This window comes from Pedobacter kyungheensis (assembly GCF_000812965.1).
Classification (GTDB): domain Bacteria; phylum Bacteroidota; class Bacteroidia; order Sphingobacteriales; family Sphingobacteriaceae; genus Pedobacter; species Pedobacter kyungheensis.
In genome coordinates, this window is the sequence record NZ_JSYN01000001.1 from 57,672 (window position 1) to 231,500 (window position 173,829).

General features: G+C 40.5%; 120 protein-coding genes and 3 tRNA genes (1 of these 123 cut by a window edge). 45 read left to right on the forward strand and 78 right to left on the reverse strand.

What is annotated here, in order from left to right; translation table 11 throughout:
* The 4 genes from OC25_RS00205 to OC25_RS00220 form a co-directional block, all read right to left on the reverse strand.
* Positions 1-3,955 carry the 5' portion of a hybrid sensor histidine kinase/response regulator gene (locus OC25_RS00205; RefSeq protein ID WP_082018458.1) on the reverse strand. It extends 92 nt beyond the left edge of the window, so 3,955 of the gene's 4,047 nt are visible here — the first part of the coding sequence; it begins with the start codon at positions 3,953-3,955; its stop codon lies off the left edge, out of view.
* Between the two features lie 130 nt (positions 3,956-4,085).
* A complete protein-coding gene (locus tag OC25_RS00210; protein ID WP_052265841.1) occupies positions 4,086-5,738 on the reverse strand; it encodes an arylsulfatase in 1,653 nt (550 codons plus the stop codon).
* A 167-nt stretch (positions 5,739-5,905) separates the two neighbouring features.
* Positions 5,906-5,976: transfer RNA gene (locus OC25_RS00215), tRNA-Cys, on the reverse strand.
* Between the two features lie 173 nt (positions 5,977-6,149).
* On the reverse strand, positions 6,150-6,431 hold the full coding sequence (locus OC25_RS00220; RefSeq protein WP_039470502.1) for an Rdx family protein: 282 nt from the start codon (positions 6,429-6,431) through the stop codon (positions 6,150-6,152).
* Positions 6,432-7,116: 685 nt separating this feature from the next.
* Here OC25_RS00220 and OC25_RS00225 point away from each other — a divergent pair.
* Positions 7,117-7,527: an SRPBCC domain-containing protein gene (locus tag OC25_RS00225; protein ID WP_039470503.1), complete on the forward strand. Its 411-nt coding sequence runs from the start codon at positions 7,117-7,119 to the stop codon at positions 7,525-7,527.
* On the opposite strand, the gene OC25_RS00230 is transcribed toward OC25_RS00225, so the two are convergent.
* Together OC25_RS00230 and OC25_RS00235 are read right to left on the reverse strand one after the other, a co-directional pair.
* Entirely contained in the window at positions 7,502-8,605 is a 1,104-nt protein-coding gene (locus tag OC25_RS00230) for a PepSY-associated TM helix domain-containing protein (protein ID WP_052265842.1), read from the reverse strand. The genes OC25_RS00225 and OC25_RS00230 overlap by 26 nt on opposite strands.
* A 3-nt stretch (positions 8,606-8,608) precedes the next feature.
* Complete coding sequence (locus tag OC25_RS00235) at positions 8,609-10,960, reverse strand: TonB-dependent receptor (protein ID WP_039470717.1); 2,352 nt, start codon at positions 10,958-10,960, stop codon at positions 8,609-8,611.
* 131 nt (positions 10,961-11,091) lie between these two features.
* Here OC25_RS00235 and OC25_RS00240 point away from each other — a divergent pair, with 131 nt between their 5' ends.
* From OC25_RS00240 to OC25_RS00255, 4 genes are all read left to right on the forward strand, one after another.
* The gene (locus OC25_RS00240) at positions 11,092-11,880 is read left to right on the forward strand and encodes an SDR family NAD(P)-dependent oxidoreductase (RefSeq protein WP_039470506.1); all 789 of its coding nucleotides are present in this window, start codon (positions 11,092-11,094) and stop codon (positions 11,878-11,880) included.
* Positions 11,881-12,476: 596 nt separating this feature from the next.
* Positions 12,477-13,283, forward strand: a complete 807-nt coding sequence (locus OC25_RS00245) for a phytanoyl-CoA dioxygenase family protein (protein ID WP_039470508.1) — start codon at positions 12,477-12,479, stop codon at positions 13,281-13,283.
* A gap of 156 nt (positions 13,284-13,439) precedes the next feature.
* Positions 13,440-14,129 (forward strand): CDP-alcohol phosphatidyltransferase family protein, encoded by a 690-nt coding sequence (locus tag OC25_RS00250; protein WP_052265843.1) that lies wholly within the window; start codon positions 13,440-13,442, stop codon positions 14,127-14,129.
* Positions 14,129-14,569 (forward strand): GtrA family protein, encoded by a 441-nt coding sequence (locus OC25_RS00255; RefSeq protein ID WP_052265844.1) that lies wholly within the window; start codon positions 14,129-14,131, stop codon positions 14,567-14,569. Before OC25_RS00250 ends, OC25_RS00255 begins: the two co-directional genes overlap by 1 nt.
* 167 nt (positions 14,570-14,736) lie before the next feature.
* On the opposite strand, the gene OC25_RS00260 is transcribed toward OC25_RS00255, so the two are convergent.
* The 3 genes from OC25_RS00260 to OC25_RS00270 all read right to left on the reverse strand — a co-directional run bounded on the left by OC25_RS00260 (position 14,737) and on the right by OC25_RS00270 (position 19,743).
* On the reverse strand, positions 14,737-15,828 hold the full coding sequence (locus OC25_RS00260) for a phosphotransferase enzyme family protein (protein ID WP_039470511.1): 1,092 nt from the start codon (positions 15,826-15,828) through the stop codon (positions 14,737-14,739).
* A 111-nt stretch (positions 15,829-15,939) separates the two neighbouring features.
* On the reverse strand, positions 15,940-17,292 hold the full coding sequence (locus OC25_RS00265; protein WP_039470513.1) for a Gfo/Idh/MocA family protein: 1,353 nt from the start codon (positions 17,290-17,292) through the stop codon (positions 15,940-15,942).
* A gap of 123 nt (positions 17,293-17,415) precedes the next feature.
* Positions 17,416-19,743, reverse strand: coding sequence for a beta-galactosidase (locus tag OC25_RS00270; protein ID WP_039470516.1), 2,328 nt, complete (start codon positions 19,741-19,743; stop codon positions 17,416-17,418).
* A 499-nt stretch (positions 19,744-20,242) separates the two neighbouring features.
* On the opposite strand from OC25_RS00270, the gene OC25_RS00275 reads away from it, so the two are divergent.
* The 10 genes from OC25_RS00275 to OC25_RS00320 all read left to right on the forward strand — a co-directional run bounded on the left by OC25_RS00275 (position 20,243) and on the right by OC25_RS00320 (position 34,372).
* Positions 20,243-22,057 (forward strand): type VI secretion system Vgr family protein, encoded by a 1,815-nt coding sequence (locus OC25_RS00275; protein ID WP_156131346.1) that lies wholly within the window; start codon positions 20,243-20,245, stop codon positions 22,055-22,057.
* A 3-nt stretch (positions 22,058-22,060) separates the two neighbouring features.
* Positions 22,061-22,246, forward strand: a complete 186-nt coding sequence (locus OC25_RS27760; protein ID WP_156131347.1) for a hypothetical protein — start codon at positions 22,061-22,063, stop codon at positions 22,244-22,246.
* Between the two features lie 63 nt (positions 22,247-22,309).
* On the forward strand, positions 22,310-23,128 hold the full coding sequence (locus OC25_RS00285; protein ID WP_039470521.1) for a hypothetical protein: 819 nt from the start codon (positions 22,310-22,312) through the stop codon (positions 23,126-23,128).
* Positions 23,129-23,140: 12 nt separating this feature from the next.
* On the forward strand, positions 23,141-26,752 hold the full coding sequence (locus OC25_RS00290; protein WP_039470526.1) for a PAAR-like protein: 3,612 nt from the start codon (positions 23,141-23,143) through the stop codon (positions 26,750-26,752).
* Between the two features lie 17 nt (positions 26,753-26,769).
* Complete coding sequence (locus tag OC25_RS00295; protein WP_039470528.1) at positions 26,770-27,954, forward strand: hypothetical protein; 1,185 nt, start codon at positions 26,770-26,772, stop codon at positions 27,952-27,954.
* Between the two features lie 89 nt (positions 27,955-28,043).
* Positions 28,044-28,751 (forward strand): hypothetical protein, encoded by a 708-nt coding sequence (locus OC25_RS00300; protein WP_039470532.1) that lies wholly within the window; start codon positions 28,044-28,046, stop codon positions 28,749-28,751.
* Positions 28,752-29,009: 258 nt separating this feature from the next.
* Entirely contained in the window at positions 29,010-30,335 is a 1,326-nt protein-coding gene (locus OC25_RS00305) for a hypothetical protein (protein WP_039470534.1), read from the forward strand.
* On the forward strand, positions 30,329-30,850 hold the full coding sequence (locus OC25_RS00310) for a hypothetical protein (protein ID WP_156131348.1): 522 nt from the start codon (positions 30,329-30,331) through the stop codon (positions 30,848-30,850). Before OC25_RS00305 ends, OC25_RS00310 begins: the two co-directional genes overlap by 7 nt.
* Positions 30,851-31,259: 409 nt before the next feature.
* Entirely contained in the window at positions 31,260-32,639 is a 1,380-nt protein-coding gene (locus tag OC25_RS00315; protein WP_052265847.1) for an SIR2 family protein, read from the forward strand.
* Positions 32,636-34,372 carry an ATP-binding protein gene (locus OC25_RS00320; protein ID WP_052265848.1) on the forward strand — a complete coding sequence of 579 codons (1,737 nt, stop codon included), beginning with the start codon at positions 32,636-32,638 and terminating at the stop codon, positions 34,370-34,372. The genes OC25_RS00315 and OC25_RS00320 overlap by 4 nt, the downstream gene beginning before the upstream one ends.
* A 135-nt stretch (positions 34,373-34,507) precedes the next feature.
* Here OC25_RS00320 and OC25_RS00325 read toward each other — a convergent pair whose 3' ends face one another.
* Entirely contained in the window at positions 34,508-34,831 is a 324-nt protein-coding gene (locus OC25_RS00325) for a hypothetical protein (protein ID WP_209435546.1), read from the reverse strand.
* Positions 34,832-34,977: 146 nt separating this feature from the next.
* Here OC25_RS00325 and OC25_RS28190 point away from each other — a divergent pair, with 146 nt between their 5' ends.
* Positions 34,978-35,316: a hypothetical protein gene (locus OC25_RS28190; RefSeq protein WP_039470541.1), complete on the forward strand. Its 339-nt coding sequence runs from the start codon at positions 34,978-34,980 to the stop codon at positions 35,314-35,316.
* A 58-nt stretch (positions 35,317-35,374) separates the two neighbouring features.
* Here the strand turns inward: OC25_RS28190 and OC25_RS00335 are convergent, their stop codons facing one another.
* On the reverse strand, positions 35,375-37,774 hold the full coding sequence (locus OC25_RS00335) for a TonB-dependent receptor (RefSeq protein WP_039470543.1): 2,400 nt from the start codon (positions 37,772-37,774) through the stop codon (positions 35,375-35,377).
* A 125-nt stretch (positions 37,775-37,899) separates the two neighbouring features.
* On the opposite strand from OC25_RS00335, the gene OC25_RS00340 reads away from it, so the two are divergent.
* From OC25_RS00340 to OC25_RS00355, 4 genes are all read left to right on the forward strand, one after another.
* Positions 37,900-40,323 carry a TonB-dependent receptor gene (locus OC25_RS00340; RefSeq protein ID WP_039470546.1) on the forward strand — a complete coding sequence of 808 codons (2,424 nt, stop codon included), beginning with the start codon at positions 37,900-37,902 and terminating at the stop codon, positions 40,321-40,323.
* 218 nt (positions 40,324-40,541) lie between these two features.
* On the forward strand, positions 40,542-41,249 hold the full coding sequence (locus tag OC25_RS00345; RefSeq protein ID WP_039470547.1) for a hypothetical protein: 708 nt from the start codon (positions 40,542-40,544) through the stop codon (positions 41,247-41,249).
* 170 nt (positions 41,250-41,419) lie between these two features.
* Entirely contained in the window at positions 41,420-43,354 is a 1,935-nt protein-coding gene (locus OC25_RS00350) for an LTA synthase family protein (protein ID WP_039470549.1), read from the forward strand.
* A gap of 40 nt (positions 43,355-43,394) precedes the next feature.
* Entirely contained in the window at positions 43,395-43,760 is a 366-nt protein-coding gene (locus OC25_RS00355) for a helix-turn-helix domain-containing protein (RefSeq protein ID WP_039470551.1), read from the forward strand.
* Positions 43,761-43,839: 79 nt separating this feature from the next.
* Here the strand turns inward: OC25_RS00355 and OC25_RS00360 are convergent, their stop codons facing one another.
* Positions 43,840-44,334, reverse strand: a complete 495-nt coding sequence (locus OC25_RS00360; protein WP_039470553.1) for an SRPBCC family protein — start codon at positions 44,332-44,334, stop codon at positions 43,840-43,842.
* A 105-nt stretch (positions 44,335-44,439) separates the two neighbouring features.
* On the opposite strand from OC25_RS00360, the gene OC25_RS00365 reads away from it, so the two are divergent.
* Positions 44,440-45,474, forward strand: coding sequence for a GlxA family transcriptional regulator (locus tag OC25_RS00365; RefSeq protein WP_342418087.1), 1,035 nt, complete (start codon positions 44,440-44,442; stop codon positions 45,472-45,474).
* Here the strand turns inward: OC25_RS00365 and OC25_RS00370 are convergent.
* Positions 45,471-46,649: a glycoside hydrolase family 27 protein gene (locus OC25_RS00370; protein WP_039470729.1), complete on the reverse strand. Its 1,179-nt coding sequence runs from the start codon at positions 46,647-46,649 to the stop codon at positions 45,471-45,473. The genes OC25_RS00365 and OC25_RS00370 overlap by 4 nt on opposite strands.
* Positions 46,650-46,837: 188 nt before the next feature.
* Between OC25_RS00370 and OC25_RS00375 the strand changes: the two genes are divergently transcribed.
* From OC25_RS00375 to OC25_RS00390, 4 genes are all read left to right on the forward strand, one after another.
* Entirely contained in the window at positions 46,838-48,193 is a 1,356-nt protein-coding gene (locus OC25_RS00375) for a sulfatase (protein ID WP_209435547.1), read from the forward strand.
* Between the two features lie 63 nt (positions 48,194-48,256).
* A complete protein-coding gene (locus tag OC25_RS00380; RefSeq protein WP_039470558.1) occupies positions 48,257-48,682 on the forward strand; it encodes a VOC family protein in 426 nt (141 codons plus the stop codon).
* 83 nt (positions 48,683-48,765) lie between these two features.
* Entirely contained in the window at positions 48,766-48,996 is a 231-nt protein-coding gene (locus OC25_RS00385; RefSeq protein ID WP_039470560.1) for a hypothetical protein, read from the forward strand.
* A gap of 2 nt (positions 48,997-48,998) precedes the next feature.
* Positions 48,999-49,367, forward strand: coding sequence for a type II toxin-antitoxin system VapC family toxin (locus tag OC25_RS00390; RefSeq protein WP_039470562.1), 369 nt, complete (start codon positions 48,999-49,001; stop codon positions 49,365-49,367).
* Between the two features lie 388 nt (positions 49,368-49,755).
* Here the strand turns inward: OC25_RS00390 and OC25_RS00400 are convergent, their stop codons facing one another.
* The 7 genes from OC25_RS00400 to OC25_RS00430 all read right to left on the reverse strand — a co-directional run bounded on the left by OC25_RS00400 (position 49,756) and on the right by OC25_RS00430 (position 59,543).
* A complete protein-coding gene (locus OC25_RS00400) occupies positions 49,756-51,339 on the reverse strand; it encodes a hypothetical protein (RefSeq protein WP_039470565.1) in 1,584 nt (527 codons plus the stop codon).
* Positions 51,340-51,635: 296 nt separating this feature from the next.
* Complete coding sequence (locus OC25_RS00405; RefSeq protein ID WP_039470569.1) at positions 51,636-52,916, reverse strand: beta-barrel domain-containing protein; 1,281 nt, start codon at positions 52,914-52,916, stop codon at positions 51,636-51,638.
* Positions 52,917-52,927: 11 nt separating this feature from the next.
* Positions 52,928-55,114, reverse strand: coding sequence for a peptidase domain-containing ABC transporter (locus OC25_RS00410; RefSeq protein ID WP_082018459.1), 2,187 nt, complete (start codon positions 55,112-55,114; stop codon positions 52,928-52,930).
* Positions 55,115-55,201: 87 nt separating this feature from the next.
* Positions 55,202-56,221 (reverse strand): hypothetical protein, encoded by a 1,020-nt coding sequence (locus OC25_RS00415; RefSeq protein WP_039470573.1) that lies wholly within the window; start codon positions 56,219-56,221, stop codon positions 55,202-55,204.
* A 25-nt stretch (positions 56,222-56,246) separates the two neighbouring features.
* Positions 56,247-57,533: a thioredoxin family protein gene (locus OC25_RS26620; RefSeq protein WP_052265849.1), complete on the reverse strand. Its 1,287-nt coding sequence runs from the start codon at positions 57,531-57,533 to the stop codon at positions 56,247-56,249.
* A gap of 76 nt (positions 57,534-57,609) precedes the next feature.
* Positions 57,610-57,822, reverse strand: coding sequence for a hypothetical protein (locus tag OC25_RS00425; protein WP_039470576.1), 213 nt, complete (start codon positions 57,820-57,822; stop codon positions 57,610-57,612).
* A gap of 146 nt (positions 57,823-57,968) precedes the next feature.
* Positions 57,969-59,543, reverse strand: a complete 1,575-nt coding sequence (locus tag OC25_RS00430) for a cysteine peptidase family C39 domain-containing protein (protein ID WP_039470578.1) — start codon at positions 59,541-59,543, stop codon at positions 57,969-57,971.
* Between the two features lie 580 nt (positions 59,544-60,123).
* On the opposite strand from OC25_RS00430, the gene OC25_RS00435 reads away from it, so the two are divergent.
* From OC25_RS00435 to OC25_RS00450, 4 genes are all read left to right on the forward strand, one after another.
* A complete protein-coding gene (locus tag OC25_RS00435; protein ID WP_039470581.1) occupies positions 60,124-60,306 on the forward strand; it encodes a hypothetical protein in 183 nt (60 codons plus the stop codon).
* A gap of 126 nt (positions 60,307-60,432) precedes the next feature.
* Positions 60,433-61,767, forward strand: a complete 1,335-nt coding sequence (locus OC25_RS00440; RefSeq protein ID WP_167335344.1) for a S41 family peptidase — start codon at positions 60,433-60,435, stop codon at positions 61,765-61,767.
* Positions 61,768-61,835: 68 nt separating this feature from the next.
* Positions 61,836-62,819, forward strand: a complete 984-nt coding sequence (locus tag OC25_RS00445) for a sensor histidine kinase (RefSeq protein WP_039470586.1) — start codon at positions 61,836-61,838, stop codon at positions 62,817-62,819.
* A 59-nt stretch (positions 62,820-62,878) separates the two neighbouring features.
* Positions 62,879-63,604, forward strand: a complete 726-nt coding sequence (locus tag OC25_RS00450; protein WP_039470589.1) for a LytR/AlgR family response regulator transcription factor — start codon at positions 62,879-62,881, stop codon at positions 63,602-63,604.
* Between the two features lie 138 nt (positions 63,605-63,742).
* On the opposite strand, the gene OC25_RS00455 is transcribed toward OC25_RS00450, so the two are convergent.
* Positions 63,743-63,815 (reverse strand) — tRNA-Lys (locus OC25_RS00455).
* Between the two features lie 273 nt (positions 63,816-64,088).
* On the opposite strand from OC25_RS00455, the gene OC25_RS00460 reads away from it, so the two are divergent.
* Entirely contained in the window at positions 64,089-64,709 is a 621-nt protein-coding gene (locus OC25_RS00460) for a Crp/Fnr family transcriptional regulator (RefSeq protein ID WP_039470591.1), read from the forward strand.
* A 15-nt stretch (positions 64,710-64,724) separates the two neighbouring features.
* Here the strand turns inward: OC25_RS00460 and OC25_RS00465 are convergent, their stop codons facing one another.
* Both OC25_RS00465 and OC25_RS00470 read right to left on the reverse strand, forming a co-directional pair.
* Positions 64,725-66,245 carry a glycoside hydrolase gene (locus OC25_RS00465; protein ID WP_039470592.1) on the reverse strand — a complete coding sequence of 507 codons (1,521 nt, stop codon included), beginning with the start codon at positions 66,243-66,245 and terminating at the stop codon, positions 64,725-64,727.
* Between the two features lie 116 nt (positions 66,246-66,361).
* Positions 66,362-70,267 carry a TIM-barrel domain-containing protein gene (locus tag OC25_RS00470; RefSeq protein ID WP_039470595.1) on the reverse strand — a complete coding sequence of 1,302 codons (3,906 nt, stop codon included), beginning with the start codon at positions 70,265-70,267 and terminating at the stop codon, positions 66,362-66,364.
* A gap of 633 nt (positions 70,268-70,900) precedes the next feature.
* Between OC25_RS00470 and OC25_RS00480 the strand changes: the two genes are divergently transcribed.
* A complete protein-coding gene (locus OC25_RS00480; RefSeq protein WP_039470601.1) occupies positions 70,901-71,107 on the forward strand; it encodes a response regulator in 207 nt (68 codons plus the stop codon).
* Here OC25_RS00480 and OC25_RS00485 read toward each other — a convergent pair whose 3' ends face one another.
* The 9 genes from OC25_RS00485 to OC25_RS00525 form a co-directional block, all read right to left on the reverse strand.
* Positions 71,108-71,896, reverse strand: coding sequence for an NIPSNAP family protein (locus tag OC25_RS00485; protein WP_039470603.1), 789 nt, complete (start codon positions 71,894-71,896; stop codon positions 71,108-71,110).
* 57 nt (positions 71,897-71,953) lie between these two features.
* Positions 71,954-74,248: a S9 family peptidase gene (locus OC25_RS00490; RefSeq protein WP_245221824.1), complete on the reverse strand. Its 2,295-nt coding sequence runs from the start codon at positions 74,246-74,248 to the stop codon at positions 71,954-71,956.
* An 82-nt stretch (positions 74,249-74,330) separates the two neighbouring features.
* A complete protein-coding gene (locus OC25_RS00495) occupies positions 74,331-75,770 on the reverse strand; it encodes an APC family permease (protein ID WP_039470608.1) in 1,440 nt (479 codons plus the stop codon).
* A 38-nt stretch (positions 75,771-75,808) separates the two neighbouring features.
* Positions 75,809-77,584 carry a DUF885 family protein gene (locus OC25_RS00500; protein ID WP_156131349.1) on the reverse strand — a complete coding sequence of 592 codons (1,776 nt, stop codon included), beginning with the start codon at positions 77,582-77,584 and terminating at the stop codon, positions 75,809-75,811.
* 88 nt (positions 77,585-77,672) lie between these two features.
* Positions 77,673-78,575 (reverse strand): AraC family transcriptional regulator, encoded by a 903-nt coding sequence (locus OC25_RS00505; RefSeq protein ID WP_039470613.1) that lies wholly within the window; start codon positions 78,573-78,575, stop codon positions 77,673-77,675.
* A gap of 407 nt (positions 78,576-78,982) precedes the next feature.
* Complete coding sequence (locus tag OC25_RS00510; RefSeq protein WP_039470615.1) at positions 78,983-80,224, reverse strand: NAD(P)/FAD-dependent oxidoreductase; 1,242 nt, start codon at positions 80,222-80,224, stop codon at positions 78,983-78,985.
* 18 nt (positions 80,225-80,242) lie between these two features.
* On the reverse strand, positions 80,243-81,244 hold the full coding sequence (locus tag OC25_RS00515) for a 4-hydroxyproline epimerase (protein WP_039470617.1): 1,002 nt from the start codon (positions 81,242-81,244) through the stop codon (positions 80,243-80,245).
* Entirely contained in the window at positions 81,237-82,823 is a 1,587-nt protein-coding gene (locus OC25_RS00520) for an aldehyde dehydrogenase (NADP(+)) (RefSeq protein WP_039470620.1), read from the reverse strand. The genes OC25_RS00515 and OC25_RS00520 overlap by 8 nt, the downstream gene beginning before the upstream one ends.
* Before the next feature lie 14 nt (positions 82,824-82,837).
* Positions 82,838-83,755 (reverse strand): dihydrodipicolinate synthase family protein, encoded by a 918-nt coding sequence (locus OC25_RS00525; protein WP_039470622.1) that lies wholly within the window; start codon positions 83,753-83,755, stop codon positions 82,838-82,840.
* A gap of 266 nt (positions 83,756-84,021) precedes the next feature.
* Between OC25_RS00525 and OC25_RS00530 the strand changes: the two genes are divergently transcribed.
* Positions 84,022-84,270, forward strand: a complete 249-nt coding sequence (locus tag OC25_RS00530) for a hypothetical protein (RefSeq protein WP_039470624.1) — start codon at positions 84,022-84,024, stop codon at positions 84,268-84,270.
* A gap of 76 nt (positions 84,271-84,346) precedes the next feature.
* On the opposite strand, the gene OC25_RS00535 is transcribed toward OC25_RS00530, so the two are convergent.
* The 4 genes from OC25_RS00535 to OC25_RS00550 all read right to left on the reverse strand — a co-directional run bounded on the left by OC25_RS00535 (position 84,347) and on the right by OC25_RS00550 (position 92,900).
* On the reverse strand, positions 84,347-86,023 hold the full coding sequence (locus tag OC25_RS00535; RefSeq protein WP_039470734.1) for a M1 family metallopeptidase: 1,677 nt from the start codon (positions 86,021-86,023) through the stop codon (positions 84,347-84,349).
* A 156-nt stretch (positions 86,024-86,179) separates the two neighbouring features.
* Positions 86,180-87,577 (reverse strand): aminopeptidase P family protein, encoded by a 1,398-nt coding sequence (locus tag OC25_RS00540; RefSeq protein ID WP_039470626.1) that lies wholly within the window; start codon positions 87,575-87,577, stop codon positions 86,180-86,182.
* 505 nt (positions 87,578-88,082) lie between these two features.
* Complete coding sequence (locus OC25_RS00545) at positions 88,083-90,845, reverse strand: DUF5695 domain-containing protein (protein WP_209435548.1); 2,763 nt, start codon at positions 90,843-90,845, stop codon at positions 88,083-88,085.
* A 279-nt stretch (positions 90,846-91,124) separates the two neighbouring features.
* Positions 91,125-92,900, reverse strand: a complete 1,776-nt coding sequence (locus tag OC25_RS00550; RefSeq protein ID WP_039470629.1) for an aminopeptidase P family protein — start codon at positions 92,898-92,900, stop codon at positions 91,125-91,127.
* Between the two features lie 941 nt (positions 92,901-93,841).
* Between OC25_RS00550 and OC25_RS00560 the strand changes: the two genes are divergently transcribed.
* From OC25_RS00560 to OC25_RS00585, 6 genes are all read left to right on the forward strand, one after another.
* A complete protein-coding gene (locus OC25_RS00560; RefSeq protein WP_052265851.1) occupies positions 93,842-97,006 on the forward strand; it encodes a SusC/RagA family TonB-linked outer membrane protein in 3,165 nt (1,054 codons plus the stop codon).
* A gap of 10 nt (positions 97,007-97,016) precedes the next feature.
* A complete protein-coding gene (locus OC25_RS00565; RefSeq protein ID WP_039470635.1) occupies positions 97,017-98,540 on the forward strand; it encodes a RagB/SusD family nutrient uptake outer membrane protein in 1,524 nt (507 codons plus the stop codon).
* Positions 98,541-98,562: 22 nt separating this feature from the next.
* Positions 98,563-99,249 (forward strand): hypothetical protein, encoded by a 687-nt coding sequence (locus OC25_RS26625; protein ID WP_156131350.1) that lies wholly within the window; start codon positions 98,563-98,565, stop codon positions 99,247-99,249.
* Between the two features lie 76 nt (positions 99,250-99,325).
* Positions 99,326-100,303: a DUF5007 domain-containing protein gene (locus tag OC25_RS00575; protein ID WP_167335345.1), complete on the forward strand. Its 978-nt coding sequence runs from the start codon at positions 99,326-99,328 to the stop codon at positions 100,301-100,303.
* A 276-nt stretch (positions 100,304-100,579) separates the two neighbouring features.
* Positions 100,580-102,766 carry an alpha-galactosidase gene (locus OC25_RS00580; RefSeq protein WP_039470740.1) on the forward strand — a complete coding sequence of 729 codons (2,187 nt, stop codon included), beginning with the start codon at positions 100,580-100,582 and terminating at the stop codon, positions 102,764-102,766.
* 54 nt (positions 102,767-102,820) lie between these two features.
* Entirely contained in the window at positions 102,821-103,813 is a 993-nt protein-coding gene (locus OC25_RS00585; RefSeq protein WP_039470637.1) for an FAD:protein FMN transferase, read from the forward strand.
* Positions 103,814-103,880: 67 nt separating this feature from the next.
* On the opposite strand, the gene OC25_RS00590 is transcribed toward OC25_RS00585, so the two are convergent.
* The 15 genes from OC25_RS00590 to OC25_RS26630 all read right to left on the reverse strand — a co-directional run bounded on the left by OC25_RS00590 (position 103,881) and on the right by OC25_RS26630 (position 124,119).
* Positions 103,881-106,076 (reverse strand): PepSY domain-containing protein, encoded by a 2,196-nt coding sequence (locus tag OC25_RS00590; RefSeq protein ID WP_039470638.1) that lies wholly within the window; start codon positions 106,074-106,076, stop codon positions 103,881-103,883.
* Positions 106,077-106,091: 15 nt separating this feature from the next.
* Entirely contained in the window at positions 106,092-106,586 is a 495-nt protein-coding gene (locus OC25_RS00595; RefSeq protein WP_039470639.1) for a DUF2271 domain-containing protein, read from the reverse strand.
* A 3-nt stretch (positions 106,587-106,589) separates the two neighbouring features.
* Positions 106,590-108,098, reverse strand: a complete 1,509-nt coding sequence (locus tag OC25_RS00600; RefSeq protein ID WP_039470642.1) for an ankyrin repeat domain-containing protein — start codon at positions 108,096-108,098, stop codon at positions 106,590-106,592.
* Positions 108,099-108,291: 193 nt separating this feature from the next.
* Complete coding sequence (locus OC25_RS00605) at positions 108,292-108,762, reverse strand: hypothetical protein (RefSeq protein ID WP_039470644.1); 471 nt, start codon at positions 108,760-108,762, stop codon at positions 108,292-108,294.
* Between the two features lie 5 nt (positions 108,763-108,767).
* Entirely contained in the window at positions 108,768-109,148 is a 381-nt protein-coding gene (locus OC25_RS00610) for a LytR/AlgR family response regulator transcription factor (protein WP_052265853.1), read from the reverse strand.
* A gap of 207 nt (positions 109,149-109,355) precedes the next feature.
* The gene (locus tag OC25_RS00615) at positions 109,356-110,651 is read right to left on the reverse strand and encodes an esterase-like activity of phytase family protein (RefSeq protein WP_039470646.1); all 1,296 of its coding nucleotides are present in this window, start codon (positions 110,649-110,651) and stop codon (positions 109,356-109,358) included.
* A gap of 89 nt (positions 110,652-110,740) precedes the next feature.
* The gene (locus OC25_RS00620; protein WP_039470647.1) at positions 110,741-112,420 is read right to left on the reverse strand and encodes a S1C family serine protease; all 1,680 of its coding nucleotides are present in this window, start codon (positions 112,418-112,420) and stop codon (positions 110,741-110,743) included.
* Positions 112,421-112,503: 83 nt separating this feature from the next.
* Positions 112,504-113,655 (reverse strand): TlpA disulfide reductase family protein, encoded by a 1,152-nt coding sequence (locus OC25_RS00625; RefSeq protein ID WP_245221827.1) that lies wholly within the window; start codon positions 113,653-113,655, stop codon positions 112,504-112,506.
* Between the two features lie 18 nt (positions 113,656-113,673).
* Positions 113,674-115,095 (reverse strand): PKD-like family lipoprotein, encoded by a 1,422-nt coding sequence (locus OC25_RS00630; protein WP_167335346.1) that lies wholly within the window; start codon positions 115,093-115,095, stop codon positions 113,674-113,676.
* 10 nt (positions 115,096-115,105) lie between these two features.
* On the reverse strand, positions 115,106-115,915 hold the full coding sequence (locus OC25_RS00635) for a DUF4843 domain-containing protein (protein ID WP_082018462.1): 810 nt from the start codon (positions 115,913-115,915) through the stop codon (positions 115,106-115,108).
* Positions 115,916-115,944: 29 nt separating this feature from the next.
* Positions 115,945-117,435, reverse strand: coding sequence for a RagB/SusD family nutrient uptake outer membrane protein (locus OC25_RS00640; protein ID WP_039470652.1), 1,491 nt, complete (start codon positions 117,433-117,435; stop codon positions 115,945-115,947).
* A 31-nt stretch (positions 117,436-117,466) separates the two neighbouring features.
* Positions 117,467-120,868, reverse strand: a complete 3,402-nt coding sequence (locus tag OC25_RS00645; protein ID WP_245221829.1) for a SusC/RagA family TonB-linked outer membrane protein — start codon at positions 120,866-120,868, stop codon at positions 117,467-117,469.
* A gap of 206 nt (positions 120,869-121,074) precedes the next feature.
* Complete coding sequence (locus OC25_RS00650; RefSeq protein WP_039470655.1) at positions 121,075-122,208, reverse strand: FecR family protein; 1,134 nt, start codon at positions 122,206-122,208, stop codon at positions 121,075-121,077.
* Between the two features lie 187 nt (positions 122,209-122,395).
* A complete protein-coding gene (locus tag OC25_RS00655) occupies positions 122,396-122,980 on the reverse strand; it encodes an RNA polymerase sigma factor (protein WP_039470656.1) in 585 nt (194 codons plus the stop codon).
* Between the two features lie 266 nt (positions 122,981-123,246).
* Complete coding sequence (locus tag OC25_RS26630; protein ID WP_052265854.1) at positions 123,247-124,119, reverse strand: sugar phosphate isomerase/epimerase family protein; 873 nt, start codon at positions 124,117-124,119, stop codon at positions 123,247-123,249.
* 144 nt (positions 124,120-124,263) lie between these two features.
* Here OC25_RS26630 and OC25_RS00665 point away from each other — a divergent pair, with 144 nt between their 5' ends.
* From OC25_RS00665 to OC25_RS00675, 3 genes are all read left to right on the forward strand, one after another.
* Entirely contained in the window at positions 124,264-124,854 is a 591-nt protein-coding gene (locus OC25_RS00665; RefSeq protein WP_039470657.1) for a hypothetical protein, read from the forward strand.
* A gap of 312 nt (positions 124,855-125,166) precedes the next feature.
* Positions 125,167-126,756: an ABC-F family ATP-binding cassette domain-containing protein gene (locus OC25_RS00670; RefSeq protein WP_039470658.1), complete on the forward strand. Its 1,590-nt coding sequence runs from the start codon at positions 125,167-125,169 to the stop codon at positions 126,754-126,756.
* Between the two features lie 16 nt (positions 126,757-126,772).
* Positions 126,773-127,369 carry a TetR/AcrR family transcriptional regulator gene (locus OC25_RS00675; RefSeq protein WP_039470660.1) on the forward strand — a complete coding sequence of 199 codons (597 nt, stop codon included), beginning with the start codon at positions 126,773-126,775 and terminating at the stop codon, positions 127,367-127,369.
* Here the strand turns inward: OC25_RS00675 and OC25_RS00680 are convergent, their stop codons facing one another.
* Positions 127,370-128,413, reverse strand: a complete 1,044-nt coding sequence (locus OC25_RS00680) for an alpha/beta fold hydrolase (RefSeq protein ID WP_039470665.1) — start codon at positions 128,411-128,413, stop codon at positions 127,370-127,372.
* Positions 128,414-128,688: 275 nt separating this feature from the next.
* The gene (locus OC25_RS00685) at positions 128,689-131,043 is read right to left on the reverse strand and encodes a hypothetical protein (RefSeq protein ID WP_052265855.1); all 2,355 of its coding nucleotides are present in this window, start codon (positions 131,041-131,043) and stop codon (positions 128,689-128,691) included.
* Positions 131,044-131,498: 455 nt separating this feature from the next.
* On the opposite strand from OC25_RS00685, the gene OC25_RS00690 reads away from it, so the two are divergent.
* Positions 131,499-132,359 carry an AraC family transcriptional regulator gene (locus OC25_RS00690; protein WP_039470667.1) on the forward strand — a complete coding sequence of 287 codons (861 nt, stop codon included), beginning with the start codon at positions 131,499-131,501 and terminating at the stop codon, positions 132,357-132,359.
* A 21-nt stretch (positions 132,360-132,380) separates the two neighbouring features.
* Here the strand turns inward: OC25_RS00690 and OC25_RS00695 are convergent, their stop codons facing one another.
* The 19 genes from OC25_RS00695 to OC25_RS00785 form a co-directional block, all read right to left on the reverse strand.
* On the reverse strand, positions 132,381-132,836 hold the full coding sequence (locus OC25_RS00695; RefSeq protein WP_039470668.1) for an L-rhamnose mutarotase: 456 nt from the start codon (positions 132,834-132,836) through the stop codon (positions 132,381-132,383).
* 9 nt (positions 132,837-132,845) lie between these two features.
* On the reverse strand, positions 132,846-134,405 hold the full coding sequence (locus OC25_RS00700; protein ID WP_039470670.1) for a sodium:solute symporter family transporter: 1,560 nt from the start codon (positions 134,403-134,405) through the stop codon (positions 132,846-132,848).
* 13 nt (positions 134,406-134,418) lie between these two features.
* On the reverse strand, positions 134,419-135,591 hold the full coding sequence (locus tag OC25_RS00705) for an enolase C-terminal domain-like protein (protein ID WP_039470673.1): 1,173 nt from the start codon (positions 135,589-135,591) through the stop codon (positions 134,419-134,421).
* Positions 135,591-136,481 carry an aldo/keto reductase gene (locus OC25_RS00710; protein WP_167335347.1) on the reverse strand — a complete coding sequence of 297 codons (891 nt, stop codon included), beginning with the start codon at positions 136,479-136,481 and terminating at the stop codon, positions 135,591-135,593. Before OC25_RS00710 ends, OC25_RS00705 begins: the two co-directional genes overlap by 1 nt.
* Before the next feature lie 147 nt (positions 136,482-136,628).
* A complete protein-coding gene (locus OC25_RS00715; protein ID WP_156131351.1) occupies positions 136,629-138,977 on the reverse strand; it encodes a hypothetical protein in 2,349 nt (782 codons plus the stop codon).
* A 169-nt stretch (positions 138,978-139,146) separates the two neighbouring features.
* Complete coding sequence (locus OC25_RS00720) at positions 139,147-140,955, reverse strand: RagB/SusD family nutrient uptake outer membrane protein (protein ID WP_052265857.1); 1,809 nt, start codon at positions 140,953-140,955, stop codon at positions 139,147-139,149.
* A 15-nt stretch (positions 140,956-140,970) separates the two neighbouring features.
* Positions 140,971-144,093, reverse strand: a complete 3,123-nt coding sequence (locus OC25_RS00725) for a SusC/RagA family TonB-linked outer membrane protein (RefSeq protein WP_052265858.1) — start codon at positions 144,091-144,093, stop codon at positions 140,971-140,973.
* A gap of 471 nt (positions 144,094-144,564) precedes the next feature.
* Positions 144,565-146,505 carry a right-handed parallel beta-helix repeat-containing protein gene (locus OC25_RS00730; protein ID WP_052265859.1) on the reverse strand — a complete coding sequence of 647 codons (1,941 nt, stop codon included), beginning with the start codon at positions 146,503-146,505 and terminating at the stop codon, positions 144,565-144,567.
* Between the two features lie 163 nt (positions 146,506-146,668).
* The gene (locus OC25_RS00735; RefSeq protein WP_209435549.1) at positions 146,669-149,035 is read right to left on the reverse strand and encodes a hypothetical protein; all 2,367 of its coding nucleotides are present in this window, start codon (positions 149,033-149,035) and stop codon (positions 146,669-146,671) included.
* A gap of 220 nt (positions 149,036-149,255) precedes the next feature.
* The gene (locus OC25_RS00740; protein ID WP_039470677.1) at positions 149,256-150,221 is read right to left on the reverse strand and encodes a tryptophan 2,3-dioxygenase family protein; all 966 of its coding nucleotides are present in this window, start codon (positions 150,219-150,221) and stop codon (positions 149,256-149,258) included.
* A gap of 36 nt (positions 150,222-150,257) precedes the next feature.
* Positions 150,258-151,544 (reverse strand): kynureninase, encoded by a 1,287-nt coding sequence (gene kynU / locus OC25_RS00745; RefSeq protein WP_039470679.1) that lies wholly within the window; start codon positions 151,542-151,544, stop codon positions 150,258-150,260.
* A gap of 313 nt (positions 151,545-151,857) precedes the next feature.
* Positions 151,858-152,982, reverse strand: coding sequence for a glycoside hydrolase family 88/105 protein (locus OC25_RS00750; RefSeq protein ID WP_039470680.1), 1,125 nt, complete (start codon positions 152,980-152,982; stop codon positions 151,858-151,860).
* A gap of 211 nt (positions 152,983-153,193) precedes the next feature.
* Complete coding sequence (locus OC25_RS26635) at positions 153,194-154,276, reverse strand: TlpA disulfide reductase family protein (RefSeq protein ID WP_052265860.1); 1,083 nt, start codon at positions 154,274-154,276, stop codon at positions 153,194-153,196.
* 3 nt (positions 154,277-154,279) lie between these two features.
* A complete protein-coding gene (locus OC25_RS00760) occupies positions 154,280-155,356 on the reverse strand; it encodes a TlpA disulfide reductase family protein (protein ID WP_052265861.1) in 1,077 nt (358 codons plus the stop codon).
* Between the two features lie 29 nt (positions 155,357-155,385).
* Positions 155,386-156,585, reverse strand: a complete 1,200-nt coding sequence (locus tag OC25_RS00765) for a TlpA disulfide reductase family protein (protein ID WP_039470683.1) — start codon at positions 156,583-156,585, stop codon at positions 155,386-155,388.
* Between the two features lie 47 nt (positions 156,586-156,632).
* The gene (locus OC25_RS00770; protein ID WP_039470684.1) at positions 156,633-158,066 is read right to left on the reverse strand and encodes a RagB/SusD family nutrient uptake outer membrane protein; all 1,434 of its coding nucleotides are present in this window, start codon (positions 158,064-158,066) and stop codon (positions 156,633-156,635) included.
* Between the two features lie 40 nt (positions 158,067-158,106).
* Entirely contained in the window at positions 158,107-161,547 is a 3,441-nt protein-coding gene (locus OC25_RS00775; protein ID WP_039470763.1) for a TonB-dependent receptor, read from the reverse strand.
* A gap of 269 nt (positions 161,548-161,816) precedes the next feature.
* Positions 161,817-162,965 (reverse strand): FecR family protein, encoded by a 1,149-nt coding sequence (locus OC25_RS00780; RefSeq protein WP_156131352.1) that lies wholly within the window; start codon positions 162,963-162,965, stop codon positions 161,817-161,819.
* Positions 162,966-163,068: 103 nt separating this feature from the next.
* A complete protein-coding gene (locus tag OC25_RS00785; protein WP_039470685.1) occupies positions 163,069-163,659 on the reverse strand; it encodes an RNA polymerase sigma factor in 591 nt (196 codons plus the stop codon).
* Between the two features lie 256 nt (positions 163,660-163,915).
* Here OC25_RS00785 and OC25_RS00790 point away from each other — a divergent pair, with 256 nt between their 5' ends.
* Positions 163,916-165,463 carry a sulfatase family protein gene (locus tag OC25_RS00790; protein ID WP_082018464.1) on the forward strand — a complete coding sequence of 516 codons (1,548 nt, stop codon included), beginning with the start codon at positions 163,916-163,918 and terminating at the stop codon, positions 165,461-165,463.
* Between the two features lie 186 nt (positions 165,464-165,649).
* Here the strand turns inward: OC25_RS00790 and OC25_RS00795 are convergent.
* A tRNA-His gene (locus OC25_RS00795) sits at positions 165,650-165,723 on the reverse strand.
* 178 nt (positions 165,724-165,901) lie between these two features.
* Between OC25_RS00795 and rnhA the strand changes: the two genes are divergently transcribed.
* Positions 165,902-166,369 (forward strand): ribonuclease HI, encoded by a 468-nt coding sequence (gene rnhA, locus OC25_RS00800; protein ID WP_039470686.1) that lies wholly within the window; start codon positions 165,902-165,904, stop codon positions 166,367-166,369.
* Here rnhA and fbp read toward each other — a convergent pair.
* The 5 genes from fbp to gloA2 form a co-directional block, all read right to left on the reverse strand.
* Positions 166,366-167,445, reverse strand: coding sequence for a class 1 fructose-bisphosphatase (gene fbp / locus OC25_RS00805; RefSeq protein WP_039470688.1), 1,080 nt, complete (start codon positions 167,443-167,445; stop codon positions 166,366-166,368). The genes rnhA and fbp overlap by 4 nt on opposite strands.
* A 19-nt stretch (positions 167,446-167,464) precedes the next feature.
* The gene (locus OC25_RS00810) at positions 167,465-167,956 is read right to left on the reverse strand and encodes a metallophosphoesterase family protein (RefSeq protein WP_039470690.1); all 492 of its coding nucleotides are present in this window, start codon (positions 167,954-167,956) and stop codon (positions 167,465-167,467) included.
* A 170-nt stretch (positions 167,957-168,126) separates the two neighbouring features.
* On the reverse strand, positions 168,127-168,828 hold the full coding sequence (locus OC25_RS00815) for a tRNA1(Val) (adenine(37)-N6)-methyltransferase (protein WP_039470692.1): 702 nt from the start codon (positions 168,826-168,828) through the stop codon (positions 168,127-168,129).
* Between the two features lie 6 nt (positions 168,829-168,834).
* A complete protein-coding gene (locus OC25_RS00820) occupies positions 168,835-169,353 on the reverse strand; it encodes a hypothetical protein (RefSeq protein ID WP_039470696.1) in 519 nt (172 codons plus the stop codon).
* A gap of 27 nt (positions 169,354-169,380) precedes the next feature.
* Positions 169,381-169,761, reverse strand: a complete 381-nt coding sequence (gene gloA2 / locus OC25_RS00825) for an SMU1112c/YaeR family gloxylase I-like metalloprotein (protein WP_039470697.1) — start codon at positions 169,759-169,761, stop codon at positions 169,381-169,383.
* Positions 169,762-169,944: 183 nt separating this feature from the next.
* Here gloA2 and purL point away from each other — a divergent pair, with 183 nt between their 5' ends.
* Positions 169,945-173,607, forward strand: coding sequence for a phosphoribosylformylglycinamidine synthase (gene purL, locus OC25_RS00830; RefSeq protein WP_039470698.1), 3,663 nt, complete (start codon positions 169,945-169,947; stop codon positions 173,605-173,607).
* Positions 173,608-173,829 lie beyond the last annotated feature (222 nt).

The window sequence follows — 173,829 nt, forward strand, 5'->3', positions numbered from 1 at the left end:
ACTGTTCTCTAAAGTATTTGCTATCGTTGATCCCCACCCTGAAAGCGGCTTCGTTAATATTTAAATTGGTGTTAATTAAAAGTTCGGCTGCCTTACGCAAACGGATAAACCTGATAAAACCATTAATGCTTTGCCCTGAGGTAGTTTTAATCTTTTTGTAGAGATTAGAGTGGCTCATCCCCAGATCGGAAGCCAGCGTTTTCACATTAAAGCTATCTTCCATTAAATTTTCTTCAATAATCGTGATACATTTCTGCAAAAAGCCCTTATCCTCCTGCGATACCTTATGGGTATCAGATTTCAGCGTGATTTCGTTATAAAAATACGACTGTAAATTGGTATGATTCTTAATGATACTGTTGATTTTAGCGGTAAACAACTCTTTATCAAAAGGCTTACTGATAAAATCGTAGGCGCCCACCTCAATTCCTTTGAGCTTAATTTCCGGGCTCGGATCGCCGGTTAGCAAAATTACGGGAATGTGGTTCAATGCCGAGTCATCTTTAATGGCCTTACAGAGCTCAATTCCGTTAAGTCCATCCATGTTTACATCAGAAATAACAATATCAGGCAGGTATTCTTTGCATAAACGCAAACCATCAAAACCATTTTCGGCCCTGTAAACCTTAAAGCTATCCTGAAAAATATGTTTGATGTAATCGATAATCTCCGGATTATCATCAATAATCAGAATAGAATGCAGATCTGAGATCAATAATTCGAGGTTGCCTACATTTTCGGTTTCGCTATTTTCAATTTCTTCTTCCTGGGCAATCAGCTCGTTTACATAGGTAAGTTCGTTCTGTAAAGTACTGCTGTGTTGTGGTAAATGCGCCTCGCCAACAGGAATATCGACCAGAAAGGTAGTACCCATGCCCGGATTTGCACTGAAAGAGATTTTCCCCTTGTGCAGCTCGACAAAGTTTTTGGCCAAATAAAGCCCAATACCAAATCCCATTTTTAGCGATTCGTTGGTCATTACCTTATAAAACTTATCAAAAAGCTTCTCGCCTACATCAGCCGGAATACCCGGACCACTGTCGCGCACCTCAATTTGCACCCGCGTGCCATCGGTTTTAACGCTAAATTTAACGTAACCACCTTTAGGGGTAAACTTAAGTGCGTTAGACAGGAGATTAAACAATACGATTTCGAGTTTATCCTTATCTGCGTAAATATCCTGCTCCTCGTCTTCGCATTCAAAAATATAATTGATGTGGTTATTCTTGGCCAGATAGTTAAAGCATAAGAAAATTTCGTTGGTAAATTTATACAGGTTAATCCGAACAACTTTAAGGATATCGTTTTCACTTTCTGTTTTCCTGAAAAGCAACAACTGATCGACCAGGCTCAGCAAACGCCTCGAATTGCGGTAAACCACGTTGAGATCGTTTTTTTCCTGTCCGGCTTCTTTTTTGTACAGGATATCTTTAATCGGGTTAACAATCAGGGTTAATGGCGTTCTCAACTCGTGCGAAATGTTGGTAAAGAAACTGAGTTTTTTCTCGTTCAGGTCTTTTTCGCGCTCCATTTTCAGGTTGGTAATTTCTACCTCATGTTTCAATCTACGCTGGCGGTTACGGTAGGTCTGGAAAAGGTAAAATAACGATGATCCAATGATTAAATAAATGGTATAAGCCCACCAGGTGCGGTACCAGGGCGGCAAAATGGTAATGATTACTATTTTTTCGTTGTTGCTCCAGGCGCCTTCGGTATCGGTACTTTTAATGTGCAGCTTGTACTTTCCTTCATTTAAGCGCGAATAGTAGGCTGTACTTAGCTTATTTACGTAGTTCCAGTCACGATCCCAACCTTCCAGGTAATAAGCGTAAGAAATCTGATCCTGAAAAGAAAACTCTACCGCAGCATAATCAACCGAAATTACGGCTGAATTGAATGGAATAGAAATGCGCTCAAGGTTAACGACCGAAACATTTCTATAGTTGGAATCCTGATCGAGCGGCACGTTGTTGATCCGGAAATCGGTAAGCACTATTTTCGGAATCCGCTTATTCTTTTTAATGCTATCTGGCGAAAACAGGTTAAAACCACCAATACCACCAAACAAAAGGTTTCCGTTTGATAATTTTAAGGCTGCATTGTAATTAAATTGATTGCTCTGCAAACCATCTGTTGCATAATAGTTTTTAAAAGTATTGTTTTTAGTATCAAATTTAGAAAGGCCATTGTAGGTACTGCACCATAAATTGCCTTGCTTATCTTCCAGAATATTTAATACCGAATTGCCCGGAAGGCCATCGCGCTGAATGTAGCGTTTTATTTTTTGCGTTGCGGGATCAAAAAGCAGCAGTCCTCCACCCTCTGTACCAATCCATAACTGATGGCTGGCGTCTTCATGAATGGCCCTGATGGCAAAATTGATTTTAAAATATTCGTGTTTTTTATTTACCGGGTCGATTTTAATCAGCTCCGTGTAGTTACCCCCCCAAAGCCTGCCTTTCGAATCTTGCAAAAGTGTATGAATGTCTTTAAGACGGTTATCAAAAAGGTCAAATTTATCGGTTGCTTTATTGTAACGATACAATGCCCCGCCTTTGGTTGTACCGGCCCAAAGGTTTTGCTGTTTATCCTGGTACAATTTCCAAAGGTTAACTTCCTCAACACCTTTTACTGTGTTGTAGCAGGTGTAATGGATAAATTTACCCCTGGCCTTGTCAAAACGATCAATTCCGCCACTAAAAGTCGCTACCCAGGTATTGTGATTGGCATCATTTAAAATACTGGTTACAAAATTACTGGTTAACGAACCCGGATCAGCAGTTTTTGCATAGTTGGTAAAGGTATTCTGCTTTTGGTTCCACACACTTAAACCTCCCCCATCGGTACCAATCCAGATGTTTTTATTTTCGTCTTCACTAAAAGAAAGCACGAAATTATTGATGAGCGAATTGCTTTTTAAAGGATCGTGTTTGATGGTTTTAAACTGCTCGTTTTCCTGATCGATAATATTTACTCCACCCCGTAAAGTAGCAATCCATTTGCGCGATTCGTGATCTTCGTAAACCTGCGCAACCGAATTACTGCTCAGCACGTCTTTTTCTTTTCCAGCTGCCAGGTAGCTCGTTTTCTGGCTCCTGGTATCGTAAATGGTTATGCCGCCACCATCTGTCGAAATCCAAAGCTTTTGTTGCTTATCAAGCAACAATCCCATAATATTTTCGTTGGCCAAATGCTGATTAAACCGGCTTAAACTGTTGGTAGCTTTATTAAACTGAAAAAGCCCGCGTTCAGTTCCTATCCACAAAGTCTGGTTAGCCCCTTCGGCAATACTGGTTACTGAACGCAGTGTGGAATTAACTAAACTAATCGCATTTTTAGCGGCATCAAACCGGCATAACCCCACATCTTTAATAAAAAGCCACAGGGTTTCCTGATTATCCACATATAATGCTTTTACGGTATAATTCCTGTTTTTACCAAAAGGAATTTGTTCGGCCAGCTGACTATCCTTTTTAAGTACAAAAAGCCCTTTTTCATCGGTAGCAATATAAACAGATGTGGTTTTGCTTACCGCAATGGCATTAATAGAATAGCCAACCTCGTTTCTTTTGCCTTGCTCCTGATAAAATAGCTGATGAAATTTTGAATCAGCATAATCATAATAAGATATTCCTTTTTGCGTGCCCACCCAAATGCGGTTTTTCTTATCACCATTAAGTACGGTAATGTGGTTGTTAACCAGCGAATGCTCATCGCCCCAGCCATTTCTAAAGATCTTAAAATGGTAACCATCGTAACGGTTCAGGCCATCATAAGTGCCCATCCACATAAAACCAAAACCATCAAGGTATAAAGAGTTTACTACGTTGTTCGATAGCCCGTTTTCTACCCCTAAATATTTAATGGTAAAAGCAGGTGTCTGCGAAAAGCAAACACTGATATTTAGCCATAAGCAAAATATGGAACATACAATCGTTTTATGGATAGGGAACATAGAAAAATCAGTACCTGGATATACTTGGCAGGAAACGAATATACATATTTTCCTAAAAAGCCCAGTATTTGCCCCTATTTTGCGCTGTATGTTAATCCATACACAGGCTACTTACAAATAGGTGTCCAGGTTAAATTCCTGTCTTTGGTGCTTTCCGCTTTCCTTCCCTGATTTTAATGACTTCGCTATAAGGAATCACCCCGACGTATCTCGCCCAGTTTTGGTAAGCTGTGCTTAATTCGGCAACTTTTTGAGGCATGGCCGCTGCCAGATTGTTCAGTTCTGAGCGGTCTTTACTGATATCGTACAGCTCCCATTTAACTGGTTGCCCGGCGTGGTACTCACTTACCAGTTTCAGGTTGCCCTGCCTGACAGCTGCATTTCCTTCGTGTTCCCAGAAAACAGGCGCTGTATGTACGGGTAATTCCTTTCCATAAATGATGGGCAGCAAACTTTTTCCCTGCAAAGGAACAATCTCATTACCTTTATAGGTTGAAGGATATTGAGCTTTACTTACGTCAACAATGGTAGCCATAATATCGGGTAAAAAGCCATACTGATCGGTAAATTTACCCAAACGGCCCTGAGGAATGGCCTTAGGCCAGTGTACAATAAGCGGCGTGCTGATTCCACCTTCGTGAACCCAGTGCTTAAATTTTTTGAAAGGTGTGTTGGAAACATTGGCCCACGATTGACCATAACTGAGCAAATACCCCAGTTTCGTACCAAGGTTTTCGGGTAAACCGCCACCAAGCAGGCCACCTTCTGCACATGCACCATTATCAGAAAGGAAAAAGATAAGTGTATTGTCTAACTCGCCCGAAGCTTCAAGTTGCTTAATTACACGGCCAATGTTCTGGTCCATCCGATCAATCTGAGCAGCATAAAGTGCCATGCGGTGATCCATTTCGTCTTGTTTGGCTGGCGATAACTCATCCCAATCGGCACCATCAGCATCGCTAAGCCCCGCGTTTTGATCAATTACCCCTAAAGCTTTCATCTTTTCGTAGCGGGCCTGACGAAGCGCTTTCCAGCCCTTTTTATATTGGCCACGGTATTTCTTCACATCAGCTTCCAAAGCATTTAAAGGCCAATGCGGACTGGTATAAGCCAGGTACATGAAGAAAGGTGCTTTACTTTCCTTTTTATTTTCGTCCAGAAATTTAACCGCATAATCGGTAATGGCATCGGTTAGGTAGAAATTTTCTCCCTGAGGCTTTACTTTTTCATTCATCAGCATCAATCCACGTCCGCCCGCAGGATTAAAGTAATTGGTTGCCCCAGCCAACAGTCCATAATATTTATCGAAACCTCTTTGCATTGGCCACCGCTGTTCGCCATGATAGCCCACATGCCATTTACCACTCATTAAAGTTTGATAACCTTTTGTTTTCAGCACTTCGGCAATGGTTACGCATTTATTGTTTAAGCTGCCCTGATAACCCGGCAGGTTATAATTAAAACTGGTACTGTCTTCCGGATCGTTAGACATGTGCCCGATGCCCGCCTGGTGTGGATATACGCCGGTAAGCAAAGATGCCCGCGTTGGGCAACACCGTGCATTATTGTAAAATTGCCTGAAACGGATACCATTTGCAGCAAGTCGATCTAAATTTGGGGTGGCTACCTCGCTACCATAACAACCAATATCGGCAAAGCCCATATCATCGGCCATAATGAGCAAAATATTTGGTGCTTTTGCAGGTGCAGAAAAATGGGGTTTGGTTCCACTAAAAAATAACAGTAAAGCGAAGCAGCTAAAAACGGAAATCAACTTATTCATAATCAATGGTTAGCATAGGGCAGCAGAAGCAATTCTGCGGGTTAGGTATTTTTTCTGATTTAAATTTGAGGATTTATTTCTTAGCAAATCATAAAACTCTTGTTACCAAAACACTAATAAACAAAAAACTCAATTGTACATTGAGCTTTTTGTAAATCTAAAACCTGACGTCATGAACGGGTTCGAACCGCTGTAAAAGGTTTTGCAGACCTCTGCCTAACCACTCGGCCACATGACTTTCTATTGTCGGGATGCATTAAATAACATCGACAATTCAAATATATACAAAATCTATAGAATTACTATACTTTTTTATCGAAAATATTTTTATGCTTATAGAGAGATCATTTTTTAATCTAGTTCTGCTATAAAGAAAGGCTTAACTTATATTCGGTTATTTCTGATAAACAACTACTTAACATCCGAATGACCTAAACTCATTTCGGGATTTACCTCATCGCGGATTAACTGTTTCAGTTCTTTAATTTCCGGAAAACGCTGCATCTGCTTTCTATCAAAGATCAGCTTTTCGCCAACATATACTGTAAAAACACCCGATGTTTCACTCGGTAACAACGTTACTCCCTTTACCTCATCAACAAAAGTGGTTAAAATTTCTTGCGCCATGTAAGCCGAACGCAACATCCAGCCACATTTAGGGCAATAAGTGATATGTATGAGTGGTTTGTCCATTTTATTTTTTTACAAGGGTAATAAAAAATATGCTTGAACAATAATGCTACCGTCTTTTTTCCCGGTCGGGTTTGAAAATGAAATAAAAAACAATTACTCCTCCCAATAAAAATACTATGCCTAAAATAAAGTTCAACCGATCATCCATCCTTAAACAACAGCCATTATAACAAATGGTTGGCAAAAACATACAACCTGTACAGCTATAAAAAACATGGATTGAACAAAATGAACTAAACAAATTAAATCCCTGATCGTTAATTTTAAAAAGAAAAGGATAACTACATCCATAGCTATCCCTTTCCAATTACTCCCGTGTTAGAGGAATTAGTATTACAACATTTAAGCACTTTTTGTTTGCAAAGTCTTGATTATCATACAAGAAAAAAGCGTAGTTAGTCAAAAAGTCGGACGTCAGGGGTCGGAGGTCGGAAGACAGCATGCATAAAACCTATTCTGCGGTTATCTGCGGGCAACAGCTCGACTTCTTTTCTTTGCGGTTAAAAATTAGAAGAGATCCTGAAACAAGTTCAGGATGACGATCATCTTTAGTGATTAGCCTATGCGTCGGTCGGCGTCTTCTCTTTGCGGTTAAAAAATCCTGAATCCCCACTTTATTTGTCTGTAATGCCCCTGTACGAAGTACAATCTCCGGTTTAACTTTACTTTTATTAAACTCCTAAAGATGAAAAACACCTTAAGTGCAACCGTTACCATTAACCTGCCTATATCGCAAGTCTGGAATTTGTGGACAAGCCCAGCCCATATTGCTGTATGGAATTGCCCAAATGACGAATGGACCAATACCCGTGTAGAAAATGATCTCCTTAAAGGTAAAAGTTTTCTATTTGCCATGGCCAAAAAGGATGGCAGTGAAAGTTTTGATTTTCAAGGCACTTATGATGAAATACGCACCTATCAGTTTATAGCCTATACTTTAACAGATGGCCGGAAAACCCAACTTACTTTTACGGGCGACGGTCCTGTTACCATCACCGAAAACTTTGAACCAGTTGCCAATCTTGATTTAGGCATGCAGCAGGCTTTCTGTCAATCCGTGCTGGAGCGATTTAAGCAATACGCACTGTCTGTTTAGGCTTCTTTTTTCTTTTCTTCCACCAGATGATAAAACCGGTAATGGGCAGACTGGCCGCTATCAGGGCAGCGAAAAAAGATACAATTTTATGTGGCAAACCAAACAATCGCCCGGTATGCAAATCGTAATTGGTGGCTTCAATCAAATCGGCTCCGTTAAAATCAGCATAAAGTTTCGACCTTAACATCGCTCCTGTAGCCTCATCATAGAAAAAAGTATTCTGTTTGCGCGCCCAGCGGTAAGGATAAATCATCCGTAAACGCAACTCGCCTTTGCCACGAACAGAAAAACTACTCGAAATGGCACCAGGATATTGTTTTTGGGCAGCGATATAAATTTTATTGTAACGCACAGCTAAAGGCTCAATCTGTGTAGGTTTTTGCGCAACTACTGCTTTCCCTTGACTAAGTTTGCTCCCCGTAAAGAAACTCGCCGCATTTTTTACTCCCTTAAAAGCAAAGTATAAGCCGGTTAGTACCGTTACCAACAGTACTAGCGAGGCATAGAATCCCAAAACATTATGCAAATCGTAGTTTAGGCGCTTAAAAGAAGCTTTGTGTTTAATGGTGAGCGATTGCTTTAATAAACGCATCTGCCCCGGAAACCAAAGTACAAGACCGCTTATGAGCATGATCACAAAAATCACTACCGACCATTGCATGATAAATTCGCCGGTTTTACCAAGCAAAAGCGAGGTATGGATATGTTCTACCACTGCCAGCCAATCTTCCCTACCTTTTTTTACCAGTTCTGCGGTATAGGGATTAAAGTAGTAGGCAGCCCCTTTTTTGGTGGTAATTTCGACTGTGGCATTTGGGAAAGCTTCTTCCATACGGATCAGCCTGATGGGATCTTTAGGTGAAAGCTTTTCAAAAGCAGTAATCACCCTATCTAAACCCACAAAGGGCTTCTGTTGAAGCCCTACATAACGAAAATCTTTTTGTGTAAATTCCCTGATCTCTTCTTCAAATACGTAAATCGACCCGGTAATAGCAATTATAAATACCACCAGGCCAGTCGCCAGGCCAAGCCATAAGTGAATGTTCCTGATGGTATTTTTAAAATTCTTTTTCTTCATCAATTAAAATGCGTAACCAGCTGAAAGGTTAAACCTGCGTCCATTTCCCCTTACATAATTTACGTTACTACCATAAAACTGCGATATGGCCGGGTAATATACCTTGTTTAACAGGTTCTCTACACCAAGTGATAACCTTAGTGGTTGAGTAACCTGATAAGCAGCAGCTAAGTTAAATAAGTTAAACGCTTTTACCGGCCCTTCGCCGATTAAATATTTACCTGCAGCATTGGTTTTAAAGCGATCGCGGTTCCCCACTCGCATCCAGTTTACATCTAAAGTCAGGTTTTTAACGCCCGAATATTTGAAGTAAACCGTTGTTTTAGAAGGCGGGATCCGGGTAGTATTCAGGTACACATCTACGTTTCCGTTAAAAGTGCCATCATTATCTACATCTCCTTTTCCTTCTACCTGTGCATAGTTACCACCAACGCTTAAATCGCGCAAAATCTGGTAATCGGCCTGGATTTCGAAGCCATATACACGCTCAGGAATACGCTGAGAAATGTATGTACCATTCACTTCAAGCAGGTTGGCTCCAAGCTTAGAGGTACTGTAATAATAAGCTGCACTGAAGTTTAATTTACCCACTGTACTACTAAAACCTGCTTCGTAATTGTTTACAATAATTGGCTTGGTTTCCAGCTGCGATAAAGTATTGCTTTTAGCTGCCCTTAAAACCCTGCCCAGCTCGAAAACCGAAAACGATTGTGCATAGCTGATAAAAGGGTTAAAAAATTTAAATTTAGAATACCTGGCCCCGGCATTAAATACAAAGGCATTGTAGTTTAAGGTTCCACCCTGTACGGCAATACTACCGGCACCGTTTGCACCAGTTGCCAGCGTGTTAAAATCATCAACATCAATATTGATATTTTCGGTCCTTAAACCTCCTTTAATGGTTAAATCGTTAAACAAAGTAGTCGATGCCTGTAAATATGGGGCAAAGTTAACCATGTTCATGTTAGGCACCCATAAACGTCCGTCGGTTAAACTCTGGGCCGTTTTATCGTTCATTAAATCCAAACCATAATTTAAAGTTACCGGCACATTTGCAGTAAGGTTAAATGGGGTGTTTAAGTTTACCCTTGCACCTTTTTTGGTTGAGGTAATGGCCGATTGACCTCCACCGAAAAATGAAGCTGAATTAGAATAAATGGTATAAAAATCCTGGTAATACAAATTGGCTGTTAAATCGGTTTTACCAAAAATCTGCTGACTGGTATATTGTAAATTGGCATTGTGATTAAAACGGGTACCTTCATCCACACCTAAACGCGTGCCGTAAACACCAATGGCTGGCGATTGGCCATAAACCCCATCTTTGGTGGTATAAAGCGAATGCTGGCGCGAGCTGAAATAATTGTACATCAACTGCAGGCGTTGTTTTGCGGTGAAATTATAACCCAGTTTTACAAAACCATTGTACGATTTGGTTTCGCCTAGACCATATTCAGGCGAAATAACCAAACCTTCCGCATCGCGGTATACGCCGGTTTTCTCGTACATGCCGCTTACCAGATAGTCGAATTTGGCTACTTTACCATAAAACTGTTGCGAAAAGCGGTAACCAATGGTACTGTCGCCTTTCAGGTTGCCGGTTAAGCCAGCCTGTGTATAACCACCAAAAGCTTTTCCTTTATCTCCGTTTTTGGTAATGTAGTTAATTAAACCGCCTTCGGCACCATTACCATAAATGGCTGTTGCTCCCTTAATTACTTCAACGCGTTCCACAACTGAAGGATCGATACTGCGGATATCTCTTCCACCTGCCCTTAGTGGCGTAGATTGCGGAATACCATCAATTAATACGAGTACATTACGTCCGCGTAAAGTTTGACCTGAGTTACCGGTCTGATTGGTCGAAAAACCCAATCCAGGTACGCTGTAAGAAAGTATATTGGCTAAATTAGGACTAATGGTTGATTGGGTAGACAGCTCCTTCGCAGTTAATACCGTTACCGACGAAGGTGTTTGCGATAAAGATTCAGGTCTTCTGCTGGCCGAAACAATCACGTCGGTTAGATCTGATTGCTGCTCCTTTAAAGTAAAAGTAACAGTGGCTGTATCATTTGCCTTAACCACCACGCTTTGCTCCAACTGGTTATAACCCGTAATCGAAATCCTGATTTGCTGATTCCCTGCAGGTACTGCGTTGAGTTTAAATACACCAAACTTATCGGAAGTAGTTTTAAGGTTTTGTTTTTTAACCTGGATGTTGGCAAAGGGAATATTGTTGCCTAACGAATCGACTACTTTACCCCGAATGCTCCCCTTTTCGGTTTGCGCAAAAAGTGGTAAGGCAGATAAAACAGAGAGTGTTAGTACAAGTAATCTGAAGTATGTGTGTTTCATTAAAATTAAAATTTCGGCAAAGCTAACATTATTTAGACTTGTTAAAAATAATAAAACAAAAAAGATGGTTTTGAACTTCATTTGTTCGCCGCGAATTATAGATATTAGCCAAAAACTACCTGTTATACAATATGGCTGAAACACAACCAACTTACGCACTCATTACTGGTGCGAGTAAAGGAATAGGAAAAGCAATGGCTATTGCGCTGGCCAAAAGAAAAGTTAACCTCTTGCTTGTTGCCCGAGATGCTACTGCACTTAATGATTTGCAGAATGAAATTCAGCATACTTACGACGTAACGGTACATTATTTAGCTATCGATTTAACCATCACAAATGCGGCTTCCGAGCTTTATGAATGGGTGGCAAAAGAACAGCTTAATATTTCGATACTCATTAACAATGCAGGTTACGGTTTGTGGGGTAAATTCAGCGAACTAAAGCTTACTGAACAGCTTGAAATGTGCCAGCTCAACATAAACGTATTGACCTCGCTGTGTCATTATTTTATTCCAATGCTGCAAAAAGAGAAACAGGCTTATATACTCAATGTGTGCAGTACGGCAGCATACCAGGCTGTGCCCACCATGGCCGTTTATTCGGCTACCAAAGCCTATGTACTTTCGTTTACAAGGGCACTAAGGTTCGAGCTGAAAGACAGTCCGGTTTCAGTAACCTGCTTTAGTCCAGGGCCTGTTGACACCGGATTTGCGGCACGTGCCGGATTGGATGCCTTTAGCAAAATGGCCGAAAAATTTAACATGAAACCCGATGAAGTTGCTGAAATTGCACTCAAAGGCATGTTTGCAAAAAAATCAGAAATCATTCCAGGTTTTACCAATATCATCAGCGTTTACGCCAACAGGGTTCTGCCAAAAGCATTTATCGAGAAAATAGCTGCAGGGATTTATAAGGTTTAACAGTTTTCAGTTGGCAGTTTTCAGTTCTCAGTTGGCAATTTACAGTAAACAATTACCAGTTATCAATTTCGAAGTACAAGATGCTGGTTGCACTGATACACAATCTAATGAGTAGACCTTTTTTTTGTGCAATCTCTTTAGCACTAACCGTCATTGCCAGCTTGACTGGCAATCTTAATGCAATAGAAGAATAAATGAGTCATTTTCACAGTCCCTTTAGCACTAACCGTCTTGCCAGCTCGATCCGATAGCTACCGGATGGCAATGCTAATGCTATAAAAGGGTCAATGAACCATATTTGGAAAATTTATAATTAGCGTCATTGAACATACGGCGGCTCCAGCTTTTCACTGCGCCTTCCGCATTAAATTCCGAATCAGCATAAAAAAAATAAAAAAATGAAATAAAATTCTTTGGAATGTTAAAAAAAGATTACGTTTGCATTAAATACTACTAAATCTATAGATTATGTCGAATAAAACATTTTTGTTTTATTTCCTTTCAGTACCGAACCACTCGCCCATGCGAATGTGCTGTTGTTGCGCATAATTCTAAATCCAATTTATCTTTTTCCTAAACCTTTAATTTTTTGTCACATGGCAACATCGTATCCAACCTTTACCCTATCCGACCAATTAACAAGCCGACAGCTCGATTTTTTTAATACCCATGGGTTTATCCACTTTAAAAATTTTATTGAACCCGAAACAGTTTCTGCCATTATTGAGGCCGCTAAACAGGTAGAACAAAAATGGTTGCTGCAAGATATCAAGAAAATTAATGGCGTGCCCATTAAATATGGCAAAGACCTTGATGGCTCATCCATCGTGCAACGCTTTGCTTTTATTAATCAGCACCACCAAACTTTAAGTGGTTTACTGCTCGATCCGCGTTTTAATGCACTGCTTCAACTGGCTGGTGATGGCGCGCGTTTAGGTACCGAAGAAAAAGACGGCATGGTATTTAACCACTACATTAACGGGCCCGAAAGTAAGTTTAGCAAAATGGGCTGGCATACTGATGGTTTAAGAGATATATTTTATGGCACCAAACTAAACCCAATGCTGAATGTAGGCATACACCTCAGCACCTTGCAACCCGAAAATGGAGGTTTAAAAATTATTCCGGGTACCCATAAACAAAGTATTTACCAGATGCTTTTCCGCAAGAAATACTTTTTAGATAACAAACCCGATGCACAGGAAGTATCGATATTACCACAGGCAGGCGATTTGACCATACACGATGGCCGGCTTTGGCACCGAGTGGCCGAATCATCAGTTCGGGGCGAAGCGAGCAGACGACGCGTAATTTATGTGCCGATTATCGCCGGAAAATACGCCCCTAAAAACGAGAACAGCCCGACTGTATTTTATCAACGCTTTGCCGGAATCGTAAAATAGATTATGCTGTTTGTTTTATTGTTCAGCTATCTGGTCAGATCGGGGAAGCTAAAGCGCGCCGGCCTGTTTTTAAAAACTGCGCCAAAAAGAATAAGTTTAAAATTATACCGCCCGGAAACAGCGCTAATATTCGGGTTTATTATAGCAGGTGCTTAAATGGAGTGTAATACTAAAAGAGAAAAAGTGGCTGTTGTGCACCAAAAGCTTTTTACCGACAGAGAAAGGACGAACATTTTACGCGGTGGAGAGCAAAAACTAATTCTTTTTCTACTGAAAAAGGTTCCCGGTTGGGTTACACCGAATTTTATGACAGGTATTGGCATGCTTGGCTCAGTAGTGGTTTTCGTTGCATTTATACTGGCGTACCATTACGGCAATACCCATTTATTAATTGGTATTGGGGGCTTACTCATTAACTGGCTCGGCGATTCGTTAGATGGCAGGTTGGCTTATTACCGACACATTCCGCGCAAGTGGTATGGTTTTACGCTCGATATTGTTATGGATTGGCTAAGCATTGTACTCATTGGCTTGGGTTATTATTTTTATGCTTCCGGCCCATACCAGGTACTGGCCTTCTTATTTGTGGTATTGTATGGCTGGTCGATGATTATTGCTTTGCTGAGGTATAAAATTACAGGAAACTACCGTATTGATACGGGGCACCTGGGCCCTACTGAACTACGTGTAATCATTTCGCTAATTTTACTGGCTGAAAGCCTGATAACCGGCATTATTGGCTATTTTGCCATGGCCATTAGTGCTTTGCTTTTGATTATCAATACGGTTGATACACAAAAACTACTGAAAGAAGGCGATGCCAGAGACAAAGCTGACCGGGTATAATGAGCTGGCAATCTGTTAAACTCTTCTTAAAGGCTCAGGTATCTGCATTTTCGGGCGGACTTACCGATTACGGGTTAATGATACTCTTAACCGAGCTCCTGCATATTCATTTTACCATTTCTATCATCATTTCCGGATCAATAGGTGGTATGGTAAACTTTTGCATTAACCGTTTCTGGGCCTTTAAAAGTACCGATGGCTATCATGGTACTGCCAATATGCAGCTTATCCGTTTCTTTATGGTAGTACTGGGGAGTATTTCTTTAAAATCGGCAGGAACCTATCTGCTCCACAACAGTTTCAATTTAGATTATAAAATTGGCCGGTTATTGATAGATAGTGTTGTGTCCTATGGTTTTAACTACCCCTTAATGAAATACTGGGTATTTAAAACAAATATCATTGCCTTCGAATATGTTGAAGAACAAACACAGGCTTAACTGATAAAAGCTAAAATTCAGCGCTTAAAACATGAAAATTGAAGCAAAAATTAGTCATTTACATTAAATAACAAACGTTTGCGCTAAAATTGAGGTAATAAAGGTAAAAAGTGATGTCCAGCTCAAACGATGAAGCATAAAAAACTGAACATCTTACCTTTACCTTATTAGTTTAAGATCTTTTTTGGATCGTTTACCCTATCTGCATTGATCTGCTTTACAATTTCTTCAAAACGCGCTTCTTTAGCCATGTATTTATTCAACAAATCGAGCTGATTTAAGCCCCTAACCAGGTTATGCTCCGGATAACTTGTTTTATAATAAACATCGCCATTTAAAAAGTCGGTAATGAACCTAACCGCCTGCATATAAATCATAAATTTACCGGCATAAATGAAGAACTGTTTTTCGGCGAAACTTAAAACCGAATCCATTTCTTCCATATATCCTTTATGTATGGCGGCAAAAACATCTTCCCTGATCGCTATTTTATTAATATCGCGTTCTTCTTCATTGGCCTCAGAAAGGTAGGTACGCATCATATCGCCCACATCGCTAATAAAATAGCCCGGCATTACCGTATCTAAATCGATTACGCAAAGGCCAATACCTGTTTCTACCTGCAGCAGCACATTGCTTATTTTAGTATCGTGGTGTATCACACGGGGGTTAAGTGCACCGCTATCAACCATGTGTACGTATTGTTCTTCAATTTCGTAAAGCCTGATAATTTCTTCAATCGCAAATTTGGCTTCGGCTTTCCTGGCATCACCTGCATTTTCTAAAGCCACTTTAAACTGCTCAACGCGCAGCGGCAGGTTATGAAAATCTAAAATAGTTGGCTTTAATTGATTTACATTGAAAGCGCCAAGCATCCTGGTAAACTTACCAAACTGTTTTGCAGCATGATAAGCCTGCTCTGGTTCCTGCACAAAATCAACAGAACAAGAGTTTTCTACAAAAGGGAAAATGCGGTAAAAATGATCGTCAATTACAACAAAATCATCACCGTTTAATGCACTAATCGGCGCAACAAATAAATATTTGGGTGCAGTTTGATCCAGATATTTTTTTATTGCCTCAATATTCCGGGCTATGTTTAGGGGCTCTCTAAAAACTTCGGTATTTACCTCCTGCAAAATATAGGCAACACCGTCGCCATAAACTTTCCAGGTATGGTTAATGAGACCAGAGCCAAAAGGTTCTGTTGTTAATTTTTCTACGTTAAGTCCATAAGCACCTAAGACTTCTTGAAACATAAGATGGTATAAATATATATTAATGTGTCAGGCAGGTGTTTTTCCCATCCTGAATAAGTTCTGGTTAAAAATATGCGGGTAATACTTTGCAGTACTACCCGCAAAAAATGACTAAAATCCGCTATCGTCTAAAGCGAAAGTATTTTTACGGTCTTTCCATTTTCCTTTGGTAAAATCAGGGAATTTTTGTGGCATATTTCCTTCTTTTAACGATTTGGTAGAAAGTGGTGTAATTACACTCATGGTTACTGAGTCATAAACATCAATTGGCGTTTGTTTCTTCTGTTTTACCGCCTGGATAAAACCATTAAATACAAACCAATCCATACCGCCGTGACCAGCGCCTACAGCTTCTGATGCATATTTTTTCCAAAGTGGGTGATCATATTTTTCAAACCATTCTGAAGCCGGATCCCATACATCATCTTTTTTCGATTTATGATCAATGTAAACTGATTTGTTTACGTCCATCCAAAGCCCTTTAGTACCCTGAACCCTGAAACCAATTGAATAAGGGCGAGGCAAGTGTGTATCGTGGCTTAGCAATACCGTTTCGCCGTTTGCACAGTTAATTAAGGTAGTGGTAACGTCGCCATTTTTATAATTAATTTTAGCATTTGGGTGACCTGGCGACATTTCTTCTACGTAAGCAGCTAAGCCCCTGGCTTTCGAACTGAAAGATACCAGACTGGTAAAGCTGTTACCTCTGTTGATATTGGCATACTGCATTAACGGGCCTACACCATGGGTTGGATACAAATCACCATCCTGATCGATGTTGAACTGTGTACGCCATTGTGCCTCGCTTAAAGCTTTTGGCCCGAACTCTACACCGCCACCATAATAATCTTTACCATTGTTAAACAATACGTTTCTTAAATTGTGCTGGTAACCACCTTCTAAGTGTACCAACTCACCAAATAAGCCCTGACGTACCATGTTTAAGGCCGCCAATACATCTCTGCGGTAACAAACATTCTCTAAAGTCATGTAAGGCATTCCGGTTTTTTCGGAAGTATTTACAATATCCCAGTGATCTTGTACCGTTAAACCTGCAATAACCTCGCAACCCACATATTTACCGGCTTTCATGGCATCAACTGCCTGATCGCGGTGAAATTGCCATGGAGTAGCAATAATTACGGCATCGATATCTTTACGTTCTATCAGTTTTTTATAAGCATCTAATCCACCGGTGTATTCGGTAGCTGCAGGCCTGCCTTTTTTAGCAATAAAATTGCGGCAAATTTTAAGCGAGCTTTCCTGGGTATCGCAAATCGCTACAATTTCTACATCGTCTCTCAATGCGCCTTCAGAAATATGGCTCATACCGCGTGCACCTACACCAATATAACCCAATCTTACTTTTGCACTATCTGATGATGCAAATAAACTTCCTGTTGGCAGGATGGTTAAACCCGCCGCTGTGACTGCACCATTTTTGATAAAATCTCTACGTTCCATTTGTGTTTTTTATGTTTATTATTTAAGTTTTAAGTTGATTGCAATTGTACTTGAACAAACGTTTTACTAACCTTTATTTTACTGTTCTCCAGTTTAAATCGGCTCAGCTTCAGCGCTGTTCTATTATAAATTTTTAAAAGGTTTCTGGTTAAAATATAAACGGTAATCTTTAATTCTGCCATTGGCATTATCCTGCCGAGGTAAGAGTTTCAATGCTTTGATACTGTAATTTTTACCCAGGTCGATCACAATCTGGTGTGGTGGCTTTGGCGACTGGTTTTCCCATTGGGTATGCCAGATGCTGGTAAACTGCAAATCGAAAACATTGGCTGCATTGCCATCATCGCCTCCCAGTTCTTCGCTATCGGCATAAACAACTTTCCAATCGTTGCGCGGAATCTCATTTCCCTTATCATCAACCAGTACAATTTCGGCTACTGAAGTAAAAGGCTGTCCTTTTTGCTCGCTAAGCGCCTCTAAACAGAAATAACGGGCTGTAACCGGTTTAAAGTTTACAGTCTGCCATTTGTTATCGTTGGCAAAAGTACCTTCGGCATAAGGTGGCTGTGCATTGGCAAGCCATTTCTGGCCGGCTTTACGGTGCAACTGGGGCTGTTTTTCGTTTACCACATCCAAAACAGGGTGATCTAAAAAGCTTAAAGCCGGTGTTTGGGTGCCGAATAAATCGAAAACAACCACTTCGTTGTTACCCTTTTTTAACCAGCTGCCTGGCACAAGCATGGTTTGTGTTGGGCCGATATTCCAGTATCTGCCCAGGCACATTCCATTTAACCAAACTAATCCTTTATTCCATTTACCCATATCCAGGTAGGTGTCTGCTAATTTATTGGCTTTAAAGCTGCCTTTGTAAAAAGCAGCAGCTGCCGGCTGACGGTTAAGTTTTTCGTAGCGGAGCGGGGTATTTACCTCGCCCAGTCTGATCGGATAATTTTTCCAGCCTTTTAAAGCAGTCTGTTTTCCGTTTTCGCTCAAATAAACTTCGCCATGAATGCCTTTCCAATCGTGCATCTGGTAGCCGTAATTTACCCTGCCGGTAGCCTCAACCAGCACCCTCAACACACTTTTATTTAGTCTTGCTGGTAATTCGATACTAAAACGGCCCTTTCTCCTATCCAGTTCGCCAATCTTTTTCCCATCAATGTACACCAATGCGTAATCGTGTATGTCTTTAAAAGTAAGGGTGGCTTTTTTACCGGCTTTTAAACTGGTTTCGTATAATACGCAGCCAAAATCCTGGTTTAAATCTTCCATTAACAGTGCCGTATCGGCCAAAACCGGCTTCGGTAAGTTTTTAGTCAGTACCGCTACTGATGAGAAAGTAACGGGCTGTAATTGCTGTATTTTGTTTGCTGCCGGTACCTCAGGTAAAACCTCACCTTCCTGCAGGTAATTGGCAAATAACTTGCGGATAGCATAAAATTTCTCGGTGGCATTACCAGCTTCATCAATTGGGGCATCGTAATCGTAACTGCTGGTTTGTGGCAGGTACGGAGGTGCATTAGCGCCACTGTAAGTACCAAAACTGGTTCCACCATGGGCCATGTAAATACTAAACGATGCTTTATGATCAAGCATGTATTTAAGTTCGTCGACTATACGTTGGGTATTGCCTTTATGGTGTGGCCTGCCCCAGCTATCAAACCAGCCCGGATAATATTCGCCACACATTAATGGCCCTGTTGGTTGTATAGCCCTTAAAGCTTTAAAATTAGCTTCCGGATCGCTGCCAAAGTTTACCACAGCAAACAATCCTTCGGGATGGTCGTTCTTTAACTGCGAAGGGCCATCGCAATGGAACAAAGGCACATTAAAACCAGCTTCCTTTAAGTTGGCTTTAATGATATTCATATAATCCTTATCGTTACCATAACTGCCATACTCGTTCTCTACCTGCACCATAATAATGTTACCACCATTGGTAATTTGCAAGGGTGCAAGTTGTTTACCTACCTGAAGCAGGTATTTTTTAGACCGGGCTAAAAAATATGGATTTTGTGTGCGCAAACGGATGTTTTTGTCTTTAAGCAGCCACCAGGGGAAGCCACCGAACTCCCATTCGGCGCAAGAATATGGTCCGGGCCTTAATATTACGTACAAACCCACCTCCTTTGCCAGTTTACAGAATTCGGCTGCATCACTTTGCCCTGTCCAGGTAAAAGTATCGGGTTGTTTTTCGTGCATGTTCCAAAAAAGGTAAGCACAAACGGTATTTAAGCCCATGGCTTTTGCCATTTGCAGGCGCTGTTTCCACTCGGCTTTCGGGATGCGGGCAAAATGCATTTCGCCGCAACGGATAATATAAGGCTTGCCATTTAGCTCAAAAGATTCAGTACCTATAGCAAATGGAGCCGCATTTTGAGCCCAGCTACCGGCTGAGAGGCTGATTAACAGCAATAAAGCAAATATTTTTTTTAGCCGTAAGACGTGCATGGGTTAAGGTTCTGTTCGGTTTTGTTGATTTGTATGTTTAAAAATAGAACAAGCAAATGAGCAAAACAATAGAAATGTCAGCGCAAACGATTGTCTAATTTTAGTGCTACAAATTATCAGCGCATCAGCCATCCCTTTTATCGATGCTCACAACCAATGATTTTTAAACCACTAATCATTTTGTAAAGAAAAGTGTTATCAGGTTTAAAATTATACGGCCAAAAGACATTATTGGGGATAAATCAAACCTAGTATTGTAGAAATATTTCCCCAGTTTTCCCCATTCCCCAATTTGGGATTACAAGATATGCTTTAACATTAAAGCGCGGTATAAAATTTATTTTTTCAGAAAAAGTGGCGTTAGCGGCGCATTAACCGAAGATTTAACCACAGCCTTATTTTCAAACTAACTCACATTCAGGTGTATAATAAAGAATTGGCGGGGGTTTTGCCAAATACCACATACAACTACGCTATTAGTATTCCTAAACATACGCTTATGGAAAACAAACTTATTACCGAAATTAATATCGAAGGTAAAGCGATTACCTATTTTGACTCCTTCGATCTGGAGCAGCAATTTAATGGTCACCACTATTTCGAACTCCGGTTTAAACAACATGAACCAGGCCGACCGGATTTAATCAACCTCGATACCTGTCGCGATTTTATAGGAAAAACCCTTACGGCTTCATTTGGTCACTACCAGGATAAAATGCAGGAATTTATTGGCCTGGTTACCCATGTAGCGCTGGCACAAAACCACGGTTATCATGGCCATTTGATTGTGAGTGGCTACAGTCCAACCATTTTAATTGATCGTGGTGCAGATCTGGGATCTTATCTCGATAAAACTTTAAACGAGATTGTAAGCCTGGTTACAAAAGATATTGCGGAAAATGATCTTAAAATTGTTTGTAACCCCACGCGAAAAACACCAATTGGTTATCTAATCCAGTATCAGGAAAGTGATTTTAATCTCTTAAACCGCCTGGCTGCAGCATACCATGAATGGTTTTTCTACGATGGCAAACAACTCCATTTTGGCAAGCCAGATCAACAAAAGGAAGTAGCCTTATATTATGGCCGCGATATACATCAATTCCAATATGGGATGGAAATTGCTCCCTTGCAACAGCATTGCTTCGACTATAACCCCATAACTGATGAAATACTTCAAAGCGGCATGCAAAAGGCTTTGGACGGCAGCCCCGATCATATTCATGCTGTAACAGCTGCTAACCGTACCTATAGCAAAACGCTTAACCATGCATCCCCTATCCGGATGGAAAATAGTGACGATGTTAAAAAACATCAGGAAAACGAAGCAAAAGCCAATGCATCCCGGCTGCTAAAAATTACCGGCAAAGGTGATAATGCCGGACTGTGTATTGGAAACATTGCCGAAATATTGATGAGTATGCGGCATGAAACCGACTTTATAACAGAAAGTATAGGCAAATTCCTTATTACAGGCATCAATCACCATATAGATGTTGCCGGCAAATACCATCATACATTTGAAGGATTAACAGCTGGTACCGAATGTATAAATGTAAGCGGTTATCAAAAACCAAATCCGGCAATGCAGCTCGCCGATGTGACAGACAATCATGATCCTTTAGGCCAGGGCCGCATCAAAGTAAAGTTTAAATGGATATGCACCAACCATGATGTGAGCGATTGGTTAAGGATCGTTACACCAGATGCAGGTAGCAGTGTAGCGGTAAACACCAACAGGGGTTTTGTTTTTATACCCGAAATTGGCGATCAGGTTGTAGTAGGTTTCGAGGACGGAAATATTGCCAAACCTATTGTGCTGGGCAGTATTTTCCACGGTTTAAATGGTACGGGCGGCCATACCGATAACCATTTAAAAACCATTGCAACAAGAAGCGGTCATACAATTGAATTTAATGATTCATCCGGAGCCGAGACCATCACCATCACCGATAAAAATAACAATATCATCCGGTTTGATACCCAGGCATCGAGTATCGAAATATCGGCACCAGAAAACATCAATATCAGTGCAAAAAATATCCACATTAATGCCGGTCAGCTGATCTCCATATCGGCCGGCGATCATATCTATACTAATGCCGGGGCAAATATTGCCAGTAATGCCGGCGAAAACCATTCGATAACGGCCGATAATATATCCATCATAGCCGATAATCACATCAATAAAACAGCTACCCATATCGAAAAAACTGCCGAAAACATTAGTTTAAATAGCACAAATAATCATATCGAACTCCGTAGTGCTGAAGAAATTATAAATAAAAGTGGTGGTAAAATTAAACTCTTTTAAAACATGGGAACAATAAAATACATAGGCAAAACGATAACCGAATCTTCAGCAAGCATGGTGTATTCAGCTACCAAAGGGCGTATTACGCTTAACGCCTGCAAGGATGTGATTTTACAGGCTAAGCACAAAGTAAAATACGATCGGTATGAATCATTTAGCGAAACCATCAAAGAAAATAAATCGCCCTGAATACCCGGTAAATTTTGTACAGCAGCAAAATTATAGAAAAGCAAAACACTTCCAACAACAGGCATGAACATTAGCAAAATCCTTTACAAACCTTTAAAAGAACCTTTAAACATGCATTTGAAAATAACGATTTCAGAAAGAACAAATCAAAAGGTTAAATACATCCATAAAGATTTCGACATCAATATTGTACCCGGGAAGGTTTCGTTCTGGACAGGCTCGCAGCGTATAACGGTTTACCGTAAGCCTGACGCCATAAATAATCTCCCCAACAACGATGCAGATGCCTTTGTACAGCAGGTTTCAACAGTATTGAATCCCGTAAGTTTAAAATTAAATTTCAATGGTTCGCCAACTGTTATTGAACAGCAGGAAACACTTTGGAAAAAATGGCTAAACACCAGAACAAATATCGAAAATAGTTTTGCCGGCAATTGGGTTGAAAAAGCATTGACAACGATCGATCGTAAACTTTTGCCCGGCGAAAATTTAACAAATAACCTGATGCAGGATCTTTTTCTGAATGAATATTTCAGAAACGTTTACCAGGTCAATTTTACCGAAAATATTTTCCGTGGAGAAAGGACGGTATATGGCTTTTGCCCTGCACCTATCCAATTCGGGGAAAAATGGCGGATTAAACCTCTGCCAACTGGTTGCTTAATTAAATTTTCGGGCAAAAAAGCTGAAATCCATGATCAACCCGGGTTTAACCGCTGGCTGAAGACCAAAACCGATGATCGGATTGAAGAAATACGCGTAGATGGTTTTTATCAGGTTGATGCCGCTACCGGTTGGTGTAATGCAATAGAAACCCGTTATCAGTTAACTACCGGCAATTATGAAAAAACACTCGACATCTTTTTAACCACCCATGAGTAAAACATAGCGCAAATGAATTGGAACACCGATCCGGAAATAACCGCTGACGAGTCAAACCTTAAAGATGAGGAACTTACTCATGTAGAAGAAGTTTCTGCCCATAACAAACAGGAGAAAGAAGATAAGCCCATACAAAATAAGGAGCTCAATGAACTTTTAATCTGTCAGGGTGCTAAATGCACCTGCGATAAAGCCGCAGATCCTTCACCTAAACCGCTGCATATACTCAGTCATAATAAATACATCATTAACGATAATGGTGAAAATAAGCTTGTTGCTACAACCTTGGACAACAAATTATTTAACCTCAATTTTGGCCAGTGCAAGGTTCCCGATCCTGGTAAACCTGTACCCTGCACTGCCCGGTTACAGTGGAAAGATTATGATGAAAAGATCGAACTTCCCAATGGTGCTTATGCACTGACCAACCGCAGCAGCGCAATATGTACTGCAAAGGGAGGAAATATTAAAATTGTAGAGCATGGCCAGCAGGCTGATATTAACCAGCAGGTGCTTGAAAATGCAAATCCGGGAAGTTGGGCCGCCGATGGCCCATTAATTACCGAAGAACTCATACATACCGAACAGGAAGCTAAAAACGAAGACGAAGATGGCGCTACAGTAAAATCCATATCCGCTTTAAGCTATGGTACCGAACAACCGCTAAACAGCCCGGTTACTTTTCGCGCAAATTTTACAGGTAAACCAACTGACGCTGAAAAGCAAGCCGTTAACTGGGTTATTTACGATGAAAATGGTGCACCCATGCAATTGCGCAGCGATGCAGGCGAAACCCTTACCCTTACTTTTAAAAAGACAGGTACTTACCTGATTGAAGCCTATGGCAAAACCGCTGGCGATAAAAAAGTAACCAAAGCTTATATCATTAAGGAAAACCAAATTGAAACCGTTACCACAACCGATGGCAGAACCAAAGTAAGGATACAGCAACCAGTTGAATTCAGGCTCAAAAGCCTTTTTCCAGGGCTTGCCGTTCCCGGCGACATGAATACTATTCGTTGGGAGGTAAACAAAATCAGCGGGAAGGGTTCTCCAACACTCCTTATTTCTAATGGAAATCTCACCAGGGTAATCTGCAACGAGGAATGTAATTACATCGTTTCGGCCTTGTTTAACGGAGTACCCAAACAATCAGAACTGATAAAGGCTGTAAAAAACGCAATTATATCGGTTAGCGCTTCTACAGCAAGTACCCGGATAAAAGAGAAAATAACCTTTAGTGTAAAAGATCAGTTTAAAATACTACCCGCCCCGCCCTACGAAATTGCTGCTGTAAAATGGGTTTGTAAAGATGACAAGGGCAATTGTGTGGCTGCCTTTAACTCAAAAAGCGGGGAAATAATAGACCACCATTTTGAAGAACCCGGCGAATATACCGTGCAGGCTTATTTAGCACAACCTACTCTTAAAGTTGCCGTTAAAGTTGTGGTAGCCCAACCCGAAGTGGTGCTGGCACAATGGGAATACCCCGAAGGTGGTAAAAAAACAAAGACCGGCTGGGAGGAAGCCAACCATGCCTACGTAAAATTCAGAGCTGCTGAGGGGCTTGTGGTAAACCTCGAATATGGTTACCTCGATGATACCGGTAAAGCAGTGCCCATCCATATCATTAATGGTTTCAAAATACCTTCCAGCCAGGTATTAAACGCTGATGGATATGATTTTATACCACATGCAGAAAAATACCGCAAACACTTAAAAGCGGGAACAGCATTTTATTTCAAGGTACATGCTGCCGATCAAAAATACGAAATCCTGAACGGCAACATCCCCCAGCCGCTGCAAAAACTACAGCTGGTTACCAGGGAAGAAATTGTAAGTATTGAATTTTTATTGGATGGTAAACCCGTAATACAAGCCACTTATGGCAGCGAGATGAAATGCCGCATTCGTACCCGCAACCTGAGTGCAAAAACAGTAAACGTAAAAATATACCGTAAAGAAAGCCGGCTGGGCTTAGATCATTTAAGGAAAGATACCCTACTGCACGATAAAAAATACACGTTAAATCAGCACGGCATTGTTGAATTTGATTTTACCCTTTCAAAAAGCTGGGAGAAAAGTTACAGCGAAAAACTTCATCATTTTTATGCCGAAATAGCAGAAATGGAATTTCTGGGCATCAGCAATACCCTGGTAGCCTTTAAAAATGATGTACCGGCCAATGGCGGGAAAGCCATGGTGGGGATTGTGCGGCAGGAAGGCCATCAATCGGGAGACTGCCCCAGGTGCAATGCAGCAATTACCACTGCTGAACTGAAAAAGATTTTCGAAGATGCCGATGACCATACCCTTAAACTGGTAGCCGAAACCTACAATAAATACATGGCCGAACTGGGTATGAATACCTGCTGGGTAAAAGCCCATTTTTTTGCCCAGATCAGGGTAGAATCGAGTACCAAACTCCATGTAAAAACCGGCGAAAACATGAACTACAGTGCAGATACCTTAATTAATGGCAACCTGAATAAAAAAACAGGTAAGCGTGATAATCCACCTTTTTCGTACTTCGCCAAACACCACGAAGATGCCTACAAATACGGACGCACAAAAGATCATGCGGCCAATGAACAAATGATTGCCAACCTGGCTTATGCCGATAAAAACCGTAGTGTAGAAAACCGTGTAGGCAATACCCAGGAGGGTGATGGCTGGAAATTCAGGGGAAAGGGTTTAATACAGCTTACCGGAAGAGAAAATTATGCAAAAGCAAATACCTATATCTTGAAATACGAAAAGATTGATATCCTGAAAGATCCGGACATTGTTGCCAAAGATATAAGAATAGCAGTTTTAACTTCTATGGCCTTTTTTAAATGGAGGGGGTTGATAGCTAAATCTAATGGCTTTGCTGATAACAAACTGGTTTCAAAAGGAGTAGGACATGAGGTTGGCAATAGTTATGCACAAAAACAAAATGCCTTTGATAATTATACATCAAAAACATTTAAAACAAGCGAATGCGATTGGAAAGAAATTGAAATTAAAATTATTGGCAACAGGGCACCCTGGATGGAAGTTGCTTTAAATGAAGCTAAAGCGATGAAAGGATGTTATGAAGGAGAAGAACCTATGTACTCTAAGGCAAAAAGCTATCTTGAGTATTGCAGTAATTTTTACAAACCAACCAATGGTGAAAAAGGTCCTTGGTGTGCCGCGTTTATGAACTGGTGCATCAGCAAAACAAAAAACGCTAAAAATAAGCCGTACAGTCATTCCAATTCCGCAGGCTCATTAGCCCCTATTAATAATAATAAATACAAAAAAATATCCGAACCTATTTATGGCTCATTAGTCGTCTATAAGGCTAGCAACGGCTCAGGAAAAGGACATACCGGCTTTTTATTTGGTAAAACTAAAGATGGCCGATTTATTCTGCTTGGTGGTAACCAGGGCGATACCATTCGCTTTAGTAGCTACGGCAAATCTTTTACTTATGACGGGATTACCAAAGTACTTGAGGGGTTTTACATCCCTGCAGATTATGAACCTAAAGAAGCCGATAAATTAAAGGATAGGGATATTTATGAAAGCGCCGCAAAGATAAACGAGAAATTCAGCATAAAAGACAAGAACAAAACAAAGTCAAACAAAACAACTTAAATTAAGATACGCACTATATGAAAACAAAAGCAATATTGGTTTCGCTAATCACTTTATTCATTGTAAGTGGCTGCAAAAACAAGCCCAAACAAAACAGTTCAACAGCAAATCAAGAAACACAAAAACCAATGATACCCATAAAAATTATAGAAGAAATAAAACAGCACTTAGAATATCAAAAAAGAGTAGATAGCGAAGAAAAAGGATATGAAAATCCCTATAAAATGACAGGAAGGGATTTAGAACTGGCTTCGATAATAATGTTTGAAGGGTTAAAAAATAATGGTTTTATACCTGTTAGCGAGGAGGTATTTAATGAAAGAATTAAAGAGATATTTGGTATAGATAATTTAAAAAACCCTCATTATAAAACACATGCAACAGATAGTTATATTACGTTATTTGGAAATCAAGCGGAAGATTATAACAAAATGGTAAAAAATGAATTTGAAGACTTTGTATACTATGATAATTATTATTTATTAAAAAAGGAACATTTATTTTTTGACATTCAACTTTTGGATGACTTAATCAGCATAAACAATGATAATAGCTACAAAATCACTATAGAACCTTTTCATATTCACAGAAACAAATATCTGTTTAATAATGATAAGGCAAGTTTCAGTTGGCTTTTTAATAATAATAAAGGGTTTTTAAGTATGTTATTGGAAAAATATGGCTACGATAAAGAACCTAAAATAAATAAAATGATGTTGGATTCTATTTATAAAGAAAATTATAGATATCCAGAATTTATTGGACAATTGTTTTTTACTAAAGACAGTTATAATAAGCTGTGGATTAGAGAAGGTTTATTAAAATATGTAGAAGAGCATACCAGTGCTACAGATAATCGTTTTATTTATGCTTTGGGTAATTTTATGGATGCTTTATATTCCACAGATCGACAACATATCTTCGACGAAGACCCCTCCAAAAAATTCACTGCTGTAGAAAAAGCAGAGATCGTAGCCAACATTGCCAATATCGAAAACCCCGCAATAGAGAAATATAAATCACTCGAATCAGCTGATGTATGGAATAATGCCGGCTCTTCTTTGTACAACCTATCCGTTTCGCACCCCGAGGTAATTAAAATAATTGAGCAGTACAACTATTTCGGACTGCCCAAAATGAAAGCAATTATAGCCAAACTACAGGAAGAAGCGCCACCGACAGGGGCAGATCCCGAAAAGTGACGGATTGATATAAGTGTATCCAGGATTTAAACAGGCAACAAAGTCGTTTACCGAATCAATAATTAAATATTTACCTAATCAAATAACCTATGTCAAACACAGAAAGTGGCTACGCTAAAAATGCGGCCAACACCAAAGATCTAATTATCAGGCTAAAAACTTTAGACAACTACCAACCGCCTAAAGCGATATACGAGATAAAAGCATTAGAAGAATTATCTAAAAGAGCAGAAGATGCAAACCGTGCAGTTAGTGAAGTGCTACCTGCATACAGAAAAGCCGTTGACGAACAGGAACTTATTTTTAAGCCCTTCAATAATCTGGTATCCAGTAGTTTTAATTATCTAAAGGCAGCGATTGCCAATCCTGCTGAATTACAAACAGCCAAAACGCTTGCCGATCAGTTAAGGGGGATCATAAAAAACCAGAAAGATGCTGATAGTACGGTTAGCAGATCTCAAAGAGCGGTATCTTATGACAATAAGGTCGAGAATTTTAAACAGTATATTGATGTTTTGCTTAACAGTAATGTATATACCCCTACAGAAGAAGACATTACCATCAAATCTTTTCAATCCTTACTCCAAACCATGGAGGCCAGTGTTAATGCGGTAGCGATTGCCAAAACCCCGGTTGATGATGCCCGTAAAAAAAGAGCTATTGTTTTTTATGCTGAACAAACAGGATTAGTGGATATCGTACTGGGGGTTAAAAGTTACATTAAGGCATCGCTAAAATTAGATCACCCACAACGCAAACACATTATAGGCTTAACATTTAAAAAATTAAAAGTGTGATAGTTGATTTGCATCCTACGTTACAAAGCTGCCTTTTACGAAGTGGCTTTAATTAGGAAGAAAGAAATATGCGCAAACATACTTTTAACGATATACAGCACTTCACAAAAAAAATAATCCTGCTATATAAAAGAAAAAGCAAAATATACCTTTAAAACTAAATCAAGACGTTCTCAGATTCCATAAATTCTCGTCCCCAAGATATTTATTGTTTTGTATTGGTCGTCAACAATATTAATAAAAACGTTTATCTCAAAGATGAAAAAACTATCTTATTCCATTAAGCCACTCGGCTTGATCTGTTTGCTGTTATTCAGCATATCACTAATTATTACTTCATGCAAAAAAACTACAGGTAATAATCCTGAAAGTTTTAACCTAAGTGATCTCCAAAATTGGGAAGCTAAAAATTTTAATCACAAGGCTCTTTTATTTAATAGTTTAAAGCCCGATTGGAACAAAGTTTTTATCAATAACCAAGAAAATGAAAGCGTCTATGAAGTAGACGTAATTAACAAAGAAAATGTATTTCTTTCATTAGGTTTTGCTAACCCGTCATCTGTGGATTCCTTAGCCGCAAAAAGCAAAATAAAAATGCTTTTCTTCAAGGACAATGAAACCGGTAAAATCATAAACGGTTATTACATGGTTTCTATTTCTGATGAAAAGCCGCATTACAAAAAGTATGGCTCTTATACGGGTGCAGTTTACTACTATGGCGCGAACGGAAATTTAATTAATGGCTATATTTATCAAGGTGGCAAGGCTACCCAATCGATAAAGGGTGCCAATGCAGAAGCCTATAAAGCCTCACTTAATGAGAGAACAACATTAGGAATGCGAGGTATTGGACGAGGCAAGTTACAGCTTGCAGAGGCGCAAAACTGTTACACCGATGTTTCGCCTGTTTATGGCATGAGTTGCGTAACAGTTGAAACTTACACTGATTGCACGCCATATGTTAAAGGTTACAACTATACAACGGTCTGTACAGATATTCCAACAGTGGGCGATGGTGACGGCGGCGGCGTTGGCGGCGGTGGATCAGGTGGAAGTGGTGGTGGTTCGGGTAGTGGCGGAGGAACAGCCCCAACTTTACCGGAAGTATCTGACGAGGTACCAGATTCAGAACCATCTGAATCTGATTATGCATATACCTGTCCTGATAATTTTGACTTTGCAGGGGTTACATTGCATGAGCTTTGGCAGGAAGCTGAATTGACGGACATTTACTGTAATTTAGGTATATATGATTTCATGACCGGCACTGTGAATAATGAAAAATATGTTCAAATTCCACAAGTTTATTTTGGACTTCCATATTTTAATGTTGAGGGCAAATTGATTTATACAAGAAATGAAGCTAAAGCGATTGCAGCTGATGCGATCAATTCGGCAGAAGTCGACATGAGAAAAAAATATAAAGCAAATCCTTATCTTTCCTCCGGTCAATTGGCAGAATATTGGGTTAAGAGGATAGATATTAGAATGAAAGAGTACACGAAAGGATTAGGTAAAGCAGGTAAAACCGGTTCGACGAATACCACTCAAACCCCGCCGAAAAAGAAATATGCGCCATGTTAAATATACATTTGGTATTGTTTATGATAGGTATTTCAAATTATTTAAATTACGCAAAAGAACATGATAGACGCTTAGTCCATTATGATGGAATTGTAATCTATGCCCCTGAATTCGGCCCGCTTCCACAGGATGTGATGTTTCTTCCTCAAGCATGGAACAAAAAAGGAGATTTTGAAGAATTTATGGTTACTGCCCTATCAAAGGAAGATAGCAAACTTTACCAAGTCTATTTTCAAGGTATAAGATGGATAATGCCCGACATTGTAGAAGTTCTTAAATCAACTAAATCTGTAAAAATTAAAGTTGGAAGCAAAAATACAGTATGTAAAGCAACTTACGCAACTCTGACATTTGACGAAACTCCGGATTTAGAAAAGGATCCGGAGGTGACAATAGGTACTACACCAACCAAGATGCTTCCTTTGATGATTAATAGTAATAAGCTGATCGTAAGACTTCAAGATATTCCTGAAGAAATGGGTACTTTAAAACTATACCAACCGATTGTCTGGTAAAAATATTTATTCATACAAGTGGCAAGAACGTAATTTTGATAGCCAGCTCTAAATTTTGGAGCTGGCTTATTTTGTTTTTAGACAATTACAGCTTCATGAGCTAATTGAGGATTAAAAACGGGTACCGCACTCCAGGGGCTATAGGAAATACTATCAAATGAGTTTTTATATTCTATTAATCTCAATTAAAATATTGGGTTCTAGATTATTTAATCTATAATTTCGGTATTAAACACATCGCAAGTATTGAAACAACTTTTTAAAAACGCTCATCAAGCTCATTTGCGTTAATAAAGATAATATCGCAATAAAAACAAAGATATTATTTTATATTTGGCTAACGACCTCTCAATCTTCAGTCAATTAATCTATTCTGTATATTCTGAGGTTATCTACTAACAGAATAAATATGAACCAGCAAGAATTAATAGTTTCGGCTGAGCTAACTAGCGAGGTTATCTTAAAGAATAAAAAACTTACAATCACTAAGTTAACCAAAAAGAAAAGCTCAAATAAGGAAGGGATTGAGACTGAAAATATAGCAGAAAAAAGTAATGAAGCAAATCCCAAACCTATTTTACCAAAAGAGTTATTAAAAATTGAAAAGATTGGGAACGAAATGGAGCTGCTATTCTTAGATGATTTTGGAGCTATAATAGGTTTGGATAATAAAGTGCGAAGTCAACTTGGTCTTTGGGCATATGCAGATGAACTTAAGCGAGATTTTTATACTAATCAACTTCAACATAAATACAATGAGATTGAAAATCTAATCATCCTATCCGGCGCAGGTACATCTGTAGGAATTGGAAAACATAAAAAAGGATTAACAATGGCCGGACTTTGGGATGCACTAAGTAATGGTTCAGAAAATAAATATCTACAATTATTAATAAAAAAAACAGATAACTACCAGGGAAAAGATTTAGAAGAATTACTTTCTCTCGCTGGAATGAGACATTCAGTTAAGTCAGATACAGAACTACTAGATGCAATGAACCATGTAAAGAGTTTTATTGTAGATGAATGCACTCTAGAATTGGAAGAAGCTGCGCCACATACAGAATTTCTTAATAAAATAGGCCTTAGACCTCAGAAGTTCCCTCGTGTAAAGGTTTTTACACTTAATTACGATACATTATTTGAACAAGCAGCTGCTCAAGAGCGTTTTACGGTAATTGATGGTTTCACATTTTCTAATCCAAGAGTATTCAATGGGAAGTATTTCGATTATGATATTATTGAAACTAGGCACAATAGACAAGACAAAAAAGACAGCACAATAGCAAAATTATTTTATCTATTTAAAATGCATGGTTCATTAACTTGGAGAAAAAACGGCGGTGAGATCGATCAAACAACAGATGCAATACCTACAGATCAAAGAGTGATGATATTTCCACAGAGCAATAAATATGAGCATTCTTATGAGCAACCATATTTTGAAATGATGGCTAGATTTCAACAAGCATTGAGAACAGAAAATACTTTATTAATTACAATAGGTTTTAGTTTTTATGATAAGCACATCTCATCGGTGATATTAGAGTCTATAAAGCAGAACCCCTCACTCAACCTCATGAGTGTCACTTATGGTGAGGTTGTCGGGAAAAATGCGGAATATCAAAAAGAATTACATCGCATTGCCGAGTTCCAAAGCAGATTAACTTTGATTGCGGAGAGTTTTATCGACTTTACTATTCAATTTCCAGAAAACATTGCACATAGAAGATTCGATGTATTAGAATCACTCAATGAATTCCTCAGAAATCCTAATATCAAAGAATGATGTACAATCCATATTCCGATAGCAGATTTGTAGGATTTGTATCACTTGTGGCACCGTATGCTACCAATGTTCATTTCCCATCCTCACTATTATTGAAGAAATTCTTCAGTGCTGACCAAGGTTATCACGCTTTAACCGGTAAATACATAATCATCGAAGGCACTGGGAATGGTTTTTTAGGCAAAATAACGGAGATTGCACTCCCAGAAAAAGAAAGGTTACAATTTACTGAGACGCGATACGAAAAAGAGGAATTCCATCCTATTGGCAAAATAGAAATCATGCTCTGCTTTGACTCCTATGAGTTAAAAGCAAAAAAAGGTATCGAACAGCTTCCCCCAGTTGGTGCAAAGGTTTTTCTATGTGCTGATGATTTTCTAGGTTCGTTACTAACTGATTTTGGAAAAAGAGGAGAAAACGATCAGCTAATTCCTCTAGCTTACATTCCTGGAGATAGTCGACACGAAGTGAACGTATCTGGACAGGCTTTGTTTGGTAGGCATTGTGCAATTGTAGGCACTACAGGTGGTGGAAAGAGTTGGACCATTGCAAAATTAATTCAAGAGGTCTGTTGCCTTAACGGAAAGGCAATAGTAATAGATCCGACAGGTGAATATGAAGCACTACAAAGCAATAATATTTGGTACCGAAAATTCAATGGAGGAAGTGATAGTGGAACTTATTTAAATTATAGAAATATTCGTGAAACAGATCTTCATGCACTTTTTAGACCATCGCAACAATCGCAATTACCAAAGTTGCAGGAGGCTATCAAAAGCTTAAGATTAATCGAGTTGCTTAGCAAAAAAACAATAGAAGCTGAAAGTCCTGAATCTATTTTTCAAGCTACATACATCAGTAAAAATAGAGAACATGGTTATTCAACATTAAAAAAGGGGATAGATAAGGATGCAATCCAATTTATGCTTACATGTAAAAATAATCCTGATGTTTATTCACCATTTTGCACTTTTGATATAAATGCACTGGCTGCACAGATTATAAAAGAATGTATAGATAACTATGGCAATTCAGATAAAACTGCTACAAATAATTGCCAATCATTGATTACAAGAATTCTATTGACTATTAATGATAAATCCTTTGAGCAAGTTTTTGATTTCAAAGGACTGCAAAATGGGCTTGGCAGTGTGGACTTTGGAAAATTATTCGAAGACTTTATGAAAGCAGATGTTAATGTCTTGATTTTGTCAGTGGCAGAAGTTCCTACAGATAACAAGCTTAGAGAAATTCTTATTAATGCCTTGGGTCGTCTTTTACTAGAAAAAGCTCTCGGAAAAGAGTTCAAGGGAGATTCTAAGAGGCCCAAGAAAAGTTTGCTCCTATTTTTAGACGAGGCACATCTTTTCTTGAACAAAAAAATCAAAGATGAATATTCAATAGAGGTAGATTTGAATGCTTTTGACCGCATTGCAAAAGAGTGTAGAAAATTTGGTTTATTTTTAGTACTATCAACTCAGATGCCACGCGACATACCGAGAGGGGTTTTAAGTCAGATGGGCTGTTTTATTGTACATCGCTTAATCAATCAGTTCGATCGCGAGGCTATAGAATATGCCTGCTCTGAAGCAAGTAAATCCGCACTTTCATTTTTACCTATACTTAGTTCTGGTGAAGCTATGCTGACTGGAGTAGATTTTCCAATGCCAATGATTTTAAAGATTAAGCCTCCAAAAACACCTCCAGATTCCGCTACTCCATCAGTATTTTAATTCGGTCTAGAACTTTACAGCAATTAGTAATAAAAAATTTATCCAATGATTAGTTAAGTGGTTAAAAGTCCTAGTTTTTTATGTATATCTTTTGCGTAGAACTAGTTTCATTAATATAAATTCTGAAGAATTTTATTATCTATAATATTCAATCACCCTCTTCACAAATATTTCCATCCTATCCTTTAAAGCTTGTAATTGCTCGTAAGCAGCATTAACACCCTCCATTGGGTCTTTAATTTGCAAACGCTCCAATCGTTTGGGTTCGCCACCAGAGATTCTTTTCTCCAGTTCTAAAAACTCTTCGGGTGTTTGCCAGCGTTTTATTTCGGGATCGTATATCCAATGTTTTAAAGCCTTGGCCTTTTCATAAATGGTATAGTAGGTTATAGCGGGCTGGGCTGGTGCCTCATATTTGTAATTCTCCCACTTGCGTTCTAATTCGCTTTTACTTATCAAATCCCTTGGTTTCATATTGCTTATGCTAACTCAATTCAGCACACAAAAATACTAATATTTTTAGCAAACAATAAGCAAATCACTAATCTTTAATTTAAATACAGGCTTTCGCTTTTATAATTATCGAACAAGCACTTATAATTAATATGCTAGATTTTATAATTAATGCACAATCATTTATAATTAACGTACCCGCATTTATAATTAATGCACTAGATTTTATAATTAACGTCCTAGCATTTATAATTAAGGTAGTAGATTTTATAATTAATGTACTAGCGTTTATAATTAACGCACCAGCATTTATAATTAATGTACTAGCGTTTATAATTAAGGCTGTAGATTTTATAATTAACGCACCCGCATTTATAATTAATGTCCTAGCATTTATAATTAATGTAGTAGCGTTTATAATTAATGCTGTAGATTTTATAATTAATGTACAAGCTTTAATAAATGGTGAACCAGAAATTACTACCCGCTAGGGTAATAGCCCGTTTTCGAATACCACCATATTACGGGCAAAAACCGCAGCCTCAGCTTTTACTGGCTATTATCAAACTGCAGGTCTTTCTTTTTCTTAACCATACCAAAATTATAGCTAAAGCCCAGGTAAAAAATCCTGGAGTTACTCCGCTGATTGATGTTTTGCAAAAGCAATGGCGATTGCAGTTCGGCCACCTGCCGTTGCGATTTAAATAAATCTGATACCGTAAGGTACACTGAACCTTTTTTCTTTAAAACCTCTTCCCTTAAACCAATATTTAAAACATAACTGGGCAAATACTTACCCTGAGGGGTTAAACGTGCCGATTTATAAACCGAATTCAGCTGAATGGCTGTTCCCCAGGGCAAAGCATAACTGCCGTTAATGTTGGCCGACCAGGTAACGGTCGATTTTTTATTGCTGTAGCCCAGGTTACTGGCATCAATCTGGTTATAAAATACATTCGGAATGAGGTTAAAACTCAGCTTATCGCTGGGATGTATGGTAAGCATTACATCGGCCCCAAAAGCGCGGTCGTTGCTCAGGTTTTGCTGCCGGGTTACCAGAACCGAATCATTTAATGGCGTGGTAATGGCTGTAAAACGGTTATAGGTATAGCGGTAATAAATGCCCGGCAAAATACTGAAATGATCGTTACTCCACTGATAACCCAACTCTACCGAGTGGATAATTTCGGGCAACAGATAGGGGTTACCTACCCTTACGTTGGTTGGGTCGGCATATTCGGCAAATGGGTTTAACTCATCCGCTTCGGGCCTCCTTACCCTCCTGCTGTAATTTAGCTGCAGTTCTTTGTTTTTAGCTACTTTATAGATAAAATGAAGGGTTGGGTACAACTTAAAATAATGATTGGGTACTACCGCTCCCGTAGTAATCAGTTTAGAACTTACGTCGGCATACTCACCCCTTAAACCCAGCATCATCCCGATTTTGTTAACATCCAAAGCATAGGTACCATACAAGGCATGTATATTTTCGTTGTAAATGAAACGATTGGTTTTATTAAAATCAGTCAAAAAACGCTGTTGAGCCTGGTTAAAAGCTTCGCCATAAAAATCCAGATCTTCTTTATTGTATTGCCCGTCGTAGCCCGCTTCAATTTTACTGTTTTCGGTTAGGGGGTTTTCATAAGTTACGGCCGCATGTTGCTGATCGGCGGTTTGTTTAATCAGCGTATTATCTAATTGGTTGGCCACAGCCGGATACCTGAATAAATTGGTATAGTGGTTATCTTCAACCTCGGGCGAATGTGCGGTATTAAACTCCAGCCTGAGCTTGTGTCCGTTCTTTTTAAATCCATGCTCTGCATAAATTGTAGCATCAAAGTTTTTTTCCTGCTCAAAATTTTCCCTTTTCCGGTCGTAATCCTGCTCAAGCGACGATGCCGTACGGATCATTTTAGTGGTCATATCATGCTTGTGCATATTGCGCAGGTAAAAATTACCCGATGCACCCATTGTGATTTTATCAGTTAGATTGTAATCTATCCCAATACCGCCGATATTAGAGAAAGGCCTGGACTGCTGGGTGGCGAAATCGTTATAATACCGTACCGCCTGTGTTAGCGGATCGGTTTGCACGCGGTTGTTGGTGTTGGTCCTCAGCCTGTCGTCTTGCTTCAAACTGTAATTGCCATAAATATTTATTTTCCCGATGTTATAGTTTACGTTTGCGCCCGCATTATAACGTTCGCGGTTTCCCATGTTTCCGGTTAAGGTTCCGTTTAAGCCCCGTTTCGCATTCTTTTTCAATACAATATTGATAATCCCACCTGTGCCATCAGGCCGGTATTTGGCCGATGGATTGGTAATTACCTCTATCTTTTCGATACTATTGGCCGGAAATTGCTGTAGCGCGGCGGCCGCGTTTGCACCCATTAAAGGCGAAACCTTTCCATTGATTAGTATTGTAGCGGTCGAATTGCGCAAACTGATATTGCCGTCTACATCAACCTGAACCAGCGGAACATTGGCCAGTACCTCACTTGCCGATCCTGATTTAGCGAGCATATCCTGCGATACATCATAAACCTTTCTATCGATACTATTGCTGTAAAGTGGCTTTTTAGATGCAACGGTAACCTCATCGAGGTTTTTCATTCCGCCATCCAGCTTTATATCCTGAATTATCTTTTTGTTTGCAGCACTCAGCGTAAAATTTGCAGTTTTAAAATTCTGATAACCGATAAAACTCGCGATAATGAAATAGGTGCCATCCGGAACATTGTTTAATTTATAATTACCCTTTGCATCGCTTACTTCCCTGCTGATCACATCGGTACTTCCAGGCTTCATTAATACGATATTGACGAACTCCATGGCTTTTGATGAAGAGCCATCAACAATTTTTCCCGTAACTACCCCATTATTTTGGGCAAAAAGGATTTGAGGAACAAAAAATATAAAAGATAACAGTAAGGTATAAATTTTAGGCATCGCAGCTTTTTTTCTGCATAGTTACCGTTCAAATCTGTGGGAAATTTGAAGATGATATAAAATATTGAAGTTCAGTTTCTCTTCAGATTTGCGTTCTAATTTGCCGGCGGAAAACTTAATCAATTATGAAAAATTACAAACGCATATTAAAGCTGTTTTGCTTTTCTATATTTCTGCTTGCCGACGATATATGTGCGCAGGAAAAGCCCATAACTGCTTCGGGGCAGGTTAAAGAAGCCAAAAGCAAAAGCACGCTTCCTTACACCAATATTGTTTTAAAGAAAATAAATGACGAAAAGGTACTTCTGGGTACCATTAGCGATGATCAGGGGCGGTTCAGTATTAAAGATATTCCTTCAGGCAATTATAACCTCACCATTAGTATTGTTGGCTATCAAACACTGCAAAAAGAAGTTAGCATCGGCTCCCTCAGTCCTTTTATCGATCTGGGTATTTTCGAACTGGCAGAAGATGCCCAAAACTTGCAAACGGTTAATATTCAGGGTACACAAAGCGAAGGATTGGGCAATAAGCTGGATAAAAAAACTTACGATCTGGCTAAAAACACCAGTCAGCTGGGGGGTTCGGTGCTCCAGGCGATGCAAAACCTGCCCGGTATTACCATTCAGGATGGGAAAGTACAACTCAGGGGGAATGACAAGATTGCGGTACTGATTGATGGCAAACAAAACGCAATTACCGGTTTTGGTAGTCAGACCGGGCTCGATAACATTCCGGCATCGGCTATCGAACGCATCGAAATTATCAATAACCCTTCCTCAAAATACGATGCCAATGGCAATGCCGGTATCATCAATATCATTTACAAGAAAAATAAGCAGGAAGGTTTTAACGGAAAATTAGGCATGAGTACCGGTTTGGGAGCCTTATGGCTTAGGAAAGAGAACCTGCCGGGCATTAGTCCGCAGTATCAGGCCACGCCAAAGTTTAACCCTTCCCTATCGTTAAATTACCGCAAAAACAAGTTAAATACCTTTTTACAGGCCGATTATTTATATACGCAAACCTTAAATAAAAACGAATTTGCACAAAGGATTTATGATGATGGTACCGTGATTAACCAGCAAGTTAAACGCAACCGTACCACCACTTTTACTACGGTAAAAAGCGGTTTCGATTATAACCCCAACGCGCACAACAGTTTCACCCTTTCGGGCTTTTTTAACCGCGAAAAAATTGGCGACCTGGGCGACATCCCCTACTTTAACAGCGATTTTACCACCAGAAACCGGCTTTGGCAATTTGTAGAGGATGAGGTTAAATACACCGCTACAGGTTCGGCCCTGTACCAGCACAAATTTGCACAACCCGGCCATACGTTAAATGCAGGCTTTAATTATACCTGGCACCGGGAAGATGAAAAATATTTCTTTACCAACGTGATGCCTACCTTTACCGGCATGGATGCTTTTAAACTCCTTTCGGATGAGCATGTTGCTGATTTTAACCTCGATTATGTGCGTCCGCTAAAACATGGCAGAATTGAAGGTGGAATAAAATACCGCTACCGGTTAATCCCAACAGATATGCAGTTTTACCCTGGCTTAAACTCGCCTGTTGATGTAAACGCAGGCGGATGGGCCGATTATAGCGAAAACATTCCGGCGGTATATGGCAATTATGTTTACGAAAACAAAGCTATCGAACTTGAAGCGGGTTTGAGAATGGAATATGTGCGCGTAGATTATAAGGTAAACCCCAATCACAATACATACAAAAGTGATGGTTATGAATATTTCAGACCATTCCCCAATGTACGCCTGGCTTACAAAATTAATGAGCGGAATAAAATAAGTGCTTTTTACAACCAAAGGGTAGACCGTCCAAATGAAGTTGATATCAGGATATTTCCGAAATACGATGAGCCGGAACTGTTAAAGGTAGGTAATCCTACCCTGCGTCCACAGTTTACCCATGCCCTTGAGTTAGGTTATAAAAACAGCTGGGATAAAGGTTATTTCTATGCTTCGGCCTTCCATAAAATCGTAAACGGCACCATTACGCGTATTGCTACCATTGTTCCGGGTAATACGATCATCTACAATATCTTTCAAAATGCAGGAAAAAGCTTTAACTCCGGAGGCGAATTACTTTTACAACAGGAACTCAGCAACTGGTTTTCATTTAACCTGAGCGGTACGGTTTACCAGAACAAAATTGATGCTTTCACCATTACGAACCAATATCCCGTTCCCACGATCTACAGTATGCCTGAGCAATCTATCGTATCTGGTAATGTGAAATTAAACGGACAGTTCAAATTATCGGCAAAAACCGATATCCAGTTAGCGATGGCTTACCTGGCACCGGATATTATTCCACAGGGAAAAATTGGCGCCCGTTTTTCTACAGACCTTGGGATTAAAAAACAGATTCAAAATGGCAAAGGTGAAATTTTCTTAAACGGAAATGACATTTTTAACACCCTGAAAATCAAAAAGGAAATTAATGGCAATGGCTTTAAACTAACCAGTACCGACTTTTATGAAACACAGGTATTCAGGTTAGGCTATAGCTATAAATTTTAAGTACCGACGCCATGGTTCGTGTCTCCACGAACCATGGCGATAGGGCGACACGAACCAGGGCGACATGAACCAGCGCGATGCAATCGCAAATCCTGTTTATCCCCGTTACAAACGCGGACAACAGCACTTCTGTGCTCAACTTCAGAATTGCTACAGAATTCAAACTTACATTTAAGGTCAATCACTAACCAAATCTGATATCCTTAAAATCAAACAAAATGACTAAACTTTACCAACTTACCAGCGCATTGCTAATGGTAGTGCTTTTTATGGGCTGTACCAAAAAAGAGGTAGCTACCGACACCAAATTAAGTTACAGCTTTAGTGCCAGCAATTTAAATGCATCGTTAAGCAGTAATGCCAGTGCCAGTGGCGCGGTTGTGGCTGCCGGCACCAATGGAAGTATCAACTGGTCAACCGCAAGTGTCAATGTTGCCAAAATCGAATTCAGCGCCACCAAATCAGGTAGCGGAGCCGTTAATCTCGAAACTAAAAACCTTTACCTGGTTAACGCCTTAAAACCCGATTCGCTGTCGGGCACAGTTTCCATCGCTTCGGGCGTGTACGAAAACAACCAGTTTAACCTAACCCTGGCAAGTTCGTTAACCAATCCGCCTTTATTATTAACCGGAACATATATTGAAGCTTCGGGAACAAAAATCCCGGTAAGGTTCGAAATGAACCAGGCCCAGGTAATTAAGCTGGAAGCTAAACGCGTGGAAGTTACCGCCGGAACTTACGTGGCTAAAGTTACCGTACAATTAAATGCATTGGTAACCGGTTTAACCGCAAGCGATTTCGGACAAACCACACGCACAGGCACCAATAACATGATTATTATATCGAGTACCATTAATAAAACACTGTACGATAAATTAGTTGCACGCTTTACTTCAACCCTGAGTGTCGATTTTTCGAAGCAATAATACTACAAGGTTAGCCAGGTATTAATGAATTGTTAATTTAAAGCATTAATACTAATTTCGCTGTGCTAACCAAACATTCAGAATTCCTTCAGAATTGAAACTTACCTTCGCACTTTGCAAAAAAACAAGGTTTAGCAGGTAAGTTTCAACTGTTGGAACCGCCCCCAATTATGAACGTTAAAGAAAAAATAAGTAAACTATTAGAAAACAGGTTCGGTCCTGTTCTTCTGGCTACCCTGCTATCATGTGGTATTTCGTTATTAACCCGCATCACCTTATTAATTTATAGTGCGGCCTCTTTCGACTGGTCTGTTTTAAACCTGCTTAAAGTTTTTATCATCGGCCTGTTTTACGATCTGGCTGCAACCTCTTTCGCCATTATACCTTTGGTTATTTACCTGTGGTTGTTTCCGGCAAAAGGCTACACAGGCAAAACCAGCAGGGTATTGCTGTTTATTTATTTTTTCGTTGTTGTTTTAACACTCATTTTCAATGCGGTTTCCGAATGGTTCTTTTGGGAAGAGTTCTCTGTACGCTATAATTTTATTGCAGTCGACTATTTGGTATATACCACAGAAGTAATCGGGAATATCCGCCAGTCGTATCCCATTAATACCATTTTAACTGCTTTGGTTATTTTAACCGCGGCCATTGTTTACCTGTTAAGAAAACTGATTACCGTATCAACCTATCAGCAAACACCTTTTGGTAAAAGAACCAAAATTGCCCTCGTTTTGTTGTGCCTGCCCGTTTTAACTTATTTCGGGGTAAGCCATAAATGGAAAAACAACAGCAGCAACCAATATGTAAACGAACTTTCGGGCAATGGCATGTACGAGTTCGGCTATGCTTTTTGGCATAACCAGCTCGATTACGATACTTTTTACAAAACACTTCCGGTTAAAAGTGCGGCAAATATTCTTCAGCATTTATTGCCGGGCGATTCTTCGGCAAGAACTGATCTGAGTACTTCAAGAATGATTAGTAACAGCGGTACCGAAAACCGTATGAATGTGGTTTTGATCAGTGTAGAAAGTTTAAGTGCCGAATTTTTAGGCAGCTTTGGCAATACGCAAAACATTACCCCTCAGCTTGATTCGCTGGCCAAAGAAGGTTTACTTTTCACTAATTTATATGCATCGGGTACCAGAACCGTACGCGGATTAGAGGCACTTTCGCTTTGCATCCCGCCAACTCCAGGCCAATCGATAGTAAAACGCCCCGATAACAAGAACCTTTTTACCATAGGTAATGTATTCCGCTCTAAAGGTTATCACAGCCGCTATATTTATGGTGGTTATAGTTATTTCGATAACATGAACGAATTCTTTTCCAATAATGGCTATGAGGTAACCGACAGAAGTGCTTTAAAGGATTCGGAAATCCATTATTCAAATATTTGGGGCGTAGCCGATGAAGACCTGTTTACCTTATCGCTGAGGGAGCTGGATAAAGATTATAAAAACAACAAACCGTTTTTTGCGCAAATTATGACGGTTTCTAACCACCGTCCTTTTACGTATCCGGAAGGCAGGATCGATATTCCATCACATACCGGCAGAGAGGGCGCGGTTAAATATACCGACTATGCCATTGGCAGATTTATACGCGAAGCCAAACAAAAACCCTGGTTTGCCAATACCCTGTTTATCATAGTAGCCGATCACTGTGCATCAAGTGCGGGTAAAGTTGAGTTACCGGTTGATAAATACCATATCCCTATGATTTTTTACAGTCCGGGACACATTGCACCAGGCAAATTCGAAAAACTTACTGCACAGATTGATATTGGCCCAACTCTTTTAGGTTATCTGAATTTCAGCTACAACAGCAAATTTTTCGGGCAGGATGTATTTAAAATGAAAGATGGTGATGAGCGCGCATTTATCAGCACCTACCAAAGCTTGGGCTACATTAAACACCAGAAACTGGTAGTGCTCGATCCGAATAAAAAATCAGGTACCTATCAGCCCGATTTTAAAACAGGAAATGCAGAAAAACGTCCGGAAGATCAGCAGCTGACTAATGAGACAATTGCCAATTACCAGATGGCTGCCTACCTGTATCAAAATGGATTGTATGGTTTTGACACGAAAAAGAAGTAGCTGGCTTGCTGGTTAAACATAAGCGATTAAAAATTAAACGATGGGTATAAATATTGGACTACTGATCTGGAAAGAGATGAAAGTGAAGGGAATGAGCAGGGAGCAACTTGCCGTTGAAGCAGGCATTAGCAAGCACCGCGTGGGTACGATACTGAAATCGACTTCGATTGATACCGATGTACTTACCCGCATTTCGATAGCCCTCGATGTTAATTTTTTTGAGCATTTCCGCAGAGATGAAGACCTGGCCAGGATAGAAATGGATTCTGGAGCAAAACACAATCAGGAAATTACAGACCTGAAGCGCTTAAACAGCGATAAAAACAAACTGCTGGAACTTTACGAGGAAACGATTAAAAGCCAGAAAAAGATTATTGCATCGTTAGAAAATCTTACAAAAGCTTAGTCGCAGATCAGATTGCTTCACTGTATTCGTGAAGCAATCTGATATTATTTACAGCAATAGCCTAAACCAAAATCAATATTTAAGCTTCAAGCTTCCATTTCTTTGCTAATTCGGTATTAAAACCATCCCCTTCTTTCGGATTGGGATTTCCTTTTCCAGTTGTGATAAGCTGATATAAACTTGTTTTAATGTAATTGGTCCAGGCTTCGTTGCAAATTTCATAACAATCATATGTTGGTACCAATCCCTCGTGGGTAAAGGTTACCACAGTTTGGCCATCTGCTGTCGAAATATCGAAAACCAGTTTGGTGCCTTTCCACTCGCTTTTATCGTCGATAAAATTAAAATAGTTATCGAGCACCTCCCACACTACTCTTTTATTGGGAACCAGCTCAATCAGCTTTGCTTTACAATAGTGCACATCGCGGTAATGATAAATAAACTCGGCATTAAGTTCGGTGGTGCTTCCCACTATATCTTCCGACCACCATCCGCGTACATTGGTAATGGCATTAAACGCTGCTTCGGGGCTTTGATCTACCCGAATGGTAGCAGTAAAATTTTCTTTTTCCATGGTATTGATGTTGTTTATGTTTTAAATATTGGATTATTACATACCAAAGTTAAGGGTATTAAACTTTCACTGTACGGTATAAAACAGACATTGTAACGGGTTGATTTGGACAAGCTTAATCCTTATCTTTATATTAGCATCACCTATCGTAAATACACCATGAAACACATTACCATACTGGTTCCCGATGGGCCAAATAACCTGAGCAGCATTATTGGTTCGTATAAAATATTAAGCAGGGCTAATGCTTACTGGCAGGAAAATGGCCACGACGCTTTATTTAAAATTGAACTGGCCGGTATATCTAAAGAAGTGAACTATTACGATGGCTTATTCAGTGTTAAACCGCATAAACATATCTCGGCCATTAAACAGACTAATCTGGTAATTATCCCCTCCTTAAACCACAATTACGATAAGGCTATTGAAGGCAACCAGGTACTAACCCATTGGATTGTAAAACAATACCAGCAGGGTGCCGAAATAGCCAGTATGTGCACCGGGGCTTTTCTTTTGGCTGCTACAGGTTTATTAGATGGCAAAAGCTGTTCTACCCATTGGGTGGTTGCCGATAATTTTAAAACCAGATTTCCGAAAGTAAATTTAAAAACAGATCAGTTAATTACCGATGAAAACGGAATTTATACCAATGGCGGCGCTTATTCTTTTCTAAACCTGCTGTTATACCTCATAGAAAAGAATTTCGACAGGCAAACGGCTATTTACTGTGCTAAAGTTTTTCAGATCGAGATGGACCGGCATAGCCAGTCGTCGTTTATTATTTTTAAAGGCCAAAAGCTGCATAGCGATGAAATGGTTAAAGCGGCACAATTATATCTCGAAAACAACCTGAACCAAAAAATAGCTGTCGAAGATTTATCTGCTCGCTTTGCTGTCGGCAGAAGAAATTTCGACAGACGTTTTATCAAAGCCACGGGCAATACGCCAATTGAGTATTTACAGCGTGCAAAAATAGAATCGGCCAAAAGGGCCTTCGAAACCAGCCGCAAAACCATTAACGAGGTAATGTACGATGTAGGTTATGCCGATGCCAAAGCTTTCCGCGAGGTATTTAGAAAAATAACCGGAATATCGCCGCTCGAATACCGCAACAGGTACAACAGAGATTTATTGGTTTAAGACTTTACTTTAAGCACCACCACCCCATGACCTGGAATGGTAAAAGCTTTTTGTTTTTGCAGGCTTCCCAAATCTGCATGCTGCCAAAGGTCGCGTAATTTGCTTTTGCCGCTTAGTCCTAAACTTTTGGCATCAAGGCTAAACTCAGTTATTTTATTGCCGCGGTTCATAATGGCAATGGCTTTATCGCCTGTGCCCAATGGTTTCAGCCAAACCTCAATATCGCCATTTTTAATCACCCTGCGGGCTTGTTTAAAGCCTTTATCCTGGTTTAAGGCAATGAGCTCTTTATTGGTCAGGATTTCGACTGTTTGTTTGGTCATCGATCGCAGGTCGTTGCCCGCCAGTAATGGCGAATTGAGCATACACCACATCGAAAAATGTGTTTTATCTTCTTCATAGCTCATGCCCCTGCCTACCTGCAACATATCCATATCGTTGTAATGGCCAGCTGAGGCATATTTATATAAATCGGTATTGAGGTCAATTATTTTAAGTATCGAAGCAAAACTGGCACTGATATCGCCCGATATACGCCAGGAATCGGCTTTGGTAATGGCCCACTCGCCCGGAAATTGCCAGCGGCATACATTAAAAACAATAGCTGCATCTATCGCTTTAACTGTATTGATGATTTTGGTGTATTGGGTTTCTTCATTCAACTTCATTTTCTCACCACCACACCAGTCTACCTTTAAAAAATTGAAATTCCATTCTTTAAAAAACAGGTTGCAATCCTGCTCTTCATGTCCGTAAATGCCCACTCCTATTCCTTTCTGGTCGTTATCCCAGATAGATCCGCAAGTGTTTAAACCTGCATCGGTATAAATGCCGGCTTTAAGTTTTTTGCTGTGAATATAATCGGTTAGCGATCTCATGCCGGAAGGGAATTTTTGCTCATCAACAAAGAGTTTACCCGAAGCATCCCGCCCGCCAAAAAAGCCATCATCAATATTAACAAAGCGGTAACCCGCATCGTACAAGCCCGACGCGACCATGGCATCGGCCTGTTCCCTGATCATCTTTTCATCAATCTTAACCCTGAAATTATTCCAGCTACTCCAGCCCATAATTGGGGCTTTGGCTTCCTGGGCATGTAAAGCCAGTGCAGTGCCCAATAAAAAAGCGGCCAATAAAAAACTAATCTTTTTGAATGCAGGGATAGGATTTTTCATTAAAATATACCGGTTAGATGTCATGTTTCAGTTAATATCAAAGATAAAAATACAGTATGATCTGTCAAGCCTGCAACTTATTGTTTTATTTACTTTATTTGCAGTAACCAGATATAAAATTAATATCAGCAATGAAAAAGCCCCTGCTCCTCACACTTTGTTTTTTGTTTGTGATGCCTTACCTAACCATGGCTCAACAAAAGCCCAACATTATACTGATTAATATGGATGATATGGGCTGGCGCGATGCCGGCTTTATGGGATCTAAATTTTACGAAACGCCGGTAATGGATAAACTGTCCAAACAAGGCATGGTGTTTACCAATGGCTATGCTTCGGCATCTAACTGTGCACCCAGCAGGGCCAGTATGCTTAGTGGTTTATGGCAAACCCGGCATGGCATTTACACGGTAGGCACATCTGAACGGGGCGATAGCAAAAACCGTAAACTGGTACCAATCAAAAATATAGAAGTGCTCAATCCTGATTTCAAAATTTTTCCGCAGCTGCTGAAAGAAAACGGCTATAATACCTGTATTGCCGGCAAATGGCACATGAGCAATAATCCGTTAAGCTACGGCTTCGATGTAAATATTGGCGGTTCGCATGCTGGCAGTCCAAAAAGTTATTATCCTCCTTACGGTAATGTAAAAATAGATGGTCCGAATACCGAATACCTTACGGATCTGATTACCGATAAAACCATCGATTACATTAAAACCCAAAAAAGCAGCAAACCTTTCTTCTTGTATTATGCCTCTTATGGCGTGCATAGCCCCATCCAAAAAGTAGATAGTTTAATGCATAAATTTAAAGGTAAAGCTGCCGACGATGGGCAGCGTAACCAGGCCTATGCTACCATGCTGAACAATGAAGATCGTAATATCGGGCGGGTACTCCAGGCATTGGAAGATCAAGGATTGATGGAAAACACCCTGATTATTTTTACCTCTGATAATGGAGGCTTTAACCAGGTTACCTGGCAACACCCGCTCAGGGCAGGTAAAGGCAGTTATTTTGAGGGAGGCACGCGTGTTCCGCTGGTATTTGTGTGGAAAGGCAAAATTAAGGCCGGTACCACCAGCGATCTTCCGGTTACCAATCTGGATTTTTATCCCACACTGATGCAGGTAGCGGGTATAAAAAATTACCCTAAAGTAGATGGAAACAGCGTTTACAATTACCTGCTTACGCAAAAGGCCGAAAAACTATTGGTAGAGCGCCCGCTATACTGGTATTTCCCGATTTATCTGGAAGGCGGGAATACAGAAACCAACGACCGTATTTTTAGAACCCGCCCAGGCGAAACGGTACGTAAAGGTGATTGGAAACTGCACCGCTATTTCGAAAATGATTCGGTTGCACTTTACAACCTGAAAAACGACATTGGCGAGAAAAACAACGTGGCGAAACAAAATCCCCAAATAACCAAAGATTTACTGGCCCTGTTAACCAGCTGGGAGCAAAAAGTAAAGGCACCCGCGGTAACCACATTAAACAAAGATTATATCCTTTTAAATACGAAAGCCAATCAGGAGAAATAATGTAAATGCTGTTGGTTGCCCAGTATTTCGCTTCAATTGTTATATTTAGTAAAAAAACAAACCATGGAAGAACAACAAAACAATACCGAAAACCCATTAACCCCAAAAGTGACGGGCATTGGTGGCATATTCTTTTTTGCTGATAACCCGAAAGACACCAAAGACTGGTACGCTAAAAACCTGGGCTTCGATGTAAATGAATGGGGCTCGGTAAGTTTCGATTCGAGAAATATAAACCGGCCTGAAGAAATCAATTCGCTGCAATGGAGCCCCTTTAAAAGTGGTGATGCTTATTTTGCGCCTTCTAAGAAAGAGTTCATGATCAATTACCTGGTACAGAACATTGAAGGATTGGTAACACAGCTGAAAGCAAATGGTGTAACAGTACTCGATGAAATTGCCACTTACGATTTCGGAAAGTTTGTACACATTATGGATGCGGAAGGTAATAAAATTGAGCTTTGGGAACCGGCTGATAATAAACAATAAAGGGCTATATTCATTAAAAATACCAGCGATTTATTTCAGGAAAATATTTTGTATTTTTGTATGATCAACAAAAGTATATCAGTATGGAACTTACTTTAAAATCTAATAATCAGGATAGTATTGCAAAAATTATCGCATTAGCTAAAAAGTTAAATGTTTCGATTGAGCGAAAAGATGTTGATTCGACAAATACTGCTAAGGATGTGCTTAAAAAGCGCATCTTAAACTTCAAAGCTAAAAGTGAAACATCTTTTGGAGATGGTGCCGATTGGCAAAAAACATTGCGTGAAGATCGTGAACTACCCCGTTTATAAACATGCGATTTATTTTAGATAGTAACATCATTATCTATTCTTATTCCGATGATTTTAAATATTTAAGGGAATTCATCACAAGCGATTCTTGTATCGTTTCTGAAATTTCCAGGGTTGAGGTACTAGGCTATCATAAACTAAAAAAGGAAGAATACAATTATTTTCAAGACATTTTTGACTACGTACAAATTATTCTACCGGATCAAAAGATATTCGATATGGCGATCGACATTCGGAAAAAATATAATTTAAAGCTTGGAGACAGCCTCATAGCAGCAACAGCAATGGTTCATGATTTGGAAATTTACACCAGAAATACAGACGACTTTAAGAATATTAAGGAGCTTAAAACATTTAACCCCATCCATTAGCATTTAAAAGTACTCGCGAAGACTAATTTGGTCTTCGCAAGTACTAAAAGGTACTTCGGAAGTAGAAAAAACACACTCCGAAGTACTAAAATCTCGTTCGTAACCTCGGCGAATATACCCGGAAGTACTAAAAAGGAGTTCAGAACCTCAACGAACACGCCCGGAGTGAGAAAAAGGTCGTTCGGAACCCCGGTGAATATACTCCGAACTACAAAAAAGTAGCTCAGACCGAGAAAGAACATACTCAGCGCGACAAAGACGGCCTTCGGAACCCGGATGAATATACACTGAAGTGCTTTAAGGTATATCGGATCAATGCTAAAAGTTGTGGATGAAGAATAATATGGGTTGCTAGAAGTATTCGTGAATCTATTATTCGGCTGAAAAATTAAAAACGATCTATCGTTTCCATAAGCTTCATATTTTGCAAATATTTGTATTGTTGGCTTGTTACAAAAATGTAAACATCTTCTGTGTGTTTGCTATTAATTAACTGTTTGAGCAGGTATCCTGTATATTTCTTCCGGATAATTTCTGTAATGATATAATAAACAATGTTATCGCTAAATTCCTTCCCACCCAGTCTGCATTCTACCTCATGGTATTCGCCGTTGCATTTAAAGGAAACTTGAAAAGTTAATTCGCTTTCTAATGTAAAGCTCTCCGGAATACCATCGTTAATTTCAGTAAAATTGAGCACCCCGCGCGAAACTTCATTCAATGCCAAAAGGAAATCAAGATATGGTTTTTGCCCTGAGCTCACTGTTCGGTTAACAACCACAATCGTATTTGGAAAGATAGCCAGTAAATCTGCTATCACATCATAAGTGCTTTGATAAAGCTTAGTTAAAATATGATCATACTGCTCATTCATAATGTGCGCCAATAAACCGCACTTTTTAATGTGATAAATAGCGTATTCAATATGCCGATAAGAAAGTGGAAATCTAATGAACAAAGGAGTCGGTCTATTGATCAAAAACCTTTTTTGCATATCATAAAAGTCCAGAATATTAATATTCTCCTGGTTGAACCTGCAAATGGCATACTTTGTCCTATTATTAGGAAACAAGATTTCACTTATATAATTAGTAATTCCAGTTAATCTGTAAGTGGCGTTAAAATCGGCTAATAGCTGATTTGTTTGAAGCAAAAGATTCTCCAGCAACGCGTGGAGTTTGTTTTTGCTTTGATTGTTATTTTCGTTTTGCCAAAATGTATAAATATACCGGTGCTCTATGGCCCCGATACAGATTACAACTGCAGCTTGCTTATTGTGATAGGGAGGTTCTCCGGCAAAATCTTCATCGTAAGTGTTGATTTCAGTGATCGTAAATGCACCATAGCATAGTTGATTTAAAATTTTGACCGCTTCTTTTAAAAGAGCACGTTCTTTATCACGGAATCCCGCAATATCAATAAACCTGCTTGTATAGCAATACCCAAAAAAATCAAGATAATTGTCCAGTTTTCCAGCCTTTATGTTGCTGATAAGCTTGTTTTTCTTTTGAGAATCGAGCAAAGAATTTGTGTAAAAAGGTTTTTTCCCCTCAAGCAAAGCAACAAATGCCAATTGATTCTCAATGGTAAATGATTGATAAAAGGATATTAACTCCAGGGCTAAGTGCAGCAAAGCTAAATAACCGGTCTGATTGTCTGTATGTGGTAATGCCTTTAACTTTTGGTATACAATCTCAGGTACTAAGCCTTTCGCATATAGAATTTCAAGAAATTTTGAATGATTTTCTTTATTGTAATGATTTGCTACATCAACCGGATTTTCTCCCGATCCTACCGATATGTACAGGCTTCCAACTTCAGAATCTCCGGTTACTTTTTGCATAAAAAAGCTATATAGCATTTTTAAAATAGCTATCGAATCGGAACCGCTTTTTCCGATTTTCGTATTCAATTCAACAGCTTCCTGCTGCTCAATAATACCTGCATTGGAGAGATCGTTAATTAGTGACATTGGTTTCGTTTGAATTTTAATTTTAATCAACTTAATATTAGATGTTTAATATAGATAAATTTTTAGTTTATAAAAAAGTGCCGCCTTTGGCGGCACTTTTTTAACATGCTACTAATGTTCCTTGAGCGCAATAATTGCCTGTTGTGCAATCACTGCAGACTATTTGCACACCTGATGAACCTTGTGAATATCCTTCCGGACAACATTTATTTTTTTTCACCATGCCGTCTTAAATTCCTGCACTGCCCGCTCAAGAGAAAGTTCGAGCCCAAGACTGATTGCATTATAAAGTATAATTATTGACTGTTGAATATTTTGGTTATGTTTCTTAAAAACCGTTGTAAAAGGGAACTTTCACGGGTAATGATTTCAACATCGGCCATCATACCCTGTTTCAGTAAGATAGGATGTTCCCGGTCTTTTTGCTCAAATTGCAGGAAGTCAATTTTAGCGATGAAAACACTATCCTTCAAAGCCACATCCGTTATGTAGCTGACCTTGCCATTTACTGCCCCGTATTCTTCAAAAGGAAAACTCCTCAGTTTCACCAGTGCACGCTGGCCCACACTTACTTTACCCATATTGTATTGCGGAATCTGTACCTCGCCAAAGAAATTGGTATTGCCCGGATTGATGACAAACAACTCCTGATTTGCCTGTACGTTCTGATTTTCCTGCAGTATCCCAACATAGCTTAGTTTTCCCGTCAAGGTGGCCAGCACAATGTATTTTTGCATCCAGCCATCCGTTTCGGTTATCATGCTTCTTAAGGCTTGTAAAAACCTGGCCCGCTGCTCTTTAATGGTATTCTCTAAGGTTGCCAGTTCTTTTTGTTTGGCAGAATACGTACTATTGTTGTTAATTAAAGCTGTAGCCGTTTGTTGCAATGGGTATTTGCTGGAAAGATATTTGTTCTCCTGTTGCTTAAATTCATTATTGGAAATTACGTTTTTACTCTTCAGCTTTTTATAGCTTTCATATTCCTCTTCGGCATTGGCATATTCCTTTTCCTGAATTTGCTTTTGCCGTAAAATTTGTTGCTCCAACTTTTTTATCTCTACCAAATCCTTTTGCAGATAAGCTTTCTGAGCAAGGTAAAAACCCCCGCTTTGAGTACTGATAAATTGAAGATACTCCTGATAAAATGACTGGTAGCTTCCTTGTAATTCGCCCAGGTTAAGCCCTTTTGTATCCAGAATAGCTGTTCCCGACGAATTTACCTGCAGATTCAGGGTTTTCAGCTTTGTAGCCAATGCCATAACATCATAATGATTTGCCGTACTCTCAATAAAGACCAAAGGATCTCTTTCATGTATAAACTGATTATCCTTTACCAATAGCTTGACGAGTTTCCCCGCCTGGTGAGCCAGTACTTCTTTAGGAGCATTTAAAGAATTTACTTTCAAAGGAGCTTTAACAATATCGGGGTATTGAATAATAGCAGATAGTAAAATAATGAATAACATTATCACCATGATCAGGGTAATACCGCGCCTCAGTATCCATGATGGAACCGCTGTAATGATGTCGTGTACTTCTTCGCTGTTTTCCGGCATATTTTCATGTTGGATCGGCATAGTTGCGTAGATTAATTTCCTAATTCCAGCTGATTCTTTACCAGCTTGTAATACTCGCCCTTCTTTCTGGTCAGCGCTGTGTGGGTACCCTGTTCAATAATTTGCCCCTTATCCAACACCACAATATTATCTGCATTGCTAACTGTGCTCAGACGATGGGCTACGATAACTACGGTCCGGCCTTTGAAGAATGCTTTCAGGTGCTGCATAATGATGCTTTCGTTATTTGCATCGAGTGCATTGGTGGCCTCGTCAAAGAAAATATAAGCCGGATCTTTGTAAACAGCCCTGGCAATCAAAATCCTTTGCTTTTGGCCCTGGCTAATCCCGTTACCCTCGGCCCCGATCTTGGTGTTCAGCCCTAAGGGTAATTTCTCTATCAAATCGCTTATATTAGCTACTTTAATGGCATGTTGCAACTTTGCTATATCTGGGTATTCATCAGCCACGGCAATATTTTTGGCAATGGTATCCGAAAATATAAAGCCATCCTGCATTACCACACCGCATTGTCCGCGCCAGTACCGGTAGCTTATTTGATCAATATGGGTTGAGCCTACTTTTATCTCTCCTTTTTGTGGCAGATAAAAACGAAGCAGCAACTTTAATATAGTCGTTTTTCCACTCCCGCTCATGCCTACGATGGCCGTGGTTTTACCCTCCGGGATAAGCAGGTCTATGGTCTTTAAAACAGGTTCATTGCCTGCACCGGGATAAGTAAAACTTAAATTTTGAATGTCAATTCCTTTGTTTACCGGCAATTCTTTCAAAAAGGTTTTATCAATGGGTTCTTCGTCTTCCATTTCTCTTATCTCGTTTAAGCGCTCTAAAGAGATTTTTGCGTCCTGTAATTGTTGGATAAAACCAAGCATCTGCTCAATAGGACTGTTCAGTTGACCAATGATATATTGTACAGCCATCATAGCACCGAGCGTTAAATGGCCATCTATTACCGATTTAGCAACCAAAAATGTAATCAGAATATTCTTTCCCTCATTAATAAAAACGGCGCCTGCCTGTTGGTACTGGCTCAGCTTCAAATTTTGTATATTAAAACGGAAAAGGCCAGCCTGCAGCCTTTCCCATTCCCAACGCTTTTGCTGCCCACAATTGTTCAATTTAATTTCCTGCATGCCATTAATTAGCTGCACAACCGAACTCTGGTTTTTTGATGAAATATCAAAACGCTTAAAATCCAACGTTCGCCGTTTCTTTAAAAAAAGAACTACCCACAAGCTGTAGCAGATACTGCTTACAATAAAAATGATAAAGATGTTAATATTATAATAGGCCAGAACAAAACTGAACACAAGAAGATTGAACAGGGAGAAAACAACAGTAAGTGTAGAACCGGTGAGGAAATTTTCAATCCTTTTTTGATCGCTCATGCGTTGCATAATATCTCCGGTCATTTTCGTATCGAAGAAACTCATGGGCAATTTCATGAGTTTAATCAGGAAGTCGGTGAGGATGGAGATATTGATCCTGGTACTGATGTGCAGCAATATCCAGGAACGAATAAAATCTACGCTCATCCGTCCTAAAAAGAGCATGATTTGCGCAATAAGGATAATGTAAATGAAATTTAAGTTCCGGGTATTGATCCCAATATCAACTACGGATTGTGCGAGAAAAGGTAACATCAATTGCAACAGACTCCCAACCCCAAGGCCAACAAACAATTGAACAATAAGCTGTTTATAGCGATATAAGTACTTTAGAATATAACCTAAGTTTAAGCTAGCGTGTTTATCCTCGTTGAGCGCGAAAAAATCCGGAGTAGGCGATAAGGCGAGAGCAATTCCACAATGTGTTTTTGGTATCGACCGGCCAACCCAATGGGCTGAAAATTCTTGCTGATTATATTCGATCAAACCTTTTGCCGGGTCAGCAATAGAATAGGCATCGTTGCCAATATGATAAAGAACCACAAAATGATTTTGGTTCCAATGTAAAATTACCGGAAGTTCCAATTCAACCAGGAGCTGCAAATCAAGCTTAGAGGCTATGGTTCGAAATCCGATCTTCTCTGCAGCTTCGCTAATGCCTAAAAGAGAAACCCCTTCCCGATTAAGGCCAGATACATCCCTGATTTTTTGCAGACTAAAATTTTTGCCATAATGTCTCGCAACCATGCGCAAGCAAGTAGGGCCGCAGTCCATTTGATCAGGCTGCTGAAGAAATTTGAACTTTTTCAAATGTTATAATTCTACTAAAATGTTCCGCTTCTGTAAACAGAACGGTTTCATAAAAGATTGATCTTGGGATCGGTCAATCTGTAGCTGCTATTTTTTTCTTAATGCGTTCAGGATCTGCACGTTGGCAATCTCATTTTTGATATTCGTAATCAGTTCCGGATTGTATTTTTTTACTTTATCAGCATAATTGGCGATAAGTAGCATTAAAAAATATTCTCTGACAAATTTGTTCTCAAAATTCTTTACATAATCATAGAACGCCCTATAGTTGTCCTCATGTGCCAGGTTTCCAAATTTATCGGTAACGGTTCTTTCAAAATATTTCTTAAACAAATTTTCCATCGTAAAATTTAGGAGTGTATCGCTGGCTTTAAATTGTGCCTTGCGAAAGTCCTTTTCCAGCGAGTCGCCCAATAATTTTACTCCCGGCATATTTGATTCAGCCTTTAGCTTTTTTTCCGAGAAGATTAAACTGAAGAAGAAAGCTTCCAAATTTCTTCTTTTCAGGTAATCAATCAGCTCTTTTGAGCATGTTTTAAATCTCGGGTCATGGTCGTAAACAGCATTCAGGGTATGGTAATAGTCTTTTAGATCATGGTAAAACAGAGCTACTTTATCTTTATACTGGTTTGCAGTGATATCAGGGAATTTGATTTTTGTACTTGCTTTGGTAATGTACTTCGCAAATTCATAATTCCCTTTTTTGCTGCCTTCAGCAATTACTGTATCGATCAGCTGATCAAATGTTTTTAGGATAACTGAATAGGTTACCGTTGCATTATCACCAGGCTCAACATACACCGGTTGATAGTTTAAATAAATCATTTCCGGTTGGTCTGATCTGATACTGATGATATAATTCTTTTCATCAATTTTTTGCGCTTTGAAATTGGCAAAATTAGGCAAGTTGTATCCTCTGTTAAGTTGAAACGCTAATTGGGAATTTGACGGGGTGCCGGTTTTTTCATAATCGGGTTGGTTGAAAAAGCGACGCTTTTCTATATTCAACTTATCTGCATTCTGTAAAATGACATGAATAGTACTTAGCTGCTGACCATGCACCTGAGCAGAAAAGAAAAACAGGACAAAATAGATAATGTGTTTCATAGATTTAAGTAGAGATTATATTGTGTTACCAATCGCCAGATTCCATTTCCTTTAATGCTTTTTCATAATCTGGGTTTTTGCCTCCACTTTGTTTTATTGCTTCTTTCATCGTGGTAATAGCCAATGATTTTTTTCCTGAATTGTACAATAAGCCGCTGTAATTGTAAAGTACATTTGGTTGGGGAGGATTATGCATATCAATAGCTTGCTTAGACCAAAGAAGCGCCCTTGGCATATATTTTTTGTCTTCGCAAACCATCAATATCGTATTAGCATGACGATTTAAAAATTGAATATCTGCTTCATTGCGGTTTTTAGCTATGTAATTATCTATCTCGTTGCAATAATCTCCCCAGTTGTTAGTTGCCCTATAATGATTTAATTTTGCATCAAATAGAATGCTATTAGCAAAATCGGGGTACTTTCTTTCTATATTTTGAGTAATGCTTCTCCAATCAACATTTTTATTGGGCTCCCCCTCGTATCCGTACATCAATGGTCCATAAACCTTTTTCTTACCATTTATCCTGACAATCGGTAAAATTTCTTCATCAAAGACAATTAAAGAAATCTGCCTTTTCGAATAGCCTTTCCCAAAAAGTGAGTCTACTTTTTCGGGATGTTTTAGCAAAACTGCAAAGCCAACATCAGCACTATGGCTTGTTGTTCTGCCGATTCGAATCAGATTCTCTTTTGTAAAAAGATCTGATTGTGACAATAGATAATCATTTGTATACTTGGTTATCAGATCATAATCACGGCTACTTTGCGATGATTTAATCAAAAGAGACAGGAACGCTGTATCTCTTTTACCTTTATTGTATTCTCTTTGAAGGAATACGTTTTGTGTTTCAGGATTTAATGCTGCTTTAGCTCTTTCAATAAATATTTTTTTATCAAAATTTGTTTCTATGGAATGTACTATTTCTCCTTTTGAATTAACAAAAAGATATGTTGGAAAACTATTAATCCTAAATGTAGATTTTAAAAAATTGGCATCCTTATACCATTTTTTTATATAGGTGTTATCAGTCTTGGCCGTATCTAACTGTATCGACAGGTTTATAAAATTTGCATTAAAAAATTCACCAACTTCAGATTTTGACAGAACTTTTTCTGCCATTTCCCTACAAGGTATGCACCAGGTGGTATAAAAATCAATGAAAATCAATTTATTTTCATTTTCAGCTCTCGTAGTTGCAGCTTGCCAGCTATCTAATTTTAAAAAATTAATGCCATTTTTTGCCGGATCTTGTTGTGCATGCCCATACCAACTGTAAAAAGACAAACATATAGCAAAGATATATTTCATAATCAACTTAATATTAGATGTTTAATATAGATAAATTTTTAGTTTATAAAAAAGTGCCGCCAAAGGCGGCACTTTTTTAACATGCTACTAATGTTCCTTGAGCGCAATAATTGCCTGTTGTGCAATCACTGCAAACTATTTGCACACCTGATGAACCTTGTGAATATCCTTCCGGACAACACTTATTTTTTTTCACCATGCCGTCTTCAATCCCCCCACCATCAGTATTTTCCAATCCTCCCATTACATTTCTCATCTCAGCTCTGCTGAGTAAATTTAATTTTTTCATTTTTTTTACTTTTTAAATGAACTTTGGTTCTATTGTTTTTTCACGCAAAAACAATTTAAGCGATGGCAGTGAACGCTGACATTCGTTTTCGAACAATTGTTTGCAACCAATCATCCAGCCTTTCCGGAAAATATTTTTGGGTAATTTTAACTTAGCAAATATTTGGCATCTTCAATTTTATATGGCATGGGAATTTTGTATCCGTTGATGAATACTGTCGGTGTATAAGTAATATCTGCTACACGACACCAGTCCTTTTGCATTTGTTCTACAGTTAAGCTTTCCAATGTTTTCTCTGCTGTATATTTTTCAGTAAGAAGATTAAAATCTTTTATTTGCCCGGAATACCATTCCTCTAAAGCCATCTCAGCTAAGACTGGGTCTTTCTCGTTGATAGCAAGTATGTGACTGGCCACTTTTGCCCCAAGATCGGTTTCATCATCGACAACATGAAATAACATTTTAATCTTTATGTTTTGTTCCTCTATAGCCCATTCCCGGGCTATAGAATGGGCAAGAAGACAAGGCGAGCAAAAAGGATCACTAACAACCGTTATAACGATTTCTCCATCAGCATTGCCTAGGATAATAGGTTTGAGGTTATCTGGGACAGCATACCTGGCTTGGTTATATAAGGCCTGATTAAACAACCTGGGATTATTCTTAAAACTTTGCAATTGGAATTTTACCCCTACAGCTTCTGCTTTATAATTCAAAAGTGGTTTTAAAAAGCTCCATACGACGATTGGAACTACCAAATAAAAAAACAGATTAATAAAATCTAGCAAATGTATGGCTCTAAAATCCCCAAAAAGCGCCAAAGCAACGGCGTTTAAAAATTCACCCCATAGCAATATCTGTACGGTAGAGCACAAGACACACCATTTGTTGGTTTTATATTGATAGCTGATTGAATATATGCTATATGGCAGACACAGTAGATTTAGCCAAACAAGGAGATATGTGAGTGTAGGTTGCAAAAGTATGGCACAAAAAGTACCTGTAAAATAAAAAAAGCCAATTTCACTCCAGCTAAGCCAAGATGTAAGTTTAGCAGCATCGGATCTTAATAATTTAGAGCAGTCACTTTTTCCTACTTTACAGAAATTTTGCAGAATTGACTTTCCTAAGCTAAAACCCTGCGATAGTAGTATTATAGAAACGACAACTCCAATTAATTTTGTAAATAAAAGGCCTGGAAATGGGATGGTTATAAGACCATTCTTATAAAGAGTAAATGCGATCCATAGTATTACAAGCAAAACAGTAGGAAAAATAAGCAGATTAAGTATGTATTTGATTCTGTTATCCCAATAATTTGCCTCCCCACTACCAATATCTCCTTTAGCGTGCAGCACTACACCATCCCAAATTTTTAAAAAATTGTTCTCCGGAACATTTGCGTGGACAATATCATCCTGATAGTAGACTTGGCCATTTTTTATACTATGTACTAAAATAAACTTCCGCTTCGAATCATTTACGCTTGCAAGAAATGGGAAGATTAATTCCGTCGGATCATATTCTGATTTTTTTATTTTATATGCTTTATTGATAACCTTTAACTTTGTAAGACAATCACTGATTGAAAGTAAGCTAGGGTAATCTGGATGGCTTCTCAGCATATCACTTATTGTATTATTATTCGCTCTCACTTTAATTACTTTTAGTAAAGTGAAAACAATATAATCTGTGCCTGACCTTGATATGTTTAATTTCATAAAAACCTTTATAAAAAATACCTCTAATGATTGAAAAAATGTCGGGTTATTTTTAGATAATAATTTAAATACCTATCAAATTTGTTGTGTACACACCTTCCCGCAGAAATATTCAGTCAACCTTTACTCCCAGGTGAATTAAGAGCGGCCTCATGAATCTTTCTAAATTATAGTGTCTTTTTCTATCTAAATTCATACATAATAGCGACTATTGTATTACATAACACCTGTAATTCTTTGATCACATCATTGACTTATTTCAGTATTGCTAAGTTTGAGATTTTCAATTACAGATCAAAGACCTTAATACATCTATTACACCAAATGCTATTTTTTAAGGACAAGCCAATAGTACTTTATTGACCAACGCTTAAAAAAAGTATAGTGCAATGGCTATTACTAAGACATGCTGATGATCAACCCTTTTTGTCATTGAAGGTTATAAACAAGTAGCATCATAGAAAGATGTCCTGACAAAAAGGGTGTTCGTCCTGAAAATGGGGTGTTTGGTTAATAAATTTTGGAGTGTATTGAGATAAACTATACATTAGTTTAATTATTAATACAAAAACTAGACACTATGAAAGACAAAAGATTAGAAAAAAAAGTACAATTCACCTTTAAACGAAAACCTTTACAAAATCTAAGTAAAGAACAGATGCGGAATATTATGGGTGGAGAGGAAGATAATACCACCAAGGGTCGCCCCTCAGTTGAAGCGGAATGTACAGTAGTTAAACTCCCTACAGTGAATACTGACTAGTTGTAATTTTTTGCATTGCTTAAAGCCCCTTATAACATAATGAAATATTGCATCGTAATTTTTTTCTTGTTTTTAACAACCCAAGCCCAGTCACAAGACTGTTCTTGCTTAGCTAATTTTAGTTATATGGTTGGAAAAGTAAAAAAAAATTACGCTGGGTATTATGACAAAGTTACTGTTGCAAATCAACAAAAATTTGATCTTTTTACCGATAGTTTATTAGAGGTTGCCCAAAAATCAGATAAGTACCAATGTTCATCTATACTACGGGAGTGGCTGGCTTTTTTTAAGGACAAGCACATGACAGCAGGTATAGATGCAACGGGGTTTTCGGACGATGCAATCAGACAGTTTTATACTAAGGATGTAAAGGCTTCCTTTACTGAAACTCAATTCTATCAATACCTCGAAAATAATAATGAGAAAAAAGATGATATAGAAGGAGTATGGTTTAACGATACAGGAACATATAAGATTGGCATTATCCGAGTTCCAAATCAAAACTTACTTTCATTTCTGGCATTTGTTATTAAAGCCGATAGTATATATTGGACGCCTGGACAAATTAAATTTGAAATTGTAAAAGAAGGGCAGAAATACCAAACGAAGTACTTCAGATCAAAAGATCATTCTTATATGTCTCCCATAATAAAAAAAGAAGGTGATACTTTAAGTTTTGATACTTACGGTAAGTGGTACAAAAATAAAGAAATTAAATCCAGCCAAACCATAACTAAAAAAAAAGCCAACCTCTCACCAAAATTTACAAAGCTAGGTAATGGAATATCGATGTTTTCATTACCGTCGTTTGCTTCTTTGGAATATGTAAAGGTGATAGATTCATTGATAAAGCAAAATGAAGCTATATTAAAAAGCACTAAACATCTTATCATTGATTTGCGAGATAACTCCGGTGGATCTGTTTTAGTGTATGAAAAACTGTTACCTTATCTCTACACGAACCCTATACTGACGGAAGGGGGAACGGTATTGGCATCCAGCGATAATATAGAAAATGGCTATTCGAACCTGCATCCAGAATTATCTGATAGCTTGCAACGATATTTTAAGGAGCGTCTATCAAAACTTAAAGCGCATGAAGGTGAGTTTTATAAACTTTATCCAATTGATACAATTAAATTACCGGTAGTTCAAAAGTACCCCGAACGCGTTTCATTTTTGGTCAATCGGAATACCGGGAGCGCAGCAGAGCTCTTTTTATTAGAGGCTAAACAGAGTAAAAAAGTTAAGATCTACGGTGAAAATAGTGCCGGCGCTGTAGATTATACAGAGTTTATAAAAGTCAAAATGCCATGCGATTTTTTTGTTCTCTATTACCCGGCATGCAAATCATTAAGACTGCCTGAATATCCATTGGACAACATAGGGATTCAACCGGATATAAAAATATCCGGTAACATTACTGATTGGATAGATTATGTACAAACGCATACACCCTAATAAATATGTGGCACACCTTGAGAATTAATCGAGTATTTTTTTTTCATATCCTGTTCTGGCTTACATACATGGCACTGGGTGGATTAATGGATTTTGGACGAAACCCTAAACATTTTTCGGTTAATGTGTTAGACATGTTTTTTACCCAATTACCCAATATGGTAGTGTTTTATTCCTGTATTGCTATTTATAATAAATTTATCCACCCCTTAAGACCCTTATTATTAACAGGTTCTCTTTTATGCATATATGGTTTGTCTTTATTCATGTGGTTTTTAAATACTCATATTGTATCAGCAATGATTCAAGCAAATAAAGCAACAACATCCCATTCTCCTTACTATTCGATGAGATTTTGTATTGAGGTTTTATGGCTATTTATTATTTACGCTTTTTTTGCATTTGGATACTATTACTTCAATAAAAGTATTCAGCACCAAAAACAAATACGCATGATCGAATCGGAGAAACATCATGCCGAATACGCTTTTCTTCGTGCGCAAATTAACCCTCACTTTTTAAACAATACGCTCAATTTTTTTTATGCCAGATCTTTACCATTATCGGGAGAATTGGCAGACGGAATTATGACACTGAGTGAGATTATGCATTATTCGCTCAAAGTAGATCATGACGATGCAAGAAGACCAATAGCAGAGGAAATTACGCACATCCAAAATGTAATCAACATCAATCAGCTCCGCTTTGACCACCAGTTACAAATCCATTTTTTAGTGAGTGGTTTAACAGAAAATATACGCATTATTCCGCTGGTGTTAATTACTGTGGTAGAAAACATTTTGAAGCACGGAAATTGTACTGATACCTTACACCCTGTAACTATTACTTTGAACATTGATCATAAGGAGGGCCGTGTTCATTTAAAAACATACAACAGAAAGAAGAGCGGCCCTAAAGAATTATCAAGCGGTATTGGTATACAAAATATTGCTAAACGGTTAAACCATTTTTATGGAAAAAACCATCGACTTTCAATTAATGAAACAGAAATTGATTATTCACTAGAATTAACATTAAATGACTTAAATTAAAAAACAACAACATTCATCCCACCTTTAATTCAGCAAGTAAAATTTAACAAAAAGAGACCATGATAACCTGTATTATTGTTGACGATGAAACGCATGCCATTGACGTTCTGAAACATTATATCAAATCAGTTAACCAATTAAACCTGGTTGCTAGTTTTACAAACCCTACCGAGGCCATTGCTTTTTTGAGCAGGCAGCGGGTAGATCTCATTTTCCTCGATGTACATATGCCTGAAATATCAGGAATAGATTTTATTCAAGCCTTCCAGTACGAACGCTATCATTTTATATTAACCACCGCCTATCCGCAATACGCTTCCAACGGCTTTGACCTTGATATTGTCGACTTTTTAGTGAAGCCGATTCCTTTAAACCGATTCTTACAGGCATTTAATAAGTTACAAAGGGTAATTGGGCAGCAAAAAAGCAATCAAAACAGCAATGATATTGAAATGGAATATTTCATGGTTAAAGCCCAGGCTAAAGGAAAGCTGGTTAAAATAAACCTTTGCGATATCGATTACATTGAAGGCATGAAAAATTATGTAGCCTTTCATCATCAGGGTACACGGACAATAGCCTTAATTACGATGAAAGAAATAGAGCAGAAATTACCCGAAAAGTACTTTATCCGGGTTCAGAAATCTTTTATAATAGCTCTGAGTAAGGTGATAGCATTGGATGGTAACCGTGTTGTACTTAAAGATGTGGGCTCAGAAATTTTGATTGGCGAAACTTACAGACAGCATTTTTTAGACACTATAAAGAAAAAACAAATTATATGATGTAAATGGAAACTAAAATGGCGCACTATTTTAGTTGAATGGATTTAAACACCTTTTACTGTTTATTTCGGAAAAAGACGTTGGATACCGGCTTTAAACGAAAAAAGCGCACCAGAGTGCGCTTTGAATATTAAGATGTGATCCCGCTGGGATTCGAACCCAGGACCACTACATTAAAAGTGTAATGCTCTACCAGCTGAGCTACGGAATCATTTATCCCCCTTGCGGGGCTGCAAAGATAGAAATTAAATGTATTGTTCCAAAACAGAATTGAAATAATTTGCAATTATTTTTCTTAAACCGACAGCACAACCTGGTAAAACAATCATAGTCATCTGGTTAACTAATTTATTTTTTTTGAATTAATATTTAAACAGAGTTCGTTAATTAAAAATATTACGTCCTTTTACTCTTCCTCAAACTTTTATGATTAATTTCTGGTTGTAAAACTTAAGCATAAAGCAATTATGACTATCTTCCGAAAATGAATATCGAAAACAAATATGGAGAGGCGAAGTGGGCTGCTCTTGGCGGTTTCTCGCCACTCATTACCGTTTTTAAATCCTATCACCAGCTTAATCCCGAAATTGAAAGGATTATTAATGAGTACACTTTTCCGGTAGAGTTTGCCAAAAACAAGCACATTGCCTCTCCACTGAAAGCAAACAAATACATCTACCTCATTTTAGAAGGTGCCGTACATGGTTATCTAAAAATGGGAAATAAGAAAGTAACCACCTGGATTGCTGCAGAAAATGAGCTGGCGGGTACCATCAGAAATTTATGGGAGAACGAAGTTTCTGATGAATATATTGAGACTATAGATAAAGTATTTGCCATTGCTATTCCGCACGAAATGTCGAAGCTTTTGTACGAAAACTTCCCGATAGCGAATTATGTTGGGCGCAAAATGACTGAAATATATTTTCAGAGTGCCACAGAAAGGGCCTACCTCTGTCGCCTGCCCTCTGCACAAAAACGTTACCAACGCTTTTTGCTCACCTACCCGCACCTGATTAACCGTGTACCACTTAAATATATCGCTTCATTTATCGGTATGCGCCTCGAAACGCTGAGCAGGATCAGAACGCAACAGCATAAATAATCTTTCAAGTTTTAATTATTTACTCAATATCGTGGTAACCGATTCGGCGGGCAGCAAAATTTGCTTCGTATTGTTGTATTGTTTAAAAGGCGACAAATTATGAGTTGTATCTGTAACATAAGTCATTGCTTTATTGTGCCCCTTCCCTTTTATTGCGATGTCGAGCATGATATCTGCTTTGGTTGAGTTAACCGCTACCGTTACAAGTTTCTGATTTTGCCTGTATGAGGAAACATAGACTTCTGGATGATCTGCCGAAAGGGTATTTACCTGCACACGCTGGCTACCGGGTTTAATAAAACGGCTGTAATTGCCCAGTGCCCAAAGCATTTTACTGTCATGCACATTGCCATCGGTTTTATTTTTATCGATATACACCAGTCCGTCTTTATAATCGCCCGATGATATTGCAAGCCACCATTGCCATGATGCAGCGTTTGAGATCACCAGATCGTGGTGAATTAAGCGTGCAATAAATAAAGCGGTGACCATGCCCAGATCGCGCTTTTCGCCTTTAAGTACAGCATCGCCCAGCACGCAGTACTCAGACATCCAATACCTTAAACCAGGCACCGCAGCAACCGCTTCTGCCGTTTTTTTACGCGTATTGATAAATTTAGTTACCGGACTGGTGGTAAAATAACTGTGTGCCGATATGGATTGATCGATATTCGACAAATTGCCTACATAGTTTGGAGAAGCAGCATTGAAAAACTGATACACCTGATTTCCTTTTAACGTATCGCCATTCTGGTACAGGTAATCGAGCTGACCGGCCTCGCCTACCTGTATTTTGGTGGTAATTTTGTTTTGTTCAAATGCCTGGTTAATTCCTTTATATAGTTTGGCCAGTTCGGCGTTATTGTAAGGGCATCCTTCCTGGTTATGTTCATTCCATTTCCACTGGGGTTCGTTTGCCGGACTCAGGTAATTGAGCGTAATACCTGCTGATTGCTGTAAACCTTTAACAGTGGTCACCATATCAGCAGCAAATGCAGGTAATTTATCAAAATCGAGGTTACATTTTCCCTCAGTAGAATAAGCCTTGCCATTTTTGGTAAACAAAACATTTGGGCTGTTTACGAAACCAATAAACTGGTTTACCCCACGTGCCTTAGCGGCTTTCAGGAACCAGGTTTGCCCGGGCATGGCATTCCAATCGTAAGTACCATTGGCTTGCAAAAAAGCATACTGTCGACGCCATTCATCACCTATATCGCTGAGTTTACCCTGTGCTGCGCTTCCTCCGCCAATACTAAAACGCCAGAAGTTTAATCCTATTCCCAGCGGCTGGTCGTGATCATCACTAGCAGTACTAAATAACAAATCGGCCATCTTATTCTTTTTTGTATCGGGCCAAAGCCCTGCAAACTGGCACGACCAGGCGTCGGATGCGCCAAAGCCTTCCATAGTTTGAAAGGTGGTAGCCGGATCGATCTCTATTTTTACAGTTTTTTGTTGTGAAAAAGCAGTGGTACAACCGAGCAACACCATAATATGAATGAACAAGAGCTTCAGGACGGCAGTTTTTTTCATTGAGTTTTGAGGATGATTTGCGCCTACAACTTACTAAATTAATATCAACCATTTAGCCTAAAAAAACAAAAGCTCCGTGAATGACCACGGAGCTTTGAGACAGCATTTAGCTATGCTTAAAATTTAATACTATTCAATTGTTTGTCTACCAATAGACCTTCGGTTAGTTTAAGATTAAACTGTACTTTGCGTTTGGCCCTTAATTTTAGGGTAAACAAATCGCTGGTACCGTTTAAAGCTTCTTTATTACCTAAATTAACAAATGTTGGATAAAGTACTTTATCACCATTGGTATGTAAACGATCGTAGGTCAGGTTATCCATTTGTTTTACATTTAAGCCTTCCACACCTACAAAATCGTAATCCTGGGCCAGGTAAGGTAAAGCAAAACTTAAGGCATTTACCGATTTAAGGTCTACCCCTTTCACTTTAATTTCGACAATATCGCCTTTATTGTAAGCCTGTTTAGCAGTGCTGATTTGCAGCTTACCGGTCAGTTTCTCTATTTTGGCATTATTTACACCACCTTCAAGCTGCGTGGCTACTACCGAAATATCGTATGCATCAATCAGGTTATTTTTGTTGATATCGCCATTGCTGATGTAACCTTCAAAATCGGCATCACCTTTTTTCAATCCGGTATAATTGATGTAAGAAGTCAAATCGTTTTTATCAATTAAACGGTCGTTGTTGATATCGCCTGGCAAGTAACTTTCCGTACCCGGAACCTTAAATACATACAACTCACGACCTGACCCAAAACCACCAACGCCATCGGCAACTGAAATTTTAATGTAACGGGCACTTGGGTGGCCATTAAAGTTAAATATCTTAACATCGCCATTGTTAGCCCAATCAAAAGTGCCTGCGGTTGTCCAGCTTTCTTTGTTGTTGCTGTAAAATATAGTTCCTTTAAGTAAGTTACCATTTCCTCTTCCATTACGTGGCAGGTAGTGGAATTTACCAAGCTGATTAATGGTTTTCAGGTCGATAATCATATCAAATGGCACTGCTTTAGCTCCCCATTTGGTGTGCCACATATTGCCTTCATCAAAATCAAATAAATCGGCAATACCAGATCCACCCTGGTTTTCGGCCGTAGTTTCGGCAGTTATACCCTGAATGGCAAATTCGAGCGGATTAGATTTGGTAGTAGCTTTAATATCTGTCCAGTCTGAAACACCATCTTTGTTTACCGCACGCAGTTTAAAAGCATAAGCTGTTTCGGCCAATAAACCGTCAAAAAGCAAAGTAGTATCTTTAATGGTGGTGTAATGCATCCCGTTGAAATCAATTTCGTAATAATCGGCATGATCTACCTTGCCCCAGCTAGGTTTAAGTGTATAGGCTTCGGTATTTTTATCGGTAATGCGTGCATTTAGCGGAGCACTTAATTTACCTGTGGAGATGCGTTGCTTATCGGCAGGCTCAAATTTAAATCCTTCTACCGTAACTGTTACCGGGTTTACGGTAATATCTGTCGATGCAAGTTTAACCAGCAACTGCGGATTTTTAATCATGGCCACTTTTTCAAACTCGCTGCCTTTGGTGGCAAACTGATTTAAATTTGGGCTCGCATTGTAGAAATATACATTCTCCTGCTTCAAAAATTCGTCCATCGAGCTCACTTCCGCCAGTTTGGTTTTGCTATTTCCGATTTTTGCTGTCAAACGTTTTGGTTTTTCAGTAACGTTAATAACCAATTCGGTAGATTTTTCTTTCACAAAACCTTCAAATTCACCTTTTGCAGGCTGAATACTAATGGTTGCATTATTTTTCTGATCAACTTCCGATTCGATTACATTCGAAACACCTTTACCCAGTTTATAGGCCTCTGTTGCACCATCATCATCGTACTCGGTAAACGTATTTTTACCTGCCGGATAAAGCTCGTACATGCGCCTGGCTTTATTAATTTCAGAAACATTGTTATTGGCATTTGCCATCGGAATAATTGCACCTGCCTTAACAAAAACAGGCAGTTTCCAGATGGGTGCATCGAAACTGTTAACAATGCTGTTTCCAGTATATTTATCACCGGTAAAATAATCGTACCAGGTACCTTCAGGCAAATAAATCCCATTGCGAATATCGTTTCCTTTCTCGTCGGCTTTGGTTTCCTGATAAATTGGGGCTACCAAAAAGCTCGGGCCGTATAAAAACTGATACTGAGTTGCACTGCCTAAAGTGTAGGTGTTAGGTGAATTTAAAAACATAGCCCTGATGATCGGCAGGCCCGTTAAAGCTTCTTTCGCTACACTGTAAGTATATGGAATTAGCTGCGATTTTAATTTGAGGTAATTGCGGTTGATAGAGGTTACAGGCTCGCCCAGTGCATGCGGATATTTCTCGTTGGCACCCCATCCATCCATATTCAATTGCATTGGGGTAAATGTTTTCCATTGAAAATCGCGTGTATTGATGGTTGGGTTTTTACCGCCAAAAATACCATCCATATCAGAAGAAATGTTTGGCTGACCAGATAAACCAGAACCGATATAAGTTGGAATGTGGAAACGAATGTATTCCCATACGCCTCCGGTTTGATCGCCCGACCAGATTCCGGCATAACGTTGAGTACCTGCCCAGCCATCTAAAGAGATAATGAAAGGCCTGCTATTATTGCCATAATAAGGCATAATCTGCGCTACATCGGCCACACCATTAAGTCCGAATGAGTAACCGGCACCTACCCAGGCTACGTCGGTTTTTAACACCCTAACCCCTGCATCGCGTGCTTCTTTAATGATATCGCGCTGTAAAAGCGCGCTTATTTCTGGCTTGGGATGCAAATCGGATTGAGTCCACAGGCCAATTTCCACACCGTTTTTACGGGCATAATCACCAAAGCTTTTCAGGTTCTGAATATTACCGTCTAAAGTTTCGGTTTGGCCATAACCTGCACCGTAACCATCGTTTGGCAGCACCCAGCCCAAAGGCATATCGTTCTTTTTATAACGATCAATTACTGCACGGGCCGAAAACTGGTAATTGTTTTTTTCGCCGTTAAGCGATTCTTTTATCCCACCGTCGTTTTTCTGACTCTCTTTATAGCGCTTACCATCTTCGAACAGGGTACCTTTTTCGTCTTCTTTCCAGAAATCTCGGTTGTAGGCATTTAAGTGCCCCTGATAAAAGCCAAATTTGGGTAATAACACCGGATTACCGGTTAGCTGGTAAAAATCGTTTAATAAAGGTACTGCACCATCGCCAACCATAAAAAAGGCATCCAAATAATCGGTTTCGTGGGCCAGTTTTACCGTACCTTTTGCTTTAGCACCAAAATCGTATCGGCCTTTTGCAAAAGTATGCCAAAGCACCGCGTAACCATTGGTCGACCAATAATAAGGTGTTGGCGAAGCTACGCCACCATCTGTCCAGCTGTTTTGGTTTTCGATAGCGATGCTTTTCCCTTTGTGCGAAAAACGGCCGTTTTGAACACCACCTCCATAGAAATATTCTGCTGTATTTTCTTTTAGCGTAAGGGTTACTTTACCTTTTTCGAACTGAACCGGTGCTGTTTCTTCCATCACCACCGCTTTTGTAGCCAGGTTAATGATTTTAATCAGCGAAGTATTTTTATCAACCTGAACACTAATCTTATCGGTTGTAATATTAATCTGATTATTTTCGTCGGTAACGTTTAATTTGCTCACCGGCCTGCGTGGATTTTCGACCAGAATTTTTGCTTCGGGCTTAGCCTGAGGATCTCTGATGAAACCACCATTGTGGTCTTTGAAAAGCCTGAATATATTTTCGCCATAAAAATCGAATGTTAATGTTTGTCCATCCGATAATGACAATTCGATTGTAGTTGGGTTGATTTTTTTGGCGGCAATTACTTTTATTGCATCTGTTTTGAATTGTTTTGAAATGCCTGTTGTTTTAATGCCAATGGCTAAAGCAGGCGGAGCAAATATAGGTGCAACAGCCAAAAGAACGGCAGATGCAAGGACAGCGCTTTTGTGCCGGTTCCGGGTAATATTCTTTTTATTTTTCTTGTAAAAGGAATTGGGGATCATTAAGAGTTTGATTTGGTTAAAACTTATGTGTTAAGCCGCTTTAACAAAATGACGTTTGTAAAACCGCTATGGCATAAAGTTACTAATCCCTGCAACAGAAGCCTTGTTGTTAAGGCCACAAAAACCGCGCAATCGTTTGATCAAACAGCTTTTTTACAGAAAATGCATGTATAAAACAGTCAGCATATCAAAATCTTATCATGCAGCAGGTTTGCATAACCTGTTCTTAAAATTTAAACCATCTGCAGACAGGCCGGTTGGCACAGCAAACTGTAGAATTTTTTCTACAATTATCACCCAAAACGAGGAATTTATTCCACACTTTTTTTCTCATTCATTCAATTTTCCCTTCAACCATGCTTTAATTGCTCAATTACAATACCTGAGGGTTAAAATTTTAAGTGGCAGGTAATTTGTAATTGTTAACAAAAAAACTCCGTCATGAACCCATTCAAACCACAAACACACAGCTGCGTAATTGTCGACGATAATCCGCTGAGCATAAAAATCCTGGAATAATATGTAGCTAAAAACCCAAAACTAAAGTTAAAAGGTAGCTTTACCGATCCGGTTGCTGCGCTGGCTGCTTTTTGGGGTTACGGAACAATAGATTTTCTTTTGCTTGATATACAAATGGAAGTATCCGGAATTGATATGGCCCGTATGCTCAGAAACAGAGTAAAATACATCCTCTTTGTTACCGCACACAGCAGTTACGCCATAAACGCGATAACAGACGGAGACAGCCTATTGCTTAAACCAATTGGCTACCCTACTTTTTCGGCTACCATTGAACACCTGATTGGTCGTACGCAACTGCAAAGAAGATGGCTTTCCTAATTAAATATCAGAGTAATCTGTTGGATAAATAAACCTGGTGTCGTTTTTAGATACGTTGTGCTGGTATTGCGGCATGGCAGAAAGTTTCTTCCAGTAATCGTCGGCAGAAAAAGCCTTCCAGTGCGCTTCGCGGTCGGCGCGATCTTCGAAAGTGGTTAAATACATGAGATTGGGCATCCGGCTACCCGCAATTACCGAACCGTAAAAAACGGCATTAAAATTTAAGCGTTTAAACAGGCCAATTTCATCCCCTTTGTTAAACATTTCTACTTTGTTCTGGAAATATTGTTCGCTTGGCGATTCGTAACTTCTTAATTCGTAAACCCGTTTGGCCATAGGCGACTTTAGCTTCGGCAATACAAAATGAGGCGCATCATCAAATGCTTTTAACAAAATAGATTCTAAGCGCTCATAAGCCGTATTGTTATACAAAGCCGTTAAATAGTCCTTACCATCTGCAGTGTATTGCGCATCTTTAGCCAGCTTCTGATCGAGTGCTAAAACCCCGTTGAAAGATTTAAAAGGGATAAAAACATAGATCAGTTTTTCTGTAGCAGCAGTTGTTTCGTTAACAATAGGTTTAAACACACCAACTTTTGTTATCCCACAGCGGTGCAATGCCGGCAAATAAGCTTTTTGTAAATAAGCATCAACAGTTTTCTCCTGCTCCTCGGTTTTTAAATGATATATTTTAAGCTGGTAAAATTCAGATTGTGCAGCATTAACCTGCAACACACTGCATACAAAAACCAATAATACTAAAAACGGGAAGCTGATTCTTTTTAACATTTTTTTATGCCTGATCAATTAATGTAAGCGTAAATCTAGGCAAAAAGAAACCTGCTTTTATTTCGTAACAAGAATATTGGGGTTTGGTGGTTCGGCGTTGAGCAAATGTTTCACAAAAAAATCACGCTTACGCCTGCGGCCATAAGTTCCGCCATCACTGTGCCCCATCCCCGGAATGCTCAAAATATCGAAATCCTTGTTTGCTTTTATTAAAGCATCGGCCAAACGATAGGTTGACTCTGGTGGTACATTTTCGTCGGCTTCGCCTACAATTAAGAATAAATTGCCTTGTAGCTTAGCGGCATTGGTGATGTTCGATTGTTCGCCATAATGTGGTCCAACCGGGTAACCCATCCACTGTTCGTTCCACCATTGTTTATCTATCCGGTTATCATGACAGCCACAAGCCGAAACGGCAGCTTTATAAAATTCGGGGTGAAACAATAAGGCTCCGGTCGAATTCTGCCCGCCTGCAGAGGTGCCGTAAACTCCCACGCGACTAATATCGGCATTGGGATATTTAAGCGCCATGGCTTTCATCCATAAAATCCTGTCGGGCAGACCTGCATCAGCCAGGTTTTTCCAGCAAACATCATGAAAGGCTTTAGAGCGGTTAGCTGTGCCCATCCCATCTATCTGCACTACGATAAAGCCCAGTTCGGCCATGCTCTGCATTTCGCTGGCGGGAAGGAAATTTTTAGGCACAAAACTATCTTGCGGACCGGCATAAATATTTTCGATGATGGGATAAGTTTTATTGGGATCCATTTTAGAAGGCAAACATACCACCCCCCAGATATCAGTTACGCCATCGCGTGCCTTGGCTACAAAAACTTCGGGCAGCTTAACGCCTGTAGCCAGATAAGTATCTGCTGTACCATGCTCTAACTCCGTTACCTTGCGGGTACTGGCTGTTAACCTTAACTCGCTAACCGGCGGTACATTTACCTGGCTATAAGTATCGATATAATATTTACGATCGGGTGAAAAGCTGAGGCTGTGGTTACCTTTTTCTGGTGTAAGATTTACCAATCCCTTGCCATCAAAACCAATGCGGTAATAGTGAATAAAGTAAGGGTCTTCGTCCTTGTTCATGCCACTGGCCCGAAACCAAACCTGGCGTTTAGCTACATCTACGCTGTCAATATCGCGTACTACCCAGTTGCCGCTGGTTATTTTAGCTTGTTTTCCGGTTAAAGTATTTACCAGGTAAAGGTGTTGCCAGCCATCCTGCTCACTCGTCCACAACATTTCGTTGGTTTTGGGCAGGTAGCGGGTATAAATCCGGCTTTCGTAAATAAAGGTATTTGTTTTTTCGTCGATGATGTTTCTGGTTTTACCCGTTTGCACATCTACTTCAATTACCCTGAAACGCTGGTGTCCACGGTCAACTTTTTCGTAGGTATAATAGCGGCTATCGTTATTGCGCCAGTGCAGTTCGGGTGGCCCGAAGAAATCGATTGGATCAGCATCTACTTTTACGGCAGTTTTAGCAGCGATGTTAAAAATATAGGACTGGTACGAGGTAAAATCATCGCCAGGCTGGGCATATTCTCTTGATTTTAATTCGCCACGGGTGGTGCCAGGTACTGAACTAAGTACATAATGTACCTTTTTAATTTCTTTGGGATCAGTTTTATAGGCGATGATATTTTTCCCGTCAGGAGCCCATACATAATCGCCATAAGGCTTTGCTTCTGTTCCATCGGTACTGAGCTGTATTTCGGAATTGGTAGCTTTATCGGTTACGAAGAGATTTCCGCCGCGTATAGTTGCTTCATATTTACCATCGGGCGATTTGCGTACAAAGCGATTCCGTTGCCAGCGCGATCTTTTTTGCTGCAAAGGTCGTTTGGCATTATACTGGTAAATATTGGTATCGGTTAAATCAGTGATACTGTAATTACTTAAATTAACCCCGTACCACTTACCCTGAAGCTTAATTTTAGCGGTATTGCCATCGGCAAAATACAGCTCACCAAACTGCAATTTTGCTGCATTTTGCTTTTTTCCGGTAGTTTCTTCGAGACTTTTAGCCAGCTTCTCCGAATCGAAAGCCAGTTTACGTTTTCCTGATGCCGTTTCTACATAATAATATTCCCAGGTTCTGTTTGGCAGGTTTTTACGGTACCAGAAAGCAGTTCCATCTTTTTTCCAAAACGGTGTAATATCGTTGTTAGTGGGGATATTACGCAGGGCCGTATCGAGTTTATTGGATAGCTGATAGCTGTTGGCAACCTCGGCGGCGCTTGGCGCATAAGGCTGTAAAGGCGCTTGTTGTGCCTGCGACTGTAAAAAAGCAACACTAAACAGGGCCAAAACCAGTGGTTTTCTGACCATAGAATACATCATGACTTGGGATTTTTTGTAAATGTAATTGTAGTAAGCGGAAGATTAGGCTAAGATATTAATCGATAATATGAACATTTTAACCTTATGCTTCAACCACTTCTTTTGCCACTACATTAGGCTGGTTAATTTTCCCTTTAATTAGATAATAAACCGGAATACCAATGAGCGTAATGATTAAGCCCGGCCAGGTAAATTTGGGTTTAAAAATAATGAGGAGGATACAGAAAGCCAGTCCCATAACAATGTAAATGATGGGTAATACCGGATAACCAAAGGCTTTGTAAGGCCGCTCGGCATCGGGACGTTTTTTACGCAAAATGAAAATCCCGAAAATGGTCAGCATGTAAAACATTACCACTACAAAAGAAATCATATCGAGCAAATCGCCGTATTTACCGCTAATGCACCAAAGTGCGGCAAAAATACATTGAATCCACAGACCGAAACCCGGTACCGCATTTTTATTGAGTGTACCTACTTTTTTAAAGAAAAGACCATCTTTAGCCATCGAATAATATACCCTTGCACCCGCCATAATTAAGCCATTGTTACACCCGAAAGTCGAAACCATAATCATCACGGCAATGGTAATCGTACCGGCAGTGCCAAAAATATGATTGGCTGCCGAAACAGCTACGCGGTCTTTATCGGCATAAGCAATATCGTGCAAAGAAAGTACGCCGGTGTACATTACATTGGTAAGAATGTAGAGCACGGTAACAATAATGGTTCCTAAAGCTAAGCTCAAACCGATGTTACGCGCCGGGTTTTTAATTTCGCTGGCAATAAAAGTTACATTGTGCCACGAATCGCTACTAAATATCGAACCTACCATAGCCGCAGCAATAGCACCAAATGCAGCCAGTGTGGTATACGCAGAAACCGATCCGCTTGCAGGCAAAGCACCCAGCTGCCACATGTTTTCCCAATTGCTTTTCCAGATGCCTTTATCTAAAAAGAACAATCCAAACATAATTAAGCCGAATAAACTTAACAGTTTGGCCACGGTAAAGGTGGTTTGGATCACTTTTCCCCCGTTTACTCCTCTGTTATTGATAAACGTAAGCAATACAATTACGCCAATGGCCAAAAGTTGTGCAGGCGAAATGGTTAAAAAGCCCAGATCTATTGCAACCCTATCTTCGCTTAAAGCCGGAATAAGGTAAGCCGTAAATTTGGCAAAAGCTACACCTACAGCAGCAATGGTAGCGGTTTGGATTACGGTAAAAAAACTCCAGCCATATAAAAAACTAATGAGCGGATTGTAAGCTTCCTTTAAATAAATATACTGCCCACCTGCTTTTGGGAACATCGCACTTAGCTCGCCATAACTTAAAGCAGCAGTAAGGGTCATAAAACCGGTGATGAGCCAAACCACCAGCAGCCAGCCCGAGCTGCCTACGTTGCGGGTAATATCGGCACTTACAATAAAAATACCCGAGCCAATCATGCTTCCTGCAACGAGCATGGTGGCATCCATCAATTTAAGCGAAGGTTTAAACTGGGTGGTTTCTGCTTTCATAATTTGTTTTGTGGTTCAAAAAAAAGGTTAAGGTTAGTTTAGTGTGTTTGATCGTAAAAACGCCACGAGGTGGTGAAATCGCGGCTAAGGTTTTGGTTTATTAAAGTAGCGCGGATCAGTTCTACCGGGATGAGGTTTTGTTTAATAACGGCATCATGAAAAGCTTTAAAGCTCATTTTACCGCTATCTACCAGTTCTTTTTTCAAGGCAAAAAGCTGCAAGCCGCCTGTGAGGTAGGCCACCTGGTACAATGGGCTGTAACCGCCTTGGAACGAGCGGCGCACTTCGCCTTCGGCGTTGGCTGGTTCATGCCCTACACGGTCGACCAGAAAATCGATGCATTGTTGTGGTGTCCATTTGCCGAGGTGGTAATTGAGCGAGAAAAGAATCCTTGCACAACGGTGCATACGCCAGAAAAGCATACCGATTTTTTCTTCGGGTGTTTTGGCAAAGCCCTTGTCGTACAACAAAAGTTCCCAATACAATGGCCAGCCTTCTACACTAAAAGGGGTTTGGAAAGGATCGCGGTAGCCTTTGTAGCGGCTGTTCATAAAATATTGGTAATGATGGCCGGGCAATAACTCGTGTTGCACTGTCCCCCTCGAAAAATAAGGATTGTTACCACGCATACTCATTAACTTATCACCTTCCTCCATGGTGTTGGTAGGATAAGAAATACTGATTTCGCGACCACCAGTAAAAAAAGGGTTAACAAGCTGGCGTTCGGCCGACATCATCACCATCCCCCAGGTTTCCTGCGCCAGTGCCGGAATCTCAATCAAATCGTTAGCCTTGATGAATGCCAGCGCATCGTCCTGCAGTTTTACAATTAGCTCGGGTTGTTTACCCAACGGCACATAACTGTTTTTTACTTTTTCCTGGGCTTTTTTCCAATCGTTTCCGAACCCCATTTCGTTGGATGCTTTTAACAATTCGGCATCGCAATATTTAAATTCTTTTTCGGCAAGCTGAATGAGCTGTTCGGGCGTATAAGGAATAAACTCAGCATTTAATTGCCTGATCAGCTCATCGCGACCTATTGGATTACCTTTAATCGGTTGTTTATTGTTTTTAGGTTCGGGTGCATCGGCTTTTTCGGCAAACAATTTACCATAAGCAGTGAGGGCAGCATCTAACCTTTCGTAAGGCTTAGGCACCCACCAGGTAAAGCCCGGTTCGTAATTCATGTAAAACTGATAAAAACCTTTTAAGCGTTGCTTTAAGCTTGTTGTAATCGCCGCAGCCATTTTAAGCTGATCGGATTTAAGCTCTTTCTGCTGAATATTCCCCGTTAAAGTTTCGATCTGTTTAGCGGTGGCATCTATTTGCGAGGCCAGTAATGAACCTTCCTGATAATTCCCCCTCCTTCTCAATCTTTCGAGCGCATAAATGGCATCGGCAAAAGGAAAATAGCTGGCTATGGCTTTATATTCAGTTTCTTCTTTATTTAACAGGTATTTTGACGATTCGATCTGCTTTTTAAGCAAAATGTAATCTACTTTTCCATAAATACTAAAGGTTTCGAACTTAGCCGATTTGAGTTTAGCCAGATAATCGTTATTGATATCCTGGAGGCGTTTGCGCTGCTCAGGGCTTTTAAAAGTATTCAAAGGACTAGAATAGTAGCCTCCTGCTGAATAAGGGAAATAAAAATCGTTAATGGCATCAACATCACGCTGGTAACCCACTACCCAGGTTCCCATTTCGCTGGTTTGTTCGTAAAGGCTTTCATTGGTTGTTTGCGCTAAAGCAATCCCTCCGGATAACAAGCCACTAACAAATAAAAAAGCAATAAAAAGTAATCTTTTTAGCATTTCAATTGAGTTAAAAATGAGCAATAGCATTTGCCTCCATTCCGAAAAATGGCTAGCTTTTTATGGTAAAATGAATTTTGATAAAGGTTTAGGCGCCTACATAGCTAACCCGGCTTACATTATTATAGGTATCGATATATGCGCGTGGCGATTGACCGATAATGCTTTTAAATACACGGTTAAAATTGGTAATGCTGTTAAAACCTGCTTTATAAGCTACGCCTGAAATACAATCGGCCTTTTCGCCTGAAATAAGGCTTTTACAGGCATCGTTAATGCGCACCTCGTTTAAGAATGACACAAAGGTATGGCCGGTATGTTTTTTAAAATACCTGCAAAAAGCCTGTGGGGTCATAAAAGCTGCATTAGCCACATCTTCCAGCGAAATCTGGTTGTTGTAATTTTCGGTAATGAAATTGATGATTTTACTTAAACGCATCCCTTCATTTTCGGTTACGTTTGAAGAATATAAATCAGAACACAAAGATTCTACATCATCGTTTAAATCCTGAAGTCCGTTTACGAGCTGTAAAAACTTAAACAATACATCTACACCTGAGGCATGATGTACATCAAAAAGTTTGTTTACAATGGCTTTGTTGTAACGCTCCGGAATTTTAAAGCCATGTTTGTTTTTAGCCAAAAAAGAACTGGCCATCTTCATTTCGGGCAGATTGAACAACGCTCCTAAAATTCCGTTTGGATTGAAATAAATAGAGCAGGCCTTGATGGTTCTGGTTGAGTTGGCCGCAAAATATTCAGGATTGCTTTTAAACAGATGCGGCAGTTTGGCTCCAATTACAAAAATATCGCCAGAACGGAAAGCATGCATATCATTGCCTGCAATTAGCGTTCCTTCTCCCCTTTCTACATAAGTAATCTGCCATTCATCGTGGCGGTGCAGATATTGATAAAAATAAGGTGCTTCGATATGCTCCGAAATCACACTCTTGTCATCGGGCACAAGCATGGTAAATGGTAATACTTTCATCAGGATAGTTAGTTGGTTTAGGTTGTTGATTATAAAATGAATGTAAGGATATTAACATTTAAAAACCAATAAAAAGCACAACTAGGTTAAAATCCTGCTATAAGTTGATAAAATATCACCAAATAAAAGTTGTAAGTAGCTACTTAAAAATTAGTTATCAGGAAATGGACGATCGTGTTGCCAGATGTTACCATCTGGCAAAGAGACATACTATTCAAAGTTTCAGATGGAAATATCTGACACCACTCATAAACCACAGATGGAAAGGATGAACACAGATATAATCATGTTAGCCACGGAGACGCGGATTTGCACGGAGTATAGAACGTGCTGCCAGACGTTACCATCTGGCAGAGAGATATACTATTCAAAGTGTCAGATGGAAACATCTGACACCACAAAAAAACTTAACGATCAACCGAGAAAGGTTCGAGTTTTAAGGCTTTAGCTTCTTCGGCAACAATCTGGCTTACCAGTAAACCCGTTGCAGGGCCAAGGCTTAAGCCCATCATGCCATGACCTGTAGCAATAATTAAATTTTCTCTTTTGTTACTTCTGCCGATGTAAGGTAAACCATCTGGCGATGAAGGCCTGAAACCGTACCAGATATCTTTTTCGGCTGGCAAAGCAGGCTTTAAATCGGGGAAATAGTTAGGCACAGACTCTACGATACCTTTAACCCTCTGCATGTTTATGCGGGTGTTAATTTTATCGAGCTCCATGGTACCGCCATACCTGATCTGGCCGTTCATTGGTGTAATGGCTACCCGTGCCTCGCATAAAAGTGCAGGTATGGTTAAGCGCTGCTGAGGTTCGGCTTCCATAAATGAATAACCTTTGCCAGGCATTAAAGATATTTTTAAATCGGCCATTTTAGCTACAGCCGGCGACCATGAACCAGTAGCCAACACATACTGATCGGCCTCCCAGGCCTTATTGCCGGTAAAAACCTTCATGATCCGGTTACCCGAAACTTCAATTTTATCAACTTCCCTGTTCCTTTCAATTTTAACCCCGTTACTGGTTAAATAAGTTAACAGAGCATTCATCAGTTTGGTTGGGTATAAATGGGCATCATCACGATAGTGTACAGCACCTAAAACATCAAGTGCCAAACCGGGTTGTAAAGCACGACATTCATCGGCACTTAAAACAGCCATATCCAGCCCCAAATCAATGGCCTTTTCGGCCAGGTGTGCTTCTTCTTCGCCTGCCTTTTCGGTTTTATAAAAAGCCAGGATGCCCTTATTGGTCAGTTCGAAATTAAAACCGGGTTCCTGGGCAAGTTCCTGATAGAGTTTTTTGCTGAGCAAAGATAAATCGCGCAGTGGAACAGCTGCCGCTTCAACATGTTTAGCCGTGGCATGTTTCATGAACTTTAGCCCCCAGTTAATCAGATTCCCATTTAACGAGGGCCGCACGTAAAAAGGGCTCTTGCTGTTAAACATCCACCTGATGCCTTGCTTAATCATGCCTGGTGCTGCCAGAGGCACAAAATGACTGGGTACAATCATCCCGGCATTACCAAAAGAACAGTTGTCGGTAATATCTCCTTTATCTAAAACGGTTACTTCATAACCTTTTTTCTGCAGATAATACGCAGAAGTTAAGCCTACAATTCCACCACCTATTATTAATACTTTCGCCATTCTTTTAATTTTAAAACACTAAATCACCTGAAATCCATGTGCGTAAGGGTCATCCTCAGCATCGATTTTAATGGTATTGTAACCATACACTTTTGCCCAGCCTTCTACACTCGGAATAATTGCCTTAATTCCATTCAAATCTACCACCTCTTCTACCCGGCCAATAAATTTGCTTCCGATAAAACTTTCGTGAATAAAATCTTCACCCTGTTTTAGTTTTCCTTTAGCAAACCATTGCGCCAAGCGGGCTGAAGTACCGGTTCCGCAAGGAGAACGGTCAATAGCTTTATCGCCATAGAAAACGGCATTTCTTGCAGTTGATGTAGGGTCGATTGTTTTTCCCGTCCACAATACATGGCTGCAGCCATTAATGGTCGGATCTAAAGGATGTACGAAAGTATATTTTTCATTAATGCGTTTTCTGATGGTCTGGCTCCAGGTAATCAGTTGCGAAGCCGTATAGTTTTCGAGTCCGGGAAAATTCTTTTGCGGATCTACAATGGCATAAAAATTTCCGCCGTAAGCCACATCAAAGGTAAGCATACCTAAATCCGGGCATTCTACTTCCAGGTTTTCTGCTGCAAGGTAAGAAGCCACATTTTTAAGTTTCACCGATTTAACTTTTTTGCCTTCCTGCTTATATTCGATTAAAACAAGGCCGGCAGGTGCTTCCATTCTGATTACACCCGGTACTTTGGGTTTAATCAAACCTTCTTCAACAGCAATGGTAATGGTGCCAATGGTGCCATGGCCACACATGGGAAGGCAGCCACTGGTTTCGATAAACAGTACCGCAACATCGTTTTTTGGATCGTGAGGTGGATAAAGAATACTGCCCGACATCATATCATGACCTCTTGGTTCAAACATCAAACCTGTTCTGATCCAATCGAATTCTTTTAAAAAATGTTGCCGCTTTTCGCTCATATTGGCACCAATAAGCTGAGGACCGCCACCTGCAACCAACCTAACCGGATTTCCGCAAGTATGTGCATCTACACAAAAAAATGTTTTACTCATAAGATTTCGTTAATTTCTGGTTCACCGTTCTGAAAATACCTAAAGGGTTTTCATTTTTCAGTTCATCGGGCAATAAAGCTTGCTCCCAGTCCTGATAAGCCAGCGGACGCGCAAAACGGTTAATAGCTGTTGAGCCAACAGAGGTAAAGCGGCTATCGTTTGTGGCCGGAAATGGCCCGCCGTGTTGCATGGCTGCGCAAACCTCCACACCGGTTGGCACCCCATTCAGAATGATCCTGCCGGTTTTATCGGTTAATTTGTTTATTAATGCCTGGTAATTTTGAAGTTCCTGCTGATCGGCCATCAAAGTGGCGGTAAGTTGTCCTTCCAATACCTCCACTGCTTTTTCGAGCTCAGCAATATCCTGTGCTACTACCAGCAGCGAATAAGGGCCAAAAATTTCTTCACGGAGTTTCGGGTTCCGGATAAAATCGCCGGCGCTTACCTGGGCAATTTTAGCTTCCGATTGATTTTGAAGTTCACTGTTGTTTACTGTCGATGCCGACAAAAGTGCTACGCCACCTTCATTTACAATATCTGCAGAAAGGTTGATATAATTTTGAGCAATACCTTCAGTTAGCATGGTAGCCGATGGAATTGTAGCGATAGCCTCTTTTAAAACTGTTTTAAAATTTTCTAAGGCTGGCGATTGTACTGCAAGCAATAAACCCGGGTTGGTGCAAAACTGACCAGCACCTAAAGTAATTGATGCTGCATATTTTTTGGCCAGTTCTTTGGCCTGATTTTCGATCGCTTTTGGTAAAAAGATTACCGGGTTAATGCTACCCATTTCGGCAAAAACCGGAATAGGTTGCTCGCGCTGCTGCGCCAGGTTAACCAAAGCCATCCCACCTTTAAACGAACCGGTAAAAGTAACCGCTTTGGTTAAAGGATGTTGTACCAAGGCTGCGCCAACAGTATAACCATCATCATACAACAGCGAGAAAATACCTTTTGGCATTCCTGTTTTTTCAGCAGCTTTTACAATGGCACCACCCACCAGCGCACTGGTACCCAAATGTGCAGGGTGTGCTTTTACCACCACCGAACAACCGGCAGCCAATGCAGAAGCAGTATCACCACCGGCTACAGAAAAGGCCAAAGGAAAATTACTTGCTCCAAAAACCACTACCGGACCAATCGGAATCAACATTCGTCTGATATCTGGTCGTGGTAAAGGCTGACGCTCTGGCAAAGCTGTATCAATAATAGCATCTACCCACGAGCCCTCGGCTACCACATTGGCAAATAACCTCAGCTGCCCTGTAGTGCGCCCCAATTCGCCTTGTAAACGTGCCAAAGGCAAACCACTTTCGGCTGAAGCCCGGTTTACCAATTCTTCACCAAGCGCAGCAATTTCATCTGCTATGGCATTTAGGAAAGCAGCTTTAAGGTCTTTATTTAAGCTTCTATACACCTGAAAAGCACTGGTTGCCGATGTTAAAGCATCATCAACAAGGCTTTGGCTGGCTTTAAAAAAATCGCCTTCAAGCGTTAATCCTGTGGCAGGATTAACGGCTTTAAGGCTTTTTTCATTAATTTCTGAATAAGTACCGGCTATAATATTTTTTCCGTTCATATCTGGTTATTAAACTATTTACCCCAACTGCCTGCAGGTAATATGGGACGAGCAGCTAATGCATCGTTAATGATTTTAAGTACTTTTTCTCTTTCTGCACCGCTAATTGGTAAGCGTGGCGCCCTAACAGCCTCAGTTCCTAAACCAGTAGCTACTTCGGCCAATTTAATGTATTGCACCAATTTAGCATGAATATCGAGTTCTAATACCGGTAAAAACCAGCGGTAAATGGTTAAAGCTTCGGCAATGCGGTTTTCTTTAATCAACCTGAAAATCGCAACGGTTTCTTTCGGAAAGGCATCAACCAAACCAGCTACCCAGCCATGTGCACCCATCACAATACTTTCCATGGCCAGCGGATCTACTCCGGTAAAAATCTTAAAGCGATCGCCAAAGCGGTTAATTAAACGGGTTACGTTCGATACATCCCTGGTCGATTCTTTAATCGCCTGGATATTATCGTATTTGGTCAGTACCTCAAACATGTCTAAGGTTACTTCAATTTTATAATCAACCGGGTTGTTGTAGATCATAATCGGCAAACTAGTGCTCTCTGCAATGGCGCCAAAAAAGGCCAGGGTTTCGTCAGGAGCGGCATTGTAACGCATTGGGGGCAATAACATTAAACCCTGTGCACCCAGCGATTCAGCTTTTTTAGCTACTTCAATTGCTTTTTTGGTTGTAGCCTCGGCAATGTTCAATAAAACCGGTACACGACCGTTTACCAATGTTAGCGTATGCGATAACAATCCGAATTTCTCTTCATCGCTCAATACACTGGCTTCGCCAAGCGATCCGCCTAAAATAATTCCCTCAGCACCTGCTTCTAATTGTGCTTCGATATTTAAATCGAAAGCCGGAAAATCCAATTCGTCGTTTGCTGTAAATTTTGTAGTTACAGCTGGGAAAACCCCTGTCCATTTGATACTCATTGTACTATGATGTTTTTAATAATTAAGATTTAAAAATTAACGGTTGCGTTAAACCTAACAAGGTTAAAATCGCTAAACACGGGTGATATTAGCTTAATAATAACATTCAAAGGTACTGGATCGTGCTACGCCCGAATTATTGGATTTTAACCAATATTGGCTATAAATACGCCATTTGGACTGACGCCGGGGAAGAAAGAAATAGTTTCAAAAATGTGAAAACAGAATACACTAAGAAAAGATGCTATTAAAAGCCTAAATTCTCCATGAAGTTTGTAGAATTGATTTGTAATTATTTTTTCACCCTACCCACCTCCTTGCCTCGGCTCACCGCCGCCGAAGGGCTCTTTCTTTTTGCTGCCAAAAAGAAACAAAAACCACCGGCTGAAAATTTTTCTTTGAAAGTCAGTGGTAGGGATACTGTAGTAGAGCCCGAAAAATTTATTAGGCCGGATTTTAGCAGAACGGAAGGGCGGTGCTACGGCTCGATTGGGCGGCCATGCATGATGAAATAAAATTCATTATAGATTCTCCAAAAAAAATATCAAAATAATCCATAAAGCATCTTAAAAAAACATTGGATTTTAAATCTTATTTTGTGTTTTTTACATCCAGATAATACATCAATTCGATACCAGTTTTGGTAAACAACGATTCCTGTCCGCTGGCCAGGCTAATTTGCTGCCACTGGGTTGTAGGCAAAATCTTTACAGTTTTAACACCGCTTTGGGTTAATGTTAGTGGCAGGTTAAAGCCATTTACGCAATTGCTATAACGGTAAAAAGCCTTGCCTTTTTCTACATAATACTCAAAGACCGGGATTTGTGTGGTACGCAGGTATTGGTCAAAAACTTTTTTGTAATTGAAACCAGTTTTTTTAGAAATATAATCCTCTATCTCAGCGGTGGTAACTGTTTTATGGTAAAAGGTTTGGTTAAGTCCGCGTAAAACCGACCTGAACAGCGCATCGTTATTTAAACTGTGCCTGATGGCGTGCAGCATATTGCCTCCCTTAGGGTACATATCGCCACTGCCCTGTGCATTTACCCCATAAGCCGGAATGATAGGGCTATCGTTACGAATGCCTTTTCTAATCCCAAAATTATATTCGTTACCGGCTTTATTCCCAAAAATATAATCAACAAAAAGGGTTTCGCTGTAATTGGTAAAACCTTCGTGCACCCACATATCGGCCAAATCTTTGGTAGTAATGTTGTTGCCAAACCACTCGTGACCGCTTTCGTGAATGATGATAAAATCCCATTTCAAACCCCAGCCATTGCCCGACATGTCGCGCCCCATGTATCCAAATTTATAGCGGTTACCGTACGAAACGGCCGATTGGTGCTCCATCCCCGTATGCGAAGCATCAATTAATTGGTAGCCGTCTTCGTAAAAAGGATAGGGCCCAAACCAGTATTCAAAGCTTTTCATCATTTTATGTACCTGATCGGGCATATAGGTTTTCGCTTTAGGGTAATTGTAATCCAGTACCCAATAATTTATATCAAGCGATCCTTTTTCTCCGGCGTACTTTTCTTTAAAATTAACGTACTTACCAATGTATGGGATAATGCAATAATTGCTGATCGGGTTTTGTACATTGTATTTATAGGTAGTGGTACCATTGCCGTTATTCTTTTTAAACACCAAACGGCCATTGCCTACCGCAACCAGAGTATCGGGTACAGTCATGGTTAACGAAGCGCCACGGTCGGGTTCATCGCTCTGATGGTCTTTATTGGGATACCAAACCGAAGCACCAAGTCCCTGACAAGCTACCGTCATCCATGGCCGCGAAAGCGAATCGGTGGTAAAAATGAAACCGCCATCCCATGGAGCCCTTTTGGCCTGATGCACTTTGCCATGATAAAACAACTGCACATGGTTTAAAGCTGTAAGTTTTTGAGCCGGCACATGCACATACCAAACGCTTCCGCTATGCTCAAATTTTAACTGCGCTTTGCCATTGTACAAAACACTGTCAATAATTAACGGTTCCTGCAAATCAATCTGCATGCGTGTTTTACCACTGTTCGGCTTCACCACTTTGTACACAATTTTGTTCGAACCGGTAATGCTTTTATCGTTATAATCGGGCTTAACCGAAAGCTCATAACGCTGCACATCCCACCAGGTACGCTCGGCATTTAAGCTGCCACGTAAGGTATCGGCAAGGGTATAAACCTTTTTAGGGCTTTGTGCAAAAAGCTGCAGGGTAAAACAGGCTATAAGTACTGTTAAACAGCCAAATGTTATTTTTTTCATATCGTATACCGGCATCAGCCAATTTATTTTGAAAAGCAGTTGCAGTGTTTTATCGGTTAGTCCGGCCCTGCTATCTCTCCTGCTCCGGTAAAAACCGGGAGCATCCGTTCTATCAGGTTTATTTTACCTGGGGCAGTACTTAATACCCGAACTTGGTTAATAAGCCTCGGCCCTCACCGCCTCTACCTCATCAGTAGTGATGGCCAGGTGCTTGCCCAGCATCGTACTTCCGGTTTCGGTAATCAGGAAATCATCTTCAACCCTAATGCCGCTAAAATGCCTGAACTGCTCTAATTTATCGTAATTAATATATTCGCTAAACTGATTTTCAGCCTTCCAGCGGTCAATCAGTTCCGGAATAATGTACACTCCCGGCTCTACTGTTAACACATAACCGGTTTCGAGGGCTTTTCCAAGCCTTAGCGATTTTAAGCCAAACTGCGTCGTATTTTTAAGCAAATCGTCGGTATAACCTACGTATTGTTCGCCCAGATCTTCCATATCGTGTACATCGAGCCCCATCATGTGGCCGGTTCCGCATTGAAAAAACATGGCATGCGCACCTGCTGCAACAGCATCGTCAACGTTACCTTTCATCAGGCCGATATCTTTAAGGCCCTGAGCCAATGTTTTACACGAGGTTAAATGTACATCCAGATACCTTACCCCAGGTGCCAGCATGTTTTTGGCATCGGTATAAGCCTTCAGCACCACATCATAAATATCTTTTTGCTCAGCAGTAAATTTTTTACCTACCGGAAAAGTACGCGTAAGATCGCCTGCATAACCTAAAGCGGTTTCCACGCCCGAATCATTTAAAACCATTTGGCCATCAAGCAACTGGTTGCCATGATAGTGGTTATGTAAAATTTCGCCACGTACGGTTAAAATAACCGGATAGGCAATGTTTCCGCCGGTAGCCAATGCCGCACCTTCAATTTTTGCGGCAAGCTCGCGCTCATACATACCCGGCCTGGCCTGTTGCATTACCATTAAATGAATATCGGCTGATAAAGCTGCTGCACGGTTTAATTCTACTATTTCTTCAGCCCCTTTGATCGATCTTTGCGCAACAACTGCTTTGATAAAGGTTAGAGATGCTTTTTCTTTCAGCTGAGCGATTGGAATATTTAACCAATGGCTGAGTTTAATTTTATTTTCGGCCCGGTAAGGCGGTAAGAAATGAACCTGCTGTTTTTTTTCGACTGCTTTTTGCAGGTAATCGTCGAGCTTATCAAGTGGCTGTACTTCTGTTAAACCAGCATCAATGCTTTTTTCTTTCAGGGTTTTCTGCCTGCCCATCCAAACAATATCATCAATTCCCATTTCGTTGCCAAACAAAATGGTTTTATCGGCATCAAGATCGATAATCGCCCCAAGCGAGGGTTCGTTTATACCGAAATAATATAAAAAAGTACTGTCTTGCCTAAAGTGGTAGGCATTGTCTTTATAGTTCATCGGACTATCTTCGTTACCCATAAAGAGTAAAATACCCGAATTAACTTTTGATTTTAGCGCTGCTCTCCGTTGGAGGTAAACTTCCTTTTGAAACATATTTTTTGTTGTTAGGCAAATATCCCAAATGCAATTTTTATTCAATCAACTTCACAATCGACTGGCTAAAATATGGGCGGTATCTGCAAATTATAAGCTAGAGTTTGGATGTAAAAATCACAATTAATTTTTGCTAAGCGAAAAATAGCTACAAAATCTGCATAGGAATGACAAACTTCTGGGTAGTAATCTAAATGGCTCAAGTGTAGCCATTGTACAATATTACCACAGCAATAAATAGTTATTTTATAATCAAAAATTTAAATAATCTTAAATAAAGTATTTATCTAACTGAATCAAAGCAGATGTGAGGCTGATATTGTCATTAGTAATACTTAAAGCAAGCTGAAATCATTAAAAATCCGCTATATAAATCTATTTAATAACTAAATATCATCATTTATATCATTTAAATTATTAAATAACAGTCATACTAATCTGATTATAAAAAATAAAGCCCCGTAAAAATATTTTTTACAGGGCCCGAGAGTTGAGAAAATTGGTATTATCTTTTAATGATGATTTCGGTAGGCTGATCTTTATTCAGTTGAACCTGATAGGCTCCTCTCGCATTAACCTGCACATCTTTCATTACATAAGTAGCCTTATTTTTAACCTTTGCAGGTTGCGACAATCTGATTAACGCGGCTGGTGTATAAGCATTGGCGGCATCGAGTTTAAGTTTAATTTCTCCGTTTTGCGTATTGTAGCTAACTTCAGCTATGGTACCCGCATCAAGCGTTATGTAAAGCCCCTCAGCAGCAATGTAAACTGCCGATTTAGCTGCAGTTGTTAATTTCAGGTTTACTGTATTTCCAGCTTGTTTTAAATTCCCTCCAAAGGCCAGCCAGCCAAACTCAGGATGTTTCATTACATAAGCAGAAGTATTAACCGCATAGCCAAAAAATCCTGAACCATAATCGCCTGTAATGCCATCGTTCTTTAAAGTTGAAGGATAAGCATGAAAGGCAGCCGGTGCAAAACCGTCTTGTGTAATGTTCGAAATGGTACCCATTAAACCACCGTACCCGGCACGTAAAAGATAAAAATCATCAGGATTTTTACGGTAATCCATCAATACAGGGATGGCATTTAAACCCGAACCGTAATGATGGATCATGCGTTCTATACGGGTAAGTTTACCGCCATAAAGGAAATCCCAATAACGGCGCGCGTTACCATTATAAGCCCAATGCGGCAGCACAGGCATATAAGCCAGTATAGCATTTAGCGTTACATTGGCTTTATCGGTATAGCCAAAATAGTTCGACCACACATAAACTTCTTCCTGACCTGTGGAATCCCAGGGCATTTCACTACCAAAGGGATATTGCAGCGAGCGCCAGTGGTTGGCACGTTTTTTCATTTCATTCTCCAACCGGGTCGCCTCTTCTGTTAAACCTTCGTTTTTAAGATCGGTTAAGATGAGGTAAAAGATGGTACCTTCCATTTGCCCGAACTGTGCGTAATATGGCGCAATGTTTACCATGGCCATACCGGTTTCGGCAGCATTAATGAGGTGTTGTTTCCAACTCCCCTCTTCTACCAGTCCGCTGTAATTACGTGCCAAACGGTACATAATCCAATGCGCAGCGGCCACGTGTGGGTAGTTGTAAGAGCGTCCGAGGTTATCGGCTTCTTTTTTGGGCCAGGCCGACCAGGTTTTAAAGTTGATGTTATCAGCATAAGTACCTTTAGGCAGAGAATCGGGTGCATAGTAAAACAAACTCTTTCTTACACCATATTTCTGCGGACCATCGTTAAGCTGAATACGGCCAAACATTACGGTATCTACAAACTGTTTTAATTTGTCTACTTCTTCTTTTTCAGGATGTACCAACTGTTTCATCATGGCACCCAGCCACGAACCAGCTCCCCCCTCATCACTTAAACCGGCAATCCAGGCGCGATTATCTTGTGTTACCTGCTGTTGTTTTTCATAATCGTAAGTAATGGCTGATGGGCTTCTTTTAAAAATTGGATCGGGCTGGTTAAACCACTGTTTGGTAGTTAAAAAGTGACCATAACTGGCAATTACTTCATTTTCAGGTTCAATTACCTTGTAATTTATCGTTTGCTCCAATCCATCTTCGTAAACAACCGATAGGCGCGCCCTTCCCCAGGTGTTGGCTTTTACGGAATAGCTTTTCCAGCCATTTTTGGTTACACCAGTGGCTTTTACAGTTAAAGCATTTTCGGGTAGTACACTTAGCGATTTAATTTTTTTAACATAATTGATAAAAAGTTTGGCATCTACATCTTTAGGCAATACATAGCCCGGAACCGATACGGCCACCGGTCTTTTATTTTCAATCAGTTTGCTTTCTGTATTTTTAGCGGTACCCGAGATGATAAACTGAAGCGCATAACTTTTGCTTTCGCCTGGTTTTAAAAATGCGCTGGTTGGCTTATTCCATTGTTCGGCATTTTTCCACTCATTTTCGGCATAGGCTTTACTGTGCACCATCCACTCGTAAAAGCCCTCAAAAGCAATTCCACGTGGTGTGCGGTCGTCGTTTAGCGGGTTGTATGCTTCGAAAGGGGTATGCCCGAGTGGTGCCACAATAAGTGAAGGCGCATGACCACTTAAGCGCGTAACCTGTAAATAACCTGCATCCTGACCAATGTAAGGATCGTAAAACACATTTTTGGCATGGGTTTGCTCCAGCGTTCTGCCTTCTAAAATATTATCGAAAATCATCGGAATACCCAATGCGCCAATTTCTACCGTTTTACTGGTTTTGTTTCTGAGCTCGAAACGAAGCACCAGTTTACCATCTTGCATTTCCCAGCTCCGGGTAATTTGCAAAGGAATATCTGCCGGCAATGTTGCAGCCAGATCGGCAGCTGAGAGCACGTTTTTACCCGCAGCTAAACTTTTAACCGCACTTCTTTTAGCCGCAGTGCTGTAGCTTGTCCAGCCCTCGTTACCGGCACTACGCAATTTAAGGTTAATATCGCCCAAATGGTACAACCCATCCGAGCTCCGCACTTTTAAACTATCGCTGGGCACAAAATCGAAATCGTTGACCATTTTAGGCTGTAAACCTGCAACGGTTTGCGATGATTTAACCAGTTTAAGTTTTAATGCGCCTGCATCAAACTGGCTGAAACCATTTTCAAGCCCTAATGTTGATGGCTTTTTACTTAATGCAATCCAGGGCGATTGGGCAAAACTTACCTGAATATACAGTAGAGATAGTGCTAAGCAAAATATTGCTTTAAAAGCTATTGTGATTGGTCTTTTTGTCGGTTTTGTATTCATCATAATAAAAAACGTGTTTATGACGCTTTATTCAAAAATAGATTTAAAAAAGTAAAGCACCTATCAACTTTACAAATAGCGCAAAATCGGTAAAGAATTGGTGTATTTACGGCAAGTTAGGTTTTGGAGGGGAATGGTTGCCACCAGCACTGCAGCAGGTAAATTAAACGCGATTGCAGCGGCAGCTCCCGGTTGAAAACCGGAACTAAAGCGAAAAGCGCGACTGACATTAATTGAAATACAGGCGCTGCTTTTCAAATAAAAATAAGATTTAACAACACACTATATCGGCTGGCATTTTGCTTTTAACCAGCTGGCTTCTTCGGCCGAAAGATGCGGCTGAAGCTGATCAAACACCCTATTATTGTAGGCATTTAACCAACTAAGCTGACCAGCTTCCAAAAGTGCCTTATTTACAATCCGGGTATCGATATAGCATAAAGTAAGTGTTTCGAAACTGAGGAAATTACCAAAGACACTGCTGCCATGATTAACACATAAAACCAGATTTTCGATCCTTACACCATGTGATCCGGGCCTGTAAATCCCCGGCTCGATGGAAGTTACCATACCCGGCTTAAAGGGCACATCAACATTGGCGGGGCTAATGTTCTGAGGACCTTCATGTACATTAAGAAAAAAGCCAATACCATGGCCCGTACCATGACCAAAGTTAATGCTATGCTCCCATAAAGGTTTACGGCAAATCGAATCGATCTGATAACCTTTTGTACCTTCGGGGAAAACAAGTTTCGATCCTTCAATCAGGCCTTTTAATACGAGCGTATAATCGTCTGCCTGTTGTGCCGAGTAATTTGACATGGGCATTACGCGGGTAATATCAGTTGTACCATATAAATATTGCCCACCCGAATCTACCAGGAACAAACCTTCCGGCTGTATTTCGAGGCTACTCTCTAAACTTACACTGTAATGTGGCAAGGCACCATTGGCATTGAAACCGGCAATGGTATTGAAACTTAAACCCGCAAAACCGGGTTGCTCGGCCCTGAAAGCAGCCAGCTTTTCGGCAGCCGACCACTCTGTAATCTGCTCCTCCCCTAACCTTTCTTCCATCCATTTAAAAAATCTGGTCATGGCTACCCCATCTTGTACCATAGCCTTGCGGATATGGTTAATTTCTGTTTCGTTCTTTAAACTTTTGAGGTGCGTACTGGGGTTGATACCTGAAATTACCTTAATCGTGGCTGGCAACAATTGATACAAGCCAAAACAGTTGCGTTTAAAATCAATAAAAACCGCTGAATCTGAAGGGAGTTCTTTTAGCGCATCATTTATTGCCGCGTATGGATAAAGCGTTACGCCTTGTTGCTTCAAGGTATTTATATCGTTATCTGCTAGTTTTGCCGCATCGATAAAGAGTTTCGCCTCCTGGAGTGTAATTAAAGCAAAGCTTAATGCTACAGGATTATAATCTACATCTTTGCCCCTGATATTGAAAAGCCAGGCGATATCATCGAGCGAGGAAATTAAATGGCTTTGGGCACCAACTGTTTTTAATTGGGCTTTTACCTGTTCAAGTTTGGCAGAGATGGATAAACCTGCATCTTTTTCGGCTATGAGAAAGGCCTTTTCGGTTGGCAAAGCGGGCCGGTCTGACCATAAAGGGCCAATTAAATCGGCATCTACTATTTGAATGTGCTGTTTTTCTAAACCAGCCTGAATTTCTAAAGCCAGTGCGACTGAAATCAGCTGATAATTGAAAGCCACGGTTGCATTTTCAGGCATCACCTCGCTTAACCATTCAATGTATTCAGGTGTGTGGGGTACTTTCAATTTAACCAATTCGTAACCCGAACCCTGCAACTGGGGCTCGGCCTGGGTAAAATACCGCGAATCGGTCCACAAGCCGGCAAAATCTTTTGTAATAACCAAAGTTCCGGCCGAACCGGTAAAACCACTGAAAAAAGGGATGGCTTTATAATGTGCTGGCAAATATTCGCTAATGTGCGGATCGGCGGCAGTAATGATATAGGCATCTATTTTCTGTTCGGCCATTAAGGTACGTAAGGCCTGCAATTTTGCTACAAAAGTCATGAGGAGAAAGAATTTTATTGGCCAAATTTAAATATTCTTTTCGACACAGTTTATTGAATAGTCCATGCAGGTATAATTAAGCAATACGCATTTATAATTAGTGCATTTACTTTTATAATTAATGTATAGGATTTTATAATTAACCTACCCGCTTTTATAATTAATGTACCCGCATTTATAATTAATGCATTAGATTTTATAATTAACGTCCTCGCTTTTATAATTAATGTACCCGCACTTATAATTAATGCATTAGACTTTATAATTAACCTACCCGCTTTTATAATTAATGTACACGCATTTATAATTAATACATTAGATTTTATAATTAACGTTATCGCTTTTATAATTAAGCAACAAGCATTTATAATTAAGCAAGGTGCAGTTACGATAAGGTGACCCGTCATCGCACACACAGACCAAATGACTAAGACTTGCGCTAGTGGTTTTGCACCATCCCTCATTTCCTCAGACCGTCCTGCTGGTCCGATAGCTATCGGACTTGTTTCGGCATCTCTAATGAGCGGCCCTGGATCGAATCTTTGAAGCACAAGTCATCCACCCCACAAACCTAAATCGCTAAGACTTGCGCTAGTGGTATTCTTATTTAAAATTACAAACTAAACCGACCTCAATTTTTCGAACAAACAACTCAAATCTGTTTCAAAAAGTAGTATTACTAAAACGTTTTGTAAATATAAATAATACAATATTTGGCTAAAACAACTAAACTTAAAAATTAGTTTAAAATTAGGGGCTAAGCAAAAAAATTAACACTCATTTACCTACTTATAACAAAAAATTAATACCATTTTGAGCGAAAATCACCTTTTAAGAGTTTATACGTTAAAATCCAACTACCTAATGTTAAAATACGTTAATTTTCTGTAAAATAATGGATATAATTTAGTCTTAACTAAACAGTTAACCAACTAAATTTTATGAAACTAAACTTTACACAAACCAGTCCGAAAATTTTAATTGGAATTTTCTTCTACCTCTTAATCCCCTGGCTGGCCATGGCGCAGACCAAAATAAGCGGTGTAGTGCTCGACGAATCGAAGCGGCCTTTACCCGGCGCAACAATTGTTGAAAAAGGCACCAAAAACGGAACCGTAACCAATGCAGAAGGGCGTTACACCCTGACGGTAAAAAGTTCAAATTCAATACTGGTAGTTAGTATGATTGGCTACCTCGGCAAAGAAGAAGCTGCCAGCGGCAAAACAAGTGTTAATTTTACATTAGGCGAAAACAACCAGACACTTAGCGAAGTTGTAACCATCGGTTACCAAAGTATTAGCAGAAAGAAAGCAACAGCAGCCATTTCGAGTATTTCGGCAAAGGAACTGGCCAACTTACCAGCGGCTAGTTTCGATCAGTTACTACAAGGCCGTGTTTCGGGGGTAAACGTACAGAATTTCTCTGGTGCTCCCGGTTCGGCCCCAACGGTATCGGTACGTGGTAACTCACAAGTAAGCAGAGGTTACGACGAATTTAACGTAATTAATTCGCCACTTTATGTGGTTGACGGAGTACCACAGCCAACCGAATCGTATGTTGGCCCGGGTGTGGGTACGGGAAGTAACTACCTTGCTGGTTTAAACCCTGCCGATATCGAATCAATCGACATCCTTAAAGATGCTTCGGCCGCAGCCATTTACGGATCGCGTGCTGCCAATGGAGTAATCTTAATTACCACCAAAAAAGGAATGAGTGGCGAACCAAGAATCAACATCAGTGCTTATGCTGGTTTAACCGAAAGGCCTAATTTACGCGATGTTACGCTCGGAACCACAGAGCGCAGACAAAAAATGGAAGTATTGCAGCGACAACTGAGCTATGCAGACCAAAAACAACTTCCATATCTGTTAACTGATAGTTTAAACCCCGCCTACAATGGCAATACCGATTGGCAGGATCTTTTTTACCAAACCGGTAGAATAACCAACGGCGATTTAAACGTGAGCGGTGGTGGAGACAACGGCATGGTTTACCGCTTTAGCGGAGGCTACTACAATGAGGAAGGGATTATTAAAGCAACAGGCTTTAAAAGATACTCTGGCAGGATTAACCTGACCACAAGGGCATTAAAGCAAAAACTGATGATTAACCCTATTTTTGCCTACTCGCGCTCTGACCGCGCAAGGGGAAATGGCAGCAACAACAGCCCTATTAGTTTAGGTGCCGGTAACATGCCTTCTTCCCTACTCAACCTTGATGAGGATAAAAAAGCCTTTTATTTAGGTGCCTATAGCGAAAACCTGGATAAGAACATCAGCAACCAGCTTACCATTAACCTCAATTTAAGCTACGAGTTTAACAAACATTTATCTTTAACTTCTCAATCTTCTTATTTACAAAACAGCGCAAGGCGTGATCTGAGTACCAGCAGCCTGCTCAATAACGGGCAAGGTAACTCGGCTTACAGCTATGCTGACAATGGTATAACCGCCCAAACTTCTAACTTTTTAAGCTACAACAACAAGTTTGGCAAACACTCAGTTAGTGTTATTGCCGGTCAGGATATCTTGTACAACCAGTTCCAATACACTACGGCTTCGGGTTATAACGGTCCATCAGATAACATCCAGGTGGTAAGTGGTTTCCAGCAATCAAAAATTGGCGCCAGTTCTGATTACCAGGCTTTCGGCTTATTATCTTACTATGGCAGGCTGGCTTACGATTTCGACAGCAAATACCTGTTATCTGTTTCTACCAGGGCTGATGCCTCATCGCGTTTCGGTAAAAACAATAAATGGGGTTTCTTCCCGTCGGCATCAATTGGCTGGCTACTTACTGAGGAAAGCTTCATGAAAAACTGGACTAAAAACCCTTTCACCATGGCTAAAATCAGGGCCAGTATTGGTAATTCGGGTAACGATCCGAAAAGAAACTACCTGCAATACAACTTGTATCAGGTTAACAATGGCGGCTTTGATGGTAACGGAGGAGCAACATCGTACAACGGTGTAACAGCCATTACCCCCAATTTATATGATGGTGTGGCCCAAAGCAACCTGAGCTGGGAAAAATCAATGCAGTGGAATATTGGTACCGATCTCGAAATTAAAAACGGCAAATACGGTTTAACCTTCGATGTGTACAACAAAGAATCATCTTTGCAATTATTTAGCTTAAACTTACCACTAACTACAGGTTACGATCTGGCTTTAACCAACGCTATTGGAGTAAGAAACTCAGGAGCTGAAATTTCTTTAATGGCCAACCCCTTCTCTGGTGCATTTAAATGGAATACCCGCTTAAACATATCTTATAACAAAAACCAGATCATGAACCTGCCAAATGGCGGAAGAGACCTGGTATTAAGCGGCGACAGATTTGATAAATCGCATATTCTATCTGTAGGAAGTCCGATTAATGCTTTTTACCTGTACAGAACAAATGGCGTTTTCTCTAAAACCAGCGATATTCCGGCTAACCCTTACACCGGCGAATTGTACCGCAACAGTAATGGTACCTACCAGCAGGGCGATTTTTATCTGGCCGATTTAGATGGCGATGGTTTTATCGATATTTTCAATGATGGAATCAATCCTGACAAGATTCCAATCGGCGATCCAAACCCTAAGTACACCGGCGGCTGGACCAACAACTTCACCTATAAAAATTTCAGTCTGGGTGTATTTGCAACCTTTACTTTCGATCGCGATGTGTTAAACTTATTTGAATCAGATCGTTTTTCTAACTCAACTGATGGTAACGCAATCAGCAATTTTGCCAGTTATTCTACGCCTGATTTAAGTAAAATCAACATCTGGAAAGCACCGGGCGACATGGCCGATTATGCTAAATACGATTTGGGAACTTACCGCTATTACTATACCGGAGCACAGACTTTCTTTTTAGAAAAAGGTGGATACTTCAGGATAAAGAGTGTTAACCTGGCTTACGATCTGCCGGGCAGCACATTGAAAAGACTGGGTGTAAGCAAATTCAGGGTATTTGCCATTGCCGATAACCTGTTTATGTTCCAGCAATCAAAACGCCTGCCAGATGCCGAAGCGGTAAACCCTTACGGCGAATATAACGGAGCAGGTTACCCGATTCCGAAAAAATATACGCTAGGTATCGAAGTTCAATTTTAATAAGAAAGCCATGAGAAATACATATAAAAAATTAAGCATGATTGGGCTGGCACTGGTAGTAATCAGTTTAGCCTCTTGCAAAAAACTGCTTGAGCAGGAACCCAAAAACTCAACCTATTTAGAAGTTTACTGGAAATCGGCTAAAGATGCCCGTAATGCAATAGCCGGCAACTATGCCCTTTTACGTAATGCCTGTACCAACAAAGAAAACAGGTATTACATGTATGGCGATGCCATTGCTAAGAATTATTTTACCATCCAGTACACTGGCGATGGTTTGGAAGGCATCCAAAATGGCGATTTTACCTTTCAGTACAACCTGAATTCATTAGCCAATTACACACTGTATTACAAAACCATAGCCATGTCGAACATTGTAATTGCCAATGTTACGAAAATGACAAACGACCAGCTTAAAGATGTGGAAGATCCGCAAACCTTTAAAAACGGTATTATTGGGCAGGCTTTATTCATCAGGGCATTAAGTTATTTTATGATGGTAAGGGTTTGGGGCGATGTACCACTGGTAACTACGGCTTACGATGATCCGATTACAGCACCTCAGCTTCCGCGCACCAATAAAATTGCGATAATGAAGCAAATTGAAGATGATTGCCACAATGCCGCAAAAATGCTTAGCTGGAGTTACGATAACGCCGGTGATGCGAAGGTTACCGCTAACCGTGGTTCGGTTTATGCTTTGCTTGCACACCTTTACTTATGGCGTGCTACTATGGCTGATGTGAGCACAGATGTAGCTAACCTGGTTGATGTAAACAGCGCTGATACGACCATTAATACCTTAATTGCACGTGGCGGATATACCCAAACCGATACTACCAACTATAGCAGTACTTTTATTGGCCGTTCGCCAGAAGGTATTTTCGAGCTAAACATGAGTGAAAACACCCTGGAAGGTTCTTCAAGTAGCATTGGCACCCGTTTCCTCAACACCAGCTACATCAGTTATTATAACAATACCCCAAGGTTTTACGTAGTTCCGCGCTACCTTACCGATCAGTATGGCTCAGGTACGGTAACCGATATCCGCTACCGTAAAAATTTCGATCTGGTTACGCCCGATAAACCTTTATGCGTCAAATACAGCAATGTAATTTACCGTAACCCCGGTCAGAAATTAGATGCTTACCTGAGCAACAACATGATTATTTTCAGGCTGAGTGATCTTAAATTGCTTAAAGCAGAAATTGCACTATACAAAGGTGATGCCCCAACGGCTACCAACATTATTAACGAGTTCAGAACCAAATACGATCCCGTTCCTAAAAAAGTAGCTGCCGGCTTATCCGTAAGCGCGGTTATGGACGAGTATATTAAGGAGCGTGGTAAAGAAATGTTCCTCGAAGGACACTTGTTTTACGATTTGTTAAGAACACGCAGATACGGCAACATAGTAGATTGGTTACCGGTTGAAAGGTTTAGACGTGAAGGGTTTTACTGGCCAGTAGATCCGGCATTATTCAGAGAAAACCCCAACCTTAAACAAACTACTTACTGGTTAGGAAAAGTTTAAGCAAAATTCAAAAGACACAATCATGAGAAATTATATATCGATATGCGTTTTACTTGTAATGACAGCTTTTGCTGCCTGCAAAAAAGACGATTACAAAAATGATGGAGGTGTAAGTAATGCCTATGTGGATATGACCACCTACGATTACCTCAAATCTAACCCTAAGTTCGATTCGCTCGTAAAAGTGATAGACAAAGCCGGTTTAAAAGATGCGGTTAACGGTGATATTACGCTGTTTGCAACCACCAACTACGGTGTTGTAGATTATGTTGCAGCCAAGAAAAACCAGATTGCCATTCAAACCGGTAAGGAGAACTTCAACTTCGGGATAAAAGATATTCCTTCGAAAGAATTAAGCGATTCGTTAAAAACATACATGTTTGCCGGCAAAATTAACCGCGACCAGATTACACTGGCCGGTAAGCTGTACGACAGTGCCCTTGGCCCGATTCCTAATGTGCAATACATGATTAAATTCAGAAGGAGTTTCGATTACAGCGCTTACGTAAGCTATGTAGATTATGTAACCTATACCAAAGTAATCGGCACCCGTGATGATAAGGAACTGGATCAGAACGCAATTCCCGACAATCAAAAAGACAAAGCTGTCGATTGCCAGACCTCGGGGATTATTACCCGTACCGGAATTATACATGTTTTGAATGGAAACCACAGATTGTTTTTTAATGCACAGCCATTAGGCAATTAATTTAATCGATTATTTACCAGCCGGTTAACACCACTTACGGTAAAATTTGTTAAATACTAATATTTAAACAATGAAAATGAAATACATTTTAGGCTTCATGATGCTGGTAAGCGTTGTAGCCTGTAAAAAGATAGAAAAAGGTTTCCAAAGTGATGGTATCCGTTACAAGGACAATAACCTTTTCGCCAAGCGGGGGCTAATCCTGTACCAGTCAGACCGGATTAACGCTGATGGTTCTACCCCGCCCTATACCTTCAAAATGCTAAACCTGCGCAAAGAAGACGGCAGTCCGGCACCTGCCGAGTTTACCACTACCTACGATATTGTGGTTTTCAAAGACGGGATGGCTTTCAATGCCGAAACCGATACTACAGTTGCACTTTTGAATAAGAAAAGGGAAACACAAAAGAGACTGCCCATGTATTTTAACGAAAGCAGCGGTCAGTTAACCTTCAATAAAGCATCAGCAAACCTGCCTTTAGGCAAATATGTATTTGATGTAGAGATGACCAATGTTACCGGCACCAAACTTTACCCTAAACTGGCCACCATAAACGTGGTAGACCCATTGCCAGAAGATTTGTTTGTGATTACCGACAACGTATCGAACGCGTTTAACGATGCCACGGGTGCTGCAACTCCAATGAGAAACCCTACCATTACCTGTACCAAAATATCAAACACTGGTGCCAGGGCAATTTTGAAAATGGTAGATAAAAATGGCAGGACCTTTAACCCTAAAGCAGGCGAAATTATCGCCCGGGGCGACAGGCCGATTTTTGAAAACTATGCCAAATTTAACCCGGTAATTAAAACCGATACGGCTATGATTTGCGATTTCGAAGTAGCGCCATTTCCATTAACCAAATATGTAACACCAACTACCGATTGGGGATTTTTGATGTACTACCGGATTCCAAGCCAGTTTGTAACCATCGATAATTTCCCCGCTTCGCTGGGCACATTTTCGGTAAACCCACGTTGGTCGTGGCAATTAAAATTAGAAGGTACCTACGTTATCCAGGTAAAATTTTCGGATGTTACCAAAAAGTAGAAATAGTTAGTTAATTTTATTATGAAAAGGGCAATTACCGGATGGTATTGCCCTTTTTTGATGAATATTAAAACCCGGCATCAAAACATTCCAGTATAATTGAGTTAAATTATGTTAAGTAATGGTTAATTTCAACTACTAAACAAAACAGCATTGTTTACAATTTTACAACTAGTGTTTAAGCTTTTTAAGCCCCGGAATATGCCTGCATTAAACCAAAGATTTGTATACCCAATAGGACCTTATGCTGAAATATGGGGTTCAATTAAAAGAATTATGAGCAAAAAACAACTGAACCTATTTTTACTGTCGATGGTACTTTGTGCGGGTACTTATGCCCAGAAAACAATCGAAATTGCGACCAAAAACAATGTACTCATTTTAGAAACCGATCAGGAGCAATCCTTATTATCGACTTATCTGGGCAAAAAACTCAACAATAGTGAAGAATACCCGGGCATACAAAAGTTAGATAAGTATAAACCCGGATCAGACGACCTTTTAAACAAACGTGAAGCCTACATTGCCTCCGGCTCGGTTAATTTACTTGAACCTGCTTTGAGTGTAACCCATGCCGATGGTAATAAATCGACCGTACTGGCCTTTAGCGAAGTAAATACGGAACAGCTCGATCAAAATCGCAAACTCACCAGTGTGATACTCAAAGACCCGAAATACAATTTCAGGGTTACCCTAAAATACCTGGCTTATTACAACGAAAATGTAATTGAGCAATGGGCGGAAATTACACATAACGAGAAAGGTAGCGTGGTACTCAATAAATATGCTTCGGCCAACCTCACCCTAAGCGGTAAAAAATTCTTCTTAAAAAGTCATTACAGTGGTGCTACACGCGAAATGCGCTCGGAAGAAGCGCAACTTTTACACGGCATTAAAACCATCGATTCGAAACTCGGCACCCGCACCAACCTGCTGCACTCCTCTTCCTTTATGCTCTCTATCGATCAGCCCGCTACCGAAGACCTGGGCGAAGTAATTGCAGGATCTTTGGAATGGACCGGCAATTTTAAACTCGAATACGAAACTTTCGACGAGTATTATGTTCGTGTTACTGCGGGCATCAACAATTTCTCATCAAACTATACCCTTAAAGCGGGCGAAAATTTTGTTACCCCACGCTTTGTTTATACCTACTCTGCCAACGGAAAAGGCGAAGCCAGCCGCAACCTGCAAAACTGGGCGCGCAATTACCAGCTGGCCGACGGTAAAGGCGAGCGCGCTACCATTTTAAACAACTGGGAAACCACTTATTTCGATTTCAATGATGAGAAATTAAACGAGCTGACCAAAGACACCAAAAAACTGGGCGTTGATGTTTTCTTGCTTGATGATGGTTGGTTTGGCAACAAATATCCACGCAATGGCTCAACATCAGGCCTGGGCGACTGGCAATACAACAGGCAAAAGCTCAAAAACGGCATCAGTACTTTGGGTAAAGAAGCTACAGCCAGTGGCGTAAAATTTGGTATCTGGATTGAGCCCGAAATGGTTAACCCCAAAAGTGAACTTTACGAAAAGCATCCCGATTGGGTAATCAGGCAGCCAGAGCGCAAAGAATATTACATGCGCAACCAGCTGGTACTCGATTTAAGCAATCCAAAAGTACAGGATTTTGTGTACCAAACGGTTGAAGATCTTTTTAAAGAAGTGCCTGAGCTGGCTTTTATTAAATGGGATTGTAATTCACTGATCTACAATGCGCATTCACCAACTTTAAAAAACCAGGACCATTTTTACCTCGAGTACATCCGCGGGTTAAACAATGTATTGGAGCGGATCAGAAAAAAATACCCTAAAACACCCATGATGCTTTGCGCCGGGGGCGGATCGAGGGTAGATTATGCTGCACTGAAATACTTTACCGAATTTTGGCCCAGCGATAACACCAACCCCTACGACCGTATTTTTATCCAGTGGGAATATTCGTATTATTTTCCATCTATCGCTGTCGACAACCACATTACCGATATGGGTAAGCAGCCCATTAAATTTAAAACCGATGTGGCCATGATGGGCAAACTGGGTTACGATGTGCGCGTAAACGAGCTCAGCAAAAACGACCTGCTTTTCAGTCAAAATGCGGTGCAAACCTACAACAATTTTAAAGATATTGTTTGGCACGGGCAGCAATACCGCCTGCAGGATCCTTACGAAAATAAAATTGCATCCATTGCCTACGTTGATGAAGCCCAAAATCAGGTGGTAATTTTTAACTATTATGTGGCAACCCTGTTTACCAATGGCGTTATTTTGCCAATTAAACTCAAAGGATTAGACCCGGCAAAAAAATATAAAATAGAAGAAATTAACCTCTATCCTAACACCAAATCCCCTATCGATAAAGAGAAAGTATATTCGGGCGATTTCTTAATGAAAGTTGGTTTTAACCCGGAGGTAAACAGCAACAGAACCAGTGTGGTTTTAAAAGTACAGGCACAATAACAATAGTTGGAAGCGGGCATTTAGCAGTATATTTGCATCGAATTGAAGATGTAAATGAAAAGAATACTGCTAGCTGCCCTGATCCTCTCGTGTTTAAGTACCCATGCCCAGATTATTAGAAAAAGAACCACACTTTTAATGGGTGGTCGCTTCGATATTACCATTTCGGCCGTAGATTCGCTCTCGGCCGAAAACAACATCGATACTGTAATTGCCGAAATCAGCCGGATAGAAAATCTCATTTCCGATTGGAAAACGACTTCGCAGGTATCGGCGGTAAACCAAAATGCAGGTATTGCGCCGGTAAAGGTAAGTGCCGAAGTATTTGCTTTAACGGAGCGCGCTATTGCGCTTTCTAAAATTACCAATGGAGCATTCGACGTCAGTTTTGCCGCTATGGACCGTATCTGGAAGTTTGATGGCACAATGACTAAAATGCCAGCTGCTGAAGTCATTAAGCATTCAGTTGCGAAAGTAGGGTACCAAAATATCATCTTAAATAAACAACAGTCAACCATTTTCTTAAAGCTAAAAGGAATGAAAATCGGCTTTGGTGCTTTGGGCGAAGGCTATGCAGCCGATAGATGCCGCGAAATGATGCTTACCAGGGGAATAAAGGCGGGTATTGTAAATGCATCGGGTGATATGAGTACCTGGGGTAAACAACCTAACGGCGATGACTGGAGCATTGGTATTACCAACCCTTTGCGTGAAGATACTTTGCTGGCGGTAATCCCGCTGAAAAAAAGTGCAGTGGTTACCTCGGGGAGTTACCGCAAATTTGTAACTTTTAACGGCAAACGGTATTCGCACATTATTAACCCGGCAACAGGTTATCCCGCTACAGGATTAATCAGTGTAACCATATTTGGCCCAAGTGCCGAAATGGCTAATGGTTTAAGTACCTCTACTATGGTTTTAGGAAAAATAGCCGGCGCTCAGCTAATTAAAAAATACCCTGAATACAGTTACATCATCATTACCGATAAAGGCGAAATCCTGACTTCGAAAGATATTAAGCTGCCGGGGCATGTACCTGGAAAGTAATGTTTAACCAACCTTTCTAAATTAAAAAACCTCGCAGGATTTAAAATCCTGCGAGGTTAAAATCCGTCTAATAACAATCGGTTAACACCTGATTTCGCGATTGATAAAAGGATAAAGGTTGTCCTGTCTTTTCCTGGCAGATTTCTTCCAGGATCTGTAAAATATCTTTTTGCATGGCCAGCGATCCGCAGATCATTACCACGGCCGATTCGGCAAGGCTTTGCGCCACAAAACCAGCTTCGGCAAGAATCAGATCGCTTACATATTGTTTATTTCCCTCGCGCGAAAAGGCAATTTTCAAATCACTTACCTTTTCAGCTGATTTCATCTCTCCCAAAAACTGCTGAAAGGGTTCGAAAGAAGCGTTTTCTCTAAAACCACAAAACAAATGGCAAGACACTTTAGCGGTATTTTCGCTAATCATACCTAAAAATGGCGCTATTCCGGTTCCATTCGAAATCATAATTACTTTCCCAGTTTTTTCAGGGAAATAGAAATGTGGATTTTTAACCACTTTAGCTCTTAAAAGCGAATCAGACTTAAGATTATGCAAAAATCCCGATCCTAAACCATCCGGATGTAAACGAATGCTTAGTTGTATGGTGTTATCGATTACCCCTATCGAGTACAATCGCTCACGATGATCGTTTGCAGGATAAATAGCCAGCAAATCGCCCGATTTGGCTTTCAGTTTACCTTTGGCACTCAATCTGATCTGGAAAACACCTTCCGTTCTAGTCTGGCCGGTGTTCGACTGGACTATAAAATTTTTCAGCTTTTTGGGTTGCGCTGCTTTTTGGGCAGAAAGTCCATTTACTGCTACGCCGCTCATTTGCGACCATGCCTCTTCCCATAACTGCAAATCTTGTGGCGATTTATCGTTAACAGTATGAATATCAATTAGTGGAGTGGCCCAGGATTCCTTAGAAAGGCTGTTGTGTACATCGAAGGCGAATTTGCAAAAATCGGGATAAGCTTTTGATCCAAATCCTAAAACCGAATAATGCACAGTCTGGCTTTGTGCGGTTTGCGTTATCTTCTTTAAAAACCTACCCGCATTAGCAGGGGGATCACCCAATCCGTAAGTAGAAGTAAAAATAATCAATTGCTCTGCCTTTGGGAACAGCGTGTAATTATTCAGGGTGGTGAGGTACGATTTTTTGCCCTGCTTAAGTAAGCTTTTGTGCAAAGCAATGGCATAACCGTGGGTGCTGCCGTTCTCTGAGCCTGTTAAAATGATGAAATTACAATCAGCAGCTTTATACTTGTTTTTACTGCGTTTTGATATACGTTTTAAAGTAATGGCAAATCCCGAGTAAATGAAAAATAGAATTCCGATGGATGAAATACCCAATACCACCGCCCAAACTACATTGGTTCTGCCGGTATGAATATCGAGACTTAAATTATTCAATAATAGTGTAAAAGGATATTTATTTTCGGCCAGTACCTCGCCAGTAAGCTGGTTTACTGCAATTTCGCGGTCTTTAAGTGTTAGGATAAAATAATCTTCTACATCTTCAGAAAAAGGAAATTCGATCGACTGTACATCAGCCAAACTGATGTTTTTGAAAACTTCAAAATCTTTCAGTTTTTTTACCGGGCTGGCCTTAATGTGATCGGGGTTTACATCTACACTGGTTTTTACTGTTTTTAAGATGCCGAGGGTATTTAATGAGAGGTAAGTACCACTTATCGCAATAATCAGAATCGGAATGAGTAAAATACGACCTAAAATAACATGGTAATATTGCGAAAAACCATCCTTTTGTATTTTAGCAAAAAACCGTCTGATGCCCCTTTGGCGCTGAATGGTTAACAAAATGCCCGAAATGGCAATGAGCGCAAGCAAAAATGCAGTTAAACCAATAAATAACCGACCAGTTTCGTGCAGAAAAAGCGAACGGTGCAAAGTGGTTACCCATTGAAAAAACTCATTCTTTTTACCGGGTATTCCTAAAACTTTACCATTCTTAGGGTCAATATATGCTTTTACATCATCACCATTATTATCAATGGCCTGCAAAAGCACAAACCTGCCATGTTCTACGGTAATGCTCGTAATTTCGCTGTATTGGGTTTTAAGTGTAGGAATAACCGTAGCAACATCGGTATTTTGAAGATTACCAGCCGCGTAAGGTTTTACTTTTTGGCTGATGGGCTCTGCAGAAAGTATAATGCCCGTAACCGCAGCCAGTAGCAGAAAAATAAAAGAAGATACAGCCAGGGTTAAGTGGCTGTATCTCCAAACTTTAGTAATCATAGTTTTAACTGAATTTTAATTCGCGCTAAAACGTACGTATCTGATAAATCCGGTACCATCGGTTTTGGCTGCAAGCGCCTCGGTAGTTAATGGAATTTCGAGATCTTTAACATAGTATTCTTTGTCTTCAACTGCAGTTTCGAAACGCAATTTATAACCGGCATTGATTTTAGCTTTTTCAATTTCAATTACCGAAACACCACGGTCGCCACCGGTTAATGAAGCTCCGGTAACCGCACTGATATTGGTTGGTTTCTGTGCGTAAAATTTATGCCACTCTTTTAAACTCTTGTACCATTTTTTGTCAGAACCCAGCACATAAAGTGTTTTATTGTATTGTCCTTTGGCATCAACCAGCGAGATCACGATATAGGCACCCTCGCCCATGTAATTCGTCATCTGGATCATACATTTATATTTTGCCGAAGCGGCATTTTGCGCATTTACCTGTGTTGGTTTAAAAAATGCAAGCGCACAAAAAAGTAAAGTTATTTTAAGTAAGTTATTCATATTCTATTTTAAAAAGCTAAGTGATACATTTCCTTTGGTTAGCGATTCGTTCTCGCTGGCCAGGTCAAAAGCGCTCTCATCGAAACTGGTTTTGGCTTCTTTTTTAGCACCAATGCTCAAAAGATATTTTAGCATCACATCGTCTTTGGAGATCATTGCCGCTTTGTGCAAAGGTGTAATGCCTTCTTTGTTCGGGCTATTTACGTCGATTTTGAAATCCTGCACCCGTTTAACCAAACCTAAATCGCCTTTGGCAACCGCTAAATGATACAAGGTATTGCCATTTTTTTGTGCAGCAGCGAGGTCGAAACCTTTGGCCTGCAATAATTTGAGTTTACCTTCAAATTCTTCGGCTTTAGAAGGTGCTCCCGGAGCAAAACCACGACCTCCTTCTGCACTGCTATACGATTGAATTAAGTAATAAGCCAGGTTATTGCCATCCTTATCCGTTGTTTTTAAATCGGCACCCTTGGCCAATAAATAAGCTACAACTGCAGGCGAATTGCTGTTAACCGCCATAGCCAAAGCACTCAGACCTTTAGTGTTTACCTGATTGATGTTTTTCACTTTTGGCAATAATAAAGCGAGTACTGCTGTATCGCGATTGCTTGCTGCAGCATACATTAAAGGTGTGTTGCCATCAACATCAGCTTGGTTTACATCAACACCGGCTGTAATGAAGTGGGCAATAATATCGTTCTGTTTCGGTTTACGTACCAAAGCATGCAATACATTGCGGCCTTCTTTATTGGTATAGGTAGGCTTAATTTTTAAACTTTCCAGGTATTGATAAACTTCAATGCCATTGCTGCCTCTGCGGCTACCTTCACTTGCAGTAATCAATGCAGCCTGATCAACCGGGATACCTTTAGCCAATAAAGCCTTAAGTGCTTCGATATTACCACTTCTGGCTACATAACCAAAAGCATTTAAGCCATCGGCATCCGTACTTTTTAAATCAAGGCCTTTGCTAACGAAATAATCTGTCAGCTTAAAATCCTTATCACTGGCAATAGCTAAAAGTAAAGCATTGGCTCCGCTACCGTTTACATCAGTTTTTAGATTGGTGCCTTTGGCCAAAAGCAAATCGTAAATTTTGGTATTTGGCTGACCGGAACCGGCAGCAAAAGTTAATGCAGTAACGCCATGGCTATCTTTTAAACCTACGTTAATACCTTTTGATAACAGATAACTTAATATTTCATCGTTTCCACGGTTTGCAGCCCAGTGTAAATAAGTACGGCCATCATGAGTAAGTTTGGTTACCTCGTTTCCGGGCTGAACCAATAAAAATTTAATGGTTTCATTTGGTGCATCAGCGTTAATGGCCATTACAACCGGATCAAAACTCGAACCGTTTAACTGGGCAGGGTTTGCACCTTTTTCGATTTCGGCTTTAACACTGTTTACATCTGGTTTGCCTTGCCAAAAAGCCTGATCGAGCAAGCTGTTTTTCTGTGCCTGTGCAGAAACGCAGCAGAACAAAGTCAGGCCTAGTAATAGTTTTTTCATTGTTTGGGAAATACGGATAAGATATAATCCCCAAAACTAACAAGAATTAGTCTAAATAAAAACCTAAAAGCGATTTATTTGGATAAAACGAAAGAATTAACCAAATACTTAAATTAGTAACAATAGGCGGGTAAATGATAAGCTGGCATTAAACCCCAACATTTTATCATTCCAACATTAAAACTTTGCAACATTACGCATACCGGTCGGCGGTTCGCGTTTTAACCACCTGGTAATACCCCGATACATTGAAACGGCATACCTTAAACACCAATTCTGTTTCGCGTTTGGCTAAAGCATGAATGCCTGGTGTAAAACGTTGCTTAAAGCGATCGGGACAGGTGTCTTTATGGCAAACCACCTCATAACTTTTTTCGCTCTCTACTATAACCTCCTGTACATATTCGGGCCACTGCTTTTTAATGAGCCTGGGTAGCCAGCTAAACTGTTGCATTGCAATTAGCTCGCCCATGCCCTTAACCGCATCTTTGGGCATATCTTCACCAGCGATCTGCTCCCAGCTGTCGTTTTCATCGTGATCGATAATACCAACCACATTACTACCCGAAAGCACCAGCCAGGGATCGTTCATGTTTACACGCATGAGCTGATAAGCGGTATTGGCTAAAAATTCGTTTTCAAATGAGTAAGAGAGCTCGATCATATTTTTCAGTTTTTCATGGGCAGATTATTCAGCCGCATTAATGTTTCAATGGTACCGGAAAAGCGTTTCATGGATATGGGCTTACCTAAATAACACTCAAAATCAGAGTTAGTTTTCTTTACATCGTGCTCGAGGTTGGAAGAGGCATAAATGATAAACCTGGCTTTTGACCTAAGGTGCACAGCAAGTTCTGTTCCCTGCATTCCATCCATATCGATATCTAAGAAAAGGAAATCTACTTTATCGCCTGCACTAATACTTTCCAAAGCATCGATAGGGTTGTTAAAATTATTGGTTACTCTTAAAAAGCGGGTGTCGTTAATGTAATCGGTCAGCGCGTCAATAGCATGCTGTTCGTCATCAACAATCGCACAAGTGTAATACATATGAATAAGTTAAGATAGACAATACAAATCTTGTTAATGTCTGTCTAATTTACAACACTTGTAGTAAAAAAGGGTAAAATTACGGTAAGCAACCGTCTCTTAATAATCTATAAATAACACCCATTCGTTGTAAAAACCTATTCAAAAGCAATAAAAACTGTATTAAACAAATATGGCCAAGCAACTGTACGCTGCGTGGCCATTTTATTAAAGTTTAATTTTTACAAAATAGAGCCGATTGCGATCAACCGCGTTCGTTAAAGGCAAAATTTTCTGTGCAAATCCGCTGGCGCCATTATCTACTACACCAAAATCATCATCATTTGAAATAACCAGGATATTGCCGGGAAGTAGGGCTAAACCTTCGGCTTTATCGTGCGGATATACTTTTGGCAAATCTTTCAATAAATCTAAAACCAGTGTTTTGGTTACCGGCACAACACCGGCAGCACTTAAACCTGCCGCATTGTTAAGCTCCTCAACAGTTTTCCCACCATAAAGCTTACCTGTAGCACCATTTGCTGCGTCAGAAATATCGGTTGCAGCACTGATATCGATTTTAAATACCTTTTTAAAGGCTGCCGGATTAGTTGTTGCACCACCAAATAGCCCATCGCGCTCGATAGTTAAAAAAGTAGTACTGTTTACCGCAACAATATCGCTTACGCCGGTTAAACTTACGTTATCCATTAAATAGGCGTATTGTTTGGTTGCCCCACTAGCAATATCGAAAGTTAAAATCCTTAATACTACCGAATTTGCTGTTGCCGCTTTAGAGGGGTTGTACATAGGCGACTGCATCATGCCTACCAAAGTTTTGCCATCAGGTGTAATGGTAAGTCCTTCCATACCACGGTTGGCCCTCCTGTTGGCAAAAACAGCCGGAATTTTGCGACCACCGGTTCCGCTTCCAAATGGATTAATGCGCTCGATAGTTTTACCTGAAGCATCGAAATGAGCAATGTGCGGTCCGTATTCATCGCTGATCCAAAAAGAGCCATCGGCAGCCCTTACCAAACCTTCAGAGTCGATCCCATCGGCACTTGGTGCAATTACCTGCCCGTTTAAATCGTAGGCAATCTCGCCCGAAGCTCCCATTCCTGCTGGATTTGGAAGCCCGTTCAATTTGCCACCAGCAGCATTTTTAAGCTCGATTACCTGCTCCAATACCAGCTTACCATCTTTAAGCCTGAATTTACCAATCTGCGGATCAAAATCAGGCTTACCAATAATGATGGAGTTAGCCAGCTGCCCGGCTACGTTCGATCCCCTATCAGTAAGCATATAAAAAACATCAGGTGCATTCGGGTCGGTAGCTACGGCTGAGCCAAAACCACCATTGTAAACTTTTACTCCTGCTGTAGTGGTAAACAACACCGCAGGATCTGAAACTTCGGTCATATCCGGATAGCTGATTTCAGCAACAGGTTCTTCATGGTTCTTTTTGCAGGATACCATGCCAATGGCCGCTGCAGTAAATAAGGTTAGTAATGTTCTTTTCATTTAATCGTTTGTATAAAAACAAATGAACCAAGTGAATATGAAACTACTGTTAAGCCAGCAACAAGAATCTGATTTCCGGTTACAAGGGCTTATTTAAGCTGTTCGTTTATAAACTGATACACCACATTGGCCGGCATAAACAAAGCCGCTGTTCTGCTAAAACGGGCAATATTCAATCCGCAAAAATTGCCTTTGGCATCAAATACACCGCTACCGTTTAAATCTGGTGTAAGTGCCAGATCGTGCGCATACACAGCCTTAAATCCATCGCGCCGGGCCGATTTACCGCCAGCAAACTTTTCGGCAGGATGATTTGAACTGCCCTGCCCTACGCCTGCCAGCTTAGCCTTTGCAGAGAGAGGCTTTCCCTCCCTCGTCCAATTGAGGCTAATTTCATCGCCCGGCCAATATTTAGCCATAAAAGGTACAAAATCTGCAGATTTAGCAATGGGTTGTCCATCTATACTCAACAGCTCATCGCCCATTTTTAAACCGATCTCCTCGGCAGGACTTGCGGCTTTAATCAATGAGAATACCACCGGACTGGTATTGTAAGCTACCATAGCCCCAAAATATGGCATGGCCGATATTTTGGGCAAAGTTAAGGCTGTGCTGCTCCATACACTTTGTAAATAGGTTCCATCGTATCTTGCTGTAAATAATAACTGTCCAACGGGGTTTTCGTGGCTTTCGTTTTTTACATCTTTCAGTTCAATTCCACCCTGAATGGTTTCGTTTAAGCCGAGCAAAACCAGGTCATTTTCCTTATCACGGGCAATTACCGATAGATTAAGCATTTTATCCTGAAATTTAATATTAACGGCTTCACCAACCATGCTGTTTTTGGTAACTAGTACCTGTTTAGGTGTTCCTGCTGCATTTGGTACATTAAAAAGTGTTGCTGTAATGGTTTTTATTTCGCCATTAACCGTACTCTTAAGCTCAAAGCTGGTATTTTTAAATTTCGGGCTGTATTTTACGAGATCAAAATCAGTTTTACCAGTTTCGGTATCTTTTTTAATCTGTTTCGCCAATTTATCGGCATCAATTACATCGGTTTGATTGGGGAAAGCGGTATAAATTTTCTCCTGCTGTAGTGCCGTCCAGTATTTGCGGTATAAATCGACCGGAATTTCGAAGTTCATATCTTCGGCTACATCAATAGCACTGTGCAGGCCAATTACCCTTCCTAAATAATCAAACAAAGGACCACCCGAATCGCCGGGCTCCATTTTACAGGTCGACCGGATGAAACCATAGCTATTTTTCACCTCAGCAATTTTCCCCAGTCTTAAAGTAGGCAGTTTTTGGTTTAAACTTTCTGGGTAAGCAATACTGAGGCACATTTCGTTTTTAACCAGACTTTGCGAATAGCCCATTTCGGCAAAAGGCCAGTTGCCTTTGGTTAAAATCTTCATCATGGCCACATCTGGTGCGCCCGGGGTTTCTTTCACTTCAATTTTACCCAAAGCTTCGGCAATGGCTTCCCGGCCATCGGTAAAGAAAACTTTGTAATTGCGACCAGGTTGTACGGTATGTGCAGCGGTTAAAATATAACCATCGGCACTTACTACCACCCCGCTAAATTGCGCAGAGGTGCGTTCATTACGCGTTGTATCGAAACCCCACATCCTCACGCTGGCCGGATAAGCCTTTTTCATTGCAGCTGAAATCACGCTTTCAATCCGGTTTGCTGCCTGATGCTGCGCAGAAGCCCTGGTGAAAAAAAGAAGCATAGCTAAGGCCAGCAACCTGAAATATCTGTTCATAAATGTGTGTTTTATTATTCCTTTTACAAAAAGAGGCCATCCGACTTGCGGACAGCCCCTGAGCGTTATTAATGGGTAGACGATTAATTATTAAATATTTCGGCCAGTTTTTTATTTAGCGGTTCGCCCCTTAAACCATTGCCAATAATGGTTCCATCGCGATCAACCAGGAAACTGGCAGGCACGGCCCTCACCCCATATAAACGGCCTACTTCATTGTTCCAGCCTTTTAAATCGGAAACATGTAACCAAGGTAAACCATCAGTTTCAATGGCTTTTAACCAATTTTCTTTCACATTATCCAACGAAACCGATAAAATCTGAAAGCCTTTATCTTTGTATAGGTTATATTCTTTTACCAGATTAGGATTTTCGGCACGACAAGGACTGCACCAGCTTGCCCAAAACTCAACCAAAACCACTTTTCCTTTTAAGCTGGCTAATGAAACCGGTTTTCCTAAAACATCATTCTGTGTAAATAAAGGGGCTTTTGCACCAATTGCAGTAATGCCACTGGCTGCAATGCGCTGCGCCAGTTCTTTACCCAAATCAGTAGCGCGTAATTCTTTACTCAAAGCATTGAATACAGGCTCTACTTTGGCTACATCTACTTTTGCTCCAGCCGATTCAGATAAGGCTACCAAACCGAAAAATGAATTGGGATGATCTTTTGCAAACTGAAATTGTTTCTCTTCACGGGCTTTGATGTTGTTTCGGTAACGGGTATCTACCGCTTTCATATAAGCCGGATCTTTTTGCTGCTCTGGTGTGCCACTGTTGAAATCGGCATTAACGGCCTTGGTTAGGGCCATAATGGTACCGCCAATGGTTTTGTTATAAGCTGCATATTCGTTGTATACTTTAGAACCGGTAAAAGTTGCATTATCCAACGAATCTTTTGAGCTGATTAACACCTGCTCTTTGCCAAAGTAAAAATAGATCACATCGCCTGTATATACGGCACGTTGTTTACCACCACCAGTATGATCAAGCGCCATGCGGGCATAAGAAATACCCGAAACATTGCCTGTAAAGCGGAAAGTTCCGTTTACCACGACGGTCGAATCTTCGTGCCCAACTCCATTATCCATATAATCGATGTAAGCTTTGGCCGGGGCATTGAGGTTGCCGATTTTTCCGGAAAGGCTAAAATTTGGTGTTTGTGCCGAGGCGATAAAAGGTGCTGCAAGAGCAAGGATTAAGAATTTTATTTTCATTTTTTGTGTTAGTTTCATGATTAATTAGTGGATCGCTTATTTTCTGATTGCCATATCTACAGGAACACCTGGAATGCCTTCGATCTTTTTAATGAATACGCCGTTCATTCCGGTAGCTATGTTTAGAAAGGAAATTGCTTCTTCTGTTCCTACCATCAATCTTTCTTCATCTTCGCTAAGTTTTAGCATAGAAATCGTTTTTCCGGTAAAGCTTGTGGCCAGTTCTCTGAGTTCTTCATTTACAGGATTATACCGGTAAACTTTACTACCATTGGCAATATAGATTACCCCGTTTTTAGCCCCGCTCCATTTTGTATTTTCATTGATTAACTCCTGGCGTATAAAAACGCGTTTATGCTGAGGGGTAAAAGTAAACGGACCGTTAAACTGAACATTAAACTTAAGCTCGTAAATCTTTCCGTCGGCTCCTTTGCAAAAGGCAAAACAATCTGCGTTATTGAGCTGCTCCAAATGGACAAGATCCATACCCACATTCACAGGATCAAAAACAGTTGTTGTGCTAACCGAGTATTGCGTACCAAAATAAACAGGTGCTCCATATAGGTTGATTCTGACAAATTGTTTCCTGTTGCGATCGAAACCAATAAAATAAGTGGCTGCCTGCGTAAAGCTCATTACAAAGGAAGGAGCCAATTCATAGTCGCCATCAGCAGGTAAACCAAACATGCCATAGGTAGCAGCCTGATCCCAGGTACTGGTGGTACCTCCGTAAAATTTGCCGTTTACCACCCCCATCATCACCCCCTGAGGATGTGATATAAGGGAGCCAACCTCAAGATTATCAGGTGTGGTAAAAAAATTATTCCTGAGTGTATTGGGATATTTCGGATCTTCCTGCATGGTATTTGGCTCGAGCCTGATACCACCATTTTTTGTAATAATCCAATACCCTAATAAGGTACTTCCGGTAAATGTATTTCTAAGCAGAAATAAATTTGTGGGGTTTGGAGGCAGATCCTTGCCCTGCATAGCCCTGTATAAACGCGCCTGCACACTGCCGTCTGGTTTTACAAATGAAAATTGCGTTATTCCATTTTCAATGCTTAATACTGTTGTTCCGTTAGCAAATTCGGTTCCGCCATCTACGTAAAAGTTGTGGAAATATTTCATTCCATTAGCTTTGTTAAAAACCGTGAGGCGAGCTGAATACCGTTTGGCCTGCAGGCCGAAGATAATACGTAGTGCCGGTCCGGTATAAAGTACATCATTACCTTCCATTACACTGATTTTCCATTGAAGCTCAATGTTTACAGCATCTGCACTTTCTATTTTTGGTTTGATGATCAAACTATCGCCCACACTTGCGGTGTAAACAGAATCGAGGTTTAATAATTTAGGCTCGACAGGCATATTGATATCATAATTACCAAGGTCTTTATGACATGCGGCAAGAGAAAGCACGCCTATTATTAATATAATTAATTTTCTAATATCCATGTTTTTAGATTTAAATAACTTCATTGCCGTTTTCATCTATAAAATAGTATTTGCCATTTTGCATATTTTTCCGCAAAAGTGTTTTTTTGGCCGGATTTTTTTTATTGTAGAAATAGTAGCTATCTGTATTGCCAGCAGTTACCTCTTCAATTACATATCCTTTTGCTTCATTTTTGGTAACCCAATTAAAAGGGTTGTTTAACATCGTGGTTAACAAACCTATATAATAGAGGTTTTTGGGTGCGTCCAGACCATCAGTCGAGAGTGAGGTTTGTCCGGTTACCAGAATAAACAATTCATGTTTGGTCCTCGAATAAGGAGGCAGCGGCCAGGTATCCCACCAACCAGGTTTTTCCAATTTTGCAGAGAATACTACTTTTGCCCTAATTAAATACGGGTTTTCGATGCCCAGGTCTGGTGTGCCGGTTAATTTGATCAGTATCGAAACCGATCTGTTTTCGAGTTCCTTATCCTTATTATAAATTACTACAGGAATGTATCCTATCCCCCTGTTAGGAAGAATAGAATATTGTGATTTTAGTGCTTCATAATGAACACCAACCTTAGCTGTAGAGGAATCAGCGTCTACCCGTGCACTAAACTTTCTGTCTTCACCGGTTCTTATTCCGGATAAACGTACCGGTAGCCAAACGGTATCCTGAGCTAATGTGGGATTATAGGCAAAAGTTCTTACGATACTGTCTTTATCGCCATTGTAAATATCGAAATAAACATTGGCACTGTGATCAAAACGCATCTCTTCTGCTTTCTTGCAGGAAGCAAGGCAGAATACCGCGAATATTAATATATATATTTTCATAATTTGCTATTCATAAAATTTCACCTTGTTTATCTGCCACCGTAAACGATTTCATCGTTAGGCAATGGAAGTACGAAAATGTTATCGGAAGGGGGAATAACTACGCCTGTTTGCCCTACAATACCCCTGTTTAGCCTTTTGTACATATAAAATAACTGACCTTCTGCCAACCATTCCTTACGTGCATCTTTAAGGAGTTCTTTTAATAAATCCTCTTCATTGTTTATAGATAAAGGATCGCCAATTTGCCTGGCTTCACGAACCTGGGTGAGGTAATTTACTGCAGTTGCAGGATTGCTTGCGTACGAACACTCAGCAGCAATGTAATACATCTCACTCAGCCTGATTGCGGGCGCCATCAGGTAATGTAGATTTGCATTTGCCTCTGCACTTAAGGGGTTTCTGCGGTATTTAACAATATCATAAGATCTAGACGATTGATTTGAAGTAGCAGATAACCAGTATTTGTAGCGTGAATCACTTGCTCCGGCTGTTGCCTTTTCATAGATATAATCAGCAGCATCTTCAATTAAATAAAAACCTCTGGTACCACTTTGAAACCAATTGTCTTTTATTTCTTTTGCAGCGCCAGGTATGTACCATCCAAAAACAAGCTCCTTGTAAAGAATACGGTCTTTTTTAGAATCCTCAAAAGCTTCAAAATCACTTTTTGCAGTCCATGGGAATTTTTTAGAGTCGATTACCTCCTTAGCATTAGACAAAGCTTTCACCTTATCATTTTTATAAAGATAAACCCTGGCCAATGTTCCGCATACTGCATAATAATTCATGCGGTGCCTCCTGTTCTGTAAAAAAAGACTGGCGTTTTTCTCCTCTGTATTTTTCAGCGTATCGCTAACCAAAGGATAGTTTACGATATAACCGGCACTCCGGATGGGGTCTACTGTTAAAAGCTGTTTTGACTCTTCCAGATCTTTGATGATTAAATCGATGGTTTGCGACACTGTAGACATTGGAGTAATTTCTTTTGTATACTTGTTGGCGTAGGGAATTCCATTTGCAGCAGGATTTCTTAAATACGATGGCGCAAAAAGACGCAGCAGATCAAAATGCAGGTAGGCCCTTAAAGCAAGTGCTTCTCCTTTTACAATGGCATAATTTGAACCGGTAAAAACATTTCTTTTTGTATCAACATTTTCAAGAATCAAATTACAGTTCACAATAGAATTGTATAAACCGGCCCATATTTTATCCTTCCGTTTGATAAACTCGCCATGTTTATAATTGTATAATGAGGTTTGCCTGTAATCTTGCCCGTCATCGCGCATCGAAAAATTTTGTGCCAACACCTCAGTTGTACCGAAGGTAAGTTCTTTACCATAAAGATCTGATTCGGTACTGCGATTATACACGCCATTTATTGCTTCCATGAAACCGTTTTCGGTACTGAATAAAATTGGGGCGGCGATTTCTGATTCCGGCTCAATTTCCAGCCATTTCTCACAGGAACTGAATAATCCTGTTACTAAAATAAGGCAGATTAATAATCTAATATTCATGTTTTTTATTTTAAATCTGTGATTAAAAAGTTTAAAAAGCTGCTCTAACAGAAAAGGTTAAACTCCTGGTAAATGGATAATTAATACCTCTTTCTTCTTTTACCGACGACCAACGCACCAGGTCGTTTGCAGTTACCTGGAACATCAAACTTGACATCGATAGTTTAGATGCTATTTTTTTACTCATATCGTAAGAAAGGTTAACCGATTGAAGGTTGATCAGATTATCAGGCTGAATAAATCTTGAACTTACATCAGTCTCACCGATATCAGCTATATTTTTGTAAAAGGAAAGGTCACCAGAATTCTTCCATTTTTCTTCAAAAACACGCCTGTCAACATTATAGCGTGGATCTGCATTTTCAACACGCTCCACCAGGGTTAAATTATACTTATCACCTCCAAAAAAGGTTTGAAACTGTACATAAAGACTAAATCTTTTGTAGTTAACCGTTCCGCCAAAATAACCGCTCACTTTAGGGTTAGGATCGCCAATTACTACGTAATCCCGCTTATCATAATCGTAGGTTATGGTTCCATCTTTTTTGAGGTATAGCTCACGTCCGTTTTCCGGATCAATACCCAATGATGGTACGCCATAAATGGCATTAAAAGGTTGTCCTTCACTAAAACGAAGTAATGGAATACCTCTGTAGCCGCCATCACCTGGTTTTACCGACTGCAGTTCGTCTGCCCTATCATTATATTTCTTTAATGCGTTAGAGATTCTTACCACCTTATTTCTGTTGGAAACCATACTAGCATTCAGGTTTACTGACCAGTCTTTGCTCCTCACCGCATCTACTGTTAGTCCTAACTCCGCTCCTTTGTTCTCCATATCCCCGAGGTTTTCTTTATAAGATAAGAAGCCTGTTGATGGAGGTAAGGTGATATCCGCCAGAATATCTTTGGTAAACTTCTTGTATATCCTCGGCGTAATCATGATACGGTCTTTAAACAGCCCTATATCTACACCAATATCCGTCATCCGTGTTTTCTGCCAGCCCAGGTTTTCATTTCCATAACTGTTTACACTCGCACCAATGCCTGTTGAATACCAGTTTCCTGTATTATATTTATAAATAGTTCTTGATAAATAAGGATCAAACTCCACAGAACCAGTAAGACCTGTAGAAGCCTTTATTCTCAATTGGCTGATTACTTTATTATCTTTAAAGAATTCCTCCTGATGTACATTCCAGCCTAATCCGAACGACCAAAATGGAGCCAATCTGTTGTTTACACCAAACTTAGAAGAACCATCGATACGAACAGTTCCATCCATAAGGTACCGGTTTTTATAGGAATAGTTCATGGTGATGAAAGAACCGAAAAGCCGTGCTTTTTCGAGCTTGCTTAATGGTTTCCCATCTTCGGCATATCCTTTAGCAAATCCTATACTGGTAAAGCGGTCGTTCGCAAATCCGATTGCAGTAAATTCTTTTTGATCACGAAGTTCTGTCCTCGCGTTTACACCTATTAGTGCATTAAAATAATTACCGCCTATCTGCTTTAACCAGGTTAGCCTGATGTTACTGTCCCAATAGGTTTCTTTCATCTCCCTATTGGTATATTCTCCCTTTTCGTCGATTTTATCTGCAGTGTACAGATAATATTTATTTGCCAATGGAGATGTGAATATATCATCGGCATTTGATCTGGTGGTTACGCTCATCTGAGCCCTTAACCTAAGATCTTTTGCCACTTCCAGTTCGGCAGAAAGGTTATCAATGATTTCGGTATACTTAGATTTATTAAAACTACTTAAACTGGCATCATACAATGGATTAAACACATATTCTTTTGATCGGTCCTGCTTTTCGTAGACATCCGAAATTCTCATTACCATGCCATTCGCATCTTGCAAAGGGTAATAGGGATTCATCTTTACATAACTGGAAAAATCACCGTATGGGGATTCAGTGGCGCCCACTTGTGTTACCGACAACTCATTTCTGAATTGAATTTTCTTAACATTGTACTGGAAACTCATTCCGCCTGAATACTGGTCTCTTTGAGATCCCTTCATTGCTCCAGGTCTTGTTTGGTAGCGTAAGTTAACATTGTATCGAAAGGCTGATGATCCCCCGTCAAGATTTACAGCATGCTTATTTCCGATCGTATTGCGTAAGGGTTGAGACAGCCAGTAACTATTAACACCACCCACAACATTGGCTTTTTTGTGGTAATAAATTTCATCCAGCTGATCCTGAGATACCTGTTGCTTAGCAGAATTATATAATCCTGCCAGCACTTCATAATCTAGTTTTTCGGCTGCATCTAAAACCTGATAATCGCTTAAATCTGCCGCAGTTAGATTCAATTCGTAATTGTATTCGACCCTTAATTTGCCTTCCAAAGGTGTTTTAGTGGTAATCACAATTACGCCATTGGCAGCGCGCGATCCGTAGATAGCTGTTGCAGCAGCGTCTTTCAATGAGGTAACAGAGGCAATTCGGTTAACATCCAAATCAAATACTTTCTGCACACTTACCTCATAGCCGTCAAGCATGAAAACCGGCATATTTGCTGTTCCAAGAATTTCATCCCTTCTCAATACCTGACCATCGCCACTGGGTAATGCCGAAGCACCTCTGACATTAATAGACGGAATTCTATTAGGATTGGAACCGGCAAGGTTATTATCAATCAGTTTAAATGATGGATCGAATGTGCCGATACTTTGAAGCAAATTTTGCGGATTTACCCTTTTCAGCTGATCTCCTGATATCGTGATGGCATTACCAGTATAGTTATCTTTCTTAATCGCTTGATAACCGGTAATTACCACGTCATTCATCTGCGTTTGCTGGGAAACAAGCTTAATATTCAGCGTTTTAACACTATTAACTTTGACTTCCTGTACATCATAGCCCACGTAACTGAAAACCAGTATGGCACCTTCGGCAACAGTTACTTTAAACTCACCTTTCTCGTTGGTTACGCCAACACTGGCTCCGTTTTTAACCGAAATATTAACACCGGGTAAGCTTTCTCCGCTGTCCTTATCCTCTACCTTGCCTCTAACTTCGATCTGGCTGGCTACAGTAACAGGCTGTATTGTTGGGTTGTCTTTATTACTGATTACAATGGTTTTGTTTACAATATTAAAGTTGAGGTTTAGCCCTTTTAACGACAGGTTTAAAGCCTCAGTCAGCGTCGCATTTTTTAACTCGACAGTAACGTCAGGTTTTCCTTCCAGGAGCTCGCCTTTATAAAAGAAAAAGTAACCGGTTTGTTTTTTAATCTCCTTAAATATGGTTTTTAAAGGAGCTGTTTTACGCGATATGGTTACGGTTTGCGAAAATGTAGCAGCCGAAATGTGCAAAGTACCGGCCAGTAATAAAATAGCAGTCAATTTCATGACCAATAAAAATTTAATCCTTACCCTCCGTATAGCGCATACGGGGTTGTAAAGGGTAGTTAATTTCATACCTTTGTTTTGAATGAGGTTAATAAATAGCAGCTTGCTTCGAAACCCAGCTGCTGTGTCCAAAATTTCTACCGGAAGCGTTGCTGCGCTTTCGGTTTTTTTTTGCGGTAGGAAATTAGATTTCAGGTAATTTTTTCATCATACAGTTTGGTTTAATTAGTTGATTTAATCGTTTGGTTTATTGCCTTTTTAGCGACGGGCAAAGTCTACCTGGTTTTACTGCCAGATACAGTAAGCACTTTACCTTTGGCATCAATATGAACGTGGTTAAGTTCCAATATTTTGAATACTTCGGATAAATTGCTGTTTCTTGGGATTTCGCCCACATATTTTTCGTCGGTTATTTTGCCCTGATAAACCACATCGAGGTCGTACCAGCGCGATATTTGCCGCATAATGGTTTTCAGATCATCATTATCGAAAGCAAAGAGATCGTTTTTCCAGGCCATTTCTTTATCTACATCCACATTTGGGTTGAGGCGAAGTTTTGCATCAGCCTGGTTAAGCAAGGCTTGCTGGCCAGGTTTTAGTTTTAAACTGTTTGTACCGCTGGAAACATTTACAGCACCTTCTAAAAGTGTAGTTTTTACCTGTGCCTCATCATTGTAGGCATTGATATTGAAATGTGTGCCCAGTACTTCAACCGTTTGCTGATTGGTTGCCACCCTGAAGGGTCTGTTTTTATCTTTAGCTACTTCGAAATAGGCTTCGCCCTGCAGCTCTACCTTGCGTTCGTTTTTAGCAAATGATGAGGGGTATTTTAAAGAAGAAGCCGCATTTAGCCAAACTTTGGTACCATCGGGCAAAGTTACCTCGTACTGGCCTCCCCTTGGGGTCGAAATTAAGTTGGTGCTGATGGCCTGATTGGCATTCGCTACATCTTTAACAATATATTCGAGTTTACCATTAGCTGTTTTTCGCACAATAATGCCATTTTGTGCGGCTATTTCTCCGGGTTTGGCATTATCTAAATCAATAACAGAACCATCGGCGAGGGTTAAAAGGGCTTTATTGCGACCAGGTTTAATATCGTTTTTGGCACTCACGGTAAATTGTTGTGGTTCATTGTTGCGCATAGCCAGATAAAGGCCAACACTCAGGCACAATAAAATACTGGCTGCCAAAGCAATACGTTTAAATAAAAGTACTTGTTTTGCCTTTTGTCGCCCATGCTGTAGTTTCTCCCAAACCTCAGTTTGTGTAGTGCTAATGCGATGTTGCTGAGGTGTTTCACCCTCAAAAGGAAGTTGCAGATACCATTGTTCTACAATTGCTTTTTCGTCGGGTGTACAATTACCTGATAAGTACCTATCCAACAATATTTTCGCATTTTTCTCCATTTAACAATAATCTTTTAGGGCTGATTAATGTATATACGGCGAAGGGTATAGCCTGGGGGTACGCAGAAATATATTTTTTTTATTTTTTTTTTCTCAGAGATACAAAAATTGATTCGTCATTTTGCAGATATGACACCTAAAAACTAAAAATCACTTTTTTTACATTTCTAATTGCAAGATATTTTGCTTAATGATAAGTTTTAAGCATAAAAATAAGGTAGGTAACCAAACCTAAACGAGAACGTAAGATCTTTAATGCTCTTTTCACCTGCGTTTTTACCGTCAATTCAGAAAGTCCGAGTAATTCTGCAATTTCTTTATGGGTTTTGTTCTCCATACGGCTCATTAGGAAAATTTCGCGCATTTTTGGCGGCAAGGCATCAATTTCTCGTTCAATTAAAGCGGCCATATCTTTCTCGCGTACCAGGTAATCGGTTAGTACATGTTCCTGATCAAGATAGCCTTGCAAAGAGCCTATGTATTTATCTTCAACTTTCTGGTGTGCAAAAACGTCAATCACCCTGTTTCTGGTAGCGGCGTACAAATAACCCGATAAATTACCATCAGGTGCAACCTGAGTCCTTTTTATCCATAAAGTTTCGAATAACTGCTGTACCAGATCTTTGGCTTCTTCCTCGCTGTTGAGGCGTTTACTGGCATGGATAAACAATAAGCCGTAAAAACGGTTGTAAATTTCGGTAAAAGCCAGCTCATCATTCTTAGTCAGTAAGAAAGCTAGTTCATTATCTGAAAATGAGCTGTAAGTGTTCATCGCAATCGGTTGCAAAGATAATATTATTCGATCAGTTTATATCGAAATTTAGCGCAAAACAGGTATAGTTTTATATTGATGGCAAGTAATTAAAACAAAAACAGCTAAAAAACCTCTTTAAAGTAAAAACATATCCAATTAACTCAAAATATCAAGCATTTTTACACCAGCTTTTAACGGTTAGCAACAATAAAAACCCAATTAAAAGGAGAAAAGCATAAATATCCTCCCGATTATTTAAATCTCAAACCATATACACTAAAATTTTACCTTTTTTCTGCATCAACAGCAGCCAGTTGTGTAGCAAGATATTTATATGCGCCGGGTATTTCTACTGCTGCATTACCGATGCTTCCTTCAATAAAAATGAGGCCTTTGTAATTAATATCACGCAGGGCGCGGAAATAAGGTTTAAAATCATCGCCCATTACCCCGGGTAATGTACGTTTTTCTTTTTCGGCCACTTCGCAATAGCCTACCAGCCCTTTTGCGGCCCGTATTTCATCAGGCGATTCACCTTCGCGCATCATGTGAAAAATATCTACATTCAGCCTGAAATTAGGATGATTTACCCTTCTCACGATATCAGCCGCCGATTTAAGCGAAGTAATAAAAGTGGTTTCGGTGGTTTCGAGGTTTTCGAGTGCAATAATCACTTTGTGTTTTGCTCCAAGTTGTCCTATTTTTTTACAAAGCGCTATAAAGTCAGTCTGTGCTTTGGCCAAATCGTAACCTGCAGGAATATTACGCGAACCTCCGCTACCCAAAACAATCAGTTTTACCCCCGCCTGTCCGGCCCTCGAAAGTACTGAATCGGCATACGATAAAACCCTGGCCTCTACCACGTCAGGACCTGCAATTTTAATATTGCCCGGAAAAAACAGGTTACATACAGTTACTTTACACCGGGCAGCTTTCATCTGTTTCAGATTGGCATTAAATGCCTCATCGGTTAGACTGGGAGCAAGCATTTTCCTTACCGATTCGCCAATCATGGTAAAACCACCTGCATGGGCAATGCTATCCTGCCCCAGGCCCGACATGATCCCCAGGCGCTGGGCATACTGTTTATCGGGTGCAAAACTGGAAACGGTGAGCAGGGTTAAAAAAGCAAGAAAAGTTAAATGGCTAAGTCTCATATCAATTTGGTTAGGGATGCTTAAACCTAAAATTAAAAATTAAATTATTTAGTTTCATCCTGTATTGTCCTGCTTCCAAAAAAAATCTTTTTAAAACTTCTTTGATCCGTTTGCAAACCTATCTTTGCAAAAAAAATTAAATACATGTCTGAAATTAATCAATATCCGGTTCTCGATTATCTGGTAAACGTACTAAAGAATGCCATTGCCGATTCGAAAGTTGAAAAGCAATCGCAAAGTGTATCTGTTGTTAAAGATGGTAACGATATCATCCACGTAGAGCAGTTATTTGATGAAAGCGGCAACAAAGCAAAAATTGTAATCACCGATAAAAAGTTAATCGTGATTAGCGAAGATTTACTGGAACCGCTGCAAACCATCCATACTACTGTTAAAGGAAATGAAGGTTTGAAAAAAGAGCTTGAAGCTACCACCATCATTATAAATGGCCTGGATATCGAAACCGAACTGGTATTTCAGGCTGCACGCGACTGTTTTGATGAATTGAGCGATAGCTATGAGTTTAGCAAAAACGTTGAAAAAGAGGTTTCTAAATTAAAAGCGCCGCTAAAATTTGGTGCTAATCCACTTGAACTGATTATTGTAAACGATGCAGCTTCTATTCAGGTTACACCTAATTTTATCAAAGCATTAGATGCAGGCGTAACCAAAGCCATCGAAGCAGATGTGGCTAAAGTGCAAAATGCGTTGAACAAACACTTTAAAAAAGGATAAAATCCTTATAAATTAGCGGAACTCCTTATCCGGGTGAGTTCCGCTTTTTTTTGCATTACAGGCTTTAAACAGCCTTCAATTACCTAAGTGCAGTAAGCATCTGCAAACGGTCCTCGACTTCTCCCACCTGCCACTTTCCGGCTAAGAGACAATACATTTCCTTGCCTTTTTTCGATACCACAGTAAAAAATATTTTGGCTGTGATCAATTCCTTGTGTTGACAATTTCAAGATTTTATTCTGTTTTTTTATTTTAACATTTTTGTTAAACAAAAAAGAATAATACCTTTGTAGCCATAAATATTCAGCTGCTATGAGTTTAATTATCCGATCCCTTTCTTATACGCATCCCGATAACGAACAGCTTTTCAATAACCTTTCGTTGAACATTGCTAGTGGCGATAAAGCAGCATTGGTTGGTATTAATGGTGTAGGCAAATCAACCCTGCTTAAAATGCTCGCTGGTGCTATGCAACCTGGTTCGGGCGAAATTATTACTCCGGAAAAACCCTGGTACATTCCACAGCATTTAGGCGAATACGATCAGTATACTATTGGCCGTGCGTTGGGCATTGATCAAAAACTTAAAGCTTTACAAGCGATATTGGGTGGCGATGCCGATTCGCAACATTTTACTAATCTGGACGATGATTGGGAAATTGAACAGAAAGTAAGTCAGGCGCTCAAAAAATGGGGACTGGAACATTTGTCAACCGATCAGTTACTTGGTGGCTTAAGTGGCGGGCAGAAAACAAAGATTTTCCTGGCCAGTATTGACCTGCACCAGCCCGAACTGATTTTACTGGATGAACCTTCTAACCACCTGGATACGCAAACCCGCAGCAAACTGTACCAGCTTATTGAGCAGAGCAAGGCAACCATTCTGGTAGTTAGTCACGATAGAAGCCTGCTTAACCTGATGAACAAAACGCTCGAACTGAGCAAAAAGGGTATTGAAGTTTATGGTGGCAATTTTGAGTTCTATCAGCAACAAAAACTGGAAAAAGTTAATGCTTTGCATGCACAGCTTAACGAACAGGCCAAAACACTTAAACAAACAGAAAAGAAAGCCCGCGATGTAGCTTATCAGCGCCAAAAACAAGAGCAGCGTGGCAAAAGTGCCGGACAAAGTAATTCGCTTCCTCGTATTATTGCAGGTGGATTAAAGAGCAAATCAGAACGTAGTACGGCTAAAGTGCTTGATGCACAAAACGAAAAGATAACAGGCTTGCAAGAACACATGCAGGAAACACGATCGCAAATTCAGCAGTATCAGGTATTAAAAATCAATATCACAGCTTCCGAAATGCATCATGGCAAGTTGCTGATTGATGCGCAGGCGATCAACTTTGGATATACCCTGCCTTTGCTGCAACAAACGATCAGTTTTCAGCTACGATCAGGAGAACGGATGCAGATTGAAGGTGCAAACGGTTCGGGCAAAAGCACTTTACTCAAAGTAGTAACAGGTGAGCTTCAGCCCATGCAGGGAAACTACAGCCCCAGCGATTTTTCCTATCTTTACCTCGATCAGGATTATGCCATGATTAAAGCTGATTTAAGCATTTATGAGCAGATGCAGGAATACAATTCGATAGGCTTGCAGGAACATGAAATCAGGGCAATGTTGGTATATTCGCAATTTGATGCGACGGCTTTCGACCGGAAATGTGGAGGATTGAGTGGAGGTGAAAAAATGAAACTTGCACTCTGTTGTCTCTCGGTAAGTAACCTGAAACCTGATTTGCTTATTTTAGATGAGCCGACCAACAATCTTGATTTGAAGAGCCTGGAGGTACTTACTGCAGCTGTTAAAAACTATGAAGGAACGCTGCTGGTGATCTCGCATGATGCCTATTTTATCAGCGAAATTGGTATAAACAGCCAACTAAATTTAAGTTAGAAGAATAAACAATAACATGCCACTTAAAAATACCGGAACGGAACAACTGATTAAGGATACTACCAAAAGGCTTATTTTTGCCGAGGGTAAACTGCATGCCACAACGCAGGAAATTGCCGATGCTGCAGGTGTAAACCGTACATCGCTACATTATTATTTCCGTTCGAGGGATTTACTGATTGCGGCTGTTTTTCAGGAAGCCATGCACGGTTTGAGCGAACGCCTCAACCAATGTATGGTATCGGCTAAACCTTTCAAACAAAAGGTAGAATTTCTGATCGAAGTATTTTTAAAGGATATGATGGCTTTCCCCTACCAGGAAACTTTTATGGTTACCGAAATCAACACATTGGGGAAACAGCTGGTAGGAAATATAGATTCAGTACCTGTTAAAAGCTTTTTAAGCGAAGTACAACAGGAAATGGATTCGGGCAATCTTAAAGCAATGCCTCCCTCTCAATTCCTGATGAACCTCTTTTCGTTATTATCTTATCCGCTGATTATGGCTCCGTTATACAAACAGTTATTTCAACTTTCAGACGGAGCTTTTGATGAACTGATTACTGCCAGAAAAACGATGATTATGGATCTGATTTTTAACAGCAAATCATAACTATCGCGCCATATTTGCAACCTCAATGATGGCATCTGCAAAAGCCTGTGGTGCTTCCTGAGGTAAAACATGACCAATGCCTCCTGTAATGGTATGGTGCACATATTTACCGGTAAATTTATTGGCATATTGTGCAGGCTCAGGGTGTGGAGCACCATTAGCATCGCCCTCTAAGGTTACTGTAGGTACCGATATGGCTGGTGCAGTAGCCAGCTTTGCTTCAAGTGCATCGTATTTGGTTTCTCCTTTGCTTAAGCCTAATCTCCAGCGGTAATTGTCAATCACTACCTGTACATGGTCAGGGTTATCAAAACCTTTTGCTGATTGTTCGTAAGTGGCATCGCTAAAATTCCATTTTGGGGAGGCCAGCTGCCAGATTTGTTTATTAAAAGCTTTGGTATTGGCGGCATAACCTGCTGCACCACGGTCTGTTGCAAAATAGAACTGATACCACCAGGCCAACTCTGCTTTTGGTGCTAGCGGAGCCACATTTCCTGCCTGACTACCAATTAAATAGCCACTCACTGATACCAATCCTTTAACGCGTTCAGGCCATAGCGCTGCCACGATATCTGCTGTTCGCGCACCCCAGTCATAGCCACCCAAAATGGCTTTTTTAATTTTCAGGGCATCCATAAAGGCTACAATATCAACGGCAACTGCCGATTGCTGTCCGTTGCGGGGCGTAGCAGCAGAAAGAAAGCGGGTGGTACCGTAGCCCCTTAAGTAGGGAACGAATACATGATAGCCTTTTGCAGCAAGAATATGCGTTACTTCGGTATAACTATCGATATCGTATGGCCAGCCATGAAGAAGGATCACAGCTTCTCCGTTAACCGGACCAGCTTCGGCATAACCTACATCCAGTACGCCTGCATTAATGTGTTTTGTTGCTGCCAATGGTTTTTCGGCCAGCGTGTTGCTGTCGGTTAAATTGTTTTGTGCAGCATGTGCCGAGCCAAAACCAATTAACTGAAGTCCTAAAATATACATGGCTGTTCTGGCCAATTTACCTGCACGTTGTTGGATTGATAATTTTTTCATGTTTATTGTTTTTAAGGATTGATTTATTGATTGTATACCCAAAACTAGTGGCATAGCAGGTAAAAAACAGCCATAAAACAGTGAAACAGGCATATTGCCAGCTGACTTAGACAGTTAGCGGGATGAAGCGGTAGTGAAGTTTGGGGAGGAAGGTTTTCCAGGTAAGTTAGTTTGTTGATGTCTGGTGGTCTGTCCATGCACATATTACCAGAACAAAAGCAACAAGAGACGGTTATTAATAGTGGTCTGTGCGGACACAGACCACTACGATAAAATTATTTATTCGCAATCACCTCTGCATTGCTGATTGTTTTAATGATAAACCTATTGGTGAGCTCACTATCTTCGGCAAATTCGCAATCAAATTTGATGGTATGTTTACCATTTTTTAAGCTTGGAATCGCCTGTTTCAAAGTTATTTCTTTTTTAAAGCCACCTTTACTGTTATACACTTTCACCGTGGTGCCATTGCATACAATGGAGTTTCCGGCTTCAAATTCGCCGGGTAGTTCGAGCTTAAAATAACCATCCAGTTCGAGCCATGGATTGCGGATTACCCCTTCTTTACCCGTAAATGTAAGTGTAAAATTTAAAGGCTGCTCGGCATTGCTGTTGGTAAATTGCCACTCAGAAAAAGTTGGTTGTCCGGGCTGAAGCAGTTGTTTGGCATGTTCAAATTTGATTTTTTTAAAGGGATACAATTTCCATCCCTGACTATTTTGCTCGAGGTGAAAATCGTTTTCAGGATTTTTTAATCTGGTAAGCTGATCGGCATTGAAAATATTCTTTCTGTAAGCCTCCTGCCAAAGTTTAATGAGTGCCAGTAGCTGGCTGGTATTCGGATTTTTTTGCAGGTTTTTATAGCGGGCAACCAAAGCAAAACCTGCATGGTAACCTGCAGCACGGGCCATCATCCATTCAATATCTTCTGCCGTGGTTGTTGAGGAAAGTAAAAACCAACCCAGCATATTAGGCATGTAATTTCTCTCGAGAAAAGGCTGATTTTCTAACCGGTAATCGCCCTGCGATTCGCGAAAGCCACCATACCAGGGCTCTCCCCAATTCCAGTAATGACAAATGTGCCAGTAATAATGGCTCGAGCGGCTGGTGCCGTTTACCAATGTGTGTTTGGTATCTTTAAAAACTTTTTCAGCAAAAGCCTGCATACCATAATCGCCTTCACCAGCCGATAAACAGCCTTCATGTCCGTCGAAATCCATTTGCGAAATCCCTGTTTCGTTAAAAAAACGACCTAAGTTACCGGCTATTTCCTGCTGAAGGTTAAAATTGGTAAAAAGCGTGTTGTAAGGATAATCCATCATCATCCCAATTGTTGTGCCTTTGGTATGTGCAACTGCCTTTGTACCATAAGCCCCGCGCTGGCAATCAAGTAATTTGTAAGGGGCTGTTGCGGTTACCTCACGGAAACGGATAATTTCATCGCCAATAACTACTGCATGTAAAGTACTTGGCTTTATATTTTTAAAATATTCGGCAGATTCAACCGCAATTTCAGTAGCTGTTGGAGCTATATTTTCGGTTGCTACAGAAGTGCCGGTTAAAGCAAGTCGTTTGTCGGGTGCCGGTGTAACGTAAGGATCGTTGGTATTTACGAAATTACTAAGGGTATGCACCCCAATGCGGATACCTTTTTTGGAAGCTTTACCCACACAGGCTTTCATACCGGCGTTACCATGCGGAAAGGCAACAGGATTTAAAACAAAATGCCCCCAGGATTGAAAAGGACCTTCCTGGTAAAGCGACATTAAGCCTGCCTGCTGGGTATAATTCAACATGGAATCGATATTGCTTTCATCAAAATCGGAAATCAGGTAGGCTCGTCCTGTTTCTGGCGATTGTTTGTGCCACACACCGCTAATTAAAGGGTGCGGAAGACCTTCGGCAAGCTCAATCGCTCCAATACGGGTCAATACCTCATTTTCCGGTGCTCCAAAAAGTGCAATTTTCGACCCTATAGTTGTTTCATTGGCAATAGCCTTAACCGGCATATCTGGATAGTGGTTCCACACAGTGTACTTTCTGTCTTTTGACCTATCGAGACTAAAGGCCTGCAAGCTACTTCCATAGGGCTGACTTACGGCTACCGATCCTCTTGAATAATCAGCACCTTCGGTATTATTTAAAACGCCGCCCAGCGTTTTAACGTTTAGCGCCTGAAATCCGATTGCGTAAGTGCCATCGCGTACCACACCAACCACTTCGCCAATGGTTTTACCAATTAGGGTTGGATATGGCCCCCAAATTACCGCGTTTACTTCGTTATCGGCACTTAAACGAATCAATTCAAAAGCGAGATGGGTTTTCTTTTGGCTGATCTTAATATCGGCAGTAGTTTTTGAGTTCCCAAAACGCAGCGCAATTATGCCCGATTTGTTATTAAATGCAGCCTGCGCAGGTTCTTCCCATTGCTGACCAGAACGGATTTTTAGCAAAGGTGCCTGTATACCGGCAGGCAGATAATTCTTGCCTGTTTTAGGGTTTAATAGGGCTGTAATTTGCCCCGAGCTGGAAATGTTCAGTGCAAGGTCTTCAGTTTTTAACTGAATGGTTTGTGCCTGGCTGCCAATAAAACAGAGCAGCAGCAGATTAATGAATAATGTTTTTTTCATGAATTTGTTTGTGTGTTATTTATAAAAAGATGATGGATGATCCCATATCTACCAAAACTCATCCCAGAAAATTAGCTGAGATGAGTTTGTTTAGCTTAATCCAGGAGCGAATAAGGGATGATTTGTCTGGCCTAAAGTAGAAACCGTGCAGCTTAAAAACTCCTCAAATTTTGACAATTACCGATGCTTTTTTGATTGGTATAAACGTAGAAATATTAGTCATCTCTGCTTAAAAATGCAATCATATTTTTTACTAATAAAACAACCATTTATAAATTTTGAAACCAAGTCAGTAAAACAAAATATAATTTTAGTTAAATAACAAATACAGCCTACATCAAAACAAAAACAACTACAAAATCAAATAAAATTTTTAAAAAATCCAAAATTTAACGCACAATATCCTTGTATTTTTCAGCTAAAATCTTGATATTTATAAGGTAGAAATACGTTTTATGGAGTACAGATACGAAAACTTTAACTTTCCACCTAACCAATCATTTACCATCCGGACTGAGCCTTTGGAGTTGATTAAGTATACGCACATGAAGTGCCACCTCAACTTTGAAATTGCACTGATTGAGCACTGCGAGGGTAAACGTTTTATTGGCGACCATACCGGTGATTTTAAAGGATCTGATTTGATATTAATGGGTGGTTATCTGCCACATTGCTGGCAATATTACGGAAGTGTAAACAGCTATCAACAACCCCGGGTTACGGTAGTTCATTTTTTTCCTGACTTTTTGGGCAACGATTTGTTGGATAAACCAGAAGCGCGCCATTTAAAGGAGTTGTTTCACAATGCCTCGAAAGGGATCCGTTTCACGGGATCAACCTTTAACACCGCAAAAAACTTATTGGAACAAATGCTGGTAACCAAAGGGCTGCACCGGGCTTCGCTCATGTTGCACCTGCTTGATGTGCTGGCCCAATCGAGCGAGTACTCTATTCTGGCTACACCAGGATTTAATATTGTTGATAACTCTGCGGATGCAGATAAAATCAATCTGATTTACGATTACATTTTTAAAAATTTCAAAGAAACAATCTCGCTTTCGCACGTGGCCAGTTTAGTAAATATGAACCCTGCAGCTTTTTGCAGGTTCTTTAAAGCTAAAACCAACCGTACCCTGCTCGATTTTATTAAAGAAGTACGAATCGGCTTTGCTGCTAAATTGCTTTTGGAAGGAACCTGCAATGTAAGCGAAGCTTGCTACGGTAGTGGACATAATAACCTTTCTAACTTTAACAAGCACTTTAAAGAAATTAAAGGACAATCGCCCAGATCTTTTGTAAAGGAATATGCCGATTAAATGGTTAACTGGCAATGCGCGTTATGGATTAACAAAAGAATAAATTTCTTCGGTTTGGGCCCATTTTTGCCCGGGCGCGGCACCAGCCACCCCTACCTGATACTGACTCATCAGCTGGTTCCAGGCTTTGCATTTTTCGCTATACGATTCGGCTACCTGCCCCATGCGGTTTAGATCTGCATTTTCGGGCACCGTAACAATCATCACAATAGATTTATTGAAACGGTAAAGTTTAATTTTCCTATAGCCTGCTTTCTTAAAACCTGCTTCAACCTCAGGCCAGATTTTTTTATGGTAATTCAGGTACTCCTGAACCTTTTTTTCGTTATCGACCAGGTTAACTACAAACACAAGATCTTTATCTTTAGTTGTATCAGCCGCTTTTTGGCATGCTGCTATAGAAAAGCACAGCAATAAGCCCATGCATATGAACTTGAATTTATTTCTTCGTGCTGTGTTAGAAAATTTTCTGGCCATAAAATAGTTTTAATTAAAGATAATATAAATGCCTGCCATAACCACAGCAAGTATAGCCCATAACAACCAAACCCTGGTTGATTTGTATTTAAACTGCCTGTTGGTTTCGGCAATGGATAATAGCGGATGTTCGTGTGTGTTTCTGGTAAAAACAGAAACCAGTACCATGATAACCGACAAAGCTAAAAAGATATAAAAAGATAACAGCAAAAAATGTGGCCAGTAACCTTTGTAAGGATAATTGAGGATGTGACAAAGCCCCAGTACAACACAAAGAAAACCACCACCATACAATACCGTTTCGGCTGCTTTATTGTTGGCTTTTTTCCAGAGTACGCCCATTAAGAAAACTACCGAAAGCGGTGGTGCCAAAATAGATACCAATCCCTGACTCAAATCAAAAAAGCCTTTGCCTGAGTATGAATATAAAGTGGCAATTAATAAAGCCAGCACTGCGGCTACAACAGTTACCAGGCGACCAACCCGCCGGTTTTGTTTCTCGTTAAGCTTTTTATACTGGTTTACCACATCTAATGTAAAAACGGTACTGAAAGAATTTAATCCCGAGGAAATGGTATCAATTAATGCCGCTATGAGTGCTGCAATACATAAGCCCATTAAACCCGGTGGCATAAGCTGCTTAACCAGGGTAATGTAAGCGTTATCGGGTTTGGCAATATCTTTAAATAAAACAAAACACATAATGCCCGGAAATATAAAAATGAAGGGCATGATAATTTTAAGCACCGAAATAAAAACTGCACCATACTGGCCTTCCTTAATATCTTTTGCTGCCAGTACTTTTTGTACAATGGTTTGATCTGTACACCAGTAATAAATGGCCACTACTGGATAGCCTAAAACAATGGCCACCCACGAATATTCGGGATCTTTTGCCGGCTGAAACAAATGCCAGTAAGAGGCCGGGGCTTTATTTACCAGTTGAGACACCCCACCAATTTTATTCAGCGCAAGAATTGTTAGTACAATAGACGACAGGATGATAATAACTGATTGAAAGACGCCTGTTCTAACTACGGCTTTAAGTCCGCCCAAGGTGGTAAAACTGGTGGCAATAATGGCTACCAATACCATTGCTTTAAACAAAGGCCAGTTAAAAATCTGTGAAATTAACAAGCCGCCGGCATATAAACCGCTGCCTAACCAAACCACCATGATAGATACGAGGCTATAAATGGTTAGGAAGTTATAAGACCTTTTCCCATACCTTACCATGAGAAACTGTGGCATGGTACTTACCCTGGTAGTAAGGTAATGTGGCACGAAAACCATGGCCAGGAGCAAAAGAAAAATCCAGGCGAGCCACTCAAAATTACTACCAACCACACCTTTGGTAAAACCAATACTGGCGAAGCCAATCAACATCATCGGGCCGGCATTGGCACTGAACAACGAAAAGCCAATTTGCCACCAGGTAAGACTTCGCCCACCAAGGAAAATATCGGTAGCATTTTTCTTTTTTTGGCCTAAGTAAAAGGCTACAAAAAGCAGCATCAGGAGATAGCCAAGCAGTACAATATAATCGATAAAGGCTAATGAAACATCCATAAGCAGCTATGCGTTAAAGTAGTACAATGGGTCTATAGGAGCCCGACTTTTCGGCAGTCCAGGTTTTATCCAGTTCTATTTTCCCCTTTCGGCTCCAATAATCCCAATCAATGCGGATGGGCAAGCCTTCAATTTCGGGCAAAATAAATCTTCCATTTTCCAGTTTAGGTGAAACGGCAAAATATACGGCTAAACCTTTCATCAAGGTGTACAGGTATTCTACTCTGAAATGATCGGGTGCGGCTGCTAAAATGGCTGCAGTAAATAAAGAATAACTTCCGGAAGAAAAATCAAGACTGGCCTCAATGGCTAAATCACGAACCTCCATCCACTCGCCTATGCTGCTCAGGTAATAAGGTGTGGGTTGCAAATGTTTCACCCCGGCATTTATTAAGGTCGGAAATACCTTTGCACTCCTTTCTGATTCGCCATAAGAAATTGGAATAACTGATTTTTCGCACAACAAGGCAATATCTGTTATGGAAGCAGAATGCACGGGTTCTTCAAACCAGGCAATATTTTCAGATTCTACCGCATTAACGAACTGTAATGCCTGATCAACAGTCCAGATCTGGTTGGCATCTACGGCCAGTTTAATATCATCGCCAATTATTTTACGCACAAATTTAACCCGCGCTATATCTTCGTCCATGGCAGTACCGAAATGCTTCCCTACCTTCATTTTAATACAATCGGTACCGCAAGACAGGAAATATTCGATTTCTTTTTCCAGTTCGGGATAGGTGTAATTGGTACCACCACCGCTGCAATACATCAATACATTATCTTTACCGGCATTTAAATACCGATGTAAGGGCTTTCTTTTCCGCCGTGCGGCCAGATCGTGCAAAGCCAGATCAACCTCTCCGAGTATAGATGCAGCTGTACCTCTAAAACCTTCGTTACGGATAGACCAATAAAGCTTCTGATACAATTCTTTATAGGTGATATTGCGGCTGTGAAATAAGATAGGCAACAGACAAGCTTCGAGCAGGTGGACATAAGCACTGAAAACCGGTGCTTCGCCTATATTTCCATCTTCGTCTGTTAATGTGATTACCGATAAGCTAAAGGTACTAAATGGTCCCATCGTTGCATCCTGAAAGGGTATAACAGCCTGTACAGGAGCTAAGCGCCTGACCTGGACTGACTGAATATGGAATATTTCATTATCGATAGCGTTCATTATATTTCGTTTAAAATTGTATTTAAATTCATTATTTCTTTAAAAACCTGCTCTGGCAAAGCTCCTCCCTGAATATCAAATAAGGTTTTCAGCAATTGTTCGGAATTACCAGGTCCAATTACCATTTTAAATTCTTCGGGTATGGAGAGGATAAACCGGTGAGCCAGGTTAGGTAAAAGCAGATTATATTTATCTGCAATCTTTTTTACCGCTCTGGCCTTTACTACGCTGGCTTTATCCATCCAGGCCGGGGGGGTATCTACAAATTGCTGATATTTATTGCCCAATAAGCCCATGTGCAAAGGGCTGGCTGAATAAAACTGAATACTATTGGCCTGGTAGTAAGGCAAACTTGTGGTAAGGGCTACATTGCAACAGGCATCTAAGCGGTTAAATTCCATTACTACATCAAATACGGATGCGAAATCGTACTGCTTAAACCAATCGGGCAAGTTGCCGCCAATGCCTATTTTTTTAGCTAGACCTGCTTGTTTAAACTTTTGCATTTGCCTAAAAACAGCTTCTATATCAATATCCTTACCTATGGCATCGGGATCGTGTAAAAACAAAACATCAATGGTTTCAACTCCAAGGGTCTTTAAACTTTCGTGCACACTTCTTTCCATGCCCGCCGGGCTGTAGTCATAAATCCCCTCATCTGTTGCATAACATTTTAAGCGTCCAACTTTAGTATTAATGCGTGGCAACCTTCCCTTCCATTGTTTCAGCGCTTTTCCTACAATTTCTTCGGCATCAGCATATGCCGGCGCAGTATCAAGCGTTTCTATGCCGTATTCAAGCGCCATAAGTATGGCACTGACCGATTCTTCCTTATCGATAGGCCCCCAGATACCACCTAGCGCAGCAGTTCCTAAAACACACTTTGACAAATATTTTGATGATTGCATCTATCTAATTTACACTTTACCTTATGAACAAAAATATTTTTTCGGCAGCCAAATAACTATTGCAATTTTGACTAATACCAATGCTTTCTTGATTTTTAAACCTTCTTTAGCAAAGCTTTTGTTACCAAATTAACTGACAGGCAAAGGGCTTAGCTGGTTCTTTTTCCCAATCTTCACTTTTATCGTTTCGCCGGCTTTTACGTTAGCTTTAGGCCATTTGATAAAGTTATTATAGCCCAATGGCTTTATTGCAGCAGCACTGCTTTCGGCAAAAATGCTCACCTGGGCATCATGAATGGTTTCATTCTTCAATTCGAGTACTACACCGTTAGCATCCTGCTTTACTAGTTTGGCAGTAATATGATCGAACACATACAGTTTCTTTTTGTCGGTTTGCAGGTAAATACCCGGTAGTTCAAGCGCCATGAGCATCCCATCGGTTTCGGTCCAGGAATTTCGGGTATTGATAAAATTGCCAATACTGCCTTTTCCTTCGGCATCGCTGGGCTGAATGCGTTCCATGCTCGAACCTGGTAAATTATTGGTAGTAATGTGGTGTGGTGGCACATTAACCGCTTCGGCACCGGCATGTTGTATATCCCTGATTAAATCGGCATACAAGCTATTCCCTGTTGCCCTGAAAAGTTTAAAGAGGTAATCGGCAGATGAGGTACAAACACCCGGAGCGGCATGCTTATTCTGGATGCTGGCCCATACCGCCCCTGCCATGTTGCATTTTAACTGCCCGATCTGACTATTTGCAGGAAAAACCGGATCGTAAGAAATGGTCCAGCTAGCACAAAGCGCAGCCTGTACTTCTGCTTTGCTTAACCAGCTTTTATCGCCTGTGTAATAATATAATGCCATTAGCGATTCCATAAAACCAAAAGCGGTTTCGCTGTCCGAATCCATTGATATATCGCCACAGGCCCCGCCGGTAAGTCCTTGTTTTACCACATCGCGGTTATAATAAAAATTGGCTGAGGCTTTGGCTACCGCCAGCCATTCGGGTTGTTTAAAATAAGCAGACGCAATAGCCAACCCGGCAGGTACAATGGCACCTGCGGTTGAATTGTAAATGGCTATTTTACCGGTTTCAGGTGCAATAAACTGACCGAATTCGCCATCTCTTTTCCATGTTTGGGTAAAGGCAGCAGCCAGTTTCCTGGCACCATTTTCCCAGGCCGGTTTAATCATGTGGCCATAGCCCTGTGCTTTAAATAACATTAAATGTTTCATTAGCCAGAGCAAAACATCGCCATTTTTACGCACCATGGTCTGTATTTCGGGATAGGCAGCATTCATTTCTTCGGAACGGATTTCGCCTTTCGCCGTTATGCCTCCATAAAAATAACCGCTTTTGCCCTGCAACTTATCCATCACAAAATCGAGTTCTGCAACAACCCGGTTACGCTCTTTTTCATTATTCATGGCCAGCATGGGGTAAGTATTAATCATACCGCTTACCCAGCCCAGCTGAAAATCTTTTCCGTTCTCGGGGGTATAATAACTTCCGGCAGGTACCGTAATAAAGTTATTGCTGCAAATGGCTCTGGCTAACTCCAACTCTTTACTCATGGGGAGCTGATTGCGTGGATGGTTTGGTCCGGTAAACGCCTTACGTATTGTCATGAATTTGGTAAGCAAATCGGGAATGCTATTGGCCTGAAAAACATAAACCCTGAAACTCAGGTTAAGTGCATCGCCGCTTTTCCAATCAGGAGCTTTATCGCCACTGGCATGATAATCGCCAAAACCAGCCGCCTGTTTGCGCATGGCCGGAGCGGTAATGCTAAAGTTGCAGCTATCCTGGGTTGCATTTTCGGCAATGCTTAATCCATTATTGCCAAAGGCAGTTTGCTGACCAGTAAGTACAATAAAACCTTTTTTAGCGGAGGGGGAGTAAAAACACATGGCGGGTGTTGCCGTACTGGTGCTTTGTAGCTCAATACGCGATGTTTTCCCTTTTTCTATCGCCAGCCGCGGGTTATTGGAAATGGTTAAGGGTACCTTTGGATTGTAATACATTTCAGTTGGGTAAGGCGGATTGTAGCCATAGCCAATAGCAGGATACCGGTTGCCGTTATAAATACTGGCTGGCACCAATACGTAGTTATCGCGACTCCAGTGGCTGAAATCGAATGAAGCTGATACTGCAGTTGATGTTGCAGATCCATTTTCCAGCATAAAACTGGCAGTTACATCGATGGCTTCGGGAGCACCACTTACTTTAGTGGTTTGTATTTTCAATTGCCAGTTTGCACCATTACTTTGAAGCTGATTTTGCTTAAACTGTTGTTCGTTAACCAGATTGGTACCTGAATATTGCTGTACGCTTAAATGCATGCGCCCACTTAACAATTTAAGCAATTGCTGCACTGCCGCTTCATTATTTAGCTGTGCAACTGCCCGCAATTGTGTAAATACAAGTGCCATTAACAAGCAAGCAAACTGTTTATATGCTTTTATCCTATTCATCTCTTTTTAAACTTGCTGCCTGTGTTAATTTCGGGCATTTTCTGTTATTTTTTGTGAAGACAATATTTTAATTTCCTGCGTAAATTGTTTTTGCTGAAAAATTGATACTTAAAAAGAGGGGGCTCGCCCCCCTCCTTCTTAAAACAAACTAATCATAACTAACTGAGATTTACTGTAAGGGATCGAATGCTCCACCCCATTCTTTATTTTGTACGATTACATTTTTAGACTGAGAAATCTGAGCTGGTGGTATGGCATAAAACCAGTGGTTTAAATCCAGGTTGAATTTAAAATTAGGGTCGCCGTCCAAATTATCTATATACACCCCCCTTAGCTTGGCCCTTGTTGTAGCATTCATAATGGTTTCTGATGGACTAATTACTACCCCATCTTTTAGCGTGGCATATAAACCATGTTTAAAGGTTTGTGCGTTGAGCAAATCGTATCGTTTCCAGCGCCTTAAATCTCCGAAACGTTTATTCTCAAAAGCAAATTCTACCTGGCGTTCATTGATATAGGCATCACGAATATCGCTGGTTGCCGAGGCAGTAATGCCATAATTGCTTCCGGCTCCTGCTGTAATACCTGCACGGCGACGGATATCTTTTAGTACCTGTAAAGCCTCACCACTTTTGCCCAGTTCATTGGCGCACTCGCCATAGTTCATTAAAACTTCGGCATATCTGATTACCGGCCAATCGGTTTGTCCCTGAGCATACAACGCTGCCACTAAAGTGGTATCCAAACCTTTTCTTTCCCAGAAACCAGTTTGTCCACCACCTGTCATTCCGGTGTGTACAATATTCATCGCACTTGAGTATTTATCGGTTGCTGCATCGTACTTCCATATTTCCCAGAAACTATTTCCTTTTACATAAACCGGCGAAACTTCATCAGGAGTTGGGTATGGTATACCACCGAAAAAGATGGTAGCGTAAAACCTCGAATCGCGGTTGGTGTAAAAATCGGTCATAAACTGTGTGTTATAAGCCGGATCTGACATTTGATTTTTATCGAGCTGCATCGGGCTACCATCCTTTTTAGGATAGGCCAGTAAAAGGTTAAGCGTTGGCTGGTTAACTCCGGTAGCATCTTTGGTTAAAGGGGTAGGCCTGATTGAATTGAATGCTACACCAGCACCCGGAAAAACATATTGACGAACCATAATCACTTCCTGGTTCCTTTCGGTATACCAGATATTTTTATAGTTCGGGAATAAATCATGGCCCTGGCTAAGCGCATAATCTTTAGCCGCTTTATTGGCATCGTAAGCAGTCTGCCAACGACTGGCATCATTGGCTGGATTAAACAAAGGACTGGCATAAGTCATTAATACTTTTCCTTTTACGGCCATAGCAGCCACTTTGGTAATGCGTCCATAATCTACATTACTGGCGTACTTACCGGGTAAAACGGCAATGGCATCATCCAGATCTTTAATGATTTGAGCTATACATTCTGAAGTTTTATTACGGGGTTTGAACAACGCATTAACATCGTCGGCGTTTTGTGTATGCAAAATTAATGGCACGCCGCCCAGGTTATTGACCATATTCCAATAGCTCCAGGCACGCCAAAACTTAGCCTCTGCAATGTACTGCGCTTTCAGGTCGGCCGGTAATACTCCTGTAGAAACAGCTTCCAGCTGATCTAAGAAAAAGTTTGCCTTATCAATTACTGAATAATTGAGCGAACTGGTTGTCTGATCGACCGCAATTATGCCGCGCTGGTAATTACCCAGGGTTTTAGCACCGTTATAACCTTCGTCGGTACTGTTTCCATCAAATGACCATCCAGGCATAGAAGCACCATAAATATCGTTTAAGAATGCTTTGATCATGGTTGGGTCTGACCATACATTTTCGGGATTGATTGCCCCGTTATTTTTATAATCCAATCCCTTTTTACAGGAGGCTACAACCAGCAATATTGCCAGGCTGCACACGAAATATCGTATATTTTTAAGATATAATTTCATACTATCTATCCATTATTAAAGTGAAACATTTACACCAAAATTGAAGGTTTTCATTATCGGAACCGAGAATCCGTCGCCAATTTCAGGATCGAAATAGTCTTTATTAAATTTGCTTATTACAAACAGGTTGCTGCCGCTGAAGTAGAATTTCATGCCAGATACGCCAATTTTATTGATGTAGTGCGAAGGAATACTATATCCGACATTTAATAATTTCATGCGCAGAAAGTTTGCATTTTTTAACCAGAAGGTACTGTTGCTTGTTACTACAGATTGCGTTCCGTCATTTGCGCTGAGGCGGTTAGGCAAAGTGGCATTTGGATTTTGAGGGGTCCACGAATCATTATACCAAGGGCGCCACATGCGGTTCCATTCTACCCCGCCAGCCAGGCTATTTACAAAACGCGATTGATGTAAATTGCCGTTAAAAGAAGCATCTAAGCTAAACCCTTTCCAGGCAAACCCAAAATTAAGCCCCAAAACAACGGGATTGTTGTTATTTTTAAGCTGAACCTGGTCCCAATCATCCACAATTCCATCAGGTGTACCATTCGGTCCGCTTAAATCGGCATAAGTTAGTTGCCCCAATGCCGGTGCAACACTTTTAAACTTATAGTTTGGATTAGCTGCTTTAAAGGCATCCAGATCGGCCTGGGTGCGGATCATTCCGGTAGCCTGATAAGCTACAATGCGGGTGGTAGACTTACCTGGATTGGCCTGCCATGGATAAGTTACATTCTGATCCTGAATAACGTATTTGGCAACGCCATAGGAAGCATTTAAATTGGCATAGTAATTAAACTTGCCCGAATTGTTTTTGTATCCAAGGTTAATTTCAACTCCTTGTGCATTAATCTGCCCGTAATTGGAAGCCGGCAAGGTACGGCTAAATGTTGGCGGAACTGAAGCAATACGAGATCCTAAAATATCGTAGGTTTTAATGTAATAATACTCGGCACTGCCACTAAAATGCTTTAAGAAATCAATATCCACGCCCACATTATAGGTTAGTGTCTTTTCCCAGGTAAGATTTGGATTGGTTAAAGCGCCATAAGTTATGCCCACGTTGCTTACCGGTGTAGTACCTAAAAATATAGCATTACCATTTTGGTAAGATTGCTGCCACTGCCAGCCACCAATGGCATCGTTACCGGTTAAACCAGCTGAAGCACGTATTTTTAACATATCGATACCTTTTGCATGGCTCATGAATTTCTCTTTAGAAACTACCCAGCCAATTGATCCTGCAGGGAAGAAACCCCAGCGTTTATCGGCAGGAAACCGCATAGACCCATCGTATCGGCTCGAGAAACTGGCCAGGTATTTACCATCGTAATCGTAAAAAGCCTGCCCTACGTACGAAATCCTTCCATCAGACAGTTCGGTATCTCCACCTCCGTAATCGTCAGCTCTCTGGCTACTGGCAGCCCACCACTGATCGGTAAGGTAAACCGGAAATGTTTCGCGTCCGGCAAATATCCCCCCGCTGTTTGATTCGGCTTTTTCATAAACCAGCCAGCCTTTTATATTGTGTTTTTTAAATGAATGATCGTAATTTAACTGAAAGTTTAGCTGATAATCATTACCCCAGTTATAATTTTCCTGAATAAAGCTTTTGCCGATCTGGGATGATTTTTTTAAGGTAACCAGGTCTTTATCATCGGTACTGAAAATATGTAAGCCCGTTTTTTTCATTACCCACATATCGTACTGTTTTTCGAAAGTTTTATTGCGGTTATTGGTGTACGATTTGTTAAACTGGGCCGATGCACTTAAGCCCTCTACTGCCGCAATTTTATAGGTGGCTTTTAAATTCAAAACCGGTTTAATATTATTAGCCTTAATATAACCGCCATCGCCTCTTACTTCTGCCCCTACGTTACCAATCCAGCCATAATCAATCGGATTACCGCCATCTGTCCACACCGGTTGATCTGGTTGCCAAAGCAACTGCTTTCTATAAATACCAGGTATATCCCCAACAGATGTATTGGTTGGCGAATACATCAGGTTATTATTAAGGGTAATACCGGTAAACAAGTTCAGGTTTTTGGTTATATCGGCTGTGATATTGGCGCGCAGATTGTATTTATCAAAAGTGAGGTTTTTCATAAACCCGCCTTGTTTGGTGTACGAACCGCCAATGAAATAGCTAATTTTATCGCTACCGCCAGTGGCACTTAAATTATGCGTACGGGTGTAGGGATCTTCATAAACAGCATCGAGCTGATCGTAACCCCAGCCACCATTGATGTTTTTAAAGTACTCGAGGTCACTATCAGTCCATTTCCAGCCTGCCGGATCGCTTGTGGGGTTGATGCGGTTGTAGAGTTCGCCGGTTTCAACAGCACTGGTTAGGGCTGCATTTTTGCCTCGTCTGTCAAATCCCGTGCTAAACGAATAATCGATTTTTGCGGCAGCGTTTTTTCTGCCGGTACGCGTAGTTACTAAAATTACCCCCCCCGCAGCGCGGCTACCATAAACTGCTTTCGAGGCCGCGTCTTTTAGTACGGTAACATTATCAATATCGTTTGGACTCAGGTTATTAAAATCGCCTGAACCGCTGATTTTACCATCAATTACATAGAGTACATTCTGTGCGTTAAAAGAGGTACCAACCCTTACCGCTATACTGGGCTGTGTACCCGGAATACCATTGGGTGTACCTATATTTACACCTGCCATTTGGCCCGCAAGTAGGTTACCCAAAGAAGTTGTTGGTGTATTACGACGGGTATCGTCCATTTTAAGTGTAACCACTGAGCCAGATAACTGCTCTTTCTTTTGGGTACCATAACCCAGTACCACCACATCTTCGAGGTCGTTTTGGGCATTATCGAGCTGAACGTTTAAAGTGGTTCCGGTAACATTTACTGTTTTTGAGGTATAGCCCACCAGCGAAAAAACAAGTTTGCTTCCCCGGGGCACATTAATGCTAAAATTACCCGAATCGTTTGTAGTGGTACCTCCTGTGCCTTTTTCGGGCTTAACGGTAACACCAGGTAAAGATATATCATCTTTTGAGTCCTGCACTTTTCCTTTCACGGTAATTACTTCCTGCGCCTGCGTGCAAACCGACACCAGCATTAAACAGCTGATACTTAAGCTTACTAATAATAGTTTTAGTTGTGTATACATAAATTCATTTGGTTTGGTTTAAAGATTTTGGTTAGTTTTTGTTCATAAGGGTTGGTTAGAAAATTTGGTTAGGTAATATTTATTTGACTTAGTAAAATTGAAAATATCCGGAGCCCTAAACCACCATTGATTTGATAATTATTGATGCTTTTTTTGCTGTAAAATTGTATCTGTAGCATTCGACTTACAATACGCAAAAACTTCATTACGTACTCGCTCACAAGGAGTTGAAAACAAACAACAATTAACAGAAAGTGATTTTTGTGAAAATTTTCAAAGTCAGCAGGTAACAGCTGACTCTACAGGGATAATGAGAACAAAAAAGCCACAGATTAACAGATTTTTAGTGTCTGCACATCTATGGCTAAAATTACTTAGGTGATTAATACTCCCAAAGTCAGCTGGTAACAGCTGACTCCACATTATAATCTGTAAACCTGTGGCTAAAAATAGAAATGATATAACCTCTATTTACCACAATTTAATTTTCTGTTTACCAGTTGTGCGTATCTCAAAAGGTCCGGGAAATGGATTGACAATATCACGTTTCTTACCAAAATAATCAGTATCGACTTTTAAGTACGAACTGTCTGTATTTTCGAATGGCAGATCGGGTACTATGGCTTTACGTAAGGAGGCTGTGCTAACCAGTGTCCTGGGTTGTGCTGTTTTCCAGTTTTTATCGAGGTTAATTTCCAGGTAAAAATGATCATTTTGAGCAGTTAAAATGGCCGCAGCATTAAATTCATCTTTCACCAATGCTGTTTTTTCGGTTGCGGCCTGCTCTGTATACTTTTTTAACTGGTCTTGTGCATCTTTGCCCATTTCGCCAAAACGCATGGGTTTATTCTGATTTACAGCCCTTATGGTTCCTTTGGTGTACACATTACCTTCGAATATTACGGGTAGCAGCGATTTAGCATATTGACTGGCATTGCCTGCATTAACAAAAAGGTTATTCACAAACTGTACGTCTCCTCCGGGGTTGTCGTGTAAATTTACCACATCAGTAGCATGCGGTAAATGATAAGGTGTTAAGCGACCATCGTAATTAACAACGGTCATGCCCCCGCCAAAAATGTTGTGCACAAAAGCGGCTCCGCTTGAGTTCATCAGCAAATTGGTTTTAGATAGCAGTACATTATTGCTGATGAGCATAGGGCCATGATCTACTTCTAAAAAGATATCGTGATCATTATCGTGCATCAGGTTATTTTTAATCTGGGCACCCTGGGCCATCCAATCGAGCCAGATGCCAAAATTACTGCGGTAAATGTGGTTGTTACGGATTTGAACATCAACCGCGCCATGAAATTTAATTGCGGCTTGTTCTGCACCATCAAACAAACGGTGAATGTGGATATCGTGAATGCTATTGCCTTCAATTACACTAAAGGCGCAACCCATACTGCCCACAATACCAGTTTGTTCGCAATTAGTAATGGTATTATTGCGCACCAGATGCCCTCCAATGGTGGCTTTATTCCAGCCAAAAGCTAAAGCCCGGTTAATGGTGCCCACATAACCTTTTGCCGATTCGGTATCTTTATTATCGTACACATCGCCGTATTTACCCAATGCAATACCTACACATTTAGAATATCGGATGGTATTATTTTCGATTACCCAGCCACGGCTCCAGTGCGTACCAATAAGCCCATGCTGCTCTGCCGTGGGTGGTGCCCAGTTGGTCGCAGCCTGCTCAAGTGTAAAGCCGCGAACGGTAATGAAATTAACAAAGGGTTTATCGGGATAAAACACCGTTTGGCGGACATTGATTTCTACCAGTTCTTTATTGGGATCAACGTTTTTAAACTGTGTCCAGATGGTTGTGGAATCACCTTCAACGGTAGCACACCAGAGCTGGTTTTTAGGATCGGCATCCTGATCAGTTACTTCTGCTTTTTTAGCAGCCTCCATAAGCCAGCTACCATTTAAATATACAGCGCCACGCAAATATTTTCGTTCTTTAGGCTTAGGCCAAAACCAATCGCCATGAATCAGCTCTTTGTAAGGATTAAATCTCCCGAAAAAGCTGTTTGGCAATTTCAACACCCAGGTATCATGTTGTTGTTTTTGCCATCCTTTGGCTATTTCCGATCCTTTTATGGTTACTTTTTCACCTTTAGCCACCTGATAGGTAATGCGTTCTTGTTCAGAATTTCCGCCGCGCGGTGGCACAATCGATTCGCGGTAAGTACCGGCATGTACAGTAATTACATCGCCAGGCATGGCCTTATTCGCCGCAGCCATAATGGTTTTGTAAGGGCTGGCCTGCGTTCCCGGATTACTATCGTTACCGCTTATTGCTACATGGTATTCTTTATATCCCGGAGAGACTTTAACCCTTTGTGCAAAACCGAAGGTACAGATAAAGCAGAAGGTAAATGCAAAAATGCTCTTTATTTTCATTGGGATGGTTATTTATTAGGGAGAGGTATACAGCTCAATCTTTCAATACATTACCCTCAAAACACTGCTTTTGCGGAGCGCATCCAGCCAGATCCGGACACACTCCACGCAGCACAGTATACTATTTGGTTAAAAATTCAATTACTGATGCCAAAGACGTTTTTTAATAACCACCTTTAACATCCCTGCTTAAAACAATGGCTTTACCTTTTTGGCCGTTGTACATTGGATACAGGTTCCAATGGTTTTGATCAATTGCTTCGAGGTGCCAGTCTTTTGATGGATCGGCCAACCCGGTTTTAATGTGATTTGGAAAAGCATTGGCTGCCTTTGCATTTTCCCAGGTACGGATAGCCGCAAAAATCTGATCTTTCTGCGGACAGCCCTCTACTGATGTTTTAGATATGTGGAGCTGGTAGGTTGCCCCTGCGCCTATTGAAATGGCTTGAATATGCTCATAATCGGCCACTTTTGAGCTTGGTGTAAGCTGAAAATTCATCCCAAAGGTTGCAGGAAAATAATTGGCATAGGCCACATCGCGCAAGTCTTTTCCTTCGGAGGTTGAACTACCCCATTTGCGCTGTTTAACATCGTACATATTGGTACCGCCACCCACATTCCAAACAGATTGGTAATGCCACGAGCCTTCTGAGAGTGTGGCGCCCATGATGCGAAGATCGGGTAGTTTATGTTGGGCAGCCCGGTCAAACAGTTGACGGTGAAAACGCTTTACGGCATAGTAACCATGGCCCTGGTTAAACAGAAACTCCTGCCCGTCCCAGTCGTGGTAGTAAATGCCGTTAATCTTGCTCATATCGGCATAATACATGGCTACAGAATCTTGCAGCTTCATATTGGGGATAATTCCATCGTAACCCGAACCGATAGAAACCTGCAGCTTATAAATGGTATCTCCTTGGCTATGGTTGCCCGCAATGGTTTTCCAGTACCCCCTTTTTACATGCTGTAACCTGTAGGGTGCAGTTTTAGATACGCCTTGATAATAAATAATTTCGTTACCGATTTTTATCATGTTTAAATGCTCGGTATGCCCTTCCCAGCTGGCAATTTCTTCCAGATAAGTAGGGTCGGTAACTTCAATAACGGTATCTGCAGGGCTAATCGCTTTAGCCAGGATTCTTTTTACCTGATAGGCCAGGTCTTTGCTCGGTATTGGGCTTACATCTTTGGTACCCTGCCTTAATGCCGTGGTAATGGTATGAAATCCGGCCCAAACACCCAGCGGATTAGAAATATCGGTAAAGTCTTTATGCGATTTATTTCCATCAGTATATTTGAGTGGCTTTTTCTCGAAAGAAAATCCGTCAATATAGCCTTTATTGCCCCTATCGATACCAAACATGGGCTCATGTTCCCATTGTACGGCTTTAAATCCAAGCCTTTGGGTATAGGCAATAACACTATCACAGTTGCCACCGCCAGTGGCAACATCGTTTAAATAAGCAGCCGGATCTTTAATCCATTTACCGTTTACTGTTGGATATGGTAAACCTTCGGCTTTTACAATGTTTTTAATCACCGTCATTAAAGCAATACTATCAGGGCTTCCCCATAGCGCTATTTTGGATCCAATGTAATCAACATCTGGCAAAGGTTCTACTTCAATATGGTTGGGTTTATTGGTAGGTAAAAAAGGAATTAACGAGAATGAAATGGTTTTACCTTTGCGTCTGTCTGATGCGTGATAAACGATAGAAACTCTGCCCTTTTCGTCAATATCAGCCGAATTCCCATACAAAATCCGGTAGTAAGGTTCTGGGTGTGAGTAAAAAGCCACATCGTTTTTTCCATCGCCACCAATGGCAAAAAGCTGCCCTTCTTTTAAATCTGCCGGCAAAGGAAAACGCTTTTTATCCGGACTGTGAATCATATACTGAAAAGGGGCACAATCGCCAATATTGGTCGATTTACCTCCGGTTGTGGCATCGTTTAGTGCTAAAGCACCAATGGCATAATTTACTGCTGCGCTGGTATCTCTGGCTACCCCAATCACATCGCCAAAAAGGTTATCGATGGTAGTATGGTAAGGCCCCCATTGAATATCGTCTATTTCTTTACGGTTGGTAAGCGAAACCAAACTTAACCTGAAATACATTTTCTGAGGTTCGAATTTAACGGTTGCTACAGAGCCATTTGCATAAAACAAGGCGAGGCTTGCTTTGCCTTTGTTGTAAACCGCTTTTGTTGGCAAATAATACTTTTTGCGGCTACTGCTGTATAAACTCAATAAAGGCGAGGGCTTATCGGCGGGGCTAAATTCGCCGGATGTTTTTTTGGTGGTATTTTTAAAGCTGGTGATATAACCTTTCTGGTCAATTCTGATTTTAAGGTAATTGGTAGAAAATTCGGTTTGGGCGTAAACTTTACTTCCCCATAAACTCATGGAGGCAAGCAGCAGGAAAATAGGTTTCTTTAGTTTTCGGCAATGTGGTAACGACATTTTTTGGTTAATTAAGGTTTCATTTGTGTGTTTGTGTTTATCGAAATCGTGTCCGAGGTTATTGAACAAGATAACGAATAAATAAAGTTCTTAATTGAACCCAAATTAAACCACCATTATTTTAATTAAAACCGATGCTTTTTTTGCCATGTATTGTAGCTGTAAGCTGATGGCGAAAAAGAGAGCGTCAAAAAAATAGCTTGTCATCCTGAGCTTGTCGAAGGAACTTCCTAAATATACTATGGAGCGTTTCGACAGGCTCAACGTGACAAACTTCTATTCGATTTTACTATTTCTCTCTCCGCTGGCTTTTTAGCACTTCCAGTACCCAGCCTTTGCCCCACTCTTCCATCTGCTCCTCTGTCCACAAATAGGGATAGAAAATTCTTTTCTGGAAACGGGGAGGCAAATATTTCTGCCAGTTGGTACCACCTGTAGCGGCAACATCAACCGGATCTTTTTCCAGATAGCGCACGGCAGATTTGTAATGTGAAAGTGGCCACTCTACATTTACGTATAAATCCAGCTTCCTTAGTTCTTCGGCCAGTGCCGATACATCTTCACCCTTGGCTTGCAACTGTAAATACAGCGCTGAGAAATTGGTTGCGACCCTTTCTTTGGCGAGCTGTAAAAACTGTCCGGCGTATTTTTTAATAAACTGCTTTAAGGTTAAGGTTTGTTTTCCTGAGGCCAGTTCTGTAGCACCAAACTTCCAGTAAATATGTTCAAATTGCTCCTCGATACTTGCATTGGCCAGTTCTGTGCGCTTGCTTTTATCAACCAGGCGGTTAAAATCGGTTGCACAAATCTCGATCATGCGGTATTGGCCAGACTGAAAACCACTGGCCGGTAGCAGCGACATCCTGAATTTCAGGAATTGTTCTTTATCCATGCCATCAACCATTACTTCAAACGAAGTGGTTAAAGCATTAAAATAAGCGTTGATCCTTTTAACCCGCGTGGTAAAAAACGCAGCGGTAAGCTCAGTATGTTCGGCAATTTGCCTGCATTCGTGAAGCGTTAGCTTAAAGTACAGCTCCGTAATCTGATGGTACATGATGAAGATTTCCTCATCAGGAAAAGGTGTTTTAGGGTTTTGCAGGCTTAAAAGCGTATCGAGGTGGATATAATCCCAATAGGTTAAAAAATCGGCATAAAGCAAGCCATCCAGATAGGAGCCCATATCCTGGCCCATTGCAGTATATTTTTCCTCCAGCTTGAGCAGGCGGTCGGTAATTTCAGGAGTCAGTTCCATAATTTCATTTTTTGATCAATAATAATGTTGGTAAAATCAGATCAGCGTTTTGCTTATATTTAATAACACAGAGCCTGTTTTAAAAACATCTTCAAAACTATTGTAAAGCGGAACCGGACTTAACCTGATTACATTGGGTTCGCGCCAGTCGCCAAGGATATTGTGATCCATTAAGGCCTTGAATATTACCTTTGGCTGATGTTTGGCAATGATAGATAACTGTGCACCACGATCGTCCTCTGTTTCGGGGGTAATAATCTGGTATTGTTCTTCGCCCAGTATACCATTTATTTCTTTAATGATATAACTGAGGTAAGCGGTTAATTGCTTACTTTTTTCCCTCAGCGGCGCAATAAACCCTGCTTTTTCAAAAATCTGCAATGAGGCATAGTAAAGCGCCATCGGGATCACCTGTGTACAGCTTACCTGCCAGCCATCGGCACCAACCTCGGGCACAAAACCTTTGGTCATTTTAAACCTTTCCTGTTCCTGGTAGCCCCACCATCCGGCAAAACGATCTAAACTGGTATCGGTAAAATGCTTTTCGTGCACAAAAATACCGCTAATACCACCCGGACCAGAATTTTGATATTTGTAAGAGCACCAGCAGGCAAAATCTACTTCCCAATCATGTAATTGCAAAGGCACATTACCCGCAGCATGGGCTAAATCAAAGCCCACTACAGCACCAACCTCATGGCCGGCTTTGGTAATGGCCGGCATATCGTACCATTGGCCGGTAAAGTAATTGATTCCGCCAAACAGTACGAGGGCAATTTCATCGCCATGTTCGGCAATCTTTGCTAAAATATCGGCTGTTCTTAAAGTGTATTCGCCAGCTCTGGGACTCACTTCAATAATGGCCTCTTTGGGATCGTAACCGTGAAAACGCACCTGGCTTTCAATTGCATACTGATCTGAAGGAAAGGCACCGGCTTCCATGATAATTTTAAACCTTTGGGCTTTTGGCTTGTAAAAGCTCACCATCAGCAAGTGCAGGTTAACGGTTAAGGTGTTCATTGGCGAAACTTCCTGACTACTCGCTCCAACAATAGGTGCCATAAGTTCTTTAAGGGCTTTATGAAAAAACATCCAGGGGGTATCTCCTTCAAACCAACCTTCTACTGCCAGATTTTGCCAGTTATAAAGTTGCTGATCGATGTATTTTTTTGCTGTTTTAGGCTGAAGACCAAGAGAATTTCCGCATAAGTAAATAAAGGGCTCTCCATTTTGCTGAGGAAAGAAAAACTCATCGCGCAAATGGCTTAAGGGATCCTGCTGATCCATACTTTGGGCAAATGCCAAACTATTTTCAAAAATCATGTTTTTAAAATTACGTATAATGAAACTGAACGATAGCACAAAAACTACCGGCAGCACGTGTTGAAATAAAAATAATTAAAATAAACTGCACATAGCGCAGCTTTTCAGGCGTTGCCTGAATTAAGAAGGTCTATTGATGATATTTTTAAGAATATTTACCATAAATACGGAGCTAATGTAGCGCAAAAAAATTATTGTAGCAAATATTCAAAAACAGGAAAGCAAAAAATAACCGCGATAAGTATATAATAAACTTATTGCGGCTTCTTTAATTATTTGATCAGGAAAAACCGGGCAGAACCAGTAGTAATGGTTACTGATCTATTTTAAGCCTAAGTCGGCTTCCCTGACTTATTTTCAATTTAAAAAGTTCTGTTCCGGCTAACAGAAAGGCGCCTACACCATACACATCAGTATCGTCATAACCCACTTTATCTGGTGCAGCGCCCTGCGCCTGTACATAACCCAGCTTGCCATCATCGTGTACTGAGGTACTGAGCGCAGCCCAGGCTTTATTTAATGTGCTTTCATATTTGGTTAAAGGCAACAGATCATTGTTTACGCCCCAGGCTATAGCATAAGCAATAAATCCTGTTCCGCTGGTTTCTTTACTTGGATAGCTTTCGGGGTCTAACAAACTGGCATGCCAGGTGCCATCTTCTTGTTGCAGCTTTGCCAAGCGGCGCGACATGTCTTTATACAGCTTTACAAAACGCTTATAATCAGGATGGTTTTGCGGCATGTTGGCAAGTACCCTCACCAATCCGGCAATTACCCAGCCATTTCCACGTGCCCAAAATACTTTAGTACCATTCTTTTCCCTTTTATCGAAATATCGGCTATCGCGATAGAACAAGTGCTCTTTCTTATCGTACAAATAAGCAGTTGACTTCCACCACAGTTCGGAAGCTTTATCCAGATATTTCATATCGCCTGTGGCCTGGCTTAAATAGGCCAGCGCCGGAGGTCCCATAAATAAAGCATCGCACCAGGCCCATTCCCTTAACTGAATGTTCTTTTTCCATTCCAACGATTCGGTATGCGGTAAAATCACTACCGAATCGGCTAAGCTTTTAAAATCGGCAATGTATTCGGGTCGCTTGTAAATGCTATACAGCTGCGAATAGAGTTGCCCAACACAATAATCGTCGGCAAAATGGCGGTGGCGGCCTATTTGCCATTTATTATCTTCGCCAACCTGAATGAGTTTCTGGTAGTAAACATCGGTTTTATTCAGCCCTGCAAAGGCCATCATCCCGGTATACATGGCGCCAGAGGTCCAGTCTTTTCTGGGATTTTTCCAGCCATCTTTTTCTAAAGTTTTCCATTGCCAGTCGGCTACACTTTTCATCCGGGCAAAAATGCTATCAGCTCTTAACCATTGTGCCTGAACAGAAATAGTATAACTAAAAAGTAACAGGAATAAAATTTTACGCATAATATTGATTTGTACTGGTTTGGGTTGTTATTTTAGACTAAGGATTGAGTATATTTCTTCTAAAATATGAAGTAATTTAATTAGCCCAATTAACAAATCCTGCACAAACGTTTGTGTAACAACAATTATGTTATTTACTGAAAATGGAGCAACACAGCTGGTCTACCTCCATCGTAATCTGGCGGTAAACCAGCATGTTTAATGCAACAAGCTATAAAAGCGTGCTCAGTTTTTGATCGATTTCGGCTTTATTATCGGTTTTAACCAGAATTTTCCCTTCCTTATCCAATAACACATACAGCGGAATTGTGCGCGATTTATATTTACTCACAATTCTGGCGGGCATATTTTTTACCGGAAACTCATCAGCTACCTGAATCCAATCCATCTTTTCCTGGTCCATTGCCTTTTTCCAGAGATCCCACTTGTTATCGTTGGTAACTCCCACTATTTCAAAGCCTTTGTCTTTGTACCTGGCGTAAACTTCTTTCCAGTGCGGAATGGCTTCACGGCAAGGTTTGCACCAGCTGGCCCAAAAATCGAGCAGCACATATTTACCTCTGAGCGAGGAAAGCGTAAATTTACTGCTGTCGGGCTTTAAAAGCGTAAAATCTTCGGCCAGTTGCCCAGGTAAAACGGCCTTAATCTCGTCTACTTCTTGTTGCAGGTTACTAAAATAAACAGATTGTTTTGCCGGCCCCTCAAACCTGGCCAGCATGCTTTCAAAATCTGCCAAAGGTAAATCAGTGTTGAATAAATAATACTGGTTTAGCATGTATGGTCCTGCAACCGACAATGTTTTTTGTCCGATATATTGTTTAATAAAAGCAAGTTGTTTAGCAGCGGCCGCTTCCCTATCAGTACCTGCACCTGCCTTTTGGTATCGTTCAAAATCTGTTTGCCCGGCAGAACCAGTTACTTTTACTGCTTTAAGACTTGCCCCTTTCTGCATGCCATATTTGGTATAATCGTAATGTTGTGCACCGGTGGTGTCTATCTGTACTTGAATGGCACCACCATCAATAAAGAACTGTGTACCCCAGTTGCCTGGTTTGAGATTTAAAGAAACCATCTGGGCACCGGCCAAGTGGCCTTTTGCAGTAAATTTTCCATTGGTGATTTTGGCAGTACCCAATTGTTGCGAGACCCGGGTTCTTATATCGTAACTGCTAAGCTCAACTTCGCCATTTTTTAAACCTTTTACCTGACCGTTAATCGAATAATTTACGGCCTGTGCACCTGCAATGGCCGGCAAGGCCATTAGCAGGATACCATATAAAAACTTTTTGCTCATGTTTTATTTTGATTTTTCTTCGAATAATTCCCTCAGTTTCTTGTTCAACAGTTCACCACGCAAGTCTTTTGCAATAATTTTTCCCTGCGGATCGACAAGTAAAGTGCTTGGAATACCATTGATGCCATAGTACTGCGAAACCTCGTTTTTCCAGCCTTTTAAATCAGAAAGCTGGGTCCAGGGCATATTGTCATCTTTGATGGCCTTTTTCCAGTTTTCGCCTTTATCGTCGAGAGAAATCCCTACAACAGTAAAGTTTTTGTCTTTATAGGTGTTGTAGGCCTTTAACACATTGGGATTTTCTGCACGACAAGGGCCACACCAGCTTGCCCAAAAATCGACCAGAACGTATTTTCCTTTAAAAGCCGCAAAGTTTACCGGACTTCCGTTTACATCGTTCTGTGTAAAATTGAGCATCTGCTCGCCAATGCTGCTGCGTTTTAAAACCGCTAACCGTTCTTCAAGCCTTTTACCTGATGCACTGGCCTTTGCCTTCTGGCCAAGCAGATCGTAAATTGCCTGAATATCTTTGTAATTACCCATACCGGCACGTTCGGTTACCAGACTGGTACTGAATGCACTTTCGGGATGCGCAGCAATGTATTTATTTTCCATTTGGCGCATTTCATTTCTTATTGCAGAAATCTTTTCTTCACGTGCCAGTTTTTCTTCATCGGTTCCTTTGCCATAAACCGCATATAAAGGCATTAACTGTTTGTTTAAAGGTTCCTGAGTGGCTTCAAAATCATCGGCTTCTTTTTGTGTTTTGGAACCCGAAACTTTAAGCAAGTGCAGCGAATCTGCCGTTCCGGTTATCGAAATATTACCGGGCTCGAGATAAACCCAGGCCGCGCGATTAGGAAACATGAGCGTTACTTTCTGGGCTTCAGGCATTTTACCCGTCCACTCAAATTTACCATCGGTGGTTTTAATCGTACCGGTTTTTTGTTCGGCACCTTCATAATAGTAGAGTTTAACTTCTACATTGCCCAAACCTTTTATATTGCCTTTTACCTGAGCGTTCTGAGCAAAGGCTGTAGCTGCCGCCAATAGCATGCAGCCTGTTAATACAGTTTTCATTGATTTCATTTTCTTATTTTAATGATTGATTAGTTAAATATTTCTGCCAGCTTTTTGTCCATGGCTTCATCGCCTTCGCCACCACCGCCATACCGGCCAATGATCACTCCGTTTTTATCGATTAAAATTTTGGTAGGAAGCGTATGGATTGCATAAGGTTCGCTAATGTCGGCTGATTTATCGTAACCCGTTTGTGTTCGTTTCAAACCGCGCAATACATGTTTCCAGATACCTATCTTATCCTGATCTACAGCTTTTTTCCAGGCAGCAAGATTACTGTCATCGTCTGATACACCAATGATTTCCAAGCCTTTATCTTTGTATTTATTATAGAGACCAATTAAATGAGGATTGACCTTGCGGCAAGGCACACACCAGCTCGCCCAGAAATCGAGCAGCACATATTTTTTACCTTTAAAATCGGCCAGGCTAATCGGCTGTCCATTGATATCGTTCACCGCAAAAACCGATGCCACGCTACCTGGCGAACCACCTTCAAGGCTTTTGATCTCTTTTCCAATCTCTTTGCCATATTCACTATTTTTAATCCGGTCAGAAAGTCTGGTATAAATGGCCTTGCCCTCGTTAAGCGGCATGCCACTTACTTTCCAACGCAATAAATATGCGGTGAGATAAGAATCTGGATGAGTTTTAATAAAAGACATGTCTACCTTGTCCATCTCTTCCCTAACCGGATCCATCCGGTCTTTGGCCTGGGTGGCTATTTCTTTAAGGGCTTCAAGTTCTTCTTCTGTTTTTCCTGCTTTTTTGGCATTGATGTAAGCCATGTTAGCGTTGTTATATGCAGCAGAAAGCACGTTCATTTGATCGATCTGGTCCTTTTTTTGTTTTTTCAGCGCTGTCGATTCATCCTGTGTTGCCGAACCTGTTACTTTTAATGCACTGAAGTGGCCTGCATTAAGTTCAATAGTTAAATTTCCAGGGGAAAGGAAAAACATACCCCGGTTGGGATCATCGAAATCCCTGCCAGCTTTGTCGCTCGAAATGTAGGCTTCAACAGGTTCTGTTAAAACTCCTTTAAATGCAAAAGTTCCGTTTTGAACCGCAGCACTATCCTGCACAAACTGCTCATCATTAATCCTGTATGAAAGCTTAATTTTCCCTGTAGTAATTCCTTTTATCTTGCCCTGTAGCGTAAAGCCTGCTTCCTGTGCCTGGGTAGCCCATACCGTAATGAGCAAGGTGAATGTTATCAGATATTTTTTCATGTTATATTTTTTATCAACCAGTTTATGCTGGCCTGTGGTTAAATCAATTAATTAGCTGCGTAGCCTGTATTTTGTTCGCCAAACTCCGGATTGTAGCGAAATTCGTTGAGTGGAACAGGTAAAATGTATTGAATCTGGCTCGAAATGCTGGGTTTGTAAATTTTCACTGTTTCGAAAGGCAACCGAAGTAAAGCCATCCATTCACTTCCGTCTTCTGCCACAAGGCTTCTCGAAATTTCCTTATAAATCTCTTCCAGAAGCGCAGCAGGGCTTGCAGCAGTGGTAACAGCCTGATAAGGAGCATTCACCACTGTTAAACCAGCTTTTTCCTGAATAAGGTGAACCAGTGTTTTGGCATCTTCCAAACTTCCGCCAGCGCGTACAATGGCTTCTGCTTTGAGCAGGTAAACTTCTGTTAAACGGAAGGCGTAATCGGTTTCGCTTGTAACAGATGGCGTGCCCCCTACCACCTGATATTTGGTAAAATAATAGGTATTGGGTGCCGAAGTTGAGGGATTGGCGATGCCAATTACCCAGCCCTGGCGGGGATCACCCGCATATAAATCTCTTAACTTGCTTTTGGCTACATAAAGGGAAGAAGCACCAGGCCAGTACTGCCTGCTTTTGCTGTAAGGGTCGGCCGCCTGGAGTGCCTGCGGTTTAATGCCTAAAATTACTTCTTTACTGGCAAGCGCAGCGGTACGGAAAAGGTTCTGCTGGCTGCTTTCCAATACATACGGACTATTTTGAAGGATATTATCGGCCAGCTTGATTACTTCGGCATAATCGCCGGCGGCTCCGCGGTTAATCAGCACCCGCATCTTCAATGCCATTGCAGCCCATTTTGTAGCGTAATAGCCTGGATTGTTTGCTGGTCCGTTAGCAATAGATTCGTCAAGATCGGCTAAGATAAAATCAAAACTTTCTTTTACTGTACTTCGTTTTTTGGTGATATTGCTTAAGGTAGAAAGCTCATCGCGAAGCAATACCCCCTGGGTACTGTTAATTTTATACCACTCGGCATAATAGCTTAGCAGTTTGAAATGAGCATAAGCCCGGATAAACTTAGCTTCGGCTAGTATTTCCTTTTTACGGTTAGCTGTAAAGGCATTATCGGCCAATGCATTTACTCCTTTAATTACTCCGTTAGCGGCATTAAGGGCTTTATATGATTCTTCCCAGTAAACACCCGATACGCTTGTGTTTTGATTATCTTCTTGCGGAAGCGGTCCATATCCGTACCCCAGATAGCCGGCTAATGTTGCAGGCAGGAGCTGGTGTTGTTGCCAGTTAGCCCTTGTGGTAGTGGCATTGGCAAAGTTGTAATATGCACCATTTAAGGCAATTTGAGCCGTTGCCTGATCAAGAATGGTATTTTCTTCGACCTTGGCATTTTTAGGCAATGCCCCCAGCTCTTTTCCACAGCTATAGAGTACCGTAAGCACCGAACCCAACAGCAATAGTTTATATAATGTTTTCATGTTTATTGTTTTGATATTAGTAAATACCTGGTTGATCTGATTATAAGCCTATTCTTACGCCAACACTAAACTGCCTTACATAGGGATATCCGCCCGAATCGCTGTACCCGCCAATTAAGCTGTAAGGGTCGTTACTGGTTTCGGGATCTACCCCCGGATAGTTGGTAATGGTGAATAAATTAGTAGCTGAAACATAGGCAGACAAGCCATTAATCTTTAACCTGTCGGTAAGTTGCTTAGGCAACTGATAAGCAAAGGTTACCGATTTTAACTTAATGAAAGAGGCATCGTACACGTTGTTACTGGCTGCATAGGCATAAGAGCTTTGGCCCTGTATTAAACGGGGCCTCGTGGCATTGGGGTTATCCGGTGTCCAGCGCCCGAGGATAGCCACGCCTTTATTGGTTCTTTTACCCATATCCTGATTTTGCACATCGGCCAGGTAATAGATGTCGCCACCGTAAGAGAAAGTAGCCAGCGCCGTTAAACTAAATGCGTTATAGCTTAACCTGTTGGTATAACCGCCATAGTATTTGGGTTCGGCACGGCCAATAATATCATCTTTGAAATAGCGGTAACCGCCTCCAATATCTTCCAGAATATAGCTGGCATCGCCAATGCCCAGATAAGGATAACTGCCAAACATGGCAAGCAGGTTACCGTTTTTATAGGCATTTACCTCTGCCTGGGTACTTAAAATTTTATCGAATACCCGGCCGTAAAGCAAACCAATAGGCTCGCCAACTTTTAACACGGTATTGCCGTATTGATAAACCTGCGGATTATTGGGATCGGAAACATCGTTAGATAAGGCCAATACTTTAGAGCGGTTACCTGAGATATTTAATGTTCCGGACCATTGAAAGTTTTTATTTCGGATAAAATCTCCGCTTAGTTCGAGCTCCAGTCCGCGGTTGCGAATATTGGCAATATTAGCGGTTACACCTGTATAACCCGAACTGGCCGCCACGGTAATCGGGAAGAGCACATCTTTGGTACGCTTTTCATAATAACCGAATCCACCACGAAACCTGCCGTTGAAAAAAGAGAAGTCAATTCCGGCGTCACGCTGTAACGTAGATTCCCATTTTAAGCGGGGGTTGCCCAGCTGACTGGGCGAAAGGCCATTGAGTCCGGCATAGGAAACCGGCGAATAAAGGGTATAAAATAAATTATCGCCAATGTTTTGCGTTCCGGTATAACCTGCACTTGCACGTAATTTAATTTCGTCGATCCATTTTACATTTTTTAGAAAGTTTTCTTTAGAAATTCTCCATCCCAATCCGCCTGAGGGGAAATAACCTACCCGGTTGGCTTCAGGAAACTTAGAAGATGCATCTGATCGGCCGGTAAAGGTAAAAAGATACTTATCGTAAAGGTTGTATGCTGCACGCATGTAAAAACTCAGCAGCGAATTCTGATCTGATGTGCCGGTAGCCGGAAGGGTTACCGCAGCCGACGACAGGTTGTTCAAATAGGTATCATCGGGAAAGCCCTGACCGCTTGCAGAAAAAGCATTTGATTTGGTAATCTGCAACGAAGTACCGAATACCACATTTAACCTGTTGTTTTCGTTAAAATCCTTGTTATAAGTAAGGGTATTTTCAAAAAACGTATTGGTTTGCTGCGATTGTGATTGTGTTGCAATACCATTGTTAGAGCTGCCCGATCCGTTTGAAGTGGCTATTGATGCAGTACTGGGGATATAATTGGTTTGGCGGTAGTTGTTGTAGTTTATGGCTACCGAACTTCTGAATTTTAAATCTTTCAGGATATCATATTCGCCGGCAATGCTTCCGATCAGAAAGATCGCGTTAGAACGGTTAACGCCTTTGGTTAATACCAGCGGATTTTGAAAGCCCTCATAAGCGTAAGCCCCCAAAGTAGCAGGATCGATAACTTTAACACTGCCATCTGCATTGAAAGGTTCGACCGTTGGAGGTGCAAACATGGCCTGGGTGTAAATTCCGTTGGTAATGTTGTTGGTCATGAAACCATAATCGAGGTTGGTATTAAAACGTAACTTCTTACTGATTTCATTATCCAGACTTATTTTTCCGGCTACCCGCGAATAATCTGTTCCAATTACCGTACCCTGGTTTTTATTGTATGTAACAGAACTGTAGTAGGTAGATCCAGTTCCGCCACCCCTTACCGAAACATCGGCATTATAGGTAAACGCATTGCGCAACACCAAATCCATCCAGTCGGTATTGGCCGTACCAAAATAGTTCGGATCGTTGAGTATCTGCGTAGCCAGGGCGTTAGGTGCAAGAACAGGTACTGCCGCCGCACGGGCATCATTCAGGTTTTTTGCAGCTTCCTTTACCACGGCTATATATTGGTCTCTGTTTAATACCTTTTCCTTTTCAGGCATTGATAAACCGCTATAATAGTTGGCTTCGAGTACTGGTTTCTGATTGGATTTTCCTTTTTTAGTGGTAATAATTACCACGCCGTTCGCAGCACGAGAGCCGTAAATAGCTGTGGCAGATGCATCTTTTAGGATATCGATTGTCTCAATATCGTTGATATTAAGCCCCCCTAAGCTGTTTAAACCACGGGCAAAAGAGCCCGCAACAGTAAAATTAGGATCATCGTTACCACCTCTTTCTACAGGACTCACAATATCTGCCGCTCCTGCCTGGTAACGGTTTTGCACCTGCACCTGTACCCCGTCAATGATGTAAAGCGGATCGTTTCCGCACATGAGCGAAGTTCCGCCCCTGATCCTGATCTTGGCAACCCCACCGGGAGAACCATCGGCCTGCACAACCTGCACACCAGCAGCCTTTCCGGTAAGTGCCTGGTCTATCGTGGCAAAAGGTACATTGCGTACTTCTTTCATATCTACCGATGATACTGATCCGGTTAAATCTTTTCTGCGTGCAGTACCATAGCCCACCACCACAGTTTCCTGAAGTTTATTCTCCCGAAGCTGCAAATTCACCACCATATTTGCACTTACCGGCTGTTCTTTGGTGCTATAGCCAACATAAGAAAAAATCAGCGTGGCATTTGCAGGTACATCAATGGTAAAAAAACCTTGTGCATTGGTACTCACGGTATTTTTTAAATTACCTTTTTCCCTAACGGTTACCCCCGGAATGGGCCTTCCATCTTCATCTACTACCCTGCCGTGCATATCGGTGTTTGCAAACACCTCTTTAATGCGATCCAGTATAGAGGTTGATTTTTTGTTTAAGACAATAATTTTGTCTTTAATGGTATAATCGAATTGTTGGTCGAATACCTTTTTCAATACTTCATTCAGGTCCTGATCTTTAACATTCACGTTCACTTTGCCCGCCGATTCGAGCAACCGGAAGTCGAACACAAAGTCATATCCTGTTTGGGTTCTGATTTTGGTAATGATAGATTCGAGAGAGGCATTTTTTTCATTTAAGGTTACTTTTTGGCCAAAAGAAGCCGCCGAAACCTGTAATAAAGTGGCTGTGAGGATAAAGATGACCAATTTCATAGTCAATAGGATTTTATTAGGCAGCCGCAGCCGGGCCATGCCTAGGTTAAAAGCATAAATTTGCATACTTTTGTTTAGGTTTGAGTTGATTGGAAACTGTTGCTAAATATTTCTGATTCCCGATTTCGGGAAGGGCTCAAACTCACGGATAGTGGTGTTCGCAGCACCATTATCCTTCATTAAAGCCCTGTTTTTCCGTTAACTCTGCTGTCGTAGATTTCTTTTCATTTTAGTTAGTTTGGTTTTTAGTTGATATGATTTATTGGTTATTAATTAGGCAGAACGGTTACTTTTCTGTCTTCTATTTTAAATCTGAGATGTCCGGCCTCTGCCAGGCGTTCCAAAACTGCCGCTAAGGATTTGGTTCTTGAAATGCGGCCTATGAGCGGAATATGCTTAATTTCTTCATCCTGATAGCTCACTTCTACGTTATACCAGCGTGCAATAATCGTCATCACATTTTCGAGTGGTTCGGCCCGAAAATAAAACTCATTTTTAACCCAGGCCATTTCACTTTCCAGATCTGCTTCAACTACTTTAACCGATCCTGCTTTGTTAACGGCCAGCTCGCCCGGTTTCAGCAAATAACTGTTATTAATCTTAACGCTTCCTTCCAGTAAGGTTGTTCTGGTTCCTGCAGTTTGATTATAATCGTTTACATTGAAATGCGTGCCCAATACCCTAATTTCCTGCCCTGCTGTTTTAACAATAAATGGATGACTCTTATCTTTAGTAATTTCAAAATAGGCCTCTCCAGATAGTTCAACCGACCTGTTTTTCATCCCTGCAAATGTTGAAGGATAAATGATAGAAGAAGCTGCATTCATCAAAACCACTGAGCCGTCTGGTAAAATCACTTTAATCTTCTCGCCATTTGAGGTGGCCAAACGGTTGTAAGCTATTTGCCCGCCCGGCCTACAAGTAGTTTGACAGATAATTTCGCCATTCTGATGTTTTACGATCACTAATCCGGAAACATCGTCGGTTTTTCCCGAAGTCATATCGTTAATGTATATCTTTTTCCCACCGGCCAGCGTAAGTGTTGCCCCGTTTTTTCCGGCTGATATATCCTGCGTAAAATCTACCGCAGGGGCTGTACTCAGGCTGTAAATTAAAATCCCCAAACCAACAATAACAGTTAGTGTAGCTGCTATGGCTATATTGATCCATAATTTCCGCAGACTAGTTTTGCTGTCGCCATGGCTAAATATCTGTTCCAGGATCCGGGTACTTTGGCTCTCCGTTAGCTGATGCTCATCAACCTGATTTTGAATAAGCTCTTCCAGCAGGGTATCTATCTCCTGTTCATAACTGGGATCATCTACAAAATCCCATAGTTCCATTTCATCAAGTTTTGTTGCCTTTGCCGATAAGTACAGCTGCAATAATTCTTTAAGCCTTGTTGTCTGGATTGCCATAGCGTTAATTTTACTTTCGTATTTAAACACATTGACACCAATCGCGCCGGGCCGGGGTATATCAAAAAGAAATTATTTTATAAACACCTGAATATCAACAAGATTATTTCATCAACACCATTACCAGCAGTGGAAAAGCAATGGCATTTTTCTTCAGGTGCTCTCTTATTTTCTTCAGTGCCAGCCGCATGTGTACATGAACGGTTTGAGGAGAAATTCCCATTTGTTTGCCTGCTTCCTCATATTTTAATCCTTGCTGATGACAAAGCTGATAAGCCAGTTGTTGTTGCGGAGAAAGTCCGGAAATAGCCTGGTCTACTATTTTTAAAGTTTCACGGTAATCGAGTTGCTCGAGTGTTGATACTTCCGACTCCTCTTCTGCGTGTGCTAAATCTAAACTGAGGTTAGCTTTTTTAGAAAGATCGCGCAGTACATTAAATGCACGGTTGCGCACCAGCCTGTTTAAATAGGCTCCAAAACTTTCAATTTCCCCTAAACGCTCTCTGGTATTCCAAACATTTAAAAAAACATCCTGAACAATTTCTAAGGCAAGGTCTTCTGAATGGGTAATGCGCCTGGCAAAGCTGAAAACAAAATTTTGATAATGATTAAAAAGGCTCGTAAATGCGTGCCTGTCGCCTCTCGTTATGTTGATTAACAATTCCTTTTCATTTAAAAGTGGGGAGACAGACATTCGCGGGATTTTGTATTCTAAATTTAATAAAACATTCAATAATAATAAAAAAGTGACTGTTTCTGCCGATAATCTGAAGAAAAATTGTAAAGAGATTTGTCCTTATTTCTTAGTTGAAAGCCATATTTCCTAAACTTATGCCCTGCTCATGATTGAGTAAAGCGAATAATCGTGTATTAATTTGGATAGCTGGCATGAATAGCTTCGTACATTAGTAACTTTAACCATTAAACCAAAATCTCTACTAACCAATAAAATGAAAAAAATTACCCGCATTGCTTGTATGCTCTGCTTTATGGCCTTTCAGCTAAATACTGCTTTGGCCCAGCAAAAACCCAACATTTTAATTATTATATCCGACGATCACGCTTACCAGGCAATAGGTGCTTATGGGGCTAAAATAGCCAAAACACCTAATATCGATAGAATAGCGAAAGAAGGTGCCATTTTTAACAAGGCTTATGTAACCAATTCGATTTGTGGCCCCAGCAGGGCAGTAATACTAACCGGCAAATACAGCCATAAAAATGGATTCAAGGATAATACGAATTATAAATTTGATGGCAGCCAGAATGAATTTGTAAAAAACCTGCAGGCGGCAGGCTATCAAACCGGCTGGATTGGCAAATGGCACCTGGAAAGCACGCCACAGGGTTTCGACTTTTATAAAATTTTACCGGGGCAAGGGCAATACTATAATCCGGATTTTATCACCATGGATGGGAAAACAGAGCATATAACCGGTTATGCCAGTAATGTAATCGAAGATCAGGCAGAAAAATATTTAGATGGCAGAGATCAAAGCAAACCCTTCTGTTTAGTAATCGGCCATAAAGCTACACACCGCACCTGGATTCCGGATACCTGCGATATGGGCATGTACGATAAGGTTAATTTTCCGCTACCGGCCAACTTTTACGATGATTACGCTAACCGCGAGGCCGCTAAAATCCAGGACATGAGTATTAGTAAAACCATGCAAATGGGCTACGACCTGAAAATGTTATCGTACAGCAAAAATGGGCGTGAACCATCAGTAGACCGGATGAATGCTGACCAACGGGCTAAATTTGATGCCTACTACAAACCCATTGATGCTGATTTAAAAGCCCGAAACTTATCTGGCAAAGCCTTAACCGAATGGAAATATCAGCATTACATGCGCGATTACCTGAGTACTGCTGCCTCACTCGATAGGAACATTGGTCGAGCGCTGGATTACCTGGATAAACACGACCTGGCTAAAAATACCATTGTAATTTACCTTTCAGATCAGGGCTTTTACCTGGGTGAGCATGGCTGGTTTGATAAGCGCTGGATTTACGAAGAATCATTCAGAACGCCAATGGTAATGCGTTACCCTGGGGTGATTAAACCCGGCACCAAATCAAACGATTTTGTATTAAACATGGATATTGCTCCTACCGTGCTCGATGCTGCCGGGGTTACGATTCCGAAAGATATTCAGGGCGAATCGTTTTTACCTTTGCTTAACGGTAAAAATGCAAAAGGACGCGATGCCATTTATTACCACTATTACGAAAATGGCGAACATGCGGTATCACCCCACTTTGGCATTAAAACCAAAAGGTATAAGCTAATCCGTTTTTATACCCGCGTAAACACCTGGGAATTATATGATTTACAAGCAGATCCGGGCGAAAACACCAATATATTTGGCAAGAAAGGATATGAAAAACTTACAGCTGATTTGATGGGTCAACTGAAAAAGCAAATTGATAAATACGAAGACACCGAAGCCGAAAAAATTCTCGCTACACCTATTACTGCAAGTGCACAATAAGGCTATAAAACGAAATATCTAAAAGAATATCATCCTCAAAAAAGGATGATATTCTTTTTTACAACCTAGCTTAATAAGTGAGCTTCGAAAAATTGAATAAGTAACCTTAATTGTTAACCCGTAAAGCAGAAAAATATGCCGGAAACAAAAAAAGCAGCTCTTTTCAGAACTGCTTTTAAAACTCGGGGTGGCTGATGGGGCTCGAACCCACGACCCTCGGCACCACAAACCAATACTCTAACCAACTGAGCTACAGCCACCGTGTTTTTTTTGATGTCACAAAAGTACGACTTTTAACATTCCCTGCAAATATTTTTGCTAAAGTTTTTACAACAAATTTTTAATTCCTTAACATTCAATTATTTGAATTTGAAAAAAAATTTCAGCCACAGATAAAACAAGCTATTTTAATGCTAAAAACATAACTTTACGGCGTTTATGATCGAAATTTACACAGACGGAGCAGCAAGCGGAAACCCCGGACCAGGCGGTTGGGGCACGATTTTAAGGGCCGGGCAACACTATAAAGAGTTAAGCGGCGGTTTCAGGATGACCACCAACAACCGCATGGAATTGCTTGCCGTAATTAAAGGTTTAGAGGCATTAAAAAGTTTAAACCAGCAGGTTACTGTTTTCTCCGATTCTAAATATGTGGTTGATGCCGTAGAAAAGAAATGGGTATTTGGCTGGGTAACCAAAAATTTCAAAGACAAGAAAAACAAAGACCTTTGGCTTCGCTTCCTAGAACTCTACAAACTCCATAAGGTGAAATTCGTTTGGATAAAAGGCCACAACGACCATCCCGAGAATGAGCGTTGCGACCGTTTAGCGGTTTTTGCCTCACAAGACAAAGCAAATCTTGCTATCGATACTGTATTTGAAGTAGAAAGAGCTAAGGGAATCTAATCAATTCCCCCTACTACTCCCAAATCCTGCAAGGTGTTTTCTACCTTTGCTTCAATCGAAATTGATTTTGCAGTATACAAAAGCATCATTTCTTCTGCTTTATTTACCATATTTTTTGATCCGATAAATACCGGTACCCGTTGGTGCAGTTCTGTTGGCTGAATATCCAGTATGCGATCGAAACCGGTACTCGCCTTGCCTCCTGCCTGCTCAATAATAAAAGCCATCGGGTTGCATTCATACAATAAGCGCAGTTTTCCCTTAGGCGAGCGTGCAGTGGTTGGATAAATATAGATACCACCTTTAATCAAATTGCGGTGGATATCGCCTACCATTGAACCAATATAACGCGAGGTATAAGGGCGTTTTGTAGCCTCATCCTCTACCTGGCAATATTTGATGTATTTTTTCACCCCATCCGGAAAATGCACATAGTTACCCTCGTTTACCGAGTACATATAACCGTTTTCCGGTATTTTCATCTGTGGATGTGAGAGACAAAACTCACCAATGGATGGATCGAGGGTAAAACCGTTCACCCCTTTGCCTGTAGTGTAAACAAGCATGGTAGAAGAACCATAAATAACGTAGCCCGCAGCAACCTGCTCCGTACCTTTTTGCAGCACATCGGCTAAACTGGCGCGGCCTTCAACCGATTTCCGTCTATAAATAGAAAAAATAGTTCCTACCGCAACATTTACATCCGTGTTTGACGAGCCATCTAAAGGATCGATGCACACAATGTATTTTGCATTCTGCGAAACGGGCGAATCAATATGAATAATCTCATCTTCCTCCTCGGTAGCGACAATGCAACATTCGCCACCACTAGTTAAAGCAGCAATAAACTGTTCATCTGCATATACATCCAGTTTCTTTTGTTCTTCGCCCTGAATATTGGTGGTTCCCATATCACCGAGGATATCAACCAAACCTGCCTTGTTAATTTCGCGGTTAACGATTTTTGCAGCAATACCAATATCCCGCAGCAGCCTCGAAAGCTCGCCTTTGGCATAAGGAAAATCTGCCTGTTTTTCTATAATAAATTGCCCTAGTGTTTTAACGCCACAAACCATACTTAGTGTATATTTTACATTATCTACCCGATAATTCTATGACCTCTAAGATATGAATATTTTCGTCAGTAATGCAAAACCTGATCAGGGTTCTCACTTTGTGCCAACCGTGTTTTCCCGCCGCACCGGGGTTTATATGCAAACATTTTAGCTTTTCATCGAACATTACTTTTAAAATATGCGAGTGTCCGGTGATAAATAATTTTGGAGGGTTAGTGTATATTTCAGGCTTAACCAAAGCTGAATATTTACCCGGATATCCACCAATATGTGTCATCCACACATCTACCCTTTCGCAGCTAAATCGATTTTTCTCTGGGAATTCATTTCTGATCACTGCATCATCAATATTTCCGAACACACCACGTAATGGCTTAAAAGCCGCTAACGGTTCAGCTACATCCGGACCAAAATCGCCAGCATGCCAAATCTCATCCACACTTTCAAAGTGTTTAAAAACCGCATCATCTAAAAAACCATGTGTATCAGAAATTAACCCTATTTTTTTCATTATGTAAACTTAATTGTGTGCTTAATTTACAGGAGATGACAGCCGTAAAGCATAAAATTCAATCAAAAATCGCTCCATACAAACGACAAAATACTTACAAAAAGACTGTAATGACTTACAAAAATACGCTACTTTAATTGTACAATCTTGACATCAATAGCAAGGTTAAATCAGTAAGCCAAAAAGAAATCTTTAAGTAGTACTTTATATTCGGCGGTATGCACCTTCAAATCTTCATAAAGATAGAAATCGCTTTCCTGTAGTGCTGCGTTATTTTTCCCTAAACAAATGATTTGCCTGAACGCAGGTTTAGATCGGTCAGAATGGACATGAACCCTTTCTAAAAGTCCAATTCCATATTGTCTGGCATGAAGCACCACCTCATCGGCTTGCTTTACTGGAAGGATCAGCCATGCTTTTCCATCGGCCGTTAACAACTCATTTATCTTTTTCACCAGCATGCTAAAAAACCCCTCCGCAGCATGCCTCGCGATTCCTTTCCGTACCTCTTCATTCTTCAAATCATTTACAAAAAAAGGTGGATTGGATACGATCAGATCAAATCTTTCAGCAGAATTGTATTCTTCAATTGCTGTATTGCTGATGGTTAAACGACGATTGAACGTCGATTGTTGAAAATTTCGTTCAGCAGTTTTCGCAGCTTGCTCATCGATTTCTACCGCATGTACGTTCGCATCAGGAAAACGCTGCGCTAACATCATGGCAATTACACCAGTACCTGTTCCGATATCCAATATATTTTTAGGCATGTTGTGATTGGCCATCGCCCCAATTAAAACGCCATCCGTATTAATCTTCATGGCGCAACCGGCCTGATCGACCTCGAACTGCTTGAATTTAAAGATACTCATCTACTATTAAAATCTTGCTCCTATCCTTATGGGTAAAAAAATGGATTGATGTACAAACCTGAAGCCTGCTTTATATTGTATACTTAGTTTTTCACCTACTTTGTGCTCAACACCTCCACTTAAATCAACAAAGGCAACAGTAGAACCATTAACATATTGATTATTAATATGACTACTTCCTAACTTCAGATTAAATACCGGTGCAAGGCTAGCCTTTATAGTTACATACTCAAAGTCGCCAAACACTGAAAAACCATTAATTCCTTCATAATTCAAATAAGAAAGACCTAAACCCAACCGAACATTACGCTTGAAGCTTATGCCATTAACTAAACTTAAATCCAATCCATTAGGTTTTCCTCCTAGCTGATAACCCATGCCCCCATCAACGGCATCGATTTTTAGTGGCCTGGACAGGAACAAATGATAGCCTGCTTCAACTTTAGCCGTATATTTAATTGGCGATTGTGCCTGTGTATTGATAAAACAACAAACCACGACACAAATCAAGAGCATTTTTTTCATTTTTGAGCGTTATATTTTGATAAAAATCTATTGTTCGTACAATTCTAAAGGCAAACCATCCGGATCAGCAAAGAAAGTAAAGCGCTTATCCGTAAATTCATCAATGCGGATAGGCTCGGTAACAATTCCTCGTTCATTTAAGCGCGAAATCTCTTTTTCAATATCCGCCACTTCGAAAGCTAAATGACGTAAACCTTGTGCTTCAGGTCGCGATGGACGCGCAGGTGGATTTTCGAAAGAAAAAAGCTCAATTTGATACACTCCATTTACCGCCAGATCAAGCTTATATGATTTCCGTTCCGCCCTGTAAACTTCGGCCAGCACGGTAAATCCCAGTTTATTCACGTAAAAATCTTTCGATTTTTCATAATCAGAACAAATAATAGCGATGTGATGGATACGTAGCATAAAAAATGAATGAATTAAAGAATCAGTGTACGATTGAATGATTTGCAAAGTTCTACATTCTCTTATTCAAAATTCAATCATTCGGTCATTATTTTAAAATCGTTCAAAATTCTCTCATTCAATCCACCAAAAGGCAGCTATTCTTAATTAAAAACGCTAAATTTGCGACTTCAAAAAAAAAGCATGATTCATTTCTTCCTTAGTCAATCGCAGGCGGTTTTTGTTTTACAAACAGACAAAGCGCTTTCTACAACTGATATTACTAAACTCGAATGGTTATTTGGCGGTGCCAAAATCTCGCAAGAAACAGCTTTAACAGGCTTTTTCGTTGGGCCAAGAGCAGCTATGATTACTCCATGGAGTACCAACGCGGTAGAAATTACCCAGAACATGGACATGCAGGGCATTATCAGAATCGAAGAATTTAAACAGGTTGACGAAGCCTTTGCAGATTACGATCCGATGCTTGCTCAAAAATACGATAAGATTGACCAGGAGGTTTATACCATTAACATTAAGCCTGAGCCAATTTTAGAAATTACTGATATTGCAGCATACAATAAACAGGAAGGACTTTCTTTAAGTGATGAAGAAGTAGATTATTTAAACACTTTAGCGCAGAAATTAGAAAGACCGTTAACCGACTCTGAAGTTTTCGGTTTCTCGCAGGTAAACTCAGAACACTGCCGTCACAAAATTTTTAACGGAAAATTTGTAATCGATGGTGTAGAGCAACCTACCTCTTTATTTAAGCTCATCCGTAAAACTTCTGAAGAAAACCCGAACGATATTGTTTCGGCCTATAAAGATAACGTTGCTTTTATTAAAGGTCCTAAAGTACAGCAGTTTGCACCTAAACGTGCCGATCAACCTGATTTTTATGCCTTAAGCGATTTCGATTCAGTAATCTCTCTAAAAGCAGAAACACACAATTTCCCAACTACTGTAGAGCCTTTTAATGGTGCTGCAACCGGTTCGGGTGGTGAAATCAGAGACCGTTTAGCCGGTGGCCAGGGTTCTTTACCTTTAGCCGGAACTGCAGTTTACATGACCGCGCTTTCTCGTTTAGCAGATAATCGCCCATGGGAACAAGGTGTAGAAGAAAGACAATGGCTATACCAGACCCCAATGGATATCCTGATCAAAGCATCAAACGGTGCTACCGATTTCGGAAATAAATTTGGTCAGCCGCTAATTACCGGTTCGGTTTTAACTTTCGAACACGAAGAAGATAACCGTACCCTTGGTTTTGATAAAGTAATTATGCTTGCCGGTGGTATTGGTTATGGCAAAGCCAGTCAGGCACAAAAACTTAAACCACAGGAAGGCGATAATATCGTAATCCTGGGTGGCGAAAATTATAGAATCGGAATGGGTGGCGCAGCAGTTTCATCTGCTGATACCGGTCAGCACGGAAGCGGCATCGAATTAAATGCCATCCAGAGATCGAACCCTGAAATGCAGAAACGTGCGGCAAATGCCGTTCGTGGCTTGGTAGAAAGCGAGCATAACCCGATCATCTCTATCCACGATCACGGTGCAGGTGGTCACTTAAACTGTTTATCAGAACTGGTTGAAGAAACCGGTGGTTTAATTAACCTCGATAAACTTCCGGTAGGCGACCCTACCCTTTCAGCAAAAGAAATTATTGGTAACGAATCGCAGGAAAGAATGGGATTGGTAATTGGTAACGAGCATATCGAAACCTTACAAAAAATTGCCGACCGCGAGCGTTCACCAATGTATACCGTAGGTAAAGTTACCGGCGATCACCGTTTCACCTTTAAATCGGCTACTACCGGTTTAAAACCAATGGATTTAGAACTTGCAGCCATGTTTGGCAGCTCGCCTAAAATTGTAATGGAAGATAGCACCGTAGATCGTAAATACAGCGAACTGAATTACGATGCCAGCCAATTAAACACCTATTTGGAACAAGTGCTTCAATTAGAAGCTGTTGCTTCGAAAGATTGGTTAACCAACAAAGTTGACCGCTGTGTGGGTGGCCGCGTGGCGAAACAACAATGTGCTGGTCCGTTACAATTGCCGCTAAACAACTGCGGTGTAATGGCTTTAGATTTTCAGGGTAAAGAAGGTATTGCCACTTCAGTTGGTCACTCGCCTGTTTCGGCATTGATTGATCCGGCTGCAGGTAGCCGCAACGCCATTGCCGAATCTCTTTCGAACATTGTTTGGGCTCCTTTAAAAGATGGTTTAAAAAGCGTTTCGCTTTCTGCCAACTGGATGTGGGCCTGTAAAAATGAAGGCGAAGACGCCAGATTATATTCAGCCGTAAAAGCTTGTTCTGATTTCGCAATTGGTTTAGGAATCAATATCCCAACCGGGAAAGATTCTTTATCAATGAAACAGAAATATGCCAACGGAGATGTGATTGCACCTGGTACCGTAATTATTTCGGCTGGTGCCAACTGCGATGATATTACCAAAGTAGTTGAGCCCGTATTGCAAAAAGATGGTGGTGCTATTTATTACATCAACCTATCAAACGATAGTTATAAACTGGGCGGTTCATCATTCGCGCAGATTTTAAACAAAGTTGGTACCGAAACCCCTGATGTTAAAAACGCAGATCAGTTTAAAAATGCATTTAACACCTTACAACAATTAATTAAAGCAGGCCAAATCCAGGCCGGACACGATATTGGTAGTGGTGGTTTAATTACGACCCTGTTGGAAATGTGTTTTGCCGACCGTGGATTAGGTGCTCAAATCGATTTATCGGCTTTAGCAGAGCAGGATAGCATTAAATTGCTTTTTGCAGAAAATATTGCCGTAGTTTTCCAGGCCGATGCCGCTGTAGAAGCCACATTGACTCAAAACGGCGTTACTTTCCACAAAATTGGTACGGTAAGCACTTCGGCTACGCTTGAAGTTAAAAATGCTGCCGACAACTTTAGTTTCGATATCGATCACCTGCGCGATGTTTGGTTTAAAACTTCATACTTATTAGATAACAGACAAACCGGTAATGGTTTAGCCAAAGAGCGTTACGATAATTATAAAAACCACGTTTTAAATTATAGTTTCCCGCTTACTTTCGACGGTAAAAAACCGGTAATCGACGAAACCAAACCTAGACCAAAAGCCGCCATTATCCGCGAGAAAGGAAGTAATTCTGAGCGCGAGCTGGCAAATGCCATGTATTTCGCAGGTTTTGATGTGAAAGATGTACACATGACCGATTTAATTACGGGCAGAGAGACCTTAGAAGATATTCAGTTTATTGGTGCTGTGGGTGGTTTCTCTAACTCTGATGTTTTAGGATCGGCAAAAGGCTGGGCTGGTGCATTTTTATATAACGAGAAAGCTAGAATTGCTTTAGAAAAATTCTTTGCCCGCCCTGATACTTTATCTGTAGGTATTTGCAACGGCTGTCAGTTATTTGTTGAGCTGGGCTTAATTAATAAAGACCACACCGATAAACCTAAGATGTTGCATAACAAAAGCGGCAAACACGAAAGTATTTTCACTTCATTAACCTTACAGGAAAACAACTCGGTAATGTTATCAAGCCTTGCAGGCAGCACCTTAGGTGTTTGGGTATCGCATGGCGAAGGTAGATTCTCGTTACCGTACGCAGAAGATCAATACAAAATTGTAGCTAAATATGCTTACGAAACTTATCCGGCTAGTCCGAACGGTTCAGATTACAACACCGCAATGTTGTGCGATGAAACCGGCCGTCACCTGGTAATGATGCCGCACATTGAACGTTCATTGTTCCAATGGCACTGGGCAAATTATCCGGCAGGCAGAAAAGACGAAGTTTCGCCATGGATGGAAGCTTTTGTAAACGCCCGCAAGTGGATCGAAAACCACGGATAATCAATTGATGGAAAATGTAAAATGGATGAGGATTAAAAACCTTCATCCATTTTTTTTTGCTCCGAAAACAATGCGTCATTTCAATCCGATAGCTATTGGATGAAGCGAAGCAGAGAAAGCTCAAGTAGATTTCCCGACTCCTTTGCACTGCGCTACCATTGACAGACACCTAAGAATGTCGTCATTGCGAGAAGGCTTTTTCAGCCGACGAAGCAATCTTTA

Coding starts and splice junctions, on each gene's coding strand:
- OC25_RS00260 (WP_039470511.1), bottom strand. CDS start 15,828: ATGTTTCAAGAAGTCTTAGGTGCTTATGGACTTAACGTAGAAAAATTA.
- OC25_RS00360 (WP_039470553.1), bottom strand. CDS start 44,334: ATGGAAAAAGAAAATTTTACTGCTACCATTCGGGTAGATCAAAGCCCC.
- OC25_RS00655 (WP_039470656.1), bottom strand. CDS start 122,980: ATGAACACTTACAGCTCATTTTCAGATAATGAACTAGCTTTCTTACTG.
- OC25_RS00500 (WP_156131349.1), bottom strand. CDS start 77,584: ATGCTAAAAAGATTACTTTTTATTGCTTTTTTATTTGTTAGTGGCTTG.
- OC25_RS26635 (WP_052265860.1), bottom strand. CDS start 154,276: ATGAGCAAAAAGTTTTTATATGGTATCCTGCTAATGGCCTTGCCGGCC.
- OC25_RS00435 (WP_039470581.1), top strand. CDS start 60,124: ATGAAAGACAAAAGATTAGAAAAAAAAGTACAATTCACCTTTAAACGA.
- OC25_RS00515 (WP_039470617.1), bottom strand. CDS start 81,244: ATGAGTAAAACATTTTTTTGTGTAGATGCACATACTTGCGGAAATCCG.
- OC25_RS00225 (WP_039470503.1), top strand. CDS start 7,117: ATGAAAAACACCTTAAGTGCAACCGTTACCATTAACCTGCCTATATCG.
- OC25_RS00350 (WP_039470549.1), top strand. CDS start 41,420: ATGAACGTTAAAGAAAAAATAAGTAAACTATTAGAAAACAGGTTCGGT.
- OC25_RS00300 (WP_039470532.1), top strand. CDS start 28,044: ATGTCAAACACAGAAAGTGGCTACGCTAAAAATGCGGCCAACACCAAA.
- OC25_RS00510 (WP_039470615.1), bottom strand. CDS start 80,224: ATGGCGAAAGTATTAATAATAGGTGGTGGAATTGTAGGCTTAACTTCT.
- OC25_RS00445 (WP_039470586.1), top strand. CDS start 61,836: ATGGCACTGGGTGGATTAATGGATTTTGGACGAAACCCTAAACATTTT.
- OC25_RS26630 (WP_052265854.1), bottom strand. CDS start 124,119: ATGAGACTTAGCCATTTAACTTTTCTTGCTTTTTTAACCCTGCTCACC.
- OC25_RS00535 (WP_039470734.1), bottom strand. CDS start 86,023: ATGAAAAAAATAACATTTGGCTGTTTAACAGTACTTATAGCCTGTTTT.
- OC25_RS00245 (WP_039470508.1), top strand. CDS start 12,477: ATGGCAACATCGTATCCAACCTTTACCCTATCCGACCAATTAACAAGC.
- OC25_RS00405 (WP_039470569.1), bottom strand. CDS start 52,916: ATGCCGATCCAACATGAAAATATGCCGGAAAACAGCGAAGAAGTACAC.
- OC25_RS00590 (WP_039470638.1), bottom strand. CDS start 106,076: ATGATTACTAAAGTTTGGAGATACAGCCACTTAACCCTGGCTGTATCT.
- OC25_RS00780 (WP_156131352.1), bottom strand. CDS start 162,965: ATGGCAATCCAGACAACAAGGCTTAAAGAATTATTGCAGCTGTACTTA.
- OC25_RS00715 (WP_156131351.1), bottom strand. CDS start 138,977: ATGAATAGGATAAAAGCATATAAACAGTTTGCTTGCTTGTTAATGGCA.
- OC25_RS00725 (WP_052265858.1), bottom strand. CDS start 144,093: ATGTATACACAACTAAAACTATTATTAGTAAGCTTAAGTATCAGCTGT.
- OC25_RS00305 (WP_039470534.1), top strand. CDS start 29,010: ATGAAAAAACTATCTTATTCCATTAAGCCACTCGGCTTGATCTGTTTG.
- OC25_RS00640 (WP_039470652.1), bottom strand. CDS start 117,435: ATGAATATTAGATTATTAATCTGCCTTATTTTAGTAACAGGATTATTC.
- OC25_RS26620 (WP_052265849.1), bottom strand. CDS start 57,533: ATGAAATATATCTTTGCTATATGTTTGTCTTTTTACAGTTGGTATGGG.
- OC25_RS00530 (WP_039470624.1), top strand. CDS start 84,022: ATGAAGTTTGTAGAATTGATTTGTAATTATTTTTTCACCCTACCCACC.
- OC25_RS00740 (WP_039470677.1), bottom strand. CDS start 150,221: ATGGAACTGACTCCTGAAATTACCGACCGCCTGCTCAAGCTGGAGGAA.
- OC25_RS00265 (WP_039470513.1), bottom strand. CDS start 17,292: ATGGAACGTAGAGATTTTATCAAAAATGGTGCAGTCACAGCGGCGGGT.
- OC25_RS00295 (WP_039470528.1), top strand. CDS start 26,770: ATGAAAACAAAAGCAATATTGGTTTCGCTAATCACTTTATTCATTGTA.
- OC25_RS00425 (WP_039470576.1), bottom strand. CDS start 57,822: ATGAAAAAATTAAATTTACTCAGCAGAGCTGAGATGAGAAATGTAATG.
- OC25_RS00620 (WP_039470647.1), bottom strand. CDS start 112,420: ATGAACAGATATTTCAGGTTGCTGGCCTTAGCTATGCTTCTTTTTTTC.
- OC25_RS00700 (WP_039470670.1), bottom strand. CDS start 134,405: ATGGATGTTTCATTAGCCTTTATCGATTATATTGTACTGCTTGGCTAT.
- OC25_RS00440 (WP_167335344.1), top strand. CDS start 60,433: ATGGTTGGAAAAGTAAAAAAAAATTACGCTGGGTATTATGACAAAGTT.
- OC25_RS00565 (WP_039470635.1), top strand. CDS start 97,017: ATGAGAAATACATATAAAAAATTAAGCATGATTGGGCTGGCACTGGTA.
- OC25_RS00400 (WP_039470565.1), bottom strand. CDS start 51,339: ATGTCACTAATTAACGATCTCTCCAATGCAGGTATTATTGAGCAGCAG.
- OC25_RS00690 (WP_039470667.1), top strand. CDS start 131,499: ATGGAGTACAGATACGAAAACTTTAACTTTCCACCTAACCAATCATTT.
- OC25_RS00470 (WP_039470595.1), bottom strand. CDS start 70,267: ATGATCCCCAATTCCTTTTACAAGAAAAATAAAAAGAATATTACCCGG.
- kynU (WP_039470679.1), bottom strand. CDS start 151,544: ATGATTTTTGAAAATAGTTTGGCATTTGCCCAAAGTATGGATCAGCAG.
- OC25_RS00495 (WP_039470608.1), bottom strand. CDS start 75,770: ATGAAAGCAGAAACCACCCAGTTTAAACCTTCGCTTAAATTGATGGAT.
- OC25_RS00415 (WP_039470573.1), bottom strand. CDS start 56,221: ATGAAACACATTATCTATTTTGTCCTGTTTTTCTTTTCTGCTCAGGTG.
- OC25_RS00675 (WP_039470660.1), top strand. CDS start 126,773: ATGCCACTTAAAAATACCGGAACGGAACAACTGATTAAGGATACTACC.
- OC25_RS28190 (WP_039470541.1), top strand. CDS start 34,978: ATGCTAGATTTTATAATTAATGCACAATCATTTATAATTAACGTACCC.
- OC25_RS00750 (WP_039470680.1), bottom strand. CDS start 152,982: ATGCGTAAAATTTTATTCCTGTTACTTTTTAGTTATACTATTTCTGTT.
- OC25_RS00285 (WP_039470521.1), top strand. CDS start 22,310: ATGAACATTAGCAAAATCCTTTACAAACCTTTAAAAGAACCTTTAAAC.
- OC25_RS00695 (WP_039470668.1), bottom strand. CDS start 132,836: ATGGCCAGAAAATTTTCTAACACAGCACGAAGAAATAAATTCAAGTTC.
- OC25_RS00315 (WP_052265847.1), top strand. CDS start 31,260: ATGAACCAGCAAGAATTAATAGTTTCGGCTGAGCTAACTAGCGAGGTT.
- OC25_RS00645 (WP_245221829.1), bottom strand. CDS start 120,868: ATGAAATTAACTACCCTTTACAACCCCGTATGCGCTATACGGAGGGTA.
- OC25_RS00765 (WP_039470683.1), bottom strand. CDS start 156,585: ATGAAAAAATATCTGATAACATTCACCTTGCTCATTACGGTATGGGCT.
- OC25_RS00390 (WP_039470562.1), top strand. CDS start 48,999: ATGCGATTTATTTTAGATAGTAACATCATTATCTATTCTTATTCCGAT.
- OC25_RS00450 (WP_039470589.1), top strand. CDS start 62,879: ATGATAACCTGTATTATTGTTGACGATGAAACGCATGCCATTGACGTT.
- OC25_RS00770 (WP_039470684.1), bottom strand. CDS start 158,066: ATGAAAACATTATATAAACTATTGCTGTTGGGTTCGGTGCTTACGGTA.
- OC25_RS00340 (WP_039470546.1), top strand. CDS start 37,900: ATGAAAAATTACAAACGCATATTAAAGCTGTTTTGCTTTTCTATATTT.
- OC25_RS00380 (WP_039470558.1), top strand. CDS start 48,257: ATGGAAGAACAACAAAACAATACCGAAAACCCATTAACCCCAAAAGTG.
- rnhA (WP_039470686.1), top strand. CDS start 165,902: ATGATCGAAATTTACACAGACGGAGCAGCAAGCGGAAACCCCGGACCA.
- OC25_RS00220 (WP_039470502.1), bottom strand. CDS start 6,431: ATGGACAAACCACTCATACATATCACTTATTGCCCTAAATGTGGCTGG.
- OC25_RS00485 (WP_039470603.1), bottom strand. CDS start 71,896: ATGTTAAAAAGAATCAGCTTCCCGTTTTTAGTATTATTGGTTTTTGTA.
- gloA2 (WP_039470697.1), bottom strand. CDS start 169,761: ATGCTACGTATCCATCACATCGCTATTATTTGTTCTGATTATGAAAAA.
- OC25_RS00560 (WP_052265851.1), top strand. CDS start 93,842: ATGAAACTAAACTTTACACAAACCAGTCCGAAAATTTTAATTGGAATT.
- OC25_RS00545 (WP_209435548.1), bottom strand. CDS start 90,845: ATGATGAATACAAAACCGACAAAAAGACCAATCACAATAGCTTTTAAA.
- OC25_RS00600 (WP_039470642.1), bottom strand. CDS start 108,098: ATGAAAAAACTATTACTAGGCCTGACTTTGTTCTGCTGCGTTTCTGCA.
- OC25_RS00650 (WP_039470655.1), bottom strand. CDS start 122,208: ATGGAGAAAAATGCGAAAATATTGTTGGATAGGTACTTATCAGGTAAT.
- OC25_RS00275 (WP_156131346.1), top strand. CDS start 20,243: ATGGAAAACAAACTTATTACCGAAATTAATATCGAAGGTAAAGCGATT.
- OC25_RS00790 (WP_082018464.1), top strand. CDS start 163,916: ATGAAAAAAATTACCCGCATTGCTTGTATGCTCTGCTTTATGGCCTTT.
- OC25_RS00270 (WP_039470516.1), bottom strand. CDS start 19,743: ATGCACGTCTTACGGCTAAAAAAAATATTTGCTTTATTGCTGTTAATC.
- OC25_RS00335 (WP_039470543.1), bottom strand. CDS start 37,774: ATGCCTAAAATTTATACCTTACTGTTATCTTTTATATTTTTTGTTCCT.
- OC25_RS00250 (WP_052265843.1), top strand. CDS start 13,440: ATGGAGTGTAATACTAAAAGAGAAAAAGTGGCTGTTGTGCACCAAAAG.
- OC25_RS00505 (WP_039470613.1), bottom strand. CDS start 78,575: ATGAAAGTATTACCATTTACCATGCTTGTGCCCGATGACAAGAGTGTG.
- purL (WP_039470698.1), top strand. CDS start 169,945: ATGATTCATTTCTTCCTTAGTCAATCGCAGGCGGTTTTTGTTTTACAA.
- OC25_RS00665 (WP_039470657.1), top strand. CDS start 124,264: ATGTCTGAAATTAATCAATATCCGGTTCTCGATTATCTGGTAAACGTA.
- OC25_RS00235 (WP_039470717.1), bottom strand. CDS start 10,960: ATGAAACACACATACTTCAGATTACTTGTACTAACACTCTCTGTTTTA.
- OC25_RS00320 (WP_052265848.1), top strand. CDS start 32,636: ATGATGTACAATCCATATTCCGATAGCAGATTTGTAGGATTTGTATCA.
- OC25_RS00575 (WP_167335345.1), top strand. CDS start 99,326: ATGAAATACATTTTAGGCTTCATGATGCTGGTAAGCGTTGTAGCCTGT.
- OC25_RS00240 (WP_039470506.1), top strand. CDS start 11,092: ATGGCTGAAACACAACCAACTTACGCACTCATTACTGGTGCGAGTAAA.
- OC25_RS00550 (WP_039470629.1), bottom strand. CDS start 92,900: ATGACTTTTGTAGCAAAATTGCAGGCCTTACGTACCTTAATGGCCGAA.
- OC25_RS00685 (WP_052265855.1), bottom strand. CDS start 131,043: ATGAAAAAAACATTATTCATTAATCTGCTGCTGCTCTGTTTTATTGGC.
- OC25_RS00610 (WP_052265853.1), bottom strand. CDS start 109,148: ATGTATTACACTTGTGCGATTGTTGATGACGAACAGCATGCTATTGAC.
- OC25_RS00635 (WP_082018462.1), bottom strand. CDS start 115,915: ATGAAAATATATATATTAATATTCGCGGTATTCTGCCTTGCTTCCTGC.
- OC25_RS00210 (WP_052265841.1), bottom strand. CDS start 5,738: ATGAATAAGTTGATTTCCGTTTTTAGCTGCTTCGCTTTACTGTTATTT.
- OC25_RS00585 (WP_039470637.1), top strand. CDS start 102,821: ATGAAAAGAATACTGCTAGCTGCCCTGATCCTCTCGTGTTTAAGTACC.
- OC25_RS00615 (WP_039470646.1), bottom strand. CDS start 110,651: ATGAAAAGAACATTACTAACCTTATTTACTGCAGCGGCCATTGGCATG.
- OC25_RS00820 (WP_039470696.1), bottom strand. CDS start 169,353: ATGAAAAAAATGCTCTTGATTTGTGTCGTGGTTTGTTGTTTTATCAAT.
- OC25_RS00720 (WP_052265857.1), bottom strand. CDS start 140,955: ATGAAATTATATCTTAAAAATATACGATATTTCGTGTGCAGCCTGGCA.
- OC25_RS00490 (WP_245221824.1), bottom strand. CDS start 74,248: ATGATGTATTCTATGGTCAGAAAACCACTGGTTTTGGCCCTGTTTAGT.
- OC25_RS00580 (WP_039470740.1), top strand. CDS start 100,580: ATGAGCAAAAAACAACTGAACCTATTTTTACTGTCGATGGTACTTTGT.
- OC25_RS00625 (WP_245221827.1), bottom strand. CDS start 113,655: ATGAAACTAACACAAAAAATGAAAATAAAATTCTTAATCCTTGCTCTT.
- OC25_RS00310 (WP_156131348.1), top strand. CDS start 30,329: ATGTTAAATATACATTTGGTATTGTTTATGATAGGTATTTCAAATTAT.
- OC25_RS00525 (WP_039470622.1), bottom strand. CDS start 83,755: ATGAGTATCAAATGGACAGGGGTTTTCCCAGCTGTAACTACAAAATTT.
- OC25_RS00760 (WP_052265861.1), bottom strand. CDS start 155,356: ATGAAAACTGTATTAACAGGCTGCATGCTATTGGCGGCAGCTACAGCC.
- OC25_RS00460 (WP_039470591.1), top strand. CDS start 64,089: ATGAATATCGAAAACAAATATGGAGAGGCGAAGTGGGCTGCTCTTGGC.
- OC25_RS00705 (WP_039470673.1), bottom strand. CDS start 135,591: ATGAACGCTATCGATAATGAAATATTCCATATTCAGTCAGTCCAGGTC.
- OC25_RS00375 (WP_209435547.1), top strand. CDS start 46,838: ATGGCTCAACAAAAGCCCAACATTATACTGATTAATATGGATGATATG.
- OC25_RS27760 (WP_156131347.1), top strand. CDS start 22,061: ATGGGAACAATAAAATACATAGGCAAAACGATAACCGAATCTTCAGCA.
- OC25_RS00465 (WP_039470592.1), bottom strand. CDS start 66,245: ATGAAAAAAACTGCCGTCCTGAAGCTCTTGTTCATTCATATTATGGTG.
- OC25_RS00680 (WP_039470665.1), bottom strand. CDS start 128,413: ATGAAAAAATTATCAATCCAACAACGTGCAGGTAAATTGGCCAGAACA.
- OC25_RS00815 (WP_039470692.1), bottom strand. CDS start 168,828: ATGAGTATCTTTAAATTCAAGCAGTTCGAGGTCGATCAGGCCGGTTGC.
- OC25_RS00230 (WP_052265842.1), bottom strand. CDS start 8,605: ATGAAGAAAAAGAATTTTAAAAATACCATCAGGAACATTCACTTATGG.
- OC25_RS00595 (WP_039470639.1), bottom strand. CDS start 106,586: ATGAATAACTTACTTAAAATAACTTTACTTTTTTGTGCGCTTGCATTT.
- OC25_RS00480 (WP_039470601.1), top strand. CDS start 70,901: ATGGAAGTATCCGGAATTGATATGGCCCGTATGCTCAGAAACAGAGTA.
- fbp (WP_039470688.1), bottom strand. CDS start 167,445: ATGGTTTGTGGCGTTAAAACACTAGGGCAATTTATTATAGAAAAACAG.
- OC25_RS00775 (WP_039470763.1), bottom strand. CDS start 161,547: ATGAAATTGGTCATCTTTATCCTCACAGCCACTTTATTACAGGTTTCG.
- OC25_RS00730 (WP_052265859.1), bottom strand. CDS start 146,505: ATGAAAATAAAGAGCATTTTTGCATTTACCTTCTGCTTTATCTGTACC.
- OC25_RS00345 (WP_039470547.1), top strand. CDS start 40,542: ATGACTAAACTTTACCAACTTACCAGCGCATTGCTAATGGTAGTGCTT.
- OC25_RS00255 (WP_052265844.1), top strand. CDS start 14,129: ATGAGCTGGCAATCTGTTAAACTCTTCTTAAAGGCTCAGGTATCTGCA.
- OC25_RS00670 (WP_039470658.1), top strand. CDS start 125,167: ATGAGTTTAATTATCCGATCCCTTTCTTATACGCATCCCGATAACGAA.
- OC25_RS26625 (WP_156131350.1), top strand. CDS start 98,563: ATGAGAAATTATATATCGATATGCGTTTTACTTGTAATGACAGCTTTT.
- OC25_RS00520 (WP_039470620.1), bottom strand. CDS start 82,823: ATGAACGGAAAAAATATTATAGCCGGTACTTATTCAGAAATTAATGAA.
- OC25_RS00355 (WP_039470551.1), top strand. CDS start 43,395: ATGGGTATAAATATTGGACTACTGATCTGGAAAGAGATGAAAGTGAAG.
- OC25_RS00540 (WP_039470626.1), bottom strand. CDS start 87,577: ATGTTTCAAAAGGAAGTTTACCTCCAACGGAGAGCAGCGCTAAAATCA.
- OC25_RS00370 (WP_039470729.1), bottom strand. CDS start 46,649: ATGAAAAATCCTATCCCTGCATTCAAAAAGATTAGTTTTTTATTGGCC.
- OC25_RS00785 (WP_039470685.1), bottom strand. CDS start 163,659: ATGTCTGTCTCCCCACTTTTAAATGAAAAGGAATTGTTAATCAACATA.
- OC25_RS00290 (WP_039470526.1), top strand. CDS start 23,141: ATGAATTGGAACACCGATCCGGAAATAACCGCTGACGAGTCAAACCTT.
- OC25_RS00385 (WP_039470560.1), top strand. CDS start 48,766: ATGGAACTTACTTTAAAATCTAATAATCAGGATAGTATTGCAAAAATT.
- OC25_RS00430 (WP_039470578.1), bottom strand. CDS start 59,543: ATGAAATTAAACATATCAAGGTCAGGCACAGATTATATTGTTTTCACT.
- OC25_RS00605 (WP_039470644.1), bottom strand. CDS start 108,762: ATGATCGAGCTCTCTTACTCATTTGAAAACGAATTTTTAGCCAATACC.
- OC25_RS00630 (WP_167335346.1), bottom strand. CDS start 115,095: ATGGATATTAGAAAATTAATTATATTAATAATAGGCGTGCTTTCTCTT.
- OC25_RS00810 (WP_039470690.1), bottom strand. CDS start 167,956: ATGAAAAAAATAGGGTTAATTTCTGATACACATGGTTTTTTAGATGAT.